215 protein-coding genes and 12 pseudogenes (2 of these 227 running past the window's edge) are annotated in these 226,924 nt (G+C 58.3%); 108 read left to right on the top strand and 119 right to left on the bottom strand.

Annotation, left to right across the window (positions count from 1 at the left end; genetic code table 11):
- From ACA068_RS18090 to ACA068_RS18070, 5 genes are all read right to left on the bottom strand, one after another.
- Nucleotides 1-1,359: the 5' portion of a bacteriophage N4 adsorption protein A gene (locus ACA068_RS18090; RefSeq protein ID WP_497303696.1), read on the bottom strand. Its footprint begins 1,185 nt before the window's first position; 1,359 of the gene's 2,544 nt are visible here — the first part of the coding sequence; it begins with the start codon at nt 1,357-1,359; its stop codon lies off the left edge, out of view.
- Nucleotides 1,356-3,470, bottom strand: a complete 2,115-nt coding sequence (locus tag ACA068_RS18085; RefSeq protein WP_497303694.1) for a glycosyl transferase family protein — start codon at nt 3,468-3,470, stop codon at nt 1,356-1,358. Before ACA068_RS18085 ends, ACA068_RS18090 begins: the two co-directional genes overlap by 4 nt.
- Nucleotides 3,471-3,482: 12 nt before the next feature.
- On the bottom strand, nt 3,483-5,696 hold the full coding sequence (locus ACA068_RS18080; protein ID WP_497303692.1) for a hypothetical protein: 2,214 nt from the start codon (nt 5,694-5,696) through the stop codon (nt 3,483-3,485).
- 41 nt (nt 5,697-5,737) lie between these two features.
- Entirely contained in the window at nt 5,738-6,976 is a 1,239-nt protein-coding gene (wecB, locus tag ACA068_RS18075; protein WP_497310626.1) for a non-hydrolyzing UDP-N-acetylglucosamine 2-epimerase, read from the bottom strand.
- A 610-nt stretch (nt 6,977-7,586) separates the two neighbouring features.
- On the bottom strand, nt 7,587-8,474 hold the full coding sequence (locus tag ACA068_RS18070) for a LysR substrate-binding domain-containing protein (protein WP_497303690.1): 888 nt from the start codon (nt 8,472-8,474) through the stop codon (nt 7,587-7,589).
- 134 nt (nt 8,475-8,608) lie between these two features.
- On the opposite strand from ACA068_RS18070, the gene ACA068_RS18065 reads away from it, so the two are divergent.
- From ACA068_RS18065 to ACA068_RS18030, 8 genes are all read left to right on the top strand, one after another.
- Complete coding sequence (locus tag ACA068_RS18065) at nt 8,609-9,670, top strand: agmatine deiminase family protein (protein WP_497303689.1); 1,062 nt, start codon at nt 8,609-8,611, stop codon at nt 9,668-9,670.
- Nucleotides 9,667-10,575: an N-carbamoylputrescine amidase gene (gene aguB, locus ACA068_RS18060; RefSeq protein ID WP_497303687.1), complete on the top strand. Its 909-nt coding sequence runs from the start codon at nt 9,667-9,669 to the stop codon at nt 10,573-10,575. Before ACA068_RS18065 ends, aguB begins: the two co-directional genes overlap by 4 nt.
- 1 nt (nt 10,576) lies before the next feature.
- Nucleotides 10,577-11,674 carry an extracellular solute-binding protein gene (locus ACA068_RS18055; RefSeq protein WP_497303685.1) on the top strand — a complete coding sequence of 366 codons (1,098 nt, stop codon included), beginning with the start codon at nt 10,577-10,579 and terminating at the stop codon, nt 11,672-11,674.
- A gap of 23 nt (nt 11,675-11,697) precedes the next feature.
- The gene (locus ACA068_RS18050) at nt 11,698-12,816 is read left to right on the top strand and encodes an agmatine deiminase family protein (RefSeq protein ID WP_497310625.1); all 1,119 of its coding nucleotides are present in this window, start codon (nt 11,698-11,700) and stop codon (nt 12,814-12,816) included.
- A gap of 150 nt (nt 12,817-12,966) precedes the next feature.
- On the top strand, nt 12,967-13,893 hold the full coding sequence (locus ACA068_RS18045) for a Gfo/Idh/MocA family protein (RefSeq protein ID WP_497303683.1): 927 nt from the start codon (nt 12,967-12,969) through the stop codon (nt 13,891-13,893).
- Between the two features lie 91 nt (nt 13,894-13,984).
- Nucleotides 13,985-14,287 (top strand): ArsR/SmtB family transcription factor, encoded by a 303-nt coding sequence (locus ACA068_RS18040; RefSeq protein ID WP_497303681.1) that lies wholly within the window; start codon nt 13,985-13,987, stop codon nt 14,285-14,287.
- A gap of 63 nt (nt 14,288-14,350) precedes the next feature.
- Nucleotides 14,351-15,334 (top strand): zinc-dependent alcohol dehydrogenase family protein, encoded by a 984-nt coding sequence (locus tag ACA068_RS18035; protein WP_497303680.1) that lies wholly within the window; start codon nt 14,351-14,353, stop codon nt 15,332-15,334.
- 34 nt (nt 15,335-15,368) lie between these two features.
- Nucleotides 15,369-15,719 carry an antibiotic biosynthesis monooxygenase family protein gene (locus ACA068_RS18030; RefSeq protein WP_497303679.1) on the top strand — a complete coding sequence of 117 codons (351 nt, stop codon included), beginning with the start codon at nt 15,369-15,371 and terminating at the stop codon, nt 15,717-15,719.
- A gap of 59 nt (nt 15,720-15,778) precedes the next feature.
- Here ACA068_RS18030 and ACA068_RS18025 read toward each other — a convergent pair whose 3' ends face one another.
- Nucleotides 15,779-16,474: a tRNA (adenine(22)-N(1))-methyltransferase gene (locus tag ACA068_RS18025; RefSeq protein ID WP_497303677.1), complete on the bottom strand. Its 696-nt coding sequence runs from the start codon at nt 16,472-16,474 to the stop codon at nt 15,779-15,781.
- 403 nt (nt 16,475-16,877) lie between these two features.
- On the opposite strand from ACA068_RS18025, the gene ACA068_RS18020 reads away from it, so the two are divergent.
- Complete coding sequence (locus tag ACA068_RS18020) at nt 16,878-18,737, top strand: ABC transporter ATP-binding protein (protein ID WP_497303675.1); 1,860 nt, start codon at nt 16,878-16,880, stop codon at nt 18,735-18,737.
- Between the two features lie 464 nt (nt 18,738-19,201).
- On the opposite strand, the gene ACA068_RS18015 is transcribed toward ACA068_RS18020, so the two are convergent.
- The gene (locus ACA068_RS18015; protein WP_497303673.1) at nt 19,202-20,119 is read right to left on the bottom strand and encodes a LysR substrate-binding domain-containing protein; all 918 of its coding nucleotides are present in this window, start codon (nt 20,117-20,119) and stop codon (nt 19,202-19,204) included.
- Nucleotides 20,120-20,473: 354 nt separating this feature from the next.
- On the opposite strand from ACA068_RS18015, the gene ACA068_RS18010 reads away from it, so the two are divergent.
- The 3 genes from ACA068_RS18010 to ACA068_RS18000 all read left to right on the top strand — a co-directional run bounded on the left by ACA068_RS18010 (nt 20,474) and on the right by ACA068_RS18000 (nt 23,103).
- Nucleotides 20,474-20,926: an Ohr family peroxiredoxin gene (locus tag ACA068_RS18010; protein WP_497303671.1), complete on the top strand. Its 453-nt coding sequence runs from the start codon at nt 20,474-20,476 to the stop codon at nt 20,924-20,926.
- A gap of 260 nt (nt 20,927-21,186) precedes the next feature.
- Nucleotides 21,187-22,392, top strand: a complete 1,206-nt coding sequence (locus tag ACA068_RS18005) for an epoxide hydrolase family protein (protein ID WP_497303670.1) — start codon at nt 21,187-21,189, stop codon at nt 22,390-22,392.
- 252 nt (nt 22,393-22,644) lie between these two features.
- Nucleotides 22,645-23,103, top strand: a complete 459-nt coding sequence (locus ACA068_RS18000; RefSeq protein ID WP_497303668.1) for a MarR family winged helix-turn-helix transcriptional regulator — start codon at nt 22,645-22,647, stop codon at nt 23,101-23,103.
- A gap of 100 nt (nt 23,104-23,203) precedes the next feature.
- On the opposite strand, the gene ACA068_RS17995 is transcribed toward ACA068_RS18000, so the two are convergent.
- The 5 genes and pseudogenes from ACA068_RS17995 to ACA068_RS17975 form a co-directional block, all read right to left on the bottom strand.
- On the bottom strand, nt 23,204-23,656 hold the full coding sequence (locus tag ACA068_RS17995; protein WP_497303666.1) for a hypothetical protein: 453 nt from the start codon (nt 23,654-23,656) through the stop codon (nt 23,204-23,206).
- A 47-nt stretch (nt 23,657-23,703) separates the two neighbouring features.
- A pseudogene (locus ACA068_RS17990) lies at nt 23,704-23,904 on the bottom strand (hypothetical protein); the annotation flags it as partial.
- Between the two features lie 270 nt (nt 23,905-24,174).
- Complete coding sequence (locus tag ACA068_RS17985; protein ID WP_497303664.1) at nt 24,175-24,603, bottom strand: nuclear transport factor 2 family protein; 429 nt, start codon at nt 24,601-24,603, stop codon at nt 24,175-24,177.
- A 196-nt stretch (nt 24,604-24,799) separates the two neighbouring features.
- A complete protein-coding gene (locus tag ACA068_RS17980) occupies nt 24,800-25,123 on the bottom strand; it encodes a hypothetical protein (protein ID WP_462027654.1) in 324 nt (107 codons plus the stop codon).
- Between the two features lie 131 nt (nt 25,124-25,254).
- On the bottom strand, nt 25,255-25,827 hold the full coding sequence (locus ACA068_RS17975) for a chorismate mutase (protein WP_497303661.1): 573 nt from the start codon (nt 25,825-25,827) through the stop codon (nt 25,255-25,257).
- Between the two features lie 193 nt (nt 25,828-26,020).
- Here ACA068_RS17975 and ACA068_RS17970 point away from each other — a divergent pair, with 193 nt between their 5' ends.
- On the top strand, nt 26,021-26,926 hold the full coding sequence (locus ACA068_RS17970; protein WP_497303659.1) for a LysR family transcriptional regulator: 906 nt from the start codon (nt 26,021-26,023) through the stop codon (nt 26,924-26,926).
- Nucleotides 26,927-26,930: 4 nt separating this feature from the next.
- Here the strand turns inward: ACA068_RS17970 and ACA068_RS17965 are convergent, their stop codons facing one another.
- Nucleotides 26,931-27,197, bottom strand: a complete 267-nt coding sequence (locus ACA068_RS17965) for a Rid family hydrolase (protein ID WP_497310624.1) — start codon at nt 27,195-27,197, stop codon at nt 26,931-26,933.
- 413 nt (nt 27,198-27,610) lie between these two features.
- Between ACA068_RS17965 and ACA068_RS17960 the strand changes: the two genes are divergently transcribed.
- The 3 genes and pseudogenes from ACA068_RS17960 to ACA068_RS17950 form a co-directional block, all read left to right on the top strand.
- A complete protein-coding gene (locus tag ACA068_RS17960; protein ID WP_497303657.1) occupies nt 27,611-27,970 on the top strand; it encodes a hypothetical protein in 360 nt (119 codons plus the stop codon).
- A gap of 345 nt (nt 27,971-28,315) precedes the next feature.
- The gene (locus tag ACA068_RS17955; protein WP_497303655.1) at nt 28,316-28,846 is read left to right on the top strand and encodes a tetratricopeptide repeat protein; all 531 of its coding nucleotides are present in this window, start codon (nt 28,316-28,318) and stop codon (nt 28,844-28,846) included.
- Nucleotides 28,847-29,076: 230 nt separating this feature from the next.
- Nucleotides 29,077-29,250: pseudogene (locus tag ACA068_RS17950) on the top strand (GFA family protein); the annotation flags it as partial.
- Between the two features lie 481 nt (nt 29,251-29,731).
- Here ACA068_RS17950 and ACA068_RS17945 read toward each other — a convergent pair.
- The 5 genes from ACA068_RS17945 to ACA068_RS17925 all read right to left on the bottom strand — a co-directional run bounded on the left by ACA068_RS17945 (nt 29,732) and on the right by ACA068_RS17925 (nt 38,920).
- Entirely contained in the window at nt 29,732-32,827 is a 3,096-nt protein-coding gene (locus ACA068_RS17945; protein WP_497303653.1) for an efflux RND transporter permease subunit, read from the bottom strand.
- Nucleotides 32,824-33,936 carry an efflux RND transporter periplasmic adaptor subunit gene (locus tag ACA068_RS17940; protein ID WP_497303651.1) on the bottom strand — a complete coding sequence of 371 codons (1,113 nt, stop codon included), beginning with the start codon at nt 33,934-33,936 and terminating at the stop codon, nt 32,824-32,826. Before ACA068_RS17940 ends, ACA068_RS17945 begins: the two co-directional genes overlap by 4 nt.
- Nucleotides 33,937-33,966: 30 nt before the next feature.
- Entirely contained in the window at nt 33,967-35,484 is a 1,518-nt protein-coding gene (locus ACA068_RS17935; protein WP_497303649.1) for a TolC family protein, read from the bottom strand.
- Nucleotides 35,485-35,603: 119 nt separating this feature from the next.
- Nucleotides 35,604-35,819 (bottom strand): hypothetical protein, encoded by a 216-nt coding sequence (locus tag ACA068_RS17930; protein WP_497310623.1) that lies wholly within the window; start codon nt 35,817-35,819, stop codon nt 35,604-35,606.
- A 203-nt stretch (nt 35,820-36,022) separates the two neighbouring features.
- Complete coding sequence (locus ACA068_RS17925) at nt 36,023-38,920, bottom strand: AAA family ATPase (protein WP_497303647.1); 2,898 nt, start codon at nt 38,918-38,920, stop codon at nt 36,023-36,025.
- A gap of 449 nt (nt 38,921-39,369) precedes the next feature.
- Between ACA068_RS17925 and mhpA the strand changes: the two genes are divergently transcribed.
- Together mhpA and ACA068_RS17915 are read left to right on the top strand one after the other, a co-directional pair.
- Nucleotides 39,370-41,028, top strand: a complete 1,659-nt coding sequence (gene mhpA, locus ACA068_RS17920) for a bifunctional 3-(3-hydroxy-phenyl)propionate/3-hydroxycinnamic acid hydroxylase MhpA (RefSeq protein ID WP_497303645.1) — start codon at nt 39,370-39,372, stop codon at nt 41,026-41,028.
- Between the two features lie 2 nt (nt 41,029-41,030).
- The gene (locus tag ACA068_RS17915) at nt 41,031-41,678 is read left to right on the top strand and encodes a TetR/AcrR family transcriptional regulator (RefSeq protein WP_497303643.1); all 648 of its coding nucleotides are present in this window, start codon (nt 41,031-41,033) and stop codon (nt 41,676-41,678) included.
- A 21-nt stretch (nt 41,679-41,699) separates the two neighbouring features.
- Here ACA068_RS17915 and ACA068_RS17910 read toward each other — a convergent pair whose 3' ends face one another.
- Complete coding sequence (locus ACA068_RS17910; protein WP_497303642.1) at nt 41,700-42,935, bottom strand: NADH:flavin oxidoreductase/NADH oxidase family protein; 1,236 nt, start codon at nt 42,933-42,935, stop codon at nt 41,700-41,702.
- 261 nt (nt 42,936-43,196) lie between these two features.
- Here ACA068_RS17910 and ACA068_RS17905 point away from each other — a divergent pair, with 261 nt between their 5' ends.
- From ACA068_RS17905 to ACA068_RS17885, 5 genes are all read left to right on the top strand, one after another.
- Nucleotides 43,197-43,811, top strand: coding sequence for a TetR/AcrR family transcriptional regulator (locus ACA068_RS17905; protein WP_461993099.1), 615 nt, complete (start codon nt 43,197-43,199; stop codon nt 43,809-43,811).
- 84 nt (nt 43,812-43,895) lie between these two features.
- On the top strand, nt 43,896-44,987 hold the full coding sequence (locus ACA068_RS17900) for a VOC family protein (protein ID WP_497303641.1): 1,092 nt from the start codon (nt 43,896-43,898) through the stop codon (nt 44,985-44,987).
- 175 nt (nt 44,988-45,162) lie between these two features.
- Nucleotides 45,163-46,119, top strand: coding sequence for a fumarylacetoacetate hydrolase family protein (locus tag ACA068_RS17895; protein WP_497310622.1), 957 nt, complete (start codon nt 45,163-45,165; stop codon nt 46,117-46,119).
- On the top strand, nt 46,119-48,020 hold the full coding sequence (locus ACA068_RS17890; protein ID WP_497303640.1) for an acyl-CoA synthetase: 1,902 nt from the start codon (nt 46,119-46,121) through the stop codon (nt 48,018-48,020). The genes ACA068_RS17895 and ACA068_RS17890 overlap by 1 nt, the downstream gene beginning before the upstream one ends.
- A gap of 162 nt (nt 48,021-48,182) precedes the next feature.
- Nucleotides 48,183-49,502, top strand: coding sequence for an outer membrane protein transport protein (locus ACA068_RS17885; protein WP_497303639.1), 1,320 nt, complete (start codon nt 48,183-48,185; stop codon nt 49,500-49,502).
- Between the two features lie 10 nt (nt 49,503-49,512).
- On the opposite strand, the gene ACA068_RS17880 is transcribed toward ACA068_RS17885, so the two are convergent.
- The gene (locus tag ACA068_RS17880; protein WP_497303638.1) at nt 49,513-50,466 is read right to left on the bottom strand and encodes a DMT family transporter; all 954 of its coding nucleotides are present in this window, start codon (nt 50,464-50,466) and stop codon (nt 49,513-49,515) included.
- 74 nt (nt 50,467-50,540) lie between these two features.
- On the opposite strand from ACA068_RS17880, the gene ACA068_RS17875 reads away from it, so the two are divergent.
- A complete protein-coding gene (locus tag ACA068_RS17875) occupies nt 50,541-51,395 on the top strand; it encodes a LysR family transcriptional regulator (protein WP_497303636.1) in 855 nt (284 codons plus the stop codon).
- Between the two features lie 204 nt (nt 51,396-51,599).
- Here the strand turns inward: ACA068_RS17875 and ACA068_RS17870 are convergent, their stop codons facing one another.
- The 5 genes and pseudogenes from ACA068_RS17870 to ACA068_RS17850 all read right to left on the bottom strand — a co-directional run bounded on the left by ACA068_RS17870 (nt 51,600) and on the right by ACA068_RS17850 (nt 54,991).
- On the bottom strand, nt 51,600-51,899 hold the full coding sequence (locus tag ACA068_RS17870; protein ID WP_497303635.1) for a hypothetical protein: 300 nt from the start codon (nt 51,897-51,899) through the stop codon (nt 51,600-51,602).
- Between the two features lie 115 nt (nt 51,900-52,014).
- On the bottom strand, nt 52,015-52,689 hold the full coding sequence (locus tag ACA068_RS17865) for an NADPH-dependent F420 reductase (RefSeq protein ID WP_497310621.1): 675 nt from the start codon (nt 52,687-52,689) through the stop codon (nt 52,015-52,017).
- 114 nt (nt 52,690-52,803) lie between these two features.
- Nucleotides 52,804-53,360, bottom strand: a pseudogene (locus ACA068_RS17860) (hypothetical protein); the annotation flags it as partial.
- A gap of 52 nt (nt 53,361-53,412) precedes the next feature.
- Entirely contained in the window at nt 53,413-53,907 is a 495-nt protein-coding gene (locus ACA068_RS17855) for a PaaI family thioesterase (RefSeq protein ID WP_497303634.1), read from the bottom strand.
- A 64-nt stretch (nt 53,908-53,971) separates the two neighbouring features.
- Nucleotides 53,972-54,991, bottom strand: coding sequence for a LacI family DNA-binding transcriptional regulator (locus ACA068_RS17850; RefSeq protein ID WP_497303632.1), 1,020 nt, complete (start codon nt 54,989-54,991; stop codon nt 53,972-53,974).
- Nucleotides 54,992-55,218: 227 nt separating this feature from the next.
- Between ACA068_RS17850 and ACA068_RS17845 the strand changes: the two genes are divergently transcribed.
- Genes ACA068_RS17845 through ACA068_RS17835 form a run of 3 tightly spaced genes read left to right on the top strand, consistent with a single transcriptional unit; the run spans nt 55,219 to nt 58,741 of the window.
- Complete coding sequence (locus tag ACA068_RS17845) at nt 55,219-56,358, top strand: Gfo/Idh/MocA family protein (protein ID WP_497310620.1); 1,140 nt, start codon at nt 55,219-55,221, stop codon at nt 56,356-56,358.
- Nucleotides 56,355-57,452, top strand: coding sequence for a sugar phosphate isomerase/epimerase family protein (locus ACA068_RS17840; protein WP_497310619.1), 1,098 nt, complete (start codon nt 56,355-56,357; stop codon nt 57,450-57,452). Before ACA068_RS17845 ends, ACA068_RS17840 begins: the two co-directional genes overlap by 4 nt.
- 56 nt (nt 57,453-57,508) lie before the next feature.
- Nucleotides 57,509-58,741 carry a nucleoside permease gene (locus tag ACA068_RS17835; RefSeq protein WP_497303630.1) on the top strand — a complete coding sequence of 411 codons (1,233 nt, stop codon included), beginning with the start codon at nt 57,509-57,511 and terminating at the stop codon, nt 58,739-58,741.
- Here the strand turns inward: ACA068_RS17835 and ACA068_RS17830 are convergent.
- The 4 genes and pseudogenes from ACA068_RS17830 to ACA068_RS17815 all read right to left on the bottom strand — a co-directional run bounded on the left by ACA068_RS17830 (nt 58,726) and on the right by ACA068_RS17815 (nt 63,087).
- Nucleotides 58,726-59,418 carry a class I SAM-dependent methyltransferase gene (locus ACA068_RS17830; RefSeq protein ID WP_497303629.1) on the bottom strand — a complete coding sequence of 231 codons (693 nt, stop codon included), beginning with the start codon at nt 59,416-59,418 and terminating at the stop codon, nt 58,726-58,728. The two genes, ACA068_RS17835 and ACA068_RS17830, sit on opposite strands and share 16 nt — an antisense overlap.
- Nucleotides 59,419-59,530: 112 nt before the next feature.
- Nucleotides 59,531-60,061 (bottom strand): glyoxalase superfamily protein, encoded by a 531-nt coding sequence (locus tag ACA068_RS17825; protein WP_497303628.1) that lies wholly within the window; start codon nt 60,059-60,061, stop codon nt 59,531-59,533.
- 301 nt (nt 60,062-60,362) lie between these two features.
- Nucleotides 60,363-62,618 (bottom strand): TonB-dependent siderophore receptor, encoded by a 2,256-nt coding sequence (locus ACA068_RS17820; protein WP_497303626.1) that lies wholly within the window; start codon nt 62,616-62,618, stop codon nt 60,363-60,365.
- Between the two features lie 270 nt (nt 62,619-62,888).
- A pseudogene (locus ACA068_RS17815) lies at nt 62,889-63,087 on the bottom strand (hypothetical protein).
- Nucleotides 63,088-63,297: 210 nt separating this feature from the next.
- Between ACA068_RS17815 and ACA068_RS17810 the strand changes: the two are divergent.
- Together ACA068_RS17810 and ACA068_RS17805 are read left to right on the top strand one after the other, a co-directional pair.
- Nucleotides 63,298-63,654 carry a helix-turn-helix domain-containing protein gene (locus ACA068_RS17810; RefSeq protein WP_497303624.1) on the top strand — a complete coding sequence of 119 codons (357 nt, stop codon included), beginning with the start codon at nt 63,298-63,300 and terminating at the stop codon, nt 63,652-63,654.
- 123 nt (nt 63,655-63,777) lie between these two features.
- Nucleotides 63,778-64,500, top strand: a complete 723-nt coding sequence (locus ACA068_RS17805; RefSeq protein WP_497303623.1) for a DUF695 domain-containing protein — start codon at nt 63,778-63,780, stop codon at nt 64,498-64,500.
- Between the two features lie 59 nt (nt 64,501-64,559).
- Here the strand turns inward: ACA068_RS17805 and ACA068_RS17800 are convergent.
- Nucleotides 64,560-65,228: pseudogene (locus tag ACA068_RS17800) on the bottom strand (alpha/beta fold hydrolase); the annotation flags it as partial.
- Here ACA068_RS17800 and ACA068_RS17795 point away from each other — a divergent pair.
- Complete coding sequence (locus ACA068_RS17795; RefSeq protein ID WP_497303621.1) at nt 65,168-65,488, top strand: hypothetical protein; 321 nt, start codon at nt 65,168-65,170, stop codon at nt 65,486-65,488. The pseudogene ACA068_RS17800 and the gene ACA068_RS17795 sit on opposite strands and share 61 nt — an antisense overlap.
- A 50-nt stretch (nt 65,489-65,538) precedes the next feature.
- Here the strand turns inward: ACA068_RS17795 and ACA068_RS17790 are convergent, their stop codons facing one another.
- From ACA068_RS17790 to ACA068_RS17775, 4 genes and pseudogenes are all read right to left on the bottom strand, one after another.
- A complete protein-coding gene (locus tag ACA068_RS17790) occupies nt 65,539-65,994 on the bottom strand; it encodes a glycine zipper 2TM domain-containing protein (RefSeq protein ID WP_497303619.1) in 456 nt (151 codons plus the stop codon).
- Nucleotides 65,995-66,178: 184 nt separating this feature from the next.
- A pseudogene (locus ACA068_RS17785) lies at nt 66,179-66,460 on the bottom strand (phage infection protein); the annotation flags it as partial.
- A gap of 132 nt (nt 66,461-66,592) precedes the next feature.
- Nucleotides 66,593-67,294, bottom strand: coding sequence for an RES family NAD+ phosphorylase (locus ACA068_RS17780; RefSeq protein WP_497303618.1), 702 nt, complete (start codon nt 67,292-67,294; stop codon nt 66,593-66,595).
- The gene (locus ACA068_RS17775) at nt 67,288-67,692 is read right to left on the bottom strand and encodes an antitoxin Xre-like helix-turn-helix domain-containing protein (RefSeq protein ID WP_200668271.1); all 405 of its coding nucleotides are present in this window, start codon (nt 67,690-67,692) and stop codon (nt 67,288-67,290) included. The genes ACA068_RS17780 and ACA068_RS17775 overlap by 7 nt, the downstream gene beginning before the upstream one ends.
- A gap of 195 nt (nt 67,693-67,887) precedes the next feature.
- Here ACA068_RS17775 and ACA068_RS17770 point away from each other — a divergent pair, with 195 nt between their 5' ends.
- Together ACA068_RS17770 and ACA068_RS17765 are read left to right on the top strand one after the other, a co-directional pair.
- A complete protein-coding gene (locus ACA068_RS17770; RefSeq protein ID WP_083377063.1) occupies nt 67,888-68,358 on the top strand; it encodes an anti-virulence regulator CigR family protein in 471 nt (156 codons plus the stop codon).
- Between the two features lie 171 nt (nt 68,359-68,529).
- Nucleotides 68,530-69,021 (top strand): hypothetical protein, encoded by a 492-nt coding sequence (locus ACA068_RS17765; protein ID WP_497303616.1) that lies wholly within the window; start codon nt 68,530-68,532, stop codon nt 69,019-69,021.
- A gap of 183 nt (nt 69,022-69,204) precedes the next feature.
- Here the strand turns inward: ACA068_RS17765 and ACA068_RS17760 are convergent, their stop codons facing one another.
- Nucleotides 69,205-69,639: a GFA family protein gene (locus ACA068_RS17760; RefSeq protein WP_497303615.1), complete on the bottom strand. Its 435-nt coding sequence runs from the start codon at nt 69,637-69,639 to the stop codon at nt 69,205-69,207.
- Between the two features lie 46 nt (nt 69,640-69,685).
- Nucleotides 69,686-70,627 (bottom strand): carbon-nitrogen hydrolase family protein, encoded by a 942-nt coding sequence (locus ACA068_RS17755; protein WP_497303613.1) that lies wholly within the window; start codon nt 70,625-70,627, stop codon nt 69,686-69,688.
- Between the two features lie 104 nt (nt 70,628-70,731).
- Between ACA068_RS17755 and ACA068_RS17750 the strand changes: the two genes are divergently transcribed.
- Nucleotides 70,732-71,421, top strand: coding sequence for a winged helix-turn-helix transcriptional regulator (locus ACA068_RS17750; protein WP_497303611.1), 690 nt, complete (start codon nt 70,732-70,734; stop codon nt 71,419-71,421).
- A 58-nt stretch (nt 71,422-71,479) separates the two neighbouring features.
- On the opposite strand, the gene cls is transcribed toward ACA068_RS17750, so the two are convergent.
- The 3 genes and pseudogenes from cls to ACA068_RS17735 all read right to left on the bottom strand — a co-directional run.
- Entirely contained in the window at nt 71,480-72,835 is a 1,356-nt protein-coding gene (gene cls / locus ACA068_RS17745) for a cardiolipin synthase (RefSeq protein WP_497303610.1), read from the bottom strand.
- A 133-nt stretch (nt 72,836-72,968) separates the two neighbouring features.
- Nucleotides 72,969-73,529, bottom strand: a complete 561-nt coding sequence (locus ACA068_RS17740; RefSeq protein ID WP_497303608.1) for a lipid-binding SYLF domain-containing protein — start codon at nt 73,527-73,529, stop codon at nt 72,969-72,971.
- A gap of 264 nt (nt 73,530-73,793) precedes the next feature.
- Nucleotides 73,794-74,426 (bottom strand): annotated as a pseudogene (locus ACA068_RS17735) (FMN-dependent NADH-azoreductase); the annotation flags it as partial.
- Between the two features lie 105 nt (nt 74,427-74,531).
- On the opposite strand from ACA068_RS17735, the gene ACA068_RS17730 reads away from it, so the two are divergent.
- Together ACA068_RS17730 and ACA068_RS17725 are read left to right on the top strand one after the other, a co-directional pair.
- A complete protein-coding gene (locus ACA068_RS17730; RefSeq protein WP_497303606.1) occupies nt 74,532-75,386 on the top strand; it encodes a LysR substrate-binding domain-containing protein in 855 nt (284 codons plus the stop codon).
- Nucleotides 75,387-75,546: 160 nt separating this feature from the next.
- Nucleotides 75,547-75,876, top strand: coding sequence for a DHCW motif cupin fold protein (locus ACA068_RS17725; protein WP_497303604.1), 330 nt, complete (start codon nt 75,547-75,549; stop codon nt 75,874-75,876).
- 177 nt (nt 75,877-76,053) lie between these two features.
- Here ACA068_RS17725 and ACA068_RS17720 read toward each other — a convergent pair whose 3' ends face one another.
- The 3 genes and pseudogenes from ACA068_RS17720 to ACA068_RS17710 form a co-directional block, all read right to left on the bottom strand.
- Entirely contained in the window at nt 76,054-76,494 is a 441-nt protein-coding gene (locus ACA068_RS17720; protein WP_497303602.1) for a phage infection protein, read from the bottom strand.
- A gap of 371 nt (nt 76,495-76,865) precedes the next feature.
- A pseudogene (locus ACA068_RS17715) lies at nt 76,866-77,050 on the bottom strand (hypothetical protein); the annotation flags it as partial.
- 154 nt (nt 77,051-77,204) lie between these two features.
- Nucleotides 77,205-78,401: an IS256 family transposase gene (locus tag ACA068_RS17710; protein WP_497303600.1), complete on the bottom strand. Its 1,197-nt coding sequence runs from the start codon at nt 78,399-78,401 to the stop codon at nt 77,205-77,207.
- Between the two features lie 550 nt (nt 78,402-78,951).
- On the opposite strand from ACA068_RS17710, the gene ACA068_RS17705 reads away from it, so the two are divergent.
- On the top strand, nt 78,952-80,025 hold the full coding sequence (locus tag ACA068_RS17705; RefSeq protein WP_497303598.1) for an NAD(P)/FAD-dependent oxidoreductase: 1,074 nt from the start codon (nt 78,952-78,954) through the stop codon (nt 80,023-80,025).
- A 93-nt stretch (nt 80,026-80,118) separates the two neighbouring features.
- On the opposite strand, the gene ACA068_RS17700 is transcribed toward ACA068_RS17705, so the two are convergent.
- Both ACA068_RS17700 and ACA068_RS17695 read right to left on the bottom strand, forming a co-directional pair.
- Nucleotides 80,119-80,529: an arsenate reductase ArsC gene (locus ACA068_RS17700; RefSeq protein ID WP_497303596.1), complete on the bottom strand. Its 411-nt coding sequence runs from the start codon at nt 80,527-80,529 to the stop codon at nt 80,119-80,121.
- 173 nt (nt 80,530-80,702) lie between these two features.
- Entirely contained in the window at nt 80,703-81,476 is a 774-nt protein-coding gene (locus ACA068_RS17695) for a ParA family protein (RefSeq protein ID WP_497303594.1), read from the bottom strand.
- A 160-nt stretch (nt 81,477-81,636) separates the two neighbouring features.
- Here ACA068_RS17695 and ACA068_RS17690 point away from each other — a divergent pair, with 160 nt between their 5' ends.
- Nucleotides 81,637-82,419, top strand: a complete 783-nt coding sequence (locus ACA068_RS17690) for a CHAD domain-containing protein (protein ID WP_497303592.1) — start codon at nt 81,637-81,639, stop codon at nt 82,417-82,419.
- A 437-nt stretch (nt 82,420-82,856) separates the two neighbouring features.
- The gene (locus ACA068_RS17685; RefSeq protein ID WP_497303590.1) at nt 82,857-83,156 is read left to right on the top strand and encodes a tyrosine-type recombinase/integrase; all 300 of its coding nucleotides are present in this window, start codon (nt 82,857-82,859) and stop codon (nt 83,154-83,156) included.
- 54 nt (nt 83,157-83,210) lie between these two features.
- On the opposite strand, the gene ACA068_RS17680 is transcribed toward ACA068_RS17685, so the two are convergent.
- Nucleotides 83,211-83,648, bottom strand: a complete 438-nt coding sequence (locus ACA068_RS17680) for a hypothetical protein (RefSeq protein ID WP_497303588.1) — start codon at nt 83,646-83,648, stop codon at nt 83,211-83,213.
- 457 nt (nt 83,649-84,105) lie between these two features.
- Nucleotides 84,106-84,549, bottom strand: a complete 444-nt coding sequence (locus ACA068_RS17675; RefSeq protein WP_497310618.1) for a DUF6130 family protein — start codon at nt 84,547-84,549, stop codon at nt 84,106-84,108.
- A gap of 331 nt (nt 84,550-84,880) precedes the next feature.
- On the opposite strand from ACA068_RS17675, the gene ACA068_RS17670 reads away from it, so the two are divergent.
- A complete protein-coding gene (locus ACA068_RS17670; RefSeq protein WP_497303586.1) occupies nt 84,881-85,156 on the top strand; it encodes a hypothetical protein in 276 nt (91 codons plus the stop codon).
- 62 nt (nt 85,157-85,218) lie between these two features.
- Here the strand turns inward: ACA068_RS17670 and ACA068_RS17665 are convergent, their stop codons facing one another.
- The 6 genes from ACA068_RS17665 to ACA068_RS17640 all read right to left on the bottom strand — a co-directional run bounded on the left by ACA068_RS17665 (nt 85,219) and on the right by ACA068_RS17640 (nt 89,365).
- Entirely contained in the window at nt 85,219-85,545 is a 327-nt protein-coding gene (locus ACA068_RS17665; RefSeq protein ID WP_497303585.1) for a hypothetical protein, read from the bottom strand.
- Nucleotides 85,546-85,727: 182 nt separating this feature from the next.
- On the bottom strand, nt 85,728-87,182 hold the full coding sequence (locus ACA068_RS17660; protein ID WP_497303583.1) for a TrkH family potassium uptake protein: 1,455 nt from the start codon (nt 87,180-87,182) through the stop codon (nt 85,728-85,730).
- Between the two features lie 279 nt (nt 87,183-87,461).
- Nucleotides 87,462-87,890 carry a hypothetical protein gene (locus tag ACA068_RS17655; protein WP_497310617.1) on the bottom strand — a complete coding sequence of 143 codons (429 nt, stop codon included), beginning with the start codon at nt 87,888-87,890 and terminating at the stop codon, nt 87,462-87,464.
- A 124-nt stretch (nt 87,891-88,014) separates the two neighbouring features.
- Nucleotides 88,015-88,149: a hypothetical protein gene (locus tag ACA068_RS17650; protein ID WP_497303581.1), complete on the bottom strand. Its 135-nt coding sequence runs from the start codon at nt 88,147-88,149 to the stop codon at nt 88,015-88,017.
- Nucleotides 88,150-88,198: 49 nt separating this feature from the next.
- The gene (locus ACA068_RS17645; protein ID WP_497310616.1) at nt 88,199-88,921 is read right to left on the bottom strand and encodes a nuclease-related domain-containing protein; all 723 of its coding nucleotides are present in this window, start codon (nt 88,919-88,921) and stop codon (nt 88,199-88,201) included.
- Nucleotides 88,922-89,092: 171 nt separating this feature from the next.
- Entirely contained in the window at nt 89,093-89,365 is a 273-nt protein-coding gene (locus tag ACA068_RS17640; RefSeq protein ID WP_042932149.1) for a hypothetical protein, read from the bottom strand.
- Nucleotides 89,366-90,205: 840 nt separating this feature from the next.
- Between ACA068_RS17640 and ACA068_RS17635 the strand changes: the two genes are divergently transcribed.
- Nucleotides 90,206-91,636, top strand: coding sequence for an IS1182 family transposase (locus tag ACA068_RS17635; RefSeq protein ID WP_497303579.1), 1,431 nt, complete (start codon nt 90,206-90,208; stop codon nt 91,634-91,636).
- A gap of 1,409 nt (nt 91,637-93,045) precedes the next feature.
- Here the strand turns inward: ACA068_RS17635 and ACA068_RS17630 are convergent.
- On the bottom strand, nt 93,046-94,668 hold the full coding sequence (locus ACA068_RS17630) for a DUF1254 domain-containing protein (RefSeq protein WP_497303577.1): 1,623 nt from the start codon (nt 94,666-94,668) through the stop codon (nt 93,046-93,048).
- A gap of 788 nt (nt 94,669-95,456) precedes the next feature.
- Here ACA068_RS17630 and ACA068_RS17625 point away from each other — a divergent pair.
- Both ACA068_RS17625 and ACA068_RS17620 read left to right on the top strand, forming a co-directional pair.
- Nucleotides 95,457-96,251 (top strand): nitrilase-related carbon-nitrogen hydrolase, encoded by a 795-nt coding sequence (locus ACA068_RS17625; protein WP_497303575.1) that lies wholly within the window; start codon nt 95,457-95,459, stop codon nt 96,249-96,251.
- A 325-nt stretch (nt 96,252-96,576) separates the two neighbouring features.
- Nucleotides 96,577-97,935 (top strand): MATE family efflux transporter, encoded by a 1,359-nt coding sequence (locus ACA068_RS17620; protein ID WP_497303573.1) that lies wholly within the window; start codon nt 96,577-96,579, stop codon nt 97,933-97,935.
- 71 nt (nt 97,936-98,006) lie between these two features.
- Here ACA068_RS17620 and ACA068_RS17615 read toward each other — a convergent pair whose 3' ends face one another.
- A complete protein-coding gene (locus ACA068_RS17615; RefSeq protein ID WP_497303571.1) occupies nt 98,007-98,933 on the bottom strand; it encodes a universal stress protein in 927 nt (308 codons plus the stop codon).
- Between the two features lie 275 nt (nt 98,934-99,208).
- Between ACA068_RS17615 and ACA068_RS17610 the strand changes: the two genes are divergently transcribed.
- Together ACA068_RS17610 and ACA068_RS17605 are read left to right on the top strand one after the other, a co-directional pair.
- Entirely contained in the window at nt 99,209-100,474 is a 1,266-nt protein-coding gene (locus ACA068_RS17610; protein WP_497303569.1) for an MgtC/SapB family protein, read from the top strand.
- Between the two features lie 84 nt (nt 100,475-100,558).
- Nucleotides 100,559-101,482, top strand: a complete 924-nt coding sequence (locus tag ACA068_RS17605) for a universal stress protein (RefSeq protein ID WP_497303567.1) — start codon at nt 100,559-100,561, stop codon at nt 101,480-101,482.
- 53 nt (nt 101,483-101,535) lie between these two features.
- Here the strand turns inward: ACA068_RS17605 and ACA068_RS17600 are convergent, their stop codons facing one another.
- Entirely contained in the window at nt 101,536-102,099 is a 564-nt protein-coding gene (locus ACA068_RS17600) for a GNAT family N-acetyltransferase (protein WP_497303565.1), read from the bottom strand.
- Nucleotides 102,100-102,326: 227 nt separating this feature from the next.
- Between ACA068_RS17600 and ACA068_RS17595 the strand changes: the two genes are divergently transcribed.
- Entirely contained in the window at nt 102,327-103,226 is a 900-nt protein-coding gene (locus ACA068_RS17595) for a universal stress protein (protein WP_497303563.1), read from the top strand.
- Between the two features lie 60 nt (nt 103,227-103,286).
- On the opposite strand, the gene fnr is transcribed toward ACA068_RS17595, so the two are convergent.
- Together fnr and ACA068_RS17585 are read right to left on the bottom strand one after the other, a co-directional pair.
- Nucleotides 103,287-104,030 (bottom strand): fumarate/nitrate reduction transcriptional regulator Fnr, encoded by a 744-nt coding sequence (gene fnr / locus ACA068_RS17590; RefSeq protein ID WP_497303562.1) that lies wholly within the window; start codon nt 104,028-104,030, stop codon nt 103,287-103,289.
- 65 nt (nt 104,031-104,095) lie between these two features.
- On the bottom strand, nt 104,096-104,290 hold the full coding sequence (locus tag ACA068_RS17585) for a hypothetical protein (RefSeq protein ID WP_497303560.1): 195 nt from the start codon (nt 104,288-104,290) through the stop codon (nt 104,096-104,098).
- A 28-nt stretch (nt 104,291-104,318) separates the two neighbouring features.
- Between ACA068_RS17585 and ACA068_RS17580 the strand changes: the two are divergent.
- Nucleotides 104,319-104,798: pseudogene (locus tag ACA068_RS17580) on the top strand (phosphoketolase family protein); the annotation flags it as partial.
- A 52-nt stretch (nt 104,799-104,850) separates the two neighbouring features.
- Nucleotides 104,851-105,738 (top strand): universal stress protein, encoded by an 888-nt coding sequence (locus ACA068_RS17575; RefSeq protein ID WP_497303558.1) that lies wholly within the window; start codon nt 104,851-104,853, stop codon nt 105,736-105,738.
- A gap of 33 nt (nt 105,739-105,771) precedes the next feature.
- On the opposite strand, the gene ACA068_RS17570 is transcribed toward ACA068_RS17575, so the two are convergent.
- A complete protein-coding gene (locus tag ACA068_RS17570; RefSeq protein ID WP_497303557.1) occupies nt 105,772-106,197 on the bottom strand; it encodes a potassium channel family protein in 426 nt (141 codons plus the stop codon).
- A 377-nt stretch (nt 106,198-106,574) separates the two neighbouring features.
- On the opposite strand from ACA068_RS17570, the gene ACA068_RS17565 reads away from it, so the two are divergent.
- From ACA068_RS17565 to ACA068_RS17550, 4 genes are all read left to right on the top strand, one after another.
- Nucleotides 106,575-107,495, top strand: a complete 921-nt coding sequence (locus ACA068_RS17565; RefSeq protein ID WP_497303555.1) for a universal stress protein — start codon at nt 106,575-106,577, stop codon at nt 107,493-107,495.
- A gap of 856 nt (nt 107,496-108,351) precedes the next feature.
- Nucleotides 108,352-108,999, top strand: coding sequence for a hypothetical protein (locus tag ACA068_RS17560; RefSeq protein WP_497303553.1), 648 nt, complete (start codon nt 108,352-108,354; stop codon nt 108,997-108,999).
- 256 nt (nt 109,000-109,255) lie between these two features.
- Nucleotides 109,256-110,383: a saccharopine dehydrogenase NADP-binding domain-containing protein gene (locus tag ACA068_RS17555; protein WP_497303552.1), complete on the top strand. Its 1,128-nt coding sequence runs from the start codon at nt 109,256-109,258 to the stop codon at nt 110,381-110,383.
- A 2-nt stretch (nt 110,384-110,385) separates the two neighbouring features.
- A complete protein-coding gene (locus tag ACA068_RS17550) occupies nt 110,386-110,877 on the top strand; it encodes a DUF2269 family protein (protein ID WP_497303551.1) in 492 nt (163 codons plus the stop codon).
- A 41-nt stretch (nt 110,878-110,918) separates the two neighbouring features.
- On the opposite strand, the gene ACA068_RS17545 is transcribed toward ACA068_RS17550, so the two are convergent.
- Nucleotides 110,919-111,665, bottom strand: a complete 747-nt coding sequence (locus tag ACA068_RS17545) for an SDR family oxidoreductase (protein WP_497303550.1) — start codon at nt 111,663-111,665, stop codon at nt 110,919-110,921.
- A gap of 179 nt (nt 111,666-111,844) precedes the next feature.
- On the opposite strand from ACA068_RS17545, the gene ACA068_RS17540 reads away from it, so the two are divergent.
- Nucleotides 111,845-112,414, top strand: a complete 570-nt coding sequence (locus tag ACA068_RS17540; protein ID WP_497303548.1) for a YceI family protein — start codon at nt 111,845-111,847, stop codon at nt 112,412-112,414.
- A gap of 56 nt (nt 112,415-112,470) precedes the next feature.
- On the opposite strand, the gene ACA068_RS17535 is transcribed toward ACA068_RS17540, so the two are convergent.
- Nucleotides 112,471-112,929 (bottom strand): hypothetical protein, encoded by a 459-nt coding sequence (locus ACA068_RS17535; protein ID WP_497303546.1) that lies wholly within the window; start codon nt 112,927-112,929, stop codon nt 112,471-112,473.
- 292 nt (nt 112,930-113,221) lie between these two features.
- Between ACA068_RS17535 and ACA068_RS17530 the strand changes: the two genes are divergently transcribed.
- Nucleotides 113,222-114,349 (top strand): GGDEF domain-containing protein, encoded by a 1,128-nt coding sequence (locus tag ACA068_RS17530; RefSeq protein WP_497303545.1) that lies wholly within the window; start codon nt 113,222-113,224, stop codon nt 114,347-114,349.
- A gap of 87 nt (nt 114,350-114,436) precedes the next feature.
- Here ACA068_RS17530 and ACA068_RS17525 read toward each other — a convergent pair whose 3' ends face one another.
- Nucleotides 114,437-114,922 (bottom strand): hypothetical protein, encoded by a 486-nt coding sequence (locus ACA068_RS17525; RefSeq protein ID WP_497303543.1) that lies wholly within the window; start codon nt 114,920-114,922, stop codon nt 114,437-114,439.
- Between the two features lie 167 nt (nt 114,923-115,089).
- Nucleotides 115,090-115,530: a hotdog fold domain-containing protein gene (locus ACA068_RS17520; protein WP_497303541.1), complete on the bottom strand. Its 441-nt coding sequence runs from the start codon at nt 115,528-115,530 to the stop codon at nt 115,090-115,092.
- A gap of 163 nt (nt 115,531-115,693) precedes the next feature.
- Between ACA068_RS17520 and ACA068_RS17515 the strand changes: the two genes are divergently transcribed.
- The 3 genes from ACA068_RS17515 to mqo all read left to right on the top strand — a co-directional run bounded on the left by ACA068_RS17515 (nt 115,694) and on the right by mqo (nt 119,036).
- A complete protein-coding gene (locus ACA068_RS17515; protein WP_497303539.1) occupies nt 115,694-116,329 on the top strand; it encodes a TetR/AcrR family transcriptional regulator in 636 nt (211 codons plus the stop codon).
- 24 nt (nt 116,330-116,353) lie between these two features.
- On the top strand, nt 116,354-117,064 hold the full coding sequence (locus ACA068_RS17510) for a GNAT family N-acetyltransferase (RefSeq protein WP_497303537.1): 711 nt from the start codon (nt 116,354-116,356) through the stop codon (nt 117,062-117,064).
- A 319-nt stretch (nt 117,065-117,383) separates the two neighbouring features.
- Nucleotides 117,384-119,036, top strand: a complete 1,653-nt coding sequence (gene mqo, locus ACA068_RS17505; RefSeq protein WP_497303535.1) for a malate dehydrogenase (quinone) — start codon at nt 117,384-117,386, stop codon at nt 119,034-119,036.
- A gap of 169 nt (nt 119,037-119,205) precedes the next feature.
- Here mqo and ACA068_RS17500 read toward each other — a convergent pair whose 3' ends face one another.
- From ACA068_RS17500 to ACA068_RS17490, 3 genes are read right to left on the bottom strand one after another with little or no spacing between them, the layout of a single operon-like run.
- Nucleotides 119,206-119,829 carry a hypothetical protein gene (locus ACA068_RS17500; RefSeq protein WP_497303534.1) on the bottom strand — a complete coding sequence of 208 codons (624 nt, stop codon included), beginning with the start codon at nt 119,827-119,829 and terminating at the stop codon, nt 119,206-119,208.
- A gap of 9 nt (nt 119,830-119,838) precedes the next feature.
- On the bottom strand, nt 119,839-120,732 hold the full coding sequence (locus tag ACA068_RS17495; RefSeq protein ID WP_497303533.1) for a glycine zipper family protein: 894 nt from the start codon (nt 120,730-120,732) through the stop codon (nt 119,839-119,841).
- Nucleotides 120,729-121,259, bottom strand: coding sequence for a PAAR domain-containing protein (locus ACA068_RS17490; protein ID WP_497303531.1), 531 nt, complete (start codon nt 121,257-121,259; stop codon nt 120,729-120,731). Before ACA068_RS17490 ends, ACA068_RS17495 begins: the two co-directional genes overlap by 4 nt.
- 67 nt (nt 121,260-121,326) lie before the next feature.
- On the opposite strand from ACA068_RS17490, the pseudogene ACA068_RS17485 reads away from it, so the two are divergent.
- Nucleotides 121,327-121,958: pseudogene (locus ACA068_RS17485) on the top strand (malate:quinone oxidoreductase); the annotation flags it as partial.
- Nucleotides 121,959-122,326: 368 nt separating this feature from the next.
- Here the strand turns inward: ACA068_RS17485 and ACA068_RS17480 are convergent.
- From ACA068_RS17480 to ACA068_RS17455, 6 genes are all read right to left on the bottom strand, one after another.
- Nucleotides 122,327-122,620, bottom strand: coding sequence for a hypothetical protein (locus ACA068_RS17480; RefSeq protein WP_140670369.1), 294 nt, complete (start codon nt 122,618-122,620; stop codon nt 122,327-122,329).
- A gap of 374 nt (nt 122,621-122,994) precedes the next feature.
- Complete coding sequence (locus tag ACA068_RS17475) at nt 122,995-123,432, bottom strand: GNAT family N-acetyltransferase (RefSeq protein WP_497303529.1); 438 nt, start codon at nt 123,430-123,432, stop codon at nt 122,995-122,997.
- A 289-nt stretch (nt 123,433-123,721) separates the two neighbouring features.
- Nucleotides 123,722-124,204, bottom strand: a complete 483-nt coding sequence (locus ACA068_RS17470) for a GNAT family N-acetyltransferase (RefSeq protein ID WP_497303527.1) — start codon at nt 124,202-124,204, stop codon at nt 123,722-123,724.
- A gap of 208 nt (nt 124,205-124,412) precedes the next feature.
- On the bottom strand, nt 124,413-124,859 hold the full coding sequence (locus tag ACA068_RS17465; protein WP_497303525.1) for a GNAT family N-acetyltransferase: 447 nt from the start codon (nt 124,857-124,859) through the stop codon (nt 124,413-124,415).
- 341 nt (nt 124,860-125,200) lie between these two features.
- Nucleotides 125,201-125,707: a P-loop nucleotide/nucleoside kinase family protein gene (locus ACA068_RS17460; RefSeq protein ID WP_497303523.1), complete on the bottom strand. Its 507-nt coding sequence runs from the start codon at nt 125,705-125,707 to the stop codon at nt 125,201-125,203.
- A 140-nt stretch (nt 125,708-125,847) separates the two neighbouring features.
- On the bottom strand, nt 125,848-126,219 hold the full coding sequence (locus ACA068_RS17455) for a VOC family protein (RefSeq protein ID WP_497303521.1): 372 nt from the start codon (nt 126,217-126,219) through the stop codon (nt 125,848-125,850).
- Between the two features lie 288 nt (nt 126,220-126,507).
- Here ACA068_RS17455 and ACA068_RS17450 point away from each other — a divergent pair, with 288 nt between their 5' ends.
- From ACA068_RS17450 to ACA068_RS17440, 3 genes and pseudogenes are all read left to right on the top strand, one after another.
- Entirely contained in the window at nt 126,508-127,323 is an 816-nt protein-coding gene (locus ACA068_RS17450; protein ID WP_497303519.1) for an alpha/beta fold hydrolase, read from the top strand.
- Nucleotides 127,313-128,488, top strand: coding sequence for a PAS domain-containing sensor histidine kinase (locus tag ACA068_RS17445; protein ID WP_497303517.1), 1,176 nt, complete (start codon nt 127,313-127,315; stop codon nt 128,486-128,488). Before ACA068_RS17450 ends, ACA068_RS17445 begins: the two co-directional genes overlap by 11 nt.
- Nucleotides 128,489-128,918: 430 nt before the next feature.
- Nucleotides 128,919-129,540, top strand: a pseudogene (locus ACA068_RS17440) (tyrosine-type recombinase/integrase).
- A 55-nt stretch (nt 129,541-129,595) separates the two neighbouring features.
- Here ACA068_RS17440 and ACA068_RS17435 read toward each other — a convergent pair.
- Together ACA068_RS17435 and ACA068_RS17430 are read right to left on the bottom strand one after the other, a co-directional pair.
- Nucleotides 129,596-130,063: a hypothetical protein gene (locus ACA068_RS17435; protein WP_497303515.1), complete on the bottom strand. Its 468-nt coding sequence runs from the start codon at nt 130,061-130,063 to the stop codon at nt 129,596-129,598.
- Between the two features lie 131 nt (nt 130,064-130,194).
- Nucleotides 130,195-130,983: a nucleotidyltransferase domain-containing protein gene (locus ACA068_RS17430; protein ID WP_497303513.1), complete on the bottom strand. Its 789-nt coding sequence runs from the start codon at nt 130,981-130,983 to the stop codon at nt 130,195-130,197.
- Nucleotides 130,984-131,293: 310 nt separating this feature from the next.
- Between ACA068_RS17430 and ACA068_RS17425 the strand changes: the two genes are divergently transcribed.
- The 7 genes and pseudogenes from ACA068_RS17425 to ACA068_RS17395 all read left to right on the top strand — a co-directional run bounded on the left by ACA068_RS17425 (nt 131,294) and on the right by ACA068_RS17395 (nt 135,978).
- Nucleotides 131,294-131,488: a hypothetical protein gene (locus ACA068_RS17425; protein WP_497303512.1), complete on the top strand. Its 195-nt coding sequence runs from the start codon at nt 131,294-131,296 to the stop codon at nt 131,486-131,488.
- Complete coding sequence (locus ACA068_RS17420) at nt 131,485-131,811, top strand: low molecular weight protein tyrosine phosphatase family protein (protein WP_497303511.1); 327 nt, start codon at nt 131,485-131,487, stop codon at nt 131,809-131,811. Before ACA068_RS17425 ends, ACA068_RS17420 begins: the two co-directional genes overlap by 4 nt.
- Nucleotides 131,812-131,828: 17 nt before the next feature.
- Nucleotides 131,829-132,239 (top strand): annotated as a pseudogene (locus ACA068_RS17415) (malate:quinone oxidoreductase); the annotation flags it as partial.
- Between the two features lie 357 nt (nt 132,240-132,596).
- Nucleotides 132,597-133,529, top strand: a complete 933-nt coding sequence (locus ACA068_RS17410) for a GGDEF domain-containing protein (protein WP_497303509.1) — start codon at nt 132,597-132,599, stop codon at nt 133,527-133,529.
- 422 nt (nt 133,530-133,951) lie between these two features.
- Nucleotides 133,952-134,767, top strand: coding sequence for a diaminopimelate epimerase (gene dapF, locus ACA068_RS17405; protein WP_497310615.1), 816 nt, complete (start codon nt 133,952-133,954; stop codon nt 134,765-134,767).
- Between the two features lie 55 nt (nt 134,768-134,822).
- Complete coding sequence (locus ACA068_RS17400) at nt 134,823-135,188, top strand: avidin-fold protein (protein WP_497303507.1); 366 nt, start codon at nt 134,823-134,825, stop codon at nt 135,186-135,188.
- A 184-nt stretch (nt 135,189-135,372) separates the two neighbouring features.
- Entirely contained in the window at nt 135,373-135,978 is a 606-nt protein-coding gene (locus ACA068_RS17395; protein ID WP_497303506.1) for a DJ-1/PfpI family protein, read from the top strand.
- Between the two features lie 9 nt (nt 135,979-135,987).
- Here ACA068_RS17395 and ACA068_RS17390 read toward each other — a convergent pair whose 3' ends face one another.
- Both ACA068_RS17390 and ACA068_RS17385 read right to left on the bottom strand, forming a co-directional pair.
- Nucleotides 135,988-136,569, bottom strand: a complete 582-nt coding sequence (locus tag ACA068_RS17390) for a hypothetical protein (RefSeq protein WP_497303504.1) — start codon at nt 136,567-136,569, stop codon at nt 135,988-135,990.
- 141 nt (nt 136,570-136,710) lie between these two features.
- A complete protein-coding gene (locus tag ACA068_RS17385; protein ID WP_497303503.1) occupies nt 136,711-137,646 on the bottom strand; it encodes a LysR substrate-binding domain-containing protein in 936 nt (311 codons plus the stop codon).
- A gap of 151 nt (nt 137,647-137,797) precedes the next feature.
- On the opposite strand from ACA068_RS17385, the gene ACA068_RS17380 reads away from it, so the two are divergent.
- From ACA068_RS17380 to ACA068_RS17345, 8 genes are all read left to right on the top strand, one after another.
- Entirely contained in the window at nt 137,798-138,556 is a 759-nt protein-coding gene (locus ACA068_RS17380) for an alpha/beta fold hydrolase (protein WP_497303501.1), read from the top strand.
- A gap of 26 nt (nt 138,557-138,582) precedes the next feature.
- Nucleotides 138,583-140,121, top strand: coding sequence for a GMC family oxidoreductase (locus ACA068_RS17375; protein ID WP_497303499.1), 1,539 nt, complete (start codon nt 138,583-138,585; stop codon nt 140,119-140,121).
- A gap of 73 nt (nt 140,122-140,194) precedes the next feature.
- The gene (locus ACA068_RS17370) at nt 140,195-141,163 is read left to right on the top strand and encodes a LysR family transcriptional regulator (RefSeq protein WP_497303497.1); all 969 of its coding nucleotides are present in this window, start codon (nt 140,195-140,197) and stop codon (nt 141,161-141,163) included.
- 68 nt (nt 141,164-141,231) lie between these two features.
- Complete coding sequence (locus tag ACA068_RS17365; RefSeq protein WP_497303495.1) at nt 141,232-142,869, top strand: GMC family oxidoreductase; 1,638 nt, start codon at nt 141,232-141,234, stop codon at nt 142,867-142,869.
- A gap of 19 nt (nt 142,870-142,888) precedes the next feature.
- The gene (locus tag ACA068_RS17360; RefSeq protein WP_497303493.1) at nt 142,889-144,346 is read left to right on the top strand and encodes an aldehyde dehydrogenase family protein; all 1,458 of its coding nucleotides are present in this window, start codon (nt 142,889-142,891) and stop codon (nt 144,344-144,346) included.
- A 113-nt stretch (nt 144,347-144,459) separates the two neighbouring features.
- Nucleotides 144,460-145,389, top strand: coding sequence for a catalase family peroxidase (locus ACA068_RS17355; RefSeq protein ID WP_497303491.1), 930 nt, complete (start codon nt 144,460-144,462; stop codon nt 145,387-145,389).
- Nucleotides 145,386-145,934, top strand: coding sequence for a hypothetical protein (locus ACA068_RS17350; RefSeq protein WP_497303490.1), 549 nt, complete (start codon nt 145,386-145,388; stop codon nt 145,932-145,934). The genes ACA068_RS17355 and ACA068_RS17350 overlap by 4 nt, the downstream gene beginning before the upstream one ends.
- A 394-nt stretch (nt 145,935-146,328) precedes the next feature.
- Nucleotides 146,329-146,691, top strand: a complete 363-nt coding sequence (locus ACA068_RS17345; protein WP_497303488.1) for a DUF6124 family protein — start codon at nt 146,329-146,331, stop codon at nt 146,689-146,691.
- 493 nt (nt 146,692-147,184) lie between these two features.
- Here the strand turns inward: ACA068_RS17345 and ACA068_RS17340 are convergent, their stop codons facing one another.
- The 6 genes from ACA068_RS17340 to ACA068_RS17315 all read right to left on the bottom strand — a co-directional run bounded on the left by ACA068_RS17340 (nt 147,185) and on the right by ACA068_RS17315 (nt 152,456).
- Nucleotides 147,185-148,201: an AbrB family transcriptional regulator gene (locus tag ACA068_RS17340; protein WP_497303486.1), complete on the bottom strand. Its 1,017-nt coding sequence runs from the start codon at nt 148,199-148,201 to the stop codon at nt 147,185-147,187.
- 112 nt (nt 148,202-148,313) lie between these two features.
- Nucleotides 148,314-148,532 (bottom strand): PLD nuclease N-terminal domain-containing protein, encoded by a 219-nt coding sequence (locus ACA068_RS17335; protein WP_497303485.1) that lies wholly within the window; start codon nt 148,530-148,532, stop codon nt 148,314-148,316.
- A gap of 181 nt (nt 148,533-148,713) precedes the next feature.
- A complete protein-coding gene (argE, locus tag ACA068_RS17330) occupies nt 148,714-149,865 on the bottom strand; it encodes an acetylornithine deacetylase (protein ID WP_497303483.1) in 1,152 nt (383 codons plus the stop codon).
- Complete coding sequence (locus ACA068_RS17325; RefSeq protein ID WP_497303481.1) at nt 149,862-150,539, bottom strand: DUF1028 domain-containing protein; 678 nt, start codon at nt 150,537-150,539, stop codon at nt 149,862-149,864. Before ACA068_RS17325 ends, argE begins: the two co-directional genes overlap by 4 nt.
- A 166-nt stretch (nt 150,540-150,705) precedes the next feature.
- Nucleotides 150,706-151,122, bottom strand: coding sequence for a RidA family protein (locus ACA068_RS17320; protein WP_017338215.1), 417 nt, complete (start codon nt 151,120-151,122; stop codon nt 150,706-150,708).
- Between the two features lie 23 nt (nt 151,123-151,145).
- On the bottom strand, nt 151,146-152,456 hold the full coding sequence (locus ACA068_RS17315) for a flavin-containing monooxygenase (protein WP_497303479.1): 1,311 nt from the start codon (nt 152,454-152,456) through the stop codon (nt 151,146-151,148).
- 269 nt (nt 152,457-152,725) lie between these two features.
- On the opposite strand from ACA068_RS17315, the gene ACA068_RS17310 reads away from it, so the two are divergent.
- A complete protein-coding gene (locus ACA068_RS17310) occupies nt 152,726-153,709 on the top strand; it encodes a GlxA family transcriptional regulator (protein ID WP_497310614.1) in 984 nt (327 codons plus the stop codon).
- 116 nt (nt 153,710-153,825) lie between these two features.
- On the opposite strand, the gene ACA068_RS17305 is transcribed toward ACA068_RS17310, so the two are convergent.
- A complete protein-coding gene (locus ACA068_RS17305; protein ID WP_497303477.1) occupies nt 153,826-154,314 on the bottom strand; it encodes a copper chaperone PCu(A)C in 489 nt (162 codons plus the stop codon).
- Entirely contained in the window at nt 154,314-154,919 is a 606-nt protein-coding gene (locus ACA068_RS17300) for an SCO family protein (protein ID WP_497303476.1), read from the bottom strand. Before ACA068_RS17300 ends, ACA068_RS17305 begins: the two co-directional genes overlap by 1 nt.
- Before the next feature lie 328 nt (nt 154,920-155,247).
- Between ACA068_RS17300 and ACA068_RS17295 the strand changes: the two genes are divergently transcribed.
- Together ACA068_RS17295 and ACA068_RS17290 are read left to right on the top strand one after the other, a co-directional pair.
- Complete coding sequence (locus tag ACA068_RS17295; protein ID WP_497303474.1) at nt 155,248-155,448, top strand: YbdD/YjiX family protein; 201 nt, start codon at nt 155,248-155,250, stop codon at nt 155,446-155,448.
- A gap of 191 nt (nt 155,449-155,639) precedes the next feature.
- Nucleotides 155,640-156,446 (top strand): hypothetical protein, encoded by an 807-nt coding sequence (locus ACA068_RS17290; RefSeq protein WP_497303472.1) that lies wholly within the window; start codon nt 155,640-155,642, stop codon nt 156,444-156,446.
- Nucleotides 156,447-156,486: 40 nt separating this feature from the next.
- Here ACA068_RS17290 and ACA068_RS17285 read toward each other — a convergent pair whose 3' ends face one another.
- From ACA068_RS17285 to ACA068_RS17270, 4 genes are all read right to left on the bottom strand, one after another.
- On the bottom strand, nt 156,487-157,230 hold the full coding sequence (locus ACA068_RS17285) for a hypothetical protein (protein ID WP_497303470.1): 744 nt from the start codon (nt 157,228-157,230) through the stop codon (nt 156,487-156,489).
- Nucleotides 157,231-157,483: 253 nt separating this feature from the next.
- Nucleotides 157,484-157,732, bottom strand: a complete 249-nt coding sequence (locus ACA068_RS17280) for a hypothetical protein (RefSeq protein ID WP_497303468.1) — start codon at nt 157,730-157,732, stop codon at nt 157,484-157,486.
- A 189-nt stretch (nt 157,733-157,921) separates the two neighbouring features.
- Nucleotides 157,922-158,347 carry a hypothetical protein gene (locus ACA068_RS17275; protein ID WP_497303467.1) on the bottom strand — a complete coding sequence of 142 codons (426 nt, stop codon included), beginning with the start codon at nt 158,345-158,347 and terminating at the stop codon, nt 157,922-157,924.
- A gap of 359 nt (nt 158,348-158,706) precedes the next feature.
- The gene (locus ACA068_RS17270; RefSeq protein ID WP_497303465.1) at nt 158,707-160,383 is read right to left on the bottom strand and encodes an MFS transporter; all 1,677 of its coding nucleotides are present in this window, start codon (nt 160,381-160,383) and stop codon (nt 158,707-158,709) included.
- A gap of 343 nt (nt 160,384-160,726) precedes the next feature.
- Between ACA068_RS17270 and ACA068_RS17265 the strand changes: the two genes are divergently transcribed.
- Nucleotides 160,727-161,395, top strand: coding sequence for an ATPase (locus ACA068_RS17265; RefSeq protein WP_497303464.1), 669 nt, complete (start codon nt 160,727-160,729; stop codon nt 161,393-161,395).
- A 286-nt stretch (nt 161,396-161,681) separates the two neighbouring features.
- On the opposite strand, the gene ACA068_RS17260 is transcribed toward ACA068_RS17265, so the two are convergent.
- Nucleotides 161,682-162,563, bottom strand: coding sequence for a serine hydrolase domain-containing protein (locus ACA068_RS17260; RefSeq protein WP_497310613.1), 882 nt, complete (start codon nt 162,561-162,563; stop codon nt 161,682-161,684).
- A gap of 115 nt (nt 162,564-162,678) precedes the next feature.
- Between ACA068_RS17260 and ACA068_RS17255 the strand changes: the two genes are divergently transcribed.
- The gene (locus ACA068_RS17255) at nt 162,679-163,467 is read left to right on the top strand and encodes a DeoR/GlpR family DNA-binding transcription regulator (protein ID WP_497303462.1); all 789 of its coding nucleotides are present in this window, start codon (nt 162,679-162,681) and stop codon (nt 163,465-163,467) included.
- A gap of 30 nt (nt 163,468-163,497) precedes the next feature.
- On the opposite strand, the gene yghX is transcribed toward ACA068_RS17255, so the two are convergent.
- The 3 genes from yghX to ACA068_RS17240 form a co-directional block, all read right to left on the bottom strand.
- Nucleotides 163,498-164,385: a YghX family hydrolase gene (yghX, locus tag ACA068_RS17250; RefSeq protein ID WP_497303461.1), complete on the bottom strand. Its 888-nt coding sequence runs from the start codon at nt 164,383-164,385 to the stop codon at nt 163,498-163,500.
- A gap of 282 nt (nt 164,386-164,667) precedes the next feature.
- A complete protein-coding gene (locus ACA068_RS17245) occupies nt 164,668-166,431 on the bottom strand; it encodes an L-lactate permease (protein ID WP_497303459.1) in 1,764 nt (587 codons plus the stop codon).
- Nucleotides 166,432-166,595: 164 nt separating this feature from the next.
- Nucleotides 166,596-167,504: a LysR family transcriptional regulator gene (locus ACA068_RS17240; protein ID WP_497303457.1), complete on the bottom strand. Its 909-nt coding sequence runs from the start codon at nt 167,502-167,504 to the stop codon at nt 166,596-166,598.
- Nucleotides 167,505-167,621: 117 nt separating this feature from the next.
- On the opposite strand from ACA068_RS17240, the gene ACA068_RS17235 reads away from it, so the two are divergent.
- Nucleotides 167,622-168,671, top strand: a complete 1,050-nt coding sequence (locus tag ACA068_RS17235; protein WP_497303455.1) for an SDR family oxidoreductase — start codon at nt 167,622-167,624, stop codon at nt 168,669-168,671.
- A 37-nt stretch (nt 168,672-168,708) separates the two neighbouring features.
- A complete protein-coding gene (locus ACA068_RS17230) occupies nt 168,709-168,945 on the top strand; it encodes a hypothetical protein (RefSeq protein ID WP_497303453.1) in 237 nt (78 codons plus the stop codon).
- A gap of 31 nt (nt 168,946-168,976) precedes the next feature.
- On the opposite strand, the gene ACA068_RS17225 is transcribed toward ACA068_RS17230, so the two are convergent.
- Nucleotides 168,977-169,828, bottom strand: a complete 852-nt coding sequence (locus ACA068_RS17225; protein WP_497303451.1) for a CAP domain-containing protein — start codon at nt 169,826-169,828, stop codon at nt 168,977-168,979.
- Nucleotides 169,829-169,994: 166 nt separating this feature from the next.
- On the opposite strand from ACA068_RS17225, the gene ACA068_RS17220 reads away from it, so the two are divergent.
- Complete coding sequence (locus tag ACA068_RS17220) at nt 169,995-170,615, top strand: cell wall hydrolase (protein ID WP_497303450.1); 621 nt, start codon at nt 169,995-169,997, stop codon at nt 170,613-170,615.
- A 403-nt stretch (nt 170,616-171,018) separates the two neighbouring features.
- Here the strand turns inward: ACA068_RS17220 and ACA068_RS17215 are convergent, their stop codons facing one another.
- The 4 genes from ACA068_RS17215 to ACA068_RS17200 are packed head-to-tail and all read right to left on the bottom strand — an operon-like array spanning nt 171,019 to nt 173,220.
- Nucleotides 171,019-171,717 carry a dienelactone hydrolase family protein gene (locus ACA068_RS17215; RefSeq protein ID WP_497303448.1) on the bottom strand — a complete coding sequence of 233 codons (699 nt, stop codon included), beginning with the start codon at nt 171,715-171,717 and terminating at the stop codon, nt 171,019-171,021.
- Between the two features lie 36 nt (nt 171,718-171,753).
- Complete coding sequence (locus tag ACA068_RS17210) at nt 171,754-172,377, bottom strand: glutathione S-transferase family protein (protein ID WP_403096981.1); 624 nt, start codon at nt 172,375-172,377, stop codon at nt 171,754-171,756.
- A 51-nt stretch (nt 172,378-172,428) separates the two neighbouring features.
- Nucleotides 172,429-172,944 (bottom strand): HvfX family Cu-binding RiPP maturation protein, encoded by a 516-nt coding sequence (locus tag ACA068_RS17205; protein WP_497303446.1) that lies wholly within the window; start codon nt 172,942-172,944, stop codon nt 172,429-172,431.
- Between the two features lie 57 nt (nt 172,945-173,001).
- Nucleotides 173,002-173,220: an HvfA family oxazolone/thioamide-modified RiPP metallophore gene (locus tag ACA068_RS17200; protein ID WP_497303444.1), complete on the bottom strand. Its 219-nt coding sequence runs from the start codon at nt 173,218-173,220 to the stop codon at nt 173,002-173,004.
- A gap of 437 nt (nt 173,221-173,657) precedes the next feature.
- Here ACA068_RS17200 and glsB point away from each other — a divergent pair, with 437 nt between their 5' ends.
- The 4 genes from glsB to ACA068_RS17180 all read left to right on the top strand — a co-directional run bounded on the left by glsB (nt 173,658) and on the right by ACA068_RS17180 (nt 179,257).
- Entirely contained in the window at nt 173,658-174,566 is a 909-nt protein-coding gene (glsB, locus tag ACA068_RS17195; RefSeq protein ID WP_219096691.1) for a glutaminase B, read from the top strand.
- Between the two features lie 84 nt (nt 174,567-174,650).
- Nucleotides 174,651-176,153: an aldehyde dehydrogenase family protein gene (locus tag ACA068_RS17190; protein WP_497303442.1), complete on the top strand. Its 1,503-nt coding sequence runs from the start codon at nt 174,651-174,653 to the stop codon at nt 176,151-176,153.
- Between the two features lie 289 nt (nt 176,154-176,442).
- Nucleotides 176,443-177,066, top strand: a complete 624-nt coding sequence (locus tag ACA068_RS17185) for a DJ-1/PfpI family protein (protein WP_497303440.1) — start codon at nt 176,443-176,445, stop codon at nt 177,064-177,066.
- 127 nt (nt 177,067-177,193) lie between these two features.
- On the top strand, nt 177,194-179,257 hold the full coding sequence (locus tag ACA068_RS17180) for a 2Fe-2S iron-sulfur cluster-binding protein (RefSeq protein WP_497303438.1): 2,064 nt from the start codon (nt 177,194-177,196) through the stop codon (nt 179,255-179,257).
- Between the two features lie 12 nt (nt 179,258-179,269).
- Here the strand turns inward: ACA068_RS17180 and ACA068_RS17175 are convergent, their stop codons facing one another.
- Nucleotides 179,270-179,929, bottom strand: coding sequence for a carbonic anhydrase (locus ACA068_RS17175; protein ID WP_497303436.1), 660 nt, complete (start codon nt 179,927-179,929; stop codon nt 179,270-179,272).
- A 154-nt stretch (nt 179,930-180,083) separates the two neighbouring features.
- Nucleotides 180,084-180,551, bottom strand: a complete 468-nt coding sequence (cynS, locus tag ACA068_RS17170) for a cyanase (RefSeq protein WP_497303434.1) — start codon at nt 180,549-180,551, stop codon at nt 180,084-180,086.
- 121 nt (nt 180,552-180,672) lie between these two features.
- Here cynS and cynR point away from each other — a divergent pair, with 121 nt between their 5' ends.
- Nucleotides 180,673-181,554, top strand: a complete 882-nt coding sequence (gene cynR / locus ACA068_RS17165; protein ID WP_497303432.1) for a transcriptional regulator CynR — start codon at nt 180,673-180,675, stop codon at nt 181,552-181,554.
- Nucleotide 181,555: 1 nt separating this feature from the next.
- On the opposite strand, the gene ACA068_RS17160 is transcribed toward cynR, so the two are convergent.
- The 5 genes from ACA068_RS17160 to ACA068_RS17140 all read right to left on the bottom strand — a co-directional run bounded on the left by ACA068_RS17160 (nt 181,556) and on the right by ACA068_RS17140 (nt 186,090).
- Entirely contained in the window at nt 181,556-181,861 is a 306-nt protein-coding gene (locus ACA068_RS17160; RefSeq protein WP_497303430.1) for a hypothetical protein, read from the bottom strand.
- 129 nt (nt 181,862-181,990) lie between these two features.
- Nucleotides 181,991-182,320, bottom strand: coding sequence for a hypothetical protein (locus ACA068_RS17155; RefSeq protein WP_497303428.1), 330 nt, complete (start codon nt 182,318-182,320; stop codon nt 181,991-181,993).
- A gap of 491 nt (nt 182,321-182,811) precedes the next feature.
- Nucleotides 182,812-183,342: a GNAT family N-acetyltransferase gene (locus ACA068_RS17150; protein ID WP_497303426.1), complete on the bottom strand. Its 531-nt coding sequence runs from the start codon at nt 183,340-183,342 to the stop codon at nt 182,812-182,814.
- Between the two features lie 51 nt (nt 183,343-183,393).
- A complete protein-coding gene (locus ACA068_RS17145; protein ID WP_497303424.1) occupies nt 183,394-184,023 on the bottom strand; it encodes a glutathione S-transferase family protein in 630 nt (209 codons plus the stop codon).
- Nucleotides 184,024-184,140: 117 nt separating this feature from the next.
- Nucleotides 184,141-186,090, bottom strand: a complete 1,950-nt coding sequence (locus tag ACA068_RS17140; protein WP_497303423.1) for a DNA topoisomerase III — start codon at nt 186,088-186,090, stop codon at nt 184,141-184,143.
- Between the two features lie 295 nt (nt 186,091-186,385).
- Between ACA068_RS17140 and ACA068_RS17135 the strand changes: the two genes are divergently transcribed.
- A complete protein-coding gene (locus tag ACA068_RS17135) occupies nt 186,386-186,751 on the top strand; it encodes a DUF427 domain-containing protein (protein ID WP_497303421.1) in 366 nt (121 codons plus the stop codon).
- Between the two features lie 236 nt (nt 186,752-186,987).
- Here ACA068_RS17135 and lldD read toward each other — a convergent pair whose 3' ends face one another.
- From lldD to ACA068_RS17120, 3 genes are all read right to left on the bottom strand, one after another.
- Entirely contained in the window at nt 186,988-188,130 is a 1,143-nt protein-coding gene (gene lldD / locus ACA068_RS17130; protein WP_497303419.1) for an FMN-dependent L-lactate dehydrogenase LldD, read from the bottom strand.
- 234 nt (nt 188,131-188,364) lie between these two features.
- Entirely contained in the window at nt 188,365-189,987 is a 1,623-nt protein-coding gene (locus ACA068_RS17125) for an MFS transporter (protein ID WP_497303418.1), read from the bottom strand.
- Nucleotides 189,988-190,176: 189 nt separating this feature from the next.
- Entirely contained in the window at nt 190,177-191,823 is a 1,647-nt protein-coding gene (locus ACA068_RS17120) for a GMC family oxidoreductase (protein ID WP_497303416.1), read from the bottom strand.
- Between the two features lie 133 nt (nt 191,824-191,956).
- Here ACA068_RS17120 and ACA068_RS17115 point away from each other — a divergent pair, with 133 nt between their 5' ends.
- Together ACA068_RS17115 and ACA068_RS17110 are read left to right on the top strand one after the other, a co-directional pair.
- A complete protein-coding gene (locus ACA068_RS17115; protein WP_109629829.1) occupies nt 191,957-192,841 on the top strand; it encodes a LysR family transcriptional regulator in 885 nt (294 codons plus the stop codon).
- 159 nt (nt 192,842-193,000) lie between these two features.
- Entirely contained in the window at nt 193,001-193,216 is a 216-nt protein-coding gene (locus tag ACA068_RS17110; RefSeq protein WP_497303413.1) for a DUF4287 domain-containing protein, read from the top strand.
- Nucleotides 193,217-193,407: 191 nt separating this feature from the next.
- On the opposite strand, the gene ACA068_RS17105 is transcribed toward ACA068_RS17110, so the two are convergent.
- Genes ACA068_RS17105 through ACA068_RS17075 form a run of 7 tightly spaced genes read right to left on the bottom strand, consistent with a single transcriptional unit; the run spans nt 193,408 to nt 199,753 of the window.
- Entirely contained in the window at nt 193,408-194,826 is a 1,419-nt protein-coding gene (locus ACA068_RS17105) for an ATP-binding protein (RefSeq protein ID WP_497303411.1), read from the bottom strand.
- Entirely contained in the window at nt 194,823-195,485 is a 663-nt protein-coding gene (locus ACA068_RS17100) for a response regulator (RefSeq protein WP_463852227.1), read from the bottom strand. The genes ACA068_RS17105 and ACA068_RS17100 overlap by 4 nt, the downstream gene beginning before the upstream one ends.
- Before the next feature lie 11 nt (nt 195,486-195,496).
- On the bottom strand, nt 195,497-196,141 hold the full coding sequence (locus tag ACA068_RS17095; RefSeq protein WP_497303409.1) for a tetratricopeptide repeat protein: 645 nt from the start codon (nt 196,139-196,141) through the stop codon (nt 195,497-195,499).
- Nucleotides 196,138-196,947 carry an SDR family oxidoreductase gene (locus ACA068_RS17090; protein ID WP_497303407.1) on the bottom strand — a complete coding sequence of 270 codons (810 nt, stop codon included), beginning with the start codon at nt 196,945-196,947 and terminating at the stop codon, nt 196,138-196,140. The genes ACA068_RS17095 and ACA068_RS17090 overlap by 4 nt, the downstream gene beginning before the upstream one ends.
- Nucleotides 196,934-197,608: an iron-containing redox enzyme family protein gene (locus tag ACA068_RS17085; protein WP_497303405.1), complete on the bottom strand. Its 675-nt coding sequence runs from the start codon at nt 197,606-197,608 to the stop codon at nt 196,934-196,936. The genes ACA068_RS17090 and ACA068_RS17085 overlap by 14 nt, the downstream gene beginning before the upstream one ends.
- A complete protein-coding gene (locus tag ACA068_RS17080) occupies nt 197,605-199,086 on the bottom strand; it encodes an AMP-binding protein (RefSeq protein WP_497303403.1) in 1,482 nt (493 codons plus the stop codon). The genes ACA068_RS17085 and ACA068_RS17080 overlap by 4 nt, the downstream gene beginning before the upstream one ends.
- Nucleotides 199,076-199,753: a thermostable hemolysin gene (locus ACA068_RS17075; protein ID WP_497303401.1), complete on the bottom strand. Its 678-nt coding sequence runs from the start codon at nt 199,751-199,753 to the stop codon at nt 199,076-199,078. Before ACA068_RS17075 ends, ACA068_RS17080 begins: the two co-directional genes overlap by 11 nt.
- Nucleotides 199,754-199,958: 205 nt before the next feature.
- Between ACA068_RS17075 and ACA068_RS17070 the strand changes: the two genes are divergently transcribed.
- The 3 genes from ACA068_RS17070 (at nt 199,959) to ACA068_RS17060 (ending at nt 202,396) form a co-directional block, all read left to right on the top strand.
- Nucleotides 199,959-200,531 carry a cytochrome b gene (locus ACA068_RS17070; protein ID WP_497303400.1) on the top strand — a complete coding sequence of 191 codons (573 nt, stop codon included), beginning with the start codon at nt 199,959-199,961 and terminating at the stop codon, nt 200,529-200,531.
- A 502-nt stretch (nt 200,532-201,033) separates the two neighbouring features.
- Nucleotides 201,034-201,396, top strand: a complete 363-nt coding sequence (locus tag ACA068_RS17065) for a DUF6124 family protein (protein ID WP_497303398.1) — start codon at nt 201,034-201,036, stop codon at nt 201,394-201,396.
- A gap of 283 nt (nt 201,397-201,679) precedes the next feature.
- Nucleotides 201,680-202,396, top strand: a complete 717-nt coding sequence (locus tag ACA068_RS17060; RefSeq protein ID WP_497303396.1) for a hypothetical protein — start codon at nt 201,680-201,682, stop codon at nt 202,394-202,396.
- Nucleotides 202,397-202,694: 298 nt separating this feature from the next.
- Here the strand turns inward: ACA068_RS17060 and ACA068_RS17055 are convergent, their stop codons facing one another.
- From ACA068_RS17055 to ACA068_RS17045, 3 genes are all read right to left on the bottom strand, one after another.
- On the bottom strand, nt 202,695-203,393 hold the full coding sequence (locus ACA068_RS17055) for a hypothetical protein (RefSeq protein ID WP_497303395.1): 699 nt from the start codon (nt 203,391-203,393) through the stop codon (nt 202,695-202,697).
- Between the two features lie 38 nt (nt 203,394-203,431).
- Nucleotides 203,432-204,987, bottom strand: a protein-coding gene (locus ACA068_RS17050; protein ID WP_497303394.1) for an IS3 family transposase whose coding sequence is annotated in 2 segments (ribosomal slippage) — nt 203,432-204,520 and nt 204,523-204,987 — 1,554 coding nt in all. Because the reading frame shifts where the segments join, the coding sequence is not laid out codon by codon here.
- Between the two features lie 31 nt (nt 204,988-205,018).
- Nucleotides 205,019-206,632 carry an nSTAND3 domain-containing NTPase gene (locus ACA068_RS17045; protein WP_497303392.1) on the bottom strand — a complete coding sequence of 538 codons (1,614 nt, stop codon included), beginning with the start codon at nt 206,630-206,632 and terminating at the stop codon, nt 205,019-205,021.
- 652 nt (nt 206,633-207,284) lie between these two features.
- On the opposite strand from ACA068_RS17045, the gene ACA068_RS17040 reads away from it, so the two are divergent.
- Nucleotides 207,285-207,461, top strand: coding sequence for a hypothetical protein (locus ACA068_RS17040; RefSeq protein WP_497303390.1), 177 nt, complete (start codon nt 207,285-207,287; stop codon nt 207,459-207,461).
- A 254-nt stretch (nt 207,462-207,715) separates the two neighbouring features.
- Here ACA068_RS17040 and ACA068_RS17035 read toward each other — a convergent pair whose 3' ends face one another.
- From ACA068_RS17035 to ACA068_RS17025, 3 genes are all read right to left on the bottom strand, one after another.
- Nucleotides 207,716-208,819, bottom strand: a complete 1,104-nt coding sequence (locus tag ACA068_RS17035) for a DNA alkylation repair protein (protein ID WP_497303389.1) — start codon at nt 208,817-208,819, stop codon at nt 207,716-207,718.
- A gap of 25 nt (nt 208,820-208,844) precedes the next feature.
- Nucleotides 208,845-209,456, bottom strand: a complete 612-nt coding sequence (locus ACA068_RS17030; RefSeq protein ID WP_497303388.1) for a glutathione S-transferase family protein — start codon at nt 209,454-209,456, stop codon at nt 208,845-208,847.
- Between the two features lie 76 nt (nt 209,457-209,532).
- Nucleotides 209,533-210,453: a MurR/RpiR family transcriptional regulator gene (locus ACA068_RS17025; protein WP_497303386.1), complete on the bottom strand. Its 921-nt coding sequence runs from the start codon at nt 210,451-210,453 to the stop codon at nt 209,533-209,535.
- Nucleotides 210,454-210,764: 311 nt separating this feature from the next.
- On the opposite strand from ACA068_RS17025, the gene ACA068_RS17020 reads away from it, so the two are divergent.
- From ACA068_RS17020 to ACA068_RS16960, 13 genes are all read left to right on the top strand, one after another.
- A complete protein-coding gene (locus tag ACA068_RS17020; RefSeq protein ID WP_497303384.1) occupies nt 210,765-212,702 on the top strand; it encodes a bifunctional 5-dehydro-2-deoxygluconokinase/5-dehydro-2-deoxyphosphogluconate aldolase in 1,938 nt (645 codons plus the stop codon).
- 160 nt (nt 212,703-212,862) lie between these two features.
- Nucleotides 212,863-213,756, top strand: coding sequence for a myo-inosose-2 dehydratase (iolE, locus tag ACA068_RS17015; protein ID WP_497303383.1), 894 nt, complete (start codon nt 212,863-212,865; stop codon nt 213,754-213,756).
- The gene (gene iolB, locus ACA068_RS17010; RefSeq protein ID WP_497303381.1) at nt 213,753-214,562 is read left to right on the top strand and encodes a 5-deoxy-glucuronate isomerase; all 810 of its coding nucleotides are present in this window, start codon (nt 213,753-213,755) and stop codon (nt 214,560-214,562) included. The genes iolE and iolB overlap by 4 nt, the downstream gene beginning before the upstream one ends.
- 44 nt (nt 214,563-214,606) lie before the next feature.
- Nucleotides 214,607-216,109, top strand: a complete 1,503-nt coding sequence (locus tag ACA068_RS17005) for a CoA-acylating methylmalonate-semialdehyde dehydrogenase (protein WP_497303379.1) — start codon at nt 214,607-214,609, stop codon at nt 216,107-216,109.
- A gap of 25 nt (nt 216,110-216,134) precedes the next feature.
- Nucleotides 216,135-216,956, top strand: a complete 822-nt coding sequence (locus ACA068_RS17000) for a TIM barrel protein (protein ID WP_497303378.1) — start codon at nt 216,135-216,137, stop codon at nt 216,954-216,956.
- Nucleotides 216,957-217,087: 131 nt separating this feature from the next.
- Nucleotides 217,088-219,019: a 3D-(3,5/4)-trihydroxycyclohexane-1,2-dione acylhydrolase (decyclizing) gene (iolD, locus tag ACA068_RS16995; RefSeq protein WP_497303376.1), complete on the top strand. Its 1,932-nt coding sequence runs from the start codon at nt 217,088-217,090 to the stop codon at nt 219,017-219,019.
- A gap of 33 nt (nt 219,020-219,052) precedes the next feature.
- Nucleotides 219,053-220,063 carry a bifunctional inositol 2-dehydrogenase/D-chiro-inositol 1-dehydrogenase gene (gene iolG / locus ACA068_RS16990; protein WP_497303375.1) on the top strand — a complete coding sequence of 337 codons (1,011 nt, stop codon included), beginning with the start codon at nt 219,053-219,055 and terminating at the stop codon, nt 220,061-220,063.
- A gap of 143 nt (nt 220,064-220,206) precedes the next feature.
- Nucleotides 220,207-221,259, top strand: a complete 1,053-nt coding sequence (locus ACA068_RS16985) for a Gfo/Idh/MocA family protein (RefSeq protein ID WP_497303374.1) — start codon at nt 220,207-220,209, stop codon at nt 221,257-221,259.
- 157 nt (nt 221,260-221,416) lie between these two features.
- On the top strand, nt 221,417-222,343 hold the full coding sequence (locus tag ACA068_RS16980; RefSeq protein WP_497303372.1) for a sugar ABC transporter substrate-binding protein: 927 nt from the start codon (nt 221,417-221,419) through the stop codon (nt 222,341-222,343).
- Nucleotides 222,344-222,413: 70 nt separating this feature from the next.
- On the top strand, nt 222,414-223,979 hold the full coding sequence (locus ACA068_RS16975; RefSeq protein ID WP_497303370.1) for a sugar ABC transporter ATP-binding protein: 1,566 nt from the start codon (nt 222,414-222,416) through the stop codon (nt 223,977-223,979).
- Between the two features lie 174 nt (nt 223,980-224,153).
- Complete coding sequence (locus ACA068_RS16970) at nt 224,154-225,176, top strand: ABC transporter permease (RefSeq protein WP_461958470.1); 1,023 nt, start codon at nt 224,154-224,156, stop codon at nt 225,174-225,176.
- Between the two features lie 327 nt (nt 225,177-225,503).
- Nucleotides 225,504-225,908, top strand: coding sequence for a TraR/DksA family transcriptional regulator (locus ACA068_RS16965; protein WP_010459637.1), 405 nt, complete (start codon nt 225,504-225,506; stop codon nt 225,906-225,908).
- Nucleotides 225,909-226,124: 216 nt separating this feature from the next.
- Nucleotides 226,125-226,924, top strand: the start of a protein-coding gene (locus ACA068_RS16960) for a methyl-accepting chemotaxis protein (RefSeq protein ID WP_497303369.1). The gene runs 805 nt beyond the window's last position; the window shows 800 of its 1,605 coding nt (coding positions 1-800); its start codon is at nt 226,125-226,127; its stop codon lies beyond the right edge, outside the window.

Below are 226,924 nucleotides of genomic sequence, written 5' to 3'. Positions count from 1 at the left end.
GTCACCCGATTGCTGGCGCAGACGACCGCGTTGGGCCAGCAGCCGCGCGTCATCGCCGGTGAGCTTGAGGCCCTCGCTGGCTGCCGCAATGGCTTCGGGCACTCGTTTCTGGTCACTCAGGGCGCTGACGAGCAACCGTCGGTACGCCGGATTCTGCGGCGCACGGGCAATGGCTTCGTTGGCCAGGACAACGGCTGAGGCGGGGTCCTTGCTGGCGAGTGCGGCGTAGGCCTGGCCGGCCTTGTCGGTTCCGCTGTCGCGTTGGTTGCCCGGCCAGATATCACAGACGAGGCCGAAAGCCGTTTCCTTACAGTTCAAGGCCGGGGCCGGGAACTGGGCGACAGCGTTCAAGCCATTGTTTTTCTGTCGCAGCGCCATTCTGGCGGCCGTGCGTCGACGGGCCACTTCGCCGCCTTCGTCGTCGGCCAAAGGTTGCAGCTGATCGAGCGCCTGCTGAGGCTCTCCATGAGCCAGCGCGGCGTCGGCGGCGAAGAAACGAATGTCGCGGATTTCCGTTTCCAGCAGACCATCGATGGCCAGAGCCTGGTTCAGGTCAGCCTGGGCTGCCTCTGTTTTGCCCTGACGATCAAGGGCGTAGCTGCGCAGAATCCACGGTGCAATTTCCCCATCGTCCTGAATCAGTGCGCCGGACGCGGCCAGCTCCGCCCCTCGGAAATCCTTGGCCGCTAGCAGGGCGCTGATCAGCAGTTGCTGATTGGCGCCGATCTCCGGTGCCCAAGCGACGGCTTTACGGGCCTGATCCACGGCCAACGGCACTTGGCCTTGCTCCAGGGCGCGATAACCTTCGACCGCCAGCGGTGCTGCCAATTGCCGACGAATCGCTTCGCGGCGCATCAGCAACGTATCGTCGTCCGGGAACACAGCCAGTGCCTGGGTGGTGGCCTGATCCGCGTCCTGCAAGTGTTGTTGACGCTGCAACGACTCGATCAACAGCAATCGATAATCCATGCGCTTGGGTGCCTGAGCGATGGCTTTGCGTGACGCCTGTGTCGCGGCGTCGAAATCATCGCGATCATAGGCCTTGAAGGCCTGGGCCGCGGCGCCAAAGCCGGGCGCCTGACGCGACTGCGGGTAGCGTTTGGGATGATCACGCAGATCCTTGTCCCGTTGCGCCAGCACGATCAGCGTGTTCAGACGGGTGATGTCGGCGCGCTGACGCAGCGCTTCGCGGGCCTTGGCGATGGCCAGGTCGTAGTCTTTGCGCTCGTAGGCACTGTACGCCTCGTTGGCAGTGACATAGGCCGGGCCGGTCAACGGCAATGGCAGCGTCTCGGCATGAGCCAGCGCAGGTATCAGGCTCAGCCCCGTGGCCATGAGGGTCAGCAAGGGGCGATTCATGCCGGAAGCTCCGCAGGGTAGTGGCTGTGCTGACGTGCCACGGCCTTTTCGATGGTGGCGCGGGGCAGCACGCCGCTGTCGACCAGATAGTCGCCGATGCGTCCGTGACGCTGCGGGCGGTACTGCAACATGGTGCGGTTGAACACGTCGCGATCCAGCAGGCCCATTTCGATCAACAGGTCACCCAGCAGTGGCGCGCGGGCATCCGGTACGGATTGGCCTTCGCGCACGTTCATCAGGCGCAACTGCGCGACGATTTCGCTTTCCCGGGCAATCAGCTGCACCGGTTCGCTGCCCAGCACCTCGCTGACTTGTTGCAGACCTTCGGCCGGCAACGGACTGGCCACGGCCAGTTGTGCTCGGCCGTCGGCATTCAAACCCACCGGCACCACACGCCAGCGCAGGGCGAATTCATCGTCCAGGGTAAGGGTCGACGCCTGCGCCTTGTGGGCCACATCGAACACCCGTGGCAGGTCATTCTGAAAAGCGATGGCTTCGGCCAGTGTCTCGTCGTCCAGCCAGCCATTGCTGAGCAAAATCCGCCCCAATGGCATGTGCCGGGTTTTCTGTTCGGCGAGGGCGCTTTTCAGGTCGGTTTCGTTGATTGCCTGCCAGGACAGCAACACGCTGCCCAGCTTGCGCGGGGCGGCAGCGACCAGGTCGGTGGACGGGAAGTCGTGCATGGTCTTGTCCCACACCAGTTTGCGGTTCATGACCTTGCCGACCAGGAACATCCGCCAGGCCCGTGACGCGGCCATGAAGTTGACGAAGTTGCCCACCACCATGCGCGGGATCGACAGCAAACCGTGCTGCCAGCCGTACAGCACGGTGGTGAAATAACAGCGGTGCGCAATGCGCCAGGCCAGCGCGACACCGTTGGCCAGCAGCAGGTAGTAGATGACGCCGTTGGTTTCGAACGGCCTCGGGAAACTCACGTCCCACAGGCCGCTCTGGCGCAGGATGATCAGGCCCAACAGCTGCACCAGAATTACGTAGGCGATGATGCTGACGAACGCCGTCACCACGCCTTTGCGGTCACGAAACAGCAGATAACGGTTGGCCAGCGAACCGTTCCAGCCCATTTGCTCCCAGCCTTGCAGGCCGATGCCCAGTGTCCAGCGGGCCTTCTGGCGGAACGCGGTGCGGAAGGTATCGGGAAAGAATTCGCGCACGCACAACGGCATCTTCAGGGTCGATTCGTAAGGCTTGCGAAACCAGGATTTGCGCAGCACGCGAAACTGCACCGGGAAGCGCACGAAGATCGCATTCATGCCGACCTTGGCCAGGCGTGCGCCAACGTCGTAGTCCTCGGTGAGGCTGTCGGTGTTGAACGGCTGGTTCTGGGTTTCCCCGGCCAGCACACGCAACGCGCGATGTGAAAAACAGGTGCCGACGCCGGCGGAGGGCACCGTGTCGGTCATGCTTTCACGCACCACCAGGTCCTTGCCGTGCCATTCGGCAAATTCATCCATGTAGGTGCCGGCCACCCATTCGTACCAGTTGCGCTCCAGCGACACCACGGGCAACTGGATCATGTCCTTGCGCGGCAGCAAGTAGTTGAACAGCCGCAATTCCATCGGGTGCAGCACGTCTTCGCTGTCGTGCAGCACGACGCCAGCGAAGGTCATGCCGTGGGTTTTCTCGTGCAGGAAAATCGCCTGGATCACCCAGTTCAGACAGTCGGCCTTGCAGGTCGGCCCGGCATGCGGGACTTCCACGCGATGCAACTGCTTGTAGCGTCGACGCATGCGTTCGACTTCATCGATGGTGCGCTGGTCGTTGATGTAGGTGCCGACGAAAACCACATAGTTCTGGTAATCGAGGGTCGACACCATGTTTTCGATCATCGGCGCGATGACGTCATATTCCAGCCAGGCCGGGACCATGATTGCCAGGGGCTGTTCGTCCCGGGCCATCAACTGCTCGGCGGTCAGCGGTCGGTATTTTCGGTCCGCGGTGAACTTGCGAAACAGGCGGCGAGACCAGTACCACAGGTCAATGAACAGGTCATCCAGGCTGGAAATCAGGATCAGCACCGCGACCACGATGGTCGAGAACTCCAGGAAGCTGTAGTAGTGGGCCAGCCAATAGGGCCAATAAAGCGACGTCATCGAAGGGTTCCGTTACTGGCGATTGCGACGGGCGTTACGGCCAGCCAGCAACAGGATGAGAACCAACAGGATGCCACCCGGAATCAGCCACAACAGCGACGGCGTACGCCAGGCGTCGAGGCCCTTGGGTTCTTCGTTGTCGATCAATTGGCTGCCGCTTGGATCTTGAGTGTCGAAGGTGGTCAGGGCACCGTTGTCATCGAGGATCGCCACGTCGCCGCGGGTCAGCAGAATTTGTCTGGCGAAGCGTGGCGTGTCATTGCCCAGCGCGCGATAGACCATGCCGTGCTGGCCGCCGGCATCCACCACTTGCAACGAGGCCAGGTGATTGAGGGGATGCACGTCAAGCAACACTTGATCCTTGTGATTGATGCGCAGACGCCCCTGTTCATCGACTTGCACCGACTCCTTGCTGTCCTTGATCGGCAGCTCGAAGGCGAGGAAGGCCTTGTCCTGCGTGACCGAGGCGTTCGGGTCAGTGACGACCTTCAATTGCGCCCGCAGCGGCGAGACACCGGCGGCATCGGCGACCGAAATCACCTGCGGCAAGCTGCTCGCCGGATGCTCGAGATAGGCCTGCGGCACCAGGAGTTGCGTGTCCTCGGCAAAGCGCGCGGCCATGCCGGAGAAGTCATTACCCAAGGCGGTTTTTTCCAGCACGATGTGGCTGGTCGGCAGCACCGACACCGGGAAGGCTTGTGGCGTTTCCAGGCAGCGATCACTCACTGGCTGACGCTGGAACGACACGCGCAACACGTTGGTCGCGCCCACGGCGTAACGCGGGATGCGCGCTTCGATGCGTTGCTTTTCACCGTTGGCCACCAGCTGCTGCGCACCAATCAGGTAATCATTGAGAAACAGCGAGGCCACCGGCGCGGTGTCCGAAGCGCCGGGCGCGGCAGACACGTCGACCACAGCCTTCACTGGCAAGCGACCGTCGTAAGCCACGCTGCCCAGAGGGAATGACGTGCTCCAGTCAGACTTGGCCAGCACGTCGATGGCGCCGGGATTGCCCCCCAGACGCGACAGGGCTACACGGCCGTCGGTGCTCAACGGCATCTGCGCTTCGCTGATGGTCAATTGCCGACTGCGTGCCAGTTTGTTCCAGGCTGTGCTGAACAAGGCCAGCGCCTTGCCGGTGGCATGCGGCGCAATCATCAGAACCGGGCGCGTGCCGACCAGGGCCAGGCGTACATTGTCTGTGCCATCGGCGGCAAGGCCGGCATTGATATGCGTCTCACGCCATTGCGTGAACGCGTTGGCCGCCGTGGCATCGAGGCCCTGGATCTGGCTTTGCAGCGCGTCGAGGGATTCATTGATCGCTGTGAGCAGTTGCGGGTCGTTGACCGCCAGATCCGCCTGGACGTTCGGCGTCTGGCCCAACACCAGCAATGCGCCGATCTCCGCCGGGTTCGCCAAAGTGTGTGGACCTTTGCCATTGAGGCTGGCGAATGCTGGAATCCCTTGCAGCTCGGCCGGAATGCGCAGGCCGCTCAGGTCGACGCTGTCTTGTACGGCAGGGAAGGGCAGGATTTGACTGCGCTTGCCAATCCGCTCCAGTGCCACGCCCAGACGCCACGCCGAATCGTAGCTTTCAGCGGATAAGGTGCCGGGTGCGACCATGATTCCCGGTTTGCCCGGCAAGGCCGTCCATGCCGCACCAACGTCGCGCAACTGGCTGGCGTCGTAGCTGTAAGTCAGGCGGGTGTCCGGTTCGATACGCAAGACGTTGCCGATGGCGCGTTCGTCTTCGCACAGCACACGGGACACGATCGACGACCAGGCAATGCCCAGACGCACCGAGCCGCTGTCCCGCGCTTTCTTGTCTACGCCCAGCGTGGCACTGGCGTCGCCTTGGGGTTCGCTGAGCCCTTCGGCACGCACCGGATAACCGTCCAGCGACAGCAGCAACGTGTTGCGGCCACCTTCGCCGTTGAGGTAGCTGGCGTCGAAATGCAATGTGGCATCGGTCAGCGGCACGCCCGCCGGCACCGGCAGATACAGTTCGCGGCGGGCATCGGTGGAGCCGAGGATGATCGGTGCGTCGATCCCCAGATCGCTCAAGCGCACCTCACGCTCTTGTCGGGTGTCGGCGTTGAGCCGGTTGATCGCCTGGGTGAGCGGACTGTCCGCGGCCAAGGCAAAGGTCGGCATGAGCGCGAGCAGGCTCACACCACAGGCAAGGGCGCTGAGTGCACCCGTATGGATGGCAACGGAAGACTTCATTCAGGTAGATCTCGAGCTGATAAGGGGAGGAGCGGTTTGGTTTATCGAGAGGTAAAAGCCGGGTAATGCTTCTCGGGCGCAGGCTGTGCAGACGGGTAGTGCAGGAACTTGGGCAAGGCCTGTCCGGCCACGATGAAATCGTCCACCGGGCGGCCCATCAGGGCATCGACGATGCGCGCACTGGCCTTGCCGTCGCCGTAAGGGTTGGCCGCCTGGGAGCAACGACGCCACAGCAGATCGTCATCGAACAGCGCGTTGACGCCGGCGATGATCGAGTCCGGCGAGGTGCCGACCAGGCGCACGGTGCCCGCCGCGACAGCTTCCGGGCGTTCGGTCACATCACGCATGACCAGCACCGGTTTGCCCAGGGACGGCGCTTCTTCCTGCACGCCACCGGAATCGGTGAGGATCACATGGGCCCGTTGCATCAGGCGCACGAAGGCCAGGTAGTCCAGCGGCTGGATCAAGTGCACGTTGGGCAGATCGCCCAGGTGCTCGGTGACCGGGCCCATGACGTTCGGGTTCAGGTGCACCGGATAAACAATCTGGATATCCGTGCGCCGGGCCAGATGGCTCAGGGCCTTGCAGATATCCAGGAAGCCTTCGCCGAAATTTTCCCGACGATGCCCGGTCACCAACAGCACTTTGCGGCCGGCCTGCAGGAACGAGAACTGCCGGTCCAGGCTGGCACGTAGGTTAGTGTCCTGCTCAATGCGCCGTGCGGTCATCTGCAACGCGTCGATCACCGTATTGCCGGTGACGAAGGTGCGACCCTGCAGGCGTTCGTCGAGCAGGTTCTGGCGCGACTCGTGGGTGGGCGCAAACAGCATGTCCGCTCCCAGGTCGATGCAGCGACGGTTCATTTCTTCCGGCCACGGGCTGTAGATATCACCGGTTCGCAGCCCGGCTTCCACATGGCCGACCGGGATGCGTCGATGGAACGCCGCCATCGCGGCGACCATGGCCGAGGTGGTGTCGCCGTGCACCAGCACCCGGTCCGGGCAGGTCATGTCCAGCACCGGGTCGATCGCCCCGTAAAGCGCCGCCGTCAGCGAGTTAAGCGTTTGGTGCGGCGTCATGACATCGAGGGTGTGATCGGCCTTGAGGTCGAACAGATCCAGCACCTGTTTCAACATGCTTTGGTGTTGGCCGGTGATGCATATCTGCGAATCAATGCCGGGTTCCGCAGCGAGAGCTTTGACTAACGGCGCCATCTTGATGGCTTCCGGACGGGTACCGAAGATCGAAAGGATTTTAATCCTTGAATGATGGCGAGCGATGATGCCTTCCTCGCGCAGTTTTAGTGCGCAGCACAATGCAGGCCCAAGTTTCATGGAAACTTGAGCAAGCTGTGTTATCTGAAATTTGATTAATGCCGGGAGATCAGCGTGGGCGCTGATGATCACTTCATGTGAGAGGGTGTATCGCCTGTAAACCCGGAGCGGCCGGATTATTAGCATCGAAGGGGAATGTTTTAAAGAATTATATGAGGTTATTTATTTAAAAAATAAGTTTGAAACTTTTGTAATGATGGTCTGTCTTTTTTTGGTTTTATATTTTTTGAGAAGTTTTTGTTTTGGTTGTTGTTGGAGCTTTAAGTGCTTGTTTATAAACAGATTTATTATTTATTGTCCGTTCGTCGACACGTGTGAATTATTGATTGGTTATGACAGTCGCGATCGCTGTTATTTGCGGTGTGGTTTTCTTGATTGTCAGTCACTTAACTGGCGCCTGAATAATGTCACGATACACTGGATATTCTTTTTGAACCAATAAAGTTTCTTGTAAGCGCGCCTTCTCTCAATAGCACTAGGCCGAGTGTTCTGTTGCTCAATATGAACTTCATCAACGGACTTGGCTGATGATGCTGGCCATTAGTCGAGCCCCCTTTCATATTGCAAGTGCGGGCGACGTCTGGCTCGCTGCCCCCAGGTTACTCAGCAGCCATTCGACGAAGCTTCGCGCCAGCGGATTGTTCTCGCTGTCACGGTGGGTCAGCAAGGCCCAGTTCGGGCCGCGAATGGTGTCTTCCACCAACGGTTGCAACAGTCCGCTGTCCCTCGCTGGCCGACTCAATAGTTGGCTGACCAACGCGATGCCGAGCCCCGCGCACGCGGCGTCCAGCAGCAGGCCGGGATCGGAGAAGTTCAGCCCCTGATCCTTCTGCCCGACATCAATGCCGGCCTCCACCGCCCAATGACTCCAGTCCATTTCCCGCTCCCCGTGAAGGGTGGTGCGCTGCACGACGGGCACCGCCAACAGGTCCGGATGGCAGGCCGGGTAGAGGCGGTCGGCGTGCAGCACCTTGAAGCTGCACTCGGCCTGGGAACTGATGTCGTCACGCACCGCGAGGTCGATGGTCTGGGTGGTCATGTCCGGGACTTCATCGGTGCTGAAAATCCACAGGTCGACCTCCGGATGCTGACGGCGAAAATCACCCAAGCGCGGCAGCAGCCAGTGACGGGCGAAAGTCGGCGTGGTGTTGAGCACCAGTTGGTTGGGTTTCTGGTATTGCCCGAGGCGACGAATGCCGACCGCCAATTGCTGCAATAACGCCTGGGTGGTGCTGAGCAAATCGTGACCGGCATCAGTCAGGCTGACACTGCGCCCACTGCGAAAAAACAACGGTTGCTCAAGGTACGCCTCAAGCGTGCGGATCTGTTGGCTGATGGCCGACTGGGTCAGGTGCAACTCGTCGGCAGCCTTGTGAAAACTGCCCAGTCGGGCGGCGGCTTCAAAGCCGCGAAGGGTGCTGAGCGGAGGCCAGTGCTTGAGCATATTGATAAGTTCCTCTAATCACTTTTCTACAAAATCCATCGTTTGTTGGCCCTGTTTTACGGCCGTAGCATGCATGCCAAGACCGCGAAGGCAGTTTTCATTGAACACAATGACTTAACTCTAGGGTGCTTGTCATGCAGCAAAACGAACTTCAAGACAGTGGCTGGTGGATGCCGGCAGAGTGGGTGAAACATGCCGCGACCTGGATGGTCTGGCCGCACAACCAGGCACTTTGGGAGTCGGGCTGGGGCGTCACCTTGCCGTTGGTGCAAGAGGATTTCGCCCGGGTGGCCAACGCCATCGCCCGGTTCGAGCCGGTGAAAATGGTGGTGGACCCGTCGGCCGTTGCAAGCGCCAAAGCGCTGTGTGGACCCAACATCGAACTGATCCCGTTGGCGGTCAACGACAGTTGGTGCCGGGACTCCGGCCCGAGTTTCGTCTGCCATCCGCAACACGGTCTGGGCGGGGTGAGCTGGCGCTTCAATGCCTGGGGCGGCAAGTCGCTGTATAACCTGGACGAAAGTCTGGCGCGCCGCGCACTCAATCGTCTCGGTGTGCCGCGTTTCGGCACCCCGCTGAGTAACGAAGGCGGTGCGATTCATGTCGATGGCGAAGGCACACTGATCACCACCGAGTCGGTGTTGCTCAACCCTAATCGCAACCCGGGCATGACCAAGGCCGAGATCGAGGAAATCTTCACCCGTCTGCTGGGCGTGAAGAAAACCATCTGGCTGCCGGGTGACCCGGACTACGTGACCGGCGACATGACCGACGGCCACGTCGATGGCGTCTGCGCCTTCGCTCGCCCCGGCGTGTTGCTGGTGGATGCCACCCACGATAAAAATTCGGTGTACGCCGAAGTTGCACGGGAAAACCGTCGCGCGCTGGAACTGGCCACCGATGCCCACGGGCGCACGTTCGAGCTGATCGAGCTCTATGAAGCCACCGATGCCGTCGACACCGAAGCTGAAGTGTTCTGTGCCTCGTACACCAACTTCTACATCGCCAACAACGCGATCATCATGCCGGCCTATGGCATCGACGCCGACCACGCGGCGGCCGAAGTATTGGCCCGGACGTTCCCGGAACGCGAGGTGGTGCCGGTGCGGATCAATCACCTGGCCCATGGCGGCGGCGGGGTGCATTGCATCACTCAGCAGCAACCCGCCTGGCCAGTGCAGGGGGGGATGCCATGACCCTGTTGACGATTGCCACCACCCAGATGCCCTGCACCTGGGACTTGCCGCGCAACCTCGATCAGGCTGAGCAACGGGTCCGCGAGGCGGCGGCGAAGGGCGCCCAGGTCATCCTGTTGCAGGAGCTGTTTGCCACGCCGTATTTCTGCATCGAACAAAGCCATAAGCATTTGGCGCTGGCCGAAGAATATCGATACAGCAGCGTACTCAAGCGCTTTGCTGCACTGGCCAAGGAGTTGGGGGTGGTGCTACCGCTGAGCTGGTTCGAGAAGGCTGGCAATGCGTACTTCAATTCCCTGAGTGTGGCCGACGCCGACGGGCGCTTGCTGGGGGTGTATCGCAAGACCCACATCCCCAACGCCATCGGTTATCAGGAGAAGGAGTATTTCAGCCCCGGCGACACAGGCTTCCGTGTCTGGGACACGGCGTTCGGGCGCCTCGGTGTGGGGATTTGCTGGGATCAGTGGTTCCCCGAGACCGCCCGTTGCCTGGCGCTGATGGGCGCCGAAGTCTTGCTGTTTCCCACCGCCATCGGCTCTGAGCCGGGCTGCGAAACCCTGGATTCCCGTGATCACTGGCAGATGACCATGCGCGGGCATGCCGCTGCGAACATCCTGCCAGTGGTGGCGGCCAACCGCGTCGGTCGTGAGGTGGCGACCACCGATGCGGACTTGCAAATGAGCTTCTACGGCTCGTCGTTTATCTGCAACCACAAGGGCAAGTTGCTCGCCGAGGCCGATCGTGACAACAGCGGCGTGCTGGTGCATAGCCTCGACCTGGCCGCCATGCGCGAAGAACGCCTGAGCTGGGGCATCTACCGCGACCGTCGCCCGGACATGTACGGGGCGTTGCTGAGTCAGGACGGTCGACACCTTCATGCACGCTGGAACACTCAAGGAGTTTGATATGCGTACTCCCCGAAAGCTGTTGCTCGGCGCCTTGGGATGGGCAATCGCCTCGTCGTCGCTGCACGCCGAAGAGAAAACCCTGCGACTCTACAACTGGGCCGACTATTTCGCCGAAGACACCCTCGCCAGATTCACCGCTGAAACCGGGATCAAAGTGATCTACGACGTCATGGATGGCAGCGAAACCCTGGAAGCCAAGATGCTCGCCGGCGGCAGTGGTTATGACCTGATCTTCCCCGGCGACACCGTCGCCGAACGCTTGATGCGCGCCGGCAGTCTGCTGCCGCTGGATCGCGCAAAGCTCACCTCTGTGGACGACATCGAACCCGGTTTGCAAAAGCTGCGCAGGCAGTACGAAACGTCGAGCCAGGCCACCGTTCCTTACACCTGGGGCACCATCGGCCTGACCTACAACGACGAACAGATCAAACAGCGTTCGCCCAACGCCCCGGTCAACAGCCTGGACATGCTGTTCAAACCGGAACTGGCGGCAAAGTTTGCCGATTGCGGTATTTCGATGATCGACTCGCCGGACGAAGTGCTGGCGGTGGTGCTCAACTACCTCGGACGCGAGCCACGCAGCGCCAAGCCTGAAGACCTGGCCGCGGCGAGTGAGTTGCTGATGAAACTGCGACCGCACATTCGCAAGTTCCAGTCGCAACCCGTGACCGATCTGGTCAACGGCAACCTGTGCCTGTCCCTCGGTTACAGCGGCGACATGACCCAGGCACAACGCACGTCTGACAGCGCCGGCAAACACACCCGTTTCGAATACCGTGTTCCCCGCGAAGGCACGACCGTGTGGATGGACACCATGGCGATCCCGGTCGACGCCAGGCACCCGGAGTACGCCTACGCGTTCATCAATTTCGTCATGCGCCCGCAGAACATGGCGGCCATCAGCAACTTCACCGGCTACCCGACTTCCAACGCCAAGGCCCGCCCGGACGTCGATGCGACGATGCGCAACAACCCGGACATTTACCTCGATGAGGCGACCTATGCGCGGCTGATTCCGGGTAAGGACATTCCCCAATCCGACATGCGGGCGCGGATGCGCACCTGGACCAAATTCAAGACGGCGACAGCGAAATGAGTTCACATTCGAAGGATCAATCCCTGCCGACACGGCGGGATTTCATCAAGCAGGTGGCGGTCATTGCCGGTCTCGGCGCCGCTGCCTCCCTCGGCTTCAGCTTTGCGCCCGTACACGCGGCGACTCAGGGTCGTTGGCGCATGCCGGATGAGGGCGACCGACACGAACGGGCCTTCATCGCGTTCGGCGCACAGAGCGCCATCTGGGAGGATTTCACGCCGCATGTGCAAGCGGCCATTGGCCTGATCGCCCGCACCATCGCGCGCTATGAGCCGGTCACCGTGTTCTGCCGCCAGCGCGAGCGGCGTCTGGCCGAAGAACAGTGCGGCACGACTAACATCACCTACGTCACCACCGAGCTCGACGACATCTGGATGCGCGATATCGGCGCCAATTTCGTCATCGACGGCGAAGGTGGGCTCGGCGCCGTGGATTTCAACTTCAACGGCTGGGGCAACAAGCAGCAGCATGACAAGGATGCGCAACTGGCCGCGTTGGTGGCCGACACGGTGGATGCCCGTTACCTGCGCAGCGAACTGGTGGGCGAGGGCGGTGGTATCGAAGTGGATGGCCACGGCACGGGGATCATGACCGAAAGCAGCTGGATCAACCGCAATCGCAACCCCGACTGGAGCAAAGCCGAGGTCGAGCAGGAACTGAAAGACCGTTTGGGGTTGCGCAAAATCATCTGGCTGCCGGGCATCAAGGGCAAGGACATCACCGACGCCCACGTCGACTTCTATGCACGTTTCACCCAGCCCGGTGTTGTGATCGCCAACCTCGACAACGACCCCGATTCATACGACCGAAAAGTGACATTGGCGCATCTGGATATCCTCAAAAACGCCACCGATGCTGACGGCCGAAAGCTGCAAGTGCATACCCTGTCGCCACCGCTCAATCCACGCAAAAGCCTGTTCAACCGCGACAATCCGGATTTTGCTGCCGGTTACATCAACTACTTCCTGGTGAATGGCGCGGTCATTGCGCCCGAGTTTGGTGACAAGGCGGCGGACGCGAAAGCGTTTGACCTGTTGTCGCAGCTCTACCCGGACCGGGAGGTGGTGCAGCTGAATATCGACGCCATCGCGGCGGGCGGCGGGGGGATTCACTGTGTGACCAGTCATCAACCGGCGGCATGACATCGACCCAAAGCGTTCGTTAACAGCGATACCAGCGCCCAAGCTTGGGTGCTGATGGAACGTAAGCACGTCATCAATGACTTCCCCGCTACACAAACGTAATCTTGCCGATTCGAAAATTAAAACAAGACAAAGAATCAGGAGTCATCGATGCAACCGATCCGTCTCGGTCTGGTGGGCTACGGCAAGATTGCCCAGGACCAGCACGTTCCCGCTATCCACGCCAACCCCGCGTTCCAGCTGGTGTCTGTCGCGACGCAAGGGCAGCCCTGCGCCGGGGTCGAGAACTATCAGTCCCTGGGCGAGCTGCTCGACAATGGCCCGCAGGTCGATGCGATTGCGTTTTGCACGCCGCCACAAGGTCGCTTCGCGCTGGTGCAACAAGCGCTGGCCGCTGGCAAACACGTGCTGGTCGAAAAACCGCCGTGCGCCACGTTGGGTGAAGCGATGGCCCTGGTGAATCAGGCACAGGAGCAAGGCGTCAGCGGTTTGTTCGCCTGGCATTCACGCTACGCGCCCGGTATCGAAGCCGCCCGTGCCTGGCTGGCCACCCGCACCCTGCAAAGCGTGCAGATCGACTGGAAGGAAGACGTGCGCAAATGGCACCCCGGTCAGGCCTGGATCTGGCAACCCGGCGGCCTGGGCGTCTTCGATCCCGGTATCAATGCGTTGTCGATTGCAACCCATCTGCTGGCGCTGCCGCTGTTTGTCGAGTCTGCCGAACTGCGCGTCCCCAGCAACTGCCAGTCGCCGATTGCCGCTTCCATCAAAATGTCTGACGCCCGTCACCTCGACGTCCGCGCAGAGTTTGATTTCGACCACGGCCATGAGGAGCTCTGGAGCATTGAGATTCGCTGCACCGAAGGCACCCTGCGACTGGATAACGGTGGCGCACTCTTGAGTATCGACGGCGTGCGCCAAGCCGTCTCGGAGGAGGGCGAGTACGCGGCGGTGTATCGACATTTTCAACAGCTGATTGGCGACAAAACCAGTGACCTGGACCTCCAGCCGCTGCGACTGGTTGCCGACAGTTTTTTTGTCGGCAGTCGGGTATCGGTTGAGCCGTTCTACGATTAACGGCTGCTGGGGTAAAGGTTGAGGCGAGCGTCAGCCGGCGGCTCTCGCATTGATATATTGACATATCGGTAAATTTCGATATCTTCGGGTCATGGAATTACTCGAAATATTCAAAGCCCTCTCAAACCGTACACGCCTTGAAATCTTGAAAGGTTTGAAGGATCCAGCCAAGAACTTCCCTCCGCAGGATGAAGGTGACGTTCTTACGGTGGGAGTCTGCGTCAGTAGTATTCAAGAAGGCGTCGGCCTGTCGCAGTCGACGGTGTCTGATTATCTGGCAACGTTGCAACGAGTGGGCTTGGTCGAAGTCAGGCGCATCGGTCAGTGGACCTACTACAAGCGGAATGAAGCAACCATCAGCGCTCTTGCCGAGATCATAGGGCAAGAGTTGTAGTTTTTTTTACCACAAGATATCGAGAAATCCCGATATCCCTTTTTATCGAAACGAGGATTGACAATGAAAGCGCTCATGCTCAAATCATTTGGCGGCCCGGAATCGTTCGAACTTTGCGACGTTCCCAAGCCTGTGCCGCACACGGGACAAGTTTTGGTCCGGGTGCACGCAACCTCCATCAATCCGTTGGATTATCAGGTCCGACGTGGCGATTATCCTGACTTGGTGCAACTGCCGGCCATTACCGGGCACGACGTATCTGGCGTAGTTGAAGCAGTCGGGCCGGGTGTGACGACCTTCGCTCCAGGAGACGAAGTCTGGTACACCCCGCAAATATTTGACGGGCCAGGAAGTTATGCCGAGTACCACGTTGCTGCCGAAAGTATTGTCGGGAAGAAGCCTCCCACACTCAGCCATCTTGAGGCGGCAAGCCTGAGCCTGGTCGGCGGAACGGCGTGGGAAGCACTGGTCGTGCGTGCGGCGCTGAGAGTGGGGGAAAGCATCCTGATCCACGGCGGCGCGGGAGGCGTCGGTCATGTGGCGATCCAGCTGGCAAAAGCCATCGGAGCAAGGGTGTTCACGACCGTGCGCGAAGCAAACGTTGAGTTCGCACGAAGTATGGGTGCCGACGTGATCATCGACTATGAAAAGGAGGATTATGTCGACGCCATCATGCGGGGAACGGGTGGTCGCGGAGTCGATGTCGTGTTCGACACCATCGGCGGCAATACATTGTCGCGCAGCCCCGACACGCTCGCCCAACTGGGCCGCGTTGTCTCGATTGTGGACATTGCCCAGCCACAAAACGTCGTTCAGGCCTGGGGCAAGAACGCGAGTTATCACTTCGTTTTCACAAGACAAAACCGCGGCAAGCTTGATGAGTTGAGCGCATTGATAGCGCGCGGTCAGCTGCGACCGCACGTTGGTGCCGTCTATTCACTTGCCGACATTCCGCTCGCCCATGCCCTTCTGGAGAGGCCCAACAACGGTGTTCAAGGAAAAATCGCGATTGCAGTCGGGCCGTCGTCCCATCTCGTCAGTGCGTAATTTTGACCGTTGTACTCACTTTTAGGGGAACACCATGATTTATGAAATCGCTCTGCTGCCCGTTCACAAAGAACACATTGAAGCGTTCAGGCGTGCATTTGCCGAGGTCACCCCTTTGCTCAGTCGCGCAAAGGGTTACCGCGGTCACTTGCTCGCGCAAGGGATCGAAACGCCCCAGCTATTCAACCTGATTGTGCGATGGCAATCGCTCGAGGATCACACGCCGGGCTTTGAATCGAGTGAAGACCATCGGCTGTTCATGCTGGGCTTAGAGGAATATTTTTCGGAAGAGCCGACGGTCTATCACATTGAGGGGGGCGCTTTTGCTACAGGCGAACATGATGATCCGAACAGCGCCGTCGGCATGGGGAATGCTGTTGCCTGAGGCGTTTGTAGCTTTGCCGGATCACGGCTCGGCACTGTTAGCGTAAGCCCTTCACAATTTCAAGCCAGCAGCTCGGTGATCCATCGGGCTTGCCGGGCGATGTCTTGCAGTTTCTCCTCGGGCACGGCCTGCCGCGCCCGGGCGAAGTGGGTCAGGGTCTGCTGCTTGTGGCGCAGTATGCGCTGCCACTTGAGCAGGAACGCCGGGCTGCGTGCCTGCATCTGCAGCGGGCCGAAGTACAGCTCCTCGGCGGTGTACGTCACTGGAGCGGCGCGCTCGGCGACGATGATTTCGTAGTCGAAACAGTTTTCCCGCAGCAGTTCCTCGCAGAGGATGCGGTAGCCGTTGTCCATCAGCCATTGGCGCAACGGCTGCTCGCCGCCGTTGGGTTGCAGGATCAGGCGCTCCTGGCCGCTCAGGTGCGCCTTGCCGCTGTCGAGGATGTCGCGGATTGTCTCGCCACCCATGCCGCAGATGCTGATCGCCGTGATCCCGTCTTCCGGCTCGATGGCCGCCAGGCCATTGGCCAGGCGCACGGTGATTCGCAGGTCTTGGCCGCTCTCGCGCACGGTGCGTTCGGCCGAGTGGAACGGCGTCAATGCCACCTCGCCGGCCACCGCCGATGCGATGGCTCCACGGTGCATCAACGCCACCGGCAGGTAGCCGTGATCCGAGCCGATATCGGCGAGGCGCGCACCGGCTGGCACATGCGCCGCCACGCGTTCCAGGCGCATGGACAATGTCTGTTCGTTCAACCACAACCCCTTTTCAACACGAACGACCGGCACTTTGGCCGAATCGGGGCGCCATTCTGTCGAGCAACGCCGTGGATTTCAAATCCCTGCGACCGGGGCCATGGTTCGTCCCCGTGCCTTAGCGCTCGAAGCGAATATGAATTCGCGCACTTTTTGCCATTGTTGAGTTAGTCCGGCTGTTAGAAACGTGCGACTGGCGCAGTGAGGCATCGTGCGCTAACGCGAGGACGCCCCAAAAAAATAATGACAAATCCTACGCACCTCGTACCGTGCGCTGTGGGTCGTTTGCGGGCGTTTGTCACTGCCTGCAATCGGCCAACAGCGCCCTACCTCAACTTCACAAAACCCTCAAAGCAACCGTTCAATGGCAGAATCTCCCCACTTGATCGTTTTGGAGAACACCATGCTTCGTGCGTTTGAACGAAGACTCGACCCCTTTCCTCCTGACGAGGTACCACCGCCACCCGACGGCCTGGCTCGCTTCCTGTGGGCCTGCACGCGGGGCGCCCGCGGTTACATCCTTGCGCTTGCGCTGCTCAGTGCCTGTGTGTCGATTTACGAAGCCTGGCTGTTTTCCTTCCTCGGGCAAGTCGTGGACCTGCTCTCGACCTGGCAGGCGGGCGGTGAAGCGGCTGCGCAGGAAAGTCGCGTGTTGTGGGGCATGGGCATCGTCATGGTGACCAGTGTCGGGCTGGTGGCGTTGCGCACCATGGTGCAGCACCAGATATTGGCGATTAACTTGCCGTTGCGGCTGCGCTGGGACTTCCATCGCCTGATGCTGCGGCAAAGCCTTTCGTTTTTTTCCGATGAGTTTTCCGGCCGAGTCACTACCAAGGTGATGCAGACGGCGCTAGCGGTGCGCGACGTGCTGTTCACCCTGATCGAGATCGCACCCGGGATCGGGGTGTATTTCATCGCGATCATCGCACTGGCCGGCGGCTTCGCTCTGAAACTGATGCTGCCGTTCGTTGCCTGGGTCGTGTTGTTCGGTCTGGCCATGCTGTACTTCGTCCCCCGCCTGGGGAAAGTCGGGCAGGAACAGGCCAATGCGCGGTCGATGATGACCGGGCGTATCTCAGACGCCTACACCAATATCACGACGGTGAAGCTGTTCTCCCACTCCAATCGTGAAGCGCACTTCGCGCGTGCAGCGATGGAGGATTTCAAGCAAACCGGCTTTCGCCAGATGCGCCTGGTCAGCCTGTTCGAGATCGTCAACCAGGCATTGGTGGTGGCGCTGATCATGGCCGCAGGCGGTTATGCCCTGTGGCTATGGCACCAGGGTGAGGTCGGCGCGGGTGCCGTGGCGGCGATCACCGCCATGGCGTTGCGGATCAATGGCATGTCGCATTGGATCATGTGGCAAATGACCTCGTTGTTCGAGAGCATCGGCACCGTACAGGATGGCATGGCGACACTGACCCTGGGCGCCAAGGTGCAGGATGCACCGGGCGCGGGCGCGCTAGTGACCTCTGGCGGCGCAGTCACCTTCGATAAGGTGAGCTTCAACTACAATGGCGAACGCCAGGTGCTCGATGGCCTGAGCCTGAGCATTCGTGCGGGCGAAAAAATCGGCCTGGTCGGCCGCTCTGGCGCTGGCAAATCCACGCTTATCAACCTGCTGCTGCGCTTCTATGACGTCGACAGCGGGGTGATTCGCATCGACGGCCAAAACATCGCACACGTGACGCAAGAAAGCCTGCGCGGCTCCATCGGCATGGTCACGCAGGACACCTCCCTGCTGCACCGTTCTATTCGCGACAACATCGCCTACGGCCGTCCCGATGCGACCGACGCGCAAATTCGCAGCGCCGCGGCGAATGCCCAGGCCGATGGGTTCATTAGCCAACTGAGCGACCGGCAAGGCCGTACCGGCTACGACACCCTTGTGGGTGAGCGCGGCATCAAGCTGTCGGGCGGCCAGCGCCAACGCGTCGCGATTGCCCGTGTGATGCTCAAGAACGCCCCGATCCTGCTGCTTGACGAGGCCACCAGCGCGCTGGACTCGGAAGTCGAAGTCGCCATTCAGGAAAGCCTTGATGAAATGATGCAGGGCAAGACCGTGATCGCGATCGCCCATCGGCTGTCCACGATTGCGGCCATGGACCGGCTCATCGTCATGGATGACGGACGCATCATCGAACAGGGCACTCACAGCGAATTGCTTGGGAAGAACGGCGTCTATGCGCGGCTATGGCAGCATCAAAGCGGCGGGTTCCTGGGTGAGGACAAGGGCGTGTTCGAGGCGATGGATCAGGTGTGAGGGGGGAGGGAGGTACGAATCTATCGGTATGGTTTTTTGGCGGTGCCGACTGGCCTATTACCTCTGTTTTTTTATTGATTACATTGCGTATCAACTGAAATACGCATCAGCGGCATTATCACAGGAGAGCGCCACCACTACAGTAGAGAGGACATTTTTCTCAGGTGCCGAGCATTATGAAAACTGCTTGCCTGACAACGAACAGTGTCCGTTGTTCAAGCACAACCACTGCCGCTCGGTAAAACGGGCTCTTTGTAGAACGAAGACGTGGAGTGGCGTAGCTTTCCCGCTTATGGCCCGGGCAGTGTAGTGGTGCTCCCGGCTAACACTCCGCATTTTCATTGGGCCAGATCGGGGGAATATATTTCTCAGGTGTATGGAGCAGGTCCGCTGGGGCTTGAGTACATTGACCGTCGTGACGACCCTCGTCATGCGTCAAAGTGAAAAGGAGAGGCGGGGCAGGCTCAGCCCTTGGCCCGGTGACGCAAGCGCGAGTATGAAATCAGCATGCTGGTCAGCTCCTGCGTCACCTGGGTGAAGGGTGACACTCGGCGGCTGACCAAGCACACCTCACACGACTCCAACGGCTCCTGAATCGGTAAGCTGATCAGCGACGAGGAAAACAGCTTCATGCCGGGAAGCATGCTGGGTTCTATGGTCAGGTAATCCGTTTCGCAAATGATGTGCAGGATTTCCAGCAGCGATTCGGTCGTGATCGCGATCTTCGGAGGCGGCAAGCCTTGGGCTCTGAACAACTCGATCAGTTGGTTCTCCGCACTGCCTATGACTCCCGCCGGCCGGACGCTGATCCATTCGCTATTGGCCAAGTCGCGCACTGAACGAGCCGCTGCCAGAGGATGGCCCTTTCGCGCAATGACGCTGGTTTTCGAGCTGTAAAGCCGCTCGATGTGCAGGTCGATATCGCACTCGTCGGGACTCAGTGGACCCATCACAAAGTCGAGTCGGCCAGCGCGAATCATCTCGATCAGCATCCTGGTCTTGCCGCTGGCGACGTGCAGCTGCACGTTTGGAAAACGGCGGGTAAAACTGCTGAAAACCGGCATCAGGCACGCGGCCATTGGTTCCGCTGTGACACCCAAGGCGATCTGACCTTCGGGCGTTCCGTTCCATTGTCGGACGTCTTGCACCGCGCGATCGCAATCCAGAATGATCAAGCGTGCCCGGGTCAGAAAAACCTTACCCGCCAGGGTCAGGCTGATGCCTTGATTGGAGCGCACCAACAAGGTGACTCCGAGTTCTCTTTCCAGACTTTGAACTGACTCTGTCAGCGTGCTCTGGGCAGCGTCCAGTTCCCGTGCCGCCGAACGAAAGCTGCCCCTGTCGACCACTGAGCAGAAGGCTCGAAGCTGGATCAACTTCATGAAGCGGTGATCCAGTTGTTGCCGTTGTGGCCACGGGAAGCGCGATGGGCATTGCTCGACAGGGTGTGGCTGCTTCCGGTGTTCATGGCTGAATCTCCAAACGGCAGGGGATGTGGTGGCTTGTTATCGCTATCGATTAGATCGTATGCGATGTATAAATATTCAACTAAACCCCCAGTGATGTCAAAGCGGACGTTGCGCCTTGGCGACGAGCGGTGGTGGGCGGAAAAGCCGAAGGTGATCGCTTTTTCCGTTCTTCTCGACCCCTTGAGTGCGCCTATAAAATCAATCCTGTCAGATAGTTACGTCGCTTTCGTGCTGTTTGGCTTTCACTAAATTCTCAAGGAATCACCGATGAGCAACATCGAAAAAGTCCTGGTTACCGGAAAAACCCACACCGCCCTGAGCAGCGCTGGAAACACTTCTCAGGGGCACAACGGCAACCTCGACATCGAACTCTCGACGCCCGGGAACGCCAAACCGGCCCACGTCTTCGCCGCTACTCAACCGCATCCGACCGCCGAACAGTTGTTTGCCGGGGCATGGTCGGCCTGCTACATCGCCGCCGTTGGCTTGGCCGGCAAAGAACTGAAGGTAACGATTCCAGCCGACGTGTCCGTCGAGGTCGAGATCGATCTGGGTCAAACCGGGAACGCTTACTTCCTGCAGGCGCGGTTCAATGTACGGCTGCCAGGTCTCTCGCATGAGGTCGCTTGCGCTGTCGCACATGCTGCGGACCAGATGTGCCCTTACTCGAAGGCAACGCGCGGCAATATCGACGTTTCATTAAATGTGCAGACGTCGTGATTTAACTTTCTGCTTTGTTACCCAGGCTATAAAAAACACCGATCCGGGTTGTTACAACGCCCGCCATAAATACCTATTTGTCGTTAGGGTCCCGTCAATCAAAGAGGGGATCTACGGGTGGCTTCGCGCCTTGGGAGCCTGATATGTCAAAACACATCAAACAACTTCCCCTGACCAGACGTAATTTTTGCGGCGCTGCTGCAGTGACTTGCGCTGTCGCACCGCTAGGGTTACTCGGTTTATCCATCAGGACTGACGCTATGACTAATACTTCAACAAAAACAAATAGTGTTTTCGCTGAAATACGGCCCTTTCATTTCAGCGCTAAAGAGGCTGATCTTTCAGAGTTGCGCAGGCGTATAGAAGCAACACGCTGGCCGGACAAGGAAACCGTCAATGATTCCTCTCAAGGTGTACAACTGGCGACGATCCAGAAACTGGCCAAACACTGGGCGACCCAGTACGACTGGCGAGTCATCGAATCGAAGATAAACGCAGTTCCAAACTTCGTTACGAATATTGATGGCCTGGACATCCATTTCATTCATGTCGGCTCAAAACACGAGAATGCGTTGCCACTGCTGATGGCTCACGGCTGGCCAGGGTCGGTGATCGAGTTGATGAAAGTCATTGGGCCACTCACCGATCCTGTGGCGTATGGCGGTAGTGCTGGCGAGGCGTTCAGCCTGGTGATTCCATCGATGCCGGGTTACGGCTTTTCGGAAAAACCGACCGTGGCTGGTTGGAATCCCGATCGTATCGCCGATGCCTACATCGAGCTGATGAAGCGTCTCGGATACACCCGGTATGGGGCGCAAGGTGGCGATTGGGGGGCTATCGTTGTCGACTTGATGGCTGCAAAGGCACCACCTGGCTTGATCGGTATTCATTCGAACATGCCCGGCGTCATCCCTCCCGAACTAGATGCGGCGTTGTTTCGCGGTGATCCGGTGCCCAGCGGTCTTTCTGAGGAAGAGAAGCGAGCGGCTGATCAACTCGCCAATACTTACAAGCACATCGGTTACGCGATCATGATGGGTGATCGGCCTCAGTCGCTGACAGGTCTCAACGATTCACCCGTTGGGCTGGCGGCCTTCATGCTTGATCACGATCCTAAAAGCTACGAGATGATTGCGCGTTCGATTGACGGACAACCGGAAGGTCTCACGCCCGATGACGTCCTCGACAACATCACGCTGTTCTGGCTGACCAAAACGGCTGTTTCTTCGGGGCGGCTCTATTGGGAGAACAAGTCAACATTCTTCGCCGTCAAGGGCGTCAACATCCCGGTCGCGGTTAGCGTGTTTCCTGATGAACTGTATGCGGCGCCGAAAAGTTGGTCGGAGCAGGCCTATCCCAAACTTGTGCATTACAACGAGCTTCCCAAAGGCGGGCACTTTGCTGCATGGGAGCAACCGCAACTGTTCTCACAGGAAGTCCGGGCCGGGTTCAAGTCGATGAGGTAAGTGACAGGCCCACAGGCATCGAAGTACTGATCTTGTCATGATCAGAATGGCTCGGTTCGGATCGTTGATCGTCATGCGTGAAAGTGATCCGGACCGTGCGATCAGGGGGAATTCCGTTGAGCCGGTCGTCGGCCTTCACAGGCCTGATAGACCTGAAAGCGACGACCGTAGCAGTGAGCACTTCCGATACCATCGCATGCGACGTATAGTCTGACCTTGCAGTCCTTTCGTCTTTGGCCACAGAGAACGCTCATGAAATCCACCAAAAAGACAGCTGCCCTCGACCTGAAGCTTTCCGACTTCCTGTGTTTTGCGGTTTATTCCTCTAACCTCGCTTTCGGCAAGGCTTACAAGCCAATGCTCGAACGGCTCGGACTTACCTATACGCAATACATCACCCTTGTTGTGCTGTGGGAAGAAGACAACCAGACCGTTGGCAGCCTTGGCGAAAAGCTGTTCCTCGAATCCAACACCCTCACGCCGATCCTGAAGAAACTGGAAGCGATGGGTTATCTGTTGCGCCAGCGCGACCCGGAAGACGAACGCCAGGTACGCATCAGCCTCACAAACGAGGGGCGAAAACTGCGTGAAGGCCTCACGGAAGAAGGCTTCCCGCAAACCGGTCTTGATCCCGACGAATTCGTGCAAATGCAGAAAGCCATTGTGAAATTACGGGACAACCTCATCCGAACTACGAAAGACAGGGAATAAGCCGTTTCGAATAAGCAGTGTGCATTGCCGCAGGGGCCGAGGCGGACCCGACAGCGTCAAAACAAATGAATCGGTCCCGTGCTCGCATGATCGCTAGTGGCTACTTCACTGCGCCTCCCTGCTTGATATCTCCGCAAAAAATATCGACGTTGCCACTCTCCGGAGCCGTTCGCACGACAATGGAATACTCGCCGGAAAGCAGGTCTTGCAGGGCGATCGGTGCACTTCTTGAGAACGACCAGCCGCGCACAGCTTCGCGCTGGGTGTTGACCTTGTCGTTCATTGCAAAGGCCACTGGCCCGGGTTGCTGGCAGCTGCCTTTATGGATGAAGCTATAGAGACGCAAGGGCAGAGTCGCTCCGCTTGGAGCACCACTGATGAAGAAGCTGAGTCCGGTTTGTTTGTCCCAGCTTGCCAGCGTCACGTTGCCGATCTGCCCGGTGTTCTGTCGGGTGGCGACCAAGGGGACAGACACGCCATGGTCTGTTGAAGTGGCGCAGCCGAAGAGGCTTGCGCTGATCATTAGGATTGCAAGTGAGTGTCGGAGGTTCATTGCCAACTCCTGCGTAAGAACTGCAATGGGTGATTAGCCGGTATAGCTCATTTATCGCCGCCCGGTGCTGCTTGTGCCAATTCTCCCTGACGCTCAGCCAACCCCTCCAACCCCTCCACGGAAGGCACAAAAAAACAACCCCCCGGTCACCGTACTGAAATCCAGCAGCCGGTCATAATTGCCCTCCGGCCTGCCCACGAACATGTTCTCTCCAGCATCAGCTCAAGCGGCGCAGGAGAGCGTGCATACTCCCTCTAAAAGCATTTGTTTCAGGCGTCTACGTCCTTCCGTCCCGGGCAATACACCGCCAATCGTCGCCTCCAGCACCGTGACGCCCTTGGCGTTGAGTATTCTGACTTCGGCTTTTGCATGACCGCGCTGATCTGCAACGGCTTACTTCCACCCTCGTCATGAAACGGGTCATTCAGGACAGGCCGCTTCCTTTGTGATTGTGTGGGCGAGGTGCTCGGGTTGCCTGTCGGCCCCCGCAGCACCTCGTCTGAATCGATGCTGTTCAATCAGGCTTTGCTGGCCGCCAGATAGGCGCCGAGGCGTTGTCCCATTTGCTCGCCCAAGGCTTGCAAGGCGCTGAATGGGCGGACCATCACCTCGAACTCAACGATTTTTCCCTGTTCATTGAACCGGATCATGTCGATGCCCTTTAACTCTTTACCGCTGACTTTGGCGCTGAACTCCAGGACGACGCTCAAGCCGTCGGCTGTCGACAGTTCGCGGTGATAGGCAAAATCCTCAAATACATTGACTACCGTGTTGAGAATCATCGATACCACGGCCGCTCCCGGGTAGGGTGTGTGGGCCATCGGCGAGCGGAATACCGCTTGCGGGTCCAACAACTCCGGCAGGGCGCTCAAGTCACCCTTGCGGATCATGTCGTGCCATTGCTTCAGGGAGTGTGCAGCGTTGGGGTGCAGGTTCAGTTCAGACATTTTCAACTCCTGTATTTTTGTTGTTCTGTAGAACGCTTCAGTGTTGCACATGCAGTGTCGCCCGATGGCTTGCCGCAAGACCCTAATAGTGCCGCCAGGAGCGACTGGCGGCTATGCGAATCTACTAAAAGTAGCTCACAAAAAAGCCCGGCGGGTCAGGCCGGGCTTTGTTGGGTACCGCTGTGAAGCCATTCATTCAGGCAACGCGGTTTTCGATCAGACGATCCGAGCCGCCTTCGGCAACGCGGTTTTCGATCAGGCGATCCGAACCACCTTCGGCAACGCGGTTTTCGATCAGACGGTCGGAACCACCTTCAGCAACGCGGTTTTCGATCAAACGATCCGAGCCACCTTCGGCAACGCGGTTTTCGATCAGACGGTCCGATCCACCCTCAGCCACACGACTTTCAATCAGACGATCCGAGCCGCCTTCAGCGACAACCGGGTGAGCAGAGGTAGCGGCGAAAGCGTTAACTGCAAAAACCGAGAATGCGATGCTGAGAAGGAGTTGGCGTTTCATGATTGTGTGCTCCGGGGTGTAGTTGTTTGGTATGGAGGCGATGTTACGCCCCGGAGTTTTTAAGAGAACTTCATTGAGTTAATGGTGACTATTGATGCTGTCAATGGCTGGTCGAGACCGCCGTCGGCCTGTCAATGATCAGCGACACACAGCTCCCCGGTCGCGCGTATCAATGCCTGACCATGCAGCTGGTCCTTGATCAGGCCGGCGCGCGCCTCACCCAGCCAGTCCGGGCATTTCGGGTCTTTGCGATAGGGCGCGAACTCAGCGTATTGCTGCAACAGACGGTTTTGCAGCTCATCCAGTTGGGGCCTGATCTGCCTGGCGAGGTCCGGCCGCGGTGTGTCAGGCGCCTTGCCGGCCGCCCGCCAATTAGCGATAAGCCCGTACTGCACGAGCTTGTTGGCTTCAATCTGTGCGGCGATCAACTCGGCGACCTGTTCCGGGTCCAGTTTGCGTTTAACGGCCATCTTCCTGGCGTTAGCGATAACTTGCGCTTCACGGGCACTGTCCTGGATTGGTTTGCCGCTGTCCCACTTGGTCAGCGCCACCAGATCACCAATGCTCAGGCGCTCGTTCATCGTCACCAGCAGCGGTTGCAAACTCTCGGGCACCGGGGAGGGCGTGCTCGCCTGTGCGCCGCCAGCGAATAAAACGATGAGGGCGCAGGTCAGCAGTTGCGGGATGCGTGGGGAGCGGGGCATAAGCAAAACCTCGTCAGAACTCAGGACTCACACAATCAGGTGGTGTGTATCACATAGGGGCGCCAAGCATACAACGCCTGGAGCGCCCGCTGAGTTAGACTGAAACTCAGAACAAACATACTGATTTCAGTCATCACTGTGCAGATTCATGGACAGTAAGGCTGCATGTTCATCATGAAGCGGGTAGACCACAGTGAACCAACTTTTAGCAATGCGTGCTTTTGTACGTGTTGTGGAAACAGGCTCTTTCAGTCGGGCCGCAGACCAACTGGCGCTGCCACGTTCGACGGTCAGCAAGTTGATAACCGACCTCGAAAGGCATCTTGGCATCCAGCTGATGCACCGAACCACCCGTGCGGTCGCCGCCACATCGGATGGGCTGGAGTACTACAGTCATGCGACGCGTCTGATTACCGAACTGGATTCTGTGGACACCGCTGCGCGAGGTAAAAAGCTCAAGCCAGGCGGACACCTGCGGGTCGATGCGCCAGCCTCATTCGCCAGTTGCCTGCTGATTCCCGCGTTGCCTGCTTTTCATCGCGAGTATCCCGATATCACGCTCGCGTTAGGCATCAGCGACCGGCCAGTGAATATCGTTGGCGAAGGCGTGGATTGCGTGATTCGTGCCGGTGAACTGGATGACATGACGATGATCGGCCGCACGCTTGTCGACCTTCACTACGTGACCTGCGCGGCCCCCGCTTACCTCAAACGCATGGGGAGGCCGTCTTCCCCCAATGATCTCCAGACTAACCATGTTCAGGCTGGCTACTTCTTTGCCGCGACGGGTAAACCGGAACCCTTGATTTTCGAGAACGGCACTCATCGATATGAAGTCGCTGACTGCGAATTTTCGACGAATGACGGCAATGGCCTTAAAGAAATGATGCTCGCGGGACTCGGTATCGGGCAGCACTTCAGGCGCATTGTTCAGCCCTATCTGGACACTGGCGAGTTAGTTGCCGTTTTGGAAGACTGGTCTCGTCCAGCCATGCAGTTTCATGTCCTCTATCCACCCAATCGACATCAAAATGCCCGGCTAAAGGTTTTTATCGATTGGGTGATTCAGACATTCAGAGAAGAGTCGTCCGTCCATTGAAAACTCAAGGAACAATGGCCGTAACGCGGATTTCAATGCGCATCGTCGGAAGACCCAGCACCGCGACTGCGAGTTGTGTCCAGATGGGGGCGTGGTTGGGCATGTAATGGCGATACAACCTGGCCATCGTCTCGTTGACTATCGGGGGGAAACCTCCCACATGATAAGAGTTGACGTGGACCACATGCTCCCAACTGGCACCCGCCGTGGCCAGGGTTCGCCCCAGGTTTTGAAACGCCTGAGCAATCTCATCCTCGATCGATTCGGGAATCTGCAGTGCGTCATTCCAACCGCCCTAGCCTGACGTCTCCACACGATCGCCAATTTTTACGGCTTGCGAGTAGTGCAACGCATTGAGGAGCGTTTCCCCATAGCCGGGGGTAACAAAAAACTCGGGCTTGTTCATTGTGCTTCTCTGTTCAGTTCGATTGTCGGCAGAGCCTTCTACCTGTTGCCGATGCTAATAGACGGAATGGAGGATCAATAGCCGTTAAAACTGCCATGACTAACCATGTGCATGGATAGTTGGATTTGCGTGATGCATAAAAAAACTCAGCCAAGAGCGCGGGTCTATGCTTTAACTCCTCAGATATCCACGTTCTCCGGGAAATCAGACCGCTTGATCCGTCCCCGTCTACAAGTATTTCCTGCGAGGTTTCATGCTCTGGTCGAGAGGATAAACCGATGCACGACTATTACGATTTAGGCACCTACAGTCGCCCGGTGATGACGAGCTCACCCCAGACCCAACTCTGGTTCGATCGAGGTTTGATCTGGTGCTACGGCTACAACCACGACGAATCCATTCGCTGTTTCCACAAGGCAGCCGAACACGACAGCGAGTGCGCGATGGCCTACTGGGGCATCGCCTACGCCTCGGGGCCCAACTACAACAAGCGCTGGGATGCCTTCATAGAACAAGAATTGAAAGAAGCTGTGACCCGTGCCCGACTGGCGACGCACACCGCGCTGGCGCATCTAGACGGCGAAAAAGCCGGTCGAGCAGGCGCTGATTCGGGCGTTGGACAAACGTTACCAGGCTGATGAAGCGATCAGCCTTGAGCAACTCTTCGGCTGGAACGACGACTACGCGGCGTCGATGCGCGATGTCTACAAAGCCTTCCCTGATGATCCCGACGTCGTTGCGCTGTTTGCCGAAGCGTTGATCGACCGCCTGGCAATTATGGGACCTGAAAACCGGTGCGCCGGCACCGGGCGCCGACACCCTGGAGGCGGTGGCCGTGCTGGAGACAGCGCTGCGGCGGATGGAGCAGCACGGCGATGCGCCGCACCTGGGCGTGCTGCTCATGTACGTCCACACGATGGAAATGTCGCCTTACCCGGAGCGTGCGTTGCGCGCCGGTGACGTCCTGCGTGACCTGGTGCCGGATGCCGGGCATTTGCGTCATTGCGGAAACCGAACAGCAACTCTTCATCAATGCCCTGACCCGAGTGTCGCCAACACGTTACATCTTCAACAACACCTGCCTCGACATCCTGGCGGTGGACGGCGCCATGCTGCGCGGCGAAATTGAGTACCGCAATGGTAACTACGACAACGCGTTTGTCTACCTGCGCGAGGCACTGGCATTGGACGACAACCTGCCTTATGACGAGCCATGGGGCTGGATGCAACCGGTCAGGCATGCCCTGGGCGCGCTGCTTCTGGAACAGGGCAGGGTAGAAGAAGCCTTGCAGGCCTATCGGGCCGATCTCGGACTGGACAACACCCTCGCCCGCGCGTCCTGGCATCTGGACAATGTGTGGAGCCTCCACGGTTACGTGGAATGCCTGAAACGCCTGGGACGGGACGCTGAAGCCGCGGCGGCCAAGACTCGGCTTGACCTGGCCATGGCGCGGGCTGATGTGGAGATTACGGCATCGTGTTTTTGCCGGGTGGGTGAGCGATGCTGCAAGTGATGCACAAAAGTCCGACAGGTGAAGCTAATGCCGATGAGGTAAGCCGTAATGCGATCTTTAGCCGCTGGCGAAGCCTGCGTTCGGTTCGGGCCGCGCTCGGCCCCAACAGTCGTGAAATCAGAAGGAGAGCTGTTTCAGGAAGACCAAAAACTAAGGTTCCACGACGGGCGATCTGGAACAGATTGCCGCAAGTGTCGTCGAACATAGCCGTACTGGCCGGTCCCATACCCATGGCATCAGGACAATGTCTTTGTGGGGCTGTACGCTTTTCCCTGGGGGTTGAACCGCGATTTTTTTATCGCTGCCATTGCACCCTGTGCCGCAAGCAAACCGGGGTCGGCCATAATCTCGCCACGCTGGTCAAAGCTAGCGACTTTCGATGGGAAGAAGGGCAGGGCGCGATTCAATGATTGACCCAGGACCTTCTGACATCTGAACCTCGCAGCGAAAGCGAACCTCGGCTTTGGGTCACCCGGAATCAGGCTCATCCTTGAGTCAATGCGCGGTACTAGGCTTGTTGTTTTTTGGGGCTCAGCGCGATCTATACCAGTATCGTTGCAATCGCCATTCGACCCTTGAGCCAGTGGATCAAGGGCCTTTCAAGGCTACGTCGGTGGGAAGGGAAAACAATAGGAACCTTGTTAGTTGCGCTCGGGGTTAATGTAGCTTTTCAGCAGCGACAAGACCGGTTTGACGACCGGCTGCTGTTGGCCGATTGCTGTCTGTTGTCAGTAGCTCGGGCCAGCAGCCTTTCCTGTGAGCCGCGAGGGGGCAAAAGAAAGTAACGTTTGCAGGGCCCTCACGGCTGATCTTGGTTGTTTTCAGAAACGGCGCTGAACAACTTCTCTAATTCGGTGGTATCGGGGGCCCGGTGACATGGACTGCTCACTCAGAAGCAAGCGAGACCCTCCCCTTTACCTGTTGGGTATCAGCGGCCGTCTGGCGACCCACCTTGAACCATGCGGCGTACAACGCAGGGACAAAGAAAATCGTCAGCAGTGTCGCCACAGTGAGGCCGCCCATGATCGCGATCGCCATCGGCCCCCAAAACACACTTCGTGTGAGCGGGACCATTGCGAGTACGGTGGCCAGCGCCGTGAGCATCACCGGACGCGCTCGGTGAATGGCTGCATCCAGCACAGCATTCCAAGGGTCGCGCCCCTCGGCGATCTCGATTTGCACTTGATCGATCAGGATCACCGCGTTCCGCATGATCATGCCTCCCAGAGCGATGATGCCCAGGATCGCTACGAAGCCCAGCGGCGACTGAAACACCAGCAGCGCCGGCACCACACCGATCAAACCCAGCGGTGCGGTCAACATCACCATCCACATGCGGGAGAAGTTCTGCAGTTGCAGCATGAGTAACAGCAGGATGGTGATTAACATCAACGGAGCCACCGCGAGTAACGCCTTGTTGGCCTTGTCACTTTCCTCAACCGCTCCGCCCACATCGATGCGGTAACCGGTCGGCAGCTTGACTTCGATGTCCTCAAGCAACGGCAGGATTTCCTGCGTCACCGATACACCCTGCTCTCCATCCTTCACGTCGGCACGCACAGTGATCGCCATGTCTCGGTTGCGGCGCCACAGTACCGGCTCTTCCAGTTCTGAGCGCACTTGTGCGACCTGCGACAGCGGCACCACAGTGCCCTGGCGCGTGTAAAGGTTGATGTTTTTCAGTGTGTCGAGATTCAAGCGTTCCTCTGGCACGGCACGGGCCACGATGTCGATCAGGTCCTCGCGCTCACGCAGCTGCGACAGGGTTGCGCCGTTCATCACGGTCTGGGTCGCCAATGACATGTCGGCCGGCGTGAGGCCAAGCGCGCTCGCCTTGTCCTGATCAAGCTCCACTTTCAGCGTACGCACCGGGTCGTTCCAGTCGAGCTGGAGGTCGCGCACCTTCGGGTTGGACGCAACCACCTTCTCCACGTCTCGGGCGATCTGGCGCACCTTCTGGGTATCAGGCCCTACGATGCGGAACTGTACCGGGTAGCCGACAGGAGGCCCCAACTCGAGCCGGGTCACGCGCACCCACGCCTGTGGGAATTGTTGGTCAGCCGAGGCCACCAGCCGCGCACGTACCCGCTCGCGTGCATCCAGATCTTTGGTCATCACAACGAACTGGGCAAAACCCGGATTGGGCAGCTCGGGGTTGAGCGAGAGATAGAAGCGCGGCGCGCCAGCGCCGGTGTAGGCGGTATAGAAACGCACGTCTTCGTCCTTCGCCAGGATCTCCTCCATGTGCTTGACCTGCTCGGTCGTCGCGGCGAACGAGGAGCCTTCCTTGACGCGCAGGTCAATGACCAGCTCAGGGCGCGAACTGTTGGGGAAGAATTGCTGCGGCACCAGCTTGATACAGGCCAGAGCAAGCACCAGAGCGCCAACCGTCGCACCGATGACCACCCAGCGGCGCTCAATGGCGGCGTCGATCAGGCGGCGCAGGCTGCGGTAGAACGTGGTGTCGTGCGGATCAGCGTGCTGATGCTTGCCCAAGTCGTTGGGCAGCATCTTGACCGCCAGGTACGGTGTGAAGATGCCGGAACAGATCCACGAGAACAGCACCGCGGCACCGACGATCCAGAAAATGCCGCCCGCATACTCGCCGGTGGTGGACTTTGAGAGGCCGATCGGCAGGAAGCCCACGACGGTGATGAGTGCGCCGGTCAGGCGCGGCATGGCGGTTGACTGATAGGAGAAGGCAGCCGCTTTCACGCGATCCATGCCGGTTTCCATCTTCGCCACCATCATTTCGATGGCGATGATGGCGTCATCCACTAGCAGTCCCAACGCGATAATCAGTGAGCCGAGCGAGATGCGCTCGAGGTTCCAGCCCATCGCCAACATCACCAGCGCCACGCCGCCCAGCACCAGCGGCACCGTGGCCGCGACCACGAGACCTGCGCGCCAGCCCAGGCTGGCCAGGCTCACCGCGATCACGATAATCAGCGCCTCGGCCAGCGCGCGCCCGAAGTCCAGGATTGCATCCTTTACCGTGGTTGGCTGGTCAGCCACCAGCTCCAGCTCCACGCCGTGCGGAAGTTCTGACTGAATCTTGGCGACTGCCGTGTCCATTGCCTTGCCGAGGTCCACGATGTTGCCGTCGCTGGTCATTGTGATGCCGAGCATCAGCACTGGCTGGCCGTTGTGACGTACCGTGTAGGTCGGCGGATCCTCGAAGCCACGTGTAACGGTTGCGATGTCGCCGAGCTTGATCAGCCGGCCGCCCGCGGAGATGGGCACGTTGCGGATGGCCTCTTCGCTGGCGAATTGTCCACTCACGCGCACCATGACGCGGTCGCCGCGGGTGTCAATCTGGCCTGCGGGCAACATCGCGTTCTGGCTCTTGAGGCTTTCGGCGATGGTCAGCGGTGTAATGCCCAGTGCTGCCAGGCGCTCGTGCGAGAACTCGACGTAGACACGCTTGGCCTGCTTGCCGATGAGATCGATCTTCTTGACCATCGGCACCTTCAGCATCTGGCGCTTGATGTCCTCGGCCGCGTCCGACAGGTCGGCGTGGCCGACACCGTCGCCCTTGATGGCGTACATCAGGCCATACACGTCGCCGTACTCGTCGTTCAAGATCGGGCCGATTACGCCGTCAGGCATCTCGAGGCTCAGGTCGTCGAGTTTCTTGCGCGCCTGGTACCAGGCTTCTCGCTGGTCAGCCTTGGAAGTGCCGCCGCGCACGGTGAGCGTCATCCCTGCGTAGCCTTGGCGCGCGTAGGTGACCACCTTCTCGAAGTTGTCGATCTGCTCGAATTTCTTCTCCATGCGATTGAGGACCTGGTCCTGCAACTGCTGGGCAGTGGCGCCCGGCCAAATGACCATGGCGGTCATGGAAGGCACGGAAAAGTTCGGATCTTCGAGTTGGCCGAGCTTGGTGAAGCTGAAGGCGCCGGCCGCTGCGACAATGAGGAGCATGAAGAGGACGATGGCGCGATGGCGCAGCGCCCAGTCGGTGAGGTTGAAGTTGTTCATCGGGCGGCCTGCTGCGTGGTATTCGCGTCAACGATCGCAACACCGGGGAGCGCGACCTTCAGTCCGGACGTCATCTTCTGTACGCCAGCGGTGATGACCAATACGCCAGCCTGCGGCCCGGAGACGAGTACCTCATCATTGCGGTAACCCCAAACTGCCACACGCTCCAGATCGACGATGCCAACCGGATCCTTGCCCGTGGGCGTGACCACCCACAGCGCCGGCTGACCGCCGATCTGCGTCAATGCCGTGGCTGGCACTGCCGCCACAGAGACACTTGTCATGACTCGCTCGGCCATCACCGTGGCGGTGGCGCCCAGCGGCAGCGCCTGCAACGGCTTGAGCCGCGCGCGATAGGTGCGCGTCTGTGCTGCAGCCTGTGGCGACAGCTCACGCAACGTGACATCGAAGATCTCGTTCGGCGCACTGGCCAGCGAGGCCTTGAAACGCGCGTCCTTGAACACGGCCAGTTGATCCTCGGGCACGTCGATGACGATCTCGGATTCGCCAGGATTCGCGATCAAGACAACCGGTTGCCCCTCCGGTACGACCTGTCCGGCCTCAAAGCGGACAGCCGTGACGACGCCGCTGCGCGAGGCGCGCAGCACGGTGTACTTGAGCCGGTTGCGCGCGAGTTCGAGCTTTCGCGCCTCGGCCTCGGCGGTCGCATGCGCGGTTTGGGCATTTGTCTGCGCGCGCTCGGCGTCGGCCGCGCTGACCGAGCCGTCAGCCTTCAGCGCGGTCAGGCGCTGGCGGTCCGAGTCGGCTTGGCGCGTCTGCTCGACGGCAACCGCCCACTGTTGTCGCGATGCTTCCTCAGCGAGGCGGTAGTCACTGTCATCCAGCACAGCCAAGATGTCGCCTTCACGCACAAACTGGCCTACATCGACCTTGCGCTGGGCTACCTTGCCGCCCACGCGGAAGGCCTGGTCGACTTCATGTCGCGACTGTACGGTGCCCACATAGCGACTGATGTCGCGGGCATTGTCGTAGCTGATTGCAGCGGTGTGCACCGGTCGTGGCGCCTGCACGGTGGGCTGGTCGGGGCTACACGCGGACAGCATGACGGCGACGGCCAAGGCGCCGGCCGCGGTAAGGGAATTCTTCAAGGCGGTTCCTCTTTGGAAAACGACAGATACTTAGGAAAGTGGTGGCCGGTCGGCTTTGGCGGATGCGGTTGAGTTGGCGGGTTGTTCGAACACCTGCCAGCCCCCGCCCAGTGCTTTGTAGAGCTGCACGCTATCGAGCAGCAGGCGGGTGTTGCTTTCGTTGGAATTCAGGCGTGCCGCCAGGCGCGCCCGCTGCGAATCCAGCAGTGGCAACAGGTCGATTTGCCCGCGGTTATAGAGCGACTGGGCGCGGTTCTGCGCAGCCTCCGCGGACGCGGCGGCCAATTGCAGCGACCCGGAGCGGCGGCGTTCCTGCGCAAGCGTGACAAGGGCGTTTTCCACATCCTCGAGCGCCCGTACGATGCCGTCCTCGGCGCGTAGCAGCGCCTCTTGTTGAGCACTTTCGGCCGCTTCGTTGATCGCTTGCGTGCGCCCGGCGTTGAAGAGCGGCATCGCCAGCAGGCCCGCTACGTTGGTGAAGCGCGCAGCGCCTAGATCAGCACCGTTCAGGCTAAGGCCCTGACGGCCAAAGGACGCACCGAGGAAGAGTTGCGGGAACCATTCAGCTTTCGCTTGCTGGCGTCGCGCATTGGCGGCGTCGAGCTGTGCCATCAGCGCCAGTACGTCAGGTCGGCGTTGCAGCAACTCGGCGGGTTGGCCGGGCTTGGCCTCGGGCACGTCGGTCAAATCACCTGTGGCAGGCTGGATGTTCGTGGTGTTGAAAGACTGGTCGGCGATCAGCACCGCGATACGGTGACGTGACACCGCCACTTGAGTTTCCAGCGGCGGAATCTGCGCCCGCGCCGACAAGGCATCGGTCTGCGCGCGTTCGACGTCGAAGGCGGATGCCAGCCCCACCTGTTGACGCGCGGCGACCAGACGCAGCGTCTCATCCTGCATCGCCGAGATTGCGCGCAACGTTGCGACCTGGCGCTGTGCTCCGACCAGTGTGAAATAGTTGCTGACGACATCGCTCATCACCAGCAGGCGTACTCCCTGCATGCTGTGTTCCGCGGCTAGCGCATCGGCGTCGGCCGCCGCTGCGCCGGCTCGCAGACGGCCGCTCAGGTCGAGTTCCCAGGAGACGTCCAGACCCACACTGGTGGTCTTGGTATCCGGATAACCCTGTTTTATTGCTGAGTTGTAACCGCTGCTGCGGTCACTGCCGGACACGGATGCACCGACGCTCGGGAGCAGCCAGGATTGGCTGACCGTCTCTCCGGCACGCGCGGCACGCAGGCGCTCGGCGGCAATCTTGACGTCGCGGTTCTCACGCGCGGCTCGCCGCACCAGATCCGTCAGCAGCGGGTCGTGGTAGACCTCCCACCAGGCCGCCTCGGGCTCCATCTCGGAGGCTGTGCTTGCGGCAAAGTTGTTCGGCAGGTCGATTGATGGTTTGACGACTGGCGTGGAACAACCGAATAGGCCGAAGGAGATCGCAGTGCCAAGGGCTGCCGCAGTAACGAAGCCAGTCGTGCGCTCGGTGCGCTTTAAGGTTGTTCGACCGGATTGATGGGACAGCGGATGGGAAGTGGAAAATCGCGACATCAGAGTGAACTCGTGTAAATGCGAGGTTGCATCAGCGTAGGTTCGGGTGCGCGCGAAGTCGTCAGCGAACCGTCGCCGTTCGGTCGCCATGCGCTCATGTATGTTTATGTTGGAAGGAGTCACTCGCGGTCAGTGTCTACCGCCTGTTCACTGACGGCCGACGCTAGATCCGAGCCAATCGACTCTAGCAACTCTTCGGCAGACGAGAACTCGCGTTGACGACCGGTGACCAGGTTTTCGAGGCGGCCAGCTAGGGCTCCCGGCGCGGCATCACTACGTAACTTGACAACGTATGCGCGGCGGTTCGGGTACTTGGATTCAGGGTTCAGGCTCATCACGGACCAGGGGATCAAGAAAGTTCGACGACAGCGTAGGCCGCCCCCTGGGTCGAGTCGTAAGCGAAAGGTCAGAGTTTGGTCGGGACAGCGCTCGCAAAACAGAGGCGGCGATCACCAGAACGCTGGCGGCCACGCGGTTTTAGCCCTCGCTGAGTGAGCGCGATATCAGTTCACCAGGCAAGGAAGGGTAAGCCGTCGCTTCAAGTCGACTTAGTAGCCTGAAGCAGTGAGTGCGCACGTTTCACCAGTTCGGTTCCGTCAGTTTCGGGCAATTGATCAATCAGAGTCGACAATGCCTGATGGTCCTCGGCCGTAGCGTTGTGGTGCTCATACAACTCCACCAGCGCTAGCAGTTCCAGCCACGGTGCTTCCTGGACCCGTGCCTCCTCAACGGCGCGACGCACCGCAACGCTGCCGGCGCCAGGCCGACCCTGAGCTCGAACGATCGCGGCCTCCAGCAGCAAGAGCTGCGGCAGATACACGCGTTCGCCCAGTTCTTCCCCCACCCGGAGTGCTTCGTGCAGTTCGATTTGCGCTGCGTCGTAATCACCTGCCAGTAGTAGCGCCTCGGCGGCGTATCCGAGTACTTCGCTGGCACCGGAGCGCATGCCCAGTCCGGTGTGTTCTTCGTAGGCTTCGCGTATGCGACGGTAGCCGTCGCGGGGTGCACCGTTGCGGGCGTCGGCCCAGCCGCGCCACCAGCGGCAAGCCGTGCGCCCTAGTGCGAGCGAATATTCATCGACGAGCTTCTGCATGTCGTCAGCCAGCGCAGCCACCCGCATAGGGCTCCCCAGCCGTACTTCGATCAACACCTCCTGCCAGGTAGCGACCAGCCATGTCATAGGTTGTCGAAGCGTATGCGCGCGGGTTCGTGCTTGCTGCATATGGGTCCGACCCTGCTTGATAAGGCCAGAACGCACCAGCTCAATGGCCAGCATACCGTGCAGCATCACCTGGGGATCAGCCGCAAAGATCTCGCTTGTCCCGATGTCCAGCGGCTCGGCGATCGCGAGAGCGCGCTCTAACCAGCCGCGAGTCGTTTTCGTGCGACCCTGGAGGTGATGCACCTCGCCCTGAACGATGCACGCCGCCAGCATGAGCTCTTGATCGTTCGCGTTTAGGGAGAGAGCTTCAGCACGTTCTGCCACTTCCAAAGCCTGCGAATAGTCGCCGCGCAGACCGAGCAGATAGCCGAACCCGTGCAGAAGGCGACCACGCATAGGGTGTTCGGGTAGGTCCGCGAGCAGCGTGTACGCCTGTTCGAAAGCCCCCTTGGTTTCGCTGCCGACACCGAACATGTGGAAGGCCGAAACCCCCTGCAACGTGGCCAAGGTAATTTCGAGCGTATCGCGCTCCGTGCCCTCGGGTACCTGCATAAGCAGGAGTAGGGCGCGCTCAGTGAGGCTGATGCACAAGTCCGGGCTGAAGTGCTGTAGCGCGGCTTCTGCGGCCTCGGCGTAGTAGCGCAGCGCGATCATCGGCAGCCGAGCACGGTCAAAGTGCATCGCCAGTTCCGAGGCAGCAACCGGCACACCGGCCGATCGCTCGCGTTCGAGGGCAGTGCCAACTTGGCCATGGAGATCGATGCGCAACGAACGCGGTGTGCGCTCATAAAGCACTTGGCGAAAAAGGGCGTGTCGGAACGAGTAAGGAGGCTCTACCGCCTCGTCAACATCGGGAGCCCGCGATTGTTTGAGCCATACCTGTTCACGTATCAGTTCCTCGCAGGCGGCGATCACCGAAGAGAGATTGCGCTCGAGGGCCAGCGAAACCGTCTCAATCCGGAAGTCGGACCCGCACACCGCAGCCGCGCAGAGGAGTGTTCGTTGCTCCGGATCAAGCTTGGCGATGTAGTGATCGATGATGGCCGCAAGGTTGTCGGGAACCGCCAGATTCGCCAGTCGGGCTTCGATGGTGGTTTCGTCTTCTTTTGCATCCATCACTTCACTGATGATTGAGGAAACGAACAACGGCACACCGTCGGTCCGTTCGTGCAGGGCGCGCACGAAGGCTTCGTCGCGTGCAAGCGAGGCTGAACGCAGCGCCACATAGTCGGCGACCTCGGTTTCGGAAAACGGGTCGAGCACCACTTCCTCGCACAAGCGTTGCAGACGCAGCTCGTGGCGCAATGAGCTGAGCGGATGGTCGAGCGCCACCACTTCGGCAAGGCGGAAGCTTGACAGCCACATGCACCGTGCGGGGCTACGTCGGCGGGCCATGTAGTTGATGAGCTGGACTGTCGCCCGATCACTCCAGTGCAGGTCTTCGGTCACCAGCAACAGCGGGCGCGTCTCTGTGTAGCGGTCCAACAACTCACCGAACTCCCTCAGCATGCGTTCCGGACCGACGCCGGCCAGCTCGCGCCGCAATGCGTCACGCTCCTCTGTGCTACTCAACCACGGCAATTGCAGTAGCCAGGTTGGGGCCACATCGCGCAACAACGCCGGCAGGGCCGGTTCGCTGCGGCAAAGATCGGCCAGCGCCTCCAGCACCGGCAGGTACGGTTCGCCGGCGCCGAAGTGCTCCATGCAATGGCCCCGTGCGCAAGCGATGTCGCCAAGGCCGGCGAGGAAATGTTCGATCAACGTGGTCTTGCCGATCCCCGGTTCTCCAGCAAGCCAGACAACGGCCCGCTGACCGCTACCGGCCCGCTCCCACGCCCGTTGCAGTCTGGAGAACTCGTCAGTGCGACCGATGAATGACGGCAACAGGGGGGTGTCGGTCGCCGTAACCGCCATGGGTGTAGGCGGCATCGAAGCAGCAGGGGGCGAGACGCCAATGAAGCGATAGCCGCGCCGCGACACCGTCTCGATAAAGCGAGGGTGCTTAGAGTCATCGCCCAACACCTTGCGCAAATCGCTGATGGCCGTCTTCAGGACCGAATCGCTGACAAACCGATGCCCCCACACGGAATCCAGCAAGGCGTCTTTGGATACCAATGAACCCGGCTGGCGTGCGAGCACACACAACAACAGAAAAGGGGTCGGCGCCAACGCCACAGCTTTTCCATCACGCAACAAGCAAGCGTTGGCCTCGTCGAGTTCGAACTCGCCAAAGTCAAGCAGTGTAGGGGTCGGATGGGGCTGCGGACGCGCCACGGTTGATTCCTAAAGACTAAAAACATGGTGGTGCGCTGAAGATTCGCACGGGGTTCGATGCTAGAAAACGATAAGCCTGACGTCCTAGTCTTGTGGACCTGACTTCCTGCACCGACTGTTCTCCAACCTTGGCTCGGCCCCCTAACAGGTACGCACTTCAGTCCTGGGCCATTGCTCCCATGACAACGCTGATCGACTCTGAAGCCAAGCGTCGTCGGTCGGAAACTGGCACGCGCGCAACCTCACGCCACGAGCCTTCTTCGCCTTAACGCGGCCAGTTGCACCTGTATTTCAACTCGTCCGGTTGGTCACATCACGGCTCTTAAATGATCTCAAATATTAATGACAAAAACATCAATATTGAAATAAATCTCAATATTGAATATCTTGATTGTGCCTAACGATGAGACCTGTGCGCCTCACGACTTCAATCACAACAAGGGCTCGAGATGAACAACAACAAGAAAGATTCCGAATTGCCTCCCTCTACCGTCGACGTGCTGGTCGTCGGTTACGGTCCGGTAGGTGCGACAATCGCGGCGCTGCTCGGCCGCTACGGGGTTACGACCCTGGTGCTGGACAAGCTCCATGAAATCGTACTGATGCCTCGAGCCATTGCTCTGGACAACGAAGCCCTGCGCATCCTGCAACTCGCCGGATTGTCGGAAGATGCTTTTGAGAAGATCGTTATCCCTGAAGTGAAGATGCACTCTCCGGTCCTCGGACAATTCGGTCGAGCCAATACAGAAGGGTGTATCGACGGCCACCCCAAGCTTGTGACGTTCTATCAACCCGACCTCGAACGAGCGATGCGTGGCCAGGTTTCCCGACTGAAATCAGTGACCAGCCTGGGTGGTTTCGAGCTGGAGAGTCTGGTCGAGGAAGCGGAGTGCGTGGTCGCCACCGTAAGGGATCAAAATGGACACTCGCATCCTGTTCGCGCCCAGTACCTGATCGGTGCGGACGGCGCCAGCTCCAAGGTCAGAGCGCTGATCGGCCAGGAGTTCGAAGGACAAACCTATGCAGAGGATTGGCTGATTGTCGATGCCAAAAACCGGCATCAGACAGCCATTGATCACATTGAGTTTATCTGTGATCCGCGGCGGCCCACGCCGCACATGCCCGCCCCCGGTGGAAGGGAACGCTGGGAATTCATGTTGCAGCCCGGCGAATCCCGGGAGGAGCTGGAAAGCCCGGAAAGCATCGCCCGGCTCATTGCGCCATGGGTCAATCCGTTGGAGTTGGAAATCGAACGCAAGGCGGTGTATCGATTCCACGCGCGTTGCTGCAACCGATTCAGCAAGGGACGTACTTTCCTCGTCGGCGACGCGGCACACATCACCCCGCCCTTTGTCGGGCAAGGTCTCGTAGCGGGCCTTCGTGATGGCGCCAATCTTGCCTGGAAACTGGCTTGGGTTCTTCGTGGCCACGCCGCGCCGGCGATACTCGATTCCTATGACGTAGAGCGCCGCCCGCATGCTCAGGCGATGATCAATCTGGCAAAACTCATGGGCCGCCTGGTGATGCCCAAGAACAAGGTCGCGGCTTTCTTCATCCACGGCCTGATGCGCATGCTGGCGTTGACTCCAGCGACCAGAAGGTACTTCGAACAGTTGGACATCAAACCGAAGAACACTTTCATGCACGGTCTGTTCGTGCAGCATCGGCGGGGTGACAAGCTGGTACGCGGCAGCCTGTTTCCCCAAGCATGGGTTCGTACCCTGCAAAAGCAGATCAAGCTGAGCGACGATGCGCTGGGAGACAACCTGACCTTGGTTGGATTTGGTGTTGACCCGTTGTCACTGCTCACCACTGATCAGATCGTTGCCTGGGAAAAGATGGGCGGTCACTTCTTAGAGGTCAGACCCCGCGGCCAACGCTCCGGTGGCAGCTGTAACTTCATCGAAGATATGAACCATGAGATCTTGCCACTGGCTGCCAAAGGAACGCTCGTTGCCGTTCGTCCTGACCGGATCATCATGCACCACGCCCCTGGCACAGAGGCCAGCAAACTCCTTCGAGACTGCCGGGGTCTGCTAATGAGTGATGACGCCACTCCTGACGGCGTTTCCATTACTATCAACGAGCCGATTAGATTAAGAGCTTGATCATGGATTCCCCCACACCTCCTTTAGAAGCTGCTGTGCCAGAACCTCTCACCAGGGGGCACAAGAAGCGTGAGCGCACCCGTCGCGGTCTGGTCGACGCGGCATTGCGACTTGTTGCACGTAAGGAAGTGGGGGATATCGGATTGTTCGAAGTCGCCGCCGAGGCGGCGGTATCCAACGGCACCATCTACAACTATTTCCGAACGCGTGACGAAGTACTCGAAGCGGTGGGCATCGCCATGGCCGCGGAGTTTTCTGACGCCATTTCTGTCCTGAACGCGGACGTGCAGTGCGGAGCACAGCGGCTTTCGATTGGCGTACGCATGTTTGTGTGTCGTGCTGCGGCTGACCACCAATGGGCGAATGCCCTATTGCGCATCATCCATTTCGACCAGGCCATGCGCTCACGATTGGCTACTCATGTAATGGGTGATCTGCGTGAGGGGCTGCGTGCAGGAATTTTGGCTTATGAGGACGAGGGGGTCGCCCTGGATTTGGTCTTGTCGTGCACAACCGGAGCGATGCGCTCAGTTGTCGAGGGGCGTGCAGTGGTGGAGCACGATGTGCGGGTCGCCGAAATGATTCTCCAGGCTCTGGGCGTAACGCCTGCCAGAGCCAGGAAAATCGCTGGCAAGCCGCTACCGGCCTGAACTGATGTCATCCTTGATTTGTCAGGCTTGATCGATCCATTGCCGATAGCTCTTCGCCTGGCGACGAACCTTCAACTGATTGCAGATCAATGCCATGAGTGGCGACGTCCCGGGTTTTGTCCTTTTTCCTTGGCTCAACAATCCGAGCTGCTTCTTGACCACCGATGCCACTGCAAGCGACGCCAGCGCTTTGTTCTTCCAGCGGACGACAATGGGCTCCACTTTGATGTCCCGACCTGCCATCCACTGATTTGGCAGAGCAGGCTCGATTGCTAAAGCAGTGGCAAGTCCGACCATCGACACCGAGCCGCTCACCACTCGCTCCGCGACCTCCTTTCTACGCACGCCGCCGGTGACCATCAGCGGCATGCGCGCCATTTCTCCTATTTTTTCTGCGAACTCGAGAAAGTAGGCTTCTCGAGCCAGGCTGCTGCCATCGCGGGTCTGTCCCTGCATGGCCGGGCTTTCGTAGCTGCCACCCGACAACTCGACCAGGTCGACCGCCTTGGCGTTAAGCATTTCCACTACGCGAGCCGCATCCGCAGCATCGAACCCGCCACGCTGAAAGTCCGCGGAGTTGAGCTTTACAGCGACGCAAAAGATCGGTGCCACTCGCTGACGTATTGCGTCGATGGTTTGCAGGAGAATTTGCGCACGATTTTCCAGGCTGCCGCCCCAGCTGTCGTCACGCCGATTGGTCAAGGGCGAAAGGAATTGGCTGAACAAGTAGCCATGCGCGGCATGAATCTCCACGCCGGTGAATCCGGCACGCTCGGCCAGCACCGCCGCTTGGGTGTAACGTCCAATCAGCTCTTCAATCTCCTGTTCCTCTAAAGCCCTGGGCAGCACAAACGCTTTTGAAAGTCCGGGGATATCGACCGCTACTGCGGAGGGGCCCCTTGCCGACTGTCCCATTGAAGCCAATAGCTGCCGTCCGGGATGATTGATTTGCATCCAGGCCTGGGCTCCGCGGCTGCGGCAAGCATCGGCCCATAACTTGAATTTGCCCAAGTTCCGGTCATCCTCAAGCACTACGCCAGCGGGTCCGGTCAAAGCGTGACGGTCAACCATGACGTTGCCAGTGATGATCAGGCCGGCTCCACCTTCCGCCCAACGCTGGTAGAGCTTAACCAGCGCTTCGCCTGGAGCGTGTTCCTCATTGGCGAGGTTCTCCTCCATGGCAGCCTTGGCGATTCGGTTCGGAATCACCGTGCCGTTAGGTAATCGAAGTGGTTTGAAAAGATTTGAGCTGGTCATGTTATGTCCTGGTTTTCATCGATGGGCAGAGCCAGGTGCTTGCCGAGAAGACGAGCCTGCGCATTGACATAATTGAACACTAGTGTTCAATTATGTCAACGTGCAGGGCTGTTGATGATCCGGAGACATCGATCATGGCGTCCTAATTATTAGGTTAATCGCCGATTGTCAGACAAAAAGCCAGAATGCTAAAAAATATGGTTGACGTAAAATGAACACGAGTGTTCAATTGCTCCATAAGGTAATCCTGGAGAGAGAACCGTGGAATCCCTGAATCCGACACAGCGCCGTATACATCAAGCTGCCTTTCGCTTGTTCGCCGAGAGAGGCACCTCACAAGTGAACATCCTTGACCTCGCGCAAGAGGCAGGCGTCGCGCGCGGAACGGTTTATAGCAACATAGACAGCATGGAAAGCCTGTTCGAGGCGGTCGCCAGCCATCTCGCGAGGGAGATGCATGAGCGCGTCAACAAGAGCTTCGACTCCCTATCGGATCCCGCTCATCGCCTTGCAAATGGCATTCGATTCTTCATTCGCCGAGCGCACGAAGACTCCCAGTGGGGCGCGTTCATCCATAAATTCGCCATGAGCAATTCGGCGTTGCGCGAAATGTTCAGCAGCCAGGCGACCAAGGATCTTCTGAGCGGGCTTGCCACTGGGCGCTACACGTTTGCGCAGGAGCAATTGCTCTCGGTACTGACGTTGATATCGAGCAGCGTGCTTGGCTCGATTTTCCTGGTGCTGGAAGGGCACCGAACGTGGCGCGAGTCGGGCTCTGATACCGCCGAGCTGGTATTGCGGGCATTGGGTGTGCCGTCAGAGGAGGCTCGTGCGTTGGCGACCAAAGAGTTGCCGGCACTTCCATCTCTCGACTGATTTCGTAACTGACTTAATTGGCAAAACCCCTGGGTTTTCAGGGGGTCGGGACAGCTTTGCCCAAAAAACCGGAAAACAACAACAATGAACAACAAAATCGAATTGCACCGGTTGGCGACGCAACAGCCCACCCGGCATCCGCAGCCGACGGTAAAGGCCCAGGATCTGACGCACCTGATCTTCCAGCGGCCGGACTTGAATGAGGCGGCGCGTTTCCTGACTGACTTCGGCCTGACGGTAAGTCGGCAAGAGGCCGATACGCTCTATATGCGGGCCACCGACGCCACTTCCTATTGTTACCGTGTCCAACGCGCCGAAAATGCCCGTTTTATAGGGTTCGGACTTGCAGTGCAGTCCCTGGACGAACTGGAAAAGCTCACTCGAATCCCGGGTGCGTCATCGGTCGAGAAATCGGAACATCCCGGTAAAGGTTATTACGTCAGGCTGACGGATCCTTCCGGTTTCATTGTGGAAGCTGTCTGCGACCAGACGCCGTGCAAGACGCTGGCCCATAGAGCTCCTCTCAACTGGAATCTGGCGCAGGAACAACCGCGAATCAACGCCACGCAGCGCCCGCCGATTGCTCCCCCTGAAGTCCTCAAGCTTGGCCACATCGTCATTGAAGTGGCCGACTATCAGGCGACCTGTGCCTGGTACACGCAGCATTTCGGGTTTATTCCCAGCGATGTTCAGGTACTCCCCGACGGCACGCCTATTGTCACTTTCATGCGCCTTGATCTCGGTGATATTCCCGCGGATCACCATACGCTCGCGATTGCGCAAGGGTTCATGGCCACCTACAGCCATAGCGCCTATGAAGTCGTCGATGCAGACGCCGTGGGTATGGGGCAGCGCGTCCTGCGGGAGCGGGGCTGGGCGCACTCATGGGGCATCGGCCGGCACATTCTGGGCAGTCAGATCTTCGATTACTGGCAAGACCCTTGGGGCGACAAGCACGAGCATTACTGCGACGGGGATCTTTTCACGGCCACTCGGCCTACGGGCATTCATCCGGTCAGCCCCGAGGCAATGGCGCAGTGGGGGCAGCGCATGCCCAAGAGTTTTACCAAACCCAAGATGAACCTGACCAATGTGCTTCTGCTGATCCGCAACCTGCGACGCAGCCCGGATTTAACGATTCGCAAGTTGATCACGCTGATGCGGATGTTTGGCTAGAGCTGCCGCCATGTCGAACAACTCAACCCGGTTTGGCCGGCGGGACGTGCTTAAAGCCGGTGCTTTGATCGCTGGCGGTGCGTGGGTCTACACCGTTACCAGCCCCGTTTCAGAACAACACCACAGTTCCCGCGCCACCGAACGCGGGACAAACGCCGCTCCAGGAGTACCTTCAATGTCTGCTGTACACGTAGTCCGCTTTGAATTTGAGAACGGTATCCACTGGGGCGTGCTTCGCCAGGGCCGTATCACGGTTGTCCCCGGTGTTTTTGAAACTACTGGTGACTTCATTCGCCAGAACAGTCTCGATGACCTCGCTCAACTGAAAGGTTCGGAGTTGGAAGAGGGCGAAGTAAAACTACTGTCGCCGGTAACCCGTAACCAGCAGTTCGTCTGCCAGGGTGCCAATTACCGTCAGCACATGATCGAGTCAGGCATGGACCCGGATGCGAAGAAATTCAACATGATCTTCACCAAGGCGACGAGTTGCCTGGTGGCGGCTGACAGCGACCTGATCAAGCCGCGCCACGTGCGTTTTCTTGACTACGAGATTGAACTGGGCCTCGTGATGAAACGCTCGATCACCGGCGCTATTGCTGTCACCGACACCAATCTGCATCAGTTCATTGCAGGCGTCGTCATTGTCAACGACTACTCGGCGCGTGACATTCAGATTCCCCAGATGCAGTTCTACAAGGGCAAGAGCTACCGCACTTTCGGCCCGGTCGGCCCGTACCTGTGCCTTCTGGATGCCTCGAACATTCATTACCTGAAAGAACTGCAGCTGCGCCTGACGGTGAACGACCAGGTGCGACAGAACGACAATACGGCAAATCTGGTTTACGGCCCGGCTGAAACCCTGACCGAACTCTCCGCCTTGCAAGATCTCGCTGTTGGAGACTTGATCGCCACTGGTACGCCTGCCGGCTGCGCACTAACGATCCCTTCGCCCGGCAAAATGCGCATTGCAGCCCTGCTGCCCGAAGCCACCAAGTGGAAGCTTTTCCTCAAGGCACAAGAGGGCCGGACGCAGTACCTCAAGGCCGGTGACGTGGTCGAGGCGCGTATTCGCAGCGCCGATGGTGTGGTCGACCTCGGCGTACAACGCAACCGAGTCGTGGGGGAAGCCTGATGGTTGTGCAGACCCTGAATGACATCGAAAGTCTTGAACGAGTCCCCTTGTCGGAGCGTGGTCTGGCTTGCAGCACTTATGAAGCGCTGCGTCAGGCAGCCGAGCGCACCCCCCAGGCACCGGCGCTGAGCTTCTTCGCCGATGCCGCCGATTTCAAGGGTACCCACGAGTGGAACTACTCACAGCTTTTCGCGGATATCACCCGCGCGGCAAATGCCTTCCATGACCTGGGCATAACACCGGGTGAGGTGATTGCCTTTGTTTTGCCCAATCTGCCGGAAACCCATTTCACGGTATGGGGCGGGGAGGCGGCGGGGATCGTCATGGCGATCAACCCTCTGCTTGAGGCCAAGCAGATGGCTGGCTTGCTGAATGCCGCGAAGGCCACCGTGGTGGTGACACTCGCGCCGACTCCAGGCAGCGATCTGTGGCCCAAACTGGCTTCGCAGCTGGATCAGGTGCCCGCGGTCAGGTCGGTCGTTTGGGTCAGTATGGAGCCCTATGTCGCCGAACCTGTGCGCGGGATCCTGAAAACAATGGCACTTAAGGAACGAGACCTACACAGCGGTATCGCGATCCATGATTGGCAATCGCTGATGAATACGCAGCCGCAAACCTGCCTGAAGAGCGGTCGGCGAATCCGTCAGGATGAGTGCTCCTCTTATATCTGTACTGGCGGCACCACCGGACTTCCCAAGATCGCCGCGCGAACCCATGGCTCTGAAGTATTCAATGCATGGGCCGTGGCCGCTCACTTGCAGCCACGCATTGGTGGCCAGGTTATCTTTTGTGGCCTGCCGCTGTTTCATGTCAATGGCCAGCTTGTGACTGGACTGATGCCTTGGACTCAAGGCGACCATGTGATCCTCGGGACGCCTCAGGGGTATCGTGGCGAGGGGGTGATCCCGCGATTTTGGGAGATGGTCGAGCACTTCGGTATCAACCTCTTTTCCGGCGTGCCTACTGTCTATGCCGCACTTCTGCAAAATGAATGGCAGGGCCGCGATCTTTCGAGTCTTCGCTTTGCCATATGTGGCGCCGCCCCCATGCCGGCTGAGCTTTTCCGAGAGTTCGAGAACCGTACCGGGGTGAAAATCCTTGAAGGTTACGGCCTGACTGAGGGCGCCTGCGTCTCGTCAATCAATCCGCCCCATGGCGAGCGCCATATCGGCTCCATCGGGATACGGATCGCCTACCAGAATATGCGCGCGGTCTTGCTCAACGATTCGGGAGAGTACCTGCGCGACGCCAACGTGGATGAGATCGGCCTCATCACGATCAGTGGTCCGAACCTCTTCGAGGGCTATCTGGAGGAGCGTCATAACCAGGGCCTCTGGATCGATATCGACGGTCAGCGCTGGCTGAATACGGGTGATTTGGGTCGCCAGGATGCGCAGGGTTATTTCTGGCTGACCGGACGCAAGAAGGAGTTGATCATCCGCGGCGGTCACAACATCGATCCGAAGCAAATCGAGGAAGCTCTTCAGGCGCATCCCGCCGTCGCCTTGGCCGCTGCAATCGGCAGCCCCGATGCCTACTCGGGCGAGGTGCCGGTCGCCTACGTTCAACTGCGCCCCGGGCAAGTGTGCAACGCCGAAGAACTTGAGGCATTCGCGCATCTGTACATCACTGAGCGGGCAGCCGTGCCCAAACGCATCGAAATCCTTGACGCGTTGCCACTGACTGCCGTGGGCAAGATATTCAAGCCCGCGTTGCAACAGCGGGAGATCGCCAGAGTCGTCCAGCAGGAAGTGGAGCGCCTGGGGCTCTCGGATATTGCTGTTGAAGTCGTGCAGGATAACCGTCGTGGGCAGGTTGCCTGTGTCAGGGCCGGAACTGACCAGGAAGTCCTGGCTCCACTCTTGGGACGTTATAGCTTTCAAGTTGAGTGGGTTAATTGAGTTCCTGATTCGCAATCTGTAAGTCCGGCAGTCATGCCCTGGCGCTATTCAGCCAGGGTGTTTGACACAACATCGATCCACTCCAACTGGCACTGAAAAGTGCACGAAAAGGCGAAGCCTTGCCTGGTGCAATCAACAAAAACAATAAACATGAGGTGGAAAATGAAACTGAATAACCGTCTGATCCCGAGTGTTTCTACTCAGCGTAAGTGTGCAGTCTGGATTGAATTCAGCAGTGCCATCGCACTACTCAGCGCCTCTACCATTGCAAGCGCCAATGGCATTGCGTTAAACGAACAAAGTGCAAGCAGTGCGGGAACTGCTTATGCGGGAAGGTCGTCTTCTGCACTGGACGCCAGCACTATCTTTGGAAATCCCGCAGGCTTGACCAAATTGAAACGTACTGAGATTTCCGGCGGGGCCGCGGTCGTCTCGGTGAGCGACGACATCAGTGATGCGCAGAGCAGTGTCGCAGGCACGAATAAAGGGGACTCGGTACCTTTGGGAGTCGTGCCCTTCGCTTATATGTCGACGCCACTTGATGATCGTTTTTCGATTGGTCTTGGCCTCTATGCGCCGAGTGGTCTGATCAATGATTACGAGAGCTCTTTTCAGGGTCGCTACCATGGCTCCTATAGCACGACCAAGGAAGTAACCCTTCAGCCCACCATTGCCTGGCGGATCAATGATTACGTGTCCATTGGTGGCGGACCGACCATAAACCGTTTTAATGCAAAGCTTCAAAATTACCTGGCCACTGGCGCCCTGAACAACGGCGAGGACACACTGGTCACCATCAAAGGAGATGACACTGCACTTGGCTACAACGTAGGCATCTTGGTTGACTTTACTGAGGCTACCAGTTGGGGGATTAACTATCACTCGAAGGTGGACTACGAACTCGAAGGGCATACTGAGGTTTCCGGCTCCCCGAGCGTTATCCCGCTGGACGGAAATTATGACAACAAGATAGACCTCACGATGCCCGAATCCGTGGACACGTCTATCACCCATCATTTCAATGATCGCTGGACGGGATACCTGGGAACCACCTGGAAACGTTGGAGCCGGATCCAGAAAGTCGAGGCAGTCAACAGCGGTCTTTCCCCCGTGGGCCAGGCGGCTGGCATGAGCACGGTGATCGAAGAAATGAACTGGCGCGACACTTGGTCCACCGCAGTTGGCGCCTCCTATCAAGTGAACCAGCAATGGCTCCTGCGCGCGGGCTACGCCTATGATCCATCGCCTATCAGGAATGCCGATCGCAGCGTGCGCATTCCCGTTGGGAATCGCCAGGCCGTGACCTTGGGTGGTGCGTATTCGCCGAATTCCGATCTGACGATAGACTTTGCTTACGGTTACCTCTGGGATTCCAAAGTCTCAGTAAAGCAGTCGAACAACTCCGGTGTTCAACCGGAATACAGCGCCAATTACGACAATAGTGCGAATGGAGTTTCAGTGCAGGCCACCTTTCGGTACTAATCGGCCTGACTCAGAGCATATCCACTACGAATTGATTGGCTTGCCGGGCCTCCGACCGCACCACCATCCAGATTCCGACCCCGGACACCGCCATGCCTGACACCATTTGCCAAGACAACGGTTCGTTGAACATGGCCCAGGCCCACAGCATCGTAACGGGCGGGCTCAGGTACAAGACGCTGGTGACTCGGGTGGCGCTCGCGCGGCGCAGGCATACCCAGTAAAGCCCATAGCCGCCTAGCGTAGACAATCCCACGGTCCACAGTATGCTCAGGGCAAACCCCGTACTGGGTATCGGCGCGAGGCTACCTTGCGTGCCCTCGATCAGGGCGAATGCAAAACTCGACACACAACATTGCAGCCACAGGTTGGGCAGCAGGTCCAGTGATTCAGCGGCGGGTAGGTGCTTCTGCCAGAGTGTCGCGACGGCGAGCGAAAGGGTGCCGAGCACCGGCAGGCCATACACCCAGAGTGGTGCATGGCCCCACGCCAGTGCGCCAAGCGTCACCACCACAACCCCGACCAGGCCGACGCCCAGTCCTGCCCAGACTTGCCAGTGCAGTTTTTGCCCAAGCACCCCAACGGCCAGGAGCGCGACAGCCATCGGCAGCAGGTTGGCGAACATCGCGGCAAGGCCCGCCGGTACGCCCAGGGCGATGCCTTGTATGACGCCGGCCAGATAGCCGGCCATGGCCAGAAGACCGATACCGGCATTTTTCAGTAACACGGCCGGTGAGGCTTGCCGCAATTGCCTGGCGACGAAAGGCAACAGGATCAGCGTGACCACGACGCAGCGCCAAAACACCACCAACAACGCGGGCGCGTAGTCGATCGAGAATCGCGCGCCGACAAACCCGGAACTCCAGGTCATAATCAATGCCGCCTCGAGCAGCGGCAGTGGCATCGTCCGGCGCCAGGCAGGGGTGGCTTGTTGGTGACAGGGCATCGGTGTGTGCTGATTCATTGCCACAGGCTACGAAATCAGCCTAATCTAATAAATCAAAATAAAGTGCAGCAGTCATTCACGATGAGTAAACCATGACGGCGATACTCGATATCGAGCTGGTACGCACGTTTCATGCGGTGGCGCGGGTTGGGAAATTCAGCGCGGCGGCCGAGCAGCTCCATAAAAGCCCGGCGGCTGTGAGTGTGCACATCCAGCGGCTTGAGGCGGTAGCCGGGGGCCGTTTGCTGAATCGCGACAATCAGTCAGTGTCCCTGACCGCGCTGGGCAAGCGTTTGCTCTTGTCGACGACAGAACTGCTGAGCACCCATGACCGGGTGTTGGCCGACCTGCATGGCACCCATTTGGCGGGACGCATTACCCTTGGTGTCCCCGACGAATACGCCGCCCATGTGATCCGCGACATCCTGCCGACGTTCGCCGCAGCCTGGCCCAACGTGGTGCTGGAGTTGAAGACAGCGCCAAGCGACTCGCTGCGTGATCAAGTCCAACGTGGAAAGCTTCAGACCGCTGTGATTGCCCAACCCAAGGGGCAACTGACTGCGCAGGCGCAAATTCTTGTCGCTACCACCCCTGTCTGGGTGGGGCCGGCAAACAAAGCGCTGACCTCGACGGATCCGCTGCCACTGGCCGTGCATGCGGCACAATGTCCTTATCGGCAAGCCATGATGGCGTCACTCAAACAAAGCGGCCGCAGGCTGCGCGTGGTGTTGGAAAGTCCGTCCAACCAAGCCGTCAGCGCCTGCGTGGAGGCCGGTCTGGCGATCAGTCTGATAGACCGCGCCCGCGTGACAGAAAAAATGCAGATCCTCGACGGTTTGCCCGTCATCGCGGAGCATGCGGTCGTGTTTATCCGATCGCTGTCTTCAGAATCCGATGAAGCGGTGAATCTGCTCTCTCATGCCATGCAACAACACTTTCGGCTTTAGTCCGTGAGCAAGGGAAACTGTCTGGCCCAATCGCCTCTTGTTGAATGGCATTGCGGGCAAAGCTGCACTACCGTGTAGTTGTAAGCGCTCGTGCCGCAGTCCTGTTCTAGTTGAGAGGTAGGTTTTATGAACAACATCATCTACATCGTCGGGTTAGTGGTGGTCGTCGTGGTTGTCCTGTCGTTCCTCGGCTTTGCATAGGTTTCAATGCCTGCACTCCGCCAACACCACTTGGCAGGTGTTCGGCGTGCCACCGGATCGGCCGGCATAGCGGATGCAATTATCCAGGGATTTTTTGCGCGCCATGCTCAAGGTGGTGCCCCAGGCCAGACCACCCTCGCCGGCGGTGGGGAGCGCTTTGGCATAGCAGGCCGAGCCTACGCTTGAGGTTGCATAGCGAGCGGTGGAAGCTTTGTCAGAACATCCCGGGATCAGCGCCAGGCTGATGGCGAGCAGGGAGGGTATGACCCATGACGAGCATTGGCGCGCTGTTTCAACGGTCATCCCATTTCCCCTGTATCAAGAGGCTGCAGGCGTGATTGCGGTCGTGCTCTATTCAGATTAGACGGTGTTGGGCCTGGGCTTGTATCGGTTTCAAAATGCAGCGAGTTTCATAGCGTTAATTCCCCAGCTTTTGCTTGAGTTCGGCCTCACTCCACACGCCGCTGAGCGGGCCGCCCGGCAAACCTTCATTGGCTCGCGACAGCGGGAACAGCACCGGTACAAATCCGGCGTCGCGGACCAGCCGCGCACCGACATCCCGGGCCTGGGCATCGTCGGCGAAAACAGGAATCGCCTTGTCTTTGCCCGACAGGTCTTTCATTGAGGCGAAGCCAATGGCGTTGAACGCCCGCGCCAGGTGCACTCCGGGCAGATATTGCCGGTCCGCCGAGGCGACACCCAGATCCAGCGCCTTTCGCCCGACGTCCCCGTCGCGGCCACTGAAGGGGTTGCTGGTGCTGAACAGTACTTTGCCGTCCAGCTTGCCCTTAAGCTGCTCGGACAGCACCGGCATTGCGCCGTAGGGAACACTCAATACGATCACATCGCCCCATGTAGCGGCATCGCCGACCGTGCCGGCCCGAGCGTTGGGGCCAGCCGTCTTGACCAGGTCCGCCAGCTCTTCGGGGTGGCGTGATGAAAACATCACCGAGTGCCCGGCCTTTACCCATAGCGTGCCAAGCGTACCGCCGACCTTGCCGGCGCCGATCACGCCGATATTGAGGGTGTCTGCCATCGCCTGGCTGGTGCACAGGACCAGGCCGGCGAGCATCAGAGAGAATATTCTGGACATGCACTGGGCTCCTCGGTAGGAAAACGGGTTCGTTTTGCGTGGTTGACCTGAAACTCGCCACGTTCGCTGGCTGCCTGACCATCGATTGCTCGGAATAATCATGCGAAACGCCTCGTTGGTCAGTGAAACGGCTATATCAAGCGCGTTAATCAGCACGTAGATCAACGTTATTATCGAATACGCTTTTCGCGATTAGGCAATGAATGCGCAGACAGGAAGAATAATCATCAGGACATCCAGGGCTCCCCAAAGTGCTACCGGCGATACCTGAAAGAAAATGACATTCACGAAGAGCCCGAGGACAAGAAAAGTCGACAGGGATAGAAGTGCGTAGCGGCCATCCTGTTCGAAGTAAAGGCGAAGCCCGTTTTGCTCGTCCTCACTTCGACTGGGAAGCAATAACGCGGCAGATACGAAAAGCGATAGCGCCAACAGAACGAGCAGTAGAAATTCCGCAAACGAAAAGGTCACTTTTATCGAAGGCAGCGCGTTGACGGCCCACCAGAATTCCAGCTGTGTCGTAACAGCATGATGGCCCAGACCAGCGCGACCCAATCAGGTGCAGCGGCGCGGCGGATGCGGAACACCGTCAACACACCCAGAAGAAGGCGAGTGACGGAGAGCCCCAATATCATCGAGAGTACCGTGGCAACGATTGGGAAGTTGCTCATGACACCTCCTGGTAATTTACGGTACCAACAGACAGTCCTGGGAAGAGGGCAGCTACTGACTGTGCGCAACCGCCGCCAATTGTTCGGTATCCACGCGAACAAAAACGGAGTCTCCAACCGCCGTAAGCACGTCCCCGGCGTAGACCTCGCAGATGACGCGTGTTTTGCGCCCGACATCACCTTCCACTCGGGCACGCAGGGTCAGCGATACGCCCATCGGGGTCGGTTTGATGAACTTGATGCCAAGGTTGCCGGTGACGCAATTGATGCGGGGGAGGCTGGCGACTTCGCGGTTTTCCGTCCGGTAGTGCCAGGCCATCGCCGTCCAGTTTGAATGACAGTCCACCAGCATCGCGATCAATCCGCCGTACACCAGATCCGGCCAGCCGCAATACATGGGATCAGGCATGTGTTCGGCCATGACATGCACGCCATCTTCATCCCAGAAACTCTTGATGTGAAGCCCGTGCGGATTGCTGCTGCCGCAGCCATAACAAACGCCTTCAGGCGCGGCGGTGTCTTGCAGGGAGGTGTCGAGACTGGACATAACGGGGGTTCCTCAAACAGATGGACCAAACCCCTTGGATTTTAACGCTGCAATCGGGGCGCGGTCACTTGGGTAATCCGTCAGTGCTCCTGACAACCGCCGTGCTGTTACGCAAGGTCAACTTGAACGGCAACACCACATGCCGCTGTTCGATCGGTTTCTTCTCGATCAGCGCGATCAACATCTCGACGGCTTTCTGGCCAAAAGTTTCGGCCGGTTGCGAGATGGTTGTCAGGGGCGGGTCGCAGTACGCCGCGAAGGGGATGTCGTCGAAGCCGACCAATGAAATATCCTCCGGGACGCGCAAGCCCTGTTGCTTGATGCGTTTCAACGCACCGATAGCCATTTCATCGTTTTCGCAAAACAACGCGGTGGGACGGTCGGGCAGTTCCAGCATGGCGGCGGCGCCGTCATGACCGGCCTTCAGACTGAAATCGCCATGGCAGATCAGCGCGGCATCCGACGTGATACCGGCCTGTTGCAGGGCGTCCTGATAACCGGCCACGCGATCGCGGGTCAGCGGGCTGCTCTTCGGGCCTTTGATCAGGCCGATCCGGCGGTGGCCCAGGTCGATCAAGTGTTCGGTCATGGCCTTGGCGGCCGCGCGGTTGTCGAGACTGATGGTGGGATGACGGCCGCCCTGAATCACCTCGCAGGCATTGACGATCGGCGGTAATTCGGCGCTGGGGAAGGGCGCTTCGAAAGGGTCATAGGCGCGCAACTGGATCACGCCATCGGCCTGATGGGCATACACCAATTCGGCAAATTCCCGTTCGATTTCCTCGCGACCCTGGGTGTCGCACAGCAACAGCCGATACCCGGCGAGTTGGGCGGCTTGTTGCGCGCCGCTGATCACCTTGGCGAAAAAAGTGTTGGCGATGGTCGGTACCAGAATCACCAGGTTGCCGGTTCTGCGCGAGCGAAATTGCACTGCCATCTGGTTCGGTCGATAACCGGCTTTTTCCACGGCGGCGTTGACCTTGTCGCGCGTGTCGGGGAGCACGCGCTCAGGCGACTTCAGCGTTCGGGACACCGTGGCGACGGAGACGCCGGCCAGCCTGGCTACTTCGCGGATATTGGACAAGACCACCTCGTTATCGAACTGTGCAGGGGCGAGCTTAACGCAGGTCGGCCCACCCCTGAAATGTTCGTAGCGATTCATCCGGGGTTTGACACCTGGTCAAACAGGGCCTAAATTTCCGTCACGATGTAACCGGTTACATCGGCTTTCGGATGCATTCCTGAAAAGCCGCCGGAAGCCGCCTCAAACAGAGAAGCGTTGCGATGAGTGTTGCCGTGAAAAAAATAAGAATGGGCTTTGTCGGTGGTGGGGAGGGCGCTTTCATCGGTCAGGCCCACCGTCAGGCCGCCGGGCTCGATGGCCGTTTTGAATTGGTGTGTGGCGCGTTCAGTCGCGACGCCCGCAACAATCAGGACACCGGCGCAGCGCTGGGGTTGTGCGCTTCGCGTTGCTACAGCGACTGGCGGCAGATGCTGGAGGCCGAGCGCGCGCTGCCGGCCGATCAGCGCATGGAGATGCTGATCATTGTCACCCCCAATCACCTGCACGCCCCGATTGCCAGCCAGGCGCTGAGTGCGGGATTTCATGTGTTCAGTGAAAAACCGGCGGCGTTGAATCTGGCCGAGTTGCTGCCACTCAAGGCTGTGCTTGAGCGCAGCGATCGCCTCTATGGTCTGGCTCACACATACCTGGGTTATCCGATGGTCTGGCAGGCGCGGCAGATGGTTCGCGATGGCGTAATCGGCACTGTGCGCAAGGTGATTGTCGAGTACCCCCAGGGTTGGCTGAGCGAGGATGTGGCGGGGCAGGGCAACAAGCAGGCCGGCTGGCGCGACCTCCCTGAGCAGTCCGGGTTGGGCGGCTGCATCGGTGATATCGGCACCCATGCCTTTTCATTGGCCGAATTCGTGGCGGACCAACCCATCCAGCACCTGTGCGCGATGTTGAATACCCATATTGCCAGTCGGCAACTGGACGACGACGCCGCGATGCTGTTCAAGATGGCCGACGGCGCGAGCGGTGTGTTGATTGCCAGCCAGGTCTGCGCGGGTGAGGAGAACCCGTTGAAGATCCGCGTCTACGGCGAAAAGGGCGGCCTGGAATGGCGTCAGGAAGAACCGTCGAGCCTGATCCATCGTTCCCAGGATCAACCGATGCGCGTGCTGCGTTCCGGTGTCGGCCAACCCTGGTTGTGCGACGCCGCGACCCGGCGCATGCGTCTGCCTGCCGGGCATCCCGAGGGGTATCTGGAAGCCATGGCTAATCTCTACGGCGATTTCGCCAACGCGATTCGCAGCAACGTCGACGGCCACGCGGCCCCCGGCGTACCGGGTATCGACGTCGGGCTGCGCGGCATGGCCTTCATCGAAACCGTGATTGCCAACCATCGTGGTGACGCGAAATGGACCGAACTGGTCTGCCCTCAATGAGCCCGGAGCATTCACCCGTGAAACTTACTTCCCAAGCAGGCCTGCGCGGCCCGGGGATTTTCCTCGCGCAGTTCATGTCCGCCGAAGCACCCTTCGACACACTGGCCAATATTGCCCAGTGGGCGGCGTCGCAAGGCTACAAAGCCATCCAGTTGCCGACCCTGGGCACGCAATACATCGACCTGGCCCGCGCCGCCGAAAGTCAGGATTACTGCGACGAATTGAAGGCTGTCTGCGCCCAGGCGGGCGTCGAGATCAGCGAGTTGTCGACGCACCTGCAAGGCCAACTGGTGGCGGTGCATCCGGCGTTCGACGCCTTGTTCGACGACTTTGCCCCCGCGCACCTACGCGGCCAGCCGCAGGCGCGGACCGAATGGGCCATCGAGCAATTGAAGCTGGCGGCCCGTGCCAGTCAGCGCCTGGGTTTGAAGGCCCACGCAACCTTTTCCGGTGCGCTGCTGTGGCCGTATGTCTACCCCTGGCCGCAACGTCCCAGCGGCTTGGTCGATCAAGGCTTTGCCGAACTGGCGAAACGCTGGTTGCCGATTCTTGATTGCTTCGAGGAGGCCGGTGTCGACCTGTGCTACGAAATCCACCCCGGTGAAGACCTGCACGACGGCGCCTCGTTCGAGCGTTTTCTGGAAGCGGTGGATCACCATCCGCGCGCCGCGATTTTGTATGACCCCAGCCATCTGCTGCTCCAGCAAATGGACTACCTGGGTTTCATCGATCGCTACCACGCGCGCATTCGCATGTTTCACGTCAAAGACGCCGAGTTCCGGCCCGATGCGCGCTCGGGTGTCTACGGCGGTTACCAGGGTTGGGTTGAGCGGCCGGGGCGTTTCCGTTCCCTGGGCGATGGCCAGATCGACTTCAAATCGATCTTCAGCAAATTGACCCAATACGACTTCAGTGGTTGGGCCGTGCTTGAGTGGGAGTGTTGCCTGAAGGACTCCGCCCAGGGCGCCGCAGAAGGGGCGGCGTTCATCGCGCAGCACATGATCACCAAGACGCAGAAGGCCTTCGACGATTTCGCCAGCGTGCAGTCGGACGAAGGTTTCAATCGACGATTGCTGGGGTTGCCCGACGCCTGAATACGATGTTTTTCGCTCCTCTCTCCAACAAAAAAAACAATAAGACGGTGACTGTTATGTCGACGATGACCGCGCGCCTGAGCGCCATGATGTTCCTGCAATTTTTTATCTGGGGCGGATGGTTCGTCACCCTCGGTACGTTCCTCGCCAGTAACCTGGGTGCCAGCGGCGGGCAGATCGGCATGGCGTTCTCGACCCAGTCCTGGGGCGCGATCATCGCGCCCTTTGTGATCGGCTTGATCGCCGACCGTTTCTTCAACGCCGAGCGCATCCTCGCGGTGCTGCACTTGGTGGGGGCCGTGTTGCTGTATCAGCTGTATCGAGCGCCGGACTTCAGTACGTTTTACCCGTTTGTGCTGGCGTACATGATGGTCTACATGCCGACCTTGGCATTGGTGAATTCAGTGGCGTTCCGGCAGATGAGCGACCCGGCCCTCGAGTTCTCCCGCATCCGCGTGTGGGGCACCATCGGCTGGATCGTGGCCGGTGTGGTGATCAGCTTTGTGTTTGCCTGGGATTCCCAGGCCCTGATTTCGTCAGGCGGGCTGCGCAACACCTTTCTGATGTCGGCGATGGCCTCTCTGGTGCTCGGCCTGTACAGCTTCACCCTGCCGCGCACCGCGCCATTGAAACCCGAAGAGGGCCGCAGCGGCCTTAAACAAGTGCTCGGGCTGGATGCATTGAGTTTGCTGAAGGACCGCAGTTACCTGGTGTTCTTCATCGCCTCCATTCTGATCTGCATTCCGCTGGCGTTTTATTACCAGAATGCCAATCCGTTTCTGGCGGAGATCGGCGTGACCAACCCGACGGCGAAAATGGCCATCGGACAGGTCTCCGAAGTGCTGTTCATGCTGCTTCTGCCGCTGTTCATTCACCGCTTCGGCATCAAGATTGCGCTCTTGGTGGGGATGTTGGCGTGGGCCTTACGGTATTTGCTGTTCGCCTACGGTAACAATGGCGACCTGGCGTTCATGCTGTTTACCGGCATCGCCTTGCACGGTATCTGCTACGACTTCTTCTTCGTGTCCGGCCAGATTTACACCGACGCCAAAGCACCGGAGCGTTTCAGAAGCTCGGCCCAAGGGCTCATTACTTTGGCGACCTACGGCCTGGGCATGCTGATCGGGTTCTGGGTCGCAGGGCAGGTGACCGACCACTATGCGCTGACGGGCAGCCATGACTGGAAGCGCATCTGGTTGTTTCCGGCGGGGTTCGCTCTCGCGATATTTTTCTGCTTTGCGCTGGCGTTCAAGGGGCGGCAGGCCGCGGTTGTTCAATCAATCGTCTGAACAGCACCTTGCCCGCATTCGGCGATCAACAGCAACGACTGCGGCACCGGACTTTGCGGGTGCTGCGGTTCTTGCAGGACGGCCAGCCGAAAGCCGGCCATGTCCAGCGCGTTCAGCCAGCTGGACAAGGTGCGGAAGTACCACGGCATGGGTTGCCACTGGCCCTTGAACCCGACGAAGGTCTCTTCCCGCCAGCCATCCTGATAGTCGCCCGCAGCGACAGCCCACGGGTGCAGTGTCTGAATCACCAGCGCACCACCAGGGCGGAGCAGGGCGTTCATGGCGGCGAGCAGCGGAATGATGTCCTGGTGCAACAAGGCGAAGTTGGCGCAGATCAGGTCGTAGTCGCGGCCGATGTCCACCTTCGCCTGCACCAACTCGTCATAGCTCGCCACATGCACCTGCGACGACCCCGACGCCCGCGCCGCCTCGACCAGCGTCGCATCGCCATCCACCCCGACTGCCGTGATGCCTCGTTGAGCCAGCGCGCGCAACAGCCAGCCTTCGCCGCAGCCCAGATCGAGCACGCGCTCGGGTAGGCGGCCCAGCACTGCCAGCAGGATGGCCTGGTCGGTGACCGTGCGGCGGCTTTCGATGGCGCCGCTGCGGATGGCTTCGATCCAGGCATGGGCGTTGTGGTGCCAGCTGTCGAGGAGGGTGGATTCTGAGGCGGCCATGTCGGTGTCTGGCGTTGTGGGTTGGATAGAAGGATAGGACAAGTATCAAGGTTGACTGATTTCTCAGGGGGGCGCCAAACGGGCCGGGTCACCCCCAGCCCGCCAGTCAGGATCAGCTTTGGCAGAACCGAATGCGGTTGCCGAATGGGTCATACACTTCCAGCACTTGCCCCCAACCTTGCTGAACGATATCTGGCCGTCCGTATCCGTAGCGTTTGCCCTGTAATTCGTCGCGCAACAGTTCGATATTGTGCATCGGGACAAATATCGTCGATCCCGGGCTCGCATCGCCATGATGTTCGGAAAGATGGAGCTGCAGACCGTTTCGGCTGATGCCCAGGTACAGCGGCAGATCCGCTTCGAACCGGTGCTCGAATTCGACGCTGAAGCCTAGAAAATCAAGGTAGAACTCTCGCGCCTTGGTTTCGTCAAACATCCGCAATATCGGGATGGCTTTATCGAAGGTAATGGCGTGTTGGTCAGGTTCCTGGGAAAGCATCGCAGACGCGGTGTTCCAGTCCTTGTAGCCCAACTGATGCGCGACCAGTTCAAGCGCGGTTGAGTGAGACGCCGCTTGATTGCGCGCCTCAAGCGAGGCACGCAGCCTCTTGGCCATCTGCTTGGCTTGTTCGATTGAAAACATCGTTCCTCCTGTAGCCAAGGCACTCTGGTGCTCGCGTTGCCAAACCTCGGCTCTCAAGAGATGCGACAGGATTTGGGGGGAGAAGCAATGCTTTCACCTTTCCCTTCGGAAGCGAGCGGCGGGCAGCATCGGCCCGGGGCTGATGATACACAGCGGTCAATGAGTGCGGAAGTCAGGAGCAGGCGAAACGAGAGCATTGGCCTATTCATTAGAAAGCACAACACCGGCGCAAGGCCGGTGTTGTGCTTTCTTCGTGGTGTGCACCTTGGCTGGCGGACAGCCGCGTCACCCACCGGGTGCCTTAGAAGCGGTACTTCGCCGACGCCGTAATGCTGCGCGGTGCGCCGTATGTCAGGGCGCCGTAGGCATCGAAGATGTCGAAGTACTTCTCGTCGGTGACGTTGTTGGCATTCACCTGGCCCGAGAGGTTTTCGGTGAACTCGTAGCGAGCCATCAGGTTGACCAGGGCATAGGCATCCTGCTGGATCTTCTCGGAATTGCCGGCCGGATTGAGGGCGTAGGTGTAGATCGAATCCTGCCAGTTAACCCCGCCGCCGATGGTCAGCTTGTTGAAAGCACCTGGCAGGCGGTAAGTGGTAAAGGTGCGCAGCAACTTGGTCGGGTACAGCGTGTTGACGTCGTCGCCGTTGGCATCTTCGGCCGTGAACTGGGTGTAACCCACCGATGCATTCCAGTCCGTCGCGAGCTCGCCGGAAACTTCCAGCTCGAAACCCTTGCTGGTCGCGCCTTCACTTGCCTCGTAGGCGAAGCCGCCGACCGGGTTTGAAGGATCGATCAGCACGCCGGTGTTCTGGCCCAGATTGTCTTGTTTGATCTGGAAAACCGCCGCGGAGGCGTTCAAGCGGCCACCGAAGTACTCACCCTTGAGGCCCAATTCAGTGCTCTCGCCAACGATCGGCTCCAGTTCCTGGCCACTGCGGTCGCGTACCGATTGCGGCAGGAAAATTTCTGTGTAGCTGGCATACGCCGAGAGGTTGTCGGTGAGGTCGTAGACAATACCTGCATAGGGCGTCAGCTCATGATCGACATCGGTCTTGCTCACTTCCGAGAAGATGTCATCACTGGTCTTCTCGTACCAGCTCTCACGCGCACCAAGGATCACTTTCAAATCGTCGGTCACGTTCAGGCGGGTTGCTGCGTACAGGCCCTTCTGGCGGGTCTCGCTGTAACCGTAGTCGGTCCTCGGGCCCCATACCGGTTCTGCGAAATTACCGTTGTAGGAATCGAAATCGGCGACACCGTCAAAGCCTGTTTGCGCGTCGAGTGAATCGGCGTCGAACTTCTGCTTGCTGTCCACATAGCCGAAGGCCAATTCGTGCTCACGACCCAGGAATGAGAACGGACCATTGAAGCGGATGCCGTAGTCATCCTGGGTGGTCTCGGTCTTGTAGGTCGCCGGGAACGAAAACATCCCGGAGCTGCCGTTCCTGCCTGGGTTGCCGGACAGGTACAGCAGGGAAGAGTCGCCGGTGCGCTCGCCACGGTTGTAGCTCAGATTGACTTGCCAGTCGTTGGCAAAGGTGTGATCAAGATTGACGAAGTAGGTCTCGTAGGTCGTGTCCCACTTGCTCCATTTGGCGGAGGTTGACTTCGAGCGGCTCCAGTTGGTGCGGCCGCCGTCTGCGTACCAGACTGGCAGGCCACCCCACATCGGCGAGTCGGCGTTGCTTTCTTGCCGGCTCAAGCCGAACCAGAGCGTGGTGTCGGGCGTCAGGTCGATATCCATCGTGCCGTAGAGGGTCTGGCGCTTGTTCGAGTTCATATCGATCCACGTGTCGCCCTCGTTGGTCTCCCCGACCAGCCGCGCGCGAACGGTGCCTTCCTCGTTCAGCGCCGTGGACACATCGGCCTCGACACCATAGGTGTCCCAGGTGCCGGCGCTCAGTTCTACAGAACCCTTCAGGTCTTTACTGTTGGCGCGCTTACGCACCATGTTGATGGACGCGGATGGATCGCCGGCACCGGTCATCAGACCGTTGGCGCCGCGTACTACTTCAACGCGGTCATACATGGCCAGGCTGCTGAAAATTTCACCCGAACTCCATGGCTGCTCGTAGATGGTGGGCACGCCATCGATCATCAGCGAGTTGAGTTCAAAACCACGGGCGTTGAACTGCGCCCGGCTGGTCTCGTAGCGGTTGACCGACACACCGGTGGCATTGTTGACCACGTCGAGGATCGTATGCAGATCCTGGTCCTGTATGCGTTGCTGAGTGATGACGCTGACCGACTGCGGCGTCTCCCGCAGCGACATGCTCAACGGCGTGGCCGTGCGTGCCGCCTCAGTCGTGTAGGAGTTGGTGTCTTCGGTGACGGCGCTACGTTCGCGAATGGCCGTCTCAGTGATCGCGATAGGGGCCAAGGTCACAGAGCTTCCAGTCTCCGTCTGCTCAGTCTGCTCCGCCGCCTGCACGATGGGCGCAGTGATGGCGATACCGGCTGCCAGCATGTGCACTGCGAGCGCCAGGGGGCGCAGGGTCGAAGGCAAGCGCGGCGTCACGAAGGTTTGTGTACACGGGGAGATTGGGGCGGTCATGCGGACACTCATTTGGTTTTGCTGTTATTGAGAATCCGTATCATACGCAATAGAAATTGATTCCGTAATGGGATTTATAAGCATATGAGATTTACTATCAAGTGTGCCGCGTCCAGCGTAATGCCGTGCACGCTTGGAGCGGTGCGACGCCGATCGTAGACACTGGCTTGATCGGACCGCCGTCGGATAATGTCGGAGGCAGCAATCGATCCGAGGCCGAATCACCCCAGACCGATACGCTGCCCAAAAAGCGGCGACTTGTTTAGCGCGTCAAGACAGGCGCGATTCGCCTGTCGGGCTGCTCAAGTACACGGCCGTCGCACCGATGCGCGAGAACACCAGCCACACAAACAGCAGCACACTGCAACCGATGAGGAGGGAGGCAACGCCAATCATTGATATGGGCATGTACCGCGAAGAGCGAGTGGTCGCCGGAAGCGCCCATCACCACGCCCAGCGTCACGCCGATAGCAAAGCAGAGGGCTGCGAGCCGAAACCAGGTCCGCGAACGGGGTGTGTGATTCTGGCATTCACCTCATGCGCCCTGAGGCGCGTTCAGTTGCTAAAACAACTGAAGTGAAGTCGCCAAACGGTCCTGTGGGCGACCTCTTGTTGGTTGGATATCGAGTGTCCATTATGAGACTCGTGTCTCACGACAAGACAGGGTCTCATTTCTTCCATGATAAATTCGAAGTCAAGCCCGTCCAGCGGTAGCGGCGATCAGGGCCGCGACAACCAGAAGCGCCGAACGCGACAGGCGCTGATCGATGCCGCCGTCGCCTTGCGCGACGAGGGCCATAACCCGACGGTTGCGCAAGTGGCCGAGCGCGCGATGGTGTCGCGCGCCACGGCGTATCGCTACTTTCCCTCGACGGAGGCGTTGATCGCGGTGCGCGATTTCAGTCGCGCGAGCGTCGAAGACTCACTCGGCGCCGCCGCCTGGGCGGCTCGGGCACTGGTGCGTCAGGCACTGGCGGAGGATGAAGAGGCGCGACGAAAGCGCAATACGATGAGCTCGCGGTCTTCTGCTCCGTGACACCGAATATCCCTAAACTGCCTGTGACCCTGGCCGATACCTATCAAACGCAAAGATGGCCATTGCTCGCAGGCCAATCGCAAACCCCCACCATTTTTCGCGACACCCTCCAAGGACGGTACTTTGAGTCACGTCAACACCCACACGCCTCAAACATTCACCACCGTGTTGCCATTGGTTTGGTTGTCGGTACTGGCAAGCGTATTCATCGCCGGGTGTTCCAGTTCGCCCCCACCGGTCAGCCCGATCGACCGCGACCCTTGCCTGGATGACGGCCCAGTCCACAGCGCGGCCTACGATGCGTGTGTGAAAGATCGGGAATTCGACAAAGCCTTGGCTTACAAAGCACTTTTCGAAGATCTCGGGCCCTCTTTCCAGCAACAGACACTCGCCGAACCGGATAAAGATGACTTTCAGTTATCCGACTTTCCAGACGGAGAAGGCCCGATGACCTTCCGTGTGACGCCTTCGATATCCGCGACTGAAAAGCAGGCGTTGCCGTTCAAAATCAGGGTCACCTGGAAATACGTCTCCAAGACTGTCCGGCCAAAGTCCCGGGACCTGGTCCGGATGGATGAAATGCTAGCCCTGATACAGCCGGCTGTGGAGGAGAAGGGGTTAGCGAAGTTGGTGTGCACGGTCACCGGTGAAAAACGGCGCGTGTGGACCTTCTACACCCGAAACGCCGATGCTTTCATCGCTCGGGCACAGGCCGCCTTGGCACCGACCGGGCCATACCCTGTCGAGTTGAGTGCAGGCAAAGAACCCGCGTGGCGCGCCGACGAGCTCACCGGAGACAACCTGCATCGGGAGATCCGGATCACGCCAAAACGGTGCATGGAATGATGTAAAACGGGATGCGGCCTGCCCATCAAAACAATGGGCAGGCCCGTGCAGTGTAGCTTTCAGCGCAAGGAGCGAAAGGCTGCACGCAGTTCGTTGGCGAACAACTCAGGCTGTTCCCAGGCTGCGAAATGGCCGCCCTTATCGACTTCGTTGAAGTAGATCAGGTTGGGGTAGGCGCGCTCGGTCCAGGTTTTCGGCGCCTGATAGATTTCGCCGGGGAACACTGTCACGGCGACGGGGATCTTGATATCCCGGGTCTTCTGTTCCACGGCGTTGAAGTTGTTGGTGTTGTTTTCCCAGTACAGGCGAGCGGAAGAGATCGCGCTGTTGGTCAGCCAATACAGCGAAATACCGTCGAGGATCTCGTCCTTGGTCAGGGATTTTTCCGCGTCGCCGCCGCTGTAGGTCCACTGGTTGAATTTGTCGAACATCCACGCGGCCAAGCCTGCGGGTGAATCCGACAAGCCGTAGCCGACGGTTTGTGGCCGGGTGCTCATCATGGCGCCGTAGGCCGCGTTTTTGCCGAAGAAGGTTTTCAGCGACTCATAGGCCGCGGTCTCCTTGGCCGACAGACCAGAGGGAGGCCGGGTGCCGTCGTTGATCGCCTTGGCGACATCGGCTGGCACGGTGGCCGGCATGTTCACATGGATCCCCAGCAAGCCGGGCGGTGCCTGGCGTCCCATGGCGTCGGCGATCACCGAACCCCAGTCGCCACCTTGCGACACGTAGCGCTATCGGCCGCCAGGATCTGGCGATCAGCGCAAAGTTCTCCGAGGGTTACAGGGTGCTGGTGCGGGCGTTTGAGCGCAGGGTCGCCGTCAACAATCCGGATGTCGACGCGTTGGCCATCGCCATGGGCATCGTTGCGGCCATGGTCGGCGCGCTCTCGTTTGCACGGGCCACGACGAAGGCGCGGCCGGAAGTATCGGCTCAGGTGCTGCGGGGCGTGCGTCTGATGATCGATGCTGCGCTGGGTAAAACGGTGTAGCGGGAAGTCTGCCGCAAGGGCACCTTGCGGCTGGGGTCTGCGACACAGGACTAACTTTGTGGCACCACCCGCGCTTCGCTACCGGCACCCTCGACATAAACGTTCATGCCTTTGGTCAGCGCCGGGTTTATGGGTTGGGTCACTGAAACCAATACGCCGCTGTTGGTCCGCACGATGATCTGCTGTGCGTCCTTCAGTTGATCGTATTTTCTCTTCTCCGCGTAGTTACCGCCTGCCGCACCAGCCAGCGCGCCGGCGACCATCGCAACGTCCCGACCGGTGCCACCGCCGACCAGGCTGCCAAGAGCGACACCGCCGATGCCGCCTAATATGGCGCCCACGCCGCTGTCGTGGTTGGTCTGCATCTGCGTCTGCGTAATCTGCTCGATTTTCCCCGAGCGAATTTCCATCTCGCCCGCGCCTCCGCTCCCGGCGTCGACCGCGACACAGGAGCACAGCGCCATACCCAACAGCGCAGTCGTCAACCAGTAAGCGATAGTTTTCATAGTCAAACTCCAGGATGTTCGAAGAAGTGATCTCGCAAACGCGTCAACTCACGTTAGACGAAAAAATGGAGCATGGGCCGGATCAGCTGCCGAGGCGTGATCATTGAGTAAATGGAACGCGTAAAAAAGCCCGGCTGATCAGGCCGGGCTTTTCGTTGAGTGCATCGGTAAAGCCATTCATTTATGCAGCGCGGCTTTCGATCAGACGGTCGGATCCACCTTCCGCGACGCGGTTTTCGATCAGGCGGTCGGAACCACCTTCGGCAACGCGGTTCTCAATCAGGCGATCGGAACCACCTTCAGCGACGCGGTTTTCGATCAAACGATCGGAACCACCTTCAGCGACGCGGCTTTCAATCAAACGATCCGAGCCGCCTTCAGCGACAACCGGGTGAGCAGAAGAAGCGGCGAAAGCGTTAACTGCAAAAACCGAGAAAGCGATGCTGAGAAGGAGTTGGCGTTTCATGAGGGTGTGCTCCGGGGTGTAGTTGTTGGGTATGGAGCCGATGGTACGCCGCGGATTTTTTATGAGAACTTCATTGAGTTGATGGTGACTATCGACGCAGGCAATGAATGCGAAAGGCCCGGTCCAGAAGCTTCAGGCTTCGCTGATCTTGCTGATCTTGCTGATACTGGTGACCTGACCATTCCAGACCATCTCGTAATGCGCTGTTTGAATGATTGATAAAACCGGCTTGGGCGTCATCAGCGCCCAGCAATAACTGCCCTGCATCCGCACCGAGTGGTAACGAATGCCAGGACAGCGCGCCTCTTTAACGGACTTGCCCAAGCGCCGCGAGTGGGTGTAATCGTCAGGGTCATAAACCGGATCAGTCAGTGCAATGGCGGCCGCATCTTTCATCGCCACATCCACGAAAGCGCAGGACAACCCCCGAAACACAAACCGCTCATAGTTAAGTTTCGGGACATTTGACCAGTACAGGCTCTGGTGATGCCGCACCTCGGCTAACGCCGTGTCCATGGAGTCCGCCAGGTACAACACCCCAAAACGGCCATCGCTGAACCGCGAACCCGCCGGGTTGACATGGGTAAACGGCGCCGTCGCATAAGAGCAGCCAGGGATGCCGAACGGGATCTGATCCCGCGCAATCAACTCAAGATGACCCACTTCATTCTTCAGCCGGGGATTGGTCAGCGCCTGAATCTGATACAGCACCTCAAACTCGTCCGCATCCGCCACGTCATCAAACATCGCAATCGGTGGAAACTTCGAATTGACCAATCGATAAGCCTGCAACTGTTCGCCGGCCAGTTCTGCCAGTTCGTTCACCGTCACCATTGCGCACCACGCAGCACGTCAATGCGCTTGAAGGTTTCATACAAGGAAATCATGTCGCCCTGAGCCATGATCTCCAGCGGACTGCGCCCATTGAAAAACTCGTTGTGGTTGGCCATCGAAGGGAAGCCGTAAACGTTATCCGGGTTATCAAACACCAGGCGCAGTGCGGCGTGGATGTTAAGGACAAAACTGATGCGTTGCATCTGGTCTGAATCCAGCGCTACGGACCACGAAGGATCGCGCTGCCGGGCGCGGGTGTAGGTGCTTCGGGAGATGCGCAGGATGCGACAGGCCTGATCGCTGGAGGCGCTCCACTTTTCGAGGATGCCGACGGCAGCGCGCAGGCCTGTTACGCATTGGGCTTTGGTAAAGGCTTGTTCCTGGAGGGGCACTGCCATATTCAATAGCTCTTTCTGAATCTGTAGATTCGAAGATAGGTTTAATGAGTCTATAGAGCAAGTCTGCTTCGACCAATGGACATTGAAGTCATTGTTGCCGGTTAAATACTTTTGGCGACAGGAAGGGAACCGATCTCCTCAGTAACGGCTAAATTTTAACGAGGGATATTTCCCCCTTACTGAAGGAACGACCCAATGTTCACATCACGCTCATTGATTGCCGCTGTTACAAGTCTTGCACTGGTCTGCGGCTCGGCAACGGCATTGGCCGATCCGGGTAATGGAAAGGGCCAGGGGAACGGCAAGGGAAACCCGCAAAACGGCCAGGCCCATGGCAACCAGGGAGGCCAGGCCGGCCAAGGCAAAAACACCGGGGGCGGCGAATGGGGTCATGGCCCGAGTATCAATCACAACAGTATTCTGGGGATTGTCGGCGGCTATCGGGACTACTGGAGCCCCGGCCCTGCATTGCCACCGGGTATCCAAAAGAACCTCGCGCGCGGTAAGCCGCTGCCCCCCGGCATTGCCAAAAAACTGGATGGCCGCCTGGTCGGCAGGCTGCCTCATTACGACGGATACGAATGGCAGCAAGCGGGGACCGATTTGATCTTGGTGGCGCTGGCCACCGGGCTGATTTATGAAGTATTGAACGGTGCGTTTGATTAGCGCTTGAGTGGCGAGTGCGATTGGAATCCACTTACAAAAGACCCGTGGTTCATTCCAGGCTCTGATGCTGATCAGAGCCCGCATCCATTGCCGTCCGTCCGTCGCAGGGCCAGGAACCGAAAAGGGATTCTTGCGTCCTATGGCATGCGATATCAACCTACGGAAGCCACCATGCTTTTAAAGAGCAAGAGTCTTTTTGCTGTCATGTCCTGCGCCCTGATGCTTGCGGCTGCGCCATTGCTCCCCGTTGACCTGTCCGTCATGAACTCCGCCTATGCGAAAGAGGGTGGTGGTGGTGGTGGTGGTGGTGGTGGTGGTGGTGGCGGTAACGGCGGTGGCAATGGAGGTGGCCATGGCGGTGGCACGGGTGGCGGTCACAGCGGGTCCGGTCACGCCGGCAACGCTGACAGCAGTGGCCGTGGAAAGGGACTGTCCAGCGATCATGCCGGCAAGGCCGTTCGCGACCGTGGTGAAAGCGGAAACCACTATGGCAGTGAACGCAACGGTGATCGCAGTAAAGGCTCAACGACTTCAGGCATCGCCCAATCCAGAGATACGCGCGGCGTCACCAAAGCCGGTGCGATTTCGACCTCGACTCCAGGCGATCACAACGCGAAAGGGTTGAGTAACGCGGCATCCTCGGGATCAAAAAACCCGTACTGACCCGCGAGGCTGAATCGGTCTGCTGCCTGGCCGGGCGTTGAAGCCGTATCGGTTGATGTAAGCGACTACACCGAAAAAAAACGGGCGCCTTTACGGTGCCCGTTTTCAGTTGTGCCGCTGCTTGAGCGCCGATCAGGTAGCAACCGGCATAAGCTGCAATCCCGGACACTACTTTTGCCAGCACTATTCATCCACGATGATCCCCGATCCCCCTGATTCGCCGGGAACATCCTTCAGCTTCGGCAATCCATCCTTGAGCCGCAGCACCGTCTCCTGATAGTGCACGTGGACAGCCGGCGAGTACGCGAGATCCGGAATGACCGCGGCATACACGTCAATCAGCCCCATCTCGGGGTGGTCCGTAAAGAGGTGCCCGCCACACGTCTTGCACCATTTGCGGTAGCTGCGCGGTGTCTTGTTGTAGGTGCCGATGTTGTCGGCACCCCGAGTCACTTGCACCGCGTCGGGTTTCCACAGCGTGAAGGCATTGACCGGTCCTGCTGACCAATGCCGACACGACTCGCAATGGCAATAGCCCATTGCGGCCGGTTCGCCGCTGACGGTGAACTCGACTGCGCCGCAGAAACAACTGCCTTTGTAAGACCGTTCAATGCTCATGGCATGACTCCTTTATCAATGGCCGATACAGCACGGATGGCTGTCTTCACTCGTCGATGTAGCGAACCGGTATCGCTGGCGAGCGCCGCACGTGCAGTTCGAAAATGTCAGGGCGCGCGTAATGCCCGGTGACGTCGAGCGCCCGTCGCGCCGGCGCGACGAGCGCGACGTCAATGTCCGCATACAGAATGCCGGCCTCGCGGTGTAAGGGACCGGCCACGATCCGGCCTTGAGGACTGACCACCACCGAGTCGCCGTCGTTGATCCATTCCTCCGGATCGGCAAACAGTTGCATGCGCGCCGGAAAGTCCTCGGGAATGTCACTGCCGCGCAGCGCGGTGCCGCTGCCGAGCACCCAACAGCGGCCTTCAAGTGCAATGTGCCGCATCGTGCTGATCCAGCCTTCGCCGGTGTCGTAGGTGGGCGCGATATAGATCTCCACCCCTTGGGCATACAGGGAATAGCGCGCTAGCGGCATGTAGTTTTCCCAGCAGATCAGCGCACCGACGCGGCCGACCGGTGTATCGACCGCACGCAACCCGGACGCATCACCGAAGCCATGCACCATGCGCTCCGGATTGGTCGGCATCAGCTTGCGATGGCGGTTGAGCACTGCGCCATCCGCACCGATAACGACTACGCTGTTATAGAGCGTGCCGCCTCCCGTAGATCGGTCGCATTCATTGATGCCACACACAATCGTCACGGCGTGAACCCTGGCCGCTTCGCATAATTCGCCCAGATCACCGTTGGCGATATCGACCGCGTTGGCCAGCAGCCGCGTGTGCAACTGGCCCATGACAGCCCCGTCCTTGCCCGCCGCCAGCCGCCAGATCCACGACGGATAACCCGGAATGAACGATTCGGGCAAAACGATCAGCGAGGCGCCTGCTGCCGCCGCCTCGGCGACCGATTGCACGGCCCGGGCGATCGTCGCGCTGCGATCGAGCAGCACGGGCGGGCGCTGAATGATGGCTACCTTGGTCATGACGTTCTCCATTGGCTTTTGGCTTTCGAAGGCTTGAGCGTGCGCGGGGCGAAGTGGCCGGGCTAGTTCAAAAAGTGAAGCGTTGCAATTGCGGAGTCCAGGCGATGGAAGAGAGCTACGGCCAGTTCTGCACAGTCGCCCGCGGTGCTGAAGCCCTGTGCGAGCGCTGGACACCTTTGGTGGTGCGCGAACTGCTGTGCGGCAGCAAACGCTTCAATGAGCTGCACCGCGGCGTCCCCCGAATGTCCACCAATCTGCTGGCACAACGGCTGCGCCATCTGGAAGAAATCGGCGTCGTGCACCGCACGGCCGCCGGCAAAGTCTGGGAGTACAGCCTGACCGCTGCGGGCGAAGAATTGCGCCCCATCATCATGGCGCTGGGGCACTGGGGCGCACGCTGGATCGGCAGTCGCCTGCGCGATGACCAGCTCGACGCCGGCCTGTTGATGTGGGACGTGCGGCGGTTCGTGCGCATTGAGACGTTTCCGTCGCGACCGGTGGTCATCCAGTTCACGTTCCGCGACGCACGGCCCGGCGAGCAAGCGTGGTGGCTGGTGGTGGAGCAGGGTGTGGCGGATCTATGCCGCGATGACCCTGGCCGCGAACTGACGCTCGTCGTGGACTCCAGTGTGCGCGCGTTGACCGAAGTGTGGGCGGGCGACCGCACACCGCGGGAGGTGCTTCAGTCGCAAGAGCTGCGTGTGGATGGCGCGGTGAAGGACGCGGAAAATTTGTGGCGCTGGCTGGGTACGAGTGCGTTTGCGGGGACCAGGAGGGCGGCAGTAACTCGGTAGGTTGGCGAAATACCTATCAGTGAGCGAAACAGCGCACCCCGTCGATGCGCCACTCGACTCATAGCCAGTATTCCCAGAGTCGCGCCATCTGCTCCTTGGCTTTCACCGCGAGCGAGCGGCGCTGCCACTTTTCCAGCTTGATTTCGTTCGACTTGGCCAGATCCGCCATGAATGCCGCCTGCATCTTCTTTCCGAACTCGGTGCCCAGCACAACCACGTTGACTTCATCGTTGTGCAGAAAGCTGCGCCAGTCGAAGTTGGTGGAGCCGACACTCGACCACACACCATCGATGACTGCTGTTTTGACGTGGAGCAGCGCGTCGCGGCGTTCGTAAAGCTTGACGTTAGCCTTCAGCAATTCGCTGTAGTAGGCGCGTCCGGCATGAAACACCAGTGACGAATCGGTGCTGCTGGGCAGCACCAGCTTGACGTCGACGCCTCGGGCCGCCGCCTCCTTGAGTGCTGTTAGTAACTGCGGATCGGGCACAAAGTAGGCGTTCGTCAGCCATATCTCGGTCTGCGCGCTATGCAGCGCCGAAATCAGCGTCGCGTAGATCAGGCTGAACGGCTCATCTGGCGAGCTGCCGATGGCGCGAACCACCTCGGTGCCTTTGCGCTCCTGTGGCGGAAAGTAGTGGCGAGCGGCGAGCGGTTCACCTTTCTGGGCCGTCCATGTTCCGATGAACAGCTTCTGCAGTTCCGAAACCACCGGCCCCTCGACGCGCAAGTCGGTATCGCGCCAGGGCAAATCACCATTGGGGCGAGTCTTCGAGTGAGAGCTGAACGAGCCCCCCGAATAGACGCTGCTGATATTGATCCCGCCAAGAAAGGCAATACGGCCGTCCACTATCAGCAGCTTTCGGTGGTCGCGCTGGTTCACGTCCCAGCCCACTTTGGCCGTCGCCGGATTGACCGGGTTGTACTCCAGCACCTTGATGCCCGCTTCGGTCAAACGAGAGAAAAACGCTGAGGGTGTTCCGAGGGTTCCGACGCTGTCACGGATCAGATTGACCTGCACACCTTTGTGTTGTTGAGCGATCAGTGCGGCGGCGAAGCGCTGGCCGACTTCATCATCGTCGAGGATGTAGGTCTCCATGTTGATGTGGTCGCGCGCACCTTCCACGGCTTTGATCATCGACTGGTAGGTGGTGGGGCCGTCCTGCAGCAAGTCGACCTTGTTTCCTTCCGTTAGCGGGCTACCGACAACGGATTCTTCGATGGCGAGGTGCACATCGAAGATGTTGGTTTCTGCGCCGGTGGACTTGAGTCGGTCGAGAATGGCTTTGCTGCGCTCGGCCGACAGAGGTCCGTGTACCCCGTCGAGTTGCACAGGCGCAGAGGGCGCGCGAGCCATGTCGGGCACTATCCTCGGCAATGTACTGCAGGAAATCACCAATGTCAGGAACGCAGCCACGCACAGCACCAAAGGAATACAGGCACCCTTGCATCTGGTTAGAAGATTCATCAGGCCACCTCTTGGCGAGGACGGTGATAACGCTCTGTCCGGGCGTCTTGCGGACGACGCAAGGCGCCTTGATGGACAGGTTTCAGCGCTTGATCAGGGAAACCTTCGTGCCCTCGATGCTGACCCCGGCCATTAACCCTTGCTGGTCAAATATGAACGCGTAGGCATCGTCCTTCAGCGTCGAACTGGACAGGTTCTTCGAGATCCCTTCATCCACTACAACGACGGTGGGCCCTACGCCGATTTCCCAGCCCTTGGTTTCGCGAACATAGTTCACGGCTTTGTCGGTCATCAGGAAAACCACATAGCCATACGACTGGGCACCGGCCTGCAGCCCCCATGACCCCGTTACGGAGTTGTAATAACCCTCAACTGTCTTGCCTTTGAACAAAACGCCTTCGCCATAGCTGCCACCAAACACAAGGCCGGCCTTGATGATTTTCGGGAAGACCAGTATCGCTTTGGCGTTGTGCGACATGGTCTCGGCAAATGGATGAGTCTTGTAGAGCGTTTGCAACGCTTGCCGAGAGTCGGTATTCAGATCCTCGGCGGTTGCCGCAGCGGCAGAGTTCAGGAGGCTCGCTGATGCCAGTGAGACAATCGCGAGGACCATGGATAGGAAGAACCGCATTGACTGAGTCATTTTCGTACTCCGATAAGGGAGCATTGGATGTGAGCAGCAGTCAGCACCTGCCCTGGGCAGAATCGGAGTCTACTGAAATTTATCCGGCGCACCCTAAAGTGTGTGAACGACTGGCTTCGCCCATGAATGAAGCAGGCCAGAGGCCTTTGATCATTGGGCGATGCCATCACCTGCTTTGACCTCTGTAGATGAGCCGGGTTCGTCGGTAACCACCACAACACGGCGTGCGGCACTAACCCGGTGTCTCCTTGGCTCGCTCAGCGACAAACGGTCTGCCAGGCTCTTGGCCTGCTGAGTCGCGGCCTCACGCGCGCGCCGATCAACGTCTTCCCCCAGGATGGTTTTCTCCACAATCACCGAGTGCACATCCGTGACGCCGATGAATGTCAGCCAGGCCTCCACGTAGGGCTTCTGGAAGTCGAAGCGCTCCGCTGGCGTGGTCGACTGCGCCGAAAAATCCAGGCCGCGGGCGTACATCACCACGGCGCGTTTGTTGTGCAGCATGCCTTCCAGGCCGCGCTCCGGGTCAACGCTGAACAGAATGTCCTTCTGCGATACCAGGTCGATGAAGTGCTTGAGTTTGTAGGGGATGCTGAAATTCCACAGCGGTACGGACATCACCAGTACATCCGCGCGGTGCAGGTGCGCAGCCAGTTCTTTCAACGTGTTCCAGGCCTCCTGTTGCTCCGTGTTCAACGGCGTGCCGCTGAGTCCGGCGTATTTGGCCTCCATCGCCAGATCATCAAATTCCGGCAGGGCCATGTTCCAGAGGTCGAGGGTAACGATTTCAGTGTCCGGGGTGTTTGCTTGATAACGCGCAATGAAGCTGCGGGCGACCTCAAGGGAAGCTGAACGGTGCTTGCGTGGAGAACATTGAATATGGAGAAGCGTCGTCATGGCACACCTTGAATGATGAGGGCAGGGCAGGTGAGGAGCATTGCAACATAGTTGTACTTGGAATATAAATCGTGAATACAAACGCGATTAATCACGAATAAAACTATGTTCGATACGTTGCTGCTCAAGACATTTGTCACGGTCGTCGATGAAGACGGCTTCAGCCGTGCCGCCCAGAAGCTGCACCTGACTCAGTCGGCGGTCAGTGGCCATGTGCGGCGGTTGGAAGAACAGATTGGTAAGCCTCTGTTGACGCGTACCACCCGTTCTCAGCAACTGACGGCCGATGGCGAGCGCCTGGTTGCTTATGCGCGCACGATCCTCGCGCTGAACCGTGATGCCTGGACAGACCTGACGCGCACCCCGTTTCATGGACGGCTGCGGATCGGAGTGTCCGAAGATTTTGTCGAGTCTCGGTTGCTGCGCACTGTTCAGGATTTTGCGGCGCAGTACCCCGGGATGGAAATCGAGGTGCAGGTGAACATTCCCGGTTCGTTGCTGGCGCTGATGAAGCAAGGGCAACTGGACGTGGTCATCGGTTCGTTGTGCGAAACCAGCGAAGCGGGATTGCTGCTGTGGCAGGAGCCGCTGGTGTGGGCCTGGTCGGCGCAACCCGTCACCCGCTTACCGACGCCGTTGCCGCTGGCCCTGTTCCCCGCGCCGTGCCCTTATCGCGAGGCCGCGCTGACGAGGCTGGCGCAGGCGGGCATCGCCCAGCGCACGGCAATGTTGTGCAGCAGCACGGCCGGGTTGCGGGCGGCGGCCCTGGCAGGCTTCGCGATAGCGCCTATGCCACTGAGTCAGTTGGGGCAGGGACTGGCGGTTCTTGGGGCTGAACAAGGGTTGCCGCAATTGCCGGATGCGCAATGTCGGCTGTTCGCCTCACCTGAAGCGGATCAGGCGATGGTGGCAGCGGTCACTCAGCTCATTGTGGCGTATTGCTCCACGCGCAGGGCTTGAGAGTCGTTGGCGTAGCGGCTTCCATTCGAGTCAGTGATTGCGAGCAGGCAATCTTGCTTGAATGGACGCCTGTATCTCATAAATGCGGGGCATCTGTGTCTATCGAGAATCCCACTGGAGCGGTACGGTCCACAGATCCTCTGTCATTGATGAGCCACCCATGGATCTAACGGATGTTCCCTTTGGTACGACCGACTGGTCGACTGTCGAACCTGTCCAGCACGCCGGACAGACGGGCACTGCCTATTGGCGAACCTGCCAGTTTGGTTCGACGCGTGTGCGGATGGTTGAATACAGTCCTGGCTATCTGGCCGATCACTGGTGCTGGAGAGGGCATATCCTGTTGTGCCTGGAAGGCGAGTTGCACACGGAACTGGAGGATGGTCGCCAGTTCACTCTTACGTCGGGGATGAGCTATCAGGTGGGCAGCAACGCTGAGGGGCATCGATCTTTCAGCACCACGGGTGCGAAGTTGTTTATCGTGGACTGACTCTGTTACTGACCCTTGTCGATCCATTGCAAAATCAGGAGCTCATCGAAGGACGTTTGTGGCAGCGCTGTGCGGCCATTCTGCCTGTCCAGAGCTTGACTGAGTAAAATCAGCGCGTAAAAAAGCCCGGCTTGTCAGGCCGGGCTTCTTGTTGGATGCCGCAGTAAAGCCATTCATTCAGGCAGCGCGGCTTTCGATCAGGCGGTCGGAACCACCTTCGGCAACGCGGTTTTCAATCAGACGGTCGGAACCACCTTCAGCAACGCGATTTTCAATCAGACGGTCAGAACCACCTTCAGCGACGCGGTTTTCGATCAGACGGTCGGAACCACCTTCAGCGACGCGGCTTTCGATCAGACGGTCGGAACCACCTTCAGCGACGCGGCTTTCGATCAGGCGGTCGGAACCACCCTCAGCAACGCGGTTTTCGATCAGACGGTCGGAGCCACCTTCAGCGACGCGGTTTTCGATCAGACGATCCGAACCACCCTCAGCCACACGACTTTCAATCAGACGATCCGAGCCGCCTTCAGCGACAACCGGGTGAGCAGAAGAAGCGGCGAAAGCGTTAACTGCAAAAACCGAGAAAGCGATGCTGAGAAGGATTTGGCGTTTCATGATGGTGTGCTCCGGGGGTGTAGTTGTTGGGTATGGAGGCGATGTTACGCCGCGGAGTTTTTAAGAGAACTTCATTGAGTTGATGGTGACTATCGATGGCGGCAATGGATGCGCCTCACGCCCGTGCCGCCGGCCATCGAAAAGTCCTCGGAGCTCGTTTTAGCAATAATGGCGAAGCGTGTGCCGGTCCTCGGCCAGAGTTACCGGTGGTCATGAAGCCTCGTTTCAAGAGGTGAGAAAGTCCTGATGGTTGACCTTGCTGCACGGCTCGGGAAACGAACCGCTCATCGCTCAATTCGACCGCTTAGGCGGGTAGTTGCCGAGCAAGCCCCCGGACTTATTGCCCGTTTTGCTGGGTAAGTTGGGCACCAGAAGTCCGTCAACACCACCGTGTCGCAACCGAGCTCGGCGCGGAAGGCGATGTTTCCAGCACCTGCGTGACGGTGCGGATGCGGTAGTCGGCCATGGCTTGAAGGACGTCGAGTGGAGCCTGGGTGTCGATGAGCAGGGAGGCCGGGATCAGGTCGATTCCGGTGAGGGGGATGTATCTTTCCAAAGGTAAAACTCCGATCAAAGCGAAGATTGACTGTCCCTCAATCGTCGCCAAACGATTGGGTGAAAGCTGTACGCAGGTTGGCGAACCGGGATCGGAAGATCGTGTCCCTGGACGTGGTGTAACTCCCGTGTTCTTGGCTGTTGAGTTTGATGCCTCAGTTAATTATGGCTGATAGTTTAGCCGTGGGGTTGTCACTCACCGCCTGGAAGCCTTCCAGCTGCATGTAGCGCTTCTGCAGGCTCCATTCGTCGTTCTGCTCCAGTAGCATGGCGCCGACCAGGCGCACGATGGCGGCGTCGTTGGGGAAGATGCCCACCACGTCGGTTCGCCGCTTGACCTCGGCGTTTAAGCGTTCCAGTGGATTGGTGCTGTGGATCTGTTGCCGGTGGGCCTTGGGAAATGTCATGTGCGCCAGGACTTCGTCCTCGCTGGCATCCATCAGCTGGCTGATTTTCGGGTACTTTTCGCGTAATTGATCCGCCACGACACGCCATTGCCGGCGTGATTCGGCCTCATTGTCCTGGGCAAAGACCGTGCGCAGCAGGGCCGCCACCATGGTGCGCTGGCCTTTGCCCACATGGGCCATGGCATTGCGCATGAAATGGACCCGGCAACGTTGCCAGGTCGCGTTGAGTACCTTAAAGATCGCGGCCTTCAGGCCTTCATGAGCGTCGGAGATCACCAGCTTTACGCCCCGCAGTCCTCGCCGCATCAGGCTGCGCAAAAAATCCGTCCAGAACGGTTCAGCCTCCGAGGGGCCTACGCGCATGCCCAGCACTTCACGACCTCCGTCAGTGTTGACGGCCACGGCGATTATGACGGCGACCGAGACGATCCGTCCGGCCTCCCGCACTTTGACGTACGTCGCATCGATCCACAGATAAGGCCAATCTCCTTCGATGGGGCGATCCAGGAAGGCGTGCACACGCTCATCGATTTCGCCCGCGAGTCGTGAAACCTGGCTTTTGGAAATCCCGGTCATGCCCATGGCCTTGACCAACTCGTCGACCGATCGCGTTGAGACGCCTTGGATGTAGGCCTCCTGAATGACCGCGGCCAAGGCCTTTTCAGCGGTGCGGCGCGGCTCCAGGAAGCCAGGGAAGTAGCTGCCACTGCGCAGCTTGGGGATGCGCAGATCCACGTCACCGGTGCGCGTCTGCCACAAACGGTCCCGATAGCCGTTGCGGCTGTTGGTGCGCTCCATGCTCTTGATGTCGTAGCCGGCGCCGCACAGGCCTTCAACATCGAGTTCCATCATGCGCTGGGCGACAAATTGAATCATTTGCCTGAGCAAATCGACGTCAGCCCCTTTCTCCAGCAGCTCGTTCAGTGAGACAGTAGGTTTGGTCATCGTGGTTCTCCCGGTTCAGGTTAGGTCTTTGCAAACTCAACCTTAGCCAAGAACCACGGTGACCCACTTCTTTCGCCGCAAGGCGCCTTCAGCTGGTTTCAGTTACACCACTTCCAGGGACACGATCGGATCGGAATACCGGCAGACCCGAAGGTCTCCCGCGCACAGCTGCCATAAAGACAGCTTTGCGGGCAAGCAAAAGCGCCTGCATTAAAGCACAGCGCTTTTGCATCCGATCGATCAGGTCGCCAAACCCGAATCGCCATTTTGGGCGACGGGGCGGACTGTAAGCTTCATCGGAGCGACGGGCAAGGTTAGGATTTCCGAGGTTTGTGTAGGAGATTTATGGCGGTCCTAGGACCGTTACACCCCTACAGTGAGCGACTTTGGCGAAGCGTTTTTACACACTCTGGGCCATTAGCTGCCGGTCAGCACGGGCGGAAAGCGGCAAGAAGCAGACACTCAAAAAGCGTCCTGAACGATCAGGTTCTCATGTCATGAAATCATCCAGCTGTCGTACCATCGGCACATCGACAGAACGGAGGTTGATATGGGCAATGGTCAGGGCAAACGAGTCGTTGTCATTGGTGCAGGCATCGTGGGCGCGTCATTGGCGTATCACTTGGCAGGTAAAGGCGCGAATGTCACCTTGGTCGAGGCTGAAGGTATAGCTTCCGGAGTGACTGGCAGTTCATTCGCTTGGATCAATACCTCACACCCCGAACCTGACCCAATTGCGCAACTGCGCGGTTCTGCAATCAAGGAGTACCGCCGACTCGAAACGCAGCTGCCTGGTCTGAAGATACGATGGACAGGTGCCTTGTCTTACAGCGTGATGGCGAGTGGAGCGCTGCCGATCTCAGGTAACCAAGCTTCGGCAAACCTGGTGTCTCGATCGCAGATTCTCGACCTTGAACCAAATCTCAAGAACCCTCCTCAGTCTGCTTTATATGCGACTGAAGAAGGGGCGCTGGATGCAGTGGCAGTTTCGCATGCGTTAATCGCAGGTGCCGAGGCATATGGGGCGAAAACTCTCACTCAGACGCGAGTGCTCGGTTTTGTAACCCAGGGTGCAAAGGTGACCGGAGTCAAAACAACAATAGGCATCATCGATGCCGATATTGTCGTATTGGCAGCCGGGACAGGCATCACGAAGCTGACAGACATGCTTGAAGTGTCCCTGCCAATAGAGGCCTCACCTGCCATTTTCATCCGTTACAAGTCACAACCCAACCTCGTGCACACCCTCATCTCCAGCCCTGAAATGGAAGTGAGGCAAAGTTCGGATGGTGCGTTGCTGGCGGCAGAAGATTACCTGGACGACGCCATGGAAAATCAGCCGGCAGCGATAGCGCTTCGAACTGCCAAGACAATCCAGAACGAACTCCATGGTGTTGTTTCCATAGATCCGGAATGGGCTTGTGTCGGACTTAGGCCCATGCCTGCCGATGGCATCCCCGTCATCGGTTATCTACCAAAAGTGGGCGGCGTCTATGTTTGTGCAATGCACCCTGGAATTACTTTGGCGGCGGTAGTGGGACGCCTTGCCAGCGAGGAGATCATCGATGACAAGGTGTCCAGTGCCCTTTGCCCATGCCGGCCCGATCGATTCTTCCAAGCGTAGGGGATCCTCTTGTGAGACAGCAATCTGCCAGACGCGGCCACTGGGATGTATGTCTCAGAACAGCAGGCAAATTCCACCGCACGTCCAACGTCACTACCTTGTCTTCACCGTGACGAACATTTTGATGCGGTCGTGAATCTCTTGGAATGCATGGCGAAAAGCCTCATGCCTCTCGCTCGTCGTCGGGTCTTCAAAGCTCCACACGATCACCTCACCCGACGATGGCATCCTCGAAGCTTCTTCGGAGGACTTGTCACACAGAGTGATGACGTAGTGAAACTCCTCCCCCTCAAACTCATCGATCGATTTGCTCCGCAGGCCGCTGGTCTCTATGCCTGTGTGTTCGAGAGACTCCAGGGTTCGAGGATCAATTTCGCCGGGTTCCAAGCCGGCACTGAAAGCTTCGAAGTTTGATGAGTCGGTGTGGCGAAGCAGCGCTTCCGCCAACAGTGAACGGACGTCATTTTTCGCGCAGACAAATAGCACCCGAAATTTGTCAGTCATTTCTATCTCCTCCGCTGGAACAGTGATCCGAGAAAACGACATTGCTCAGTTAAGCAGCGTTTTGATCGACCGACTTCAATTCGAAGGCATGCACTATTTCCAAATCTTTCAGTGCCCGCATCATCCGTGCCCGTTGCAGTAGCGGTAAACATGTCAGATTGAACAGCGCTGGTTTAGCTTGCTGCCTCTAGCACGTTCAAAAGATCAACGAACTGGCCTGTCAGCTTGTGATGCCTGTCGAGGTGAATCAAAGGCTGGCACCGTTCATGAGACTCACGCATCTTGACCGAACTGCCGAGATACACGGGGAGAATCGGCAATCCTTCCTTGATGAGTTCTTCAACCAGATTGCGGTGGAAACCCGTGGTGCTTAGATAGTGATTGATGACGATCCCTTCAACGACCAGTGACTCATTATGGTCAGCCTGTAGTTCGGCCACCTGCGCCAGCACCTGATACAACGCCTGGCGAGCGAACGTATCGCAATCAAATGGAATCAAAACCGCATCAGCGGCGATGAGCGCACTGAACGCATAGAAATTCATTGCCGGAGGCGTATCGATGTAAACCCGGTCGTAGTTTTCGGAAATGTCGTCGAGCAGCCGGCGCAGTTTGTTTATCTTGAACTTCGCTTCGAGTTTGGGCTGCAGGTCGGCAAGTTCGCTGCTGGCCGTGATGAGGTGAAGATTGTCGTAGGGTGTCTCTATGATCTGAGCGCGACTTTTTTTTGCAGCAGGCCCTGAAGACAATGTTTGCTTGAAAAAATCCGCAATACCCACCGGGATGTCATTCCCGGTCATGCCAGTGAGGTAATAAGTAGAGTTGGCCTGGGCATCCAGATCGACAACGAGCGTCCGGTAGCCTTCCATTGCACTTGCAGCAGCCAGGTTGCAGACGATGCTCGACTTACCAACACCACCCTTTTGATTGAAAACAACACGACGCATCAACGCCCTTCCTGCGGCAAAAGATTCCAGTCTATCGATTTCCTGCGAATCCACAGCGGCAACTTGATGAATTTTATATTGCAGTCGCTGTGCGCAATGGCGGCAACGAACAGTAGTTCTGCTACGCTCTGCGAACCCCCAAATTTAAACGAGGACGATGATGTCTTTTGTCGACGATTTTGTGGCTCAGATCATTTCACTGGAAGTCTCCCTCTATCACTCGCGCGCCCGACTCCAAGCCAACAGCGACAGCGAAGCCCTGCATGATCTGAGGATCGCGGTGCGGAAAATACGCAGCCTTTTGCGTCCGCTGCGCAACATGCCTGAGGTCTCAGCGTTGAATCTATCTGCAGCCGATGTCGGTAGAGCGACTACCCCCACGAGGGATCTGGAGGTCATCGTTGGTGAACTGCAGACAATGGGCTATCCGCGCCAGGCGACGAGCCGAAGCGCAGCCCTGACAGAACAGTATCGGAAGATCGCCACCAGCCCGGTGCTCGACAAACTATTTGCCGAACTGCATCGATGGCCGGAGATGTTCAGGACAGCCGAGAGAGCCGGCGAGCTGGTTGATGTCAAACGACAAATTGAGAAAGCCCTGAAGAAAAGAATCACTCAACTGATCGCTGGACTTCGGGATAAAGATTTTGATCGGCACGAGCTGAGGATCATCGTGAAAAACGCGAGATACCTCTCCGATGCGTTTCCAACACTGTCACCGCTCAAGGCAAAATCCCGAGCTCAATTGAAGTCGGTACAAGCGTCGCTTGGCTCATGGCACGATCATCATCAATGGTGCCTGCGGGCCGAGGCTGAACCTGACTTGCTCGAAATCGCACCCTACTGGGAAGTCGCGTCAGAACAGGCGCTGGCTGATGCCGAGCTAAAATTGGCGTCGCTGGTTGATCACCTAGAGAAAGACCTGGCGAAGTCTAAAGACTGATATCTAATTGCCTTGAAAGGCTTGACCATTTGGCGCCACTCTTGAGCGTCCGCGATGGGTCGGCTAACGACCTCTGCTCATTGTGACTGATCCACCCTTGTCCTCCCTCAACGTGGAGGACGAGCCATGGACACTCTTGTAAAAAACAGACATCAGCCTTGGAACAAGGGAAAGCTTGTCGGGCAAAAAGCCCCGCTTCGAGTCAGAGATATTTGGGCCATTCGGGTCAGGCTCCAGCTTGCGGAGAAGACACGGGATCTGGCGCTCCTCAACTAGGCTATCGACAGCAAATTGCGTGCCTGTGATTTAACCAAGCTTGGAGTACGGGATATAGCACATGGAGAACATGTGTCGTCACGGGTCATCGTGATGCAGCAGAAAACCCAGCACCCAGTGCAATTTGCAATCGCTGAGCAAACCCGAACCGTTCTGGAGGCTTGGGTGCGACAGGCCCGCCTCCGCACCGAGGATTTTTTGTTTCCGACCCGGCTGCACAGCTCAGATCATCTCTCCACCAGGCAATAGTAAAAGCGTGGGTCACCGCGATTGGCCTTGACCCAAGCATGTACGGTACTCACACGCTACGGCGAACCAAGGCATCACTGATCTATCGCAGGACGAAGAACCTGAGAGCGGTCCAACTCCTGCTTGGTCATACGAAGCTTGAAAGCACCGTCAGATACTTGGGAATCGAGGTCGATGATGCCCTAGAAATGGCGGAACATACGGAAGTCTAACCATCCCTAGTGACGGTCGATGCAAGACCGTCGCTATTCGACCCAAAGCTGTCATTAAATGGAGGTAAGGAAGCGGGTTTCGAGGCCCGCACTTGCTGGCGGTAGCGCATTAATCAATACGACGGCATCGTCGCCCTGGTTAACGTAGATCAAGGAGTCACCGGTCTCGAACGTAACTCTGAATCCGGCCAGCCAAGGCTCTTGCCCGTTGAAAGAGTCAAGAATTCCCTCAATTGCGCAAATTTTTGTGTTCTCGAGGTGGGTTGCTGATAAACCTGCAAGCAGGTTTTCCCTCTTCCAGGAGCAGGTCACGTTCGGCTCTGTTTCGAAGGAAGCCGGAGTATCAGACGGTAATAAGTCCGCGCCTACTCTCTCGCCATCACTCAAAAGATACATGGATAAAACTTCTCGCTCGCCAAAACGCCACTCTAGAGAACCTATGAATCCCAGATCTTTCTCGTCGTTGAAATAGTACTGGTCGTGCAGCAGCACGCTCAGTCGCGTTCCCAAAAGCGAACGTGCGTTTCACAGGTCTCGGACAGCTCTTGCTGGGAACGGGGAGTGGCGACCAGACATCAGGCACCTCATATAGGTGGGAAAAGAGGCAGATACTACACAAACGCCATTACGTCCGCTTTGGCCCAGAGTGTGTAAAAACGCTTCGCCAAAATTGAAGTGTGTGCGTCTACGTTAAATCTGAAATTTGTCGGCACGTCAGCAGATGTGGATTTCGCGTAGAAGCGCGATTTTCAGTCCGGTTTTGAGTACCTGTCGCGCTCAAAAACGTTTTTACACAGCCTCGGCCGATAGCTGCCCGTCGCGGAGGGCATTTGACGACCCACAGCTGACGGTGCCGACCAGGCAGAAATCGGCAAGAAGCGGACGTTGAAACTAGCGAAAATAAATCAGCGAAAATAAATCTATCCCCTTTGCTTCGGTCCCCTTTGCTTCACGGCTTCGTCTCCGGAACGATAAAACTAACCACCGTACTGGTCAGAATTTTATGACTCGGATCAGCCACTTCAAGAAGCACCTTGTGAGCGCCCGGCGTCAGTCCAACCAAAATAATCGGGTCTTCACTGGTGTGCGCCCATGTACCTTTCCAGTCGTCGACGGTCACGTGAAGGTGACCGAGACGTGGTGATACTTCAACAGCCGTTTTGCCAAATACCGGCATGATCCGCGCGTGCTCTGCTCGATACTGGATGATGACCACTCCGCGGGCGAGCGGCGCGGCGAGCGGCGGATAGGCAATGAGTTTTGGCCCCGTCTCAGACTCCAATGGGAGTATGGCCGGTGGCTGATCGGTGTCTGCTACCCCTTGACCCCACGCTGCCATGCAAAAGAACACACCCAAAGCAAGGGCGAATAGATTCCTGAGAGCGAGGGGCATGGTGTTTTTCTCCCGTGTGATCTCTTTCAAGGCTAGATCAAACCGGGCAGTTGTCTATGCCAAAGCTGCCTCGCTCTGCAAAACAGCCGAGAGGGGAGGGGCAGACAATTGGTGTTGAATACGAGCCTTTTAATGACTGTGATCGGCTAAAAATAGCCAGTGAATGGAGCGACGCAAAATGACAGCTAAGCTTCTTTCTACTGTCGGGCTTATTGAGCAGATTGGGCTTTGCGGCCATGGCGTATAACCGCCTTCAGCGGTCACCACGCCGTTACAACATCCTGCCCGATCTTGAGCGTTAGCCCTTCACAACAGCCTCGGAGGGGAGCCAATGAAACGTTTCGTCATGCTCATCGTGATCTCTTTGCTGACCACTGCTTGTCAGAGCACAAATGATAATGGCGTCACCCGACTAGACAATTGTGTCTGCTATAAATCGACCGAGGCACAACATTTGCCAGCATCGCAAATTGCATGGACAGACCCCGAAACGTTGCAAAAACAATTCTCACATTGCATTTGCCGAGCCTTGGTTGACCTGAAGAAGGTGGATGATCCCGGTAAATTTTTCGTGCCCGGAACCGAAATAAGAACGGAACTGAAATAAAACGAGATCGGAAAAGGCGATCACTAGAGGTGGCGTGCGAAGCAGTCCGCAACCGTCTGTGCTCAACGTCCATATTCAACGTAGGGCCCCAAGTAGAAACCTTGCGAATCCCAGTTGATTCGATAAATTACTTCTTTCCCTGGCTTGATCTTGGCAGCAACAGTTTTGATCGCGGCACCCGCACATAATCCTGACTCGGCGAGCCCTGCACCAAGATTCACTTCGCCGGCAGGCAAAACGAACGATGCCTTTTGACCGGGACCTATCTTGGCTGCGCGCTGACCATCAATGTAAAACAGGGCGTTACATCCCGCACCGACAAACCCGTCATCACGGAGAATGGTCAGGCGTCCCGAGTCTTTCGTACCGTGGCTTTTGATCGCGTACATCTCACTGGCTGGCACTGGCCGAGCGTCAGAAACCCGCATAGGTGAGGTTGCGCACCCGCCCAAAGCCAGCAAGAGCGCCCCCGTTGCGATAATCCTTCGCATCACTTGTCTCTCCTGAAAAAGGGCATGTGTGAATGCTCTGAGCATAGCGCCAGCTATCAGTGCGCAAGATACAAGGTGGGTCAATATCTCCAGAAAACTGGAGTTACAAGTACCAACACCGTCAGGATTTCCAGTCTTCCCAGCAGCATTCCAATGGTCAGTAGCCATTTGGCCGAATCAGGTAATGTTGAGAAATTACCGGCCGGCCCAATGATCGTGCCGAGCCCTGGCCCGACGTTACACACCGCAGTAGCGGCACCGCTCAACGCTGTTGTCCAATCAAGCCCAATGAGCGCCAGGCCCAAGGCGATGGCCGCAATAGTGATCGTGAAGAAGAACGAGAAGGTCAAAAGCGAGCGCAGGATCTCCTCGTCGATGGGATGACCGTTGTACTTCTTCTGTATCACGGCTCGAGGATGGATCAACTGCTTCAAGCTACTGACCAGGAGAGCGGCTGCAACCTGAAAACGGAAGATTTTAAGACCACCTGCCGTTGAGCCTGAACATCCACCGACGAAGGTCAGGTAGAAGAAGAGCAAGACAGCGAAGCTTCCCCACAAGGTGTAGTCGCCAACCGCAATTCCGGTGGTCGTGACAACCGAGGTCACGTTCACTGCCACGATACGAAACGCGTCCCACCATCCGTAATCGCTGTGAAAATACAGCCAAGTTCCCACGCTCAGCGATGTGACGAACAGGAACCCAATAAATCCGCGTACCTGGTGATCCTTGATCAGCGCGCGCCGATTGCCCCGCAATGTCGCGACGTACAAGGTGAAGGGCAGGCTGCCCAGAATCATGATGGCCACCGCTACCCAGTGAATCGCTGGTTGCGTCCAATGCCCAAGTGAGGAGTCTGAAGTCGAAAATCCCCCAGTGGAGATCAACGACATTGCGTGGTTGACCGCTTCAAATGGCGTCATTCCAGCGAGCCAGAGCGCCAGGGTTCCGATGCCAGTCAGCCCAAGGTAGAGCAAAAGAATGTACTTGGCTGCCATGTGGGAGCGAGGTGTCACTTTCTCCGACCAATCTGAGGACTCTGTCTGGAACAGACGCATGCCGCCTACTCGCAACAGTGGGAGGATCGCCACAGCCATGCCGATAAAGCCGATACCTCCCAACCAATGCAGCATGGAGCGCCATATCAACAAGCCGGGAGATGAGCTATCCAAACCGGTGAGTACAGTCGAGCCAGTGGTTGTGATACCAGACATCGTTTCAAAGAATGCATCGGTGTAGCTGATATCGCTGATGAACACCATCGGCAACGCTGCGAAGGTGCACACAACTACCCAGCTTCCGGTCGTCAGCAGGTACATATCCCTAGGACGAAGCTGGCCAGTATCCGGGCGTCCCCGCACGATTAACAGCAGGCCACATATAAAGGTGATCAAACTCGACCAGAGAAATGCTGACAGATCGTCGCTACGCTCATAGGCCACCAGTGTGATCATGGGAATAGCCATGCTCACGGCCAGCGTGATCAGAAAAAGTCCTAGGATGAATCCGATAAGCCGAATGGCTGCGAGGGACATAACAAAAGCGTTCCAAATTTTCACCGCGCAGTATCGGATGCCCAAACTGATAACCCCGTAAATTTTGCGTAAAGTTTCTGCAAAAAAACCGTCAGGATCCGTGCGTCAAAGGGCGACGCGCGAATAGCCCATCATTTACTGATGCTGTCCGAATGTGGGAAATCGAACGGGTCGTGCCCAGCCCTCTAGGATTTATTTTAGATAGTTCGTTTCATTCAGTGTCTCCGATCACTCGCGCGAGGTGGTGCAGCATGCGAAGCAGTCCGCAACCGTCTGGGCTCAACGTCCATATTCAACGTAGGGCCCCAAGTAGAAACCTTGCGTATCCCAGTTGATTCGATAAATCACTTCTCTCCCTGGCTTGATCTTGGCCGCGACCGTTTTGATCGCGGCACCCGCACATAATCCAGATTCGGCGAGCCCGGCACCGAGATTCACTTCACCGGCAGGCAAAACGAACGATGCCTTTTGACCGGGACCTATCTTGGCTGCGCGCTGACCATCAATGTAAAACAGGGCGTCACATCCCGCACCGACAAACCCGTCATCACGGAGAATGGTCAGGCGTCCAGGATCTTTCGTGCCCTGGCTTTTAAACGCGTACATCTTGTCGGCCGGCACTGGCCGCGCTTCAGAAACCGGCATGGGTGAGGTTGCGCACCCGCCCAAAGTCAGCAAGAGAGCCCCCGTTGCGATACTCCTTCGCATAATGCTTTCCCTCCTGAAAAAGGGCGAATGTATCAGAGCAGTCAGACTGCTTTGCTTCATAAAGCCATTCGCCCAAAACGCTTTAAATAGATCTGTCACCTTTCATCTTCGTCACCTTTCATCTTCAAGGCTTCTTCGGCGGATAGTTACCGCGCAAACCCCCGGACTTGTTGCCGGTTATGCTGGGCAGGTTAGGCACGACCGGCCGGGACTTGGGCTGAGGGTTGGAGCGGCTACGGGGTTGAGGTTGCTTGCTCATTTTGCGCCTCCTGAATGCAGCCATTCGCGAAAGGGCCTACTCATTCAGCTTAGCTGCTTGGCGAAATGGGCTGCACCGTTCGGCACTTGGGGAAAGTGCTGCAGCCCCAAAACTGTTGACCGCTCCTCGGGCCACCGTTGTATGTCCGCACCACCAGCGCACTGCCGCAACGCGGGCATTGGCGCGAGGCTGATGGATCGTCGCGCTGCTTCAGGCGTTGCACATGCTCACGCCGGGTAGCGAGCGTCGGCGCCAGGCGATCTGCTTGCAAGGTCTGCAACATGGCTGCCACCTGCGCCTCGCTGAACACCGTTTGCTGGAAAGACTTGATGTAACCAACCCAGCCACTGCCTCGGGTGACATTAGCCGGCATCCTGGTCTTGAAAGTGCTTGGGCCGACAAACACGATGACCGAATGCACAAAGTCCGGGCCGATACCCAACGCCGCTTGCAGAGCCTTCAAGTGCTTGTAGTTCTGGCGGTTAGGGTTCTGGAAGGTGTTGCGCTTCTTGTAGATCTGCTGCGTCCACTGAGCCTGCTTCTCACCACCGAAGATCCAGCCTTTCATGTACTTGGTTTCCAGCACGAAAATGCCGAAGGGTGACACAAACACATGGTCGATCTGCGTGGTGCCGTCCGGGGTGATCAGCGTCACGTCATGCAGGCGATGGTAAACCTGACGATCCAATCTAAAGTGCGCATGCAAACGCACCAGACGTTCACCGAACCAGCCTTTGAACAGGCGCGTGTGCAGCAGCGTCCATACCAGCATCAGCGGTAGTAGCCATATCAGGATGTTGAGTAAAGGTTGCAGGATAACGGAGGCGTTCACTTGGCAGTCCTTTGCAGTGAGAGGAGGGGTGTTGAGTTGTCTGGTGCTACGTCCCAGTAAAACATTCCGGACCGCAAACAAAACGGGCGCCAGATAGGCGCCCTTTTTCATTTACTCCGCTGCCTGCGCCCGCAAGCGTCGGCCGATCACATCCATCAAGTCACAGCCATCGCGCAATGGGATGGCCAGCAATTTGGAGAAGTCCGTCAACACCACCGTGTCACAACCGAGCTCGGCGCGGAAGGCGATGTTTTCCAGCACCTGAGTGACGGTGCGGATGCGGTAGTCGGCCATGGCTTGAAGGACGTCGAGTGGAGCTTGGGTGTCGATGAGCAGGGAGGCCGGGATCAGGTCGATTCCGGTGAGAGGCATGTATCTTTCCATAGATGAAATCTCGTTTAAATTGTTGAGACTGCCAACAGATCGTCGCCAAACGAAGAGGGTGGCAGTTGTGCGCAGGTTGGCGAACCGGAAACGAGTAACCGGCAGACCCGAAGGTCTCCCGCGCACAACCGCCATAAAACTGCGGTTTTGCAGATGCGATGACGCCTGCAAATAAGCAGAACGCCCTCGCACTCGTATCTCGGGTCGCCAAACCCGATCGCCATTTTGGGCGACGGGCGGACTATAAGCTTGAACGGGGCGACGGGCAAGGTTAGGGATTCTGAGGTTTTCGTAGGAGATTTATAGCAGTCCTAGGACCGTTACATCCCTTCCGTGAGCGACTGCTATCGGCCCAGAGTGTGTCAAAACCCTTGTTAGTGGCTTCCACTCTAGTGTTTTTTCCTACTCAGCCCAGGTCAGACATCAGTTGCTCAGATTCAGTATAAGATTCCGGAAATCAGCAGGTACGCCGACAACGTGGGCTAGAGGCTAGAAATCTGGGGGTTGGATGATTGCAAGCAACGTTTCATATCTTTGTCCGGTTTGTGGATACCCCGGGCTTGAAGAGCCTCCATACGATGAGGTTGACTGCTCTTCGTTTGGCATGTGCCCGTCCTGCGGTACGCAGTTTGGCTATGATGACGCAACATCTGCTCATGCTGATTTGCGGAAATTATGGATCTCTAAAGGAATGCTTTGGTGGAGCAAAGCTCAAGCGTCGCCGAGTGGTTGGGACCCGGTAAGGCAACTACAGGCGGTTGAAAAACGCATCAATATCTGAACAGAGCACCGCTCTTAGCCCTGCTATGATTTCTGAGGATTTCATCGCAGGGATCGCCCATGAAGCGCTTTATCCAAGGTGAACATCGAGGCCAAGAAACCTTCCTTCCCGCGAGCCTCGACGATTACGTCACGGATGCCAATCCGGTGCGCGTAGTCGACATCTTTGTCGACGAACTGGACCTGGTCAAACTAGGTTTCGAGGGCGCCTTACCTGCTGATACAGGCCGGCCGGCTTACCATCCCTCGGTCCTGCTAAAGATCTACATCTACGGCTATCTGAACCGCATTCCATCGAGCCGGCGTCTTGAACGAGAAGCCCAACGCAACGTCGAGCTGATGTGGCTGACCGGGCGTTTGATGCCCGATTTCAAGACCATCGCCAACTTCCGAAAAGACAACAGCAAGGCCATCCGAGGTGTCTGCCGCCAGTTCGTGGTGCTCTGTCAGCAGCTAGGACTGTTCGAAGAAAATCTGGTCGCCATCGACGGCAGTAAATTCAAGGCCGTCAATAACCGCGACCGCAATTTCACCAGCGCCAAGCTGAAACGGCGGATGGAAGAAATTGAATCAAGTATCAGTCGGTACCTGACTACGCTCGACGAAACCGATCGGCAAGAACCCTCGGTCGCTCAGCCCAAGGCTGCTCGTCTGCAAGAGAAAATCGACAAGCTCAAAGCTCAGATGAAAGAGTTGCAGGTCATTGAAACTCAGCTCAACGAATCACCGGATAAACAGGTCTCACTGACCGATCCAGACGCCCGTTCCATGATGACGCGCGGCACTGGAATCGTCGGTTACAACGTGCAGACAGCAGTCGATACCCAGCACCATTTGATCGTTGCGCATGAGGTGACCAACGTCGGTTCCGACCGCGATCTACTCAGCTCGATGGCCAAGCAGGCCCGCGAGGCGATGGCGTCAGATACGTTGTCGGTAGTGGCTGACCGAGGTTACTTCAAAAGCGAACAAATCCTAGCTTGTCACGATGCAGGCATCACCGCCTATGTGCCCAAGCCGATGACCTCTGGAGCCAAGGCTGACGGGCGTTTCAATAACGATGCCTTCATCTATGACGCGGCAAAAAACGAATACATTTGTCCCGCTGGAGAGGCGTTGATCTGGCGCTTTTCCAGCGTTGAAAAAGGCCTGAAGTTGCACCGTTACTGGAGTTCTAATTGCCAGGGATGCGCGCTGAAATCGAAGTGCACACCGAGCAAGCATCGGCGAGTTCGGCGATGGGAGCATGAAGCCGTATTGGAGGAAATGCAGAACAGGCTGAGCAACGCGCCGGACATGATGCGAGTCCGCAAGCGTACGGTCGAGCATCCCTTCGGGACACTCAAACAATGGATGGGCGCCACACATTTCCTGACACGAAAGCTGAACGGAGTAAGTGCGGAGATGAGCTTGAACGTCCTCGCCTACAACTTGAAACGAGTCATGAAAATTCTCGGTACCAGCGGTTTAATGAAGGCGCTGTCGGCCTGAAGAGGTCTGTATTTTGGCCACCCAGCAAGGTAGAAGCGGCGCTAGGGGCTCCCAGACCCTCGTGATGATCCGCAGGACTTGTTGTGAGCAATTACTCAGCTAACAACCGTCAGCGCTGCGCGCCGACAGTGCATCGGCGCGTTTTTACACACTCTGGGCCAGAAGCGGACGCTCGTTCAGTTAATTCCAAACACCCATCGATAGTGCGCCGCAGTACATAGCGGTGGTGCACACGATAACTTGGGCAATCATGAAACCGAAGCCGGCTCCCAGAAACGCAAAGCCCGCGACAATCCATGGCAAGCTCGTATTTACACGGAACCTCAACAACCAAGCCGAAACACTTGTGCCGACGACCATCCCCGGGACAGAAAATAAATGACCCAACCCAACGAGACCGCCATCACGACCCGAGCTGGATACGATCGCCATGTAGACTAGAAGAGTGACAACCGCTGCGGCTGTCGTTCCAGTTAGAAACAGGGCCCGAGAACGTAGAATCAATCCTGGTAGCAACATTACCACTGGCACTCCAATGAGATACCAGAAGCCTAAGTAAAGCGTGTTGCCACCACTGGATGCGTAAACGAGAACGAGAGTGATCAAAACCATTGAACAGACTAGATCATCCCTAAATCCCATTTTCATTCCCTTGCCTCGCTTTCAGCGTCGTTATTGTTGAAATAGATTAGCTGACGTCGAGGTCTTCGTTCCGTTGCCCGCTATGGGTCTATGACGCCTGTCGCCACCGGCAGCAATGGGTGGAGAGCTGCCAGGCTTTTGCCTTCTTGGGTCACTCAGTCAGAATCGAACCTACTGAAAGCAGATATTTCCATGCCTTGTCGCTGGTAATTTTATTTGGCTCAAGCACACACAACGAGCTCCACAATGGAGGTAACCCTGCCGCCTCCATGTAAGTAGAAAAATCAATGAAGGCGTCCCTGCCTACGGCATCAACACTGAACCAAGTCGCATCGCACTCGGGGCAAAGGTGCAAAATTTCGTCTGTTGCCCGCACTTGAACTTTGATAATCTCGTCTTGCTCACATCTTGGACAAGTCATTGTTTTATCTCATGAAATATGTGGAACATATCATTACGTCCCCGTTTGGTTTTTCACATTATTCTGCTTTGGGGCGAGCATCTGCTTTTAGCCGTTTTCCGCCTGTCGTGACGGGCCGAAATCGACCCAATGCAGCCGTTCGTATGAAACTGAAGTCACTCAAATGGCCTGTCAGTTTCAACTAACAAGATTGCAAGCTTATCTACCCATCAGCATGGATACGGACAACAGGGGCCGACAGTAGTGTTAGCGTTGTTTGGATTCGCAGCATTTTCCTACCCGTTCGGCAAGAACCAAAATCGCGGTCAGCACCGTCCCGAGCGAATGTGCTGACCGTGACTCCGTCTTATCGAACCAGTTCGATCTCACTCGGCCGCCACGCTTTCGTGAAGAACGATTCAAGTGGGCTGTAGAGGCGCAGAATCGTAAACCAGCCCTTGTCTGGCGTGGTCTGAATCCAGTTACCCGCCTTGGCATCAGCGGGTTTTGAGGGGCCGAAGTAGATGGTCGTGGACCCGTCCGCATTCTCGACGGCGGCCGGTGAAGGGTAGGTCTGACTACCGGCGCGCGGGTAGCGCTGCGGCGTCTGGAGCATCGACCGCGACTGGTTGTCGTAGACGGTGAACGACCAGAATTTGGCCGCTGGAATTTTCGGCGGCAAGGTCACTTTGTAGGTCTTGCCGCCATCGAAGGGATTCTTTTGCGCATCGGTGAAGCCCATGAGGTACTGCGAGCCTACATTGGGCAGGCGCATGATCATACCCGGCGAATCCATGGTGTAGCCGTAATAAAAGGCCGTGCGCGAATCGAGCGTTCGCGCACCGGTAGGGGGTAATGGCTTGAACAAGCCTTCCTTGGTGATCATGGGCGGCGGTGTCTCAAAGTTGAAACCTCCCTGCCATAGCATGCTGGCCCACATCGAATTCGGGTAGTAAGCCCAGCCGGGGTATTCGGCGCCACGAAAGTTCAGTGATCGTCCCGCTGCATTGCCCACGGCCGCCGCGTCGGTGAGGATCTTCTTCATCCGCTCGTCCGGAGCAAAGTGCTTGCCCTTGACGATCCCGATGGCCGCCAGTTGGCCAAGGAGTTCCGGGTCGAACGAGGTGGCGGGTTCCAGCTGCACAAGTTTGTCGAGCATCTCGTAATAGGCAAAGTCATTAGGGGGAATGGTGTTGAAAGACTTGCCGCTGCCCTCCACGAATTTTGTCGGCGGTATCGGCGGATTGGGCTCCAGCCTGATCTGGCCGGCGAGCGCCGTGGCGATGCTGGTGCCGTAGCCGCCGGGTGTGTAAGGATAAATCTTCAGCTTGTCTTTGATCAGGTCGACAGCGGGTTTCGGATCATTGTTCTCCATGAAGGCGCGAACGGCATAGAGCACATGATTGGTTTTCGCTCGGCCTACGAAGAAGCCACTGTCTGGCAGCGGACCATCATAGTCAGGCGGCACGACCAGGTACTTTCCTCCTTCGCCCCGATCCGGGCCGGGCGCGCCGATGTCGATGATCCAGCCGAACCACATGTCATTGAGCGTGCCGAGTGATTTGGGTGGCACCTCAACCACCAACGGTCCTTTCGTCAAGTCGAGAACCGAGAGCGTATAGATGGTGTCGGCGTTGGCGGTGAGAAAGAGTGAGTTCGAGTCCATCAGGTCGGAGAAGATGATCACCGTATTGTCTTCAGCCCCAATGCTGTGGAAGCCCTCGCGAATCGCATAGGCTGAGGCGCCTGAAAAACTGTTCATGAACGCGTCGATGCCGCGAGTGAACGCCAAGGTGTCGTAGACGTCTTGTGTGGTTTCCACGCTCGGCGCGCCGTCCTTGAACTCCAACGAGCCGATACGGGTTTCGATGCGATCTGGCGTAGTGATCCCCGGGGGGATTACGGTTGCCGTCTGCGCCGCGCTTATCACAGGCAAAGCTAGCGCCACAAAAGCCGTCAGTACGGCGATTGGTTTGAGAATGTGCTCCATGGCGTTCTCCTGGGGGGCTGCCTAATGCATTGGCTACTCAAACTGAGAGCGTGAATGGTGCAAGGGGATTCTCAAGAGTTCGGGAAACTACATACCCACCTCCCTGCTCATCTCCAAGGTGTGGTGACACTGGTACACCCGGATGCCCCTTTACAGATAATGCGCACAGTTGATGTAGTAGCTCGAAATGCTCGATCAGTTCTTCCTGCAGAACCAAGCATAGGTGCACATTTGCCATCGCTCCAACCGTCGACTGCTTTTGGCCGAAAGCGGAATGTCAGCAAACATTAGAATTCCCATCGTTAGGGTTGCTGGCGCCCAGCTTGAATCTCCACTGCTGGATGGCCGTTTTTGACCCAAAGCTACCAATCATTTGTATCTACAGAGTCCGCCGCAATTCACTGTCAATGAAGCACCTCCTCGTCCAAGTAGTTGCTGAGGCACTCGATAAAAGCCTGGTGCTTGCGTGTATGGCGCTGTGGACTGGATAGATTACATGGACTTTCGATCCGAATTGGTCCGGCTCCGGGATTAGGTCGGGTAGCACTTGCATCAGTTCACCGCGCCTGAGGTAGGGAGCTACGCTCCACTGCGGACAGAACTGCAAACCCTTGCCGGCCAAGAGCGCGAAGAGCAGGAAGTCGTAATTGACGCTCGCCAACCGAGGTGTTGGCTGCGATATGCGCTGGCGCTCTGCCTGACATCCGGTAAGGGTATAGTTCAACTTGACGCCGCCCAAGGGAAGATAAGCCCGGGCCCATAAAATCTCCATAATGATTGGACACTTCATGCTGACCGCTTTTTTGCAGTATCCCGTTTCATTTGGCGACCCAGCAGCAAATTTCAATAAAATTCGCGATGCCGTTGACTCGGCACAATTTGATCTCTTGGTAATGCCCGAACTTTGCACCATCGGTTATTTTCACGACTCGCGTGAGGCATTGTTTCTTCATGCTGAATCGGCGCTCGATGGGCCAACGGCGCAGTTCTTACTGCAACTGTCGGCAGACAAGAATGCAACGCTAATTGCGGGCATCGCCGAGCGTGACGGCGATCAAATCTACAACACGGCGATTGTCGTATCGCGAGGGCGCTGGCTGGGAAAGCAACGCAAGTGCCACCTGTCACGAATAGAAAAGCTCCTCTTCACCTCTGGCGATTCATTAGCGTGTTTCGATGACGGAATCTGCCGTTTCGGCGTTCTTACCTGTTTCGACCTCTGGATGCCAGAAGCCGCGCGGTTGCTGGTGCGCCAAGGTGCGCAGTTACTGTGTTGTCCAGCCAACTATGGTGGGCCTTGGACAACCCAGCTTGCGCGCATTCGCGCAATGGAAAACGCCACTCCGCTTATCTGTGCCAATCGTACTGGTGTGGAAATGTATGCAGGCGCAGAGGCGACATTCAGAGGTGAAAGCCAAATTGTCGGGCCTATGGGAGAAGTTTGGACATCCGCCACAGAAGAGACCTCGCTTGGCTTGTCGATAATCGACCCAGCAGCGCACGTTCTCAAGGCGAATCCTATGTGCGATGACTTGATGGAAGAGGCAAGTCGCTATGCTTTATCAGGCCCACACCAAAAATGAACAAGCCACGTCTGGCGGCAAAGCCAGCAACCTGAAAAAGACGACTTAAACGGCGGATCGGAAGATGCCGTTGAAGCGGATGAGGGTATGAGGGTATGAGGGTATGAAGCTGCACCTGAGCGCGAGACAAGGCTACCAATCGATCCAACCGTGCAGTCGTCGGTGTCGTAGGCAGTTGCTGTGTTGAAAGCCGTTCGTGAACGGCCCCTTCTGGCCGAGCGCGGACATTTACTCACGCTGTCCAAATCCGCGAAATCGAACAGGTGACGCCCAGTCCCCTAGCGTAGAATTTCCAAACGCGAGCCCACCCCGAGACGGATCCTCAATGCAAACCCCCACCACCCAACACCCCCTCTGGAAAACCTACCTCCTTTTCCTCGCCCCCATGGTCCTCTCCAATTTCCTCCAATCCATGTCGGGCACGATCAACAGCATCTACATCGGCCAAATGCTCGGCACCCAAGCCCTGGCGGCCGTATCGGGCATGTTTCCCATCGTCTTCTTCTTCATCGCCCTGGTCATCGGCCTCGGCGCGGGTGCGGGGGTGCTCATCGGTCAGGCCTGGGGCGCACGCGAGCCGCATTTGGTGAAAACCATCGCCGGCACCACGTTGCTGTTAGGCGCAATGATCGGTCTTTCAGCGGCGGTGCTAGGCAGCGTCTTCGCACGACCAGCCCTCCAAGGCCTCGGCACGCCGGCCGACGTTATAGACGACGCGGTGTCTTACGCCCACGTGATGATGTGGATCATGCCGTCGCTGCTGGTCTACGTGCTGTTCACTCAACTGCTGCGCGGGGTCAGCGATACGGTGTCGCCGTTGATTGCGTTGGTGGTGTCGACGTGTATCGGCTTGGCGCTGACGCCGGCGTTGATTCGGGGGTGGTTCGGGTTGCCGATGATGGGGATTCAGAGTGCGGCGTATGCGGGGCTGGCGGGGAATTTGTCGGCGATGGGGTGGTTGGCGTGGCGGTTGATTCGCAAGGGTCATCCGTTGGCGCCGGACCGGGAGATGTTTGCGGCGATGCGCCTGGATCTGGTGATTCTCGGCAAGGTGTTGCGCATCGGTTTGCCGACTGGGTTGCAGATGGTGGTGTTGTCGGTGTCGGAGTTGGTGATTCTGGCGCTGGTGAATCAGCACGGTTCGCAGGCGACGGCGGCGTATGGGGCGGTGACGCAGATCGTCAATTACGTGCAGTTTCCGGCGTTGTCGATTGCGATCACCGCATCGATCCTTGGCGCTCAGGCGATCGGGGCAGGGCGGCTTGAGCGCATGGGGCCGATTTTGCGCACGGGGTTGTTGATCAATGTGTGCCTGACCGGTGGCCTGGTGGTGTTGGGTTATTTGCTGTCGCACTGGTTGCTGGGGTTGTTCCTCACGGAGGATTCGACCCGGGCGATGGCGGAGCATTTGTTGCACATCATGCTCTGGAGTCTGTTGGTGTTTGGCTTCCAGGCGATTGTCGGCGGCATCATGCGCGCCAGTGGTTCGGTGCTGGTGCCGATGGCGATTTCGATTTTCTGCGTGGTCGGCGTGCAGTTGCCGGTGGCGTATGTGCTGGACGGGCAGTTTGGGTTGCAGGGTGTGTGGATGGCCTTTCCGGTGGCGTACCTTGGGATGCTGGTGTTGCAGACGGCGTATTACAAAAAGGTCTGGAAGCATCAGGCGATTGAGCGGTTGGTGTAGCGCCGCGACGTAAAAAATGGGCTGCCGTGCGAACGGCGGCCCATTTTTTTTGCAGGGTGTGCGGTCGTTGCTTATTCCTCGAGGACTTCCGGCGATACCACCCACACGCTGCAGGGCATTTTGTACAGCAGGTGTTCCACCGTGCTGCCGATCAGCCGGCCGAGGCCGTGGTGGCCAACCCGGCCCATGACGATCACGTCGACGTTGTAGGCATCGGCATAACTGGCCAGGACTTTGGCCGGGTTGCCCATCACCATGTGCCGTTGTTCCGGCGGAATGCCGTTGCGTTCGGCCAGAGCGTTGAACGCTTCGCCCTGCGCGTCGTACAGGGTTTTGGCGTTGGTCGAGGAGAAGAATTTGGAGGCGTCGCCGAAGCCGAATTCATCGGCGCCGATGGACGACAGGTCATAGGCGTACACCACGTCGACCTGGGCGTTGCAGGCCGTGCCCAGCTTCACCGCTTCATGCAGGATGCGGTCATTGAAGCCTTCGTATTGGCCATCGCGATGGAACGGGTCGACCGCCGCGACGATCCGGCGCGGCAAGGCGTGTTGCACGTTGCTGACAAAATGCAGCGGCACCGGGCATTCGCGTAGCAGGTGGATGTCCAGCGGCGTGAACAACATCCGCGACAGCAGCGATTCGTGTTCAAGCGCCTTGATCACCAGGGTCATCGGCTGCTCTTTGAGGTGGATCAGGATTTCCTGCAACGGCCGTTCGACCCAGACCACTTCGGTAGTGACGGTCACGCCGATCTTGCGCAAAGGGCGGGCCTGTTCTTCCAGCCACTGGCGATGGCGCTCGACGTACCCGAGGCGCATCTGCTCCAGGGCGTCCCGGTTGACCAGGCTGGCGGTGGCCAGGCCTTCCAGGAAGTCGAACGCGACAATGTGCAGCGCCGCGTCTTCTGCCTTGGCCAGCGCGGCGGCCCGGTCGAACGCGGGGCTGTTTTCCATCAGGGGCGAGGCGATGAGCATGAAGCGTGATTGTTCGGTCATGACAATTCTCCCTTGGGTCTTCACTCAGACGCTGGCCTGAAGTGGCCGCGAGGGTTGGCTGGAGCGTTTACCTGAAGCCCATATTGGCGGACCTCCGGGATGGACCGCTTGATCTTTGTCAAACCTGCGCGTGTCAGCGTGAGGGCGCCCAACGTTTGGTTGCCTGGGCCATACTCAAAGAGGTTGATCATGATCAACCTGGGCATAAACGGTTCGGCGCATGCTGGCGTGAACTGAACGCAGGCGACCCCCGGCTTATCCGGATTGAGAGTCCAATGAATGAAACCCTTGGCGGCATGGCCGGCGCGGCGGCTGCGCTGGGGATCGGCATGCTCATCGGTCTTGAACGCGAACGGCACAAGGGGCGAGGGGACAGCCGTGCCTGTGCCGGTTTGCGCACGTTCGCGATTACCGCGTTGCTGGGGTATGGCGCGATGCAAGTGGGCGGTGGCCTGCTGTTGGGGATCATGGCGACCTGTGTGGCGCTGCTGGTCACCGTGGCGTACTGGCGCAGCCTGAGCGATGACCCGGGTGTGACCAGCGAAGTGGCCTTGCTCACGGTGTTGGTACTGGGCGCGTTGTGCGTCACTGCGCCGGAGCTGGCCATTGCCATCGGCGTGGTGATGGCGGGGTTGCTGGCGTATCGGCAGAAGTTGCACCACTTTGCGCGCAGTCAATTGACCGAAGCGGAATTGCGCGACGGGCTGGTGCTGCTGGTGGCTGCGCTGGTGGTATTGCCGTTGGCGCCGGACCGCTTCATCGGTCCCTATTCGGCGATCAATCTGCGGACCATTTGCACCTTGACCGTGCTGCTGATGGCGATCGGCGCGGTGGGGCATATTGCCGTGCGTACCTTGGGCAGTCGTTACGGCTATGCGATCAGTGCCATCGCCTCCGGTTTTGCGTCCAGTACCGTGACCATCGCTACGATGGGGCACCTGGTCAGCAAGGAGCCCGGCAACATCAAGACCCTCAGCGCGGCGGCGATATTGTCCAATCTGGCCACCTTCACGCAGGTCGGCCTGATCCTGGGGGCGGTTGACCCCGATCTGCTGCGTCACCTGTGGGGGCCGCTGTTGTGCGGGCTCGCTGCCACCGCGCTCTATGGCCTGAGTCTGATGTTTCACAAGCCGGCGACCGGCGCCAGTCAGCCGATCAAGGTCGGTGGGGCCTTCAACCTCAAGTTGGCCGTGGTCGTCACGTTGACCTTGACCGGTATTACGTTCCTGTCGTCGATGATGCTCAGCTACTTCGGCGAAGTGGGGGTGATGCTGACGGCCGCCTTCACCGGTTTCGCCGATGCGCATGCCTCGACGGCCTCGATTGCGGCCCTAGCCAAGTCCGGGTTGTTGCCGTTTGATGCCATTTCCGCGCCTGTGCTGCTCGCGGTCAGCAGCAATTCCCTGAGCAAATGCGTGGTGGCCTGGGTCAGCGGCGGGCGCCGGTTCGCCGCGTATGTGGTGCCCGGCCAAGTGTTGCTGACGCTGGCGATGTGGGCGGGCCTCTTGGTGCACTTAGTGCGCGTCTCGCCCGGCAACTGACAAAGATCAAGTCGCCGGAACCCGGAACGCTCACTCTGAACGTCTGTTCACTCCCATCCCGATGGCCACGTGCCGAGGTGCCCCATGTCGCAGATTCAGCGTTTATTGTTAATCGCTCCCCAAGCCATGACCCGCACGCCGGCCTTCGACCGTGCCGCCGCGTTGGCGCTGGCCATGCAAATGCCGTTGCACATCGTCGCCTTTGATTATTTGCAGGCCCTGGCGGTGGCGGGGTTGTTTGCTCCAGAACAGATCAGCCTGGCTCGGGACGGGTATTTGCAAACCCATCGGCAATGGCTCGCCGAGCAAGCCGCGCTGATGAGCAAGCACGGCGTCGAGGTCACCAGCGAGGTGGTCTGGGTGCAGCATCCGTATGAGGAGATCCTGCATTTCGTCAACGAGATGCCCTTGGCGCTGATCATCAAGGATGCGCAGGAAGAGTCAGCCTTGAAGCGCGTGTTTTTCACGCCGCTGGACTGGCAGTTATTGCGCGATTGCCCGGTGCCGGTGCACCTGGTGACCAGCGCCCTCAACCCCAAGCCGCGCAACGTGCTGGGCATCATCGATGTGTTGCGCAGCGAAGACCAGGACCACGTGTTCAACGACCAGATTATCGACGCCGCGGCGAAGCTGGCCACCGTGTGTGGTGCAACGCTTGAGCTGGTGCATGCGTATGACTGGACGGCCGTGTATGCCCAGGACATTGGCTTCGGCGCGCTGCCATTGGCCGTCGGGGTTTATGAAACCCTGGGCACGGTCCAGCACGAAGCGTTTGCGGCAATGGCTGAGCGCCACGGCGTACCACCGCAAAATCGCCACTTCATCGAGGGCGCGCCGCTGACGAGCATTTGTGATTTTGCCGCCGAGCACCACACCGATGTCATCGTGATGGGGACGGTGCAGCACAAGGGGCTGAACAAGCTGTTGGGCACCACGGCCGAGCAACTGCTGCATCGGGCGCCTTGCAGTGTATTGGCGATCAAACCGGGCCGGGTTTTACAATCCTGAAGGCTGGATCGCCCCGCGATGAGCCGTTGGCCGGCACATCGCGGGGCGATTTTTTACAGGTAGAGACGGTGAATGACCTGACGAGTGTCATCGGGATCATTGTGCGTCTCGAAACCGAGCACTTTGGCCAGGTCGCGCATCGGCGCATTGCTGGAGGCATCCACCGAATACATCTGGCGGAAACCGTTCTTGCGTGCGGCCTTGATCAAATGCTCCATCAACAAGGAGCCCAGGCCCAGGTGCGTCCATTCATCGGCGACTGTCACGGCGCATTCACATACATGTTCGCCCGTGGCGGCGTAGCGGCTGACACCGATCTCGATCAGTTGGCCGTTTTCGTGGACCAGCGCAATGTAGGCCGTGCGCTGTTTGTTGTCGGTGTCCATCAGTTGGTCGAGCAAGGCGGTGCCGGGCTCGTTGATCTGGGCGAGGAAGCGCATGTGCCGGGACTCGGGGGATAAGCGCTTGATAAAGGCGAGTTCACGCTCGCGGTCTTTTTCCGCCAGCGGCCGGATCAGCACATGACGCCCGTCCTTGAGTGCTTCGATCCAGTATTTGCCGGTGACAGCGGCGTAGGCGGCAGCGGCTCGGTCATTGTGGTCTTTGACAGTCAGCATGGTGTGTTCCTCCATCCGGTTTGAAAGGTGGGCGCACGGTGACGAGCCGTTCGGTTACTTCCTTTCTACGCCGTTGGCGGCGCTGGAATCTGATCTGGATCAGAGAGTCGCGACGGCAAGCGTTCATTGGCTCATGTTTGATGTAAATCAAGCGGGAGGAGGGGGCGACGAGCGCAGTCTTGGTTACCTGCCGGCGTTTGACGACCGGTGTCGAGCCGAGGTGTGTGATGGGTCAATATCAACGTTTGTTGCTGATCGCCGACCAAACCCTGCATCAGTCCCCCGCCCTGCTGCGGGCCGTCGCGCTGGCCAGGGCGAGCGGTGCCGAACTGGCGGTGCGGGCCTTTGTCGAGCCGGCGCCGGTGGTGCATGTGTGGGAAGACAAGATTGACGACGCACGCTATCAGGGCTACTTGCGCCGCTACCGTCGCTGGGCGGCCGATGAGGTCGAACGGTTCAATGAGATGGGCCTGGACGTGACCGTCGAAGTGGTTTTTACCACCCATCCGCTGCTGGATATTCTGAAAACGGTCGAAGACTTCAAGCCGGATCTGCTGATCAAGGACGTCACCCTTGAACCGCTGCTCAAGCGGGTGTTCATCACACCGCTCGATTGCCACTTGTTACGCGAGTGCCCGGTTCCCGTGCACCTGGTCAATCAGACGCGTTACGGCTTGCCGCACCGGGTCGTGGCAGCGGTGGACCCGTTCGATCCTTCAACGCAAATCAACGGCTTGAATGACACCATCATCCAGACCGCCAACGCCCTGGCGCTGCAATGCGACGCTCCGTTGCACCTGCTTTACGCCTACGACTTGTCACGGGCGTTCAATGGCGAAGCGCCGTTGGCTGGCGGTGGCTGGGGCGTGGACGTCATCGAGGAACTGCGCCAATCCTTGCACCAGGCCTTTGTCACCCTGGCGGATCGCCACGGTGTGCCGCCGGAGCGGCGGCATTTCGTCATGGGCCTGCCCGTGCCGGTGATCAGTGAATTCGTCGAGCAATACCTGGCGGATGTGGTAGTGATGGGCACCGTACACCGGGCGGGCATCGACCGGTTGATCGGCAGTAATACGGAGCGGGCGCTGTACTCGGTGCCGGGCAGCATTCTGGCGGTCAGGGGGTGAGCATGATCGCGCCCTTGGACAGAACCATGGCGCGCATGACGAAGCTCCGGGCGGACGAGATCAGCGAGGCTGGCGATGACAGCCGGCGATCATTTGCTTGAGTCCTTCCATGTCCTGGATCTTGACGTCGCGGCCGGCGATTTCCACCAGCCCCTGATCCCGCAGGTGCGCAATGCCCCGGCAAATGGTTTCCAGGCGTAGCCCAAGATAGGAGCCGATTTCTTCGCGACGCATTTTCAGCACGAACTCCTTGGATGAATAGCCACGGATGCTGAACCGTTGGGACAGGTTCAGCAGAAAAGCCGCCAGGCGCTCATCGGAGTTCATGTTGCCCATCAACATCAGCATGCTGTGATCGCGCACGATTTCGCGGCTCAACAGCCGGTTGAGGTTGTGCTGCAACGACGGCAGGTTTTGCGCCAGTTTTTCCAGCTGCGCAAAGTGAATGGGGCAGACTTCGCTGTCCTCCAGGGCAAACGCCGTGCAAGCGTGCTCATCGGCACTGATAGCGTCCAGACCGAGCATTTCGCCGGGTATGTGAAAACCGGTGACTTGTTCACGGCCATCGACGGACACCACACAGGTCTTGAATGAACCGATACGCACCGCGTAAAGCGAACGCAGAGGGTCGCCGGTGCGGTACAGCGCGGCGCCCTTTTTGACCTTGAAGCGTTGCACGATCAGCGTATCCAGCCGTTCGACCTCCGCTCCTGACAGGCCAATGGGAAGACACAACTCCAACACACTGCAGCTGGAACACGCGGCCTTGAGGTAATGAACTGGCAGGGGACGAGTTTCAGGCATGGGGGATGACGCCTTCTGGGTGCCTGCTAAGCATAGGCGGGAGGGCCTTCGGGCGTGTTTTTCATTCAGTCGATTGCTGGAGTAATAGACGAACGGGAAAACCCGCTTTCGGCCGTTTTAGTCAACGTAGCGTAGCCCTTGATTTCATTGCGCTTGAGCGGTGGCTTGGAGACTTGATGTAAATCAAGTCCTGAGCGTTCCAGACTCCCAGAATTGATCAAGGGTTGCCGGCCGGTCGGATCTTTTACGGAGAACTTCATGAGCGATTTTCTGAGTGATGAGCAATCGGAAACCCTGGCCGCCGTGACCCTGTTGCGCGAGTACGTGCCGGACTTGCGGGTGAGGGTGGTCAACGTGGTCGACCTGATGGTGTTGCAGCCGTCCTTCCAGCACCCCCATGGGTTGTCGGACTCGGCGTTTGATGCGCTGTTCACCGTCGACAAACCGGTGATTTTCGCCTTCCACGGTTACCCGGCGCTGATCCACCGACTGCTCTACAAACGCACCAATCATGACAATTTCCACGTTCGTGGCTTCAACGAGGAGGGCGCGACCACCACCCCGCTCGACATGGCGGTGATCAACAATCTGGATCGGTATCAATTGGCGCTGGACGTCGTCGAGCGGGTACCACGGCTGCACGATCAGTTGCAAACCGCGCGGTCGCGCTACTGGTCTACGATGGAGCGGCACAAGCTCTACCTCATCGAGCACGGGCAAGACATGCCCGAGGTGCTGTACTGGCAATGGACGCCGGCAGGTCGCTGAGTCTTGCCGCACTGCAGTGCGTGTCGAATGTTCATCTGACGGGAGTCACATCATGAGCCAGTATCAACGCTTGTTACTCATCATCAACCCGGCCCTGCGCCATTCCCCGGCGATCAAGCATGCGGCGGCATTGGCCAAGGCCAGCGGTGCGAGCCTGCATATCGCCGCCTTCATTCCTTCGTTCAAATTGTTGTCGCTGCTGGAGGAAGGTGATCGGGAAATGGCCCGTCAGCGCTACCTCCAGGACCATCTCGACTGGCTCCGGGCGCAGGCCGACACGCTGCGCGACGAGGGCATCGACGTGACCACGCAAGTGGCCTGGGCCGAGGATATGGAGCAAGACATCCTCGATCACGTCACGGAAATGCAGCCCGACCTGTTGATCAAGCAGGTGCAGCACGAATCAGCGCTCAAGCGCGCCTTTTTCACGCCGATGGATTGGTACTTGCTGCGCCACTGCCCGATGCCGGTCTATCTGGTGGGCGAAGGGCATGGCGACGGCTGGCCGCGTAAAATCGTGGCGGCGGTGGAAGTGTTCGATACCGAGTCCCCCGACAACACGCTGAACGACCGGATCATCAGTCAGGCCACAAGCCTCGCCATCCAGTGCGATGGCGAATTGCATTTGCTGTACGCCTGTGACATTTCGGCGGCTTTTCTGGCGGACATGGATGGATTGACCCTGGCGGACCTGACCAAAACGCTGCGCAAGGACCTGCAGAAAGCCTTCGTGAAACTGGCCGGCCAATACGGTGTGCCTGCGGATCGTCGCCACATGGTGTCCGGCCACCCGGTCAAGGCGCTGAGTGAATTTGCCCACGAGCACGAGGTGGATGTGATCGTGATGGGCAAGGTCCAGTCCTCCGGCGTCGACAAGCTCCTGGGCAGCACCACCGAGCATATTTTGTATCAGGTGCCGTGCAACGTGCTGGCGGTTTAGAGGACTCGGGTTTGCTGTGTGCCTTTGGGCAGGCTATTTACGCTTCCAGTACTTCTGCATTTCGAGAAACAGGAAGGACGCCGTCCAGGTGATGAGTACCAGACCGGTCAAGGCTTGCAGGCCGGTCAGGTACTTGAGGTGGCCGACCGGTGAAATATCGCCGAAGCCGATGGTCGTGTAGGTGGTGAAGGAAAAGTACACGCAGTCCATGAACGAACCATCGAAGTGACCCGTCAAAGTGCCCCATTCGCCGGAGCGCACCATCAGGTAATAGACCAGCGCGAAGCACCAGACTTCTATCGCGTGGGCCAGCAGCGCACCGAATACCCCGACGACAATCCTGAAACGGCTCCAGAGTCTGAGGCGGGGCAGCCAGTCGTTCAGGCGTAACAGGCATTCGTAGTGGATGACCACGACGATGATCACCACCAGTGTATTGATCAGTGTGACGGTCAACATGGCGCACCTTCGGCGTTAGCGTGTCAGTGATGGTCTGAGCCTGGGGACGACACAAACCGTAGAGTCCCCGCAGCGTCCGACGGTGCTCTCTGACTGATTCGGCATTGATGACGGATCATCAGTCCAGTCAGTGTTTTCTACCCCTGAACGACAAAAAATCATTGAGCTAAATCAACAATGCTTCTGTGAGCCCGAAGTCGATGGGGACGCCCGCCGAAAGCCTTCCATTAGTTGACAAAGATCAGAGCCTTCACCGGCTAACGCCTGATACTCAAACAACAGCTTTCCAGCCGTCATCAGTCTGAAGAGCGGCACAAACGCCGACAGGAGCCGGGTTTGCGGTAAGGCAACAAGTCGCTCCCAGGACGAGGTAGGTGATGCTGAAACTTAAACGTATCTTATTGATTGCCCCCTCCGAGATGGTCCGGACCCCGGCGTTCGACCGCGCACATGCGTTGGCCAGTGCAACCGGTGCATTGTTGCACATCGTCGCCTTCGACTATTTGCCGGCGCTGGCGGTGGCCGGGCTGTTTGATCACGAGGCGATGGCCCAGGCACCGGAGGGCTACTTGCAGGTGCATCGGCACTGGCTGGAGCAGCAAGCCCGGTTTCATCGAGGCTGCGGGTTTCAGGTCACCACTGAAGTAGTCTGGGCCAAATCCAGCCGGGCGCACGTGCTTGAATACGTCAACGATTTCCATGCGGATCTGGTGATCAAGGACACCCACCATGTCCCGGCACTCGACCGAGCGTTCCATCGGCCACTGGACTGGCTGTTGCTGCGCGACTGTCCGGCCCATCTGCATCTGGTCACCGAAGCCAGAAATCCCAAGCCGTTGAACATCCTGGCGGTCATCGATCTGTCCCATCTGGAGGAACTGACGCAGGGGCTCAACGACCGGATTCTCGACCTGGCCTCGACGCTGGCGGCCTCCTGTGGCGGGGTCTTGCACCTGCTCAACGTCAGTAGCTGGTCGGTGGTGGGCGATGCAACGATGAGTGTGCCGACACGGAGTCTGGATGACAGCCTGAGAGACGCGGTCAACGATGCCCAGGAAGAGGCCTTTGAAGCGCTTGCCGAACACTTTGGCATTGAGCAAGACCGCCGGCACCTGCTGGCCGGTATTCCCCACAAAGTCATCGGACTGTTTGCCAAACGGCACGCATTCGACATGGTGGTGCTGGGTACGACCTATAGCCATGGGATTGACCGGTTCATCGGCAGTACCGCCGAGAGCGTATTGAACCGAGCACCGTGCAGTTTGATGTTCGTCAAACCACGCCCCTGGCTCGACTGAACGGCCACACGTTGCGCCACAGTTAATAAAAATCAACTGCCCTTGAACCGAAAGGAGCGCCCAATAGCGCTTCCATGGATGTTCAAGGAGACGGCCATGGCAATGACATTTCTCGGTGTCGCGGGCACGGTCACTGCCGGGAGGGTTGATACCGGGTGATGCCTCGCTGGTGCACGCACGCACGGCCGCTTTACCGTCTTGGTATTGGCGCAGCTGTTTAACGCGTTGAGCGCGCGCTCTGAGTCAACCAGTGCATTTATCGGACTGTTCGCCAATCGTCGGTGATCGGAGACTGACGACGGCCTGGTCATTGTCGTGAATCCGCTTGCGTGAAAAAGTCCGACTGTTTCAGCAATGAGTGGCGTAAATCAGAGCGGGTCTCTCTTGCACTTTTCGTAAGTATCGCAACAACTAATGGATCCAATAGAATAATCTGCCCCTCATCTAATTTAAGCGGGCCAGTTATCATGCGGCTTGCGGGGAAGTTGCAGGCTTATCATCGTGATGAGTTGCTTTCATTGAAGTAACCGTTTGTCGGTAGTCTGCTCAAAAAATGAACATTCTAGCCTTTGCGCCCTCTGATACTTCAGCATGTCATCATGACCTGCTGCAGTCGCAGAAAAGAAGTGGAAATACAACCTCATGTGCAGTGAATGCAAATGGGGATTTTTTTATCTGAAATTCAGGAGGTAATAACTAAGCCGGTCATTGATTTGCCAGGCAATTCAATGGGCTAAGCAGTGTCGGATCTATGATTTGGCATATCTTATAAAAAGTAAGATCGAACAGGGTTTGAATAGCGGAATACCCTGTTGAAGAATTGATCTGTACTATCGAATAAGGTGGAGAACTTACCGTGGCGATAAATACAATTATGAGCCTGTTAGAAAACAAAGAGTGTATGGAATTTTTGCGGCTGGGCGTTATTTACGTTCATTTGGTGTCGTGTTGTGTGGCTATTGGTCTGGTGTTGACCAGTGATATTGCGATGGTTAAAGATTTGTTGAAACGAAAAACGTCCACTGGGCATGATCATGCTCACATGGAAAGTCTGCAGAAGTCGGTGGTGGTTGCGTTGATCGCGTTGTGGGTGACCGGTATCGCCGTCATTGGTATTGATTACCTGGATAAAGGTATGAATTACTTCATGAACCCAAAACTTCAAGCCAAAGTTATTATTGTCATCTTGCTGACCTACAACGGCATGTTGTTGCATCGCCTGGTATTGCCCGCTTTGCAAAAGGCCGGCTCCTTGCTCGATCTCGGATTCAGCGCACGGATGCTGGCGCTGTTTTGCGGCTCCCTGTCGGCGGTGTCGTGGATGTACGCAGCCATGCTGGGCGTCGGTCGCCCGCTGGCCTGGAAATACTCGCTTTCCGAATTGTTGATGGCGTATCCGGTGCTGATTGCATTGGGTTTCCTGACCATGCTGGTGTTGACTCAGCGAGTCAGACAACAGGACTACGCCGTTATCTCTGCGCGGACCGTTGCGAGCCAATGCTAGGTCCGTTCAGCGCGTAAGTCTTTAAGACTGACAGGGGCGATCTTCTGAGTACCGGGGCCATACAGGCCTGTACTTGGGAGGTCGCCTTTTTTGTCGTCACCTTAGTGCGTAACTTTAAGCGGGCACGGTGTATTGATGTTCGCTAATGAGCTGCAGTGCTTCGCTGCTTGCCTGTCCGTTCGATATCAGTAAAGCTTTGCCGCGCCCGGTCTCGGGCGGGTTGGCTAGATGATCCAATGGTTAAGGAAAGCGTTGAATGGCACTCAGGGTGATGGTGATCGGTGGCTACGGAAACTTCGGCAGCATCGTTTGCAGGCATTTAGTCGCGATGCCAGACGTAGAACTGGTGATCTCCGGGCGCGATTCACGCAAGTTGCAGCGCAAGGTCGATGAACTCAACGTTCAGTCTGGCCGTGTCTGTGAAAGTTGGTGCGGTGATGCCATGGGCAGCGCGTTCGGGTCCACGTTGAGCGCGATGGGTATTCAATGGGTGGTCCATACCGGCGGCCCGTTTCAGGGGCAATCCTATGCGGTCGCGCAAAGCTGCATCGACGCGGGCGTGAACTACTGCGATCTGGCTGACTGCCGCACCTTCGTCAATGGCATTGATGTACTCGACGCGAGCGCAAAGCGGGCCGGCGTGGCCATTCTCAGTGGGTGCAGTTCGGTGCCGACGCTGTCGTCGGCGCTCATCGACCACTATCGTTATCGCTTCAAACGCATCGACTCGATCGAGCATGGCATTTCTTCCTCGGCGAAGATGCCCGGCCTCTCGACCGTCGAAGGCGTGCTGGCCTACGCGGGCAAACCCATCAAGCAGCTCAAGAATGGCCAGGTAAACGAGGTGCTGGGCTGGCAGGACCTGACCCTGCGCAAGATGCCTCAATTGGGGACCCGTGTTCTGTCCAATGTCGATGTGCCGGACATGGATATTTTCGCCGGCCGCTACGGCGCCCAAACCTTGAGTTTCAAGGCAGGCTCGGGCCTGAAGCTCGGTGGCGTGGCCAACTACGTGCTCGCCGAGGCGCGGAGGGTCGGGCTGGTGCGAGACTCTGCGGCGTGGGCGGCAAGGCTGCACCGCTGGGGGACGTGGTTCGAGCGATTCGGTGATGGCTTGAGTGCGATGTACATCGACGTCGAAGGGCAGGGCGTTGATGGAAAACCGCTGTCCATGACCGTGCAATTGACGGCGCACAACGACAAGGGCCCTGAAATCCCGAGCTGCGCGGCCGTGGCGTTGGTGGCAAAACAGCTCGCGGGTTACGAGCCGGCCCCCGGCGCCCGTCCTTGCGTGGGCGAGATCAGCGTCGACGAGTACATGGCCGCGATCAACGATCCGGCTAATCTGCAGCTGTCCGTGCGCTTTTCTGACGAGCAGGCCTGAGCATGCTCTATCTGTGCTTGAAGTACCTGCACGTCATTGCTGCGATTTTCCTGTTCGGGTTCGGCATGGGCTCCTACCTCTATCTGATCGCCGCCAGTCGCACGGCCAACCCGCAAGTGATCGCACACGTGGCCAGAATGGTGGTGCGTTTCGACACCTGGATTACCACCCCGGCAGGCTTCATTCAGATCACCACCGGATACCTGCTGATGAAAGTGGCCGGGCTGCCCATGAGCACTGAATGGATTCTGACCTCGTTGATCATTTTCCTGTGCGTGGGGTCGCTGTGGCTGCCGGTGTTGGTGCTGCAGAAGCGCCTGCACGGGATGGCGTTGAGCGCGGTCGAGACCGGCGAGGGGCTGGACGGGGAATTTCGTTCGGTCTACACCAAATGGTTCTGGATGGGCGTGGCGGGTTTTGCGGGGATGTTCGTGATCGTGATGATGATGGTCACGAAGATGACGCCGATGCAGCTGGTCGAGGCGCTGGTCTAGCGCAATGAGCACCGCCTCACCCTACGACCAGGCTTGGTCGTCTAGTGGGTCTCGAGCCAGTCCTGAAACCGGGTTGCGCCGACGATGGGATTGGCGCCCGGTGTCAGCGACTGGTCATTGATCGGCGCACCGAAGTAAGGAACCGTGTCGTCCGCGACGGCCTGGCGCGGGTCTTGGGTGTGCTTCAAGTAGTCGCTCGCGAACTCGATGAGGGGACGGTTTTCAGGGCCAGCCACCTCGACGGTCTGATTGATTGGCGCTTTCAGCGCGATGTCCGTCAGGGCCGCCGCTACATCCGCCGAGGCCACCGGTTGCAGCGCGGCGGACGTCAAGTGGAGGGTGTCGCCTTCCTCGCGCCCGGAGTGAGCAATGGCATGGATAAACTCGAAGAACTGCGTGGCCCGCACAATGGTGTAGGGAATACCGGATTTCTTGATGAGTTTTTCCTGGGCCATTTTCGCCCGGAAGTAACCACTGTCGAGCATCCGCTCGGTGCCGACCACCGACAGCGCAACATGGTGTTTGACGCCGTCGACCTTCTCCGCCGCGATCAGGTTGTGCCCGGCGGTTTCGAAGAAGTGCAACGCCGCGTGGTCTTCGAACGAAGGCGAGTTCGACACGTCGACCACCACGTCCGCACCTTTCAACGCCACCGTCAGCCCCTCGCCGCTGATGACATTCACGCCTGTGCTCGGCGACGCCGCCAGGGCTTCATGCCCCAGATCCTGCAGGTTCTGGCAGAGCTTGCTGCCGATCAGCCCGGTGCCACCGATGACGACGATTTTCATGCTCTGTCTCCCGAAGCGGTGAGTGCTTCAGTTATTAAAGACCTGCGCGGGTGGCGGTATCGGGCGCTGGTACGCGTTACCGACAGGTGGTCGGAAGTCTCAAGGCCAAGTGGTATAAACGGTAGTTCTTTGCTTTAGTCCAACTGTCTGGCCAGCGAGTGCCACGACCGGAGCGTCCCATGAACTCTCGATTCCCGTCGCTTTGCATACTGGCTGCAGCGTTTGCTTTCGGCTTTTTTCCCTGTGCCGAAGCGGCCAAATACACGCAAGTGAATCAAGCCGCCAGTACGCTCTCTTTTACCTATAACCAGTTCAGCTCGCGGGTGTATGGCACGTTTGGCCAGTACACAGCCACGCTCCACTTCGACACGACGAACCCAACCGCAGGCCGTGCCGCGCTGATCATCCAGCTCGACAGCATTAATGCGGGCAGCGATGACGCCAACACCGAACTGAAAAAACCTGCCTGGTTCGACACGCAGAAGTATCCCGAGGCGAGGTTTGAATCGACCGGCGTGAAAGCACTGGGTGACAACCGCTATTCGATCACCGGCAAACTCACGCTCAGGGGCATTACCCGCGAGGTGGCCGTTCCGGTCCTCCTGAAAGAGGAGAGCGCCATCGGGATCTTCGATGGCCAGTTAACGCTCAAGCGTAGCGATTTTAAGGTCGGTGAAGGTGAATGGGGCGACACGGTTGTTTCCGACGACATCAATATCCGATTTCGGATGGTTGCGCCGCAACGGTAACCCAGCGAGTCCAAGGGGACAGAGCCGATCATCGAACCTGTTGCACGCGACAGGCTTTAACTACAGGCATCCGCTACCGCCTTCTCGGCGCGTTCAATTTCCTGCTTGATGTCCGTGGTGATCCGCTGTTCCTTGAACTTCTGTTCGAGGAATTGCTGGCTCCCCTGGTTTTTCAGCTCTGCGTCGGTGGCGGCGTCCTGTGCCTGCAACTCGGCTGCATGTGCGTCTATGACGGCTTCAACCTCGGCATCATTCTTCGCGGTATCCAGAGAACTGACCAATTTGCCGACTTCCGCCTTTTCGGCCTCGGCGTATGCATCGACCGACAGTCCGGCAGCCATCGCGCGCGCTCGAATTTCCACCGTTTCCTTGTGCTGTTGAGCTGCCTTGCACACCGCATCCCGGCGCGCGCGCTCGCCAGCGTTCCATTCGATAAACCCATACATCGTCACTCCGATCATGGTCAGGGTAATGACGGCGCTGATAAATTGGGCTCTCACATTACGCAACCTCAACAGCCAAGTGGATCCGTATGGGTGATTAATTGCCTGATTTCATTGGAGGCTTCAAAAGCGTAGCAGGACGAACGCGTTGCACGATGACGGCGCAATATCATTTGGCTTAATGACCACAGGACGTGGCGGTGGCTCACGTTGTGCTATTACTTTTCTGACCATTGTCACTGAGGCCTTAAGGGGCGCATTACCGTGATGTGCAGGTACCCACGAGTCGTAATTGTTTGTTTGCCTGAGTGGCAGGGTGCCACAATCGCTTTTTTTGTCGCAGCATCATGATCAGGCGGATCAAATGGGTGGCTCAGGATTTCGGCACGACCAGGATTCTTTCATCGCAGCGCAGGTGCGCAGTGATCGATTGCATCAGCTATTCCACCAGTCATTCCCTGCGATTTTCGGTAGTTTTCTGGCCGCGATCATGCTGTGCGGGCTGTGCTGGGAGCGTTTTGATCACTCCGTCATTTTTACCTGGATTGGACTGCTGACCGCGTCGTCGTTGCTGCGCATCCTGATGTTCGTGGCCTGGTTTCGCTGCCCGGACAGTGAGCGCACCCCGCAACGCTGGGAGAAGAAATACGGGTTCACGCTGATGTTGTCCGCCGGTATCTGGGGGGCGGGCGCATTGGCGGTCATGCCGGCAAACGACCTGCTGGCCCAGGTGTTGGTCATGCTCTTTGCCGTCGGCATGTCGGTCAGTGCGGTGTCGTGTTATTCGGCTTATCGATACATGACGCTGGCGTCCATTGGCCTTGTGTTGTTGCCGTGTACGCTCTGGCTGCTGTTTCAACCGTCAGCGATCCAGGTCGGCATTGCGCTGGCCGTGATTGTGTTCGCCTCATTCGTGGCCAGCGCGACACGCAAACTGTCCGAAGCCCTGGAAACCGCCTTCCAGCTAACCCGCGAAATGGAACGCGCCCATCGCATTGCCACTTACGCCGCACAGACCGATGAACTCACCGGCCTGAAAAATCGCCGCGCTTTTTTCGAGCATGCCCAGCAATTGTTCCAAGACTGCAAACACAACCGGTTACCGTTGTGCGCGGTGATGCTGGATATGGATCACTTCAAGCACATCAATGACACCTACGGACATCAGGTCGGGGATCAGGTGTTGCGGCAAATGGGCGTGATCATCAACCGGTCCTTCCGCGACACCGATGTCTTCGGCAGGCTCGGTGGCGAGGAGTTCGCGATCCTGCTTCCGGACACGTCCATTGAGGTCGCCCTTAACATCGCCGAGCAACTGATCCAGTCTATGGGTGGATTGATGACCGGGCCGGTTCACCGTATATCGGCGAGTCTCGGTGTGGCAGCGATGGATATCGGCGACAACGATTTTCAAAGTTTGCTGAATAACGCGGATAAAGCACTGTATCGAGCCAAGGCGCGTGGGCGTAATCAGGTGGCTGTTTCGGAGTAAACCGGGGGAGGTTGCAGATTCTCCCTCGGCAGGAAGTGACGGCATGTCAGCGCCCACTTCATCACTTGAATAGCCATCAGGCACATCTCAATAAAACCGGTCTTCTTCCTTCATCGCATAAATCCGTCCCAGCGTCCTGGCCGATATTCCCAGGAACAACAACGCCAGCAACACCCCGCCCAACATGATGTAAAACCCCGGACGATTGCCGTTCAATTCGCGGGCAATGCTGTTCTGTCCCGGTAACCAGCGCGAGTAAAGCAGGTCAATGCTGCCGCCGGTTTCATACGCGGTTTTCTGTGCGTAGCGCTCGTCAACGAATTGATCGTCGTGCACCTGGCCGTCGTGATCGGAGTAGCGGTAGTGGATCACTTTGCCGTCGCTGTTCATGAGGATGTTGTCCAGCTGCGTCACCGTGCCGGTTGTCTCCACGGGGCTCAAGCGGATGGCGGCGTAGGCAATGCCCTCGTGCCGGGCCATGCCGGCGAGGATCAACACCACGCAGCAGGCCACGGTGAGCAGGATCACCCGGTTGAACAGGTGATCTTTTTCGGCTTCGCGGGGGTAGTACATTTTACGGTCCTTCGTGGGATGGGCTCACAGGAAGGAGTCGGCGGTCGAGGGCACAACTTTAGTCGCTGCGGTATTATCAGCGGTTGCCTGGCGCCCGTTGAAAGAACGACTGCGGGTTGCGCAATTGTGTAGCAGCCGGACGCAGGCTGCTACAGGTAGGCGGGCGTTTACGCGAGCTTAACGTTCATGGTGATCCGCGCCGTGAACACCTTCTTGCCTTCGGCATCATGAATATCCACAGGCACGATCTTGTCGCCTTCCGTCTGCCAATCCACCGCTTCACCGTCGGCCACCGCCGTCACATCGCTCTTGGCCTTGGCCAGATACTCAACCGTCATCCCTTTCGGAATCCAGCGCGCACCGGCGGGAATGGACACGTCGGTCATCGTCCCGGCCGCCAGTTCGGCGGCGTTGCACATCGCAATCGCATGAACCGAGCCCAAGTGGTTGGTGATCTCCTTGCTAAACGGCACCTGCACCGTGGCATGACCGGGGTGCAACGCCGAGATCAGCGGCTTGATGGTGCTGAAATAGGGCGCCACCTGGCAGGCCATTTTGCTGAACGCTTGCGGGCCGGCGCTGTTGAACATGCTGAGAAACTGACTCATTTTGAAGCCTCGCTGAGGGGTGGTTTTACAGAATGATGTTTCGTAACGGAATAATGTTCTGTTACGGAACAGTATTCTGTCGCGAGGAAATCTGTCAACCTAGCGCAGCTTTCTCACTGGCAGCCGTCTGCCTTGTCATGGATTTTTTTGGCCTGTATCCCGCATGCAAACGTCAGACTTACTCGAGCGCAGCTACCCCGGCAGAAGAGCCGAACTCAAGCGCGACATCTTCAGAAAAGCCCTGGCCCTGTTCAACGAACAAGGTCTGGAAGCCACGACCATCGAAATGATCCGCGCCGAATGCGATACCAGCGTCGGCGCGATCTACCATCACTTCGGCAACAAGGAAGGCCTGGTGGCCGCGCTGTTCTTTACGGCGCTGGACGATCAGGCACAGCTTCGCGACAGCTACCTCGCCGAAGCACAGACGACCGAAGAGGGCGTGCACGCGCTGGTGCACAGCTACGTCGATTGGGTCGACAGCCAGCCCGAGTGGGCACGTTTCCAGTACCACGCGCGATTTGCCGTCACCAAAGGGCCGCTCAAGGAAGAGCTGGCCACGCGAAACAAAACCCGTAACCAAAAACTCGGCCAATGGCTGGCGGAGCCCGGCCGACGCGATGTGCTGCGAGCGTTTCCTGCCGAATTGCTGCCGTCGCTGATCATCGGCCAGGCAGACAGTTATTGCAGGGCATGGTTGTCGGGGAGGGTGGTCGCCAGTCCGAAGGCCTACAGGAAATTGCTGGCAGAAGCGGCGTGGCGATCAATCTGTGACAATAGCCTCGCCGATACCCAGTAAAGCGATCCCGGAGTCAGAATTTCAATGCCACAACTCACCCACTTCAACGCCCCATGCCCGGAGCAAATCAACAGCCAGATCCTGCAGATGGTCGTCGATAACCTGACCGACATCAGCATGGTCGGCATCGCGCCGAGCAACCCGCTGTACAACGTGTATCAGTACGCGGTGGGCTACGAAGTGCATCTGTATCTGGAAGCGCTTGGCGGGACCAAGGGCATTGCGGTCGAGTTGATCGTCGCCACCGACGATGAAGACCCTGAAAAGGTCATCGGTTTTCTGCTGTACCTGCCGGTCAAGGACGATTCCCAAGCGTGCGGCGTCGCCTACATGGCCGTCGACGCGGGTCATCGTCGCCGCGGCGTCGCGCGGTCCATGTTGCAAGACATGATCAACCGCTATCCCCACGCCGAACTGACCTGCACCGTGGCCAAGGTGCCGTGGTTCGAGTCGATGGGTTTTCAGGTGCTGGGCGTGCGCGGCACGCAGGTGCTGATGAACACCCGCAACTACAGCAGCGAAGGCTTGATGGGACTGTTGGACGTCACATTTATCTACAGTTCTTTAGAGGTCCGGCAGATACATACCTACTTGCTGCAAAAACACGGAAAGCGCGCGATGGTCGATGCCGAAAAGCAACGCGACCGGCATCTGGACCAAATGACCCACAACGCCAAGGTGTTTGTGCTGAATCGTTTGGGCCAGGACGCGGCGAACGAGCCCCGTCTGGACTAGACTCATAAGTCCTTTCGGGAGCGCACAGTCGTCGAGCCATGATATTCTGCGCGCCAACTTGGTTTGACCTATTCAGTTTGCCCGTCCAGGAGACGTGCCAACAGGATCAATGTCGCTCAAGTAGCTGAAGCCAATAATGATAAAAAGTCAGTTCAGTAGGGACATATAAACTGAGGTCGATGGAGACACGTCGGCCTTGTGTGCCCACCCTTCAATTCTTGTGTACGAGCACCCACGACGTCCTGCCTGAAGGTCGTGAACCAGGCGCTCCGTGAATGAGGATGGAAGGGCGGATGGCGTTTTATCATAGGTGCTACAGATGTTTAAGAAAATGAACACGGCCCTGCTGGGGCTGGCTTTGTCGATGGGGATCACGTCCGTTCACGCGGAAGAGGCAAAGAAAGTCGATGTACTGCTGATCGGCGGCGGCATCATGAGCGCGACCCTGGGTGTCTGGCTCAACGAGCTGGAACCCGGCACTTCGATGGAAATGATCGAGCGCCTCGACGGCGTCGCCCAGGAAAGCTCCAACGGCTGGAACAACGCCGGTACCGGTCACTCCGCCCTGGCCGAGTTGAACTACACCCCGGAAGACGACAAGGGCAACGTACAGATCCCGAAGGCCGTTGAAATCAACGAAGCGTTCCAGATCTCCCGTCAGTTCTGGGCCTGGCAGGTTCAGCAAGGCGTGCTGAAAAACCCGCGTTCGTTCATCAACTCCACGCCACACATGAGCTTTGTGTGGGGCGATGACAACATCAAGTTCCTGAAGAAGCGCTACGAAGCCCTGCAAGCGAGCCCGCTGTTCGCCGGCATGCAGTACTCCGAAGACCCGGCTGTGATCAAGAAGTGGGTCCCGCTGATGATGGAAGGGCGCGACCCGAACCAGAAAATCGCGGCCACCTGGAGCCCGATCGGCACCGACGTCAACTTCGGCGAAATCACCCGCCAGTTTGTTGCTCACCTGCAAACCACACCGAAGTTCGACTTGAAACTGTCTAGCGAAGTGCAAGACATCACCAAGAACGACGACGGCACCTGGCGCGTCAGCTACAAAAACCTGAAAGACGGCACCAAGTCCGAAACCGACGCCAAGTTCGTCTTCATCGGCGCGGGCGGCGGTGCACTGCACCTGCTGCAGAAGTCCGGCATTCCTGAAGCCAAGGAATACGCAGGCTTCCCGGTAGGCGGCTCGTTCCTCGTCACCGAGAACCCGACCCTCGCCGAACAACACCTGGCCAAGGCCTACGGCAAAGCCTCCGTTGGCGCACCGCCAATGTCGGTTCCGCACCTGGACACCCGTGTCCTGGACGGCAAGCGCGTCATCCTGTTTGGCCCATTCGCGACCTTCAGCACCAAGTTCCTGAAGGAAGGCTCGTACCTGGACCTGCTGACCACCACCACCACGCACAACGTTTGGCCAATGACCAAAGTCGGCATCAAGGAATACCCGCTGGTCGAGTACCTCGCCGGCCAACTGATGCTGTCTGACGAAGACCGCCTCAACGCCCTGAAAGAATACTTCCCGAACGCCAAAGCCGAAGACTGGCGCCTGTGGCAAGCCGGCCAACGCGTGCAGATCATCAAGCGTGATGAAGCAGCGGGTGGCGTGCTGAAGCTGGGCACTGAAATCGTTGCTTCCGCTGACGGCTCGATCGCCGGCCTGCTGGGCGCATCGCCAGGCGCATCGACCGCTGCACCGATCATGCTGACCGTGCTGCAGAAAGTGTTCAAGGACAAGGTGGCTTCGCCAGCCTGGCAGGAAAAGCTGCATCAGATCGTGCCGAGCTATGGCACCCAGCTGAATGGCAGTCCTGCGAAGGTTGCGCAGGAGTGGGCTTACACCGCCAAGGTGCTGCAACTGACTCCGCCGCCGGCGATTGGTCAGGTGGTAGCTCCGGCTGCTCCTCCGGCTGATGCTGATAAGGCGAAGGCGCCGAAGGCTAATGCTGCTAGTGATATGGCTTTGTAAGTAGAAGCGTAATCAGGAAAAGCCCACTGGATCGGAGACGGTCAGTGGGCTTTTTTGTGCTTCAAACTCAGCACATTCTGGACGCGCAATACCCAAGACTGACACCGCCCCTGTGGCGAGGGAGCTTGCTCCCGCTGAGCTGCGGAGCAGCCCCCCGTTCAGGCAATGCTCATTCAGAGCGATACATCAATTCCAAGCGTTCTATCCACTCGTTTGTAGCGCCAAATCTTGCGTAATACTCCATTCTTTCCAGGCCACTCAATTGAGTGAAGAAGGGAATGAAGTAATTGTCGTTGTAGTACCCTTGAGCACCTTGCATCTCTCCACCCCACCAAGAAGGGTTGTACCCTTCAAACGCTATCCATGGGGGAGGAGGGGCAAAATTCTCGCGCAAAATAACATTCATGAAATCGATGCTGTTCGTAACCATTCGAACAGTTGTTGAGTTGAACTCTCTTGTGGAAGTAAAAAATACTAATTGCTCATTTTTTTCATCGTTAACATAGTGCTTTACAGGTAGCTCATTGAATGTTTTTTCAGATGTGTATTTAAAATTTGCTTCGACGAACGCCAGAAATTTATGAGTGTCTGCGTGCTCAATTAAAAATGAAGAATAAAAGGCTGGAATACCCAGCGCTTCTAAAGATGCTGTTTTGGGATTGTAGGGCAGCCGACTGATTTCGCTTGTTGAAGGATCAGAGAAAATGGTTTTGAGCTCTGAAATGGAGTATCCAGCAATTTGCTCTTCTGGTTCTTGCTTCATGAAGGATTTGAAACGACTAAAAAAACTCATCACCAGACCTCAGTCTTGTACGTAATCAGTAAGCCAGGTGGCACCTAAATAACCCGCCGTACCGAAGATAATTCCACCGACAGCAGCACTGACAATTGCTCCTGGGCCCGTTTCTATACCAACAGCGGCACCTGCCGCCAGACCAATCCGTCCTCCCGCGATTGCGGCGCCCCAACCTCCAGCCTGCTTGACTACTTCAACCGAAATCGGTTTGACGCTATTTTGCTTGATTGACTCATCTGTAGCCAACTTCAAGTCATAGGCGGTAAAACCGATGGCAAAAACCCTTACAACTCTCGCTCCCTTAATCAACATGTTTGTTGCTTTGTAGGAGTCTGGGGTAAAGACTGCTTTGGCCGGTACGTTTTCAGCGTGCACCAGTACTTCTTTGTCTATGTTCTTAACCCAATCTGCGATTTGGTCGATCTGGGCGACTTTCTTTGGGGCGACTTTTTTGTATTCGTCGAGTGACTTTAATATCTCTTCGGTGGATACAAGCTTTGCACCTGCAGCTTTTGCTTTTTCTATATCAATGTAAACGGTCTTGCCCTCGAATCGCGGCGACCCGTTTGGAAATTCAGAGCTGGTAGATAGATAGCTGGACGGATATTTTCTGCTGCTAAATACGTGCTCCGCTACTGTGGCGTTGGATTTGGGATCTATAGGTAACATGCCAAATTTTTCCGGCCATACCTCGTGCTTGATTTGAAACGCGGGGAGGTTCTTTGCGACAAGGTGAGGATTATCTGGTGAGGAGTAGATTTTGCGAACTAGAAAGCCATCTTTACCTATTTCATCGACGACAACGAACAAGTGAATGTTGGCAGGCATTGAGTAGCCAGGCACATTGCTAACCGACCCGGCCTGTTGATTTGTAGGGACCTTACAAGAGAACTCAGTCATGCATCGCCCCACTTTTCGAGCGCGGCAACACCTGTGGTGATTTCCAGCGTTTCCTGTTTTTTGGTTGTGATTCGTGGCGTATGTCCTGACTCGTCAGAAAAGCCGGTGTAAACCCGGCCTGCTTCATCTTTGATGTGATAGGGCACATAGGCAAGAGGCTGGCCGTCGCTCCCGAGAATACGAAACTGCTCATTGAACGGCTGCAACCACAGCGGCATAGATAAGGGCGGGACGAAGTCCGCAGGCGTGTGGGCGTTGCCAATGATCACCGTTCCGGAGCCACTCACCACGTTATTGCCGTGGGCGCCAACACTACCGACCGTTGCGGCGGGTTTACCGTTTATAAGAACGGTAGAGGCGACCTCTCCGACAATGGGGCTGCCGCACGCACTTTTGTCGTCTTGGCGAGCAGCAGCCAACCCGTCAAAGAATACGTCGGGAGAGCCAGCGGCGATGGGGTTTACTCCGTGGCCGGGTAGCGGACAGCTTGTAGGATCCGTGACTCGGGCAGCAGGTTTGCCAGCCATTTTGAACATCCTTGTAAAATGTGAAGTGGAGGATTGTTACACAAAGAATCCGCTGACAACCACGGCAATCCTTTTTAGCCCATTCGCGACCTTCAGCACCAAGTTCCTGAAGGAAGGCTCGTACCTGGACCTGCTGACCACCACCACGCACAACGTGTGGCCAATGACCAAAGTCGGCATCAAGGAATACCCTCTGGTCGAGTACCTCGCCGGCCAACTGATGCTGTCTGACGAAGACCGCCTCAACGCCCTGAAAGAATACTTCCCGAACGCCAAAGCCGAAGACTGGCGCCTGTGGCAAGCCGGCCAACGCGTGCAGATCATCAAGCGTGATGAAGCAGCGGTGGCGTGCTGAAGCTGGGTACTGAAATCGTTGCTTCCGCGGACGGCTCGATTACCGGTCTGCTGGGCGCATCGACTGTGGCACCGATCATGCTGACCGTGCTGCAGAAAGTGTTCAAAGACAAGGTGGCTTCGCCAGCCTGGAAGGAAAAGCTGCATCAGATCGTGCCGAGCTATGGCACGCAGTTGAATGGCAGTCCTGAGAAGGTTGCGCAGGAGTGGGCTTACACCGCCAAGGTGCTGCAACTGACTCCGCCGCCGGCGATTGGTCAGGTGGTAGCTCCGGCTGCTGCTCCGGCTGATGCTGATAAGGCGAAGGCGCCGAAGGCTAATGCTGCTAGTGATATGGCTTTGTAAGTAGAAGCGTAATAAGAAAAAGCCCACTGGATCGGAGACGGTCAGTGGGCTTTTTTGTGGGGAATGGTTTTCGAGGAGTTAGATTTATTTGGGCTCACATATCTGCTTTCGGCCAAGGCTGTGTAAAAACGTTTTTGAGCGCGACAGGTACTCAAAACCGGACTGAAAATCGCGCTTCTACGCGAAATCCACATCTGCTGACGTGCCGATAAATTTCAGATTTAACGTATACGCGCACACTTCAAATTTGGCGAAGCGTTTTTACACACTCTGGACCCATAGCTGCCGATCAGCACAGGCAGTAAATAGCCACAATCAGACATCCGTGACGGGTAGCATTCAGCTCGAAGTAGCCTCCCGCACGGTAGTTACGTCAGCTTTTCAATCAAAATCGAGGTGGCTGTGATCGTTATATCTCCAAAATCACCTTCAAGGGATAGAACATTATCAACGATGTTTATCCCTTCAAGCTCCCCGAGTTCACTGGTGTTTTGAACGTTAAGAGCGCCAAGCCTGATAGTTAGCTCAGTGCCGTCCGCGTTCCATGCCATCAGCTTATTTCTGGACCCGTCATCCAGTCTGACAACCATCTCGAAATAGCGATGGGCTTGGTCCACTGTGATCGATAAGACACTGCTTTCTTCAAGTGCGTGAACATCCATGATGAAGCTTCTTTTGTTCAAATCCGCATCCTACTACAGGCCGCTATAGGCGAATGCATGCGTCTGAAATGAAGGTCCGCTTCTGGCCGATAGCAGTCTATCGAGACCCATTGCGGTCGCTGGGTTTAGGGCAAAATTAGGGCAGATTCACGGCCGCCGTAGACCGCAGCACGCTTCCTTGAAAGCACGAAAAAGGCGTATTCAGTGGTCCAGAGCGGACCATGCGGACACGCGAAGGGGTTCGAATCCCTATCCACACCCCAGGGTCATGCCTAAAGACCCATTCTGACCCAATGCGGACGCTGACCAGCATTTGGTTAAGGGGCGGGCTTTAGCCCGTCCCAGTGAGCGAAGCGAACGGTTTGAACCAGTTGTTATGCATGTTTTACTAGCCGTTTCTTTAAATGATACAGGTTAGTCCCGATTGGTCGATCCTCGAGAACACCATAAATCTCATACCCATGCTGCTCATAGAACTGTTTAGCATCAACGGTTTTTAAGAATGCAACTACTGCCCCATTGTTGGCGCCAATCGTTTCTGCTTTTTCCAATAATATAGAACCGACTTTTCTACCGCGATGAGATTCCTTAACCCAAAAGGTATCAATTTCTAAGCCATCCCAGTAACAATTACAGCTTATTGCACCGATGTAGTCGCCTACTTCATCGTGTGCAACCACCATAAATATTTTATCTTCCGATTCTGGCGGTAGATTTGGATATTGAATTCGAAGATATTCTGAAAACCTATTATTCAGAACTCCTTGATCCTTTTCTGTTGGAGAATCCAATATATCAAACTTGATTTCCACTTTATTGCTCCAATCATTCAACTTTGAGGTGCCGTGCGGCTTTTGGCATACCAAATAATTTTGCGACATGCGATGTCGCATAACATTCCATGTTCATGCGTAATCCCTTGAACAATCAAAAAATCGAGTCTGTAAACGCGACATCAAGAGGGGGGAAGCGGCATATTTTTTTGCACAATACTGACGTATTAGCTGCGTGTCCATGGTCTGCTTTTGGCCGAGAGCTGTCAGTTATAAATGACCCAGCAGAAGTCCCTCGAGCCTCTTTTGACCTTTAGGGGGATCGCCTTTACAGACGCATTCCCATCTCGAAAGCACGAGTCTCAAACCCGAACTCTGTGTACATGCGAGCAGCGCGTGCATTGAACGGCCAGACGGACAACCTCAAGTCCTGGGCGTCATTTTCGATAGCCCAGTTTTTAATGAGCTGAATAAGCATACGTCCAATACCTTTCCCCCAAAATTGCTCGGCAACACATACCGATCCAATGCGAACAACATTCAGCGGTTGCATCAGCGGCCCAGAGCTTGCCGACAGGCTGGCGGTAATGAAGGCTGCGGCCTGGTGACCGACATTCGCGATGAATACAACCTGACCCGGTTTCTCGAAAAGACCTGACCAGTGAGGAAGATCGCGCGAAAAGTCTTGGGTGGCAGCCGCGTAAATATCGGGGCGGGCAGCGTGGTGCACCGCGTTAAGCAATTGTCCTAACTCACAAATGCTCAATGCGTCTTCTACCGTTGCTGCTCGGTAAGTAATGGCTTCGTCCATGATGTGCAGCTCTCCTTGATTGTATGGGTGGTTCGCAGGGCTCCCGGTCTTTGTCTCATGGCAGGGATGATATTCCAATGGCTGCTTTTGGGCTGTGGATTCAACCGGTCGATGCAACAGATTGGCTAAATCCGCAGGCCGAAAGCAGCCATTCCGGACGCTCCTGCACGCAAGAGTGATCGCCATGCGTTGAAGGACTATCCATTAGTCATTTGATATGTCGGTAGACCTTTGTTGTACGGACCGAAAATCCTGCCCCCTCATATAAACGATGGGCAGATTCACGATCTGGAGTGGAGGTTAAATCCAGAGTTCTCGCGCCGAGGTCCTGGCTTTTTTCTATTGCTGCTTGTATGAGTGCTTTGCCGACCCCTTGACCTCGAGCACTGGCATCTACTACGACGTCTTCGATCCAGGCACGAATGCCTGTCGGAATGCGAAAATGAATTAGGGTTAGCGCCCCCAAAATGCTTCCTCCACCTGCCGCTCTCACTACCAATAAATCGGAGCACTCTGAATCCACAATCTGCTCCAAATCTTCCATTGTCATCGCTTGAGCGTTTCTGGAAAGCTGTGGGAGAAGGTCATTCAAAGATCTGAGCAGCATAGGATCGGTTTCTTGAACCACCTCGACAATAGCGGATTGGTTTGTCATTAGAGATCCTCAAGTGAAGGGGGGTGAAGCTTCAATGGTTCAATTCGACACACTACCCCAAAGGGTCTGCGAGTGACCGCTTTTGGCCCAGGCTGTGTAAAAACGCCTGCATCATTTTTAGGTCTGCGTTGCTACGTGAAATCTGCCGGAGTTCTGGTCAAATCAAGACCTGAAATTTGCGTGGGATCGCGTTATTTGACCCGATTCAGATCGCCGTTACTGGTTGAGAACGTTTTTACACAGCCTCGGCCCGAAAGCCGCCGTTCACGACCGCCAGCGTTCGGCTAAAAGCGGTAAGCGTCTGCTGATCACCCCTTGCTACGTTGGGCTTTTAGCTGGCGCTACTCCTCGGATAAAAATCGTTTAGTGATCATTGCCACTGCCTCCGCCGGAGACGTCAGGGCTGTATCTATATCAAACGGAGCGTTATCCCACGGCTCATATTCATGATCCAATACAGACTGCCAGGTTGGTGGCGTCAGCCCAGGAATATCAATCTTCCTGGTTTCTACCCGGCGCTGGTGTTCATATTTATCAGAGCAAACCACCTGGATATTCACTAATGGAGCACCAGAGCGTGTAGCGATTTCGCTCCACGCCTTTCGGCTTTCGATTACTGGGTTAACACAGTCGACTATGACAGTGCTGCCAAAACGAAGATTGCTCAGAGCAAGCTCATTAGCGACCATATAACCGCTCCGCCCCACGTCTTGCGCCAGAGCGCCGGAATTTCGGATGGCCTGCTCAATCGTATCGATCCGCAGATACACGGCACTTGTTCTGGTGGCAAGGTCACTTGCGATAGTCGTTTTTCCGGTACCTGGAAGGCCGCTGAAGACAATGAGCATTCTATGTCCTTCGGTTAGTGAGTTAACCCAATCTAGGCCAATAGCTGCCGAAGCTAATGGCAGGTATTGGCCGTCTGCTGCCCGTGGTGTTGGGATGCAATCGGCGCAAAGTAGGCTCACCGTTCAAAAGCACGGTGCATTTAGGCGCCAGGTGCAGCAAACGCTCTACTGGAGATAGAAATAGAATTGCCGTCAGGGTCTTTAGCATTGGCAAAGGAATAGCCGTCCGCCCTGTGCGTAGCTCCAAATTTCAGGCCTTGTGCCATACACCGTTCTTTGAAACTCTTGACGTCCTTGATATCAAAGACAAGCTTGACTGTAACTTGTCCTGTTTTAACGCTTTTCGCTGCCTGATGAGCCATCAGAATTGCCCCGCCGTTTGCAGATTTCAATTCGACGACGCGATCATCGGTATGTCTTTCACTGGCAAAGCCGAAATGACGCTCATAAAAATCGCAGGTAGCTTGGACGTCTCTCACATACAGCATTATCCGATTAAGTAACGGTTCCATATTTTCTTCCCTGATTTCTGCTGACGATGAGATTTGAGAACCAGTGCATCTTCGGTGCTTGCCGTTCGATTGTCGAGTGGCTGCTTCTGGCCGTTTTCTGCCCCTCGTGACGGGCAGAAATCGGCCAGAAGCTGACCTTCACCTCCCGCACGTTAAAAGAACCCTCTTTTAGTGTCTGAGTCCACTCCTATAAATGCTCTGAGGGTGATACCGCGTGACCGAATAGCTCTGACTATCTACACTGCCGAAATAGCCGAAAACACCTTTGACGCACCCGAGATAGCACCTATGGATCTTCAGCATCGCAACAACATAAAAGTGATGGGTGATGGTCCCTCAACACTAATTTTCTCCCATGGCTTCGGCTGCGATCAGACCATGTGGCGTTATCTCGTCAGTCACTTCACCAATCGCTTTAAGGTTGTACTGTATGACCTGGTCGGTGCGGGCGAGTCGGACCTGAGCGCGTACGACCGAGAAAAATACAGCTCACTCACCGGTTACGCCCAAGACTTGAACGACATCGTCGACCAGTACGCCAGCGGCCCGGTCATTTTGGTTGGACACTCGGTCAGCGGCATGATCGGCGCGTTGTCGGACCGCCAGATACCCGGAAGAATTGCGGCCCACGTAATGGTCGGGCCTTCGCCTTGTTACATCGATTCCGATGACTACGTTGGCGGGTTCCAACGTGAAGACATTAATTCACTGCTCGACACCCTCGACAGCAACTATCTCGGCTGGTCCAGCACTATGGCGCCGGTAATCATGGGTGCACCTGGGCAACCGGCGCTGGGCGAAGAGTTGACCAATAGCTTCTGCCGTACCGAGCCCGAGATCGCCAAGCAGTTTGCGCGTGTCACCTTCCTATCGGACAACCGCCAGGATATCGTCGGCCTCCCCACCCCAACCTTGATTTTGCAATCCACAGACGACCTCATCGCCCCGATTGCCGTCGGCGAATACCTGCTCTCAGTCCTTCCCAACAGCACGCTCAGCCTTGTGGCCAACGTTGGCCATTGTCCGCACATGAGCGCGCCAAGCGCATGTTCAGAAGCAATGGACACCTTTCTGTCGACGTGGGTAGGCGAGCATGTCGACTGATCAACCGTCTCTGCCTGACGCGCAGACGCTGTTCGAACATGCCCCCTGCGGCTTGGTGGTCACCAAAGAAGACGGCACGATCCTACTCAGCAATCAGACGTTCAGCAGCTGGATCGGCATCGATACCAAAGCATTGATGGGCCGGCGTTTTCAGGATCTGCTGACAATGGGCGGACGCATTTTTCATCAAACCCACTGGTCGCCGCTGATACAAATGCAAGGGTCCGTCGCCGAGGTAAAACTCGATTTGGTCCATCAGGACAAACGTGTCGTGACCATGCTGCTGAACGGCGTAAGGCGCGAGCACACCAGTGGTGTGTTTTATGAACTGGCGCTGTTTGGCACCACCGACCGTGACAAGTACGAGCGCGAATTGCTTAACGCCAGGAAAATCGCTGAAAACCTCCTACGGGAAAAAACCGTCGCTGAAACGGCTCTCCAACAAGCCCAGTCCGATCTGAATAAAGCCTACGAAAAGTCCCAACGCCGCGCTTCCTTTGCTGAACAAATGGTCGCTATCGTCAGCCACGATCTGAAAAACCCGCTGACCGCTATCAAAATGGCCTCAGATATCCTCGCCCTAGGCGATAACACCGCCAAAGAAGTCAAAATGCTCGGCCATATAAGTCAGTCGGCTGATCGTGCCGAACGCATGATTGCCGACTTGCTGGACTTCGCTATGGCCAGAGTCGGGCGCGGGATTGCTATTTCGCCTGCGCCAGTGGACCTGCACGCGTTCGTTAGTATGAGCGTAGATGAGCTGCGAGTTGCCTTTCCAGAGGCCACGTTGCTGCATCAGTCCGTAGGGACGGGGAGTGCTTATTTGGATAAAGACCGAGTGCAACAAATTATTGGCAACCTCGTCGCCAACAGCGTGGCTTATGGTGATTTGAAACAACCAATCATGATCACTTCGCTGCTTGAGGCCGATCAGGCCGTTGTATCGGTACATAATCAGGGACCGGCTATTTCAGAGTCATTGAAGGCTATTTTGTTTGAGCCCATGACCCGTGGCACTGAGTCTGATGTCGATACACGTAGTGTTGGACTTGGGTTGTTTATCGTGAGGGAAATTGCCAGGTCTCATGGTGGGGACGTTTCGGTCAGTTCAAGTGCGGCGGCAGGTACGACATTCAATACCCACTTTCCAAAGATCCCTATCTGATTATGGAGAGTCACGACACCTCTGCGTCCTAGCTCTTTAGTCGTCTCACTCGAACTGTTTAGATCTCCTCGTCAACAATTGAGAGGGTGTCACTAATGTTGAAAGATCCAATGCCAAAATTAAAAAGCCGTTCGTCCAAACTGAAAGTCGACTATTTGATCGAGTCCCACACGGCCACAATCATTCTTTTCGATCAACACCACCAATCGATAGATCAGCTCGTCCTTTCACACCCTCAATTCAGGAGGTACCTCGTCGCGAGCCACCAGCAAATCAGGGAGCTGAGTTAAAAAACACCGAGAAATGCTGAAAAGAACCAAACCAAGACCACTGATGTTGACCTTTTTGAATGGCCGCAAAGGGTCGGTTAGTGACCTCCGCTCATTGTGACTGATCCACCCTTGTCCTCCCTTAACGTTGAGGACGAGCCATGAACATTATTTCTAAAAACAGACATCAGCCTTGGAACAAGGGAAAGCTTGTCGGGCAGAAAGCCCCGCTTCGAGTCAGAGATATCTGGGCCATTCGGGTGAGACTCCAGCTTGCGGAGAAGACACGGGATCTGGCGCTCTTCAACTTGGCTATCGACAGCAAACTGCTGTGCCTGTGATTTAACCAAGCTGCAAGTGCGGGATATAGCACATGAAGAACATGTGTCGTCACGGGCCATCGTGATGCAGCAGAAGACCCAGCACCCAGTGCAATTTGAAATCACTGAGCAAACCCGAGCGGTTCTGGAGGCGTGGATGCGACAGGCCCGCCTCCGCAGCGAGGATTTTTTGTTTCCGACCCGGCTGCACAGCTCAGATCATCTCTCCACCAGGCAATATGCTCGAATAGTAAAAGCATGGGTGACCGCCATTGGCCTTGACCCAAGCATGTACGGTACTCATACGCTACGGCGAACCAAGGCCTCGCTGATTTATCGCAGGACGAAGAACCTAAGAGCGGTCCAACTCCTGCTTGGTCAGACGAAGCTTGAAAGCACCGTCAGATACCTGGGAATCGAAGTCGATGATGCCCTGGAAATGGCGGAACAGACGGAGGTCTAACCGTCCCTAGTGACGGTCAATGCTAGACCGTCGCTATTCGACCCTTAGCTGCCGCTCATGAAGTCGTGTCCCAACGGAAATGGATGTACTCATCTTCATACTCCGCGAACAGCGAAACGATGAATTCCGTTTTCATTGAGTACATCAATAGCGCTCCTACGAAACCGGTCGACTCATGCAGAGGTTGTTTGAGTGGAGCGACCAATTCAATCGCCTGATCCGCAACCATCTGATTGAAAACAGCTTCAGAGATTTCCTCAAACTGAGCGTCGGAAACGTATCCGGGGAAATAACTTTCACCTCCGGGTCGCCAATCGATCCATTCCGCGTGAAGCCAGAAGTTTAATCCATTCTCTTCTTGCCGCTTGAAGGAGCGGGTTACCCTGATGGTCTCTTGAGATGCCGGGCACTGAAAGGCGCTTGATGGATAGGTGACGTAATAGAGCACGGGACAATCATTGTGCGATCTCCAAAAAAGCAGTTGCTCACTGGAGAGCTGATCAAAGTCGTTTCTGTTGAACATGGAAGAACCTAATGTTTACACCGTACCAATGGGAAGAGCGACCAGTAGTAGCAAAATGATAGCAAATGTTTCGGGAACCGTCAGCTACTGGTCGTCATTGGTCTTTCAACTGCTTTATTTCATTGGGCACCTCATCCCCAAGTTTCTTTGAGTACAGTGCGAAACAGTTCCGAAAGTAATGGCTCAACGTCTTTGCGCTCGGTACGTATCGGCTTGATAGACTCAAGTCGATTCAGTTCACGCTCAATGAATTGTTGGATGGGAATGATCTGGGGTGATAACCCCATCTCCGGAGACGTGCGCTTGATCGCAAGCAAGTCATCAATGGCCTGCTTGAGCCCGGGCTCTCGTTCGATGACACCGCACAGCTTGTCAAACTCTATGGGAGCAGGTGTACCAAACTGCTCCAGCCACCGCACCGATAACAGCGGGCGCAGAACGTAGAAGTATTTTTTCAGCGGTACCTGAGGGGCCTGCAAGTATCCCCTATAGTTGGTTTTGGCCATGCTGCGATAATGGTAGATGCCACTCTCCACCGAATACACCTGCGGCAATAACTCCTTTGCCCGCTCGTGGAAACAGCCAGCATGCTCGTATATGATGGTCGACTGTATCCACTCCACAAAGCCTGGATTGGACTTCCAAAATAGCTTGAGTGCCTTTCGTAGATCCCAGCCATTGATATCCATGTCGTCAATGATCGGATACTCGATGACGTCGCGTTGCTCCTCGAGGCCGACAGAGAGATACCACTCGGGTTTATTTACGTAGATGAAGCGTGCGTCGTAGTCGCTGTTGGGAGAAGCGAATCCCCAGGCACGACTACCAGACTCAATAGCTAATAGAACTTTCACGTCATGCTCGTTCTCAGCACGGCGTAGCCGGTCTCGAACCTCTTCTTGAACAACGATAGAAACCATGAGCCAACTCTAACTAGACGATATTTCGATTGCACGCTACTCATCCCGAGGTGGACTGTCCACTGTCCACTGTCCACTGTCCACTGTCCACTGTCCACTGTCCACTGTCCGCACCTGGCCGATTGCAGCCTGTCGCGAAGGACTGCAATCGACCCAAAGCTGACCAGTCTACGTCTGCTCTCGGCCCAGAAATTGCCGCCGTTGGAATTCGATAACTGCACCAGACTAGCCACTCCCCCGATTCACGCTTACCATACTCGCAACTCGTATTACCGCGGCTGCTGAACCCGGTACTCACGAGGACATGACCATGGCAAGAACCCGCGCCTGGAGACGCACACAGGCCCGTAAATGCGACAATGACAAAGCGGTCCGTCCGCTGAAGTTCAAGCCGGAAAAGAACTGGAAGCTGATGTACACCCGTGCCGACAAGTTGGTCAGGGCACGCCAACTCGGCATGAGCTATCCCATCCGCAACACCCGCCAATTGTTGGATCTAGAGTGACTAACCTCCTGTTCGTCTGCAGCCGTAACCAATGGCGTAGCCCTACTGCGGAAGCAATCTGGCGCCGTCGACCTGGCTTCAGTGCCCGTTCAGCGGGCACTAGCCCGAATGCACGAAAACCCATCGACGCAGCGGATATTCGTTGGGCCGATGTCATTTTTGTCATGGAACGCAAACACCTGAATCGCCTGCAGGCTGAGTACGCTCGCCTGCTTGAACACAAGCGGATTCACTCTCTGGATATTCCCGACGACTTTCGCTACATGGACCCTGAACTGGTGGACATGCTCGAAGTTAATGTGAAGCCGCACCTTTCTACCTAGGCTCGCGCTTCGGAATCCGCATTGGGCAAGCCGGCCGACGCGTGCACATCATCAAGCGTGATGAAGCGGCGGGTGGCGTGCTGAAGTTGGGTACTGAAATCGTTGCTTCCGCGGACGGCTCGATTACCGGTCTGTTGGGCGCATCGACTGCGGCACCGATCATGCTGACCGTGCTGCAGAAAGTGTTCAAAGACAGGGTGGCTTCGCCAGCCTGGCAGGAAAAGCTGCATCAGATCATGCCGAGCTATGGCACGCAGTTGAATGGCAGTCCTGAGAAGGTTGCGCAGGAGTGGGCTTACACCGCCAAGGTGCTGCAACTGACTCCACCGCCAGCGATTGGTCAGGTGGCGGCTCCGGCTGCTGCTCCGGCTGATGCTGGCAAGGCGAAGGCGCCGAAGGCTAATGCTGCGACGGATATGGCTCTGTAACTAGAGGCCTGTCAAAAGCCCACTGAACCGGTGACGGTCAGTGGGCTTTTTTGTGGGGGGGGCTGCAAGGGTCGATTCATCTCGTTCGACGTGTCAGCTTTCGGCTGTGGATTCAACCGGTTGCGCGAAAAAGAAGTGACCAGTTAAGCCTTTAATGCTGATGCCCTGATGCAGGTCATTTCTGCGGAGTTTTTGACTGAAATCAATCGCAAAGGTTATCGAAAACACAAAAAAACAGACATTGTGTTTTTTCAGTGACTACACTTATATATTAAGCAATTAAGATAATTGTGCTATCCAGATGCTATGCGCTTTTAAAACAGCGCTCCTCCATTTAATCCTACTTACGGAATTTGCATGAAGATTGAAATTCTTAAACAGGCAGTTATGGATTCGCGAGATGGCATTACCATCTCCGATAATTGTATTGACGACAATCCGCTGATTTTTGTAAATCCTGCTTTTGAACGCATGACCGGTTACTCGTTTGAAGAAATCACTAACATTAACTGCCGATACCTACAAAAAAACGATCAAGAACAACCTGAACTTGAAATTATTCACAAAGCCGTTAAGGACGGTGAGTACTGCCTCGTAACCTTGCGGAACTACCGCAAGGATGGAACGATGTTTTGGAATGAGCTAAGCATATCTCCAATTCATGATGAAAATGGAGTTGTAACCAATTTTTTAGGTATACAAAAAGATGTAACGTCCCGCATGCTAATACAACAGCAACTTCGCGACGAACATCAGTCCCTCGAAGAAATGAAAGCACACTTCGAGCAGCTATCAATAAAAGACGGACTGACAGGCATTTACAATCGTCGTTTTTTTGATGCGCAGTTCGAAATTCAATGTAAAATTGCATGCCGCAACAGCGACTCATTGACTCTTGCCATGATTGATGTTGATAACTTCAAGTCGTTCAATGATATTTATGGGCATCAAGCGGGCGATGAAGCATTAATGCGTGTCGCTGATAGTTTGAATAAATCTTTTCAGCGAGGCTCTGATTTTGCAGCCAGGTATGGCGGCGAAGAATTTGTAGTTCTTTTCAACGGCATGACGAAAGACCAATCAGCTCGGCACGTCGAAACGCTATGCCAAGAAGTGCGAGACTTAAGAATATCGCACTCCGCGTCCAGCACAGGATACTTAACTATAAGCGTTGGTTTTTCAGTACATTCGTTTGGTCCGCTGCACCCGTATAACGTACTACTGGCCCAAGCCGATAAAGCGCTCTACATAGCTAAAGAACGGGGTAGAAACCAATTTTTTAATCTTTAGGTTCTGTACGAAACCCTGGGGAAAATGGCTTTTGTTCAACATCATGTCGCGCCCTAAAGGCCTGTTTGAGGGGCGATCAGGTCCGTTTGCGGCCGGAAGCAATTGGCCGGTAACTGACTTTCGCGAAATACAATTTCTCTGGCAGAGTTGTTGGTGAATCGGGTGTTAGATCAGGTCGATTCGCAGGAGTAAGTGAGGGCGTTGCTTCAACGTGTCACGCAGTAAAAAGCCACTGAGGCGGTACGATCAGTGGGCTTTTTTGTGTCTGGGATTCTGGTCTTGCAGGTTACGAAATACTCAAAGCCGACGAGTGTTTTGTGGTGAAGGGGCTTGCTCTCACGCAGCTTGAAAAAGTTATGCTGATGGGGCTAGAACGCCTTCAAGCATCAACTCACCACTTGTCTCCTATCCAGGATCTATTTATGCCACTGAGTTTTCACAAGATGCACGCAAATGGCGACGATTTCGTTGTGGTGGACTCACGAAACTCGGCCAATCCAGTGACAGGCACCTTGGCTCGGCGAATGGGTGATCGGAACCGAGGCGTCGGATTTAATCAACTCGCGGTGGTGCTCGATTGCGATGATGCAGATGCGCGCTTGATGTTTTGGAATGCAGATGGCTCCACGCTGGATGTTTGTGGCAGCGCAACGCGCGGTGCCGCGGATATGTTGATGCGCGAATCAAATTCTACGTCGATAGTGCTTCGAACCAACCGGGGTCTACTCTCTTGCGAACGGACCTCCACCGGCGCCATTTCGGTCAACATGGGGCCGCCACTGTTCGGCTGGTCGGATGTTCCCTTGGCTCAGGAAATGGATACCGCTGTTTTGCCCCTTGATGGTGGTCCAACTGCGTGCAGCATGGGAAATCCGCACTGCACCTATTTTGTGGATGATCTTACGGCGATTGATATCGCGACAATCGGACCTAGCCTTGAAACAAACCCTCTGTTTCCACTCAGGACGAACGTGCATTTCGTCCAGATCATTGACCGAAAGCACATCCGGTTGCGGATTTGGGAACGCTGGGGCGGTATTCCGCTCGGCTCAGGTTCCTGCTCGTGTGGCGCCGTTGTTAACGGAATTCGTCGTGGCTTGTTAGACGATTCCGTTGAGGTTGAATGTGATGGTGGCGCCGTAACCGTTCAATGGGATGGCGAGGGATCGGTTTTTCTCAGTGGGCCGGTAGATACAATTTTCTCGGGAGCACTCACGGGTAGCTGGTCAGATGGATAAGTGTCACGATAATCGAAGGATGGAATGGAACATCTCGACTAAGGACGCGACATTTATGGAAACTCCCTTTTCTCAGGTCAGCGAGCGTTTGAACAATCGCCGATTTACGGTAGCGGAGAACGCCCACGGGCTATCCGGTACAGGCACAGTATTTCTTTACCATGTCAAGGAAGATGCCATTTCGGGCACTTACCAAGGCGGCCGGATACGCATCGGTAATCAAGTCGGGCGCGTGACTGGCCCCGATACTATTGAGCTTCTTTATCAATGCTTGACCACGGATGGCGAGATTCTTGCCGGCTGGTCTCGTGGCACGGTCGGCGTGGATCACGCAGGACGTACCACTCTGATGTTTGTATGGGGTTGGTTGTCGGGTGCGACTGGAGGAGGGGAGTCGAGTTACGTCGAACTTGCCGCCTAGCGATTAAGGATTTTTTTAATAATTGCACGTCCATCTGAGCAACCCAAAGTGGATGTTGCAGAGAGGCACCGCATGGCTGCGAATCCGCCGCAGTTAGCCGAATTGTATCTATGACAATTTTTTGAATGTATTGACTGTTTGATTTTACGATGGGCCGCAGAATTTCTCTGGTATGAGGCTCATCATGCACATCGCCATCCTTACCTTTGATGGGTTCAACGAACTCGACTCTCTCATCGCGTTCGGCATCTTCAACCGAGTTCAACAGCCGGGCTGGCGAGTGTCTATCGCCAGCCCCACGGATAAGGTGCTGTCGATGAACGGCCTGAAGATCGAGGCGCAGGCGTCGTTAGAGGACGCCTGCAGCGCGGATGCAGTGCTGGTGGGCAGTGGGAGATTGACCCGGGACGTCGTCGCGGACGACGCACTGATGTCTCGACTGAAATTCGACCCGGCCCGCCAACTCCTGGGCGCCCAGTGCTCGGGCACGCTGATACTTGCAAAGCTCGGCCTGCTGAACGAGGTTCCGGCCTGCACGGATCTGATCACCAAGCCATGGGTTGAAGAGGCTGGCGTGGCAGTACTCAATCAGCCGTTCGTGGCCAAGGGCAATGTCGCAACTGCTGGCGGCTGTCTGTCGTCGCAGTATCTGGCCGCATGGTTCATCGCCCGTCTGGCGGGTATAGAGGCTGCACGCAGTGCGCTTCATTATGTTGCCCCAGTGGGGGAGAAAGACATTTACATAACGCGTGCGATGGCGAACATTTCGCGGTTTCTTTCGCCGCCTTAGACATCACTGCTACGTAAGGTCAAATCGCTCTAACGCATAATCCTTACCTGCCAAGGTCAGTTCAAAAATGGTGGCGCCAAACGTACCTCGGGTCACTTTTTGCGTCACGAGACGTTTGGCCTGGAGTTGCTTTAGACCGGCTTCGACTTCTGACGTGCTGAGTGAGACAAGTTTGCAAACCGAGTTCAAGTTTGCAACTTTTCTGAAGTTCGCATGATAGGCTAAAACTTCCATCAGTAGCGTTTGGTTATCTGTCAATCTTGGAAACTGAGGGTTGTTATTTTTGTAAACCTTTCGCTCTATCTCGTGTAACTCGCCGTCAGTTCCATCAGGGATGCGGACGTAGTAAATCGCTACAGACAGAGAGCTGATTAAAATCGCGATAATCATCAGCAGCGACCAATTTGGTATTGGCGTTTCCAGCAAAAGCCAACCCCCCAGACGTAGCAGCCAGCTCGTGGTATCTGCCATCAATGTCAGGTCGAAATAAGTTTCGAGCGACTTTATGGCAACCCAAGCGACAAGGAAAATTCCAGCCAAGTAGGCCATAGCCTTGGGCGTGAACGAGGAATGCTTGCCTTGTGCTGTCATGCTACTCGTCTCTACCGGAGAAACAGATGCTATCAGCATAGCAGTGGAATAGCGGCCGTCTGGCAACTCACCTGCAAGGTCCAGCTTTTGGCCGTTAGCTGCCCGAACACAAAAAATCTGACGCCCTCCTTGAGGGCCTTATCAAACCAACTGACTCCCGCGCATCCCCCGCGCCGGATCATCCAGCAACCTGAACTGCTCCACCATAAAATCGATCAACATCCGCATCGACGGCAGCATCCCATGCCGGCTCGCAAACACCGCATAAATCATCTCAGTCCGCGGCGCCCAATCAGGCAACACCACCACCAGTTGTCTGCGCTCGATAAAGTCATGCACCAGCGACATCGGCATTTGCGCAATACCGACGCTGTCTATCGCCGCGCACCGCAGCATGGGCAGTCCCTTGGTGATCAGTTGCGGACGATGCTGGATCGTAAATTCCGCGCCATCTTGATGGAACAACGTCCAACTGTAATCACGTTGCGGACTGCCGTGGTGGACGCTGGGGAATCGTGCCAGTTCTTCCGGCTCGTGGGGTACACCGAGGCGGTTCAATAGCGCGGGACTGGCCACCAGGCATTGTGGTCGCGGGGACATGACGCGGTTGACCAGGTCCGAATCCTGAAGGGGAGGCGGGCGGACTCGCAGTGCCAGGTCAACGCCCTCGGCAACCACATCGACCTGGCGGTCACTGGCTTCCAGATGCACTTCGACTCGCGGGTACATGGCCATGAAGCGGGTGATGATGCCGCCGACGCATTCTTCCAGTAACACCGTCGGGCAGGTGACGCGCAGCAAGCCGCCGGGTTCTGTGTGGGTCATGGCGACGGCGGCTTCAGCGGCTTCCGCCCCTTTGAGCATGGCTCGGCAATGGGCGTAATACGTCTGACCTAATTCCGTCACCTTGAAATTGCGGGTGTTGCGGATGATCAAGCGCACACCCAGGCGTTCTTCGAGCAATGCAATGCGGCGGCTGAGGTTGGATTTTGGAATGCCCAGCGCCCGTGCGGTCGGCGCGAAGCCGCCGTGGTCCACCACCATCACAAAGTACTGAAGGTCATTGAGGTCGAGCACTGGGCGGCATCCCTTCGGCCAAAAGAGGCCAACTATACAAGAACGATCGTCCAATGGATGGGAAAGACAAACCCGTTTTTCGGGACTGGTTCACAAGACAGCAAAGCGCCTAGATTGCCGCCGTTCGGTGGGTTCATTAAAGAAGCTTCAGATGTTACGCAGGACGATTCTCGCGATGTCTTTGGGTTTGGCCACACTGGGTTCGGTGGGTTATGCCAACGCTGGCAACGATCCGTCCGTGGTGCTGGTGCATGGGGCGTTTGCCGATGGCTCTGACTGGGCCAAGGTGATCACGTTGCTGCAGGCCAAAGGGGTGAAAGTAAGGGCGGTGCAGAACGGTTTGAATTCGCTGTCGGAGGATGTGGCCATGACCCGCCGCGCGATTGAAGCGGCGCCGGGCAAGGTGGTGCTGGTCGGGCATTCGTGGGGCGGGAGCGTGATCACCGAGGCCGGTGCAAGCGACAAAGTGGCGGCGCTGGTCTACGTGGCTGCCTTCGTCCCTGACGTTGGGCAGACCACGGCCGAGGTCGGCAAGGACTATCCGCCGTCGCCGGGCATGGGCGAATTTGTGGCTGACAAGGCCGGGTATTTGTCGCTCACGCAACAAGGTATCGAGCAGGACTTTGCCCCGGACGTGCCCGCTGCGCAGGGTCGGGTGATGGCCGCCACGCAAGGCGCCATCAATTCCAAAGCGTTCGACGAGCGCATCAGCGTGGCCGCCTGGAAGCAGAAGCCCTCGTGGTACATCGTCAGTGAGCGCGACCGCATGATTACGCCTGACTTGCAGCGAGCACTCGCCCGGAAAATCAATGCCACAACGACGGCGCTGCCGACCAGCCACGTACCGCATCAGTCTCGACCTGCCGACGTGGCCAGGGTCATTACTGAAGCGCTCAACACCACGCGCTGAACGTCGCTATCGATAGGGAAATAAAGATGACTGTGTACAGCAACGTATTCGACTTCGTCATTCTGGGTGGCGGTTCTGCCGGTGCCGTATTGGCGGCGCGTTTGTCGCAAGACCCACAACTGAGTGTGCTGTTGGTTGAGGCGGGCCGAGCCTTTGACCCCGATGAATACCCAGAAGAGATCTACAGCAGCACTATCATCGCAGCCAACGGTGATAAACGTTACGAGTGGGGCTATTTCGCAACCCCGGTCGAGCAACCGCAGGCGGTCTACGCCCCGCGTGGAAAAGTACTGGGCGGAAGTTCTGCCATCAATGGCGCCGTCGCCTGCCGAGCGTTGCCCTTTGACTTTGCGCGCTTCACCGCCAAAGGCCTGAAAGGCTGGAGCTTTGAAGAGGTGCTGCCCTATTACAAAAAAATGGAGCGCACCGCCCATGGCGAAGATAAATGGCACGGCCGAAACGGGCCGCTGCCGATTCATCAAATGTCTTTGGATTACATCACCCCGGTACAGCGCGCAATGGTCGAGGCGGCATGGGCTTGTGGCGCCAACAAAGTCGACGATTTCAATGACCCCGAGGCCAATAATGGCGCCGGTCCAAATCCAATGAACGTGATCAACGGCGTCCGCGTTAATACCGGGATGGCGTACCTCACGCGTGAAGTGCGCGCTCGCCACAACCTGTCGATTCTCGATCAAAGCCTCGTAGACAAGGTGCTGTTTGAAGACGGCAAGGTGCAGTCGGTGCTGTTGGCGGGCGGTGAAAAAGTCCACGGCCAAGAAGTCATCCTGAGCGCGGGTGCCTATGGGTCTGCCGCGATTCTTTTGCGTTCAGGCATCGGCCCCAGGGCAGACCTTGAAGCGTTGGATATTCCTTTGGTAAAAGACGCGCCGGTTGGTGTTCGGCTGCTCGATCATGCGTTCTTCTGGATGAACTTCAGTGGGACAGAAGCGTTGAAGGGGCAGGATCGGCCAGTGGTGGGGGCGCAGTTGTGGACCCACTCGTCCTACGCCAGTTCGGATAAAGAACTGGATATCGGTATTTCCCCCTCGCATCTGCTCGATCCCGCCATCAGTCCAACCGGTGTCGCTTTTTCGCTGGGGCTGGAATTGATGCATTGCACATCACACGGTCGCTTGCGTTTGAACAGTCGCGATCCCCAAGACGCACCTGTCATCGAACTCAATCACCTGACCACTGAAGATGACATGAACCGGATGATCGAGTGCTTCCGTCTGGCCCGCAAACTGGCCAACACGGAACCGCTCAAGAGCCTGATCGTGGAAGAGCTCTATCCAGGCTCAGCGACTGACGACAGTGACGAGCAGATTCGTGCGGCGCTGGCAAAAGGTGTGGGCACCTTGCAGCACCCTTGCTCGACGGCGCCGATGGGCTTGCCGGATGACCCGAACGCCGTGGTGGATGAGGAAGGGTGCGTGTACGGCGTGGAAGGACTACGCGTTATTGATGCCTCTATCTTCCCCGAGATCCCGCTGATCAACTTGAACCCGACCGTCATCATGACGGCGGAAAAGTTGACCGATACCATTAAAAAATCACGTTAATTCGCCCAATAAAAACATTGAGGGGGCATGCCATCTGGAAGGGCATGCCCCCCTCTATTTGGATTACTAAAACTTGAACAAGCTGTCCGAGATGCATTCTTTCGTCATGGTGGTGGACACCGGCAGTATTTCCGAAGCCGCTCGGCGTTTGGGTATCGCAAAATCAATGGTCAGCCTGCGGATCCAGCAACTGGAAAAGCGCTTGGGCAGCATCTTGCTGGAGCGGGGGCGTCAGGCCCGGCTGACGGAGTCGGGCGATGTGTTTTACCGTTATTGCGTGCGTATTCTGGCGGATGTCGAAGACGCCGAAGACGCGGTGCAAGCGTTTCAATCGAGCTTGCGAGGCGTGCTGCGGCTTGCCGCGCCGATGGCTTTCAGCATTCGTTACCTGACGCCGATCCTGTCGTCCTTCGCGGTGCGTTACCCGGAGTTGCAGCTGGACATCGAGTTCGATGACCGCCACGTCAATCTGCACGAAGAACGCTATGACGCGGCCATCCGCATCGGCGAGTTGCCGGACTCCTCGCTGGTCGCCAAGACCATCACGCCCAACCGTCACATCATCTGCGCGAGCCCGGAGTACCTGGCCGCTCACGGCACACCGCAAACCCCGCAAGAGCTGTCCCAGCATTTCGCCATGCTCTATGTGAATCGCGAACCCCACGGCATGTGGACGCTGCCGGTGAACAACACCCTGGAATCGTTCCGTGTGCGCTGCCGGATGCGCACCAACAATGGCCATCAACTCATGGAAGGCGCCAAGGCCGGCATGGGCCTGGCGATTCTGCCGACCTTCCTGGCGGCGCAGGCGATTGTGGCCGGTGAACTCATAGAAGTGCTGGAGCCTTATGCCCCGCGTGGCGGCAATATTTCGGCGGTTTACCGGCAATCCCAGCGAGCGTCGCCCAAGCTTCATGCGCTGACCAGCTTCCTCATCGAACAGATCGGCAACCCGCCGGTGTGGGAGAAAATGCTCGCGGCTGGCCCGCGTTCAATCGTTCTGAAAAAACGAAACGTGGAATCGTCTTTTGCCGGCTTATGAGCCTGCGCACCGTCCCATATGCTTTTCCCCAACAGACGCATTCTGACGTCTGACAGGGAAGAAAACGGATGAAGAGTACCCTTGACAATCCTGCTCGCCGGGCGGTTCTGGCCGGCGGAGTTGTGGCCGCTGCGACGTTGGCGGCGGGCAGTGGTTTGGCGCAGGCGTTGGAGTCCAGCGGTATGGCTGGCAAGCGTGGCGCTGATCGCGCGCCAGTAGATGTGATCATCGTTGGCGGTGGTTCGGCGGGCGCGGTGCTGGCCCGTCGTTTGAGTGAGAACACCACGCGTCAGGTGTTATTGCTCGAAGCCGGCCAAAGCTACAGTCCGCACAATTACCCCGAGATCGTGGCCAGCAGCGACATCGTCGGCGCTAACGCCAATCCTGAATTCGAATGGGGTTACAAGACCCGACCGGGCTACATCGACCACCCCATCGGCGCCTTGCGCGGCAAGGTGCTGGGAGGGAGTTCGGCGATCAACGGCGCGGTGGCCATCCGTGCCCGTGCCACCGATTTCAAGCGCTGGGATCTGCCAGGCTGGAGCTATGAAGAGCTGCTGCCGTCGTTCAAAAAACTGGAAACCCACAGCGGCGGTGCCAGCGCGTTGCATGGCCATGAAGGGCCGTTGCCGGTGCATCAACTCGGCAAAGCCGATGTCACCCCCATGCAGCGCGCGTTCATCTACGCGACCTTCGCCAATGGCTACCGCGTGATCGAGGACTTCGACGGCGCTGACGCCCATGGTGTGGGCCCGTACCCGATGAACATCGTCAACGGCGTGCGGGTCAACACCGGCATGGCGTACCTCACCGACGAGGTGCGCGCCCGCGACAACCTGCAGATCCAGACCGACAGCCTGGTGGACAAAGTGCTGTTCGACGGCAAACGTGCGATCGGCGTGCAATTGGCCAACGGTGAAAAATTGTTGGCCGCTGAAGTGATCCTTTCCGCCGGCAGCTACGGCAGCGCCGCGATCCTCTTGCGTTCGGGGGTTGGCCCTGGCGAAGACTTGCGTGCCTTGCAGATTCCACCCGTCGCCGAGCTACCGGTCGGGCAGAACCTGGTGGATCACCCGTTCTATTACAACGCCTATGCCGCCAGGCCTGACGCAATCGGCAGCCAGTCGCCCGCCATCGGCGCCAAGCTCTGGACCCACAGCCGCTCCGCCGAGAATGGCGAGCTGGACCTGCACATCACCGCCACCCACTTGTTTCCCCATGATCAGAGCCCGACCGGCGTCGGCTTCGTGCTCGCCGTCGCCCTGACGCGGCCACTGTCCCGGGGCAAGGTGACCCTGGCCAGCCGTGATCCGTTCGTGGCGCCGATCATCGACCTGAATTTTCTCGCCGAGCCCAAGGACCGCCAGCGCCTGCTGGATGGCATCCGCCTGGCCCGCAAAATCGGCAGCACGGGGCCGCTGAATGCCTTGATCCATTCCGAGCTCAACCCCGGTCAAGGCAACGACTCGGACGAGGCGTTGCTGGCCAGCGTCAAAGCCAGTCTCGACACCTATCACCACCCGACCTCGACGGCGCCGATGGGCAAGCCGGGGGATGCGCGGGCGGTGGTCGACCTGCAAGCGCGGGTCATCGGTGTGCAGGGGCTGCGCGTGGTGGATGCGTCCATTTTCCCCGACGTGCCCTCGGTCGCCACCAACATCACCGTGATTGCCACTGCCGAGCACATTGCCCGTCTCTACGCTTAATCCTCAGGAACCTGCCTCTATGAACAGCACCCCGGTATTGAACTGGATCGACGGCCAATGGCTGGACTCCGGTGTTTACAAAGACTCCATCGACCCTGCGACTTACGAGCTGATCGGCCGATACGCCGAAGGCGGTTTGAACGAAGCGCAAGCCGGCATCGAGGCCGCGCAACGGGCATTTGCCGAATCACCCTGGAAAGATGACCGCCACTTGCGCGCTCAGGTCTTGCTGGAGCTGGCGGACGCCTTCGAGCGCAACGCCGATGAGCTGATCGACACCCTGGCACTGGAGAACGGCAAGATTCGGCCCGAAGCCGAGTTCGAGGTCGGCATGGTGCCCTCCAAGTTGCGCTATTACGCGGCCTTGACGCGTGCCGAATACGGGCGTGCGGCCGAGCCTAAACCCGGCAAGATTTCCCTGGTGATTCGTCAGGCAGTGGGCGTGGCGGGCATCATCGTGCCGTGGAACTCGCCGGTGGTGCTGATGATTCGCTCGCTGGCCCCGGCGCTGGCAGCCGGTTGCACCACGGTCATCAAGATGCCCGGGCAAACCGCCCAGACCAACTGCCTGGTCGCCCGAATCATGAGTGAGGCGCTGTCGCTGCCACGCGGCGTGATCAATCTGTTCAGCGAGCAGGGCGCAGCGGGCTCCATCCATTTGGTGGAATCACCCCGGGTTCCGGTGATCAGCTTCACCGGCAGCACCAGCACCGGTCGGGCGATTTCCGCCGTGGGGGCGCAACACCTCAAGCGTTTCGGCCTGGAGCTCGGTGGAAAAACGCCGATGCTGGTGTTCAACGACGCCGACCTGGACGCCGCCGTGCCGACCCTGGTGAAAGCCCTGACGGTATTCGCCGGCCAGTTCTGCATGACGGGTTCGCGGCTGTTGGTGCAACGGGATATCGCCACGGCGTTGACTGAGCGTTTGGCCGCAAAACTGGAAGCAGTGCGCGTCGGGCCCGCTGCCGATTCGGCCAGCGACATGGGGCCGTTGATCGATAAGCCCAACGTGCAGCGGGTCAATCAAATCGTCAAAGAGGCGATCACCGCTGGTGCCCAAGTCATCGTTCGCGGCGGCCCGGTGACCGAGGGGCCGTTGGCCAAAGGCGCGTTCTATCGTCCGACGCTGCTGCGGGTCAGTGACCCCGAGATGGCCATCGTCCAGCGCGAGACCTTCGGCCCGGTGCTGACATTGCAGGTGTTCGACAGCGAAGCCGAAGGCATCGAACTGGCCAACAACAGCGAGTTCGGCCTGGCCGCCAGTGTCTGGACCCGCGATGTCGACCGCGCGCTGCGGGTGGCTCGCGAACTGGAGGCGGGCACGGTGTGGGTCAATGACTGGGCCGTGGTCTACGACGAGTTTGAAGAAGGCGGTTTCAAACAGTCGGGGCAGGGGCGTTTGAACGGCGTGGCGGCCATGGATGATTTTGTCGAGTACAAACACATCGCCCTCAATCCCGGTCTGCGCCAGGGCTGAATCTAATGCGGCCCACCCGATTATTGATCGGCGCGCTGCTGGCGGGGACGCTGACCGCGTCCTCCGCTTTTGCCGCCCACGAGAATGATGTGTCATCCATGAGAAGTGCCCCCATGTCCAAGGACAGACTTTACGACGCGTTACTTGACGCGCTGACCGCGACGTTCGGCCACCATCCGGGCTTTCGCGCGACCCATGCCAAGGGTGTTTTGCTCAGCGGAACCTTCATGGCGTCGCCACCCGCGCCGGTATTGAGTCGAGCTGCGCATTTGCAGGGTCAACCGGTGCCAGTGTTGCTGCGGTTCTCCAACTTCAGCGGCGTACCCGCCACCGAGGACGGCGACCCGATGGCCAGTCCTCATGGCCTGGCCATTCGTTTTACCCTGCCGGACGGTGAATCCACGGATATCGTGACCCACTCGTTCGACGGCTTTCCGGTGGCCACGCCCGAAGACTTCCTGAGTTTTCTGCAAGGCATCGCCGCCAATGTCGCCACACCGCCGGACCCGCTGCCGCTGCAAACCTTTCTGGCCAGCCATCCGCGAGCCGAGCATTTCCTTCAAACGCCCAAGCCCGCACCGAGCAGTTACGCCGGTATCGAGTACTTCGGCATCAATGCCCTGGTGTTCACCAACCGTCAGGGTGAAGCGCATGTCGGTCGCTATCGGATTGAACCGTTGCGGGCAGAACCGGCATTGAGTGAGCAGCAAGCCGCCGCGATGCCGGCCGATTATTTGCAGGACGAAATCAGCGCTCGGTTGGGCAGGGACGCTGTGAAGTTGCGTCTGGTGGTGCAACTGGCGGCGCCAGGGGATGCCATCGAGGACGGTTCGATCCCTTGGTCGCGCAGCCACGATGAAGTTGAATTGGGGATTCTGACCCTCGATACGCTTGTCCCGGCCGAGGAACAACAGTCCGCCCAACAGCGCCTCGACTTCAACCCCGGGCGCTTGACCGACGGCATTGCACCGAGTCATGACCCGATGATTCTGGCGCGCGAACGCCTCTATCAGCGGGCCCTGCTCAGGCGGCAACAACCATGAGCATCGACGCCGAAATTGGCGTCAGCGTGATTGTGCATGAGGTCAATCCGCAGCATCAGGCGCTGTATGAGCAATGGATGAGCAAGGCCATCGACGCCCACCGGCAGTTTCCGGGTTACCTGGCGACGGACGTGGTCAAGCCTGTTGGCTCGCACCTGCGTTACGCGATCATTTTGCGCTTTGTCAGCAAGGGGCACGTTGTGGCGTGGCTGGAATCCCAGGTTCGGCATGCGTTGTTGCGCGAGTCCTTGCCTTGGTTGCGGCAGGACTTCCATCGCACTGATGATGATTCGACATTCTGGTTTGAGCCGATGCAGGGGCGGGTGGCTGTTGCGCGATGGAAGCAATGGATTCTGTCGTGGATGATCGTTTTGCCGTTGACGGTGTTCTTGCCTTGGGGGTTGGCGGTGGTGCTTGAACTGGCTGATCTGCGATGGCCGGTCTGGGTATTCAAGGTAACGGTAGCGGGGTTGGTGTCGTTCAATATGGTGTATTGGCTGATGCCGTTGACGACGCGGTTGATGTCGCGGTGGTTGTTGAAATGACAATCGAATGTGGATTGCCCGCAGCCTGTTTAAACAAAAAAATCAGACGCGTTTAAATGAAGCTTGCTGTTACCGCATCGAGGCTACAACGCCTTGCGCCACCCCCTACACGTAAGACAGAATCCGCCGGCTTGTGCGTCTGGGGCGCGGGTTTTATCGTTCCTGGGTCACTGAAAAACAGTGATCGGGTTTGGTAGCCCGGTATAACTAGACGCATAGCGCACCGTTCGCTGACGTGTTCACGTCTGCGCTTTATGGTGGCCATGCGCAGGGCTCCTTCGGGGGCGCCGGGTTCATCTAGTTACCGGTCTACCAACCCGCGTATGGCCGCCACCCTTCGTTTGGTAGCGAGGGTGATGGCTCTTTTTCATGTGTTAACTAGAGAGTTCCATCGATGATCAAACCAACGCCAAACCCACCGGACACCGATCCGGCATCCCCCTACGAATCCCTCGACTCAAAAAAACTCAACGAAGCCGCCGAACGCGCCCTCGACCACTACCTCAACCCGGGCGCCCACATCATGGCCAGCAACCACGAACCGGAACCCATGTTCCTCGCCAACCCCAAGTACGACACCGAATCCCTGCTGGCCAACGCCAGCGAATCCCTGAGCTCGGCCACCACCATGCTCAGCAACTTCGCAGCGCTGTTGGACAACTCACACCGCAAGACCCTGCTGGGGATCACGCAAGTGGTGATGTTGGGAGAATTGGCCGTGAACCAGGCGCTGGATAACGTCGAGCCGAAAGCGTAAATCACCAATCCCTGTAGGAGTGAGCCTGCTCGCGATGGCGGTGGATCAGCCAACACTTCTGTTGAATGTAAATCCGCTATCGCGAGCAGGCTCGCTCCCACATTGGATGGGGTCGTCCCACAGGTTTTGTTATCTCCGCTGCTCTCACAGGCCGCGCGCTGCTCGGCAGCGGCTACACCTCCAGCATCTGATCCGTATTTTCCTTCGCCATCTGCCTCTGTAATGCACCCACCCGCACGCTCACAATGACAGCACGGTCCGCAGTCGCGCAGTCACTGCACCGTAAACTCATAATGTAGGAGGCCCTATGGGCAAGATGGCAATTTTCCTCGGTGGATTTCTGGTGTTAACCATTTTGATTGGTGCGCTGGCCACGATCTCTCCCGTTTAGTCCCTTCCTCCCGTCAGCACACAGCACAACGCCTCCAGACCGGGAGGCGTTGCGGGTTGCGCGCAAGCAATTTGTTTAGCGTCGATCTGCCGTTCTCGGCAATCACTCTGCCCGCCAGCGCCGCGCCTGCACGATCAGCGCCGGTGCAAAGTGCAGCACGACCATCCGCACCAAATGATGCGTCAGGATGAACACCACATTGAGCCCGCCACTGAACGCGACGATGGCGATGGTTTCGATGGCGCCCGGCATGTACGCCAGCCACAACGACAACGGATCGCTGCCCAGCACCCGCCCGGCCACGCCGGCAAACGCTGCGGCGATCAGCAACATGAGGCCGACGGCGAGCAACCCGGCGCGGCCATGGCGGATGAGCTCGGCTAAGGAGATGTCCTTGAATTTCGAGCCAATCAGCACGCCGATCAGAACGGAGGCGGAGTCGACACTCCACTGCGGCAGGTGGAACGCCTGGAGGTAGCCCAGCTTGATGCAGGCGGCGGTGAGCACGATGGCGGTGAGCATGAAGGGCGCCGGCACGCCGACGCTCAACAGCACGCGGCCGAGCAACAGGCACAAGGCGATCAGCGACAGCAGAGTCAGCGCCGTGCTCACGTCCAGCGGGCTGCTCTGGGCAAGCGCCACGTCGACATGCCCGGGAATGCAAAAACTGACCAGCAAGGTGATCGACAACAGTCGGACCAGGTGCACGACGATCACTTTGCTGGACGCGCGTTCAGACTCGATCAAGTCGAAGACGGCGGCGAGTGCCCCCGGGTACACGGATAACAGCGAGTCTTTGAGGTTCCAGCCCGAGACCCTGAACAACCAGAAACCGGCCACGGAGCTCTGGACTATCAGGCATAGCAGCATGAATCCGAGGCTGGGCAACATGGCCGCCACGATGTGGTTGTCCCACGCGGTGAACATCAGGCCGGTCGCGATCCCCAGCACGATTTGCACGTAGCCAAGGCCGAAGGGCAGGGTGGGGGAGAAGCGCAGGTTGCTGGCGATCAGAGCGCTAGCGAGTATCGAACCCAGCAACAGACCGTGGGGGATACCGGCGTATTGCAGCACAGTGCCGACGCCGGTGGCGATCAGCAAACACACCAGGGTTTTCATGAGTCTTCCTTGATTCGTGAAGTACGCCAACGCTTCCATTTGGGTCGTGCACGTTTTCCCACTTAATGGTGTGAGGCGTCAAGTACGCGCGTATCCGCGAACCCTCCCAACATCATTGCCTGGCCTGGGGTGAATGCGGGTTGTGTTCGGTGTGTTTCGGCCCCGCCAATGCCCACGCCACCACCCCAATCAGCGGCACAAATACGATCACTACGATCCACAAGAGTTTGTTGCTCGATTTGCCTTCGGCTTTGCGCACTCGGTTGATTGCCCATAGCTCGACCAGCAACAGAAAGACTGTCAGCACGATCCAGATTGTTTCGATTTGCATGAGTCACCCTCCAGATAGTCTTTCTGTTAGGTGAGTCGTGGTGGGCAGGGTTCATTAAATTTGGTGGAGACTTGAGCCGGGTTGCTCGCGAGGGTGGTCTGTCAGGCAATTCAGCACCGACTGTCAGGGCCTCATCGCTAGCAGGCTAGCTCCCACAGGGGGGGGATGTTCGGAATCTTTGCTATTCGCTGATCGATAGCCGCATCCGTTGCAGCATGGCGTCGCAGGCATGGAGTTGTTCGAGGCTGACAAACTCGTCGGGTTTATGGCCCTGATCCATGCTGCCGGGGCCGCAGACGACGGTGGGAATGCCGGCGGCGTCGAACAGGCCGCCCTCGGTGCCAAAGGCCACGGTGCCGAATGCTCGGGAGCCGCAGAACATGGCGATCAACTCGGCCGCTTCGCTGTGCGCATCAGTCGCCAATCCGGGATACGCCGACAACTGGCTGAACCGTATTTCGCTCTGTTCACTCACGGCCCGCATGCGCGGCAACACCTGTTGCTCGGCATAGGTCTTCAACGCCTGCGCAACTTCACTCGGATCATGCGAGGGCAACGCGCGGATTTCGAAGTCGAAGCGGCAATCGGCGGGAACGATATTCAATGCTTTGCCACCGGAAATCACCCCGGTTTGCACGGTGCTGAACGGCGGGTCGAACCGCGCGTCCTGATGCTCGGGTTCTTTGAGTCGGTTGCCGATCCGCCCCAGTTCACCGATCAGTTCGGCGGCGTATTCAATCGCATTGACCCCCAGCGGCGCGTAGGCGGAGTGGCACGCTTCACCGTGAACATCGCAGCGCATCGCCAGTTTGCTTTTATGCCCGAGCACCGGTTTGAGTTCGGTCGGCTCTCCGATAATGCACAGCATCGGTTTGACCGGGCGCTGCTCCAACTCCGCCAGCAACGAGCGCACGCCAAGGCAGCCGACTTCCTCATCGTAAGACAGCGCAATGTGCACGGGCAGGCGTAGCCTGGCCTTCACCAGCGACGGAACGAGGGCGAGAACACAAGCGATGTAGCCTTTCATGTCCGCCGTACCGCGACCGAACAATTTGCCTTCGCGCTCGGTGAGTTCAAATGGCGCAACAGTCCACGGTTGCCCATCGACGGGCACCACGTCGGTGTGCCCCGACAGCACGATGCCCGGCCGATCCGCCGGGCCAATGGTCGCGAACAGATTGGCCTTGCTGCGCTGCTCGTTGTAGATCAGTTCGCAAGGCACATCAAAACCCGCAAGGTAGTCGCGGACGAACTCGATCAGGTGCAGGTTGGATTCGCGACTGGTGGTGTCGAACGCCACCAGCGTCTGCAGCAAATCGCGACTGGCGCTCATCGGTCGTCTCCGGCGACGCCGTAGCCGGGGGACTTGTCGGGGGCGAGGGCGCGGTCGATGTAGTCCTGAACTTGCGGGCGATAAGCGTCCCAGAGTTTTTCCAGCTGACCGATCGGGTTCTCGTCCGCCCAATCGACCCGCAGGTTGATGATTGGCCAGGTCAGTTCGCCGACCACCACCAGCGCCGCCGAATGCACCGGCCCCGCTTCGCCACCGGCAGCGATGGCGGCTTTCATAGCGGTGAGCAAGCGGTCGGCGAGTTGGCCTTCGCCGTGTTCGAACGCTTCGACCATGGCCTCGATGACCGAACGGTCGGCAAGCATGTTGCCAGCGGCGACGCATTGTTCACCGCAGACGGCGTTGTGGTTACCCAGGGTTTGCGCACCGCTGAAATGCGCGGTCTGGCCGAGGTGGTCGATGGCAGTGATCTGGCGGTATTGGCTGTAGCCGTTGCGGGTCAACACCTTGTCCAGCGCTTCGGCCGGCGCCAGGCCTTGTTCCATCAGGGCTAGCACTTCCGGGCCTAATGAGGGCAGGGTGATGTTTTGTGTGGAGACGGCGCCGACACCCGGCAACAGCCAGGGACAACGGGCGCCGACGGCGATGCTGGAGGAACTGATCGCAATGCCGAACTGACCGGTTTCGGGGCAACGGGCGGCGATGGAGAACGTCATGGGTTTTGCTCCTTGGTTGGCCTTGGAGAAGGTGGTGTCTGTTCTGGCGCCTTCGCGAGCAAGCCCGCTCCCACATTTGGATCGGATCGCTCACAAATTATGTGTTCGCTGAAGATCCCCTGTGGGAGCGGGCTTGCTCGCGAAGGCCGCGACTCGGTCTGCTGTCTTACTCAGGAATCACCGCAATCACATCAATCTCCATCAACCACTGCGGCTGCCCCAGCGCCGACACCACCAACCCGGTCGAAATCGGAAACACGCCTTTGAGCCACTTGCCCACTTCCTGATAAACCGGCTCGCGATACCGCGGGTCAATCAGATAAGTCGTGGTTTTCACAATGTGGCTGAGATCGCTGCCAGCCTCTTCCAGCAATTGCTTGACGTTGCGCATGGCTTGCTCGGCCTGAGCACGCGGGTCACCCAGCCCCACCAGTCGGCCCTCGAAATCCGTCCCGACCTGGCCACGAACATAAACGGTGTTGCCGGCCCGGACCGCCTGGCACAGGTCGTTGTCCAGGCTCTGGTTCGGGTAGGTTTCCTTGGTGTTGAACATGCGAATACGGGTATGGGTTGGCGTGGACATTTTTAGCTCCTGACAGAAAAGACTTAAGCGCTGACCGTGGTTTTGAGGGCTGTCGGGGCCTGCTCAGCCTCGCGATGCGCCGCATCGTGGTAGTCAAGATAAGAGCGCTGAATGGCGATGTGATCTGCCACGTACTTGGCGTCATGCCAGACACCCCAGATGAACGAAGAGCCGCGGCGGGACTGCCACGGCAGGCCGAGGAAATACACGCCAGCCTCGCTCGACACGCCGCGTTGATGCTGGGGCTTGCCCTTGTCGTCGAAGGCATCGACCTTGAGCCAGCTGTAATCCGTGGTAAAACCGGTGGCCCAGATGATCGAGGTCACGCCGGCCTTGGTCAGGTCGAGCTCAAGAACCGGGTTCGTCACGCACTCCGGATCCGGGAACACGTGGCGCGCGTCAGGTTCTTCCGGCAAGTCCAGGCCATTGCGTTCGATGTAGGCATCGGCGGCATTGAGCAGCGTCAGATAGTTCTCATCGCCACGCGCCAGGTTGTCGGCCAGGTTCGGCTGGAATGTCGCCACGCCACCGTTGAACGATTGAGTCAAACCCACCAGCGTCATGCCGCGATGGGCGAGTCCACGGAAGTCCACGGTGCGCCCGCCATGGGCACCGCTGACCGCGATGGTCACGTGCTCGCGTCCAGGTTTCATCGCCGCCTGATCCCACTCGCCCAGCACACCCAGCCACCAGCAGAAATCACGGTTTCGATAAGCGCGAGGAGGGCGGTCGTGGGCGCCGACGGAGAGGTAAACCTTCTTCCCGGCACGCTGCAATTCGTCGGCAATCTGCACGCCGGACGATCCCGCACCGACCACCAGCGCCGCGCCTTCAGGCAGTTGCGCCGGGTTGCGGTAGTCGGCCGAGTGGATCTGCATGAAAGGCTGATCTTTCGGCGCAATCGGCGGGATGACCGGACGCTGGAAAGGTCCAGTGGCCGCCACCACGCGGTTAGCTTCAATTACGCCTTCAGAGGTTTCAATGGTGAAACCCGGGCGACCGACATTGCGCTCGACTTTCAGAACGTCGACGCCAGTGCGGATCGGGGCGTTGAACTTCTTGGCGTAGGCTTCGAAGTAATCGGCGACGCGTTCTTTCGGGGCAAATTCGTCGGGACTCAGATCGTCGAACTCAAGACCTGGGAACCGGTCGTGCCACGCCGGACCATTCGCCACCAGCGAATCCCAGCGCCCGGTGCGCCAGCGCTCGGCAATACGGTTGCGCTCCAGCACCAGGTGCGGCACGCCGAGTTTGCTCAAGTGTTCACTCATGGCCACGCCAGCCTGACCGGCGCCAACAATCAGCGTATCCGTTGTTATTTTTTCAGTGGTCATCTCAATACCCTTCGAAGTTGGAGTGAGGTCGCGAACGGCCTGCCATTTCTTGGGCTCAAGACTAGGGATGACCCTGGTATCGGTAAAATATTATTAAGCTGGCATTTGAGTATAAATAACTGAGGCAGAGCCCTCTCTGGCGCTCGAGTGGATACGCCGCAGTGGCGCTGCGGGTTAACATGGCGCTTTATCAACGCACCAGACAACCGGTTCGGTAACGTAATGGAGTGGATCGAGCATTGATCGAACGACGCCAATTCAGCGGAGGCATGAAGGGCAAGAACCTTCGCTATCTGAATGAACACTCCGATGGGACCCGGCAAACGGTCCGCGCAGGCTTTCTGCTGCTCGAACATTTCTCGCTGCCGGCGTTCACCCAGGCGCTGGATACGGTGGTCACGGCCAATCTGCTACGACCTGATTCGTTCTCTTCCCGCACGTTTGGATTGAATGACGGCGAAGTCGTCAGCGATTTGGGCCTGGTCATTCGGCCCGATGCCCGTATCGATTGTGCAGCGGTCAAAGCGCTGGACCTGCTGGTGATTTGCGGCGGTTACCGGACAGAACTCAAGGCCAGCGAAGGCTTGATCAGCCTGTTGCGCACAGCGTCAGACCAGGGTGTCGGTCTGGCCGGGCTCTGGAATGGTGCGTGGTTCCTGGGCAAGGCTGGTCTGCTTGACGGTTACCGTTGCGCGATTCACCCGGAACATCGTCCGGCGCTCGCGGATTTCTGCAAGGCGACGCAGGTCAGCAGCGAGCCCTACATCATCGATCGAGACCGGCTGACGGCGTCCAGTCCGTCCGGGGCCTTTCACATGGCGCTGGACTGGATCAAAGGCCTTTACGGCAAAGCGCTTGTCGAGGGGATTGAGGACATCCTGGCGTTCGAGGAGTCCCGTTACCGACGTATCAAACCGACGGAAAATGTCTGTGTGAGCGCGCCATTGCGCGAGGTGGTGAAGCTGATGGACGCCAACCTCGAAGAGCCTTTGGAACTGGAGCAACTGGCGGTCTACGCGGGTCGTTCTCGCCGGCAGCTCGAGCGCTTGTTCAAGGAGCAACTGGGCACCACACCGCAACGGTATTACATGGAGCTGCGGATTACCGAAGCGCGGCGGCTGCTCCAGCATACGGAGCTGTCCCAGGTGGACGTGCTGGTGGCGTGTGGCTTTGTGTCGCCGAGCCATTTCAGCAAGTGCTACAGCTCGTATTTCGGCTACCGACCTTCCAAGGAAAAGCGACTCGTTAAATAAGATCAGCCGAACATAAACCTGTGGCGAGGGGGCAAGCCCCCTCGCCACAGGTAAACCTCATTGTCACAAAAGCCGCGTCGCCACACATGTGGATGCCCGCACTTGGGTGAACAGCGTTAATGCATCTTGCTGTGGTCAGCCATGCCGAGTGCCCGGGCTTCGGCTTCCACCTTAATCGTCTCTTTCTCGCCCTTAGCGTTTTCCACGGTCAGGATCAGCGGGACTTTATCGCCTTCCTTAACCTGCGCCGTCAGGTCCATCAGCATCACGTGGTAGCCGTGAGGATCAAAACTCACCGGCTTGCCGGCCGGCAGCGCGACGGAGTCGACCTGACGCATGCTCATCACGTCGTCTTTCATGGTTGATTGGTGGATTTGCACGGTTTTGGCGACAGGCGATTGCACGCTGAGCAGTTTGCTGTCGCTGTCGGCTTGCAGGGTCATGAAGGCCCCCGTCGATGGCTGGCCGGCAACAGTCGCGCGGACCCAGGCGTCGTCCACTCGGGTTTGCGCCGATACCTGCCAGGCCATGCCGATCAGGGCGCATCCCAGGACCAGTTGTTTTACACGTCGCGAGAAAACGGTGTTTGCGTGGGGCGAATTCATTAGCAGACTTCCATGACAGTGAGCAGGTCTTCTGCGCACTCTTGAGCCGTAAGGGACGCGGACAGCCCCAGGCGCAAGTTGCCCCGGGAGTCGAAGACGTAGCTGGTCGCGGTGTGGGAAAGGGTGTAGGTCGAACCGCTCGGGATCTTTTCGAAGAACACGCCAAACTCCTTGGCGGTGGCGGCGGTTTCTTCCAGCGTGCCGTGCAGCGCCTCGAAACTCGGGTCGAAAGACTTGACGTAGGCGTCGAGCATTTGCGGCGTGTCGCGTTCGGGGTCGAGGGTGATGAAGATCACCTGCAGCTTCTCGCCGTCACGGCCCATCAGTTTCTTGGCTTGCGCCGCACGGGCCAGGGTCGTGGGGCAGACTGCCGGGCATTGGGTGAAACCGAAGAACACCATCGGCATCAGGCCGCGATAGCTGGTGAGCATCTTCGTTTCGCCTTCGGCGTCTTTGAGCTTGAAGGTGCGTCCCATGATCTTGTCGCTGAGGTCTTTGCCGTACTTGAACGAGAGCTTGGGGCTGTCATCGCAGCCGGCGAGCAGGCCGAGCCCCAACAAGCCCATACCGCGCACGACCGTGCGACGGGAAAACAACGTACTCATGGAAAAGCATTCCTGTGTTGCGACGGGAAATCTGTAGCGCCTGATGAGTCAGACGAAAAAAGCGGGTGGATATTAACAAACTGTGGCCGTGTTTCGCTCATTGTTGGACGAGGGGTGGTTTTGGTACAGCATCAGAAGCTGCAGAAAACTACGGATCAGAGTTGGACCTGTAGGAGCCAGGCTTGCCGGCGAAGGCGCTCTCAAGTACGCCTTCGCCGGCAAGCCTGGCTCCTACAGGTTCCGATACATATCTCGGCCGAACGGACACATTCCAGATACATAAGTGCGCTTTCATGGCCCTCTCCCTACTCACAATGAGAGCGTTGCCATGTTCCGTAAACTGCAGCAAGCCGCCCGCTTCCTCAGCCAGAGTGCGCGTTTGATGGTCGGCGTCCCCGATTACGACAACTACGTCGCCCAGATGGCAGTCAAAAACCCGCAAGAACCGGTGATGAGCCATTCGGCGTTTCTTCGCGAGCGGCAGGAAGCCCGCTACGGCGGCAAGCAATGCACGACGCGTTGCTGCTGATTACCTGGGCGAACGCCGCGATCAGCACAATATCTTCGCCATTGCGTAACGACTGCTAAGCTTCGACGTTGCAGCGTCCGAGCCTTTGCGGGATCGGGCGTTGAGCGTGGCCATGGAGTACGACTTCAGTGTCAATATCCACTTCAACAGGGGTGGTGAGCGATTGTCGGTAACCTGCACGGAGGCAGGCAATGGTAATCAAGCATGTAGGCCATTCAAGTGCCGAGGGCGTTCCCGAGCCACTCGATCGCGAAGAGATAGAGCGGGGGCTGGGGCTGTTGCTGGCCAGTCCGGTGTTTTCCAAGTCCAGGCGCATGGGCAGTTTGCTGCGTTTCCTGGTCGATCACGATCTTCAATTTTCCAATATCCCGCTCACCGAGCATGCCATCGGCATCGCGGTGTTTCGCCGTGACCCGGCGGTTTACTGTACCGGCGACGATCCGGTAGTGCGCGTGCAGGTGGGTCGGTTGCGGCGCAAACTCGCGATCCATTACGCCACCCTGGGGCAGCAAGACCCGGTCCGTCTGAGCATTCCGGCCGGTTGTTATCGGTTGGCTTACCAGCGACTCAGGCCCAAAACCATCGCGACCCGCCATCCTGTTTTGCAGATTCAGCCGTTTACCTGCATCACCCGCGACGGCGATGACTTCACCAAAGGCTTGTGTGAAGAGTTGAGCTGCCGGCTGTTCGAGTCGTTCGAGCAGGCGCAAAGCCATGGCAACCACGTATTGATGAAGGTGCCACGTAGCAGCGTCACCGCATCGGACGTCATGCGCGCCGGGCGCGGTAATTATTCGCTGGAGGGCAGCGTGCGGGTGGAACCGAGCCGTGTCCGGGCCTCGGTGCGACTGATTGATGTCGCTCAGGGCCGGATTCGCTGGTCAGAGCAGTACGATCGCAATCGACCCTATGGCATCGCGACCCAGGAAGATCTGGCGGAGTCCATCTGTCGGTCGTTGACGGGCTATTTCGCCCGGGGAAACGGTGATGTTCCTTGAGTGGAAGGGGCAACCGCGAGGTTGCCCCCGGGTGCGACGATTACACGGTTTTCCATGCCCCGCCTTCGTAGAGGCGGGTTGCATCGTTAACGACAGTCAGGTCGATTTCGATGGCCTTGGACCGCGACGTGCTGAACATGGTGCTGGTCTGCACGTTCTGTTCGAACCACACGAGAATGGTCTCGACAGGGGTCAAAACGGTATTGCCGGTGACCACCTGGTTCGTGGCAACGTAGATCGGCGTGCTGACCTGCTTGCCGTCGATGCCGACGGACAACTGGTTGATGCCAGGATGGATCGGGCCGTATTCGTTATCCAGGGTGATGGAAATGGCAGGGCCACCGGTTACCGCCGGGCCCAGCAAACCTTCCGGGCTGAGTTCCGATTGTTGTCCCAGACCGATCGTGACGATGTTGGTCGAGACCTTCACCGTCACGTCAGCCTGAAAAGTATTGGACCCGAACAGTTGGTATTGCGGGGTCCAGCTGAAGCCGTTGTTGCTCAGGTACTTGTCATAGGACTGCCAGACAACGTTATAGGCTTCGTTGCCGACTTTCTTGGCAAAGCACAGCTTGTAGCCTGACTGCTTGAGCAGGGTCAGGTCATCGGGTGCGATTTCTATCGTGACCGATTTTTGAGTGGCTGCCAGGGTCGACGTCAACACCTTGCTGTAGTCCGACGTTTTCAGGCTCGCTGGGGCGACACTTTGGAATGACTTGAAGGCCTCTTGCACATCATTGTGAAGTTGCAGAGCTTGATTGCTTACAGCGCTCGACTTACTCATGGCTTTCCTCTTCCTTGGTTGTGTTAGGCAATCAATGGCCAGCGGGCAGCGAATCCGACAAGTGATCGGGCGGCACCTTCTAAACACATTGACGGCTTTACAGTAGGCGCAGGGTTCAGGGCGGCGAAGTGTCTTGGCGTTACAGCGGGGAGGGGTGTTAAACCAGCAAGGTAACAGCCTGCGTAACCGGGTTGTATCAAGGGATCCGCGAGTTGAAACAGCGGGGCGGCCGTGCGCCCGCCCCGCCGTAGCCTTAATGCGCCGGTGTACTCACCTTCGCGTCGGCCCAGACAAAGTTCCAACTGGTTCGTTTGCCCTTGGCAATCTCGATCAGCTTGTTCTCATACACGGTGTGATTGACCGTGCCGGTGTACGTCAGCTTCCGGGCCGCGTTGGTCCCGGTGACCTCCCCGGGTTTGCCGCCAGATTCAGTCATGGCCTTTTTCATATCGGCTTCCGACGGGGCGCTGCTCTGGTTTTTTTCAACGGTTACGAAACTCATGGTGTCACCTCTTCCGTGATGGGGGGATCGGCGGACAGCCGGGGCGAGAGGTTCTCGACCCGGCCAACACACCGAAGCCAATACTCTATTGGCCCGCCGGGCACCGCAGAAGTGACAACACGGTCGGTAAGGTAACACCGCGGATACAGCGAATCGCGCGATGTAACGGCGACGTATCAGCCAGCGACATCACTTCGCTTTCCAGTGACCACCGCCCGATTCGCAATCAATCTTCGATTGGGCCAAGTGTTCCGCGCCGTAGTAATACGTGGTGACCTGAGCATTGTCGGGGATGTTCAGCGACTTGCTGTTCTTGTCCTTACTGGTGGAGTGAGGGTTGGCCAGGGATTCCTGGGTGAGGGTCGCGATGCAGGAGGCCTGATAATGATCGTCGCATTGTTCGACTTTTTTCTTGGTGCTGGTGAGCATGTCCTTGCTCTCGTTGCTGCATGACCAATCGATGGCATTCACCGGCATGCCTTCGTACTCATAGCAACTATGGGACTCGACCACCGGAACGGAAGGGCTTTGGGATCGGGTCAGGACGTCACAGCCTTCAGCGAACACCAGCGTGGGGCTCAGGCTGGCGAGCAGAAACAGCAGTCTACGGTTCATCGGGAATTCCTCTCCAATGGCGCTGCTCGTGATCAAAGATCGGCGCTTACAGGGTTTCGAAAACACGATGAGGCGCGGGGTTCAATTCGTTTTACAAAGCGCTGGGGAATGTAGCAGTTGGCGAAGCCTGCGTTCGGCTGCGCAGCAGTCGTAAAACCTGAGCACGCGGTTCTCCTGAAACCCCGCATTTACCGATTTCACGACTGCTGCGCAGCCGAACGCAGGCTTCGCCAGCTGCTACACGGTGCATGTGGTAAACAAATAGATCCGTCCCCATTTTCACCATTTTCACCATTTGATCCATCACCGCGCGGTAAAAAGGATTGCCCTCTCGCTCACGAGAGGGCAAGTGTCCGGCTTTATGTGTGATGAATCTCCCGATCCTTGGTTTCCGGCATGAAGAATATGCCCAGGACGGCGGTCATCACGGCGATGACAATCGGGTACCAGAGGCCGTAGTAGATATCACCCGTGGCCGCGACCATGGCGAATGCCACCGTCGGCAGGAAGCCACCGAACCAGCCGTTGCCAATGTGGTAGGGCAGCGACATCGAGGTGTAGCGGATGCGCGCCGGGAACAGTTCCACCAGCCAGGCGGCGATCGGGCCGTAGACCATCGTTACGTAGATCACGAGGATGGTCAGGAGCAGCAGCACCATTGGGTAGTTGGTTTTGGCCGGATCGGCTTTCTCGGGGTAACCGGCCTCTTTGAGCGCGGTGCCGAGGGAGGCGGTGAAGGCATCGTTTTTGGCTTTGAAGTCGGCGGCCGGCATGCCGGTTCCCTCGAAGCTCGGGATTACTTTGTCGCCGATGCGTACTTGAGCGACAGTGCCTGGTTCAGCCTTCTCGTTCTTGTAGGGGATGGCCCGCTTCGCCAGTACGGTCTTGGCGAGGTCGCAGGAACTGGTGAATTTGGCCTTGCCCACCGGGTCGAACTGGAACGAGCAATGGTCAGGATCGGCGATCACCGTGACCGGGTTCTTCGCCTGCGCTACGAACACGTCGGGGTTACCGTATTGGGTCAACGCATGGAAGATCGGGAAGTAAGTCAGCGCCGCGATAATGCAGCCGGCCATGATGATGCCCTTGCGGCCAATGCGATCGGACAAGCTGCCGAAAATGACGAAGAACGGCGTGCCGATAAGCAACGATCCGGCGATCAACAAGTTGGCGGTCTGCGGGTCAATTTTCAGTGTTTGCAGCAGGAAGAACAGCGCATAGAACTGCCCGGTGTACCAGACGACCGCCTGGCCGGCGGTGCCGCCGAGCAGGGCCATGATCACGATTTTCAGGTTGTCCCAGCGGGCGAAGGATTCGGTCAGCGGCGCCTTGGAGGACTTGCCCTCGGCCTTCATTTTCAGGAACACCGGCGACTCGCTGAGCTGCAAGCGGATGTACACCGAGACAATCAGCAGCAGGATCGACAGCAGGAACGGAATCCGCCAGCCCCAGGCCTCGAAGGCTTCGGTGCCGAGGATCGTCCGGCAGGCGAGAATCACCAGCAGTGAAAGGAACAGGCCAAGGGTCGCGGTGGTTTGAATCCACGAAGTGAAATAACCACGCTTGCCTTTCGGCGCATGCTCCGCGACGTAGGTCGCCGCGCCGCCATACTCGCCGCCTAGCGCCAGGCCTTGCAACAGGCGCAAGGTGATCAGGATGATCGGTGCCGCCACGCCCATGGTCGCGTAGCCGGGCAGAAAACCGACGATGGCGGTGGAAATACCCATGATCACAATGGTAATGAGGAAGGTGTGCTTGCGCCCGATCATGTCGCCCAATCGACCGAACACGATGGCGCCGAAGGGGCGCACCGCGAAGCCGGCGGCGAACGCGAGCAGCGCGAAGATGAAGGACGTTGTTTCATTGACGCCGGCGAAGAAGTGCTTGGCGATGATCGCGGCCAGGGAGCCATACAGGTAAAAGTCGTACCACTCGAACACGGTGCCCAGGGACGAGGCAAAAATGACCTTGCGCTCCTCCTTGGTGATGCCGTGGTGGGGCGTGCTGCCCGAGGATGTGTTGTCGATTGCGGCCATGAGTCTTCTCCGTCGTTCTTGTTATAGGCCGGAGTACCTAATTACCTTTCTTGCCGCACCCAGGCCCTTGGGCTTATGTCGTCGGATTACGGATTGCGCGAAGCATGCACACAGGTTGACGGCCTCGCATCGCTGCAAGGTTTTCTGAAGCATAATCGGCTTCGCGCAGATATCCACTCGCCCTCACGTTCAATCGCTGGATCAGGCGCTGAGTCAGGCCGCATGGCTCACTACGCAACCATTCGTTTAATCAATAATCACCATCAAGGAATGCAAGTTCTGTTTTTTTGTCATGAGCGGAGGATAGCGTCATACCAAAGTCGCCTCTGAAGGAACCTGCGCGATGAGAATCTCTACCTTGCTGGCCCTTGTCGCCGTATTGACCGGCAGTGTTGCCGCCACTGTGCCGGCCTACGCGGCCGACCCGTCCTGCCATTTCCTGCCGATGGCCGACAGCGCCGCCAGCTTGCAGTCGACTCAATCGGTGGGCGTGCTTTACAGCGAAAACACCCTCAACACGATCGAATACCTCGAGCAGTACCATTCAGTAGCGCTGAACGGCGCGAAGAACCCCGCACTGGATTCGCGCATCAGTAACGCCTTCGTCAACAGTTCCGATCCTGCACTTGCGATCAACTGGCTGATGGGCTCGCTGCAAAAACAATTTGCTTCGGTGACCGTCTACGACAATCTCGACGCCTTGGTGCAAGCCCATCCCGATGTGGTGGTGATGCTCGACACCTACAGCCGTCTGGTGTCCAAACGCAACAACCAGGTTGAAGCGCGATTCCTGGCCAAGTTCTACGACTCGAACCTGCAATACATTGGTAAGGCTGAAGGCTCACGTGAACAGCAGATGCCTTCGGTCTGGGTTCATGGCAAAGCCGCCCCGGAAATTGCTGCGCAGATTGACCAGCAAAATGCGGTGCAGCTGAATGCGTTGAAACAGTTTGATGCGTCGTTGAAGGGGTTGGTGACGGCTGGAAACGGGGCGCGAGTAGCGAGCAACTGACGCACAGTCAAAGTGATCCATGTATCCGCCAAACATATTTGTGAATTCCCCACATCGAGGTCTGACCGCCCCCGCACCTGTGGCGAGGGAGCTTGCTCCCGTTCGGCTGCGCAGCAGTCGTAAAACCTGTGCTCGCGGTTTATCTGAATGATCCGGGTTGCGGATTTTGGGGCCGCTTCGCGACCCAGCGGGAGCAAGCTCCCTCGCCACAGGATATTGGTGAGTTCCACGCATCGAGGTCTCAACGCTGCTTTTTTGAGGAAGGGCGGTCAGGTGATTCTCAGATTTATTCAAGTACGGCGCTCATCAGGTGGCGCACGACCTCGGCCTCCACAGCGCCTTCCTCTCCATCTTCACGAAACACCGCGCAACTCGCCGAGCGGCTGCCATCAACGCAGCGGTAGACCGCAATGATGCTGCCCGGACCGGCTCCCGTATGACCGCTCAAGGTCAGGCCACCCTCCACGGTGCCCTGCATCAATCCAAGGCCGTAACCCGGAACAACCCAGGGCCGGCCAGCCATCGGTCCGCCCAGCGTACGTGCCGTTTGCATCTCACGCAGCAGTGATTGCGGCAGCAAATGCCCATCCAGTAAACGGTCCAGACACAGGGCCGCCTCAGCAAGCGGACCAACCAGCAAACCGTGATAGACCCAGCCCGGGTCGTAAGTGGCGGCGGCTCCCATGTTCACGCCATCCAGATCGGATTGCTTCGTTGCGAGACGTACGCGCGATAAATCGAGAGGGGCGAACACGCGTTGGGTCAGTGCTTCTTCAAGCGTGAGGCCGGTCACGCGCTCAATGAGTCTGGCAACGAACAGATAGCCCACGTTCGAGTATCGCCAGCCGTTTCCAGGTGAATAACGCAACCTGGTCGCATCAAGCCGTTGCAGCATTTCAGCGGCTGACCAAGGTGCGTCATGGAGGGCCACGGCGGCGTGGTAGTCCGCGAGCTCACTGTAATCCGCCAATCCGGCTTCATGCCGCAGTAACTGGCGCAACGTGAACGGGCCTTCAGGCGCAACATCATCCAGACCGATCAAACCATCACGCACCAGCGACATCCCTGCGGCGGCGAGTACCGTCTTGGTGAAACTCCACCACGGCACAGTTGCGTCGGGCTGCTCAGGCGTGAGGAGTGAACCGTTTGAGACAAGGGCGAAATGCATGGAGTGACTGCTCTGGATGGAGGCTTCGGGGGAGTTTGCCAGAAAACAAAACCACGATTGTGTTTGAGCAACGGTTTGGCTAATCTCGCACAAACACGCAAATTCAGGCATAAACATGCAAGATCAGCATTCGGTAACCGAACTGCCTTCTGTCCGCCGGCAAAAAATCCTCCTGATCCTCGAACGCGACGGCAAGGTCATGGCCTCGGAGTTGAGCCAGCATTTCGCCGTTTCGGAAGACACCATTCGCCGCGACCTGTCGGAGCTGCACAGCGCCGGCCTGGTGCAGCGGGTCCACGGCGGCGCGCTGCCTCGTCCCAAGGACACCGGCAAGGATTTCTTCACTCGAGTCGGCGAAACCGATGAAGTGAAAACCCACTTGGCGCAACTCGCTTCACGCCGAGTGCAAAACGGCCAGATTGTGATTTTCGATTCCGGCAGCACCACGCTGCAGATCGCGCGATCACTGCCTGCGGACATTTCCATCACAGCCATTACGGCCTCGCCGATGATCGCGATCACGTTGGCTGAGTACAGAGGCATCAAGGTGATTCTGGCCGGTGGCCAACTCAATCCAGCGACGATGTCTGCCAGTGGGCATGAAACCTTGCGGCTGATCCAGGGCATCAAGGCGGACCTGCTGTTCACCGGGGTTTGCGCGATTCACCCGGACGTCGGCATCAGCTCGTTGCATTTTGATGAGGTGCCGGTGAAGCAGGCGATGCTCGACAGCGCGTCCCACGTCGTTGCCGTGACCACGGCCGACAAACTCGGGGCGGTGGAGCCTTTCGTGGTCGCGCCGTGCAACCGCGTGCATACGCTGATTACCGAGCAGCACGTGGCGTCGGGCGATGTCGGGGATTACCGGAAACTGGGAATTGAAGTGGTGCAGGCCGACGCGTGATGCGAAGCCTGCACGCCAAGGCACTCAACCCTAAACCAGGTATTTGTTGAACCAGGCCACGGTCCTGTCCCACGCGAGTTTAGCCGCGGCTTCATCGTAGCGAGGCGTAGAGTCGTTATGAAAACCGTGATTGCAGCCTGCGTAAATATAGGCCTCGTAGGTTTTGCCCGAGGCTTTCAGCGCTTTTTCATACGCCGGCCAGCCTTCGTTGATGCCCTTGTCCAGTTCACCGTAATGCAGCAGCAGCGGCGCCTTGATTTTCGGCACATCCTCAGCCTTTGGCTGACGGCCATAAAAGGGCACGGCTGCCGCCAGTTCCGGGTAAGCCACAGCGGCCGCATTTGAGACGCCGCCGCCATAGCAGAACCCGGTAATGCCGACTTTCCCCGTGGTCTTGTCGTTTTTCATCAGCCACTCGATGGCGGCGAAAAAGTCATTCATCAGCTTTTCCGGATCGACAGCCGCTTGTAACTCCTTGCCTTTTTCATCGTTGCCGGGATAGCCGCCCACCGAACTCAGGCCATCGGGGGCGAGCGCAATAAACCCCGCCTTGGCGACGCGTCGGGCGACGTCTTCGATGTAAGGGTTTAGCCCACGGTTTTCATGCACGACGAGCACCGCCGGCACCTTGCCGGTGGCTTTGGCCGGGCGCACCAGATAGCCGCGAACATTGCCGTGGCCCTTGGGCGATGGATAGGCAATGTACTCGGCGAGGATGTCCGGGTCGGTGAATTCAACCTGCTCGGCGAGCGCGTAGTTCGGGCTCAGGGAGGCGAGGAGGGCGCTGGCCGTCAGACCGCCGAGGGTGAACAGCGCCGCTCGATCAAGAAACTCGCGCCGGTTGATCTTGCCGTGGGCGTAGTAGTCGTAGAGCTCCAGCAGTTCCGGGGCGAAGTCTTTGGCGGTGAGACGTTCCATGGGGGGCGCTTCCCGTTGGTTCAGGATCTGAATCAGTAAAGCAGTGTTTGGCGCACTGACTCAGTTTTCGAAACAGGACACCAGGAAACGCATCACCGCCTGCACCGACGGGGTGGGCCGAATGTCGCTGTGGACCACCAGCCACACTTCACGCACCAGCCCCGCGCCCACAGTCGCGTGGATGTTCTAATCATTGCTGCGCAGCAGGATCGGCCGATCACCCGCTTGTTGTTGAGCCAGACGGGATTATCGGCCTCGCGCCGCGACAGCGAAGCGTTGTGTCTAATGCCCGCCCACCACCATACTGCTGAACGGCGCCACATAAGCCTGCAACGTCACCAACCCACCGACCAGAATTGCCAGCACAATCGAGTGGAAGAACACATACCGCAGAATCTCCCCTTCATGCCCGTACCAGCGAGTTGCCGTGGACGCGACCACGATCGACTGGGCGTCGACCATTTTGCCCATGACCCCACCGGAACTGTTGGCCGCGGCCATCAGCACCGGGCTGATGCCCAATTGCTCGGCGGTCACTCGTTGCAAGCCGCCGAACAGCACGTTGGAGGCGGTGTCGGAGCCGGTCAGCGCCACGCCGAGCCAGCCGAGGAGGGTGCCGAACATGGGGTAGAAGATGCCGGTCGCGGCGAAGGCCAGGCCCATGGTGGCGTCCAGGCCTGAGTAGCGGGTGAGGAAGCCGAGGGCGAGCATGGCCACGATCGTGATGAGTGAGTAACGCACCACCCACAGCGTTCGCAGGTATTGGCGTGCCAGTTGTGGGATGGAATAGCCCATCAGCAGGCCGCCGACGATGGCCGCCAGGAGGATGCCGCTGCCGGTGCTGGTGAACCAGGTGAACTTGTAGACCGCTTCCTCGGTTTTAGCCGCGGGCACCACGGGTGGCACTTTCTCGATCTGCTGGTGAATGGTGGTGAAGGTCACGGCCGGGGCGAAGATCGGGTTGGCTTCGCGCATCGGTTTGCCCTGTGGATCGAGCTTGGCCGAATTAGTGGCCGGATCGATTGCCGGGCGGGTATCGAACATGTTTTTGAAGCCCTGGGTGCCCCAGGCGAACACGAACACGGTGAGGATGATCCACGGCATCCACGCGCGCATCACCGCCGGTTTCGCGTCGCTGGCGAAGGTCCCGCTGGCTTCGGGTTTTTGCTGATGCTCCTCGTCGATTTTCGAGTTGTCGACGCGCCCGGTCAGGGCGGCAGAGGTGTGAATCGTGGCCGGTTTCCAGACCTTGAGGAAACCGGTCAGGCACGCCATGGAGATCAGCGCGGCGATCACGTCCACCAGCATCGGCCCATGGTAGTTGGACACCAGGAACTGCGGCACGGCGAAACTGACCCCGGCCACCAGAATGGCCGGCCAGATCTCCAGCATCTTGCGCCAGCCGGCAAAGGCCCAGATCAACCAGAACGGCACGAGCACCGAGAAAAACGGCAGCTGCCGGCCGACCATCATCGACAGCTCCATCTCATCCAGGCCGGTGACCTTGGCCAGGGTGATGATGGGCGTGCCCAGCGCACCGAACGCCACGGGCGCGGTGTTGGCGATCAACGCGAGACCGGAGGCGGCCAGCGGCGAGAAGCCCAAACCGATCAGAATCGCCCCGGTCACCGCCACCGGCGTGCCGAACCCGGCAGCCCCTTCAAAGAAGGCGCCGAAACAGAAGGCGATCAGCAGCAGTTGCAGGCGTCGGTCGTCGGTGATGCGCGCAAGGGAATCCTGCAGCACTTTGAACGAGCCGTTTTCGGTGGTCAGCCGATGCAGGAAGATGATGTTGAGGACAATCCAGCCAATTGGCAGCAGGCCGTTGGCGGCGCCGTAGAGTGCCGCCGAGCCGGCCATGTTTGCGGGCATGCCAAAGGCAAAAATGGCGATCAACAAAGCCGAGCCAAGGGCCAGCAAGGCCGCCAGATGCGCCTTGATATGGAAAAACGCCAGGGATGCCAGCATTACCACCACCGGCACCGCCGCCATAATGGTTGAAAGCACCGGGTTACCGAAGGGATCGTAGATTTGTTGCCAGACCATGTTCCACCTCTGCTTTTTATTGTTGGTAGTGCAGGCCCCGGGCGGGGTTGGTGGGATGGAGTATAGGTGGCATTACGCCGCTGTCCCGGCAGGTTCGTCGCGACCGTTCGACACCCATCCCGGCACTGCGAACCCTCGGCAGCTGCTACAGGGGATGTGTGGAGTCAGAAAGGCCCGCAGTCGATTTCAATCGGGTGGGTCGCCATCCATTCCTTGAGATGAGCGACAAAGCTGCGGACAGTAGGGGCGATGTTTTCCCTGGATGGGTAGACCGCATAGATTCCGCTCGAGGGCTCGACGGTCCAGTCGGCGAATGCTTCCGCCAGTTTCCCGGAGCGCAAGTCATCACCGACATGCCAGTCCGCGAGCAGCGCGATGCCATGCCCGTCAAGCGCCATTTGACGCACGACTTCGCCCAGGCCGGATTCGAAACGGCTGCGCATTTTCACGGTTTTCTCAACGCCGTCTCGTGTGAGTGTCCAGCGATTTTCCTTGCCGATTATCAGCCCGTCATGCTGTGGCAACTCTTTTGGCGAGGAGGGCATACCGTGCTTTTCCCAATACGCCGGGGCGGCACACACCAGGCGCCGGGAGGGTGAAATCTTCTGTGCGATCAGGGTTGAGTCGGCCATGACGCCGTGGCGAATCGCGAGATCAACGCCTTCGGCCACCAAATCGACCATCCGGTCCGTCGGGTCCAGATCCACGATGACTTTCGGGTAGTACGTCAAATAGCTGCTGACGACGCCCGACAAGTAAACCAGGGCAAACGTGGCGGAGGTGGTGATTCTCAGGCGACCGCTGATCTCGGTGTCATCGAACAAACCTCGTTCGGCGTCCTGGACGCTGGCGAGGATGGCTTGAGCATGCAGATAGAGTTTTTGCCCATCCGTCGTCGGGCTCAATTTTCGCGTGGTGCGGTTGAACAGCCGTCGGCCGACACGATCTTCAAGGGCGAGCAGGCGCTTGCTGCCGCCTGCGGCTGTCATGCCGAGGCGTTCAGAGGCGGCCCGGATAGAGCCTTCCTCAAAAACAGCGGCGAAAAGGCGCAATTCGTCGATGGAATCCAGCATTGGATTAACAACCATTAGGACCGAAAGATTCAATAACTATCGCCTATTGCTTTCATTTTTTCGATGATAACTTTTATGCCAGTGGCAACTGCCCAGCGAAATAAAGAGGATCACTTCATGAGCAATACCCACGTAGCCCTGGTAGTCGGATCAAGCGGCATCATTGGCAGCGCACTGGTTGAGGCACTGGTCAACGCCCCTGAATGGAAGGTTCGAGCCCTGCGCAAGACCTTCGTCGAAGGCGTCGAGACGATCGATTGTGACCTGAGTGATCCCCGAGCGACCCAGGTCGCACTGGCTTGCGCATCTGACACCACTCACGTGTTTTACGCCGCGTTGCAGACCGACCCGGATCTGGCGCGCGAATCCGAGATCAATGCCGCCATGCTGCGCAACGTGCTGGATGGTTTGAAAGCGGTCGGCGCACCGCTTCAGCGCGTGGTGCATTACCAGGGCGCCAAGGTCTATGGCGTTCATCTGGGGGCCAGCGTGGCGCCGTTTTACGAGGACGACCCACGCCACATTGCACCGAACTTCTACTACGCGCAGGAAGATGTGCTGCGTGAACGTCAAGCCAGCGAAGGACTCGACTGGACCATTCTCAGGCCCGATGTGGTGGTGGGGGATATCGCCGGCAATCCGATGAACATTGCGATGGTGATCGGTGTGTTCGCAGCGTTGAGCAAGGCGGCCGGTGTTCCGTTGCGCTTTCCGGGTTCCATGCGTACCTACCGCGAAGTGGTGGCGCAAGTGACCGATGCCCATTGGCTCGCTCGCGCCAGCCTTTGGGCGGCCCTGGCACCGACGGCGCGCAATGAAGCGTTCAACCTGGTAGGCGAACCGTTCCGTTGGGAGCGCCTCTGGAGCAAAGCCGCGCATGCATTGGGTATGGACGTCGCGCCGCCTCAACCCTTTTCCCTCGCCAGGCACATGCCCGGCAAGGCAAAGGACTGGGCGCATCTGGCCAGCGCCCACAACTTGAACCTGATGCCGTTCAACAAGCTGGTGGGTTGGCCGTTCGGTGATTTCATCTTCAACACCGAGTTCGACATGATTTCTGATATGAACAAGATTCGGCGTGCGGGTTTTACCGAAGTCGTCAACAATGAGGAGATCATGATCAACGCGTTGAAACGGCTTGCACAGAAGGGGGTTATTCCCGATTAACCCGTTACTCGGCTATCACCGACGAGAGGATGCAGCGATGACTGAACGCCATGAGGGACACAAGGAAACGCTTTCCAACGGAAGCAGGATCGAGGTGAAAGCCGAGATATTAAAAGACGGCTCTCTGAAAATGTTCATCGGTGTTTACCGGCCGGACGGCTCGGTCATTGAGGAGGACCATCACCCGTCCCCCCATATGCTGGACATGGAGGCGGCGTTGGATTGGGCAATCGAAGAAGCCAAAAAAATCGGCAACAAACAACACACGTTGTAAGAGCGGTGGACCACCGCTCTGACCATCGCCCTTATTGCGTACCGAACATGGCTGTCCAGTAAATCCCGGCGTCGCTTTTTGGATCAACCGCATAGGCCGCGCCCAGCTCGCGGAACTGTGGGTTCATCAAGTTGGCGCAATGCCCGGGGCTGGCCAGCCAGCCATCGACGACCTTGCGCGGGGTGTCTTGCCCGGCGGCGATGTTCTCTCCGACCTCCTGATAGGTGTAACCCGCCAGTTCAGCGCGATCCCCCGGTGTGCGACCGTCTTGGTCCTTGTGGTCGAAGAAATTGTTATTGGCCATGGCCCGGGTATGCGCTTCGGCCGCGGCCGCCAACGTTGCATTCCAGGCCAGCGGCGTGGTCGCTGCAAACGATTGTTCACCGCACTGGCGGGGTTGGGCGCGGGCGGTATTGAGCAAACCCAGCAGCTTCTGGCCTTCAGCCGCGGCGTCACCCATATGCGCGGTCAATTGCGGTCGCGCGAGCACAATGCGCCAGTCGCGTCCCTCGTGGCTGACACCGACATCGATGAATTGCGGGTTCAACACCACCTGGCAAAAGCTCTCCTTGATCGCCGTCATGGCGGACTGTGCATCACGCGGTCCGGACAACATAATCGCTTGCACGTTGGTCATCGGGTACGACGCTCGAGCCATGGCCTGCTGCAAGTCGACGGGCCCGCTGGCCGACAGGATCAGACGTGAATCGCTCGTCAGAGGCGGCAACACCGATGACGCCTGACTGCCACAACGCTGCACCTGACTGCGGTAAACGTTGATCGACTCGACCAGTTGTGTCTCTTCGGTCGCCATGGCGGTGGCGGTGAACACCAACCCCAGCGGCAACACGGCAAAACGCAGAGCGGATGACAGGACGCGCATGGAAATCTCCCTTGAATTGACTGCGCTCATGATGCGCGATTCCACCCCATGCCGCGCAATGCCTTTTTGCGCTTTGTTGTCCACCTGCTGACATGATTTGGCTACTACACTGAAGCCAAGTCGCCAAACGGGCGCTTCCCTCGACGCCACACAGAGTGTCTCCACCATGCTCCTCAAATGGTCAGCTACGCTTCTCGTCATTACCCTTGTCGCAGGCCAGGTGATTGCCGACGACCAGCAGCAAAAAAACGAAGTGGCTGAAGACAAGGCCCAAGTACTTGAGCAAAAAGCCGCGGAGAAGGGCGGTGATCTGCCCGTACCGAAGTCCGAGGCGATCACCCAGCCTGAAGTCCAGGCCGTCGATCCCGTCGGCAAGTCACCGCTGGACGACCCCATCACCTGCATGGCTCGCTCCATTTACTGGGAGGCCAAAGGCAAGGACACCGCCGACATGGAAGCGGTCGCCAACGTGGTGATGAACCGCCTCGGCCACGAAGGTTTTCCCGACACGGTGTGCGCGGTGGTCAAGCAAGGTTCCGAGACCAAGAGCTGCCAGTTTTCGTGGTGGTGCGACGGACGCCCGGACACGGTCCAGGAAGAGACGCAATATGCCCTGGCCAAGGAAATCGCGCGCAAGGCGCTGAACAAACAGCTGCCGGATCGCACCGGTGGCGCGATGTATTTTCATGACCGCACGGTGAAACCGGTCTGGGCCAAGGAGTACATCAAAACCGCTGAAATCGGGATGTTCCGGTTTTATAAGCCGCATGATGGGTCGGCGAAGTAGGGGGGCAAACCACGTCGAATATCGCCTTGCGTAGGAGTGACGCAGCTTTCTCAGAAGAGGTAGAGAAGGGTGGCAATGATCACAACGATCCCTAGCCCCACAACGATTATTTTTGTTGATGACGTACCGGACACAGGTTGCGCACCCCCATCAGCCCCCGAAGTGCCTTCACTGAGCATGTCGATTGAGGCAGGGCTTACAAGGCTGGTTTGCTCCATAACTTCTGGTTAGAACTTCGCGTCATTCAACGCATCGACAAGGGCCGAACCGCCAATGCCGGTCACACAGTATTTGCCAGACCTGAAAGATGTGGCGACCCGACTTGTCCGATGGGGCCATCACAGGCAGAAAAAAGGCACCTTCATCGCTTGATGAAGGTGCCTTTTGCATAGGCGTCAGGCTTTTACAACTCCTGCCCCAAAAAGATCAACGTATTGCCATGTGCCTCAGCCGCTGCACGCTGGTTGTAACTGTCGCGATGCGAGCAGTTGAAACCATGCTCGGCCTCCGGGTACACGACAATTTCCACGTTGTCGTTGTTCTCGAAACGCTCGGCGATTTTTTCCACGGCTTCCAGGGAAATGTGGCTGTCCTGCTCACCGAAGTGCATCAGCAACGGCACCTCGATTTCATCGGCGCGGTCCAAGTGGTTCTGGATGCCGCCACCGTAGTAGGCGATGGCCACTTCCACCAGCCCGTTGGCGGCGGTGAGGTAGGACAGCAAGCCGCCAAAGCAGTAACCGATGGAGGCAATGCCGCCGTCCAGGCCAGGCTGCGCATCCAGCGCATCGATGGCCAGTTTGATGTCGCTCTGCGCCTTGTCGATGTCCGTGGCGTTCATCAGCTCGACGGCGCGTTTCCAGCCCGCTTCGTCGTAACCCAGTTCGATGCGGTGGCCGTTGCGCCAGAACAGGTCCGGTGCAATCACCAGGTAACCATCGGCGGCGTATTGCTCCGCGACCGAGCGGATGTGTTCATTCACGCCGAAGATCTCCTGGATCAACACGATCCCCGGGCCTTTGCGGGTATGCGGAATGGCCAGGTAAGCGCCGAATTTACCGTCGTCGCTGTCGATCTCGATCCATTGGGTGGTCACGCTCATGGTGGCTCCTATCTACACAAGTGAGAGGGATGAAGCTTATTGCGGTGGTGTGGCCTGAAAGCTGGGCAACGCCTGAATCCGTTTCCACCAGTCATCGAAGCCGTTGACCGCAAACACCTGCGGTGCATCCGGCGTCATTGCCATGTAAGCACAGGCCGGTGCCAGGTAAAAGTCACCCAGGCTCGGATCCTGGCCGGCGACGAAGGGATCGGAGCCTTTGATTTTCATCAATTCACGCAGGACCATTTTCGACGTCTCGATGCCTTTGCGGCGTGATTCCTCGTTTTTCCCTCCGATAAAGTCGGGGAACAAGTGGTAGCCGAACACCGAGCCTAGCGCACCGTAGCCGTAGGAGTCGTAGATACCCATGACCATGTGTGTACGAGCGCGGTCATGGGCATTGTCAGGTGTCAGTGAAGGCCCCGGCAGGACTTCGTCCAGATAGGCCACGATGGCGTCGGTTTCGATGATCCGGAAACCGTCGTGATCGATGACCGGCACCTTGCCGAATGGATGGCGTGCCAGGTGTTCGGGCAGGTGCGGTTCGCCTTTCATCACATTGACCTGCAACTGGTCGAAATCCGCACCTTTTTCCGCAAGCAGCATCTTCACTGTGCGCACATAGGTACTGCCGTCAAAACCGTAGAGAGTGAGGCTCATGGCGAATGCTCCGTTCTTATGGGAGTGGAGGACGCGCCGGGCTCTGGTCGGTCAACGGTTATTGCGACGCCAGAAGAATCGAGCCAACAGTGCATCCAGGCTGAGCTTGCCGGCACCTGAGAGCAACAACGGCATAAGGGCGGCGAGGTAGATCAGCGGCAGCTTGAAGTTGCCGTGCCCCTTGTTGCTGATGGCGTAACCCTGAGCAAGCTCACTCAATGTAGACCAATCGGCCGGCCAGTGAACGGCGGCGGTCGCGACAACGGTGACAACGATCAAAATGATGGCCGAGACCCGCGTTCCGAAGCCGACCAGGATGGCCAGGGCGCAAATCAGCTCGGCCCACATCGACAGTTCCCAGTTCAGCGTGGCCGGCACGTGGTTGAACGGAAACGGGAACGCGTCCTGGATGTCAGCGAACCAGTTCTCGCCGTTCCATTTTTCCAGGCCCGACTCGAAGAATTCCCATGCAATGAACAGCCGCAGCGTCAAAGGCGCGAGCCAGCTGCCGGCACGATCGAGGCTCAGGTGCAGGCCTTTGGCGGCCGATGAAAGTGAGGTGTTCATGAGCTTGATCTCCGTTCAGTCAGAAAGGCGGGGCAGCGGTTGCCCCGCACAATGGGGTTACTCGCCGGCGCCGCACTTGCCTTCGCCGCACTTGCCTTCACCACATTTGCCTTCAGCAGGCTTTTGCGCGGTGTCGGCCTGGACCTGGCTGTAGCCGTGGGCCAGTTGTTTCATGCTGAACGCCTCGGATTCGGAAGCCGAAGCCACGTTGGACAGGGCCAGGCCGCCTGCGATGATCAGGCCGATGGTCAGGGAAGAAGTCGAGAGATTGAACATGGTGATACTCCGTAGCGTTGAGTGAGTTGAGTGCTTTGATCGGCTTGGCCAATCAACACGCACAGTTCATCAAGCGGGTGTATCTGCGATGTGTCTTTGGTGCGGGGTTTTATGGATGGGGTGTGTCACAAGGGCGTCTGTACACACTCCGATACACAGCCCCAGGAACGCTTCAGCCAGAATGCAACCCCGTAGCAGCTGTCGAGCTCCAGCGAGGCTGCGTTAGGCTGCGAAGCAGTCTTAAACCCTGTGCACACGATTCATCCGGACTACCGAGCCGCTTGGTTTCACGACTGCTTCGCAGCCTAACGCAGCCTCGCTGGGGCTCGACAGCTGCTACAAGGGTGGTGTTTCAGGAAACTGTGATCCGGCGCCAACCAACAGCGTCTAGCCTCCGTGTCCCCGCAATCCCACGGGGCGAGACTTCGGAACCCGGCATGCAAGCGCTGTTGAACGAGATCCTTGACGCCGTCCGGCCGTTGATCGGTCAGGGCAAGGTGGCTGACTACATTCCCGCCCTCGGCACGGTGCCGGCCAATCAGTTGGGCATTGCCGTGTATGGCAACGACGGCGAGCTGTATTGCGCGGGCGATGCCGATACGCCGTTCTCGGTGCAGAGCATTTCCAAGGTGTTCAGCCTGGTGCAGGCCATCGATCATTCCGGCGAAGCGATCTGGGAACGCCTGGGCCACGAGCCTTCCGGTCAACCGTTCAACTCGCTGGTGCAGCTGGAATTCGAGCGCGGCCGCCCGCGCAATCCGTTCATCAACGCCGGTGCCCTGGTGATCTGCGACATCAACCAGTCACGCTTTGCCGCGCCGGCGTTGTCGATGCGTGATTTTGTCCGTCGGCTGTCCGGCAATCCGCAGGTGATGGTGGACGGCAAGGTCGCCGAATCCGAATACCAGCACCGTGCGCGCAACGCGGCCATGGCGTACCTGATGCAGTCGTTCGGCAATTTTCACAACGACGTCGAGGCCGTGCTGCGCAGCTACTTCAGCCATTGCGCGCTGCGCATGAATTGCGTGGACCTTGCCCGGGCGTTCTGCTTTCTGGCCAACGACGGGTTCTGCAAACACAGCGGCGAACAGATCCTCACCGCTCGCCAGACCCAGCAGGTCAACTCGATCATGGCCACCAGCGGGCTGTACGACGAGGCCGGCAACTTTGCCTACCGCGTCGGCTTGCCGGGCAAGAGCGGCGTCGGCGGCGGGATTGTCGCGGTGGTGCCGGGGCAGTTCACGGTGTGCGTCTGGTCACCGGAACTGAATGCCGCCGGCAACTCGCTGGCCGGGATGGCGGCGCTGGAATTGCTGAGCCAGCGGATTGGTTGGTCGGTGTTCTAAAGCATTCGGGCCTGAGCGGTTAATGACGCTCCCTGGATTTTCCTATACATTTTCCAGCCGCCCACAGCATGGTGAAACCGCTTCATGTCTCTTGCGCTCGAACGTCTAGTCGCTGGCACGCCGATCCCTTTTGCCGGTAATCGTGTCACTGTCGTCAGCCCCGAACTGGCCGCGCGGTTTCAGCCCGGGGACCATCTGCTGGTGGAGCAGGTCAGCGGCGAATTGTTGCTGATCCCGGTGGCTGACCAGCAAGCGGCCGCCGTCGCCATCGAGCGCGCCGAAGCGGCGTTCACTGCGCTGTCCAGCGTCCCGGATCAGGCGATCAGCGCGTTCTTCGATCTGTTTGCCCAACGTCTGGAAACCCCCGAGTGCTGGGCCTTGATCGAGGCCGCCAACTTGGCCGACATCGAACGCGCCAAGGCCCGCGGACGTTCGACCACACGGCTATTGGCCGATGAGCGCATGCGCCGCGACATGATCGCCGGCCTGCGCGCCTGGCGCGATGCGTCGGCCACCCGCGGCAAGGTCATCAGTTGCGTCGAACACGACGGCTGGAAGGTCGAGCAAGTGGTGTCGCCGCTGGGCATCGTCGCGTTCGTCTTCGAAGGCCGGCCGAATGTGTTTGCCGACGCCGCCGGTGTGCTGCGCACCGGCAACACCGCCGTGCTGCGCATTGGCAGCGATGCGTTGGGCACGGCTCAGGCCATCGTCACTTATGCACTGAACCCGGCACTCAGCGACGCCGGTTTGCCGACCGGCGCCGTGTCGCTGGTCGAAAGCGTCAATCACGCCGCCGGTTGGGCGATGTTCGCCGACCGTCGTTTGTCGCTGGCCGTGGCACGGGGCTCGGGCCGTGCGGTCAGCCAACTGGGCAGCATCGCCCAACAGGCCGGCACCGCCGTCAGCCTGCACGGCACCGGTGGCGCCTGGCTGATCGCCGACAAAGACGCTGATGCCCAGCGCTTCGCCGCCGTGGTGCGCAACTCTCTGGACCGCAAGGTCTGCAACACCCTGAACGTCTGCCTGATCCAGCGCGACCGTGCAGCTGAACTGGTGCCGTTGTGTCTCGACGCCCTCCAGCAGGCCGGCACCGCTCGGGGGCAGGGCTGCAAGTTGCATATCGTCGAGGGCAGCGAGTCGTGGTTGCCGACGCAATGGCAAACCGGCAGCGTTGAGGTGTATCGCGCCGAAGGCTACCAGACCGAGGCACTGGCCGAACCGTTGCCCGAGGATCAGTTGGGCCGCGAGTGGGAATGGGAAGAGACCCCGGAAGTCAGCCTCAAGATCGTCGATGACCTGGACAGCGCCATCGCCTTGTTCAATCGCTACAGTCCGCAGTTCACCGTGTCGTTGATCAGTGAAGACGGGGCGGCGCATGAGCGCTTCTACAACGCGGTCAACGCACCTTTTGTCGGCAACGGGATTACTCGCTGGGTCGATGGGCAGTACGCGCTGAACAAGCCGGAACTGGGGCTTTCGAACTGGGAGAGCGGTCGCCTGTTCGCCCGCAGCGCGATTCTTTCGGGAGATGGCGTGTTTACCATTCGCAGTCGCATGACCCAGACCGATCTGTCGGTCAAACGCTGAGCATTCGGGCACAGGCAGCGATCGCACTATAATTAAGGGTGTGTTCGCGTCTGTGTTCTGAGTGAGGGCTGCGTCATGAAACTTCATTCTTTTCGGCATTACTCCCACGATTTAGAAACGGTCGTGCACGACACGTGGATTACCGGCCGGGTGAAGTCGGCTCGGGCTTTGGCCGAACCGAGCCTCGGCGTGGGCATTTCAGTTCCAGCAACAATGGATTGCGGTTTTTGGGTGTTCTCTCATGTGAAGCAAAGGCGGACCATCTGCCGATCCCTGAGAGGTTTACCCGATGAAACGCATCCTCATGTTGTTGGCCAACGGTGTCGAGCCGCTAGAAATGGCGGCGTTTACCGATGTGCTCGGTTGGGCCAATCTGCTTGGCGACCAACCCGTAGAATTGATCAATGCCGGCCTTCGGGCGCAGATCGTGACGACCTTCGGGCTGTCCCTCAATCCGGCTCATTTATTAAGCGAAGTTGATCTGGACAGCTTCGATGCCTTGGCATTGCCCGGTGGTTTCGAACCTTCGGGCTTCTATGAAGAGGCCTTGAGTGAGCCGTTTCTCGCGGTCATCCGGCACTTTGTCGCGGCCGGTAAAATCGTCGCCAGCGTCTGCGTGTCGTCGGTGTGCCTGGGCGTTGCCGGGGTACTGAAAGGCAAAGATGCCACGACCTATCACCAGGTGGGTGGCAAGCGCAAAAACCAGCTGCTCGAAACCGGTGCGCGTTTTGTCGACTGGCCCGTAGTGGTCGATGGCCGCATCATTACTTCGAGTGGCCCTGGCACGGCAACGGAAGTCGCCTTCGTGCTGCTGGAACAATTGACCAGCGCCGCGAACGCCGCGCATATCCGTCAGAAAATGCGTTTTCCGACACCGTCTCGTCAGTGGTATGAAACGCCGCAAGTGCCTTGATCTGCCCCGTACATCCGACGAACCGCCTTAAGCCGACACGACGAACTACGCTTGAACTCCTGAGCCACAAAAGCCAGCACAGGCTTGCGGGCGAAAGACACCTGTTTACGAAGGCGCAGAGGTCGTCATGAATCAGTCGCAGGAGCAGGGCGCGTCACCCTGGCATGAGGGCGAGCGGCAGTTGCAGGAAAGCGTCGGTGTGGCCGAGCGCATGGAAGTATTCGGGCGCAAGGTGGTGCGCGATTACCTGCCCGAGCAGCATCAACTGTTCTACGCGCAGCTGCCGTATTTGCTGGTGGGCGCCGTCGATGAGCACGGCGTGCCATGGGCGACCCTGATTGAAGGGCCGCCGGGATTTGCGCATTCGCCGGATCCCCACCAGTTACAACTCGAACGCCTGCCCGCCGAGGGCGATCCCGTCCGGCCCGCGCTCAAGGCAGGTGCCTCGGTGGGGCTACTCGGTATCGACCTGAAAACCCGCCGACGCAACCGAATGAATGGCCGCATCAGCACCGCCATCCAAGGCGGTTTTGCCGTGGCCGTCGAACACGCTTTCGGCAACTGCCCGCAATACATTCAACTGCGTGCCGTCGACCCCGGGTCAGTGGGCCGCGCTTCGTCTGCGGTGGCGGTCGAGCGTTTTGATGAACTCGACGAAGCCGCCCGGGCGACTATTGGCAACGCCGATACCTTTTTCCTTACCAGCTACGTAGACCTTGATGGCGATCCGGCAAAACGCTCGGTGGATGTCTCGCACCGGGGCGGCAATGCCGGATTCGTGCGGGTCGAGGGCAACGTGCTGACGATCCCCGATTTCGCTGGCAATCTGCATTTCAATACCCTGGGCAATCTGCTGCTCAATCCTCGTGCGGGGCTGCTGTTTGTCGATTTCGAATCGGGTGATGTGCTGCAAGTCGCAGGAAGCACCGAGATCATCCTCGAGGGTCCTGAAATAGCAGCGTTCCAAGGCGCCGAACGGTTCTGGCGAATGACTGTGGAGCACGTCGTGCGCCGCGCCGGTGTGCTGTCGTTGCGTTGGCAATTTGAAGGATTCTCCCCCAACAGCCTGATGACCGGCAGTTGGCAGCAGGCCGAGGGTCGTTTGCAGGCCGACGCCCTGCGCGATCAATGGCGGTTACTCCGCGTGGCCCGCATCGTTGAAGAAAGCACTAGTATCCGGTCGTTCTACCTGGAACCGACCGACGACGCGGGCTTGCCGCGCTTCGAGGCCGGGCAGCATTTGCCCGTGCGCTTTTGCCTGGCCGAGGGGCAGGCACCTTTGGTGCGCACGTACAGCCTGTCGAGCGCACCGTCGGACAGTTTCTTCCGAATCAGCGTCAAGCGTGACGGGCGGGTCTCGTCGCATCTGCACGAACGCATCCGCGAGGGCGATCTGATCGAAGCCCGCGCGCCTCAGGGTCGGTTCACGGTGAAAGCGGATGAGCGACGGCCGCTGGTGCTGCTGGCTGCGGGTGTCGGCGTGACGCCCTTGTTGTCGATGCTGCGCGAAGTGATCTACGAAGGCGAACGCATCCGCCGCACTCGACCGACCTGGTTTATTCAAAGTGCCCGCAGCCTCGCCGAGCTGGGGTTTCGCGATGAGTTATTCGAGTTGGCTACCCGTGCCAAGGACTCGGTGCGAGCGCTACGCCTGCTCAGTCAACCCGAGGACCATGCCCGTGAAGGTGAGGATTTCGAGGTGGCGGGGCGGGTCGATATCGAGTTGCTCAAGGCGTTGCTGCCGCTGGACGATTACGATTTCTACCTGTGCGGACCCGGTGCCTTTACCCAAGGGATTTACGACAGCTTGCGGGCTTTGCGCATTGGCGACGAGCGCATTCACGCTGAGACATTCGGGCCTTCCACGTTGGTCCGTCTGCGTGACCAACTGAGTCCGGCCCCGGCACAGGTGCCGGCAGCGGACAGCCCGGTGAAAGTGGTGTTTTCAGGCTCGGCCAAGGAAGCACGTTGGGAGCCGGGTGGCGGGACGTTGCTGGAACTGGCTGAAAGCCGAGGCTTGAACCCGGATTTCAGCTGCCGTGGCGGCTCGTGCGGGACGTGCCGCACCCGGTTGCTCAGCGGGCAGGTGCATTATCTGAACCTGCCCGCCGAGCTGCCGGCGCCAGGGGAAGTGCTGATCTGCTGCGCGGTGCCGGCCAAGGGTGATGAGCCCTTGGTGTTAGAGATCTAGCGCGGCCAGCCATCAAGCAGCTTCGACCGCTTTGCCATACACGGCGCAGGCGGTCGGGTGTTCGGCCAGTGATACAAAGTGGCGGCTGCCAGCTTCCAGGGCGTCGATCGAACCGGTCTCGATGTCGTAGACCCAGCCATGCAGGTTCAACTGACCCTTTTCCTGGGCCAGGCGCACGCTCGGGTGCGTCTGGATGTTGGCCAGTTGCGCGATGACGTTTTCCCGGACCATCGAACTCACCTTCGCCGCGTCATCGGCGTGAGGGCGGGATTCGTTGATGACCTTGGCGGATTCAGCGTGTTGCAACCAGCCACTGACGGCGGGCAAGTGATCCATGCATGTGCACTTGGCGATGGCGGTCATGGCGCCGCAGTCCGAGTGGCCGCAGATCACAATGTCCGTCACGCCCAGCACCGCGACTGCATATTCAACCGTGGCCGAGACACCGCCCGGGTGCGGGCTGTAGGAGGGCACGATATTGCCGGCGTTGCGGATCACGAACAATTCACCGGGCTCTTGTTGGGTCAGCAGTTCGGGGACCACGCGGCTATCGGAACAGGTGATGAACAGCGTGCCGGGATGCTGGGTGGTGGCCAGGTGTTTGAACAGGTCGGTGCGTTGCGGGAACGCTTCGTTCTGGAACTTCAAGAAACCTTCAATGAGCGCTTTCATGGTGACGTCCTCTTGACTCGAATCGTTATCCTGTAGCAGCTGTCGAGCAGCGCGAGGCAGCGTTCGACTGCGTAGCAGTCGCATGGGTCTGCGAAGACTTCGTCTTCGGACGCTGCCTCGCGCTGCTCGACAGCTGCTACAGGGAGATGTGTGATTAGAACGGGCGCAGTGGCAGGAACTTGCCGTCGAGGGTGATGACTGCGCGGTGGCCGCCTTCCGGATCTTCGACTTTCTTCATGTCCAGTTTGAAGTTGATTGCACTGATGATGCCGTCGCCAAATTGCTCATGAACCAGGGCTTTCAACGTGGTGCCGTAGATCTGGATCATTTCGTGGAAACGGTAGATGGTCGGGTCAGTTGGAACGCCCGAGAGGCTGCCGCGCAGCGGGATGATTTGCAGGCGGGCGACCGAGTCGGCATCCAGGTCCAGTTTTTCGCCGACCACCTTGGCCGCTTTTTCTGGCAGTGGGTGCTGGCCGAGCAGGGCAGCGGTGACGTAGGCCAGGCTCAGGCCTGTGCCCTCGGCCATGTCTGCGAAGGACAGGTTTTTGCGAGCTTTGGCGTCGAGGATTTTGGCGGTCAGCTCGAGGCTGGTGTCGTTGTAAGCGTGGGACTGTTGCATGGTGTTTCTCCTGTCGGCGTTGTGTTGCTTGGGTGTGAAGCAATCTTCTGCCGATTGATCCATAGCGTCCAAGACCGATATACAATGCTTCGCATAAGCCTTGCCTATAGATGGTGTTCCCATGCTGCTGCGACATCTGCGTTATTTGCTGGCGGTTGCCGACCACGGCGGCTTCACCCGCGCCGCCGAGTCGCTGCACGTTTCACAACCGACCCTGTCCCAGCAAATCCGCCAACTGGAAGACACCCTGGGTGTGAGCCTGTTTGACCGAACCTCGCGCACGGTCAAGCCGACCGATGCGGGCGAGGCCTACATCGAATGTGCGCGTCGGGTATTGGTGGAGCTGGAAGCCGGCAAACGGGCGCTGCATGACGTGAAGGACTTGTCGCGCGGCACCTTGCGCCTGGCGATGACGCCGACGTTCATGGCGTATCTGGTGGGTCCGTTGGTACGCGACTACGTGGCACGGTTTCCCAACATCCACCTGCAGATTTTCGAGTTGTCGATGGATGACATCGAGGCGGGTCTGGCGGATGACTCGCTGGACATCGCCATCGCCTTTACCCAGGTCAGAAATGCCGACATCGAGTCGATCCCGGCGTTTACCGAAACCCTGGGGGTGATGGTGGGGCGGGATCACCCGCTATATGAACGGCAAGCCGCGTTGTCCGCTGAAGAGGTGGCGCAACTGGACTTTGCGCTGTTAGCCCAGGACTTCGTCACCCGCACCCGCATCGATGACTATTTTGCCCAGGAGCAGATCACGCCGAAGGTGGTGATTGAGGTCAACTCGGTGAGCACCTTGCTGGAGGTGATTCGGCACACGGCCATTGCCACCATCCTTCCAGAGCCCATCGCCACCCAGGACCGGGCACTGCGCAAAATTCCATTGCTGGGGGATGCGCCTACGCGCGGGGCGGCGCTGCTTCGGCGCAAGAACAACTATCACAGCGCGGCGTCGGTGGCGTTCATGAGTCTGGTGTTGGGCACGGTCAGCGAGTGAATCAGTCGTCCAGTGATTGGGAGACGCCATTGGGGGCCTTTCCCGTGGAGCTCACGGTCACCGAGTCGTCATCGGCGAGAACGATCGAGATCGTGACGCCCGAACCCTTGGCTTCGAAGCTGCGCTCTTTGATCATGGCTTTGGTCTCGGCTTCTATGTTGTTGATCAACACCGGCCCGTCCTGATCCGCGTGAACGATGATTTTTCCGGGGCAGTCCATGTCGAATGAGGGAACACCTTCGATCTTGTTTGCGTGAGCAATCGTTGCAGTGGATAGCAACAGCAGAAATGTCAGGGTGTTTTTCATCGCAAGTCTCCATGGGCACAGCAGCGAATACGCTTAACGATAGCTGTATTTGCCGCGCACGAGACAAACAAAAAAAGGCCCCGCTCGATACTACGAGCGGGGCCTTTTTATTGATGAGCAGCGGGGGTATCAGTAGAACCGGTCAATCACCCGAACTTCGTTGTGGTTCTGCATCGAGGCCCACGCCTGTTTAAGGGTTTGCAGAACATGACCGATGAAGTCCTTGTCAGCCGCGGCTTTCTTGCCGACATAGCCTTGGCCGCGACGGTACATCTTCAGTCGGGCCAGCAGGTTCTGGTTGTTCTGGTCGAACTCCGCTTCATGGGTGTGCGGCGACAGGCAGTCGATTTGAACCTGGCCCGATTTGCTGATCCACAGAATGTGGCTGTCGTGGCTGTCTTTTTGCGCAGCGAACAGATGAGCCAGTTCATCGATAGTAGGTTGATTGTTCAGATTCATAATATGCCCCTTGACCATTTGGTGATCTTTCAAAGTTGATTCGCTAATACAGGTAGCCCATCGGTTAGTTGATCCCTGGCACCGAAACCAGGACGTCAGCGGTCAGCCGTCAATTCGACGGGGTCTCGCGTCTGTTGCATGTAGTCGTGTTGAATAACTGCTACGCAATAGCGTCACAACGAAGAGAAGCAGCGAAAACCTGGAGGCCACCGCCGACTGTTGAGGGTCGGCCACAAGCTTCATGAGGATTGATCGCCAGCGCTTCTCGTCCTTGTACTGGACGTTCGGGCCAGGTCAGCTTCTTCAATCTGCCTTGTGGGCAGCGTGTATCCGGGAAAAACAGCTCGGCGGTCAGACGAGCTTGCTCAAACATGTTGCTGTACTCCCGATCGGGGAGATGTCTGCATCATGCAAGGGCAAATCGGAGGCGTCAACCGTTATGTAGTGATTATTTTCAGTCACTACATATTGTCGGACAAAGCGCTTTGGAATTAAAAACGGGAGCCGCGAGCTGCCAGTCTGGATGATGGCGGGGAGCGTTGGAAGCGGTAAAAGGTGCAGGGATAACCGTCTACCGGCCGCTGATGCAGGGTGAAACCGTTGCCCGCGAGCTCGGGCATCACCCCGGCCCAGAACCGCCGTGCAGGCGGGTTCGCGTCGATGTGGAAAATCTGCCATTGACCAGGGAACCGGCTCAAGAGGGTGGACACGACAAACCTCGCGACACCTTGGCCACGAAAGCGTCGGCTGATGAACAAGTAGCCGATGTTGTGCTCGGCACCCTCGATATGAACGTCGTCGTCCACCGTCACGAAACCGGCGAGCTCTCCATCCACTTTGATCAGAAACGGCCGGGTTGCGGGGTTACGCCAATAATCCAGTGTCGGCTGGATATTGAAGAAACCGTGCTCGCCGAGTTTCAGCGGTAGAAACTCGCTGAAGTCGTGCATATAAAACTGCATCAGGTTTTCAATCGTTTCCAGTTCGTCGCGGTGTGCGGCATGCAGTTCTATCGAGGGCATGCTGGGTTCTCTCCAGAATCGAAGGGCCGTCCGTGGCCCTTTCGGGATCACTCAGTGAGGCGCGAAGTCGTATGTCCCGCCGGTCTTCAACGCCGCGGCGTAAGCCGGGCGCGCCTGGAAACGTTCAACCCAGGCCGATACATGAGGGTAGTTGCCCAGCTTGCCCTGGGCGCGGGCAATCTCGCCGATAAAGCTCATCTGGATATCGGCGGCGCTGAACGCGTCACCGAGCAGGTAATCGGACTGGCTCAACGCCGTGTCGAGGTAGCCAAGGTAGTTGGCCACTTCGGAGTTGATGCGCGGGTGCAGCGGCGCACCGGCTTCACCCAGACGCCCCACGTACAGGTTCAGCATCAGCGGCAGCATGGCCGAACCTTCGGCGAAGTGCAGCCACTGGACGTATTCATCGTAGGCGGGGGTAGACGGATCGGGTTGCAGGCGCCCCTGGCCGTGACGACGGATCAGGTAGTCGATGATCGCAGAGGACTCGATCAGTTTCTGCGCGCCATCTTCGATGACCGGCGATTTGCCCAGGGCGTTGATCGCTTTCAATTCCGGCGGGGCCAGATTGGTTTTCGGATCACGCTGATACCGTTTCAGCTCATAAGGAATGGCCAGTTCTTCCAGCAACCAGAGAATCCGTTGGGAGCGGGAGTTGTTCAGGTGGTGCACGATAATCATAAACAAGGTTCCTGTAGCAGCTGTCGAGTGAAACGTGGCTGCGATGCCATTTTCAGAAAATGGGGCCATCGCCGGGCTTGAAGAACACTAGACCATCACGGTCCATTCGAAGTGCCTTTAAGCGTTGTTGGCCGGTTTCGCCGTGCGTTTGGCGCCTGTCGACGGCTTGCGCTTGGCGGGCTTTCGTTTGTTTTTCCACGGGGTGGCGCCACGACCCGCCGGGCTCGCGGGCCCACTGATGGTCAGGCTCAGGCCGGCGCAACGGGCGACCTGTTTGCTCATCCATGCGGCCTGTTTGGTGACGAATTCTTCCAGGCTCATCTCGCCGCTTTGCACCATGTCCAGCGCCTGTTCCCAGATGGCCGTGGTGCCGGGGTCGGCGATGGCGCGCGGTACCGCATCGATCAGGCTGAAGGCCGCCGGGGTCGCGGCCAGGGCCTTGCCATTCTTGATCAGGTAACCGCGGTCGAGCAGGCCCTGGATGATCGAGGCGCGTGTCGCCTCGGTGCCGATACCGGTGGTGTCCTTGAGCTTCTGTTTGAGCAGCGGGTCTTCCACCAGTTTGGCGACGTTCTTCATCGCTTTGATCAGGTCGCCCTCGGTGAACGGCTTGGGCGGCTGGGTCCAGAGGTCCTTGAGCTTCACGTCGGCCACCGCGCACTCACGCCCTTCGGCCAATGCCGGGAGTGTTTGCGGCGCCGGTGCCTCGCGACCCTTGGCCGGGGCGAGCGCCTCGGGCAGGGCGCGTTTCCAGCCGGGTTCGACGATCTGCTTGCCGACGGCGCGCAAGGCTTCACCGGCGCAGTCAAAGTCGGCCTGGGTGCGGTCGTATTCATGGTTGGGCAGGAACTGCGCCAGATAACGCGCGCGGATCAGGGTGTAGACCGCACGTTGCTTGCCCACCAGTCGATCGAGATGCTTGGCCGCCGCCGTCGGGATGATGCCGTGGTGAGCCGTGACCTTGGCGTCGTTCCAGGCTCGTGAGCGGCGCTGTGGCTCCAGGTGATCGTTCAAGGCGTTCAGGGACGGATCGGCCTGCCGGAGCGCGGCGAGAATGCCCGGGGCTTCGCTGTGCTGGCTCAGCGGCAGGAAACCGCAATCGCTGCGCGGGTAGGTGATGACTTTGTGGGTTTCGTAGAGCGCCTGGGCAATGTCGAGGGTTTCCTGGGCACCGAGCCCGAGCTTCTTCGAACAGACTTCCTGCAAGGTGCCCAGGTCGAACGGCAAGGGCGCGACTTCACGCATCCGCTCGGTGCGCAGCTTGATCACCCGGGCACTCGCCGCGCTGCTGATGGCGGCGGCTGCTTGCTGGGCCAGCGTTTGATTCAGGCAGCGATCCTGATCGTCACAGACGTCGGATGCTGCGCGCCACTGGGCGGTGAACGCCGTGCCGTCATGCAACAGTTGCACGTCGATGGCCCAATAGGCGACCGGCACGAAATCGGCAATGCTGCGGTCGCGATCCACCACCAGCCGCAAGGTCGGTGTTTGCACCCGGCCCACCGGCAACACGCCCTGATAACCGGACTGACGGCCCAGCAACGTGAACAAACGGCTCATGTTCATCCCGATCAACCAGTCGGCCCGGGAACGCCCCAGCGCCGAATGATAAAGGCTGAAGGTCTCGGCCCCCGGCTTGAGTGCCGCCAGCGCCTTGCGAATCGATGCATCGTCCAGCGCCGACAGCCACAGTCGCCGGATCGGCCCGCGATAGCGGCAATGCTCGACCAACTCCCTGGCAATCATCTCGCCTTCACGGTCGGCGTCAGTGGCAATCACCAACTCATCAGCCTCGCCGAGCAGGCGTTTGACCGCCTTGTACTGGCTGGCGGTGCGCGGTTTGACCGTCATCTTCCATTTTTCCGGAATGATCGGCAGATCCGCCAGCACCCAACGCTTGTAGCGCGCGTCGTAGGCGTCCGGCGGCGCGGTTTCCAGCAGATGGCCGATGCACCAGGTCACCGTGACGCCCGTCCCCAGCCAGCAACCGTCGCCCCGACGCTTGGCGCCGAGTACCGCCGCGATGTCTTTGGCCTGGGAAGGTTTTTCACAGAGGTACAGCTGCATAACCACCATCGTTCATCAAGTGTGCAAGAGGCGCACAGAATGGCCGGTGATGAGCAATGGATCAATCATTATCTGTATGGATGTACAGCAAAGCTGTTGCGTTTGTTTGCGCCAGTCAAAACGGCCCGTTCGGCTGCGAAGCAATCGTGTCGGCGAATTTTGGGTTATACCTGAAACTTCGCAGTCTCAGATTCTGAGGCCGCTGCGCAGCTGAGAGGGAGCAAGCTCCCTCGCTACATGAGCGGGGCGTAAATCTTGCCCCACAGGTCCATCACCGTCATGAGGAATGCATTCCATGAGCACCGGTCCCAGTCCTGTCATCACCATCGCCGAGCAGCCGGGCAGCCTGCTGGTGAAGTTTCATGGTATTCAGGTGGCCGCCTCCTCGCGTGCACTGGTGCTGCTGGAGGCCAATTATCCTCCGGTGTATTACGTGCCCTGGGAGGACATCGACGAAAAGTATTTCGCTCGCACCGACCACACGACCTATTGCCCGTACAAGGGCGACGCCACTTATTACAGTTTGCAGATCCCGGGGCATGAGGGCGCCAACGCGGTGTGGCGCTATGAAGACCCCAAGGTGTCGGTCGAACAGATTCGCGGGTATGTGGCGTTCTATCCCGATCAAGTCAAGTTTGAGGTGCTTAAAGACGTTGAGTGAGGGTTCGTGTTGACGGTCATGCTGGTCACTCACGCGCGATGTTTCAGGCATACCTGCTTTTGTGGCGAGGGAGCTTGCTCCCGCTGGGCTGCGTAGCGGCCTCAAAAACGGGGCAACCCTACCGATTTTTGTGAGTGCTGCGCACTCAAGCGGGAGCAAGCTCCCTCGTCACAGGTTTTCATTGACTGAAGAGAGCTTAGGTGCACAGCTGCCCGTACTAATCGGGCGTTTTCATTTCAGCGAACAGCGCCCACCAGCGTCGATTCATCAATCTGCCCAATCGAAGTCACCCCGGTCAGCGTCATGGCCACGCGCATTTCCTTGGCGAAAATAGCCAGCATGTTTTCCACCCCGCGTTGACCATCGGCCGCCAGCGCGTAGGCCATGGAGCGCCCCAGCAATACGCCTTTGGCGCCCATGGCCAGCATCCGCACGACATCCAGCCCCGAGCGGATGCCCGAGTCGACCAACACCGTCAGGTCATTGCCCACTGCTTGCATGATCGGCGGCAATGCCTGGGCGGTGGAGAGGACGCCGTCGAGCTGCCTCCCTCCGTGGTTAGACACCACAATGCCATCCGCGCCAAAACTGACCGCGTCCCTGGCGTCCTGCGGGTCGAGGATGCCTTTGATGATCATCGGGCCTTTCCAGAATTCACGAATCCACTCCAGATCGCTCCAGCTGATCGAAGGGTCGAAATTATTGGCCAGCCAGCCCATGTAGTCTTCGAGCGTGACGGCTTTGCCCAGGTACTTCGAGATGTTGCCCAGGTCGTGCGGGCGGCCCATGACGCCGACGTTGAACGCCCAGTCGGGGCGGGTCATGGCCTGCAGCATTCGTCGCGACGATGCAAAAGGCCCGGACATGCCCGAATGCGCATCCCTGTAGCGGGCGCCCGGGGTAGGCATGTCGACGGTAAACACCAGGTTTTTCACCCCGGCGGCCTTCGCACGCTCCAGGGCGTTTTTCATGAAGCCCCGGTCTTTGAGCACGTACAGCTGAAACCAGATGGCTTGCTGGCTCTGCGCCGCGACTTCCTCGATCGAACACACCGACACCGTTGAAAGGCACAGCGGGATGCCTTTGTTCTGCGCCGCTCTGACCGCCTGCACTTCACCCCGGCGGGCAAACATGCCGGTCAGGCCGACCGGCGCCAATATGATGGGCATTGAAAGGGGTTGATCGAAGAGGGTGGTTTCCAGGCTCAGGGTTTCGACGTTTTTCAGAATGCGCTGACGCAGACTGATGCCTGCCAGATCGGCGCTGTTGGCCCGCAGCGTGTGCTCGGCATAAGCCCCGCCGTCGATGTAATCGAACAAAAAACGCGGGAGTTTGCGACGTGCAGCCTCGCGGTAGTCGGATGCGGATGAAATGATCATGGGGCCTCGGTCTGGTGAGTGTCGGGGCTGTAAAGCTCGTTGAGCTTAACCTGTGGCGAGGGAGCTTGCTCCCGTTGGCCTGCGCAGCAGGCCCAAACCGGTCGCCTCGGTGTGTCAGAACAATCGAGTTGACTGGTTTGGGGCGGCTTCGCCACCCAGCGGGAGCAAGCTCCCTCGCCACAGAGGCCACAGAGGCCACAGAGGCCACAGTGGCCATAGGGAATTACGGTGACTTCAGTTGGTATCCAGATCCACGTTTTTCGTCTCACGCAGACAGATCATCCCCACCACCAGGCTCACCGCGGTAATCACCACCGGGTACCACAGCCCGTAGAAGATGTCCCCGGTATACACCACCAACGCAAACGACACCGTCGGCAGGAACCCGCCGAACCAGCCGTTGCCGATGTGGTAGGGCAGGGACATCGAGGTGTAGCGGATGCGGGTCGGGAACAGTTCGACCATCAGCGCCGCCAACGGGCCGTAGCACATGGCGGAAATGATGATCAGCACCACCATCAGCGCCACGATCATGGGTTTGTTGACCTGTTGCGTATCGGCTTGTGACGGATAGCCCGCCAAGGTCACCGCACCGCGCAGGGCTGCTTCGTCGAAGCCATCCAGCTTGACGTCACCGACGCTGACCTGCACGCCGCTGCCGGCCGGCGCGGCTTCGCTGGTGTAGGGCAGGCCCTGTTTTACCAGGAAGGTTTTGACCTTGTCGCACGGGCTGTCAAATTTCGCCTTGCCCACCGGGTCGAACTGGAACGTGCAGGTGGCCGGGTCGGCCAACACGGTGATCGGTGCCTGACGGCTGGCCTGGTCGATGGCCGGGTTAGCGTAGTGGGCGATGGATTTGAAGATCGGGAAGTACAGCGCGGTGGCCAGCAACAGGCCGATCATCAGCACCGGTTTGCGCCCGACCTTGTCCGACAGCCAGCCAAAAAAGATGAAGAACGGCGCGCCGATGATCACGCTGACAATCAGCAGACTGTTGGCCAGGGCCGGGTCCATTTTCAGGAACTGCGTGAGGAAAAACAGCACGTAGAACTGTGCCGCATAAAAGGTCACCGCTTGCCCGGCGTTGATGCTGAACAGGGCGATCAGCACCACTTTGAGGTTTTCCCATTTACCGAAGGAATCGCGCAGCGGCGACTTGCTGAGCTTGCCTTCCTCTTTCATTTTCACGAAGGCCGGCGACTCGTGCAGGCTCAAGCGAATCCAGGTCGAGATGCCCAGCAGCACGATGGAAAACAGAAATGGAATGCGCCAGCCCCAGACTTCAAACTGGTCACCGGTGAAGTAGCGGCAACCGAGCACCACCAGCAGCGACAGCAACAGGCCGAGGGTGGCGGTGGACTGAATCCAGCTGGTGTGGAAACCGCGTTTACCCATCGGCGCGTGTTCGGCGACATAGGTCGCGGCGCCGCCGTACTCACCGCCCAGGGCCAGGCCCTGAAGCATGCGCAGCACCACGAGGATGATCGGCGCGGCGATGCCGATGCTCGAGTAGGTCGGCAACAGCCCGACGCAGAAGGTCGCCAGGCCCATGAGGACGATGGTCGCGAGGAACGTGTATTTACGCCCGATCATGTCCCCCAGCCGTCCGAACACCAACGCGCCGAAGGGCCGCACGATGAAGCCGGCGGCGAAGGCCATCAGCGCAAAGATGAACGCCGTGGTGTCGTTGACCCCGGCGAAAAACTGCTTGCTGATCACCGCCGCGAGGGCGCCGTAGAGGAAAAAGTCGTACCACTCGAACACCGTCCCGAGTGACGAGGCGAAGATGACTTTGCGAGTGTCGGGGCTGGTGTCGACGCTGAGCGTGGCATCCAGGGGCTGAACATGTTCTGACATATCGGTATCCCTCACAGTGATTGTTTTTGTTGTTCCACTGTCGGCGCCAGCCTGGTGGGCGGGCGCCGCGCATCCATAAAGCGGGTGAATATCAATCTTTGTAGGAGCGAAGCTTGCTCGCGAAGGTGTCAGACCTGATACACCGCGTCATCGTTCTTCGCGGGCAAGCCTCGCTCCTACGGGTGTGATTCAGGCGTTAGTCAGCAGTTCCTTCTCTGGAGTAAGGCTCCCTGCGCCGGGGTTGAGGATCAACTGCGCCGCCTTCTCGGCGATCATCAGCGTAGGCGAACAGGTGTTGCCCGAGGTAATGCGCGGCATGATCGAGGCATCGGCGATGCGCAGACCGGGAATGCCGTGAACGCGCAACTCGGCATCGACCACCGCATCCACATCGTTGCCCATGCGGCAGGTGCCCACCGGATGGAAAATCGTCGTGCCAATCCGCGCAGCGGCTTCGTGCAGTTCTTCTTCAGTCTGCAAGCTGTCGCCGGGCAAGTACTCGACCGGTTTGAACGCTTGCAGGGCCGGGGCGGCGACGATGCGTCGAGTCAGGCGAATGGCATCAGCCGCAACCCGCAAATCTTCCGGATGGCTCAAATAATTGGGCTGAATCAGCGGCGCTTCCTGCGGATCGGCGGAACGGATCTCCACCCGTCCACGACTCTGCGGCCTTAGATCGCAAACCGACGCCGTGAAAGCAGGGAAGGCGTGCAGCGGTTCGCCGAAGCGTTCCAGCGACAGTGGTTGCACGTGGTATTCGAGATTGGCCGAAGTCTGCTCCGGCCCCGAGCGGGCAAACGCCCCGAGCTGACTCGGCGCCATCGACAATGGGCCGCTGCGGTCATACAGATAACGCAGGCCCATGCCCATCTTGCCCCACACGCTGCCGGCGATCTGGTTCAGGGTGCGAGCGTTTTCCAGTTTGTAGATCAGCCGCAGTTGCAGGTGATCCTGCAGATTGCCGCCCACGCCGGGCAGCTCATGGGCCACGCCGATCCCCAGTTTTTCCAGGAGCGGGCGAGGGCCGATGCCGGAGCGTTGCAGAATGCTCGGTGATCCGACGGAGCCCGCGCACAACACGATTTCCTTGCGCGCCTTGAAGGTTTTCGCCTGACCCTGGTAACGGGTGCTGACCGCAGAGGCGCGGCCGTTTTCCAGCAGCACGCGGTCCACTTCGACGTCTGTCAGCACGGTGAGGTTGGGGCGATTGCGGATCGGTTTGAGAAATGCCTTGGCCGCGTTCCAGCGAATCCCGGCCTTCTGGTTGACCTGAAAATAGCCGCAGCCTTCGTTATCGCCCTGGTTGAAGTCATCGATGCTGGCAATGCCGCTTTGCTCGGCGGCACTGCGGAATGCATCCAGAATCGGCCAGGACAGCCGCTGACGCTCGACCCGCCAGTCGCCGCTGGCGCCATGAAATTCCGAGTCGCCGGCAAAATGGTTTTCGCTTTTCTTGAACAGCGGCAACACGTCGTTCCAGCGCCAGCCCGGATTGCCGTCAGCGGCCCAGCCGTCATAGTCGCCGGCCTGGCCCCGCATGTAGATCATGCCGTTGATCGAGGAACAGCCGCCCAGCACCTTGCCGCGCGGGTAACTCAGGGCACGACCTTGCAGGCCGGGTTGCGCTTCGGTCTTGAAGCACCAGTCGGTGCGCGGGTTGCCGATGCAGAACAGGTAACCCACGGGGATGTGAATCCACGCATAGTTATCGCGGCCGCCGGCTTCGAGCAGCAAGACGCGGTGTTGCGCGTCGGCCGACAGCCGATTGGCCAGCATACAACCGGCCGGCCCGGCGCCGACCACGATGTAGTCGAATTCATCAAGGGAAGTCTGCATCCCTGACCTCGTATTGTTGTTCTTGTTGTCGGTCATCCTAGTTGTTAGCTTTCGTCAAAAGAATGTTAGTTTTTGCGCAGCCGCTGTGCGTTTTCAGACAGCGCCTCACACAGCGTAGCCCCAAGGACGACTCATGTTCGACTGGAATGACCTGCGGTTTTTTCTCGAATTGCAACGCAGCGGGCGTTTGCTCACCGCCGCCCGCCGTTTGAACACTACCCACGCCACCGTCGCCCGGCACATCGAGGCCATCGAAAAGAGCCTCGGCACTGCGCTGTTTGTCCAACATGCTCAGGGCTACGAACTGACCCCGGCCGGCGAAGCGTTGCTCAAACACGCCGAAGCCATGGAAAACGTCGCGTTGCTGGCCCAGGAAGAAATCACCCAGTCCACCGCACCTCTGGGCAAGATCCGCGTTGGCGTGACCGAAGGGTTGGGCATCATGTTCCTCGCCAGCCGCATGAACGGGCTGTTCGAACGCTACCCCGGACTGGAAGTGGAACTGGTGGCGGTGCCGCGCTTCGTCAGCATCCTCAACCGCGAAGCCGAAATCAGCATCCACCTCGAACGCCCGGCCGCCGACATGCTGGTCACCCGCAAACTCACCGACTATCGATTGGCGCTCTACGCCAGCCAGGCCTACCTCGACAAGGCACCGCCGCTGCACAGCCGCGAAGACCTCGGCCGGCACGCGTGGATCGGCTACGTCGACGACCTGCTGTTCAGCCAGGAACTGATGTTCCTCAACAGCTTCTGCCGCAACCCGCAGGTGGTGTTTCACAGCACCAGCGTCATCGCCCAGCAACAGGCGGCGCGCTCGGGATTGGGCATCGCGGTGCTGCCGTGCTACATGGCCAGCGCCGATCCGGAGCTGGTGCCGTTGTTTCCGGACGAGAGCATTGAGCGCAGTTACTGGATCAGCACGCGGCGGGAGTTGCACAAGTCGGTGAGATTGCGGGTGATGTGGGATTACGTGGTGGAGTTGTGTGAGGCGGAGCAGGGGTTGTTGATGGGATAGCGCTTGGTAACCCATCACAAAAGCCTGATCAGCCAAGCAATGACGAAAACAACGCAACACTTGCTCCCGCTGGACTGCGCAGCAGTCCTGGCCTTCAATCGTTGGGTGAAGACAAGGAGCGTCCACCGACACTCCGTCGCGAACAAGGGAGCTTGCAGCATGACCGAAGAGACAAAAGTGAAAGGCCCGGCGTCGTACTTTCCGTCGATTGAGAAAAAGTATGGGCAACCCATCAGCCACTGGCTGGATCTGCTCGGGACAGTGAGCGGCAAGAAGCATATGGAAATCGTGGCTTGGTTGAAGGATGAGCACGGGATGGGGCATGGGCATGCAAATGCGTTGGTGGCGCATTATTTGGCGAGTGCTAAAAAGTGAGCGACCTGTAAACGGCTTGCAAAGTGGTATGGCGGTGACATGGGTGCTGGATGTGCCACCGCAATCGCGAGCAGGCTCGCTCCTACAAGGTTCTGTGTCGACCACACATTTGAAAACGACACCGAACACCTGTGGGAGTGAGCCTGCTCGCGATGGCGTCAGCTGGCCCGCCGCATCCTGCCAGGGATCACTCAAGCACTCGGCGGCAACTCTCGCGTGGTGCGCTGCAGCGGGTTGCGCGGCTGGCTGTCGGGAATGGACAGCGTCGCGCGCAAGCCGCCTTCCGGGCGGTTGGCCAGGGTGATGCGCCCGCCCAGTCGGGTTGCGATGGTGTTGACGATGGTCAGGCCCAAACCCGCGCCATGGGCATTCCCGCGGCTGTAGAAGCGTTCGAACAAACGCCCACGATCCGCTTCGTCAATGCCGGGCCCCTGGTCCTCGACGCTCAGCGAATAGAAGCCGTCCGCTTGACTTAACTGAACCGTGATCACGCCGTGTTCAGGGGAGAAGTTTGCCGCGTTGCTGATCAGGTTGTTCAAGGCGATGTCGATAGCGGCGGCGTCGGCCACAACTTCAAAGCGGCGATCGGTGACGTCGAACGCCAGTTCAAGGTTCTTGCTCAGCAACCACGGCGTGAGCTGCACGAGGCTGTCGCGCACGGTGTCGGCCAAGTCGATGCTGCGCAGCACCGGCGCCATCGCATTGGGTTCGAGGCGGGCCATGGTCAGCAATTGATTGACCAGACGGCTGGTGCGGTCGACGCCGGCAATCAAAAATTCCAGGGATTCGCGGCGCTCTTGCTCGGTGCCGGCCTCCAGCAGGTTTTGCGCATGCACGCGCAGGACGGCCAGCGGTGTGCGCATTTCGTGGGCGGCATCGGCGATGAAGCGCCGCTCGCGGCCCAGCACTTCCTGAATCTGCGCGAGCATGCGGTTGAGCGCCGCTTGCATCGGTTCCAGTTCACTGGGCAACGGCGTCAGTTGCAGCGGCTCCAGCGAACCGCTGTGCCGTGCGCGCAAGGTCGCCGCCATGTCTTCCAGCGGCTTGAGGCCCCAGCCGATGGCCATCCAGATCATCGCCGCCAGAATCAGGCTGCCCAGCACATTGGGCCACAAGGTGTGCCGCACGATCCGGTCCACCAGGTCCGAGCGCACGTCGTCCCGTTCGCCGACCCAGATTCTCAGGTCGTTCTGTTTGTCTTCCAGCAGGAACGCACGCCAGTGGCGGTTGTTCAGGTCCACCACGTCGCTGAAGCCGGGTTTGGTCGGCGGCGCGTTGAAGGAGGGCGCGCTGGCCGTGTGCACCAGCACTTCACCGGTGCGGTTCCAGACCTGAAAGGCCATCTTGGTTTCATAGGGATGGCCATCGACCCTCGGCTCGGCCTCGCCTAGCGCCTTGTTGAAGGCCTGATACAGTTCGGCGTGTTCCTTGCTGGCCATCGGCATGCGCATCACGCCCTGCAACAGCCGGGCGTTTTGCGCGAGTTGGGCATCGTAGACTTCGGCGATTTCGTGATTGCTGTCGTGCAGGTTTAACAGGCTGATCACCGCCAGCCCTACCAGCATCAGGCCAATGATCAGCGTGAGCGTGCGGTGCCGGATCGACGTCATCGGCGCTCCTCCACCAGGTAACCGACACCGCGAATGGTGCGGATCAGGTCGGTGGAGAATTTTTTGCGCAGGTGATGAATGTGCACTTCCAGGGTGTTGCTTTCGGCTTCCTCGTTCCAGCCATACAGCAACTGCATCAGGTGATCGCGGGTCATGACCCGGCCCGGCGGCGAGAGCAATTCGTGGAGCAACTGATACTCCTTGGGCGTCAACGCCACCGGTTCGCCCTGATAACTGACTTGCTGGGTGCCGGGGTTGAGGCTGATGCCGGCGTGTTCGATCAGCACCTGGGCGCGGCCGGCGCTGCGCCGCAGCAAGGCCCGCAGGCGAGCTTTGAGTTCCGCCAGATCAAAGGGTTTGACCAGGTAATCGTCGGCCCCGGCATCCAGCCCGGCAATGCGGTCTTCGGTCGCGTCCCGGGCGGTGAGAATCAGCACCGGCAGGTTGGAGCCGCTGTCACGCAACCGGCGCAGTACTTCAAGGCCGTCCATGCGCGGCAGACCGAGGTCGAGCACCGCCAGGTCAAAGGTTTCACTGAGCAGCGCATGCAAGGCGCTGGTGCCGTCCTTTAGCCAATCGACGGTATAACCTTCGCGGCCCAAGGCCTGATGGATGCCCTCGCCGAGGGCCACGTCGTCCTCAATCAGTAATAAGCGCACACGGACTCCTGTCAGTCGAGTTTCTTGTTCACGTCCACCAGCAACGTTTCGATCTCTTTGCGACGCCCGGCGTCGGCGATTTCCCGGCCTGGCCTTGGAGCAGCTTGCAGGGCCTTTTGCAGCGCGACTTTAGCTTCGCTGTAACGTTTTTCACGGTAGAGGTGATCGCCCCAGAAGTACAGACTATCGATGCCGTTCGGGTTGAGTTGCAAGGCCTGCTTGAGCAACTGTTCGGCCTTGTCCGAATCACCGAAACCGATGGGCCAGCCGGGGACGCGGTCATACAACGCGCCGAGGCTGGTGTAGGCCGAGCCTTGCAGGGCTTTCGGGTCCAGCGTCATGGCTTTCTCCAGATCGGCTTTCGCCGCTTTCACCTTGCTCAGCGCACCGAGCCCACCCTGCGCACCGGCCCAACTGCTGCTGACGATGCCGGACCAGATCCAGGCTTCGGCCACCGATTGGCGTTCCTGAGTGAACGCGGACGCCTGGGCCGCCAGTTTCTCGAACGCAGCGGTGCGTTGCGCCTCCGGGACTTCGTATTGAATGTGCGCCCAGCTTTGCTGGATGCCCTGGAGGCGTTGCTGGTCGGCGGGTTCCAGTGCCCAGACGCTCTGGCTCAGAGCCCCCAGCAGCAGGCCAGCGATGATTTTCTTCATGGTTTGAGGTTCTCGTTGTCGGGCTTCTGACTCAGGCGACGGATCAGCGGCAATTGCTTGCGCAAGCCCCGGTCCACCAGATTGGGCAGCAGGCTGTTGAGGCGCACAAAAAAGCGCTCCGGCCAGCCGAGGTACAAGTCGCGGCGGTCACCGGCAATTGCATGCGTCACCGCGGCGGCGACGGTTTGCGGATCGTCGACGTTGGCCTTGAGCGCATCGTTCAACGCCTGCGCCGCCGGGCTGTTCATGCTGGTGCGGGTGGCGCGCGGGGCGACGTAGAGCACGCTGACACGGGTGTCCGCCAGCTCCCGGCGCAGGGCCTCGGAAAACCCGCGCAAGGCAAATTTGGTGGCGCAATAACTGGCGTAACCGGGGTAACCGATGGAGCCGTAAGTCGAACCGACGTTCACCACCATCGCGCTCTCGGCTTGCTTGAGCAGCGGCAGCAGGGTTTTGGTCAGGCAGATCGGCGCGCTGATGTTCACCGCCAGCATGGCGTGGATGTCGCTGTCCTCCAGCTGTTCAAGCATGGCGAAATGATTGACCCCGGCGGCATTGATCAGCAGGTTGACCCCGCCAATCGCTTCGGCCGCGCTGAACACCTTGCGCCGGTCGGACAGCACGGTCAGGTCCGCGCCGACCCAGCACAGGTGTTGCGGATAGCGCTCAAGCAAAGGCAACAGCGGTTCCTGGTGCCGAGCCACCGCCAGCACCCGGGCACCGCTGGCACACAACGCAGTGGCGATCGCCAGGCCGATGCCGCCGCTGGCACCGGTCAGCACCACGCGAGCTTCATGCAGCTTCATTCAGGGTCTCCCCGTCACGCGGCAAGCCGCGGAACATGTCGGTGTAAAGCCTGTACACCACTTTGGAGGCGTGAATCACCGCTGCCTGATCGGCCGGATCGTCGAGGGTGTTCATCAATTGGCGATAGGTCTGCATGTGCTCGATGTCCAGCGAGCCATGGGAACTGAGGTAACTGAAGGCGCTTTCCGGCAACGCCAGACGCTCGCGGATGCTGCCGGCGGCGTGGGTGGCCAGGGCGATGCTGGTGCCTTCCAGCACGTTGACCATGCCGAACAGGCCGACCGGGTTATCGCGGGCAATCAGGTCGTAGAGGTAGCTGACCATCAATTCAATCGGCATGGACGGACGACCATCGCGCACCGCGTCTTTGTCGCCGCCGCAGGCTTCGATGTCATTGAGTACCCATTTCTCGTGACCGTATTCCTCCTCGATGTACTCGCATACCGCTTTACGCAGCCATTCCAGGCGCGACGGCAATTTCGCCCCGCAGGCCATCATCAACGGCACCGTGTGGCGCACGTGGTAATAGGCTTGCGCCAGGAAGGCCCGGTAGCTTTCCAGGCTGACCTTGCCCTCAAGGGCATCGCGAATGATCGGCAGATTGAACAGTTCATGGCGTTCGTGTTGTGTGGCTTCTTGCAGCGTGTCGAAAAAACTCATGATGCGGATTCCTCGGAAAATACAGATTCAGTCAATTGCGCCCGGTAACGCTCCATGATGGCGTCGCGGCGCGGGCGGCCATTGGCGGTGAGCAAGCCATTGGCGGGGGTGAAGGGTTGATCGAGACGGGTCCAGTGATGGACCTGGGCGTAACCGGGCAAGGCCTCGTTGGCTTGGGCCACCGCAGCGGCCAGTTCGTCGTCGGTGCAGTCCGGGCGATGGGGCCAGAGCAGCGCGTGGTTGTGCGGCATGGCTTCGCCGTAGACGAAGGCCTGGGCGATATGGCGGCGCTGGGTCAATTCCGCCTCGACCCACTCCGGGTTGACGTTGCGCCCGAAACTGGTGACGAATTGATGCTTCTTGCGCCCCTTGAGGTAGAGAAAACCTTCCGGGTCGAACTCGCCGAGATCGCCGGTTGGCCACCATTCTTCGGTGTGCGGCGCCTCGCCCAAGTAACCGAGCAAGGTCGAACCCTTGACCAGCACTTCGCCGTCCTCGGCCAAGCGAATCGTTACGTGGGGCAGGGGCCGGCCGACACTGCCGGGTCGGCGCGCTTCGGGCCGATTCAGGCACACCACCGAGGCGCATTCCGACAGCCCATAACCCTCGTAAACGGGAATGCCGATGCGTTGTGCGCGATGCAGCAATTCCTCGGACACCCGCGCACCACCCACCGCCGCGAAACGCAACGAGTAGGGGCTGAAGGCTTTCTGTTCGGCAGCGCTGACCAACATCAGCAACAACTGCGGAACCAGAATCAGGCTCTCAGGCGCCCGGGTGGCCAGGCAACCGAGCAGACGCGGCACATCAACGCCGCTGGCCCCCTGAATCCCCAGGGTTTGCTGACTGGGCAAACTCAACGTGGCCCCGGCATACAACGCCGCATAGCAACCGAGGTTTTCCAGCAAGATCGCCAAGGGCAACAATGCCAGGTGCTGCTGCGGATCGGTGGGTTTGCTGGCCTGATTCAGTTCGCGAGCGACCGTCATCAGGCTCTCGGCGCTGAGGCACACGCCTTTGGGCGTGCCCGTGGTGCCCGACGTGAAGGTCAGTTTGGCGGTCCCTTCCGGCAGCCGGTTCGGGCCGCTGAACGTGCGGCGCCAGAACTCACCGGTTTTCTCGTAGCCGGCCGTTTGCAATTCGTCGTCCAGCGCGGGTTCGGCAATCACCCGCCCGGCCTGGCTTTGTTCCAGGCAGTGGGCGCGTTGAGCCGGGCTGAAAAAGGGTGGCAGCGTCAGGCACGTCAGGCCTTCGAACAGCGCAGCGAGGTCCCAGAGCATCGCGTCGACGCCATTGTCCAACGCCAGCGCGAGCACCTTGACCTGCTCATCGCGCAGCCGTTGCTGGCGGTACACCACTTCGGCGTACAGCGTGGCGTAATCCACCTTCTGATTATCACCCCACAACGCAATGGCGCTGGTCTTGCGCTCGGCATGGCTGCGCAGGGTCTGTTTGAAACGCTCGGTTTCAGGCGACATGGCTGGACTCCTCAAGAGTCGTGGGCAAACCCAGGCGATTGAACATCCCGATGTTGCGCAAATGAATGAACCCGGCGCGGATGTTGCCGACGTGCACCCAAGGCTTGCTCTCGTAATAACTGCCCCAGTGCTGGCGCTCATCCCCCAGCCGCTCGGGGTCGGCCGCGCACAGCGTCACCGGTTTCAAGCCCAGGCGATGAAAACTGTTCACCAGGCCGACGTTGCCGGTGAACGCCACCCATTCCAGGCCGCCCGTGGCCAGCAGGTAGGTGAGGGCGATGATGCTCATCCGCGCACTGCCGGTGTCGCTGGCGGCCAGATTGCCGACTTCGACGATGCCGGTGCGATCCACCGGGCGGTCGGCCGCAGCGCTGATCAGCGGCTCGATCGACTCGTCCAGATAACGTTCCAGAAACAACGATTCGGCATTGGCCATGCGCACACCAGCCACCGCACACAGCGTGCCGGAGGCATCGCTCATGCCAAACAGCTCCGGCATGAAGTGGCGGATATCGGCACCGTGGGCCTTACGAAAACGTTGCTGGATAAAGGCTTCAAAGACAGGCCGCTCGACGTCGTCCGGCAACGCCCTGGTCAGACTCATCGGCGGCGTTTCGGCCTGGCCGAAGCTCAGGGGTAGAGGAATATTCCATTCAAAGTCAGGCATTGGAAGACGCCTCCCGGGTAAGTGTGGGAGGAGTATCGGAGGCATTTCTTAACGGAATCTGAAGGTAAGAAAAAGATCATCTGCCGCTGTCTTCAGATTGCCTTAAGACTTTGCGGGCAGGGTGTGACCCGTCGGTGCGGTGACACACCGCACCCCGGCCGCACGAATGACTCGGCAGCCGGCAATGACATTCAAGAGGCCCGTTATGACCCGCGACTCAGCAGTACAACGCTACGGAAAACTCTCAATCACCTTGCACTGGCTGATGCTGGCGTTGTTTGTGGGCGTGTACGCCTGCATCGAAATCAAAGGCCTGCTGCCCAAGGGCCAACCGTTGAGAGCCATGTTTCTCGGGCTGCACGGCCTCTTCGGCTTAAGCATCTTCGCCCTGGTGTGGGTGCGCTTGCTCGGCCGCCTGACGCCTCGGCCACCGATTGCCCCGGCACTGCCCAAATGGCAGACCGGCGTTTCGCACTTGATGCACCTGGCGCTCTACGTATTAATGATCGCCACGCCGCTGCTGGCCTGGCTGATGCTGTCTGCTGGCGGCAAGCCGATGCCCTATTTCGAGTTCTACCTGCCATCGCCAGTGGCGGTCGATCCGGACCTGGCCAAGCAATTCAAGTACTGGCACGAACTGCTGGGCAGCGCGGGTTACTGGCTGATCGGCCTGCACGCAGCGGCGGGGCTGTTTCACCACTACTGGGTCCGCGACAACACCCTGACGCGCATGCTGCCCGGCCGATCCGACAATGCCGTCAACCAGCGTCAGCGATAAACCCGAACCCGGTGTCGGCCAGACACCGGACGCGCTCATTACCACCCCGAGCCCCCGGACCTAACACAATCCCCTGTGGGAGCGAGCCTGCTCGCGATAGCGTCAGACCAGACACCCCATATTCAGGCTCGGATATTTTGCTCGACTGTTGATGCACTTAAACAGGTTTCAAGGCCAGCGTTTAAAGACACTCAGTGTTACGTCCCAACGGCTACAACGCCTTGCGTCATTACCTACGCGTACGCCAGAATCCGCCGGCTTGTGCGCCTGTGGGGCGGGCTATATCGTTTCCCGGTCACTGAAAACAGTGATCGGGTTTGGTAGCCCGGTTTCGTATCACGGCGCATAACATCACCTTTTATGGTGGCCATGCGCGGGGCCCTTTCGAGGGCGCCGGGAACTGATACGACCGGTCTACCAACCCGCGTATGGCCGCCACCTATTCGTTGGTAGCGAGGGTGATGGCACCCTTTTAAATAAACTCGTATCAGGAGTTTTGTTCATGATCAAACCAACACCAAACCCACCGGACACCAATCCAGCATCCCCCTACGAATCCCTCAACTCCAAAAAACTCCACGAAGCCGCCGAACGCGCCCTCGACCACTACCTCAATCCAGGTGCCAACATCATGGCCAGCACCCACGAACCCGAACCCATGTTCCTAGCCAACCCCAAATACGACACCGAATCCCTGCTGGCCAACGCCAGCGAATCACTGGGCTCAGCGACTACCATGCTCAGCAATTTTGCGGCGTTGCTGGATAACTCGCATCGCAAGACGTTGTTGGGGATTACGCAGGTCGTGATGTTGGGGGAATTGGCGGTGAATCAGGCGTTGGATAAGGTTGAGGTGAAGGAGTAGGGGCAAGCCCTCTGTGGCGGTGGGGTAGTCCGTCGTCACAGAGGGAGGGCTAGTCGGCAACTGTATCCATGAGGCTTAGCTTTTGGGCGAAATCGACTCATTGCTGGCTGCTATCGGCCCATTTCAGCTAGTCGCGAAGGGCTGCTTCCGACCCGAGTCAGGTGACTGTGTGCCGCCTACTATGGCGCCTACAGCACAACAAGGGATGGATTGGGGGTAACTCAGGTATAGGATAGGGCCTGATTTTTCCTATGCAGACCATTCATATTAAGGGATTAATGAAATGTACAATTTTAGGCCTATCACGTTCGCAATTGTGGTTGCTGCCCTCGCACCGCATGTAATCCAAGCAGCACAGTGCCCCGATACGCAGTATGAGTCTGGGTACAAAAAGAATAAGCCAACAGTGGCCGCGCCTGAGATGGTCAATATTGTAGGTCCGATTTTTCAAGGAGGAAAAGTCGTCTGTCGCGTATCTTTCGACCTGATGTCGGGAAAGAACAATGTGCTTCATCGCGTAGAGTCGGGAACGCTCAACGGTGCCAAATACCGTTTCTACTACACCGATGGCAGCGGCTCAGTACAAGGGCTGCCGACGAACGTGCTTGATATTCTGAAGGACAACTATGATGAAAACTGGGATCTTCGCTGCATGCAAGATGGCATGAGCGATACTCATTATTGTGCAATGTCCAGAACAGGCCTGATCGTAGGTGTCTCCGGCGCTTCGTCCTATTTTGTGCAGATAGGGAATGATCACTTCCCCGGCTCTTCTATAGCCCTGCGCATCGACAAAGCGGCGCCTGTCACCGCTCCTGCTGATCCTGGCTTTTCCCCACAACAGGAGGCTGCTCTAGTAGCCGCGATGAAAGGGGGGACATCTGTGCTGACCAGGTATGTGGAATGGCCACACGAGTCGAACAAAGACCGAAGCATTAGCCTTTTTGGTTTTGGTACGGCATTGCAGATAATCACGACCTTAAACCAAACTATCCAATGAAGAAGATCTCCACACGTTAGCGACCAACCCAGGTATGCATTGCTGTAGTCATTTACTTATATGAGGCTGCTCCCAACGTCTCGGCGTGCCGAGCTGCTGCTATTGGCCGTTTTCTGCCTTTGGCCAGCGGCGGCTTTGGGTCGGTTTCAGCCGATCGCGACAGGCAGAAATCGGCCATTAGCTGCCATTCATGACAGACAGCAGTCAGCCAAATGAAGACCTTGAAAGTGCCTGGAAACCTAGGGCGAATCAAATCCATCATATTATTCATCCGCAATATGAATTCAGGATGAATGCTTTAATCACGCGAAAACAAATCGTCAATTGGATCGATAGCACTAAATAATCGCTCGGACAAACTCACGCGTTGATCTCTATAAGACTCATAATCTGGCTCATGCTCTGTTTCATTAAAATATTTATCGTAGAATCTATCTACATCAACTAAGTCTACAACACCATCAGCCACACTGGATGAATCATTAGCACCCAACTCGACAGCTTTTTCATCCATTAGCTCCATAAATTTTCTGCGAGCTGCTGATTGCGAACCACCATCAGAAAATACCTCTGCATCTGGAAACTCATCTTCAACTGACGCGATTAGGTAATCCGTGATGACTTGGTCATATGCATCGTAAAGCGATTGATACTCTACAACTTCAAAGCATTTGACAAGCTGACTTAAAATCAGTAATTCGTCATAACTTGGGTCATTGGCAAAGGCTCCAGCCAAGAATGCTTCCACAGTCATTTTATCAACACTGCCACTGCGCAGCGCCCATAAAAGTACTCGTGCCGATGCCAAGAAGGATCGGCAACACTTCTCGCCACAAATAAAATTAATCGCTTTTAAAAGACTTTGGTCTGATAAGTTAAATTTTGTACCAAGCTCAGACCTTGAAATACATAATTGAGCTACAAATTCGGCATTAGACCCAAGGAAATTAACATCTAAAACGGATGAAAAGATATGACCTATCACTTCGGTCGCCACCGGCGTTTTTCAAGGTAGTTGTCGCGTCAACCGTCTAACTATGCCGCTATTTTCTCGATCTGTTGCTCTCGATCCGGGTTCAGCAGCACGGTGCCGATCGGCTCCCAGTTACGCGTCTGGCCTGACCATCGTTCCGGTTTTTTCTCCTTGGCTCGTTCGTACAGCTCATGTCGCCGGGCCAAGACCTGATGATCCAGCCCCCGATGCCGCTCAGCCGGTGTGACGAACCGGATACGACTATGCCGGTGCTCGTTGTTGTACCAGCGCATAAAGTCCCTCACCCAAGCGCGTGAAGCGTCCAAACTGACAAAGCCATCCTGCGGCCATTGCGGGCAGTATTTCAGCGTTCTAAACAGCGACTCCGAGTAGGGATTGTCGTTGCTCACACGCGGCCGGCCCCGCGAGGGCGTGATGCCCAGTTCGTACATCTTGCTCAGCAGCGTCACCGACTTCATCGGCGCGCCGTTGTCCGAGTGCAGCACCAGCGGTTCGTGCAAACACTGCTCTGCGATCACGCTGCGTTGCAGCAGTGCGGCGGCTTTCTCCCCGCTTTCTGCGTCGTAGACCTCCCAGCCCACGGCCTTGCGGCTGTAAATATCCTCGATCAGATAGAGGTAGTAATACTTGCCGCGTATCGGCGAGGGCAGATACGTGATGTCCCATGACCACACCTGATTGGGCGCTTTGGCCGCATGCGTCGTCGGTGCTGCGTGCCTTCTGGGTCGCTGGCTGCGGCCTCGATGTTGCTGTTGGCCTGCCGCACGTAGAACGCGATAAAACGTCGACTCCGACGCCAGATAACACGCTTGATCGGCCAGTCGTGGCACGATCTGGCTCGGCGGCAAGTGGACGTACTCCGGGCTGTTACACAGCGTCACGATGGTCTGACGCTCGACTTCGCTCAGTGCATTTCGCGGTGTTGGCCGTGTGACAGTCGTTCGGGCATCTGCCGGGATAACGTCTGTTTCAGTCCACCGCTGCAAGGTTCGCAGCGATAGACCGACTTCCCGGCAGGCCCTGATTTTTCTGGCGCCTGCCGCGACCGCGCTACCCAGCCAGGCAACGAGCAACTGGCGCTCTGGCAAAGACGTTAGTTGTCCTCGTTGTCGTTCGTCCCCCAGTAGTCGTTGAGCTTTTTTCGCAGCACCAACAACGCGGCTGTTTCAGCGAGCGCCTTGTCTTTGCGGCGCAGTTCGCGCTCAAGTTCCTGGATGCGTTTCTTGTCTTTGCGAGCTTGCTCGCGATCTTCTTTTTGCTGGGCTTTATCTGCCTTCTGACCGTTGATGCAGGCCTGCCGCCAGGCCGTAATTTGCTCAGGGTAAAGGCCTTTGCGGCGGCAGTATTCACCCAGGTCGATCTCGGATAAACCGGCGGCTTCGAGCACGACAGCAAACTTGGTTTCGGCTGACCAGTTTTCGGCCAACGACTTGTTTTCGGACACTGCACTTCCTTCAGAACTGAGCTGCTTGCGCCAGTTGGACAAAGACATTTCGCTGACCCCTTCGCGCCGGGAAACCTCGGCCATCGACAGGTTCTGCGGGGGAAGCAGCATCTTGAGTAATGCGGCTCTGCGTTCAGGTGAATAGTACGGCACGACCAGTCTCTTTCCGCCCCCGATATGCTTTTTAAGGAAAAATCGGAGAGGCGACAACTATCCTGACACCGGGGGCCACGCCAGCACTGATTATCTTGTTATCCTGCATATCCTTCAGCGTCTTCAATGAAGATTGTGTCTTCAGGCTACCAAAGCACTGCCGTAAAACAGGGGTGTTACTGGCATATCTGTTGAGTACGAAGTCACCTAAAGACGGGTTAAATAACCGAACAAAAGGCTGATTTTCGCTTACTACTAATCTCGTGAGCATCGAACCAGATAGGTGACGGAGGTTTAGTAGAAAATCTTTTTTTCCAGTAAGACTGGCGGCTCCTGGATTCTCTAGATATCGCGCAAATGCCTCTGAAAGCTCAGGCTCAGTAATCACGCGCCCGTTCATAGCGACCAGCAAAACCAAGGCACGGCCACAGTCATCCAGTTGCGCTTGAAATGGATGATCCCAGACCTGAGACGGATCATCTAGCAAACCAGCTATATGAGCCCAGTAAGACTCGGATGGGACATCCTCCAATCGCTGGGCATCGGTAATAAATCGGATTAGCCGAGGATTAAAATTCCTATGATCAATAATAGTTCGATAACGTTTATGCGAGTACAACTGCTCAACATATTCAGCATCTATTTCAGAGTGCCAGATATGATTGTAAAGAATTCTCGCCTTATCGATCTTCGCCAAAGATTCAAGTGTAATCTCAAACTCATTTCTATTTATATTTGAGTTGTAGAAAACATCGTTTAAAATTTTTCCTTGATTGAGAATAGTAGTTCGAGATGTCAATACAAATCGCTTTTGGGGATTCTTGACTATGCGCCTAATAAAACCAACAATCTTGGCGCCCTCATGGCCAGAAAGCGCTTCTAGGTAGTTGCGGCCCAAAAAATCATCAAAATAGAAAATTTGCTTTGAGTCAGGGTCGAAGATACTCTCAGCCTCTTTAATATCATCAGAAATGACCGAAAGTTCAAAGCCGTCTGCGACGTACTGTAGGATTAGCTGCCCAGCCAATGTTGTCTTACCAATGCCAGCTGGACCCGTGATGATAACAACACTCGTAGATTCCAGTTTATCAATCGCTTGATTATGATTTACCGTAGCCACATATAGCTTAGAGGCCTCAATTATCTCGCCAAGTTCAAACTGGCTCCTATCATGTATGGGCTTATTAAGCATATACGCAAGAACATTCGAACTAGCAATCCAGAGCTTATAGTGCCGTCTTTCAACATCTGGATACTTCGCGAGCATATCACTCAAATCCTGTCGACCCAGTATATCTGCTGGAGACAAAACAAATGGTGAAAGTTTCTGCATCAAAATTTTTTTATCATTAAGTGAAAGCGAGTGAGACAAGGCTAAGATATATCGACTTGGCGATAATTTCTGAACTTTAAGGCTTTCAGAATCCGCAATAGATTTAACGAGCTTTTCTAACGGCGTCGAAATCCAATGCTTACACTGGAGAATCCACTCATCCCCCTCGGACCTAAAAAAGCGCCCATCCACTCCAGCGTCACGTCCGGGCTTGAATCTTTCGAATCTAACCCCTTCCCTCGCGCTTAGCAGGTCAGCGCAAAAGACTTCGAACTCTTTGTCGTTTAGCCGCGAAAAATCGTAATCGCTCACAAAAGCCTCGCTCAGAAATGGACCACATGCCAGTAAACCGCTCAGCATGAAAGTGTAGTTGATGGAAGCCGCACATGAACCATCGCAGTGATAGCAGCAATGATGCGTGCTTTCTTGGGCTGGTCAGCCATATGACTTAGTGCATTGCTCCAATACAGCAACGCGATGTCGAATAACGGATGATCTGACTGGCCGCTTCTGGCCGTTTTCTGTCGGTCGCCACCGGCAGCTATTGGCCCGAATGCTGCCTGTCACGAAGCTGAAATCGCCCCCAAACGAACGACACAAAGAGTAGTTTTTTTGCGATAACGCGAGAGGTCAGTCCTGACGCCATCGCGAGCAAGCCTCGCTCTTACAGAAGAACGGCGTGTCTCAGGCGAGGATTTCGAATGAGGTGCCGGCAAGGCATTCACCAGAATGCGCACTGCATATTTGCCCACATAGTGCTTGCGCGTGGTGAGCTCCTTGAGCTGCTGACCACGACAGCGGAAAAAAGGGATGGATGTATTTTCCAACAAGGACCGAAAAATATACCAATTCCCGTTTTAGCTTCTCAACTCTCGACACCACCTTTGCCTAGTTAATGCCCCTCCATGCCATGGCCACCAATCCACAGGTAGACTCCCTCACTTCTCATAGCATCGGAGGCATCATGAAGTACATTCTCTGGGTCGTTCTTAGCGGCGCGTCGCCCGTTGTATCGATTGATCATGCTGAGTACGAGAATCTGGAGGCATGTCAGTACGCAGCTGAACAGCTCAAGGAAGAAGTCGGGCAGGGGCAGCTCGCTGTTCACACCAGATGCACACCCAAGAAAAAGACAAAATAAAGCGCGGCCATCAGGCGATGTTGTCATTTTTGATGTGCTGGCAAGATGGGGCTGGGAAGAGCGGGGTGGATTTACTTAGCAGGCAATCGGTGCCTGCATGTGTAGCGGCTGACGAGCAGGGCGAGGCTGCGTTTGAGGACGTGGTCTTCGCAAGCCAGTAAACGCGGTTTGCCTGAAAGAACCCGTTGCTTGATTTCACGACTGCTTCGTAGCCGAACGCAGCCTCGTGCTGCTCGGCAGCTGCTACAAACAAGTTATGCGAGGATTTCGAATGAGGTGCTGGCTAGGCGTTCGCCGTTCACCAGGATGTGCACTGCGTGTTTGCCCACGTAGTGTTTGCGAGTGGTGAGTTCCTTGATCTGTTGACCACGGCTAACCCGTTCAGTCGCCTTGCCAGGCAGTGTCAACGCCTTAAGCTTGAACACTTTCGCCGAAGTCCCCCCATTGGCTTTGACGTAATCAATCGCATAGTCGATCACCAACCGCTGACTCTCCGCCACCGTGGATTTCACCGCAAACGACAACGTAATCTTCTCCCCCAACCGAATCACCGCCGGCTCCACCTTCACCCCAACAATCTCAACCTCCGCTTTACCACTCGCCCCAATAATCGCCAGCGCCCGCTGATTCCCCTGCTTAATCAAACTCCGCAACGCATGCTTGGCAATCCACGCCGTATGCTTGTTCTCCAACGACCATCCCTCAATCAAGTCCAGCACCCACTCCGAATGGTCCTTGGTGATGTCATTCAGGTGATTGGCTACCGACTTGCGCACGTAAAGGCTGTCATCCGCCTTGAGGTTGTCGAGAATCGCAGCCGCCAATGTCGGATCACGCTGAATCTGCTCCAACCGAAACGACCACGGTAACCGCGGTCGGCTGCCTTCGCTGGCCAGACGCCGCACGTGTTCGTTGTCATCCAAAGACCATGCCTGCATCAGCGCCAACGACCGCTTCAGATCGCTGCGCAGAAAATACCGAATCGCAAATTCCGAAGAGCCAAACGCGGTGAAGTACTTGAGTGCCTCCATCGATTTCTCGAAGTCATGCGCGCCATACATCGCCACGTAGTGGGGCAGCGAGATGCTGACGAAGCCGCTGTTGAGGCGGGGGGCGAGGGCGCGCAGGACTTCGAGGGATTCGTCGTAGCCCAGCGGCAGCACGGCGTGCAGGCATTCGCTGAGGCGGGCCATGCGCTGCATGATCGACAGGTCGGCGAGGCCGTCGTTGGCCATTTTCAGGAAGGCTTTGGCGTTGAATGCCGGGTAGACCGCTGTCATTTCGGTGGCGATGTGTTTGAGGCGTTCGGCGTTGAAGATTTCCTTCAGGGCCGGGGCAGGTTGTTCGGCGGCGGTCATGGTCGGGTCCGTTCGAGGGGGCCGGTCAGGTTATCGGGGTACTGAGGAAGGCCTCAAGCTTTTCCGCCTGCGCGGTGAATTCGGCGATGCGCGGGAAGCGTGAGGCGTCGACTTGGTCCGGTGTCACCAGGTTGGTGAAGCTCCAGGCGACGGCGAGGGTGATGCCGTCTTGCCCGATCAAGGCGCCGTTTGCCAGAGGCTGTTTTTCCAGTTCGCGCTCAAGCGCTGAATAGGCTGCGGCGAGTTGGCCTTCGACGCGCTCAACCCAAGGCTGGTATTGAGTTTCGGCGGTGCGCAGGTTGCGTTCGTAGTAAAGCTGCACGGACTTTTCGCACGCCGCCAACCCGAACCCGATCAGGCGCCATGCGCGCAGTCGTTGCTTGAGGTCGCCGGGCATCAGGCTTTTGCCGGGGCCGGCGAGGGCTTCGAGGTAGTCGATGATCAGCGTCGAGTCGATCAACACTTCGCCGTCATCCAGCACCAGGGTCGGCGCCTTGACCACGGGGTTGATCTGCTGGAAGTGCTCGAAGTGGCGGAACACTGAAACCGACTCGTGCTCCAGGTCGATGCCCAAGTGTCTGGCGGAAATGGCCACGCGCCGCACGTAGGGCGAATCCAGCATGCCGATCAGTTTCATTGCGCCGCTCCTTCAGGTGTCCATGTCGGGATGGACTACCTTAGCTGAGGTTCGGCGACCTGCAAACGGCGTTGGCTTAATCCTCGAAACCGACTTGCTCGTGTATCTCGTCGACCTTCAGTTCCAGTCGATAGGCCACGGCGATGAACAGCGCCTGGCACAGGCACAACGTCGCGCTCAGCGAGCGGAAGGCGAAAGAGCTGCCTTCGTTGACCAGCAGCACGGTGTCGGCGCGTTTGGCCAGGGGCGAGAGGTTGCTGTCGGTGATGATCAGGGTTTTCGCCTGGTTGTGCTGGGCGATGCGCAGGCAGTGTTGGGTTTCTTTGCCATAGGGCGTGAAGCTGATGGCGATGACCAGGTCATTGGCGCGCACGCTGCGCATCTGCTCGCGGTAACTGCCGCCGAGGCCGGAGACCAGGTGGATGCGTTTGTTGGTGTGTTGCAGGTTATAGACCAGGTAATCGGCGACGGCGAAGGAGCGGCGCACGCCGACCACGTAGATGTTGTCGGCGTTGACCACCAGGTCCACGGCTTTGTCGAAGGCCTCGTCATCGAGTTCCTGCCCCAGTCGCTCGATGCCGGACAGGGTCGCGTCGATGCACTCGCGGGCGAGGTCGCCGCCGCTGGCTTTCTGCGATTTGTTGGCGATCATGCTGCGAATGCGCTGCTGGTAGTTCTGCACCGGCGTGGTCTTGTGCGTGTACGCCTCGCGGAACAGGGCCTGCATTTCGCTGAAACCGCTGAATCCGAAACGCTGCGAAAACCGCACGATGGCCGACGGGTGGACTTCGCACTCGCGGGCGATGTCGCTGATGCGGTCGACCATGATCCGGTCGCTTTGCTGGCTCATGTAGCTGGCGATGCGTTTGAGCTGGCGCGGCAGGCTTTCGTATTCGTTGGTGATCTGCAGCAGCAGACGCTCGGCATTGATCGGGGGGCTGACGAGATCGCTGTCGGGCGTGCTCTCGGTCGTAGCCGGCTGATCGGTGCGGGACATAGGGAATCCTTCTGGCTTGTTCTTATAGGGCTGACGGTTGCGTCTTCCCCTGACAATAGGTTGGCTGTGCGCAGTCTACAGGGTAGGCCGGAATAAAATCTTGAGCTTGCGGCCGGCATGCGGTTTGCTGAAACGATGCACTGTGTCTGGAATGCTTTTGTAAAAGTTTATTGGAAAAAATATTCCACGTAAAAAATATTTGGAATAATTATTGATTGTTCGGTCCCGGTCGTTTTAGTCTGCATCCCACCAAGAGCGTTCGGCGCCTCCATCGCCCCGAACGCAGGCTGATAAAAATAACAGGAGCCAGCATGGGCCAGACTCGTTTTGCCAGTGGGCGTCAATTGGATCTGATTTGCCTGGGGCGCCTTGGCGTCGACCTCTATGCGCAGCAAGTCGGGGCGCGGCTGGAAGATGTTTCAAGCTTCGCCAAGTACCTCGGTGGATCGTCCGCCAACATCGCCTTCGGCACCGCACGGCTGGGACTCAAGTCAGCGATGTTGAGCCGGGTAGGGGACGACCACATGGGTCGGTTCCTGCTGGAATCCCTGACCCGTGAAGGCTGCGACGTCAGCGGCATCAAGGTTGATCCGGAACGCCTGACCGCCATGGTCCTGCTGGGTCTCAAGGACCGCGAAACCTTTCCATTGGTGTTCTACCGCGAAAACTGCGCCGACATGGCGCTGCGGGCCGAAGACATCAGCGAAGCCTTTATTGCCTCCAGCAAAGCCTTGCTGATCACCGGCACCCATTTCTCTACCGACGGCGTCTACAAGGCGAGCCTCCAGGCGCTGGAATACGCCGAGAAGCACAACGTCAAACGCGTGCTGGACATCGATTATCGCCCGGTGTTGTGGGGGCTGGCGGGCAAGGCTGATGGGGAGACGCGCTTTGTGGCTGACCAGAACGTCAGCCAGCATGTGCAGAAGATCCTGCCGCGTTTCGACCTGATCGTGGGCACTGAAGAGGAGTTTTTGATTGCTGGCGGTTCCGAGGATCTGCTCACTGCGCTGCGTAATGTTCGGCGTTTGAGCGATGCCACGTTGGTGGTAAAGCTTGGGCCGCAGGGTTGCACGGTGATTCACGGGGTGATTCCGGTGCGGCTTGAAGATGGGGCGATTTACCCTGGCGTTCGGGTGGAAGTGCTCAACGTGTTGGGGGCCGGCGATGCCTTTATGTCGGGTTTCCTCAGCGGTTGGCTGGAGGACGCCAGCGATGAGCGTTGCTGCCAGTTGGCTAATGCCTGCGGCGGGCTGGTGGTGTCGCGCCATGCCTGCGCCCCGGCGATGCCGACCCGCGCCGAACTCGATTATTTGTTCAACAGCCCGGTGCCGATTACCCGGCCGGATCAGGACGCGGTGCTGCAGCGTCTGCATCAGGTCAGCGTGCCGCGCAAACAGTGGAAGCAACTGTTCATTTTTGCCTTTGATCACCGTGGGCAACTGGTGGAGCTGGCGCACAAGGGCGGTCGCGACCTGAACGCCATTTGCGAACTCAAGCAACTCTTTATCAAAGCCGTGGAGCGGGTCGAAGCGGATTTGCGTGAGCAAGGGATCGAGGCTGATGTCGGGTTGCTGGCCGATCAGCGTTTCGGCCAGGACTCGCTGAACGCCGCCACCGGTCGTGGCTGGTGGGTGGCGCGACCGGTGGAAGTGCAGGGCTCGCGGCCATTGGCGTTCGAACATGGGCGCTCGATCGGCAGCAACCTGATTGCCTGGCCGCAAGAGCAAATCATCAAGTGCCTGGTGCAATTTCATCCCGATGATGAGCCCTTGCTGCGCCTGGAACAGGAAGCGCAGATCAAGGGTTTGTATGAGGCCTCTCTGGTCAGCGGCCATGAACTGCTGCTGGAAATCATCCCGCCCAAGGATCATCCGTCAACCCATCCGGACGTGCTGTATCGCGCGCTGAAACGCCTCTACAACCTGGGGATTTACCCGGCGTGGTGGAAGATCGAAGCGCAGAGCGCCGAGGAGTGGAAGCAACTCGATGAGCTGATTCAGGAACGTGATCCTTATTGCAGGGGCGTGGTGCTGCTGGGGTTGAATGCGCCGGCGGCGGCGCTGGCCGAAGGGTTTCAGCAAGCGAGCCAGAGCCAGACCTGCCGCGGGTTCGCGGTGGGGAGGACGATCTTCCAGGAACCGAGCCGCGCGTGGCTGGCCGGTGAAATCGATGATGAGGCGCTGATCCGCCAGGTGCAGGGCACCTTCGTCGAACTCATCGATGCCTGGCGCACGGCCCGCGCATGACGCAACACCGCATTACCCCTGTAGGAGCGAGCCTGCTCGCGATAGCTGACAGCCAGTCAACATAAATGGCGCCTGACACACCGCTATCGCGAGCAGGCTCACTCCTACAAGGGGCCCGCGCCGTATTCAATGGTTAGGTACAACAAAAAAAGGTGCAGCCATGCCCGCTATCCGAATTGGCATCAACCCGATTTCCTGGAGCAACGACGATTTGCCGTCCCTCGGTGGCGAGACGCCGCTGAGCACTGCTTTGAGCGAAGGCAAGGAGATCGGTTACGAAGGTTTCGAACTCAACGGTAAATTCCCCAAGGATGCCAAAGGCGTCGGTGATGTGCTGCGGCCTTACGATCTGGCGCTGGTGTCCGGCTGGTATTCCAGCCGTCTGGCGCGCCGTTCCGTGGCCGAGGAAATCGACGCCATTGGCAGTCATGTCGAGTTGCTGGCGAAGAACGGCGCCAAGGTGCTGGTTTACGGCGAAGTGGCTGACTCGATTCAGGGCCAGCGCATCCCCTTGGTGGAACGCCCGCGTTTCCACACCGAACAGGCCTGGCAGGAATACGCCGACAAGCTCACCGAACTGGCACGTTTCACCCTGTCCCAAGGCGTGCGCTTGGCCTATCACCACCACATGGGCGCTTACGTTGAATCCCCGGCCGACATCGACAAGCTGATGGCGTTGACCGGCAGCGAAGTCGGCCTGCTGTTCGATTCGGGCCATTGCTACATGGGTGGCGGCGAGCCGTTGCAGGTGCTGCGCAAACACATCGACCGCATCTGCCACGTGCATTTCAAGGACGTGCGCAAACCGGTGGTGCAACTGGCGCGCAACAACCTGTGGAGCTTTCCCGACTGCATCATCAACGGCACTTTCACCGTGCCCGGCGATGGCGATATCGATTTCGCCGCGCTGCTCGATATATTGCTGGCCAACGATTATCACGGCTGGCTGGTGGTCGAGGCCGAGCAAGACCCGGCCGTGGCGCCGAGCTATGTCTACGCGAAAAAAGGCTACGACACTTTGCGTGCCTTGCTCGACGAGAGGATTGCCTTATGAGCCTGCTGGTCAAAAGCAACGCCCGTGGCCGGACGATGGTCGAGTTGGGCAAAGGTGAGCTGGAATACGTTGGCTTCGCTGCTTACCGCTTAAGCCTGGGCGAAACCTTGCCGGTGGCGGCGGGCGATAAAGAACTGTGCCTGGTGCTGCTCAGCGGCCGGATCAGCCTCAAGGGCGAGGCGCCAGGGCAGGGCGCCTTCAATTGGGACAACCTCGGCGATCGCCAGTCGGTGTTCGAAGACAAATCACCGTTCGCTGCTTTTTTGCCGCCGGGCAGTCAGGCCCAGGTCGTTGCGTTGAGCGATGTGCAGATCGCCGTCTGCGCCGCACCGGGCTCAACCGAAAAAGACCTCGGCCCGCGGCTGATCAAACCTGAAACCATGAAGCGCAGCGTGCGCGGCAAGGGCGCCAACACCCGTTACGTCTGCGACATCCTGCCCAACACCGAGCCCGCCCATTCGCTGCTGGTGGTGGAAGTGCGCACGCCGTCGGGACACTCGTCGAGCTACCCGCCGCACAAACACGACACCGACGACCTGCCGCACCAGAGCTTTCTCGAAGAAACCTATTACCACCAGATCAACCCGCCCCAGGGCTTCGTGTTCCAGCGCGTCTACACCGACGACCGCAGCATCGATCAAGCCATGGCCGTGGAAAACAGCGACCTCGTGGTCGTGCCCAAGGGCTATCACCCGGTCAGCGTGCCTTACGGCTACGAGTCGTATTACCTGAACGTAATGGCCGGCCCGAAACGGGTCTGGCAGTTCCATAACGATCCGCAGCACAGTTGGCTGCTTGATCTCTGAACTAAAAAGCCTGAATTCCAACATTCGAACGGAGAACAAGAACAATGAGCGACGCCCCGGTCATCGGCCATTACATCGACGGTCAAGTGCAAGACAGCGGCAGCGAGCGGTTCAGCAATGTCTTCAACCCAGCGACCGGCAGCGTTCAGGCGCGCGTCGGGCTGGCCAGCGAAAAGACCGTGGACGCCGCCGTTGCCTCGGCCCTGAAAGCGTTCCCGGCCTGGTCCGAGCAGTCGTCCCTGCGCCGTTCACGGGTGATGTTCAAGTTCAAGGAACTGCTCGACCGTCATCACGATGAACTGGCCGAAATCATCAGCCGCGAACACGGCAAGGTGTTCTCAGACGCCAAGGGCGAAGTGACCCGAGGCATCGAAATCGTCGAATACGCCTGCGGTGCGCCGAGCCTGCTGAAAACCGAGTTCAGCGACAACATCGGTGGCGGCATTGATAACTGGAACCTGCGTCAGCCGCTGGGTGTTTGCGCCGGCGTCACGCCGTTCAACTTCCCGGTGATGGTGCCGCTGTGGATGATCCCGCTGGCGCTGGTCACCGGTAACTGCTTCATCCTCAAACCCTCCGAACGCGACCCGTCCGCCAGTTTGTTGATGGCGCGTTTACTGACCGAAGCCGGTTTGCCGGACGGCGTGTTCAACGTGGTCCAGGGCGACAAGACAGCGGTCGATGCGCTGCTGCAACACCCGGACATCGAGGCGATTTCCTTTGTTGGCTCGACACCGATTGCCGAGTACATCCACCAGCAAGCCACCTCGCGCGGCAAGCGGGTGCAGGCGCTGGGCGGGGCGAAGAATCACATGATCGTCATGCCCGACGCGGATCTGGATCAGGCCGCAGACGCCCTGATCGGCGCGGCTTACGGCTCGGCTGGCGAGCGCTGCATGGCGATCTCGATTGCCGTGGCGGTGGGCGATGTTGCTGACCAGTTGATTGCCAAACTGCTGCCGCGCATCGATCAACTCAAGGTCGGCAATGGCATGCAGGGCGACAGCGACATGGGGCCGTTGGTGACGGCCGAACACAAGGCCAAGGTCGAAGGCTTCATAGATGAAGGCGTGGCCCAAGGCGCGCAGCTGATTGTCGACGGTCGCGGGTTCAAGGTGCCGGGCGCGGAGAACGGCTTCTTCGTCGGCGCGACGTTGTTCGATCACGTTACGACCGAGATGAGCATTTATCAGCAGGAGATCTTCGGGCCGGTCTTGGGCATCGTCCGTGTCCCGGACTTCGCCAGCGCGGTGGCGTTGATCAACGCCCACGAATTCGGCAACGGCGTGTCGTGTTTCACCAGCGACGGCGGCATTGCTCGCGCGTTTGCTCGCACCATCAAGGTCGGCATGGTCGGCATCAACGTGCCGATTCCGGTGCCCATGGCCTGGCACTCGTTCGGCGGCTGGAAGCGCTCGCTGTTCGGCGATCATCACGCCTATGGCGAAGAAGGCATCCGCTTCTACAGCCGCTACAAAAGCGTGATGCAACGCTGGCCCGACAGCATCGCCAAGGGCCCTGAATTCAGCATGCCGACGGCCAAGTGATTCACCTGTGCGGAGAACAATAACAATGAGCAAACCCCTGCGTTTCGCCCTGAACCGTGTGGTCGCCCCACGTTTGTCACTGCCGGCGTTCATCGACCTGGCGGTGGCCCTCAAGGCTGACGCCATCGAGATCCGCAACGACCTGCAAGGCGTCGAGATCGAAGACGGCACCGCGCCCGAGCGCGTCCGTGAGTTGTGCGCGGCCCAAGGCATCAGCGTGCTGTCGATCAACGCGTTGTACCCGTTTGATGTGTGGAATGACGAGCGCCGGGCGCAGGCCTTCAAACTTGCGGCTTATGCCCGAGAGTGCGGCGCGCAGGGTTTGGTCATGTGTCCGCTGAATGATCGTACCGATACGCGCAACGAAGCCGAACGCGCCGCCGGCTTGCGCACCGCCTTGAGTGAACTGGCGCCGATCCTGCGCGATCACGGCATTCTCGGTTTCATCGAGCCGCTGGGCTTCGAGGAATGCTCGCTGCGGCTTAAACGCACGGCGGTGGAGGCGATCAAGGCTGTCGGTGGGCTGGATGTGTTCCGGTTGGTGCACGACACCTTTCACCATCACCTGGCCGGCGAAACCGAATTTTTCCCCGAACTGACCGGGTTGGTGCACCTTTCCGGCGTCGAAGATGCCGAGGCACCGTTGGCGACAATCCGCGACGGCCATCGGGTGCTGGTGGGCGAGGGCGACATCCTCGGTAACGCCGCGCAAATTGACAGCTTGCTCAGCGGCGGTTACAGCGGCTACCTGTCGTTCGAGCCGTTTGCCGACAGCGTCCATGGCCTGGCCGATATCGAACAGGCGATCGGCGCGAGCATGAACCACCTGCAAAAATCTCAAGGCTAATGAAGATCCCCTGTGGGAGCGGGCTTGCTCGCGAAAGCGGTGTGTCAGGCGACTTAGATGTTGAATGTGCCGCCGCTTTCGCGAGCAAGCCCGCTCCCACGAAGGTTTCTTCGTGTATTGAAGGATCGGTTATGACCACAACAAGACTGACCATGGCCCAGGCCCTGGTGAAATTCCTCGATAACCAGTACATCGAGGTCGACGGGGTCCAGAGCAAATTCATCGCCGGGATCTTTACCATTTTCGGTCACGGCAACGTGCTCGGCCTTGGGCAAGCCCTGGAGCAGGACAGCGGCGACCTGATCGTCCATCAAGGCCGCAACGAGCAAGGCATGGCCCACGCCGCCATCGGTTTCGCCAAGCAAAACCTGCGGCGCAAAATCTACGCCTGTACCTCATCCGTAGGCCCAGGCGCCGCGAACATGCTGACCGCCGCCGCGACAGCCACCGCCAACCGCATTCCCTTGCTGCTGTTGCCCGGCGATGTCTACGCCTGCCGCCAGCCGGACCCGGTGCTGCAACAGATCGAACAGTTCCACGACTTGAGCATCAGCACCAACGATGCGTTCAAGGCCGTGAGCAAATATTGGGACCGTATCAATCGTCCCGAGCAGTTGATGACTGCGGCGATTCACGCCATGCGCGTGCTCACCGACCCTGCCGAAACCGGCGCCGTGACTCTGGCCTTGCCACAAGACGTGCAAGCCGAAGCTTACGATTACCCCGATTATTTCCTGCAAAAACGCGTGCATCGCATCGAGCGGCGTCCGGCCACCGAAGCGATGCTCGGCGATGCGTTGGCGCTGTTTAAAGGCAAGCGCAAGCCGCTGATCATTTGCGGTGGCGGGGTCAAATACTCCGGGGCCAACGCGGCGTTGCAGGCGTTTGCCGAGCGCTTCGACATTCCCTTCGCCGAAACCCAGGCTGGCAAGAGTGCGGTCGTGTCCAGCCATCCGCTGAACGTTGGCGGGATCGGCGAAACCGGCTGTCTGGCGGCGAACCTGCTGGCCAGGGAGGCGGACCTGATCATTGGCGTCGGCACCCGCTACAGCGATTTCACCACCGCGTCGAAATCCCTGTTCCAGCACCCGGACGTGCAATTTCTCAACCTCAACATCAGCCCCTGCGATGCCCTCAAGCTCGATGGCGTGCAACTGCTGGCGGATGCCAAAACCGGCTTGCAGGCCTTGGCCGAAGCCTTGGGCGATTACCGTTCCGCGTGGGGCGATCAACCGCGTCAGGCCAAGGCTCAGTTGGATGATGAAGTCGATCGGCTCTATCAGATTGAGTACCAGCGCCAAGACTTTACCCCGGAAATCAACGACTCCATGGACCCGGCGGTCCTGCGCGAGTTCATCGAGCTGACCGGCTCGTGCCTGACCCAGAGTCGGGTGCTAGGCGTGCTCAACCAAACCCTCGCCGATGACGCGGTGATCGTCGCCGCCGCCGGCAGCCTGCCCGGTGACTTGCAGCGCAGCTGGCGCAGCAAGGGCGTGAACACCTATCACGTCGAGTACGGTTATTCGTGCATGGGCTACGAGGTCAACGCCGCATTGGGCGTGAAGCTCGCCGAGCCTGAGCGTGAGGTCTATGCGCTGGTCGGCGATGGCTCATACATGATGCTGCACTCGGAGCTGGCGACGTCGATTCAGGAGCGCCGCAAGATCAACGTGGTGCTGCTCGACAACATGACCTTCGGCTGCATCAACAACTTGCAGATGGGCAGCGGCATGGACAGCTTCGGCACGGAGTTCCGCTTCCGTAACCCGGACACCGGCAAGCTCGATGGCGGTTTTGTGCCGGTGGATTTCGCCATGAGCGCGGCGGCCTATGGTTGCAAGACTTACAAAGTGAACACCGTTGAGGAGCTGCAAGCGGCGCTGGCCGATGCGCGCTTGCAGACCGTATCGACGCTGATCGACATCAAGGTCCTGCCCAAGACCATGATTCACGGCTACCTGTCGTGGTGGCGGGTCGGCGTGGCGCAAGTCTCCACCAGCGCCCGCACCCATGAAGTGGCCAAGACCCTGAATGAACGACTGGCCAAGGCTCGCCAGTACTGACTGCTCGACAAAAATTCCAACAGGAGATCAGAAATGTCTTTGAAACTGGGTGTTATCGGTACCGGGGCCATCGGCCAGGATCACATTCGTCGTTGCAGCCAGACCTTGCTCAACAGTCAGGTGGTCGCCGTCACCGACATCAATTTGCAGCAAGCCGCCAAGGTCGTGTCCGACCTGAAACTGACCGCCGAGGTCTACCCCGACGGCCACGCGTTGATCAACGCGCCGGAAGTCGAAGCGATCCTCGTCACCTCCTGGGGGCCGAGCCACGAAGCGTTCGTGCTGGCGGCGATTGCGGCGGGCAAACCGGTGTTCTGCGAAAAGCCCCTGGCCGTCACCGCTGAAGGCTGCCGCAACATCGTCGAGGCCGAAGTGGCCTACGGCAAGCGCCTGGTGCAGGTCGGTTTCATGCGGCCGTATGACGAAGGCTATCGCGCACTCAAAGCGGTGATCGACAGCGGCCAGATCGGCGAGCCGCTGATGCTCCATTGCGCGCACCGCAACCCGACCGTGGGCGAGAACTACAAGACCGACATGGCGATTACCGACACGCTGATCCATGAACTCGACGTGTTGCGCTGGTTGCTCGACGACGATTACGTCTCGGTGCAGGTCGTATTCCCACGCAAGTCCAGCAAAGCGCTCGCGCATTTGAAAGACCCGCAGATTGTGTTGCTGGAAACCGCCAAGGGCACGCGCATCGATGTGGAAGTGTTCGTCAATTGCCAGTACGGCTACGACATTCAGTGCGAAGTGGTGGGGGAGACCGGCATCGCCAAACTGCCGGAGCCTTCGCAGGTTCAACTGCGCAGCGGCGCGAAGCTGTCGAACGCGATTCTGATGGACTGGAAGGATCGCTTCATTGCCGCCTACGACGTTGAGTTGCAGGCGTTCATTGATGGCGTGCGAGCGGGGCAGGTCGGTGGCCCGTCAGCATGGGATGGCTTCGCCGCAGCCGTCGCTGCCGACGCCTGTATCGAAGCCCAAAACAGCGGGGCAATCGTCAAAGTCGCACTTCCAGACCGCCCACACTTCTACGCCTAACGAGGATCCCCTGTGGGAGCGGGCTTGCTCGCGAAAGCGGTGGCACAGTCAACATCAATGCCGCCTGATGCACCGCCTTCGCGAGCAAGCCCGCTCCCACAGGGTCCGCGTACAGCCCGTGACTATATAAGGAGAATCCACTCATGCGCATCGGACTTGTCGGTTACGGCCATGGCGGCCGGTTTTTCCATGCTCCGCTGATCAGCAGCCTGCCGGCGGCGACGTTCGTGGGCGTGGTCACTCGCTCCCCGGAACGCCGACAGTTGCTGGCGACCGAGCACCCCGGCGTGCCGGCCTTTGACAGCATCGGCCAACTGGTGGAAGCCGGCGTCGATGTGCTGGTGATTTCCACGCCGCTCAAGGGCCGACCGGCGCTGGTGCTCGACGGTATCGAACACGGCGTGGCGGTGGTCAGCGACAAGCCCTTCGCGGCCGATGCGCAGCAAGCCCAAACCCTGATCACCATGGCCGAGCGCCAGGGCGTGCAGCTCAGCGTCTACCAGAACCGCCGCTGGGACTCGGACTTCCTCACCGTGCGCAAACTCATCGAGTCCGGCGCTCTGGGCCGTGTCACCCGTTTCGAGTCGCGGATCGAGCGTTACTCGCCACAGTCGGTAAACAACGGCAGTGGCGGTGGCTTCCTGCGTGATTTGGGCAGCCACCTGGTGGATCAGGCGTTGCTGTTGTTCGGCGAGGTGACACGGGTGTACGCCGAACTGGATTACCTGGAAAAGGACCAGGTCTTCGACAACGGCTTCTTTCTGTCCCTGACCCATGCCAGTGGCGTCACCTCCCATCTGGCCGGCAGTTGCCTGCAAAACACCCCCGGCCCGCGTTTTCGCGTGACCGGCACTCAAGGTTGTTACAGCGTCGATGGTCTGGACGGGCAGGAAGCCTCGGCGCTCGCCGGGCGGTCGCCGAAATCCGAGGGTGAACGCTGGGGCGTGGAAGAGCATCGCCGCTGGGGCTGGTTCGAACAGGGCGAAGTGCGTGAGCGGGTGCCGTCGGAGCGCGGGTGCTGGAATCAGTTCTATTTGCAGCTACAAACCGCGTTACAGAGCGGTGGCCCACTGCCCGTGGAAGCCCGTGATGCACTGGCGACCACCCGCGTTCTAGACGCTGCGCGGCTGAGCTTTGAGCGCCGTCAGGTGGTGGAATTGGGCGCGTTTGAGCGCCCTGGAATAAAATCAGAATAAAATTCTAAAATGAGTTGATATAGAAATAATATTCCAATAAAGTCATTTCCAGCGAACTGCCTCGCACAGGTTTTAAACGCTTTGCCCGCTTGCCCGCTTACTGAAAATCGTCACGCCTCATCCATAAAACCAACAAGAATGTGGAGAAAGACTTTTCATGAAGACCAAGATCCGTTTTGCCTCACTGGCCTTGTCCCTGATGTTCGCCAGCGGCGCTGCACTCGCCGACATGAAGATCGGCGTCAGCATGTCCCAGTTCGATGACACCTGGCTGACCTACCTGCGCGAATCCATGGACAAGAAAGCCAAGTCCTATCCCGACGGCGTGCAGTTGCAGTTCGAAGACGCCCGCAGCGACGTGGTCAAGCAGTTGAGCCAGGTCGAAAGCTTCATCAGCCAGAAAGTCGATGCCATCGTGGTCAACCCGGTGGACACCGCCGCCACCAAAAAAATCACCGAAGCCGCCGTCAAGGCCGGCATCCCGCTGGTCTACGTCAACCGTCGTCCCGATGACCTGAAATTGCCAAAAGGCGTGGTCACGGTGGCGTCCAACGACCTGGAAGCCGGTGAAATGCAGATGCAATACCTGGCCGACAAAATGGGCGGCAAGGGCGACATCGTGATTCTGCTGGGCGACCTCGCGAACAACTCCACCACCAACCGCACCAAAGGCGTGAAAGAGGTGTTGGCCAAATACCCGAACATCAAGATCGAGCAAGAACAGACCGGCACCTGGCTGCGGGATAAAGGCATGACCCTGGTCAACGACTGGCTGACCCAGGGCCGCAAGTTCGATGCGGTCGTGGCCAACAACGACGAAATGGCCATTGGTGCCGCGATGGCCCTGCAACAGGCCGGCGTCGACAAGGGCAGCGTGCTGATCGCCGGTGTCGACGGTACGCCGGATGGCTTGAACGCGATCAAGAAAGGCAGTCTCGCGGTCTCGGTGTTCCAGGATGCGAAAGGCCAAGCGGACGGCTCCATCGACACGGCAGTGAAAATGGCCAGGAACGAACCGGTTGAACAGGCCGTGTGGGTGCCATACCGCTTGATCACGCCGCAAAACGTCGACACGTTCAAATAGCCCGTCCGCCCCATAACAATAATAAGCACGCAAGGTTGCCACCGCGACCTTGCTGATGGAGTACCTGATCATGTTCGCTTCAGCGACTGCTTCGAGCACCCCGTTGGTGGGTATCCAGCCAACCGCAACACCTGTCGATGAGCCGTACCTGCTGGAGATCATCAACGTCAGCAAGAGGTTTCCCGGTGTGGTGGCGTTGTCCGACGTGCAGCTGCGGGTCCGCCCCGGCTCGGTCCTGGCGCTGATGGGCGAGAACGGCGCGGGTAAATCGACCCTGATGAAAATCATCGCCGGCATCTACCAGCCGGACGCCGGCGAACTGCGCCTTCGCGGCAAACCGGTGGTGTTCGACACGCCATTGGCCGCGCTGCAGGCCGGGATCGCGATGATCCACCAGGAACTCAACCTGATGCCGCACATGAGCATCGCCGAGAACATCTGGATCGGCCGCGAGCAGCTCAACAGCCTGCACATGATCGACCACCGCGAGATGCACCGCTGCACCGCGAAATTGCTGGAGCGCCTGCGGATCAACCTCGACCCGGAGGAGCAGGTCGGCAACCTGAGCATCGCCGAGCGGCAGATGGTCGAGATCGCCAAGGCGGTGTCCTACGACTCCGACATCCTGATCATGGACGAACCGACCTCGGCCATTACCGACAAGGAAGTCGCGCACCTGTTCTCGATCATTGCCGACCTCAAGAGCCAGGGCAAAGGCATCATCTACATCACCCACAAAATGAACGAAGTGTTCGCCATCGCCGATGAAGTGGCGGTGTTCCGTGACGGCACCTACATCGGCCTGCAACGGGCCGACAGCATGGACGGCGACAGCCTGATTTCGATGATGGTCGGACGAGAGCTGAGCCAGTTGTTCCCGGTGCGCGAGAAGCCCATCGGCGATCTGCTGCTGTCGGTGCGCGACCTCAAGCTGGACGGTATTTTCAAAGGCGTGTCCTTCGACCTGCATGCGGGCGAGATCCTCGGCATCGCCGGGTTGATGGGCTCGGGCCGCACCAACGTTGCCGAAGCGATTTTCGGCATCACTCCGAGCGACGGTGGTGAGATTCGCCTCGATGGCGAAGTGGTGCGCATCAGCGATCCACACATGGCGATCGAGAAGGGCTTCGCGTTGCTGACCGAGGACCGCAAGCTCAGCGGCCTGTTCCCGTGCCTGTCGGTGTTGGAGAACATGGAAATGGCGGTACTGCCGCATTACGCCGGGCACGGCTTTATTCAGCAGAAAGCTTTGCGGGTGTTGTGCGAAGACATGTGCAAGAAGCTGCGGGTGAAAACCCCGTCACTTGAGCAGTGCATCGACACCTTGTCCGGCGGCAATCAGCAGAAAGCCTTGCTGGCGCGCTGGCTGATGACCAATCCGCGAATCCTGATCCTCGACGAGCCGACCCGCGGCATTGATGTCGGCGCCAAGGCCGAGATCTACCGGCTCATCTCCTACCTCGCCAGCGAAGGCATGGCGGTGATCATGATTTCCTCGGAACTGCCGGAAGTGCTCGGCATGAGCGACCGGGTGATGGTCATGCATGAGGGCGACCTGATGGGCACCCTCGAACGCAGCGAAGCGACCCAGGAGCGGGTGATGCAATTGGCCTCGGGGATGTCCCAATGCCATTGAGTCAAGGGTGAACACAATTTCTGTGGCGAGGGAGCTTGCTCCCGCTCGAGTGCGCAGCGCTCGCCAGGTCTGGGTAAATCCGAGAGCCAGGGGGCCGCTTCGCAGCCCAGCGGGAGCAAGTTCCCTCGCCACAGGTATGTAGTCGATGCCAGATTTTTTAGAAGGTGAGTGGTTATGAACGCGATACTGGAAAACAAGCCAGCAACGGCACCGGTCAAGAGTCGCCGGCGCTTTCCGACCGAGTTGAGTATCTTCCTGGTGCTGATTGGCATCGGCCTGGTGTTTGAAGTCTTCGGCTGGATCGTGCGCGACCAGAGCTTCCTGATGAACTCCCAGCGCCTGGTGCTGATGATCCTGCAAGTGTCGATCATCGGCCTGCTGGCGATTGGCGTGACCCAGGTCATCATCACCACCGGGATCGACCTGTCATCCGGTTCGGTGCTGGCGCTGTCGGCAATGATCGCGGCGAGTCTGGCGCAGACCTCGGATTTCGCCCGGGCGGTGTTTCCGTCATTGACTGACTTGCCTGTGTGGATTCCGGTGATCGCCGGGCTCGGCGTGGGACTGCTGGCGGGTGCAATCAACGGCAGCATCATCGCCATCACCGGGATTCCGCCGTTCATTGCCACCCTCGGCATGATGGTGTCGGCGCGTGGCCTGGCGCGGTTCTACACCGAAGGCCAGCCGGTGAGCATGCTCTCGGATTCCTACACGGCCATCGGACATGGCGCCATGCCAGTGATCATTTTCCTGGTGGTCGCGGTGATCTTTCACATCGCCCTGCGCTACACCAAGTACGGCAAGTACACCTACGCCATCGGCGGCAACATGCAGGCGGCGCGCACCTCGGGGATCAACGTCAAGCGGCACTTGGTGATCGTCTACAGTATCGCCGGCTTGCTGGCCGGCCTGGCGGGCGTGGTCGCTTCGGCGCGTGCCGCGACCGGGCAGGCGGGGATGGGCATGTCCTATGAGCTGGACGCGATTGCCGCGGCGGTGATCGGCGGCACCAGCCTGGCCGGCGGCGTCGGGCGCATCACCGGCACCGTGATCGGTGCATTGATTCTCGGGGTGATGGCCAGCGGGTTTACCTTTGTTGGGGTTGATGCGTATATTCAGGACATCATCAAGGGACTGATTATTGTGGTGGCGGTGGTCATCGACCAATACCGCAACAAGCGTAAACTCAAGCGCTGAGTCGTAGAACGGACAGCCAATGCGCCACGCCTGACCCGCGTGGCGCAGCCATTTGTCTTCTCTATACAGCCGCTCGATTGAATTTCTTGCTATAAACGCACTCCGATAACCATCGCAAAGGCCGCCATAGAGCACTTTCCGGGCTTTGTCGGACAAATTCGCTGTCTTTTCAGTTGCTGAGGCCTCAAGTCGGCCTTAGACTGCCGGCCCTCGTAAATTGAGTGCCGGGTGGCGCTTGGAATAAACGGCGCCTTTCCGATGGCCAGACCTGGTCCACCGGAACGCTCCCTAATTCGCCTTAATGCACGTTTTTTTATAGAGATATCAATGACAAAGGACAAGTTGCTGGCCATGCCGGCGGATGACTACATGAATGCCGAGCAACATGCTTTTTTCTACGAGCTGTTGCAGAACATGAAAGTCGAAACCCATGAGCGCATCGAACAGAACCGCATCGCCATCGAGAGCCTGGACACTCCAGCCGATCCGGCCGACGCTGCTTCTGTTGAAGAAGAGCGCACCTGGCTGGTGAACGCGATCGATCGCGATCAGCGCATGCTGCCTCAGTTGGAACAGGCTCTGGAACGCATCAAAGAAGACAGCTTCGGCTGGTGCGACGACAGCGGCGAGGCCATCGGCCTGAAACGCCTGCTGATCAGCCCGACCACCAAATACTGCATCGAAGCTCAAGAGCGTCACGAACAGATCGACAAGCACCAGCGTCAGGCCTGATTTCGTAGCGCCCCGCATCGCGGGCAATCCCGCTCTCACGGTTCACGATGAACCTGTAGGAGCGAGGCTTGCCCGCGATGCTTTTTGCCGTCTGCGAAAAGCTCGCGTACTTCTATTGATCTGCTGCAACGCCCACTACTAATGGACCATAGATAATGGCCTTGTAGTGGCGTTTAATGCAGGCACAACAATTAGAAGGTACATGGGGTGACGAAGATGACGAGAGACGGATCTCTGGTTGCGGCAGTGCCTGCACCAGTGTTTTTGCCGAAAAACCTTTGGCTGACGCCAACCCTGCAAAGCATCGCCCTGATGCTCTTGCTGTGTGGCATGGCGCTGGGTGGCTGGTCGCTTTACCTTTGTCTGCCACTGGCGGTGCTGGTGATCTGGCTGCCTCGCCTGCGCTCGCGCGCCACGCCCGAAGCAACAACGGTCGACAGCGCCAGCGCGATCGCCGAGTTGACTCGCGATCTTTCCTACACCACCAGTCATAACGCTTTGTCGGCAGCGGGCGTGGCCTTTTCGGTCAAGCAACTGGCGGACAAACTGCAATCGCAACTCGACGCGGCGGCGCAAATCGTCAGCAATGCCGAAGTGATGATCGCGACCGAACAAGCCACCTCGACACTCAGCCGCGAAGCCCTCAGTGCCGCCAGCGAAGCTCATCAGAGCAGCGCGGCAGGGCGCACGGAACTGATCGAGTCCATCAGCCGCATGCATCAGCTCAGTCAGCGCGCCAGTAACAGCCGTGAACTGATCGAAGCCCTGAGCCTGCGCAGTGACGATATTCAACGGGTCACCCTGGTGATTCAGTCCATCGCCAGCCAGACCAATCTGCTGGCCTTGAACGCCGCGATTGAAGCGGCTCGGGCCGGGGAACATGGTCGCGGGTTCGCGGTGGTGGCGGATGAGGTTCGCGGTCTGGCGGCGCGTACGGCGACGGCAACTTGCGAAGTCGGGGAGATGGTCGCCGATATCCAGCAGCGCACGGCGCAGGTGGTGGAGCAGATCCGGCA

Source organism: Pseudomonas sp. LBUM1660 (genome assembly GCF_059695935.1).
This window is presented reverse-complemented; position numbering and strand designations above follow the sequence as displayed.

Coding starts and splice junctions, on each gene's coding strand:
- ACA068_RS18085 (WP_497303694.1), bottom strand. CDS start 3,470: ATGACGTCGCTTTATTGGCCCTATTGGCTGGCCCACTACTACAGCTTC.
- ACA068_RS18080 (WP_497303692.1), bottom strand. CDS start 5,696: ATGAAGTCTTCCGTTGCCATCCATACGGGTGCACTCAGCGCCCTTGCC.
- ACA068_RS18070 (WP_497303690.1), bottom strand. CDS start 8,474: ATGCTCAAGCACTGGCCTCCGCTCAGCACCCTTCGCGGCTTTGAAGCC.
- ACA068_RS18065 (WP_497303689.1), top strand. CDS start 8,609: ATGCAGCAAAACGAACTTCAAGACAGTGGCTGGTGGATGCCGGCAGAG.
- aguB (WP_497303687.1), top strand. CDS start 9,667: ATGACCCTGTTGACGATTGCCACCACCCAGATGCCCTGCACCTGGGAC.
- ACA068_RS18055 (WP_497303685.1), top strand. CDS start 10,577: ATGCGTACTCCCCGAAAGCTGTTGCTCGGCGCCTTGGGATGGGCAATC.
- ACA068_RS18045 (WP_497303683.1), top strand. CDS start 12,967: ATGCAACCGATCCGTCTCGGTCTGGTGGGCTACGGCAAGATTGCCCAG.
- ACA068_RS18040 (WP_497303681.1), top strand. CDS start 13,985: ATGGAATTACTCGAAATATTCAAAGCCCTCTCAAACCGTACACGCCTT.
- ACA068_RS18035 (WP_497303680.1), top strand. CDS start 14,351: ATGAAAGCGCTCATGCTCAAATCATTTGGCGGCCCGGAATCGTTCGAA.
- ACA068_RS18030 (WP_497303679.1), top strand. CDS start 15,369: ATGATTTATGAAATCGCTCTGCTGCCCGTTCACAAAGAACACATTGAA.
- ACA068_RS18020 (WP_497303675.1), top strand. CDS start 16,878: ATGCTTCGTGCGTTTGAACGAAGACTCGACCCCTTTCCTCCTGACGAG.
- ACA068_RS18015 (WP_497303673.1), bottom strand. CDS start 20,119: ATGAAGTTGATCCAGCTTCGAGCCTTCTGCTCAGTGGTCGACAGGGGC.
- ACA068_RS18010 (WP_497303671.1), top strand. CDS start 20,474: ATGAGCAACATCGAAAAAGTCCTGGTTACCGGAAAAACCCACACCGCC.
- ACA068_RS18005 (WP_497303670.1), top strand. CDS start 21,187: ATGACTAATACTTCAACAAAAACAAATAGTGTTTTCGCTGAAATACGG.
- ACA068_RS18000 (WP_497303668.1), top strand. CDS start 22,645: ATGAAATCCACCAAAAAGACAGCTGCCCTCGACCTGAAGCTTTCCGAC.
- ACA068_RS17995 (WP_497303666.1), bottom strand. CDS start 23,656: ATGAACCTCCGACACTCACTTGCAATCCTAATGATCAGCGCAAGCCTC.
- ACA068_RS17985 (WP_497303664.1), bottom strand. CDS start 24,603: ATGTCTGAACTGAACCTGCACCCCAACGCTGCACACTCCCTGAAGCAA.
- ACA068_RS17980 (WP_462027654.1), bottom strand. CDS start 25,123: ATGAAACGCCAACTCCTTCTCAGCATCGCATTCTCGGTTTTTGCAGTT.
- ACA068_RS17975 (WP_497303661.1), bottom strand. CDS start 25,827: ATGCCCCGCTCCCCACGCATCCCGCAACTGCTGACCTGCGCCCTCATC.
- ACA068_RS17960 (WP_497303657.1), top strand. CDS start 27,611: ATGCACGACTATTACGATTTAGGCACCTACAGTCGCCCGGTGATGACG.
- ACA068_RS17955 (WP_497303655.1), top strand. CDS start 28,316: ATGCCGGGCATTTGCGTCATTGCGGAAACCGAACAGCAACTCTTCATC.
- ACA068_RS17945 (WP_497303653.1), bottom strand. CDS start 32,827: ATGAACAACTTCAACCTCACCGACTGGGCGCTGCGCCATCGCGCCATC.
- ACA068_RS17935 (WP_497303649.1), bottom strand. CDS start 35,484: ATGTCGCGATTTTCCACTTCCCATCCGCTGTCCCATCAATCCGGTCGA.
- ACA068_RS17930 (WP_497310623.1), bottom strand. CDS start 35,819: ATGAGCCTGAACCCTGAATCCAAGTACCCGAACCGCCGCGCATACGTT.
- mhpA (WP_497303645.1), top strand. CDS start 39,370: ATGAACAACAACAAGAAAGATTCCGAATTGCCTCCCTCTACCGTCGAC.
- ACA068_RS17915 (WP_497303643.1), top strand. CDS start 41,031: ATGGATTCCCCCACACCTCCTTTAGAAGCTGCTGTGCCAGAACCTCTC.
- ACA068_RS17910 (WP_497303642.1), bottom strand. CDS start 42,935: ATGACCAGCTCAAATCTTTTCAAACCACTTCGATTACCTAACGGCACG.
- ACA068_RS17900 (WP_497303641.1), top strand. CDS start 43,896: ATGAACAACAAAATCGAATTGCACCGGTTGGCGACGCAACAGCCCACC.
- ACA068_RS17895 (WP_497310622.1), top strand. CDS start 45,163: ATGTCTGCTGTACACGTAGTCCGCTTTGAATTTGAGAACGGTATCCAC.
- ACA068_RS17890 (WP_497303640.1), top strand. CDS start 46,119: ATGGTTGTGCAGACCCTGAATGACATCGAAAGTCTTGAACGAGTCCCC.
- ACA068_RS17885 (WP_497303639.1), top strand. CDS start 48,183: ATGAAACTGAATAACCGTCTGATCCCGAGTGTTTCTACTCAGCGTAAG.
- ACA068_RS17880 (WP_497303638.1), bottom strand. CDS start 50,466: ATGAATCAGCACACACCGATGCCCTGTCACCAACAAGCCACCCCTGCC.
- ACA068_RS17875 (WP_497303636.1), top strand. CDS start 50,541: ATGACGGCGATACTCGATATCGAGCTGGTACGCACGTTTCATGCGGTG.
- ACA068_RS17870 (WP_497303635.1), bottom strand. CDS start 51,899: ATGACCGTTGAAACAGCGCGCCAATGCTCGTCATGGGTCATACCCTCC.
- ACA068_RS17865 (WP_497310621.1), bottom strand. CDS start 52,689: ATGTCCAGAATATTCTCTCTGATGCTCGCCGGCCTGGTCCTGTGCACC.
- ACA068_RS17855 (WP_497303634.1), bottom strand. CDS start 53,907: ATGTCCAGTCTCGACACCTCCCTGCAAGACACCGCCGCGCCTGAAGGC.
- ACA068_RS17845 (WP_497310620.1), top strand. CDS start 55,219: ATGGGCTTTGTCGGTGGTGGGGAGGGCGCTTTCATCGGTCAGGCCCAC.
- ACA068_RS17840 (WP_497310619.1), top strand. CDS start 56,355: ATGAGCCCGGAGCATTCACCCGTGAAACTTACTTCCCAAGCAGGCCTG.
- ACA068_RS17835 (WP_497303630.1), top strand. CDS start 57,509: ATGTCGACGATGACCGCGCGCCTGAGCGCCATGATGTTCCTGCAATTT.
- ACA068_RS17830 (WP_497303629.1), bottom strand. CDS start 59,418: ATGGCCGCCTCAGAATCCACCCTCCTCGACAGCTGGCACCACAACGCC.
- ACA068_RS17825 (WP_497303628.1), bottom strand. CDS start 60,061: ATGTTTTCAATCGAACAAGCCAAGCAGATGGCCAAGAGGCTGCGTGCC.
- ACA068_RS17820 (WP_497303626.1), bottom strand. CDS start 62,618: ATGACCGCCCCAATCTCCCCGTGTACACAAACCTTCGTGACGCCGCGC.
- ACA068_RS17810 (WP_497303624.1), top strand. CDS start 63,298: ATGATAAATTCGAAGTCAAGCCCGTCCAGCGGTAGCGGCGATCAGGGC.
- ACA068_RS17790 (WP_497303619.1), bottom strand. CDS start 65,994: ATGAAAACTATCGCTTACTGGTTGACGACTGCGCTGTTGGGTATGGCG.
- ACA068_RS17780 (WP_497303618.1), bottom strand. CDS start 67,294: ATGGTGACGGTGAACGAACTGGCAGAACTGGCCGGCGAACAGTTGCAG.
- ACA068_RS17775 (WP_200668271.1), bottom strand. CDS start 67,692: ATGGCAGTGCCCCTCCAGGAACAAGCCTTTACCAAAGCCCAATGCGTA.
- ACA068_RS17770 (WP_083377063.1), top strand. CDS start 67,888: ATGTTCACATCACGCTCATTGATTGCCGCTGTTACAAGTCTTGCACTG.
- ACA068_RS17765 (WP_497303616.1), top strand. CDS start 68,530: ATGCTTTTAAAGAGCAAGAGTCTTTTTGCTGTCATGTCCTGCGCCCTG.
- ACA068_RS17760 (WP_497303615.1), bottom strand. CDS start 69,639: ATGAGCATTGAACGGTCTTACAAAGGCAGTTGTTTCTGCGGCGCAGTC.
- ACA068_RS17755 (WP_497303613.1), bottom strand. CDS start 70,627: ATGACCAAGGTAGCCATCATTCAGCGCCCGCCCGTGCTGCTCGATCGC.
- ACA068_RS17750 (WP_497303611.1), top strand. CDS start 70,732: ATGGAAGAGAGCTACGGCCAGTTCTGCACAGTCGCCCGCGGTGCTGAA.
- ACA068_RS17740 (WP_497303608.1), bottom strand. CDS start 73,529: ATGACTCAGTCAATGCGGTTCTTCCTATCCATGGTCCTCGCGATTGTC.
- ACA068_RS17730 (WP_497303606.1), top strand. CDS start 74,532: ATGTTCGATACGTTGCTGCTCAAGACATTTGTCACGGTCGTCGATGAA.
- ACA068_RS17725 (WP_497303604.1), top strand. CDS start 75,547: ATGGATCTAACGGATGTTCCCTTTGGTACGACCGACTGGTCGACTGTC.
- ACA068_RS17720 (WP_497303602.1), bottom strand. CDS start 76,494: ATGAAACGCCAAATCCTTCTCAGCATCGCTTTCTCGGTTTTTGCAGTT.
- ACA068_RS17710 (WP_497303600.1), bottom strand. CDS start 78,401: ATGACCAAACCTACTGTCTCACTGAACGAGCTGCTGGAGAAAGGGGCT.
- ACA068_RS17705 (WP_497303598.1), top strand. CDS start 78,952: ATGGGCAATGGTCAGGGCAAACGAGTCGTTGTCATTGGTGCAGGCATC.
- ACA068_RS17700 (WP_497303596.1), bottom strand. CDS start 80,529: ATGACTGACAAATTTCGGGTGCTATTTGTCTGCGCGAAAAATGACGTC.
- ACA068_RS17695 (WP_497303594.1), bottom strand. CDS start 81,476: ATGCGTCGTGTTGTTTTCAATCAAAAGGGTGGTGTTGGTAAGTCGAGC.
- ACA068_RS17690 (WP_497303592.1), top strand. CDS start 81,637: ATGTCTTTTGTCGACGATTTTGTGGCTCAGATCATTTCACTGGAAGTC.
- ACA068_RS17675 (WP_497310618.1), bottom strand. CDS start 84,549: ATGCCCCTCGCTCTCAGGAATCTATTCGCCCTTGCTTTGGGTGTGTTC.
- ACA068_RS17670 (WP_497303586.1), top strand. CDS start 84,881: ATGAAACGTTTCGTCATGCTCATCGTGATCTCTTTGCTGACCACTGCT.
- ACA068_RS17665 (WP_497303585.1), bottom strand. CDS start 85,545: ATGTACGCGATCAAAAGCCACGGTACGAAAGACTCGGGACGCCTGACC.
- ACA068_RS17660 (WP_497303583.1), bottom strand. CDS start 87,182: ATGTCCCTCGCAGCCATTCGGCTTATCGGATTCATCCTAGGACTTTTT.
- ACA068_RS17655 (WP_497310617.1), bottom strand. CDS start 87,890: ATGCGAAGGAGTATCGCAACGGGGGCTCTCTTGCTGACTTTGGGCGGG.
- ACA068_RS17650 (WP_497303581.1), bottom strand. CDS start 88,149: ATGAGCAAGCAACCTCAACCCCGTAGCCGCTCCAACCCTCAGCCCAAG.
- ACA068_RS17645 (WP_497310616.1), bottom strand. CDS start 88,921: ATGCTGGTATGGACGCTGCTGCACACGCGCCTGTTCAAAGGCTGGTTC.
- ACA068_RS17640 (WP_042932149.1), bottom strand. CDS start 89,365: ATGGAAAGATACATGCCTCTCACCGGAATCGACCTGATCCCGGCCTCC.
- ACA068_RS17635 (WP_497303579.1), top strand. CDS start 90,206: ATGAAGCGCTTTATCCAAGGTGAACATCGAGGCCAAGAAACCTTCCTT.
- ACA068_RS17630 (WP_497303577.1), bottom strand. CDS start 94,668: ATGGAGCACATTCTCAAACCAATCGCCGTACTGACGGCTTTTGTGGCG.
- ACA068_RS17625 (WP_497303575.1), top strand. CDS start 95,457: ATGCTGACCGCTTTTTTGCAGTATCCCGTTTCATTTGGCGACCCAGCA.
- ACA068_RS17620 (WP_497303573.1), top strand. CDS start 96,577: ATGCAAACCCCCACCACCCAACACCCCCTCTGGAAAACCTACCTCCTT.
- ACA068_RS17615 (WP_497303571.1), bottom strand. CDS start 98,933: ATGACCGAACAATCACGCTTCATGCTCATCGCCTCGCCCCTGATGGAA.
- ACA068_RS17610 (WP_497303569.1), top strand. CDS start 99,209: ATGAATGAAACCCTTGGCGGCATGGCCGGCGCGGCGGCTGCGCTGGGG.
- ACA068_RS17605 (WP_497303567.1), top strand. CDS start 100,559: ATGTCGCAGATTCAGCGTTTATTGTTAATCGCTCCCCAAGCCATGACC.
- ACA068_RS17600 (WP_497303565.1), bottom strand. CDS start 102,099: ATGCTGACTGTCAAAGACCACAATGACCGAGCCGCTGCCGCCTACGCC.
- ACA068_RS17595 (WP_497303563.1), top strand. CDS start 102,327: ATGGGTCAATATCAACGTTTGTTGCTGATCGCCGACCAAACCCTGCAT.
- fnr (WP_497303562.1), bottom strand. CDS start 104,030: ATGCCTGAAACTCGTCCCCTGCCAGTTCATTACCTCAAGGCCGCGTGT.
- ACA068_RS17585 (WP_497303560.1), bottom strand. CDS start 104,290: ATGAAGTTCTCCGTAAAAGATCCGACCGGCCGGCAACCCTTGATCAAT.
- ACA068_RS17575 (WP_497303558.1), top strand. CDS start 104,851: ATGAGCCAGTATCAACGCTTGTTACTCATCATCAACCCGGCCCTGCGC.
- ACA068_RS17570 (WP_497303557.1), bottom strand. CDS start 106,197: ATGTTGACCGTCACACTGATCAATACACTGGTGGTGATCATCGTCGTG.
- ACA068_RS17565 (WP_497303555.1), top strand. CDS start 106,575: ATGCTGAAACTTAAACGTATCTTATTGATTGCCCCCTCCGAGATGGTC.
- ACA068_RS17555 (WP_497303552.1), top strand. CDS start 109,256: ATGGCACTCAGGGTGATGGTGATCGGTGGCTACGGAAACTTCGGCAGC.
- ACA068_RS17550 (WP_497303551.1), top strand. CDS start 110,386: ATGCTCTATCTGTGCTTGAAGTACCTGCACGTCATTGCTGCGATTTTC.
- ACA068_RS17545 (WP_497303550.1), bottom strand. CDS start 111,665: ATGAAAATCGTCGTCATCGGTGGCACCGGGCTGATCGGCAGCAAGCTC.
- ACA068_RS17540 (WP_497303548.1), top strand. CDS start 111,845: ATGAACTCTCGATTCCCGTCGCTTTGCATACTGGCTGCAGCGTTTGCT.
- ACA068_RS17530 (WP_497303545.1), top strand. CDS start 113,222: ATGGGTGGCTCAGGATTTCGGCACGACCAGGATTCTTTCATCGCAGCG.
- ACA068_RS17525 (WP_497303543.1), bottom strand. CDS start 114,922: ATGTACTACCCCCGCGAAGCCGAAAAAGATCACCTGTTCAACCGGGTG.
- ACA068_RS17520 (WP_497303541.1), bottom strand. CDS start 115,530: ATGAGTCAGTTTCTCAGCATGTTCAACAGCGCCGGCCCGCAAGCGTTC.
- ACA068_RS17515 (WP_497303539.1), top strand. CDS start 115,694: ATGCAAACGTCAGACTTACTCGAGCGCAGCTACCCCGGCAGAAGAGCC.
- ACA068_RS17510 (WP_497303537.1), top strand. CDS start 116,354: ATGCCACAACTCACCCACTTCAACGCCCCATGCCCGGAGCAAATCAAC.
- mqo (WP_497303535.1), top strand. CDS start 117,384: ATGTTTAAGAAAATGAACACGGCCCTGCTGGGGCTGGCTTTGTCGATG.
- ACA068_RS17500 (WP_497303534.1), bottom strand. CDS start 119,829: ATGAGTTTTTTTAGTCGTTTCAAATCCTTCATGAAGCAAGAACCAGAA.
- ACA068_RS17495 (WP_497303533.1), bottom strand. CDS start 120,732: ATGACTGAGTTCTCTTGTAAGGTCCCTACAAATCAACAGGCCGGGTCG.
- ACA068_RS17490 (WP_497303531.1), bottom strand. CDS start 121,259: ATGGCTGGCAAACCTGCTGCCCGAGTCACGGATCCTACAAGCTGTCCG.
- ACA068_RS17480 (WP_140670369.1), bottom strand. CDS start 122,620: ATGGATGTTCACGCACTTGAAGAAAGCAGTGTCTTATCGATCACAGTG.
- ACA068_RS17470 (WP_497303527.1), bottom strand. CDS start 124,204: ATGGACGAAGCCATTACTTACCGAGCAGCAACGGTAGAAGACGCATTG.
- ACA068_RS17465 (WP_497303525.1), bottom strand. CDS start 124,859: ATGACAAACCAATCCGCTATTGTCGAGGTGGTTCAAGAAACCGATCCT.
- ACA068_RS17460 (WP_497303523.1), bottom strand. CDS start 125,707: ATGCTCATTGTCTTCAGCGGCCTTCCAGGTACCGGAAAAACGACTATC.
- ACA068_RS17455 (WP_497303521.1), bottom strand. CDS start 126,219: ATGGAACCGTTACTTAATCGGATAATGCTGTATGTGAGAGACGTCCAA.
- ACA068_RS17450 (WP_497303519.1), top strand. CDS start 126,508: ATGGATCTTCAGCATCGCAACAACATAAAAGTGATGGGTGATGGTCCC.
- ACA068_RS17445 (WP_497303517.1), top strand. CDS start 127,313: ATGTCGACTGATCAACCGTCTCTGCCTGACGCGCAGACGCTGTTCGAA.
- ACA068_RS17435 (WP_497303515.1), bottom strand. CDS start 130,063: ATGTTCAACAGAAACGACTTTGATCAGCTCTCCAGTGAGCAACTGCTT.
- ACA068_RS17430 (WP_497303513.1), bottom strand. CDS start 130,983: ATGGTTTCTATCGTTGTTCAAGAAGAGGTTCGAGACCGGCTACGCCGT.
- ACA068_RS17425 (WP_497303512.1), top strand. CDS start 131,294: ATGGCAAGAACCCGCGCCTGGAGACGCACACAGGCCCGTAAATGCGAC.
- ACA068_RS17410 (WP_497303509.1), top strand. CDS start 132,597: ATGAAGATTGAAATTCTTAAACAGGCAGTTATGGATTCGCGAGATGGC.
- dapF (WP_497310615.1), top strand. CDS start 133,952: ATGCCACTGAGTTTTCACAAGATGCACGCAAATGGCGACGATTTCGTT.
- ACA068_RS17400 (WP_497303507.1), top strand. CDS start 134,823: ATGGAAACTCCCTTTTCTCAGGTCAGCGAGCGTTTGAACAATCGCCGA.
- ACA068_RS17395 (WP_497303506.1), top strand. CDS start 135,373: ATGCACATCGCCATCCTTACCTTTGATGGGTTCAACGAACTCGACTCT.
- ACA068_RS17390 (WP_497303504.1), bottom strand. CDS start 136,569: ATGACAGCACAAGGCAAGCATTCCTCGTTCACGCCCAAGGCTATGGCC.
- ACA068_RS17380 (WP_497303501.1), top strand. CDS start 137,798: ATGTTACGCAGGACGATTCTCGCGATGTCTTTGGGTTTGGCCACACTG.
- ACA068_RS17375 (WP_497303499.1), top strand. CDS start 138,583: ATGACTGTGTACAGCAACGTATTCGACTTCGTCATTCTGGGTGGCGGT.
- ACA068_RS17365 (WP_497303495.1), top strand. CDS start 141,232: ATGAAGAGTACCCTTGACAATCCTGCTCGCCGGGCGGTTCTGGCCGGC.
- ACA068_RS17360 (WP_497303493.1), top strand. CDS start 142,889: ATGAACAGCACCCCGGTATTGAACTGGATCGACGGCCAATGGCTGGAC.
- ACA068_RS17355 (WP_497303491.1), top strand. CDS start 144,460: ATGTCCAAGGACAGACTTTACGACGCGTTACTTGACGCGCTGACCGCG.
- ACA068_RS17350 (WP_497303490.1), top strand. CDS start 145,386: ATGAGCATCGACGCCGAAATTGGCGTCAGCGTGATTGTGCATGAGGTC.
- ACA068_RS17345 (WP_497303488.1), top strand. CDS start 146,329: ATGATCAAACCAACGCCAAACCCACCGGACACCGATCCGGCATCCCCC.
- ACA068_RS17340 (WP_497303486.1), bottom strand. CDS start 148,201: ATGAAAACCCTGGTGTGTTTGCTGATCGCCACCGGCGTCGGCACTGTG.
- ACA068_RS17335 (WP_497303485.1), bottom strand. CDS start 148,532: ATGCAAATCGAAACAATCTGGATCGTGCTGACAGTCTTTCTGTTGCTG.
- argE (WP_497303483.1), bottom strand. CDS start 149,865: ATGAGCGCCAGTCGCGATTTGCTGCAGACGCTGGTGGCGTTCGACACC.
- ACA068_RS17325 (WP_497303481.1), bottom strand. CDS start 150,539: ATGACGTTCTCCATCGCCGCCCGTTGCCCCGAAACCGGTCAGTTCGGC.
- ACA068_RS17320 (WP_017338215.1), bottom strand. CDS start 151,122: ATGTCCACGCCAACCCATACCCGTATTCGCATGTTCAACACCAAGGAA.
- ACA068_RS17315 (WP_497303479.1), bottom strand. CDS start 152,456: ATGACCACTGAAAAAATAACAACGGATACGCTGATTGTTGGCGCCGGT.
- ACA068_RS17310 (WP_497310614.1), top strand. CDS start 152,726: ATGAAGGGCAAGAACCTTCGCTATCTGAATGAACACTCCGATGGGACC.
- ACA068_RS17305 (WP_497303477.1), bottom strand. CDS start 154,314: ATGAATTCGCCCCACGCAAACACCGTTTTCTCGCGACGTGTAAAACAA.
- ACA068_RS17300 (WP_497303476.1), bottom strand. CDS start 154,919: ATGAGTACGTTGTTTTCCCGTCGCACGGTCGTGCGCGGTATGGGCTTG.
- ACA068_RS17295 (WP_497303474.1), top strand. CDS start 155,248: ATGTTCCGTAAACTGCAGCAAGCCGCCCGCTTCCTCAGCCAGAGTGCG.
- ACA068_RS17290 (WP_497303472.1), top strand. CDS start 155,640: ATGGTAATCAAGCATGTAGGCCATTCAAGTGCCGAGGGCGTTCCCGAG.
- ACA068_RS17285 (WP_497303470.1), bottom strand. CDS start 157,230: ATGAGTAAGTCGAGCGCTGTAAGCAATCAAGCTCTGCAACTTCACAAT.
- ACA068_RS17280 (WP_497303468.1), bottom strand. CDS start 157,732: ATGAGTTTCGTAACCGTTGAAAAAAACCAGAGCAGCGCCCCGTCGGAA.
- ACA068_RS17275 (WP_497303467.1), bottom strand. CDS start 158,347: ATGAACCGTAGACTGCTGTTTCTGCTCGCCAGCCTGAGCCCCACGCTG.
- ACA068_RS17270 (WP_497303465.1), bottom strand. CDS start 160,383: ATGGCCGCAATCGACAACACATCCTCGGGCAGCACGCCCCACCACGGC.
- ACA068_RS17265 (WP_497303464.1), top strand. CDS start 160,727: ATGAGAATCTCTACCTTGCTGGCCCTTGTCGCCGTATTGACCGGCAGT.
- ACA068_RS17260 (WP_497310613.1), bottom strand. CDS start 162,563: ATGCATTTCGCCCTTGTCTCAAACGGTTCACTCCTCACGCCTGAGCAG.
- ACA068_RS17255 (WP_497303462.1), top strand. CDS start 162,679: ATGCAAGATCAGCATTCGGTAACCGAACTGCCTTCTGTCCGCCGGCAA.
- yghX (WP_497303461.1), bottom strand. CDS start 164,385: ATGGAACGTCTCACCGCCAAAGACTTCGCCCCGGAACTGCTGGAGCTC.
- ACA068_RS17245 (WP_497303459.1), bottom strand. CDS start 166,431: ATGGTCTGGCAACAAATCTACGATCCCTTCGGTAACCCGGTGCTTTCA.
- ACA068_RS17240 (WP_497303457.1), bottom strand. CDS start 167,504: ATGCTGGATTCCATCGACGAATTGCGCCTTTTCGCCGCTGTTTTTGAG.
- ACA068_RS17235 (WP_497303455.1), top strand. CDS start 167,622: ATGAGCAATACCCACGTAGCCCTGGTAGTCGGATCAAGCGGCATCATT.
- ACA068_RS17230 (WP_497303453.1), top strand. CDS start 168,709: ATGACTGAACGCCATGAGGGACACAAGGAAACGCTTTCCAACGGAAGC.
- ACA068_RS17225 (WP_497303451.1), bottom strand. CDS start 169,828: ATGCGCGTCCTGTCATCCGCTCTGCGTTTTGCCGTGTTGCCGCTGGGG.
- ACA068_RS17220 (WP_497303450.1), top strand. CDS start 169,995: ATGCTCCTCAAATGGTCAGCTACGCTTCTCGTCATTACCCTTGTCGCA.
- ACA068_RS17215 (WP_497303448.1), bottom strand. CDS start 171,717: ATGAGCGTGACCACCCAATGGATCGAGATCGACAGCGACGACGGTAAA.
- ACA068_RS17210 (WP_403096981.1), bottom strand. CDS start 172,377: ATGAGCCTCACTCTCTACGGTTTTGACGGCAGTACCTATGTGCGCACA.
- ACA068_RS17205 (WP_497303446.1), bottom strand. CDS start 172,944: ATGAACACCTCACTTTCATCGGCCGCCAAAGGCCTGCACCTGAGCCTC.
- ACA068_RS17200 (WP_497303444.1), bottom strand. CDS start 173,220: ATGTTCAATCTCTCGACTTCTTCCCTGACCATCGGCCTGATCATCGCA.
- glsB (WP_219096691.1), top strand. CDS start 173,658: ATGCAAGCGCTGTTGAACGAGATCCTTGACGCCGTCCGGCCGTTGATC.
- ACA068_RS17190 (WP_497303442.1), top strand. CDS start 174,651: ATGTCTCTTGCGCTCGAACGTCTAGTCGCTGGCACGCCGATCCCTTTT.
- ACA068_RS17185 (WP_497303440.1), top strand. CDS start 176,443: ATGAAACGCATCCTCATGTTGTTGGCCAACGGTGTCGAGCCGCTAGAA.
- ACA068_RS17180 (WP_497303438.1), top strand. CDS start 177,194: ATGAATCAGTCGCAGGAGCAGGGCGCGTCACCCTGGCATGAGGGCGAG.
- ACA068_RS17175 (WP_497303436.1), bottom strand. CDS start 179,929: ATGAAAGCGCTCATTGAAGGTTTCTTGAAGTTCCAGAACGAAGCGTTC.
- cynS (WP_497303434.1), bottom strand. CDS start 180,551: ATGCAACAGTCCCACGCTTACAACGACACCAGCCTCGAGCTGACCGCC.
- cynR (WP_497303432.1), top strand. CDS start 180,673: ATGCTGCTGCGACATCTGCGTTATTTGCTGGCGGTTGCCGACCACGGC.
- ACA068_RS17160 (WP_497303430.1), bottom strand. CDS start 181,861: ATGAAAAACACCCTGACATTTCTGCTGTTGCTATCCACTGCAACGATT.
- ACA068_RS17155 (WP_497303428.1), bottom strand. CDS start 182,320: ATGAATCTGAACAATCAACCTACTATCGATGAACTGGCTCATCTGTTC.
- ACA068_RS17150 (WP_497303426.1), bottom strand. CDS start 183,342: ATGCCCTCGATAGAACTGCATGCCGCACACCGCGACGAACTGGAAACG.
- ACA068_RS17145 (WP_497303424.1), bottom strand. CDS start 184,023: ATGATTATCGTGCACCACCTGAACAACTCCCGCTCCCAACGGATTCTC.
- ACA068_RS17140 (WP_497303423.1), bottom strand. CDS start 186,090: ATGCAGCTGTACCTCTGTGAAAAACCTTCCCAGGCCAAAGACATCGCG.
- ACA068_RS17135 (WP_497303421.1), top strand. CDS start 186,386: ATGAGCACCGGTCCCAGTCCTGTCATCACCATCGCCGAGCAGCCGGGC.
- lldD (WP_497303419.1), bottom strand. CDS start 188,130: ATGATCATTTCATCCGCATCCGACTACCGCGAGGCTGCACGTCGCAAA.
- ACA068_RS17125 (WP_497303418.1), bottom strand. CDS start 189,987: ATGTCAGAACATGTTCAGCCCCTGGATGCCACGCTCAGCGTCGACACC.
- ACA068_RS17120 (WP_497303416.1), bottom strand. CDS start 191,823: ATGCAGACTTCCCTTGATGAATTCGACTACATCGTGGTCGGCGCCGGG.
- ACA068_RS17115 (WP_109629829.1), top strand. CDS start 191,957: ATGTTCGACTGGAATGACCTGCGGTTTTTTCTCGAATTGCAACGCAGC.
- ACA068_RS17110 (WP_497303413.1), top strand. CDS start 193,001: ATGACCGAAGAGACAAAAGTGAAAGGCCCGGCGTCGTACTTTCCGTCG.
- ACA068_RS17105 (WP_497303411.1), bottom strand. CDS start 194,826: ATGACGTCGATCCGGCACCGCACGCTCACGCTGATCATTGGCCTGATG.
- ACA068_RS17095 (WP_497303409.1), bottom strand. CDS start 196,141: ATGAAGAAAATCATCGCTGGCCTGCTGCTGGGGGCTCTGAGCCAGAGC.
- ACA068_RS17090 (WP_497303407.1), bottom strand. CDS start 196,947: ATGAAGCTGCATGAAGCTCGCGTGGTGCTGACCGGTGCCAGCGGCGGC.
- ACA068_RS17085 (WP_497303405.1), bottom strand. CDS start 197,608: ATGAGTTTTTTCGACACGCTGCAAGAAGCCACACAACACGAACGCCAT.
- ACA068_RS17080 (WP_497303403.1), bottom strand. CDS start 199,086: ATGTCGCCTGAAACCGAGCGTTTCAAACAGACCCTGCGCAGCCATGCC.
- ACA068_RS17075 (WP_497303401.1), bottom strand. CDS start 199,753: ATGCCTGACTTTGAATGGAATATTCCTCTACCCCTGAGCTTCGGCCAG.
- ACA068_RS17070 (WP_497303400.1), top strand. CDS start 199,959: ATGACCCGCGACTCAGCAGTACAACGCTACGGAAAACTCTCAATCACC.
- ACA068_RS17065 (WP_497303398.1), top strand. CDS start 201,034: ATGATCAAACCAACACCAAACCCACCGGACACCAATCCAGCATCCCCC.
- ACA068_RS17060 (WP_497303396.1), top strand. CDS start 201,680: ATGTACAATTTTAGGCCTATCACGTTCGCAATTGTGGTTGCTGCCCTC.
- ACA068_RS17040 (WP_497303390.1), top strand. CDS start 207,285: ATGAAGTACATTCTCTGGGTCGTTCTTAGCGGCGCGTCGCCCGTTGTA.
- ACA068_RS17035 (WP_497303389.1), bottom strand. CDS start 208,819: ATGACCGCCGCCGAACAACCTGCCCCGGCCCTGAAGGAAATCTTCAAC.
- ACA068_RS17030 (WP_497303388.1), bottom strand. CDS start 209,456: ATGAAACTGATCGGCATGCTGGATTCGCCCTACGTGCGGCGCGTGGCC.
- ACA068_RS17025 (WP_497303386.1), bottom strand. CDS start 210,453: ATGTCCCGCACCGATCAGCCGGCTACGACCGAGAGCACGCCCGACAGC.
- ACA068_RS17020 (WP_497303384.1), top strand. CDS start 210,765: ATGGGCCAGACTCGTTTTGCCAGTGGGCGTCAATTGGATCTGATTTGC.
- iolE (WP_497303383.1), top strand. CDS start 212,863: ATGCCCGCTATCCGAATTGGCATCAACCCGATTTCCTGGAGCAACGAC.
- iolB (WP_497303381.1), top strand. CDS start 213,753: ATGAGCCTGCTGGTCAAAAGCAACGCCCGTGGCCGGACGATGGTCGAG.
- ACA068_RS17005 (WP_497303379.1), top strand. CDS start 214,607: ATGAGCGACGCCCCGGTCATCGGCCATTACATCGACGGTCAAGTGCAA.
- ACA068_RS17000 (WP_497303378.1), top strand. CDS start 216,135: ATGAGCAAACCCCTGCGTTTCGCCCTGAACCGTGTGGTCGCCCCACGT.
- iolD (WP_497303376.1), top strand. CDS start 217,088: ATGACCACAACAAGACTGACCATGGCCCAGGCCCTGGTGAAATTCCTC.
- iolG (WP_497303375.1), top strand. CDS start 219,053: ATGTCTTTGAAACTGGGTGTTATCGGTACCGGGGCCATCGGCCAGGAT.
- ACA068_RS16985 (WP_497303374.1), top strand. CDS start 220,207: ATGCGCATCGGACTTGTCGGTTACGGCCATGGCGGCCGGTTTTTCCAT.
- ACA068_RS16980 (WP_497303372.1), top strand. CDS start 221,417: ATGAAGACCAAGATCCGTTTTGCCTCACTGGCCTTGTCCCTGATGTTC.
- ACA068_RS16975 (WP_497303370.1), top strand. CDS start 222,414: ATGTTCGCTTCAGCGACTGCTTCGAGCACCCCGTTGGTGGGTATCCAG.
- ACA068_RS16970 (WP_461958470.1), top strand. CDS start 224,154: ATGAACGCGATACTGGAAAACAAGCCAGCAACGGCACCGGTCAAGAGT.
- ACA068_RS16965 (WP_010459637.1), top strand. CDS start 225,504: ATGACAAAGGACAAGTTGCTGGCCATGCCGGCGGATGACTACATGAAT.